Origin of the sequence: Sphingomonas canadensis (genome assembly GCF_026013525.1) — a bacterium.
Taxonomy (GTDB): Bacteria; Pseudomonadota; Alphaproteobacteria; order Sphingomonadales; family Sphingomonadaceae; genus Sphingomonas; species Sphingomonas canadensis.
In genome coordinates this window covers 112,333-274,332 of sequence record NZ_JAPDRA010000005.1, presented here as the reverse complement: position 1 = coordinate 274,332, position 162,000 = coordinate 112,333, and the positions used below count along the sequence as shown (strand labels likewise).

The following is a 162,000-nucleotide window of genomic DNA, read 5'->3' as shown; positions in this document are numbered from 1 at the left end:
CGACCTCACACATCCCTGGGGTTCATGACACCGACCGAATTTGCTTCATCGGCCGGGGTTAACCCCGGCCGATGAAGCGCCAGATCTCTCCTTCTGGCCGGATACAAATCGGGACCAGGGTCAGAAGCGCCAGATCTCTCCTTCTGGCCGGATACAAATCGGGACCAGGGTCAAGCAGACACCAGCGGATGAGGGAAATTGGGCCGGCCTTCGAAGCCGACTATGCCAGATAGCTGTAACCGAACCATTCGAGATCAGCCTGTTGCTCGCGCAACGTCGCGCTGATGACCGACCGGTCATTCTCGCTCAGTCGAGCGATCTGATCCGCGTTCATGTCCGCGATGGGCCGGCCCTCAATCCCCTTCACCGCGATGCGATCCGGCCACTCGAATCCTTCCAGGGCAGGCACCAATGCCGCGACCCGCGCCGCCGTCCCGCGCGGATCGGCGCACATCTCCTCATAGCTGAGCGCCATACCGATATCGCCATGGTCGAGCAGGTTGTTGCGCTGGCGCGCCAGGCAGACCGCCAGATGCCGAGCGGCAACAATCCTGATGTCCTCCCCCGGCTCAAGCGGCTGCTGATCGGCTCGGCGCATAATTCCCTCGATAGCGGCGTAGGGATTGCGCGTGAGGAACAGGAACCGGGCGTCGGAAAATGCCTGACGAAGCGCCGCCACGTTGAGCAGGAAGGGCGGCGACGAGGTGACGAACACGGATGCCGCAGGATCTTGCGCCGTCGCTTGGGCGTGCCAGGCATCGCGGGTGCGCCGCCAGTCGTGGCCGATCCCGCTGAACAGCGCCACCCATTCCGGGCGCGACGCCCAGATCAACCGCGTGCCGGTTTCGCGCGTGCTGGGACCGACAAAGCCGGGGACGTGCTGCCCCTCGCGAGGCAGGCTCCAGCAATGGCGAGAGGACGCGATCGCGTTCCGGAGCAGCGTCGATCCGCTGTTGTTCGGCGCGATGACGAACAAATGGGTACGGATCGCGCCCGCCGCGCCTGCCATTACGCCGCGACCCATTCGCCCGCGGCAAGGTGCTGAGCGGCCAGCCAGTCGAGATAGCTGGCATGCCATTGCCGGTAGGCCTCGATCAGGACCGGACTGCGCCGCACGGCCTGGGGGTGGTGGTGCCAGGCCCAGGGCTTTGCCGCGCCATTGAAATGAAGCACTCGCGCATCGCGCGCCTCGCCGAAGGAAACGTCGTGCATCAACAACCGGTTATAGTCCGGGCCTGCGATCGATACCTGACCGGCGAAATGGCGATTGAAGACGATCTGATCGGTGTGGGGCGTGACCACCGCACTCCATAAAGAGGGTTCGAGCCCGTCGAGCAAGGCGCCATGGACCTTGCTGCCCGCGAGCGCGCCGTCGATCAGCATCAACCCCGCGTTAAACGACGGCGAGATCGCGCCACTGGCATCGCGCGCGACTTTGTCGAAGCTCGTGCGGTCGCGTCCCAGGCCCTCCTGCCAGGCACTGTCGCCCACCGCGACGAAGGGTTCACGCCGCTCGAACAGATCGCTGACGTCCGCGCGGAACAGCAGATCGCTGTCACAGAACATCACCCGGTCATAGCCGTTAAGCCCAAAGGCCTCGATCGACGCGAAGCGGGCGCACCGGCTTGCCAATTCAGGCCGCGCGGCGATCAGCCCAGCCACCCTATCGTGAAAGGCCGGAGATACCGGCACGAGGCGCAGTCCGTCGATGCGTGAAAGCAGCGCCGCCATCTGCGAGCCGAGCGCGTCGTAAAACGCGATGACATCACCATCGAACCATGGATTGTGACGCCGGAACGAATGGACCATCACGATCGTGCCGATCGCGAACGCATCCGAGGTGACGGTGGCAAGGCAATGGCGCGGCTTCACGCCGGCGATCCTGCATCATAGCCGAATAGTGCGAAATCCTGCGCATAGCGCTCGGTGAGCATCGCCCGCAGCTCGACGTCGAACGCTTGCGTCGGCGCCGTTCGCGTTACGTTGACGCGCTCGAGCGGCGCCTCGGCCAATCCGATCCGCCGGGTGATGACAGTCATATCCTCCGCCAGCCTCTCGTACCGGGCGACGGTGTTGACCGCGATACGGCCATCGTCGCCACACAGGAAATGATGCTGAGGCGCGAAGAGGAAATGATCGCCTTCGCGGTCGAGCAGGCGCTTCATCTCGTCATTGGAATCGCGCGACGCCGCGAACCGCGCCGGATCGTAGAAACCGCATGCGGAGCGGAACCGGGCGAACGGATGCCGCACCACGCCGAAGGTGAAGAACGCCTCCCACATGCCTGGCGGGAGCCAGGGCATGATGTCCCGGCAAGTCAGGTGGCCATGGCCGATCGCGGCGAGCTCCGCGACGGGGAACAGCCGCTGTTCGGTAAGCGTGGCCTGTTCCCAGTCGGTCGCACTCAAACCCGCGCGCAGCCGTTTGCGGAGTGCCTGGCTGCCCGTCTTGGGCACCGCGACGAAGACGAACTTGCGAGAGAAGGAGACGATCATAGCCGCGATCAGAAATCGAGGAACTGCAGCGCGAGGCGGCGATGCTGGAGCCCGCGCATATTTCCCGCGGCGGCGGAATCCAAATCCGCCAGCAGCCGCGGCATGTCCAGCCAAGCCGCGCGAGACGGCGGCACGGCGCGGGCGCGCAATTGCGCTGCGACGCGGCCGAACGCTTCGCCTGTCACCAGATCGACATGTTCGATGCGCTGCACTTCGTTCTTGTTCGTGTTCCAGCAGATTTCTGGCGGGAGGATATCGCGCATCGCGTTGCGAAACGCCCAGCGCCGCCATTCCGGCGTGTGTACCTGCGTCGGCGGCAGCGAATGCGCGAATTCCATCAGGCGCCGGTCGAGCATCGGATAGCGATATTCGATCCCGCGGCGGTGCCCGCTGATCGCCCAGTCTTCGAGGCGCGTCGCCAGATAGCCGGAAAAGAAGGTCTCGAACTGCACCTGGCGGATGCTGCCCGTACGCGGCGGCGGCACAGGGCGCGCCAGAAGGCGGGCGCGGATTTCGGGCGCGACGAAGCTGCGCGCCACCCTCGCCCGGTGACGCGCGCGCTCCTGCCGCGTTCGCGTCGCCCCCAGCACCGGCAAAACCGCCTGCCCTATCACGAAGCGCAGCAGGGAGCAGTTAGCCTTTCTCGCTTCCTCGCGGAGCCGTCCCCAATGCCCGCCGCGCAGCAAGTCGGGGATGTAGCCAGGCCCATTGAACGTCGCCGCTTCGTCGCCGCCCCAGCCTGACAAGATCGCGCGGATGCCGCGCCGCTCCGCTTCGCGCTGCACGGCAGATTCCTGGAGCATGTTGCCCGCGTCCGGGCTCATCGTCCCGTCGGCACGCAGCAGGCTGATGAAATCCTCCGCCGTCGGCACCGGCGCATGGATCTCCAGATCTTCCTGCACGCGCGCCGCGGCGATCCAGCTCGGCTCACTGCCGGGTTCGGGCAGCGACCAGGCGAATCCCATGAAGGGAGGACGGCCCTGCTCACGCAGCAACGCGCTACCGACCGCGACGATGCTCGATGTATCGAGCCCGCCGCTGACGTGCACGCCCAGACCTTCTCCATCGAGCCGGTCGGCAACCGCCTGGCGGTGCAGCGCACGCAGCCGCTGCGCGTACTCTCCGTCATCGGCGAGTTCGAGGCGGTGCAACTGTTCGGGACACCAATAGCGCGAGATCGCTGCGTGCGTGGACGTCACGATCATGCTGTGGCCGGGAGGCAGGCGGCGTACAGCGGCATAGGCGGTGTGGGCCGCCGAGAGCGGGAATCGGGACACCAGTCCGTGCGCCACGGCATCGGCATCGAACGCCCGGTCCACCCCGGGCGCGGCCAGCACGACCTCGATCGCGCTTGCAAAGGCGAGGTGCTGCCCATCCAGCGCATAGTAGAAGGGGCGCGCTCCGACATGATCGCGCGCGCAGAACAATTGCTGCGCCGCAGAGTCCCAGATCACGAAGGCATAATCGCCGATCAGATGTTTCGGGCAATCCGCCCCCCAACGCCGATAGGCAGCCAGGATCAGCGCGGCGCTGTCCATGGCACGCATCTCCGCCGGGCTCAGCCCGAGCGCATCACCCAGCGTGGCGCGATCGTCGATCCGCGCATCGGCCGCGATCAAGAGCGTCGCATCGGCAGCGCGGCTCCGGTCGCCGTCGCTCGCGCCCAGCGCTATGCTTCCATGGCTGTGGAGACTCGCAGGGCCAAGCCCTGCGGCGGAAAACGCGCGCGCCATGGCATCCATGCGCGGCCCTACCGAACCGCCACGCCGATCGAAAATGCCGAAAATGGGCTGCATCAATCGCATTCCGCTCGGGCATGCGCAACGCAGCGCGGCGTCGAGCCCCCGCGCCCTGTAATCCCTCTGCCACGGCAGCGCTGCTTACGCCGCCGTCTAAATATCAGGAGACCCGGTACCTGGCACCGGATTCGCCCCCAACCGCATTAGAGCCCGAGGCGGTCCGCTTGACCGGAACAACCGCGCGCAGGCGAGGCTTGGACCAGGGCAAACGTACCGGCTGTACTGTATTCGACATGCGCGCTTCCCTAGCCATCAAACCTGAGCGACGATCGCTTTTGCCAATTCCGCTCGAAAAGTCAATCAGCGCCCCCCGGGAATCAGCCCTGCCTAAGGACATCCACCGCGATAAGTTCTTTCACGAATTCAGATACATCCGCGTGGCAGGTCTCCGAATCCACCTCGTAGCGCGCGACCAGCGCCGCGCAGAGCTCTGGCAAGGTGGCGGGGGATTCGAGCAGAGCCCAGACCGCCGAGCCGATGGGGTCGAGATCGAAATAGGTGCCGCTCTCGATGTTCATCAGCACCGTCCCCTGTTCGACCTCGCTGAACATCACCGATGGATTTCGCGCGATAGGCATTTGGTCGATCGTCATCACATATTCCTGGTCATGCCGGTGTCGTGCCCTCGTCGAGGAAGGCGAGTACCGCGTCAAGATAGCCAAGGCGCGCCATCATCGCGCGATGCGACGCGACGATCCGCAGGGCCTGGGCACGCAGCAGGCTGTCACGCCACCCGTCCGCGATCCCGCGGCGGAAGAAGGGGGCGCCGGCCAAGGCCTTTTCCGCGAAGCCCGACCTTGCCTCGCGAGCCTGCAGCGCCGAAAACCCGGTGTGGCGGATTGCATGTTCGAGTTGTGCGGCGTCCACCGCGACGCCCGCAAAGCGCAAAATGCGGTCGAACTGCCCGTGCGGATCGGCGATCATGTCCTCATAGCGAACCTGAAGCACCGGCATCTCGGTCTGCGCCCTCCAACTTGCGGCATGCCCGCTCCACGTGTCCAGCCGCTGAGGCAGCATTGCCGTGACGCCGGTTCGCGGACGGTCCATCGCTGCGTGCGGATCGGCCATATGATCGATGATCCGGTCCACCTCCCAGCACTGGTGGTGCGCGAACGAGACCGCGACGTCGAGCGGGTTGCGGACGATATGCACCACGCCGCGGCCCGCTCCGCCGGGGAATATCGGCTGTCCCCGATCATTGATTCCGAAGGCGTTGTGAACCTTGACCCAGCAAGGCGGATCGATTTCCGCGGCCACGCGCAGATGATAGCCCGGACGGGCACGGTCGATCTCTGCCTCGCTCAGATCGGCGGAGTTCAGCCCGGTCACTTCGTCAAACAGGGCGCGGCTGTTCACCAGCTCCCCGCCGATCAGCCGGTCGAGGTCAGGCCCGCTGCCGGGCGGGCCACCGTAGGCGGTGAGAAAGGCGCGAATCCAGGTGCTGCCCGACTTTGGGTAGGACGCGAGCCAGACGATCGAAGTCACGCCGGGCTCGTTTCGCCCGCCGCCGCATCGAAGACCTCGAAGATAAAATGGATGCGGTCGGCATCGCCGTCGTTGCGAACGGCGTGGGGGGCGACGTTGTTGACCTCATAGGCACGCCCGGCCTCAAGATGGAACTCGCGATCGCCGAGCGTCGTCACCACCTTCGGGTTGGTGATCAGCGGCACATGAATCTTGTGGGTTCGCAAGTTCGAGCCCGCGCCGTCGACATGCCGTTCGATCACGCCATGGGCGCGCAGCCGCGCCAGCATTGCCTTGGGGAATTGCGGCCGGCGGAACCGATAGGGCACGATCGCCTGCTCCATCACCGGAAGCAACAGCGATCGCCAGACTGCCCAACTGGGATTGTCATAGAAATTCCGCGGATCGCGATTGGCTTCGATGAAGCGAAAAACGATATGTTGGGTCTCGCGGAAGACCTCGAAATCATTCTCCTTTACGCCGTCCTCCATACCCCAGGTGCGGTCGGAGACTGCGCGGACCCGCTCGAGCAGCGGCGCAATTTCAACCTGGCCAAGGTCGAGCAGGTGTTGCGGCAGGCGGACCAGCGGCGGCTGGAGCGAGGGCGCGCCGGGACTTGCTTCAGGCTGCGGCAGGATCGCTCATCCTTTCGAAATTGATCGACCGGCCGCTCAGGCCCGTGACGTCCCTGATCAATCCGTGCTCGGCCGTGCTGTACAGCCGCATCGCAGCCTTGAGCCGCCCCTCGGTATAGGCCGGCGCACGGAAGGCAGGGCGGCATAGCGCGCGCGACACCGCCATCCGCGTCTGTATCTGCTGCTCGAAGATCGCGCGTGACGATTCGGCGCGCTCGGCGTTGCGCAGGGAGCGGTCGATCGCCCAGGCCGCGGTGAAGGCGCCGTACATCGCCAGCGTCACGCCGATCGAGAAGATCGGATCGATGAATCCCGAGGCGTCGCCGATCATGAAGCAGCCCGGCGCAGTCATCCGGGCCGAGGTGTAGGAATAATTGTTGATGACGTTAAGCGAGCCGGGAATGAACCGCGCGCGCTGAAGCAGGATCGAGAGCTGGGGCAGCTCGGCGCATTGCTGGAGGAAAAAGGCCTCAAGTCCGCCCGGCTGGCTGCGCGCCTGCCGGATCCGCTCGGTCGGGACGATCAGCCCGACGCTCGTACTCTCACGAAGCTGGATGTGCCAGCACCAGCCCGCGCCACTATAGGGCAAGCCCGTTACGAACGTGGTCGGCGCGATCGTGCGGGCATTTTCGGGCGGTTGCATGGTGCCGTCCGCCGCCATGTAGCTCGATCCCTCGAAATAGCCCCAAATTGCGACGAAGCGGAAATCGTCGTCGGCCTGGCGCACGTCGAGATGGCGGCCGAGCAGCGCCTGCTGGCCGGTAGCGTCGATCATGAAGCGGCTGGCGATCGTGCCGGCGCCGGCCTCGGCATGGACGTAGCGGGTGACCACCGTTTCGCCGGGTTCGACGTCCTGCACGGTACAGTCCTCGAACGCCTGTGCGCCGTTCCCGACGGCGTGATTGAACAGGATATGGTCAAACACGTCGCGCTCGACATGCAGCGCGGGCCGGGAGAAGCCATAGTTTCTGAATGCCATATGCCTGCGCTCGCCTTCCCAGTCGGCGAACGCGCCGGCCTTGGCGATGAAGCGCTCCGCGACCAGCCGGTCGGTGACGCCTGCCGCATCGGTATAGGTCCAGAAATGCGGGATCAGGCTCTCGCCGACATTGGGGCGCGGATGACGGCGCCGCTCCATCAGCACGACGTCATAGCCCTTTTGGCGAAGGAAGGTCGCCGCCATCGATCCGCCGGGGCCGCTCCCGGCGATCAGCACGTCGCAACGCTTCGGGACCTCACTCATACCTTGCCGCTTCGGTCTTCGATCAGCGCAGTGATCTTTGCGATGCTGCCGAAATTTTCAAAGGTCAGGTCGTCGGGCAGAATCTCCACGCCGAAATGATCCTCGATGAAGTCCGTCATCTGGAGCAGCATCAGCGAATCGACCAGCCCCTCGGCGATCACATCGGTGTCCGGGGTCAATGATGCGCTGTCCAATGCCGCACGGCTGTTGCGAACGATATAGTCGCGGATTGCCTCTTCGATCATTGGCGATCACCGGCCAGCATCGCGCGAACCGCAGCGCGATCGACCTTGCCCGTGGTGGTGAGGGGAAGCGTTCGCATCGCGCGGACCTCTAGCGGAATCATATAGGCTGGCAAGGCCGATCGGCACGCCTTGATCAAGCCCGCGGTGTCGATCCGCGCCAGGTCCGGACCGGTCACCGCGGCGATCAGAACGGCACCTAGCCGGACGTCATCGACAGGGCCGACGATCGCCGCGCTGACGGCCTCGTCGCGCAGCAATACTGCCTCGATTTCCTCAAGCTCGACCCGGTGCCCGCGCAGCTTGATCTGGTTGTCGGCCCGTCCGAGAAAGACGAGCGCGCCCGCTCCATCCATACGAGCATGGTCTCCGGTGCGGTACCAGCGCCCCGTTTCGCCGGGAAGCGTCACCAGCGCCGCAGCGGTCTGTTCGGGGCGATGCCAATATCCGGTCATCAGCGTCGCCCCGCTTACCAGTATCTCGCCCCGCTCGCCCCCGGCCACGGTGCGCATAGCCGGGTCGACGATCCGGATCGCCGCATCGCCGGTCGCCCGGCCGATCGGTATCTCATCGCCCGCAAAGCCCTTCGGCACGCGCCATGCGGTGACCACGTTGGTTTCGGTCGGGCCGTACAGGTTGAACAACGCGGCCTGGGGGACATGCCCGGCAAGCCAGCGCGCGAGTGCCGGAGGAAGCCGCTCACCCGCGAGCAGCACCAGCCGGAGCGCCGGAAACCGCGCCACCTCGCGCAGCGCCGCGAGGGGCATCAGCGCGCCCGGCACCGAATACCAGATCGTCACGCCGCTCGCCGCGATCCATTCGGCCAGCGCGCGCGGAAAAAGCATCGCTGGCGGCGGAACCAGCGCGACGCACGCCCCCGCGGCAACCGCGGCGAAGATATCGATGACCGAGAGATCGAAATGGAGCGGCGCATGGCTCGAAAGGCGATCACCGGGCGAGATAGCGAACGCGCCGGCGGCCCAGCCGATTACGCTCAGCGCCGCGCGATGGCTGATCACCACGCCCTTGGGCTCCCCGGTCGATCCCGAGGTGTACAGAATATAAGCGGCGGTCTCCGGGTCTTCTACAAGGCCGGGCAGTGCATCCGCCGAAAGCGCGGCAAGCATATCCTCGTCGAGAAGCAGGACCGGGATTCCGCCTTCATCGAGCATCGCCGCGTGAGCGGCATCCGCCGCCACCAGCCGCACCTCGCAATCGCCAAGGATGAACAGCGCGCGATCGCGCGGCGCCCGCGGATCGACCGGTACATAGGTCGCACCGCATTTCAGCACGGCGAACAGCGCCACCAGCGCGAGCCAGGACTTGTCGATCCACAACGCCACCCGGTCCCCCGGCGCCACTCCTGTCGCAAACAGCCTGGCACACAGCCGGTCGGACAAGTCGTCGAGCGCGGCATAGCCGATCGTTCGTTCGCCGTCGGCGATCGCGGGCGAGACCGGAAACCGCTCGGCGCTGGCGCGCAACAATCCGTGCAACGTGCGCATCAGCCGAGCATCAGCGTCCGTGCCATCGTCTCGCGCTGAAGCTCGGAGGTGCCCGAGAAGAGCCGGCTGCCGATCGCGTCGCGCAGTTCACGCTCGATCCCGGCCTGCACCGCATAGCCTGCACCGCCATGGATCTGGATCGCGTCCTCGCAGTTGCGCACCCATGCTTCGCTGATCGCATATTTCGCCATCGCCGCCAGCGCCGCGCGCTGGGATCGCCGCCCGCCTGCCTCAGCGGCACGATGGAGAAGGCCGCGCGCCGTCTCAAGCCGAAGCTGCATGTCGACCAGCTTTCCGGAAATCTGCTGGAAATCGCCGATCGCCCGGCCGAACTGCCGCCGTGCCCGCGCGCGGCGCACGCATGCATCGAGCTGGCGCTGCATCGCGCCGACCGCGAACGCCATGATGAAGCGACGCTCCTGCTCCATGGCATGCGCGAAGATTGCAAGCCCCGCACCCTCGGCTCCCAGCAGCGCGCCGGCGGAAACCCGGCAATCGTTGAGGACCACTTCGCCCACACGGGCGGTGCGGAAGCCCATCGTCTCGGTCGCCTCGGGGGTGTCGAGTCCGGGCGTGCCGCGCTCAACCACGAACATCGCAGCGCCAAGCGGTCCACGTTCCGGATCGAGCGCCGCCAGCACGATCACCACGTCGGCGAGAGGCGCATTGGTGACGTAAAGCTTGCGGCCGTTGAGCACATAGCCGTCGTCCCGCCGCTCGGCCCGAGTGGAGAGCGTGGACAAATCGGATCCGGCATCGGGCTCGGTCGCGGCGAGCGCCCCGATTGCGCTGCCACCGCACAGACGCGCGCCATACATGGCCTTCTGACGCTCGGTGCCGAACCGCATCAACGGGCCGACGCAACCCCACAGATGCGCGTTCAACGCGAGCGAAAGGCCGTTGTCATGGCATTCCTCGCCGAACGCTGCGAGCAGCCGCGCGATCGTCGGCGGATCGGCGGCAAGGCCGTACTCGGTGCCCAGTCCGGTTAGCCCCGCCTCCGCCACCGCGATCCAGCCGCTGCGATCAAAGGTGCCGGCGCGGTCACGGTCGATCAGACTGCCGCGGTCCAGCCCCGCGGCGGCGGCACGCGCGGTGGCGATCGGATCCTTCATGCCGCCGCCTCGACACGCGGCAGCGCAAGAAAACGCCGCATATGCCCCCATTTCACCGCCTCGGGCCGGGTCTGCCAACCATAAGCGACAAAGTTCGCCGCCTGCCCGACGATCGCCGCGATCCATTCGGCCGAGGTGCCCCCTTGGGGGTCGCGCATCGCAATCGGGCTGGCGAGCTCGGGCAGGAGCGATATCCGTACCTCGCCTTCTGGGGTCACGCCGGACACCACGGGGATGATCAACGCCCCGGTTCGCGCCGCGAGTTCGGCGAATGTCGGCTGAAACGCGCGAAGGCGGCCCAGGAAATCGACGCCTATCCCGCGCGCGCCGTGATAGCCATCGACCATCATGTGAACATGCCCGCCATTTCGCAGCATTGCCTGCGCATGCTTCAACTCGCCCGCGAGCGACAAGGGACGCTCGGGCGTGAACCAGCCGCCCGTCTTCCCCGCGTGCAGCCCGACGATCAACTGGCCCGCTCCGCCGTTCAGCGCGAGCCAGCGCGGCAAGGTTTCGGTGAACAGCCCCGCCATGGTGGCGAACACGATGCCCCTTCCCTCTGCGCGCGCGCGATCGAGTCGACCTGTATCCTTGACCGAAACCACCGCGCTGAACGAGGCATCGTCGAGGGCCTCCAGCGCGTGCCCCCAGTCGAACGAGAGCCGTGCGCGAAACAAGCTTGCAGGGGCGAAGGAATCGCCGCCGGGAAGACCGATCTCGCCGGCCCAGCGCGCGATCAATTCACGCTCCTCCCGCAGGTCGTCCCAGGCATCCGGCGCGCGGCATGAGGAAGCGAGCACCTCGCAGGCCCGGCGGAAGTCGCCCGCGCCGCCACGCCGTTCCGGCGCAGCGTGGTTATGGGCTCCGACCCGCTTCATGCAGCCCCGGCGGATTGCAGCGTGTTCAGATCGGCAATCACCCGCGCCGCGAGCGCATCGACCCCGAACCCCGTGTCGGGCCGCCACAGCCGCAGCACGGGCACGTCGCGCACCAATGTGGTCAATATCTCGAAATGCGCCGCGCGCATGCCGTTGGCAGCGTAGAAATGCTTCCGGTGCGTCAGGCGATTCAGCCAGTAGAGCGCGTCGGAAGAGGTCATCGGCTCTAGAACGATATCCTCGCGATTGTGCGGAGCCAGGATCAGAATCGTTCGGATCGGCTGGCGCGTGCCGCGAAACGACTTCACCGGCATTCTGAACTTGTTCAGATCGGGCCGCACCCGCTGTTGGCCGCTGGCGTCCAGCCCGAAGCCGTCGATCGTCTCCTGCCACATGCGCACCACGGGAAAGCCCGGTACGGCGACGGGAACCCCGGCGTCGAGCACGATCCCGGTGATATCGTCCGCCAGCACGGGCAACCCGTGCCGCGCAAGCCCGGTCTGCAGTGTGGATTTGCCTGCGCCCGAGCTCCCGGCCACCAGGATCGCGCCGTCCGGCGACGCGAGCGCGCTGGCGTGCAGCGGCAGAACGCCACGTTGTTGCAGCAGCGCCGACAAGGCAGAGCCGAGCAGCAGGCTGTTCGCGATGTCCGGCTCGGCTCCCGGCGCCAGCTCGACGCGGACCGAGCCGCCCTCCCGCACCTCGATCCGGACCTCGTCACGGACCTCGATCAGCCAGTGGCCCGGCGAAGCGATCCAATGGCTGAAATCGGTGTCGCACAGGATCGGCGCGTGATCGATCGCGCCCAGCGTGATGGTGACGTCAGCAGCTCCGGCTGAGGCCGGCAATAGATCCGGAATCGCGAAATCGCTCGCGATCAGAAGCTCGTAGGCGCGATAGAAAAACGGCATCGACCCCTCGGTTTGAGCACCTATGCCGGGCCGGCCGCACGCAGTCCATGCCGCAATCCGCGCGCCCGGACCCATTCGTACAGCGATGCGTCGGCCGGGCAATCGGCATGGATGCGCGCACGCAATGCATCGTCGAGGACGATGTGCCGCCGGATCGCATCGGCATCCGGCGCGCCGTCCGGCTTGTCTTGGGTTACGTTGTAATCGCGCCAGTCGGCGGGGATGCCCATTTCTTCGGAGAGGATCGCCATGCCGTTTGCTAGCTCGTCCGTCGTGCCCGAAAGCCAGCACCCCTCGATCAGTTCGGTTGCCATGGCGAGCAGCCGCTCGGGCGCTTCATGCACCGGCCGATTGACCAGGCTCTCGGCGTAGAAGCCCACCACCAGGTGGCGGTGGCGCGGCAGATAATGGTCTGCGTACCATCGTTCGAAATCTGCGTCCGCCTGTCCGCGGCTGCGCCGGAAATTGTAGAGCGACACGCAAAGTTCGGCCGGCTCACGGACGAAGGTGAGATAGCGCGCCTCGCGGCCGGGAACGAGCCGGTCGATACCGCGGAAGACATTGTGTCCGACCAGGGCCCGAGCCAGTTGACGCTGCTCGAGCGGGCGGGCGGCGAAGGGGATCGCCCCTTGCGCCAACCGCCTCGCACCGCCCTGTGCGGAGAATTCGACGACTTCCTCGTCCGGCGCCAGGTGGTTGGCGAGATGCCGCTTCAGCGTCGTCCCGCCGCTTTTGGGCAAATGGATGAAGATCCACAACGGCTTGGGAGCGGCGCTCATGCTTATCGGCCGATAAGCGTCACATCGGCGCGCTTCAAGTGATCGGCATGCGTCGCGATCATCCCGTATCAGCAGCCCGATTTTGAGAGGATTGAGGTCTCCACCCATATCCCTTCGGCAGGCACGGCCCCGAAGTGGGCACAGGAGCGGTGCAACCGCGCTCGGCGCGCAACGACGCCCCGAACCGTGAAACCTTGGAGATTCCGCGGGTCCAGCGCGAGGCCCGGTCGGACTTGTTTCCGCTCCAGGCTTAGGTGTTTAGTCCCAGCGTGTGATGGTTGGGTTGGACGAAAAAGACGTCAGGCGTCACGCCCGCACTCCCCAGCGCGGTCTCGTACAGATGCCCCAGCGGATCATAGTCCAGCGACGCCCCCTGCGCCCCCGAAATGTGCGATATTATCGCGCGCGAATTTCACTGATGGTCTGTCCCGTCCACCGCTTGATCGCGCGGCGAAGGTTGGCGCTGCCGCTGAAGCCGACCTTCCACGCCACGTCATCGACGCTCATGCGCGCGCTGATCGCGAAGGCATCGGCGAACTCTGCGCGCGCCGCCACGATGTTCTCGCACGCGATCAGATACTGGCCGATCGAAGTCAGGCTATGCGGATCGCGCACTTCGGCCAGCGTAAGCCCGGTTCGATCCAGCGCGGTGCCGGGCGATATTCCGCCGCAGCCGCCATCCTATGACACGAAGCACGATCTCTTCTCCGCGCTGATCGCCTGGTCCGAAAAGGGCTAGGCGCCGGATCGCATCATCGCGACCAGGTTCGCCAGCGATGCGCCGGGCAAGATCGAGATGCAGCGGCCGCTGTACCCCTATCCCATGAAGGCGATGTATCGCGGCACGTGATCGCAATCTCATGGAATTCGGGGAAAGCCCCGCTCAGCCGGTGCCGGGCCTTGAACGCAGCTTCCTTGGCACTGAAGACGAGCCGGTCGAACCAGGCGGGGTGGTTCCGTATCGCGGCGCGTTCCGACGGTCGCAGCACATGCTCCGCGACGCCGACGGGCACGCGCGCGCCGCGTGATATCTCGCCGCAGCGATGCTTCCAGCCCGGGGCGGCCGAGCAGCCGGAGGAGGCGCAGCACGTGGCGGGCGGTGCGGCGCGACCAAGCACATCCCCATCATAGGGATATTGCGCAGCACCCCCTCGGCTCATCGCACGCCTGATTCCTGTTGTCGCAAGATCGGACGCCCCGGGCAAAAGCGTCATGGCATGTTCACAAAGCTGTGGATAACCTATGCCCATGACCCACCGGCTCGATCAGGCACGCGAGTTGGAGAGCCGCGCGAACGCGGCCGCTTCGCTCGCCGAGGCTCAGGCGCTGAAGGCGCAGGCGGACCGGCTGCGCGGCGCACGCGGCGGAACGGGCACCGGCTGGCCGCTGATCCCCTATTTCCGTAACTGAGCCCTTTCGCGGCCCGCCCTACCCCGCCCCGGCCATTGCTGACCGGCGTCATCCATCCCCGGCAAGGCCGATCCGGCCCGGCGCAAGGCAATGTCCGCGCCGGCTTTTTTCGTTCCCGCCCATGACAAGCGCGCGCCGAACCGCTTTAATGCGCGCATGCTAGCATTGGAGAACACCGGATTCAGCGACACGCTGGTGATCCTCGGCGCGGCGGGGCTGGTGATCCCGGCGTTCGCGCGCTTCCGCATCAGCCCGGTGATCGGTTTCATCCTGGTGGGCCTTCTGGCCGGGCCGGCGGCGTTGGGCGCGCTGGTGCCGCAATATCCCTGGCTCTATTATTTCACGATCTCCGACCCGCATTCGATCGAGCCGTTCGCCGAGTTCGGCATCATCCTGTTGCTGTTCTCGATCGGGCTGGAGCTTTCGTTCAAGCGATTATGGGCGATGCGCGCGCTGGTGTTCGGCGTGGGCGCGGCGGAGCTGTTCGGCGCGGGGCTGATCCTTGCGCTTGTGCTCTATGTCACGGGGCTGAGCGCCACCGGGTCGATCGGGCTGGGGCTGGCGCTGGCGCTGTCCTCCACCGCGATCGTGCTGCCGATCGCCGGGACGACCAGCCCGGTCGGCCGCGCCGCCTTTGCAATGCTGCTGTTCGAGGATCTGGCGCTGGTGCCCATCATCTTCCTGCTGGGCGCGATGGCGCCGGCAGGCGCGGGCGATGCCGGCATCTGGGGCCTGGCGATGGTGGTGGGCAAGGGACTGGTGACGATCACCGTGCTGTTCCTGGGCGGCAGGCTGCTGCTGCCGCGCATGTTCGGCCAGGCGGCGCGAACCAAGAGCCCGGAGCTGTTCCTGGCCGCCAGCCTGCTGGTGGTGATCACCGCCAGCCTGGCGACCACGGCGGCGGGCCTCTCGCCCATCGTCGGCGCGCTGATCGCGGGGCTGCTGATCGCCGAGACCGAATATCATAGCGAGGTCGACGCGATCACCGCGCCCTTCAAGGGGCTGGCGCTGGGCGTTTTCCTGATCACCGTGGGCATGCAGCTCGACATCCGCATGCTGATCGAGCGTTGGCCGGAGCTGCTGGGCGCCAGCCTGGTGGTGATGGTGGTGAAGGTGGCGGTGACGATGGGGCTGCTGCGGCTTTCGGGGGCGCGCGCGGGCACGGCCGCGGAAACCGGCGTGCTGATGGCCAGCCCGTCGGAAACGACGCTGATCGTGCTGGGCGTGGCGGGCACCGCGGGGCTGATCACCCCGGCGACCGCGGGCTTCTGGACCACCGTTACCGCGATCGGGCTCACCGCCACGCCGCTGCTCGCCAAGGCGGGCCAGTTGCTCTCCCGCCAGATCGAGCGCAGGGGCGCCGAGATGGAGGAGGACCTGATGCCGCATGACATCGGCACGGTGGTGATCGGCTTTGGCCGCGTCGGCCGCACGGTGGCGGACATGCTGAAGCGCCACGGCCTGCCCTATCTGGGCGTGGATGCCGATATCGACAACGTCAACGCCGCGCGCCGCGACGGATATCACGTGCTGTTCGGCGATGTGACGCGCGCCGAACTGGTAGACCGGCTGCGGCTGGGGCACGCCAAGGCGCTGATCCTGACGATGGACGATCCCGTGCTGACGGTTCACCTTACGCGGCGCGTGCGTTCCTGGGTGCCCAACCTGCCGATCATCGCCCGCGCGCGCGACGCGGACCATGCCGCCGAACTCTACAAGGCCGGCGCGACCGATGCGGTGCCGGAAACGCTGGAAAGCTCGCTCCAGCTCTCCGAAGCGCTGCTTGTCGATCTGGGCGTAGCGGTGGGGCCGGTGATCGCATCGGTCCACGAAGAGCGCGACAAGATGCGCAAGGCCATCAAGGAAGCCGCCGGCCTTGAACGCGAACCGCGGCTGCGGCGGGTGCGCCGCGAAGAAGCTGAGGCCTGAAGGAGTATCCGATGTTGCTGACCGCACTGGCGCTGTTCGCGCTTTCCCCCGCCCCGGCGCCGCAGGAGGCCGATCCGCTGGCGCCCGCGCGCGAGGGCAAGCTGCGCTGCGCCGATCCCGATCCCGCGCGCAAGACCTGCGCCACGATCACCCGCTTCCGCATGCGCGACGACGGATCGTTCGACGCGACCATCTCCGGCATCGCCGATCCGGGGACGACGACGGTGATCGTCTATGACACCTGGGGGCGTGTGGAAGGCAGCGCGGTGTGCATCACGGTGCGGCCGGCGGACATTTCCGGCGGGCGCTTCTTCGTGGACGGCAAGCCCGCCACCTCCAGCCAGTCGAGCGAGCTGGGCGAGCGGCTGGCCAACCTGATCGCGCCGCTGGCGGGCAAGAAGCGCTGCTTCATCGATCAGGAGGACGACGGGGCGATCATTTCCAACGTCACGCTGGACGGGGTGGTGCAGATCGAGCAGCGCCGCCGCGTCGCCTGGATCAACGCGGCGGACGGATATGCGCTGGCGGGGGGCTGAGGGACTGTCGCGCGCCCGCTACTCTAGAGATCGAAGATAGGCGATCACCGCCCTGCGATCTCCGGGATCGGCAAGACCCCGCATCGGCATCCTGCTGCCAGGGACGAATTGGATCGGCCCGCGCAGCCAGCGATCAAGCGTCGCCCTATCCCATGTGAGACCGCTGGACGCAAGCGCGTCTGAAGAACGATAGCCGGGCCGCGCGCCCGCCCGAGCCCCGAACACGCCCCACAGATTGGGTCCTATACCATTGGGCGCGTCCTTGCCCGAGGTGTGACAGGCCATGCACTTGTGGAACGCTTCGGGCATATCGCCGGCATAAAGGGGGTCTGAGGCTTGGCGCTGGATGAAAGGCGGAGCCGGAACCATCGGCCCGGCGAACGGCGCAGGTGGCGCCTGCCGGGCGCATCCGGCCAGGACTGCGACGATCAACAGGCAGGCCGGCCGGCGTTTCACGCCGCCGCCGTTGCCCCTGCAAGCGCTCCCTTCACCGCGTCGATCGCCTCCGCGCCCTTGCCGCCCTCCGGCCCGCCGCCCTGGGCCATGTCCGGGCGGCCGCCGCCGCCCTGCCCGCCCAGCGCAGCCACGGCGCGCTTGACCAGCTCGACCGCGCTGTGGGTGCTGGTCAGATCGTCGGTGACGCCGACCGCGACAGAGGCGCGGCCGTCGTTGACCGCGACCAGCGCGACCACGCCCGATCCGATCCGCGCCTTGGCATCGTCCACCGCGCCGCGCAGCGCCTTGGCCTCCAGCCCGTCGAGCACCTGGCCGATGAAGTTCACGCCCGCCACCTGTTCCGGCCCCGCCGGCGCGGCACCGCCGCCACCGCCCAGCGCCAGCGCCTTCTTGGCATCGGCCAGCTCGCGCTCCAGCCGGCGGCGCTCCTCGACCAGCGCGGCGACGCGCGCGGGCACCTCGTCCGGCGCCGCCTTCAGCGCGGCGGCCGCCTCGCGCAGCTTCTCGTCGCGGGCCTGGAGCCAGAGGCGCGCGGCCTCCCCGGTCAGCGCCTCGATACGGCGCACGCCCGAGGATACGGCGCTCTCCGACACGATCTTGAACAGCGCGATATCACCCAGCGCATGCACATGGGTGCCGCCGCACAGCTCGACCGAATAGTTCGCCGCGCCCGAATGGCCCATCGAGAGCACGCGCACCTCGTCGCCATATTTCTCGCCGAACAGCGCCATCGCGCCCGCCGCGATGGCATCGTCGGGCGTCATCAGCCGCGTGGTGACATCGTCGTTGCCGCGGATCTGGGCGTTCACGTCTGCCTCGATCTGGGCGATTTCCGCCGCGCCCAGCGCCGAAGGATGCGAGAAATCGAAGCGCAGCCGATCGGGCGCCACCAGGCTGCCCTTCTGCGTCACATGTGCGCCCAGCCGGTTGCGCAGCGCCGCGTGGAGCAGGTGGGTCGCGCTGTGGTTGGCGCGGATCTGGTCGCGGCGCGCGGCATCGACGGTAAGATGGATGCTGTCCCCAACCGCGATCTCGCCGCCGGTGATCTGCGCATGATGCGCGTGCAGGCGGCCCAGCGGCTTGGACGTATCCGCAACAACGGCGCGCAGGCCCTTGTCGTTGCTCAGCGTTCCCGCGTCACCCATCTGGCCGCCGCTCTCGCCATAGAAGGGCGTCTGGTTGGTGAGGACGATCACCTCCTCGCCGGGGCCGGCGCGGTCCACACGGGCGCCGTCCTTCACCAGCGCGACCACCTGGCCCTCGCCCTCGATGCCGGTGTAGCCGATGAACTCGGTGCCGCCGAACTCCTCGGCGATGTCGAACCAGATCTCTTCGGACGCCTTGGCGCCAGAGCCCTTCCAGGCGGCGCGGGCGTTGGCCTTCTGCTCGGCCATCGCCGCGTCGAAGCCGGCACGGTCCACCGCCAGCCCCTGGGCGCGCAGCGCATCCTCGGTCAGGTCATAGGGGAAGCCGAAGGTGTCGTAGAGCTTGAACGCGGTGGCGCCGGGCAGCGTATCGCCCTGCGCCATGCCCGCGGTCGCCTCGTCCAGCAGCTTCAGGCCGTTGGCCAGCGTCTGGCGGAAGCGCGTCTCCTCCTGCAGCAGCGTGGCCTCGATCAGCGGCTGGGCGGCGCGCAGTTCGCGATAGGCGTCGCCCATCTCGCTCACCAGCGAACCGACGAGCCGGTGCATCAACGGCTCCTTCGCGCCGATCAGGTGCGCGTGGCGCATCGCCCGGCGCATGATGCGGCGGAGCACATAGCCGCGCCCCTCGTTCGCGGGCAGCACGCCATCGGCGATCAGGAAGCCCGACGAACGCAGGTGATCGGCGATCACGCGGTGGCTGGCCTTGAAATCGCCGTCCGGCGCTGTGCCGGTGAGCGCGGAGGATTGCGCGATCAGCGCCTTGAACGTGTCCGTATCATAATTGTCGTGGACGCCCTGGAGCACAGCCGCCACGCGCTCGATGCCCATGCCGGTGTCGATGCTGGGCCGGGGCAGCTCGCCCACGATCTCATCGTTCGCCTGGACGAACTGCATGAAGACGAGGTTCCAGATCTCGACGAAGCGGTCGCCATCCTCCTCGGGCGATCCCGGCGGGCCGCCATAGATATGGTCGCCGTGATCGTAGAAGATCTCCGAACACGGCCCGCACGGCCCGTCCGCGCCCATCGCCCAGAAATTGTCCTTGGTGGGGATGCGGATGATCTTGTGATCGGGCAGGCCGGCTATCTTCTTCCACAGATCGAACGCCTGATCGTCGGTGTGATAGACGGTGGCGGTCAGCCGTTCGGCCGGGATGCCCCATTCCCTGGTCAGCAGCGTCCAGGCATGGGTGATCGCCTGTTCCTTGAAATAGTCGCCGAAGGAGAAATTCCCCAGCATTTCAAAGAAGGTATGGTGGCGCGCGGTATAGCCGACATTGTCCAGATCGTTGTGCTTGCCGCCCGCGCGGACGCACTTCTGCGCGCTCGCCGCGGTGGAATAGGGCCGTGTCTCCAGCCCGGTGAACACATTCTTGAACGGCACCATGCCGGCGTTGACGAACATCAGCGTCGGATCGCCATGCGGGATCAGCGGCGCGGAGGGGACGCGGGCGTGGCCCTGACCCTCGAAATAGTCGAGGAAGGAGCGGCGGATATCGTTGGTGGAAACCATAGCGCCCGGACTTAGGAGGCACGCGCCCGACACTCAAGCGAAACACATCGATGAATGTGATCGCGATCGTGCGGGTGCGGGGCGGCCGCCGCTCAGTCGCGGCAGAGGCGCTCCATCTCGCCATCGGCGAAGCCGCCGCGTGCCCTCTCCTGAGCATGGGTCACCACATAGAATCGCTGCTGGGTGAGCAGGAACTTGTCCGGTGCCGCGCGATAGACGACCACCCAGCCGCACATCACCGCCACCTTGCTGTAATCGCCGCGGAAATGGACCAGCGCGAAGGCGCCCGGATGCGGCATGCCATCCGGATTGGCGGCCCAGCCGATGTCATAGATGCCGAAGCTGCCCGTGCCGATGCCGTTGAGCATCTGGCGGCCGGTGTCCCAGGTGTCGGTGTCCAGCTCCATCCCGGGCTCGGCCATCGCCAGGCCCGTGGCGAAATCATCGGCCAGCACCGCCTCGATATAGGATTGGGCGAACGTGATCGCGCCGTCCTCTTCCTCCGCGGTCGGCTGCCAGTCGGCCGGAACCGGCTGATAGGGATCGGTCGCCGGATCGTAGCATTTGGCCTTCTGCACATAATCGGCGACGATCTGCTTGCCGCCCACCAGTTCGTTCTTGGCATAGCTGAACTTGCCCCAGCGCACGCTCAGCGCGCCGCAGCGCCTTTCGGCCAGCACCTTCAACTGGTCCTGTATCTCGTCAATGCGCTGGGCATCGAAATCGCCCACCGTGAAGGTGAAGCTGCCATCCGCAGCGCCCTGGGTGGTGATCTTCGGGTCCTGCGCGGGAGCGGCGGCCAGCGATGCCGCGAGTAGCGAAAGCAGCATTTCCGTTTCCCCTGCGGTTCAGTTCAATCGCCGCCCGTGGCGGTGTCCGCCGGCTCGCGCTCCCCGGCCGAAACGACCGTGGCGAGCACGAGATCGCCGATAACATTCAGCACGGTGCGGCACATGTCGAGGAAGCGATCGACACCAAGGATCAGCCCGATCCCCTCCACCGGCACGCCGACCATGCCCAGGATCAGCGCCACCACCGGCAGCGATCCCGCCGGAACCCCGGCCGTGCCGATGCCGCCCAGGATGCACACCGCCATCACCGTGAGCTGCTGGACGAAGCTGAGCTCCACGCTGAAGAACTGGGCGAGGAAGAGCACGGTCACGCCCTCGAACATCGCCGTGCCGTTCTGGTTGGCGGTCGCGCCGATGGTGAGGACGAAGCGGGAGACGCGCGGATGCAGCTTCAGCCGCGATTCGGCGACGCGCAGCGCGGTGGGCAGCGTGGCGTTCGATGAGGCGGTGGAGAAGGCCATCACGCTTGCCGGCGCGGTTTCGCGGAAGAAGGTGACCGGATTGCGGCGCGCGAACAGGATCAGCAGCAGCGGGAAGACGAGGAACATCTGCGCGCCCAGTGCCAGCAGCACGACGCCGACATAGCGCGACAGCGAGATCAGCAGTTCCCAGCCGAACAGCGCCGCCAGGTTGAACATGAAGCAGAACACCGCGATCGGGGCCAGGCGGATGACCAGGCCGATCAGTTTCATCGAAACCTCGAACACGCCCTCGATCGCCGATTTCAGCGTCTCGACATGGCGGTTCCCGGCGGTGAGCATGATGCCGATGCCGAAGAACAGCGCGAAGAACATCACCGCCAGGATATCGTTGGCGGACATCGCGCTGATCACGTTCGACGGCACGATCGCCAGCAGGGCCTCCACCCCCGAAGGCGTCTTGGCGCTGCGCTCCAGGATCGCGCTGGCGCCGCTGCCGGCATCGGCCACCATCGCATCCGCCGCGGCGCGCGAAACGCCGGCGCCCGGCTGGAGCAGGTTGACCACGCCGATGCTGATCAGCACCGCGATCGACGAGACCACGATCGTGAGCAGCAGCGTGCGCAGGCCGACGCGGCGGAGCGAGCGGATCTCGCCCATCTCCGCGATGCCCACCACCAACGCGGAGAAGAGCAGCGGGATCACCAGCATGAACAACAGGCGCAGGAACAACTGGCCGAGCGGGCCGGTGACATAGGTGGTCACCGTCTTCACCCAATCGGCGCCGCCGGCCTGGAAATGCACGACGAGGCCCAGCGCCAGGCCTAACGCGAAGCCCGCCAGCATCTGCCATTGCAGCTTCGATTCGTGCCGTTCGCCCGCCTGCGCTTCCGCCATCATGTCCCCCTGTTGGTCCGGTCGCGGTCACGCATAGGCATAAGCGCCGCCCTTGGCGAGAGCCGCCTGCCACGCCGGGCGCGCATGGATCGTCTTCAGCCAGGCGGCGATGTGCGGGCGGCCGCGCGCGGCATCGGCGCGGACCACGGCGGCCTCCAACGGGAAGCTCATCATCACGTCGGCGGCGGTGAACGCATCGCCCGCGAACCACGGGCGCGCGGCCAGCTCCGCCTCGGCGAAATCGAGATGGACGTCGATCATCGGCTGGATCCGCTTCTGCGCGGACTTGCCGAACAGCGGCACGCGCGAGAGCACCAGCTTGAGCAGCAGCGGAGGCATCATCGAGCCCTCGGCATAATGGAGGAAATGGCGGTAGCGCAGCCGGTCCTCCCGGTTGAGCGGCGCGCCCAGGCGGCCATCGGCCTTGTCGACCAGATATTCGATGATCGCGCCGGTCTCCGCGATGGTCTCCGCCCCGTCGGTGATCACGGGAGACTTGCCCAGCGGATGCACCCGGCGCAGCTCCGACGGCGCCAGCATCGTCTTGCGGTTCCGCTTGTAGTGGACGACCTCATAGGGAAGGCCGAGTTCCTCTAGCAGCCACAGCACGCGCTGCGAGCGCGAATTCTCGAGATGGTGGACGGTGATCATGCGGGCTCTCCTCCCGGCGGAGGCCCCTGCCCCCTCTCCTGCGCGCGATCCTCTCCCGCTGCGCCCCGGCCCGCAAGCCCTATCGCTAGCCCGGCCGCGCGCCGGCGGCAGGGTGGCCGCCGTGGCGCGCCCGCCCTGCCCCGCCCCCGTATGGCCGCCCCGCGGATCGCGGGCAGGTGAAAGGCCCGGCGCGCCGCATGGCACACCGGGCCTTCCCGATGGGAGCCGTGTCCCGTGACCGCGCCGCCCCGATCCGGGCCGCGGCCGAAAATTCAGAAAATGCGCCTCAGCCGGTCCGGGCGATCAGAGATCGTCGCCGTCCGCGGCATCGGGACCGACCATCATCTCTTCCGCCACCTGCGCGGTGCGGCCGCGGATCGCAGCCTCCAGCCGTTCGCAGAGTTCCGGATTCTCCTTGAGGAAGGTCTTGGCGTTTTCGCGCCCCTGGCCGATGCGGACGCTGTCGTAGCTGAACCACGCGCCCGATTTCTCGACCAGCCCGGCCTTGACGCCCAGATCGAGGATCTCGCCGATCTTGGAGATGCCCTCGCCGTACATGATGTCGAACTCGACCTGCTTGAACGGCGGCGCCACCTTGTTCTTCACCACCTTCACGCGCGTGGTGTTGCCGACGATGTCGTCGCGATCCTTGATCTGGCCGGTGCGGCGGATGTCGAGGCGGACCGAGGCGTAGAACTTCAGCGCGTTGCCGCCGGTCGTCGTCTCCGGATTGCCGTACATCACGCCGATCTTCATGCGGAGCTGGTTGATGAAGATCACCATGCAGCGCGAGCGGCTGATCGATCCGGTCAGCTTGCGCAGCGATTGCGACATCAGCCGCGCCTGGAGGCCGACATGGCTGTCGCCCATCTCGCCCTCGATCTCGGCGCGGGGGACCAGCGCGGCGACCGAATCGACCACCAGCACGTCGATCGCGTTCGAACGCACCAGCGTATCGGTGATCTCCAGCGCCTGCTCGCCCGTATCGGGCTGCGACACGATCAGCTCGTCGATGTTGACGCCCAGCTTGCGGGCATAGACCGGATCGAGCGCATGTTCCGCGTCGACAAAGGCCGCGGTGCCGCCGTTCTTCTGCGCCTCGGCGATGACATGGAGCGCGAGCGTGGTCTTGCCCGAGCTTTCCGGCCCATAGACCTCGATCACGCGGCCGCGCGGCAGCCCGCCGACGCCGAGCGCGATGTCGAGCCCCAGCGAGCCCGTGGAGATCGCCTCCACCTGCATCGCCTCCTTCGAGCCGAGGCGCATCGCGCTGCCCTTGCCGAAAGCGCGGTCGATCTGCGCGAGGGCTGCGTCGAGCGCCTTTTGCCGGTCGTTGGAGGGAGCTGCCATCTTGTTGTCGATCACCTTGAGAGAAGCCGCCATGCCGATGCCCTCGCCGCTTGCGGATGTCCATACACCCGTTCCGTTCGAAGGCTGTGTATCTCATTTGTTCCCGAAGAACAAGAGGCGAACCAACACATGCGGAACACGCCCGATGCGTTGCCGGATCGTTACCGGAACAATCCGTAATCGAACGAAATTTCTCAAGCCCGCGCGATCGGGCATGGCGATCGTCAACCTGGGGCGGGGAAGCTCATGTACGATTTTCGTTTCCACATCACCGAGGGTATCCTGGAAGTCCGCGCGGCCGGGCTTTGGACCACCGAGACGGTGACGCGCTATCGCGAGGACCTGGCGCGTGAGGCGGCGCGTGCCCGCGTGCAGGCGGGGCGGCTCAAGCTGCTGTTCAACGCCACCCAGGCATCGGTGCAGCCGCAGGCGACCGCGGACAGCCTGCAGCGCCTCGATCGCGTGGCCACCGGCGCGAACGATCGCGTCGCCGTGGTGGTGGGCGCCAGCCTGCCGCTGCTCCAGGCCCGCCGGCTGCTGGCGGGCTGGGAACGCACCGAGCTGTTCAATTCGATGGACGCCGCGCGCGCCTGGCTGAACGCCCTGCCCGCCGCCTGAGCGCTGCCGCCGGGGGAATGGTCAGGCCAGCGCGTCGAGCCGGCTGCGGACGCCGTCTACCGTGAACGGCTTGGCGAGCACCGGCCTGGCGCCATGGGGATCGGGGACCCGTTCTCCCCCGCCGCTCGCGATCACGAAGGGGATGCCCCGTTCCGCCAGCGCATCGGCGACGGGCCAGCAGGTATGGCCGCGCAGATGGACGTCCAGGATCGCGGCGTCGATCCCGCCCTCGGCAATACGCGCCAGCGCCGCGGGAACCGAATCCAGCACGCCCGCCACCTCACGATCCAGCGTCGCGAGGATGTCTTCCAGCATCATCGCGATCAACGGCTCGTCTTCGACGATCAAAATGCGCCTTGGCCCGCTCACGCACCCGATCTTGCAGACAAGTTGCTGTACGACAAGCTTTATTCGGCGTTAAGCACGTCGCGGACCGCTTCGGCGAGCTGCTGCACCGAAAAGGGCTTGGGCAGGAAGGAGACATTCTCCAGGTCGATCGACTTGCGGAGCTGTTCCTCGGCATAGCCCGACATGAACAGGATCGGCAGATCGGGATAGCGCGCCCGCACCTTGCGCGCCATGCTGGGGCCGTCCATCACCGGCATCACCACGTCCGAGACCAGCAGGTCCGGGCGCTCCGCCGCCTCCAGCAGCTCCAGCGCCGCCTCGCCATTCTCGGCGGTGAGCACGGTATAGCCCTGGCGGCTGAGCGCCCGCTCGGCGATCGCGCGCACCATGTCCTCGTCCTCGACGATCAGCACGGTGCCGGTGCCCCACAGGTCGGCCGGCTTTTCCTTGACGGGCAACGGGCCCTTGGCCGCGGTGGTCTCCTCGGCCGCGGCGTGGACGGGGAGATAGATGGTAAAGGCCGCCCCCTTCCCCGGCTCGCTCTCCGCGAAGATGAACCCGCCCGATTGCTTGATGATGCCATAGACGGTGGAAAGGCCCAGCCCCGTGCCCTTGCCCACCTCCTTGGTGGTGAAGAAGGGCTCGAAGATCTTGGGCAGCACCTCGGGCGGGATGCCGGTGCCGGTGTCGGAGATGCGCAGCGCCGTATAGTCGCCCACGGGGAGCACGTCCTCGTCCATCGCGCGCACCTCGCTGGCGGGGACGGACATGGTCTCGATGGTCAGCACGCCGCCGCCGCTGGGGTTGGCCGCCAGCATCGCATCGCGCGCGTTGACCGCCAGGTTGACCACCACCTGCTCGAGCTGGCCAGGATCGGCGCGCACCGGCCCCAGGTTGCGGCCGTGATGCACCTCCAGCGTAACCGTCTCGCCCAGCAGGCGGCGGAGCAGGTTCGACACCTCCGAGATCACGTCCGGAAGCTGGAGCACCTGCGGCCGAAGCGTCTGCTGGCGCGAGAAGGCGAGGAGCTGGCGCGTCAGGCTGGCCGCGCGATTGGAATTGGCGCGGATCTGCTGGATGTCGTCATAATCGCTGTCGCCGGGCGAATGGCGCATCAGCATCAGATCGCAATGGCCGATGATCGCGGTCAGGATGTTGTTGAAATCATGCGCCACGCCGCCCGCGAGCTGGCCCACAGCCTGCATCTTGGTCGCCTGGGCCACCTGGCGCTTCAGCTTCGATTCCTCGCCCGAATCCTTCAGGCTGATCAGCACCGCCGCCTCGCCCAGCCCGCGCGCGCCGGCGATGGTGATCGCCACCGGCTCCTCGGGCGCGTCGACGAAGCGCACCGTCATCTCCGCCGATTGCGGGCTGCCGGTGGCGAAGCGGCGCACGGCATCGGCCAGAGCGCCCTTGTCCTCGCGCACCACCAGGTCGATCGGATAGAGCGGCGGCGCGGCGGCGTTGATCCGCGCACCGCGCACGAAGGCGTCGTTCATATGGACGAAGCGCCCGTCGCGATCGACCAGCGCCATGCCCGCCGGCAGCAGCGATATCAGCGAGCGGACATGCGCCGTCGCGCTCGCGCCGATCGCGGGCGTGGGAACGGTGTCCGCCTCCTCGTCGAGCAGCGCGACCAGCATCGGCGCGTCTTCACCGTCGAGGAACGGGATCTGCAGCACCCGCAGCGGCGTCCCCTCGATCCCCTCGCGCTCGAAATGGACGAGGCCCAGCGAATCGGTGACCAGGAACCGCGCGAAATCGCGGCCCTCGATCAGCGATTCGGCATTGCCCATCGCGCGCAGCCGGAACACGCGGTTGGCCGATCGGATGCGCCCCTCCGGCGACACCAGTACGGTCATGATGCCCGCCGCGCCCATGCGATCACCGGTATGCCCGGCGATCAGCGCCTGCACCTGTGCCGCCAGATCCAGCGCCTGCACGCCGATGAAGCGCCACACCAGCGTATCCTCGCCCACCCGGCGCACGCGCGCGGAAACCGACGCGCCGAACACCTGGACGCCGTCGCACCGCCCCTCGCCGTCGCGCCAGGCGGCGCGGCCGGCATCGCCCAGCGCCGCCACCGCCGATTCGCTCACAGGCAGGCCCGGCGGCGTCGGGAAGCCGGCGAACAGCGCCTCATAGCGGTTGTTGGCGCAGATCAGCCGCCCGGCGCGATCGGTTACCGCCAGCGCGTCGTCGCTGGCCTGGGCGAGCGCATGGGCAACGGCCCAGTCAGTCGCGGGCGCATCCTGTGCCACGGCGGCGGACCTGCGCCGCAGCGCAAAGGCCGCGCCGGCGGCGACCAGCCCCATCGAAACGAAGCCGACCGCGATCGCGCGCTCGCCCAGCGTGACGAGGATCAGCGCGCCCGCGGCGAACCCAGCCAGCACCGCGGCGAAGAGCGGCAGCATGCTGGCGTTTTGCCGTGCGGGGATCGTGGCCATGCGTTCCTGTGCGGCGGGGCGCGGGAGGGGTCAAGCATTCGCGTGGGATAATCCGACCGGCCGCGCCGGCTCGTTCCGGAAAGCAAGAGGGGCACGCCCGGCCGGACGCGCCCCTCCCGATTGCTTACCGCGAACGGAAGCCGTTCAGATCACCAGATGCGGACGCGCTGCGCCGGTGCCAGGAACATCGCCTGGCCCGGCTCGGGCGCGAAGGCGTCGTACCAGGCGTCCAGGTTGCGCACGACCCAGGCGCGATACTGCGACGGGCTGTGCGGATCGGTCAGCAGCCGTCCGCTCAGGTTCGCGTCGCGATAGTTGCGGCGCCACACCTGCGCCCAGCCCAGGAAGAAGCGCTGGTCGCCCGAATAGCCGTCGATCACCGGCGCCGTCTGGCCGCCCAACGAATGCTTGTAGGCGTCATAGGCGATGGTCAGGCCGGCCAGGTCGCCGATGTTCTCGCCCAGCGTGAACTCGCCCTTCACATGCTCGCCCGGCAGCGGCTCATAGGCGTCATACTGCGCGACCAGCGCCTTGGTGGCCTCGCCGAACGCCTTGACGTCCTCGGGCGTCCACCAGTCGGAAAGCTCGCCCTTCTCGTTGTACTTGGCGCCTTGGTCGTCGAAATGGTGGCTGATCTCGTGCCCGATCACCGCGCCGATGCCGCCATAGTTCACCGCCGGATCGGCGTTGGGATCGAAGAACGGCGGCTGCAGGATCGCGGCCGGGAACACCACCTCCATCATGCCGAAATTGGCATAGGCGTTCACGGTCTGGGGCAGCATGCCCCATTCCCAGCGGCGCACCGGCCCGCCCAGCTTGCCCAGCTCATATTCGTAATCGAACTGGTTGGAACGGATCGCGTTGCCGAACAGGTCGTCGGCCTTGATCTCAAGCCCCGAATAGTCACGCCAGCGGTCCGGATAGCCGACCTTGACGGTGAAGTTCTTGAGCTTCGCCTTCGCCCGTTCCTTGGTCTGCGGCTGCATCCAGGAGAGCCCGTCGATGCGGCGGCCCATCGCGTCGAGCACGTTCTTCACGAGCTCGTTCATCTTCTCCTTATACTCGGGCGGGAAATAGCGGGCGGCATATTCCTTGCCGACCTCTTCGCCCAGCGTTCCCTCGACGAAGCCCACGCCGCGCTTCCAGCGCTCCTCGCGCTGCGGCGTACCCTGGAGCATGGTGCCGAAGAAGGCGAAGGTCTCGTTCGCCACCGCATCGGGCAGGAAGTTCGACAGGCCGTCCAGGCTGCGGACCAGCATCTGGTCCTTCAGCACCGCCATCGGCGTCTTGTCGAGAATGCCCGCGATGCCCTTGAACGCGGTCGGCTGGTTGATCAGCACCTCGGTGATCTTCGGGCTGGTCGCCTTCAGCATCGCCGGCAGGTCGAGCGTGGCGCTCGACAGCTTGGCGGTCTGGGCCACGGTGAACTTGTTGTAGGTCTTGGCGGCGTCGGACGAATCCTCGCGGGTCCACTGCACCTTGGCGATCTTGGTCTCCAGCGCCATGATCGCTGCGGCGCGCTTGTCCGCGTCCTTTTCGCCCGCCAGCTTCAGCAGGTTGGCGAGATGCGCGACATAGGCCGCACGCACCTTCTTCATCTTGTCGTTGTCGACCAGGTACATGTCGCGGTCCGGCATGCCGGTGCCGCCCTGGCCCATCGTGAGGATATAGTTTTCGGGGATCTTGTCGTCCTGGCCGACATAGCCGCCCACGGGGCCGCGGACGCCGATCTTGCCGCCCTCGACGACCATCGCGAGATAGTCCTTCTTGGTCTTGATCGCGCGCACCTTGTCCAGCCAGGGCTGGATCGGCGCCAGGCCCTTGGCCTCCACCGTCGCGGTATCGAGATAGCTGGCATAGGCCATGCCGATCTTGTTGCTCGGATCGCCCTTCAGGCCCTCGATGATGCCGCGCACGCGATCCTTCGACAGATCGTCGAGCGCGGTGAACATGCCGTAGTTCGACTTGTCCGCGGGGATCGGCGTGTTCTTCAGCCAGGTGCCGTTGGCGAAACCGTAGAAGTCGTTGCCGGGCGCGATGCTGGCGTCCATGCCGGCGGCGTCGAAGCCGAAGCTGCCGAGTTGGGGGCGCGGCTTCGGCGGCGCGGGCGGCGCGACGGGCGCGGGCGGTGGAGCTTCGGCAACCGTGGCCGGGGCGGCGGTGTCCTTGGAGGCGCAGGACGCGAGGAAGGCGGGAGCGGCGAGAGCCGTAGTGGCGATAAGCACGATGCGACGCATTGAGGTGTCCCCTAAGCGTTAGGATGGCGCCGTATTATCGGGCCAAGACGCCTAGTCAATCATGCCGCCATGGCGAGCCGGATTTTGCCGTAAATGGCCGGTCAGACGCAATAATCTGGCAAATATGGTGACCAATTCGCAGTTTTCGGGATGTGCCCTTCCGCACCCCCCGGCCGGGGACGCGCCGGCGGCCTCAGCCGTGCTGGCGCAGGATGCGCTGCTGGTCGCGCTTCCAGTCGCGTTCCTTGATCGTGTCGCGCTTGTCGTGGGCCTTCTTGCCCTTGGCCAGCGCCAGTTCCACCTTCGCCCGGCCGCGGCTGTTGAAATAGATGCTGAGCGGCACCAGCGTCATCCCCTCGCGCGCGACCGCGCCGTGGAGCTTGTTGATCTCGCGCTCGTGCAGCAACAGCTTGCGCTGGCGCTTGGGATCGTGGTTGTGGCGATTGCCATGGCTGAACTCGGGGATGTTGGCGTTGATCAGCCACACCTCCTCGCCCGTGACATCGGCATAGGCCTCCGCGATCGATCCCTCGCCGAAGCGCAGCGACTTCACCTCGGTCCCGGTCAGCGCGATGCCGGCCTCATAGGTATCCTCGATGAAATAGTCGAAGCGCGCGCGCCGGTTCTCGGCGACAGTCTTCTTCTTGTCGAAGGTGGCGGGACGCGGGCGGGCCATAAGGGTGGCGCATGTAGGACGTGACGGGCGCGAGGGGAAGCCCAGCGCACCCACGTCGCACCGGCCTAACTCAGATTCCCGCGTGCGCCATAGCCGCGTCCACGGCGGCGCGGCTCGCCTCGCTTGCGGGAGTCATTGGCAAGCGCAGTTCGCCGGGGAAGCCGGGACGCAGCTTCGCCACCGCATATTTCACCGGCCCCGGCGAGGCATCGGTGAACATCGCGATGTGCAGCGGATAGAGCCGGTCGTGCAGTTCCAGCGCCTTGGCGGTGTCGCCCGCGGCCCAGGCGGCCTGGAAATCGGCGCACAGCCGCGGCGCGACATTGGCGGAGACCGAGATGCACCCCACCCCGCCCATCGCGTTGAACGCCAGCGCCGTCTCGTCATTGCCCGAAAGCTGGGCGAAGTCCGCGCCGCATCCGCTGCGCTGTTCGGTCACGCGGCCCAGGCTGCCGGTGGCGTCCTTCACGCCCGCGAACTTGCCCGGAAAGGCCTTCACGATCCGCGCCATGGTGGCCGGCTGGATGTCCGTCACGGTGCGGCCGGGCACGTTGTAGAGTATGATCGGCAGCTCGCATTCGGCCTGAACCGCCTCGAAATGGCGAAAGATGCCCTCCTGGCTGGGGCGGTTGTAATAGGGCGGGACCATCAGCACCGCATCGGCGCCCGCGGCCTTCGCCGCCTTGACGTTGCCGATCGCGACGCGCGTGTCGTTCGAACCCGCGCCCGCGATCACGGGCACGCGGCCGCGCGCCTGATCGGCGCACACGCGCACCACCTCGAAATGTTCGGCGAAGGTCATCGTCGCCGCCTCTCCGGTGGTGCCGCAGGGGACGAGCGCTGCCGATCCCTCCGCGATCTGCCATTCCACGAAATCGCGGAAATCGGCCTCGGCGAAATCGCCGTTGCGGAAGGGCGTGACGAGCGCGGGAATCGAGCCGGAGAACATAAGTCCCGAAATTATCCTTAATTTTGTACAGGGGCGTGAATTCGGGCTGGCAGATACGGCGGGATTCCCTATCATGTCCAGCATGCTTGCTCCTGTGATCAAGAGCGCGCTGCTGGCCCTGGGCGTGACCGCAGTCGCCGCGTCCTCGCAGATGACGCAATCGCAGCTCGAATGGTACAAGGCGGCCATCGAGAGCGGCGTCCCGCGCGAGGCTCCCGCCTATATCCAGTCGGACCAGATCGCGGGCGCGCTCGCCGAATGGCGCCGGCTCCAGCAGTCGGACGGGTTTCCCTTCGCCGACTATGCGAACTTTCTTCTCGCCCACCCCGGCTGGCCGGGCGAGACGAGCCGCCGTGCGGTGGCGGAGACCGCCCAGGGCGGCGGGGCCGAGACGCCACGGCTTGCGGTACGATTCTTCGAACGCTTTCCGCCGCTGACTGCCGCGGGGAACCTGCGCTTCGCCGAGGCGCTGGCTGCTTCGGGCCGCAAGGCGGAGGCGGACGACCAGGCCCGCCGCGCATGGCGTTCGGGCGTGCTGCGCGGCGACGACGAGAACCGGCTGCTCGGCGCCTTCGCGGGCGCGCTGCGTCCCGAGGACCATGACGCGCGCATGGACATGCTGCTGTGGCAGGGCGCCACCACCGCCGCCGGGCGGATGCTGGGGATGGTATCCCCCGCCCGCCGCCAGGTGTTCGATGCGCGGCTCGCCTATCGCACCGGCGCCGCCGACGCGCACGACCGGGGCAACGCTGCTGCCGAAGCAGGCTATGGCGATGCAGGCTATATCGCCGATCGTGCCACATGGCTGCGCAACAGCGGACAGAGCGTGGCGATGCGCGCCTATCTCGCCCAGCCGCGCAGGCTGGTAAGCCGCCCCGGCAATGTCGAGAAATGGTATGAGCTGCTGCTCGCCGCCGCCCGGGGCGCCGCCGCCGACGGCCAGCATTTCCAGGCCTATCTGATCGCCAGCAAGGTCGACGACGCCTACGCCCCCGATGTGGTGATCAGCGACCGGCCCTATGGCGAGCGCGACGATTACACCAGCCTGGTCTGGCTGGCGGGCACCACCGCGATGCAGAAGCTCGGCCGCCCGGCCGAAGCGGTGGGCATGTTCGAACGCTATTCGCGCGGATCGAAGACGCCGCAGACGCAATCGAAGGGTCTCTATTGGGCCGCCCGCGCGGCGGTGGCCGCCGGCGACACCGGCACCGCAACCGGCTTCTTCGAACGCGCGGCAGGCTTCCCAGACCTCTATTACGGCCAGCTCGCGATCGAGCGGCTGGGCCGCCCGCTGAAGGCGCCGGCCGATTTCTCGGCACGGGCGGTGGACCCGGCCGCGCGCGACGCCTTCTACCGGCGCGAGGTGGTGCGCGCCGCGCAGCAGCTCGGCACGATGGGCGAGTATCGCGACCAAAGCCTGTTCGTCCGCCAGATCGCCAACGATGCGTCGAGCGACAGCGATCACGTGCTCGCCGCGGAACTGAGCCGCGCGATCGGCCGCCCCGATCTGGGCGTGATGGTGGGGCGCAGCGCGCTGCAGAACGGCCTGTCGGACTATACCGCCACCGGATACCCCTCCGTCCGCGTGCCCGAGGCGCAGCAGGATTACTGGACGATCATCCACGCCATCGCGCGGCAGGAAAGCCAGTTCGATCGCGCCGCCATCAGCCACGCGGGCGCGCGCGGGCTGATGCAGCTCATGCCCGGCACCGCCGCCGAAATGGCCAGATCGCTGGGCATGGCATACAATCGCGACGCGCTGACGGTGGACACGGATTACAACATCCACCTGGGCACCAGCTATTTCAAGCGGGTGTTCGGCATCTATGGCAGCTATCCGCTGGCGGTGGCCGCGTACAACGCCGGGCCGGGCAATGTGAACAAGTGGATCCGCGCCAACGGCGATCCGCGCACCCCCGGCGTCGACATCGTCGAATGGGTGGAGAAGATCCCGATCTTCGAAACGAAGAACTATGTCCAGCGCGTGCTGGAGAACGCCGTGGTCTATGACCTGATGAACCCCCAGCGCGCGCGCAGCCGCGGGCCGGCGAACCTGAGCTGGTATCTGGGCAAGTCGCCGCCGGGTTGAGCTTCCCAGGGCTGGCCCGGCGGGGCTAGGTAGCGCGATGGATCGCCCCAACTATATCACCCCCGCCGGCTATGCCGCGCTGAAGTCCGAATATGACGCGCTGTTCGGCACCGAGCGGCCGCAACTGGTGGAAACCATCTCCTGGGCCGCGGGCAACGGCGACCGTTCGGAAAACGGCGACTATATCTATGGCCGCAAGCGGCTGCGCGAGCTCGACCGGCGGCTCGGCTGGCTCTCGAAGCGGATGAAGGCCGCCAAGGTGATCGATCCCGCGCGGCAGGAGGACAAGGGCCGCGTCTGGTTCGGCGCCACCGTCACCATCGCGGACGAGGACGACAATCATCGCACGCTGACTCTTGTGGGCGATGACGAGGCCGACGCCGGCAAGGGGCTGGTCGGCTGGAACGCTCCCCTGGCCCGGGCGCTGCGCGGCGCCGCGATCGGCGACCTGCGGCGCGTGGCGCTGCCCGCCGGCGAGCGCGAATATGAGGTGATGGCGATCGCCTATCCCTGAGCGCAGAGCCGGAACGGGTTCAGCGAAGCCGAGAACAGCCCCGCCGGATCGCGCGCCCGCCGGAAACCATGCGTTTCCCGCACGGCCATTGTTCGTGCCGCCAGCGCAACCATCTTCCGTCGCACCACAACGGGAGAATCCCAATGCCCATTCCTGCAAGCTGGAGCGGCCCGCTCCTTTCCATCCTCCGTATCGCCGCCGCGCTGGCGTTCATCCAGCATGGCTCGTCCAAGCTGTTCGGCTTTCCCGAATTTCCGATGCCCGGGCCGCTGCCCGCGATGCTGATCGCCGCCGCGGTGATCGAGCTGGTCGGCGGCACGCTGATCCTGCTCGGCCTGTTCACCCGCCCGGTGGCCTTCCTGGCTTCGGGCATGTCGGCCGCCGCCTATTTCATCGCGCATGCGCCGCAGGGCTTCTTCCCCGCCAACAACGGCGGCGAGCCGGCGATGCTGTTCGCCTTCATCTTCCTCTATCTCGCCGCGGCTGGCGCGGGCTCGTGGAGCCTCGACGCGCTGCGCGGCAAGCCGCAGGGCTGAACCGGTAACGAACCCCAAAGCCGCCATGCCTCCCCCCGCATGTCCGCGAGGGGAGGCTTTTGCGCGCCGGGGCGATCACCCCCCGGGCTCCCCTGCTTGCCTACGGCTTGCTAGGATGCGCGCGGCCGGGGCGTATTCCGGCCCGGTGAGGATCGGAATGACGACACAGCGTATCTACGTGTCGGGGCGGGTGCATCAGGTCGGCTATCGCGACTGGACGGTGCGCACCGCACGCGGGCTGGGGCTGACGGGCTGGGTGCGCAACCTGCGCGACGGCCGAGTAGAGATGCTGGCCAGCGGCGAGGAAGGCGCGATCGGCGCGCTGGTCGCCGCATGCCGCGAAGGGCCGCCGCTGGCGCAGGTCACCGATGTGGAGGCCTTTCCCGACACCGGCGATCCCGGCCGCGGCTTCACCAAGCGCTTCACGGCCTGACGGCGCGGGGCCGCTCTCCCTCCAGGGCGATTCCCGCCTGAGGCCAGCGCTGTCCGGGCGGGTGCCGTTCCTCCGGCTTGACCGGGAAACGGACCGGTTCAATCCGCGCGCATCTCGCACTACACTGGCGCGGCCGTACGCGCGGCGCCGGTTGCACTATTGGGAGGAACGGCGATGGCCGGTGGCGTATTTCTGCTTGCGATGCTGGCCGGCGCCGCGCCCGCGCAGGGCGGCGACTGGCCGGTCTATGCCAACGCACGCTTCGAATATGGCATCTGCTATCCGGCCGATCTGCTGATCCCTCAGGGCGAGGCCCCCAACGGCGACGGCCAGCGCTTCCTCGCTGCCGACGGTGCCGAACTGGCGGTCTATGGCCGCTACAATGCGCTCGACACCTCGCTGAAGGGCGAGATCGAGCGGCAGGGCATGCGCCTGAAGGGGCCGGGCGGCCGCGTCACCTATCGCGCGCGCAAGGGCGAATCGGCCACCATCTCCGGCCTGGCGGGGAACCGCGTCTTCTATGCACGCACCTTCCTGCACGACGGCAAGCTGCTGTCGTTCGAGCTGACCTATCCCCAGTCCGCGCAGAAACGCTACGGCCCGGTGCTCACGCGCCTCGCGCGCTGCTTCGGCCCGATGTGAGCGGCGCGATGGAACGCTTCTTCTTCTACGGCCTGCTGCGGCGCGGCCAGCGCGGACACGCCCAGTTCCGCCTGGGCGAGCGGATGCGCTTCGTGGGCGACGACGCGGTGAACGGCACGGTGCGCGATCTGGGCCTCTACCCCGGCCTGACGCTGGGCGGCGAAGGCCAGGTAGCAGGCGAGGTGCATGAGACCGCCGATCCCAAGGTGATCGCCGATCTGGACGCCTATGAAGGCTATGATCCCGCCAAGCCGTTGGAATCCGAATATATCCGGAAAAAGGTGACCACGGTCATCGGCGATTCCGTCTGGATCTACGAGCATAACGCCGCCGCGAACGCCGGGCGGGAGCGCTGAGCCGGGGCTATTCCTCGGCGATATCCTCGTTCCACAGCTCGGGCCGTTCGGCGATGAAGCGCCGCATCAGCGCGATGCAGCGTGCGTCGTTCACCACCGTCACCTCGACACCGTGGGCGCGCAGGAAATCCTCGTTGCCGCCGAAGGTCGTGTTCTCCGCAATCACGACGCGGGGGATCTTGAGCTGCACGATCGTGCCCGCGCACATCATGCACGGGCTGAGCGAGGTGTAGAGCGTGGTGTCGCGATAGCTTTTCTGCCGTCCGGCGTTGCGGATCGCATCCATCTCGCCATGCGCGATCGGATCGCCCTTCTGCACACGCTGGTTGTGCCCCTCCCCCAATATCTCCGGTCCGCGCACCAGCACCGATCCGATTGGACAGCCGCCCTCCTCGAAGGATTTTAACGCCAGCGCATATGCACGTGTGACGAGCGTGGGATCCCATTGCGTCATACGGTCAGTTCCTTGCGCTGGATCACCTTCAGGAATCCGCGCGGGTCGATCTCCGCACCCACGATATGGAAGCCGTGGCGCAGGTTGAGGATCAGCATCGCATTGTTGGGCGCACGGGTGCGCGTCTCGACAAAGCGGTATCCCGCCTCGCGGGCCGACTGGTGCTGCCGCACCATCAGCGCCGAGGCCACGCCCATCCGCCGCGCCTCCGGCGCGACCCCGCCGAGCCAGGAAAGCAGCAGCTTCGGCCCGCGGCGATATCCCAGCTTGAACCCCAGCGCGTTCCCGTCACGCTCGGCCAGCCAGAGCAGCGGATCGGCGGCAGCGCCGATCCGATCTGGAAGATAGGCGGGCGAATATTCCTCGAACACCCGCGCCGAGAGCGCCTGAAGCAACGGCACCGCACCCGCAATCGGGCCGGACCAGCGGCGATAGGTGATGGGTGGGGCGGGAGGCATCGGGCGGACATTCAAGCCACGCCAAACATAAATATTCAATCGTCTCAAAGCACGTGGAATCGATAATCCTACGAAAAAAGCCAGAAACAACATATGATGAATGCGAGTCCGGTATCAACGTTGGAGCTCAAATGGCAGGCCAACGCTCACATTCATTTAAGCCATTGATAAACAAAAATATCTATCAGAAATTCAGCGCCCATAAGGCAATATTATGAAAGCCTGAAGAGCTAAAAACCCCGTCCCAATATCCACATATTTTGGAAATATCGACAGTTATGATCGCTATTGCGACAGATGGACAGGGTGCTATTCTAATCTGCTAGCTTTCCAATATTGGGGAGAGGGGGAGCATGGGCAGCAACGACACAACAGGCGAGACCGAATCGTCACTGGTTAGCAAAATTTGGCAAATCCAAGAGAGAATGAGAATTACATCATCATGTCGATTTAGCGCTTCAAAGCGAATTCGATTTGATTGGAATTTAGCTCAGCTAACCGTGGTCGTACTATCCCTATGGTCCATAGCTATATCATACCTTCTATTACCAGGATCGCTAGATATTTCAGGAGACATTAGGATAAAATTCCAATCTATTGGAATACTTCTGCCGGTATTTATTGTTGCATTTAGCCTCATTGAACGCGGAGAGAATTATGTCAGATCGTATCAGCTAGATAACAGCGCCAGACAACTTCGCGAGATTGGTGACGATCTAACTGCGGCTGTTATTGAAGCTAATAGCAGAGAAGATCATTTACTAGATGCCCTAAAAACCTACAGTTCACGCTATAATCATAGCTTGGAACGCTGCCCAGTAAGTCATGACGACATAGATTATTGGCTGGTATTATTCACTGATATCGTATCCGGACATAGATACGCCAAATGGTATCGCGCATACGCCTTGGTTGCGGTATTGATTCTAATAACGCGCAAGCAGATGAAGCGAACATTCTACATATCTCTTTGGCTTGCGCCGGCGCTTTATATCACACTGATTCCTGCCCCTTCACCGACTAGAGCATTCCCTCAGACTTCACCGGCGCAGCGCGCGTCGCCATGCAACCTCACCGAGTCAGCTTCTTGTACGCCAGCCGGGTAGGACGGTCCGCCGCGTCGCCCAGGCGGCGGCGCTTGTCTTCTTCATAAGCCTCGAAGTTGCCTTCGAACCATTCGACATGGCTGTCGCCCTCGAACGCCAGGATGTGGGTGGCGAGGCGATCGAGGAAGAAGCGATCGTGGCTGATCACCACGGCGCAGCCCGCGAAATTCTCGATCGCCTCCTCCAGCGCGCCCAGCGTCTCGACGTCCAGGTCGTTGGTCGGCTCGTCGAGCAGCAGCACGTTGCCGCCGCGCTTCAGCATCTTGGCGATGTGGACGCGATTGCGCTCGCCGCCGGAAAGCTTGCCGACGTTCTTCTGCTGGTCCTGCCCCTTGAAGTTGAACGCGCCGACATAGGCGCGCGTGCTCATGTCGTGGCCGTTGACCTTTACGTAATCGAGACCGTCCGAAATCTCCTCCCAGACGTTCTTCGATGCGTCGAGATGGTCACGGCTCTGGTCGACATAGCCCAGCCGCACCGTGGAGCCGACGTCGATCGTGCCGCTGTCGGGCTGTTCCTGGCCGGTGATGATCTTGAACAGCGTGGACTTGCCCGCGCCGTTCGGCCCGATCACGCCCACGATGCCGCCCGGCGGCAGCGTGAAGCTCAGGTCCTCGAACAGCAGCTTGTCGCCATAGCTTTTCGAGATGCCGTTCACCTCGATCACCTTGCCGCCCAGCCGCTCGGGCACCTGGATGACGATCTGGGCCTTGCCCGGCGTGCGGTTTTCCTGGGCGGTGACCAGGTCCTCGAACCGCTTGATGCGCGCCTTGGACTTGGTCTGGCGGCCCTTCACGCCGGCGCGGATCCACTCCAGCTCGTCGTTGATCGCCTTCTGGCGGCCGGTGGCCTCGCGGTCCTCCTGCTCCAGGCGCTTGGCCTTCTTTTCCAGATAGGTGGAGTAATTGCCCTCGTAGGGGAAATATTTGCCGCGATCGAGTTCCAGGATCCAGTCGACCACATTGTCCAGGAAATAGCGGTCGTGGGTGATCATCAGCACCGCGCCCGGATATTCCTTGAGGTGGCTTTCCAGCCACTGCACGCTCTCCGCGTCCAGGTGGTTGGTCGGCTCGTCGAGCAGCAGGATCGAGGGCTTCTGGATCAGCAGCCGGGTGAGCGCGATGCGGCGCTTCTCGCCGCCCGACAGATTCTCAACGCTCCAGTCGGACGGCGGGCAGCGCAGCGCCTCCATCGCGACCTCGAGCTGGTTGTCGAGCGTCCAGCCGTCGACCGCGTCGATCTTGGCCTGGAGCTCGCCCATCTCCTCCATCAGCGCGTCGAAATCGGTGTCGTCCTTGGGATCGCCCATCTCGGCCGAGATCGCGTTGAAGCGATCGAGCATGTCGGCGGTCTCGCGCGCGCCGTCCTTGACGTTCTCGAGCACGGTCTTGGCCGGATCGAGTTGCGGCTCCTGCGGCAGATAGCCGACGGTGATGTTCTCGCCAGGCCACGCCTCGCCGGAGAACTCCTTGTCGATACCGGCCATGATCTTCATCAGCGTCGACTTGCCGGCGCCGTTGGGGCCGACGATGCCAATCTTCGCCCCCTGATAGAATTGCAGGTTGATGTTCGACAGCACCGGCTTTTGCGCGCCGGGGAAGGTCTTGGTCATGTCCTTCATCACGAAGGCGTATTGGGCGGCCACGGTGCGGGTCTCCGTCGGGTAGCTGGGATGCGGGATTTTCGGCTGCGCATGTAGCGATGGCCCGGCCGGTTGGCAAACGCCCGCACGCCGATTAGCAGGCGGATATGCACAAGCCCCAGTATCGCGTCGCCGCCGCGCTTGCCGCGCTGCTCCTGCCCCTCCCCGCCCTGGCCCAGCCGCTCGATCCCGCCGCGCTGCGCGATGCCGCGCTCCAGGACACGCTTGCCTGGGATTTCATCGAAGGCATCACGACCGAGGTTGGCCCCCGCCCCGCCGGCACCCCGGCCGAGGCGCGCGGCCGCGCCTGGGCGGAGGCGTGGCTGAAGGCCCAGGGCTTCGCCAACGTCCGCATCGAGCCCTATATGATGCCGGTATGGCTGCGCGGCGACGAGCGCGCCGAGGTGACCGGCCCCTTCCCCCAGAAGCTGACCGTCACCGCGCTGGGCAATTCCGGTGCCACCGGGCCGAAGGGCGTTGAGGCGGAGGTGGTGATGTTCGCCTCGCTCGATGCGCTGAAGGCCGCGCCGGATGCCGCGGTGAAGGGCAAGATCGTTTTCATCACTCACCGGATGACCGCCACCCAGGACGGATCGAGCTATGGCGCGTTCGGCCCGGTGCGCACCCAGGGGCCGAACGTCGCGGCGAAGAAGGGCGCGGCGGCGATCGTGATCCGATCGATCGGCACCGATTATCACCGCACGCCCCACACCGGGAACACCCGCTTCGAAGAGGGCGTGGCGCCGATCCCCGCCGGCGCGCTCTCCGTGCCTGATGCCGAGCAGCTTGAGCGCATCGTGGCGCGCGGCAAGCCGGTGACGCTTAGGCTGACGCTCACGCCCTCCACCGTGAAGCAGGCCGAATCGGGCAACGTCATCGCCGAGGTGCCGGGCAGCGATCCGGCCGCGGGAATCGTCGTGGTCGCCTGCCACCTCGATAGCTGGGACCTGGGCACCGGCGCGATCGACGATGCCGCGGGCTGCGGGATCGTGGCCGCCGCCGCCCGGCGAATCCAGCAGGCGGGCACGCCCCGGCGCACGATCCGTATCCTCTTCGCCGGATCGGAAGAGGTCGGCGCGTTCGGCGCCAAGGCCTATTTCGAGGCGCACAAGAGCGAGCGCCACGCCACCGCGAGCGAAAGCGATTTCGGCGCGGACCGCATCTGGAAGGTGGAGTTCAACCTGCCCGAAAACGCAAGGGCCGTGGGGGATCGGGTGGCCGCCGCGCTGCTTCCGCTCGGCATCGCGCGCGGCCCGGCGATCGGCGGCGACGGCACCGACATCGCGCCGCTCCACCGCGCTGGCGTGGCGGCGATCGACCTGGCCCAGTCGGGCAGCCGCTACTTCGATCTGCACCACACGGCGGACGACACGCTCGACAAGATCGACCCCGCCCAACTGCGGCAGAATGTGGCGGCTTGGACAGCAATGCTGGCCGTTGTTGCGGATGCACACGAGGATATCGGTCCGGTGACTCCGCGTCCGTGACCGGACACACAAAAAAGCTCGCCCGGTACGCCGCTTCGTGATAATTGCGGCGTTGCAACGAAGGCTTCCGGGAGGGGGGTTCTGCGGTGCGTGTATATGGCCGTCCGATGGCGTAAAACGGGCGGAAATTTGTCCAACAGCGGGAACGGCGACCGAAATTGCGATTGACGCAAACGTAACTACCGCTATGTGGACAGCTTCGCGACGGCAATCGGGCCGGCCGCGAATGATTGCTTATCATTGGGAGCAACCGAGATGAAGAAGGTCCTCACTGTTGCTGCTGCCGCCGGCCTGATGACGCTTGCGGCCTGCACGCCTGCGGCCACCAACAACACCACCGAAGCCAACACCGTCGAAGCCAATGTCAGCGATTATGACAACGGCGCGGACGTGATGGCCGAGAACGTCGGCGCCCCGGTCGAGAACGTGACCGGCAACGCGATGTAATTCGCGTCCAGGCCGCCTGGCGGCCTGGGTCGAGATCAAGGGGGCGTCCCGCAAGGGGCGCCCTTTTTGATTCGGGCGGAGCTCCAGTCCGCGCGGGGGCGCCACGCCGGTCCGCAGCCTTCCTCCCGAAGGCGGACAGCCCGGTTGCAGGATGCCAGGTTCGCGCCGATATTCCGTCACGCGCCGGCGCGGAGCGGCCCTGCCCTCCCCGCCACGGCCCCGCCCGGGAGGACATCATGGCTTCACCGATTCGCATCCTGCTGCAGACCACGATCCCGCCGATCGCCGACGATTGGCACATCGGGCGATTCTCGCTGCTGCGCGATCACGTGGCGGGGCTGACCGGCCCCGACGGCGCGCCGCTCTGCCACGTCACCGCGCGCGACCGTACCGGGCCCGGCAGTCCGGACCCGGTGCTCTCGACGATCGACGCTTCGGATTACGACGCGCTCTGGCTGTTCGCAGTGGATACCGGCGACGGGCTGGATCCCGCCGATTGCGCGGCGATCGACCGGTTCTGGCGCCGGGGCGGCGGGCTGATGGTCACGCGCGATCATATGGATTTGGGCTGCTCCGTCTGCACGCTGGGCGGCGTCGGCAGCGCGCATTTCTTCCACAGCCACAATCCCGATCCGGACGGCACGCGCCACGTGCCCGACGATCGCGAGACCGGCTATATCCTGTGGCCCAACTATCATTCGGGCGCGAACGGCGATTTCCAGGAGATCGCGCCGCTGGGAGAGCCCCATGCCCTGCTCCGCGATCCTGATGCGCCCGGCGGCCTGATCCGGTATCTGCCCGCGCACCCGCATGAGGGCGCGGTGGGCGCCCCGCCGGGCGACCCCACGGCCCGCGTGATCACCACCGGCACCAGCCGGACGACCGGGCGGACCTTCAACATCGCCGTCGCGTTCGAGCGCTCCGCAGGACACGGCCCGGCGCTGGCGCAATCCACCTTCCATCATTTCGCCGATTACAACTGGGACCCCGCGACGGGCTGTCCCAGCTTCGTCAGCGAAGCCCCCGGCGACGGCCTGCGCCACGCCCCGGAGGCCCAGCGCGCCATCCGCCGCTACGCGGCCAACCTAGCCCTATGGCTGGGAGGCCGCCCGGCCTGAACCGCCCGGGCGTTCATGCGATTGCGTCTTCGGAATGGTAATGGTCGGGGAGACAGGATTCGAACCTGCGACCCTCTGCTCCCAAAGCAGATGCGCTACCAGGCTGCGCTACTCCCCGACACGGAAGCGTCGCGATCCCCTAGCCGCAGCGGGCGGCCGCGTGAAGGGGGTGCGGGAACACCGCGATCAGGGCTGGGCGCGCGCCGCGCGGGAACTGCGCCACCACACGTCGGCAGCCCATCCCGCCACCAGCAGCAACTGAAGCCAGGCGATCGCGGTAAGCCAGCTATAATAGGGCCAGGCCGCCGCCTGACCGCGCGTGATCGTCAACGCATAGAACAGGTGTCCGCATAGCTGGATGCAATAGGTAAGCCCCAGCCCGACCTGCCACCGTCCCCGCCCCAGCCGCAGCAGCGCCACAGCCGACGCCAGATCGATCAGGATGTTGAACCACCAGCCATCGGTGATGTTGGTGGACAGTGCGAATACCGTTCCCAGCACCCAATTGACGAACACCACCAGCGCCCCGCGTGCCAGCGGCACATCGGGATAGGCGATGACCGTCAGGCTGGCGGCGGTCATCACCGCCGCCATCCCGAAACAGAATGCCAGGAACGGCAGATCCATCAGCAGTCGATACCCGGCTTGGTGGGCCTCGGCGTAGGCGTGGGCGTGGGCTGCGGCGAGGGCGTGCCGCCGCTGCCGTCGCCCGCGGCACCGCCATCGTTCTGACCGCCACCATACATCATAAAATCCTCCATCCGCTGGGGTTCGTGCAAGCACGGCAAGACGCCACATGCCGCCCTTGCCCGCCTGCACGGGCCAGCCTGAGCGCAATTTATGAGCGTAACGTTATCGCCGGGCCGCGCAAGCGAGGAGCTTGCCCTTTGACGGCGGGCCAGGGGGCACTGGTAGGCCCGGAGGGACTCGAACCCCCAACCTAGCCGTTATGAGCGGCCAGCTCTAACCATTGAGCTACAGGCCCCCAGCACCCGGGGCGTTAGCGGAAGCAGCGCCCTTCCCGCAAGCCGCCGCGATCAGATCGGCCTGGGATGCGGGCCGGAATCCCAGCCGGTCGAGCAGGTCGAGCGCCGAATCCCACCAGCGATCGAACGCGGCGAGATCGGCCGCGTCGCGCACATAGGGCGTGTGCCCGGGTTCCGCCGAGGGCGAATGATAGCTGAAGTTGAGCAGCCGCTCGCCCTCCCCCGCCGCGATGCGGATCGCCTCCAGCGCGTCGGCGATCGGCATGTCTTCCGGCGTCAGCGCAACGCGCGAGAGCAGGCCGAGCCGCGCCGCCACCCCGCGCGCATGCGGCACGCGGCCGAGCGCATGGAACAGCCCGGCTCCCGCCTTGCGCAGCCGCCCGGTGAATATCGTGGTGAGCGGCAGCTCCACCAGCGCATCGCCGGGGCCGAAGCGGAACGCTGCGTTGCGAATCGCGGTGAAATCCGGCCCGCCCTCCGCCGAATAATCATAGGCCGATCGCATCGAGCTATCGATCCGGTAGCCCAGTTCCGCCAGCAGCCCCGCCGTGCGCGGGCCGATGCCATAACGGCCGGCACGATAGATCAGCGGCGGCGCCCCGAACGCTTTCGCGATCGTCTCCGTCAGCAGCGTCAACTTGGCCCGTTCCAGCGCTTCGGGCAGATTGCCGGCGAAGCTGTTGAAACCGTTCACCTCTTCCTCGAACGGCGGCATCACCCAGGGATGAAGCTGGGTGCCCACCGTCGAGCGGCCGTCCTCCGCGATCAGCGCGGCGATCGTCTCCACCGCGGCGGGATCGGCCGCCACCGGATAATCGACCAGATAGACGCTCGGCACGCCGCGTTCGGCGAATCGGCGATGCAGCCGCGGCAACGCCGCGATGGCGCGCGTTTCCGATGATTCGCGCTGCAGCGGGCGGCCCCAGTCGAACTCCTCTTCGGTATCGACGAAGATAGAGAAGCGGTTACCGAAGCTCTCAGGCCAATCCACCAGCGCCTGGGCCGAGGGCGCAGGGGCACGATAAGCCCCGCGGCGCTGGTCGCGCGCTGGGCTGCCCTCTCCCATCGATCAGCTTAGATGTGCCTGACCCACCGGCTTATTTTCGAAGGCAGGGAGGCGAAGAGTCAAGCTTTCCGGCCCGATCACCAGCCCGCCGCCCAGCTCGCGCGCCAGATTCCGCGCCAGCCGCAGGGCGAATCCGGCGCCCAGCAGCGATGTGTCGCCATCCTCGTCGTCGATGCCCAGCACCTTGTCGCCCGGATAGTCGGAGAGCGCCTGGGGGCGATCGATCGTGATCAGCACAGCCTCACCCTCGGTCGCGGTGCGAACGCCGATCCGCTCGCCCATGGTGCTCGCGGAAACCAGCGTGGCCATCAGCCGCGACAACAGGCGCTCCACGGCGCGGCGATCGCCGTTCACCGCCAGATCGTCCACCGGCAGCGCGATGCACGATCCGCGCAACGCGGCGAGCTGCGCCAGATCGTCGGCAATGCCCGCGAGCAGCGGCCGCAGCGCGACGCGGCCGGGCACGAGCGACAGCGCGGAACTGTCCAGCCGCGCCGCCAGGTCGAGATCGTCGATCGCGCCCAGCAGCTCCTTGGCCTGCGAGCGAATGACGGTCGCGCGGTCGCGATAGGGATCGGCGACCGGGCCGAGCATCTGCGTCTCGATCATCTCGGCGAAGCCGGCGATGGCGTTGGTAGGGGTGCGCAGCTCATGGACGAGCTGGCGGAGCGAGTCGGCCGGCGTTGCGCGGGCGGCGGCGGCCCGAACCGGCTCGGCGCGCTCGTCCGCGCGCGGTCGCCGGGCGGTGCCGCGATAGCCGGTGAAGCGGCCGTTGGCGGGATCGAACACCGGGATCGCCGACATCAGCCAGGCGCCGGAGGCATCCGATTCGCCATCGATCAGCAACCGGGCGTTGGAGAAGCCCGCGCGGCGGCGGAAAGCGCCCGACGCGACACCATCAACCTGCGAGCCCGCGCCCCCCGGCACGCCCTCCAGCGAAAGTCCCACGAGCGGCGCGCGCGAAACGCCCTCCACCCAGCGGATCACGCCCTTGGCATCGGTCTCGAACCGGAAGCTGTCCGCAACCGGCACGGCGCGAACCCCGCCATCGCCGCGGATCTGGGCCGCCTCGCGATCGCGCCAGAACGCATCGATTCGCGCGACAACCTCGGCAATCTGGAAGGGTCCTTCCTGCGCCTCGTCGCCCGGTGCGGCAGAGGCATGCGTGTCGGCATGCGGCGCTGCGGCGGCTTCGGGCGCGTCGGCGAAGATCGTGTCGATCGTGGCCATGGGCGCTTCCTGAGCCGCTTCGGCGGGCTGCGCAATCGGCTCCGACCGGCTCGTTGCCCCGGTTGTCCCGGATTGGACCGGCATGGGTTCCGGAGCCGCTACAATCGCCGAAATGGGTATCGCCGCGGCGACTCGCGCCAGCGAAACGAACGAGAAATCTTCTTCCTCGACAACGGCTTCCACCAAAACGGAGCTTTCGCCACCCGCCGGAACGGCGGGCGCGGCGGCCTCCTGGGGGTGAAGCGGTTCGGGGGGCATCGATGCGGCCTCGGGCTGTGGTGCCGGCATCGCGGCATGCTCGGGCGCCGGTACCGGCGCTGCCGCGGCCGTAGGCGTGGCGAGCACCTGCGTCCAGTCGACCATCTGCTCGGGCGGCCCCTTGGGCGCCTCCACTACGGGCGCGGGTGCGGGCGCGGTGAAGATCGGCGCGACGGGCACCGGCGGCGGCGTGACGGTGACGGGAGCGGCAGGCACCTCCGCAACCGGCGCGACCTCCTCGACGGCGGCATCCACCGGGGCGAGCCAGGCAGCCCCGGCGAACACGCCCGCCCCGGCCAGATTCGCACGCGCCAGATCAGCCTCGGCCGGCGGCGGAGGAGGAGCTGGATCGGCGGCCGGCGCGGCAACCTCGGCGGCCGGGTGCCGCGCTTCTTCGGACGCGACCGTCCCGGCGGGCGATTCGGCAGGAACCGCGACCACGGCGTCCGTCGCCGCGATCGGGGGCTCCACTTCAAGCGGGGCAGCCTCGGCCTCGATTGCTGCGGGCGGGACAAGCGCTTCCGGAACGGGCGCGGCCTCGGCGATTTCAGGCTCCGCTTCGGATACAACGACAGGCTCCGGCGCCGAATCGGGCGTGACCGCCGCTTCTGTCCAGCCCTCTCCACCCTGCTCCGGCGCCACCGCAGCGGCGATTTCGGGCTCGACGGGAACTTCCGGCACGTCAGGCACGGATTCGTCGGGCAGGATGAAGTCGATCGGTCCGAAGCTCTCCAGCGCGCGGCGGACCACCGGGCTCAGGTCGCGGCGATTGCGCAGTACGGCGCGGCCTGCGGGCGAAAGCTCGGGCAGGAGCTGCACCCAGTCCGCGGTGCTCAGGCGGGCGCTGCGCAGTACCGGCACGGCCACCTTGACCTCATCGACCGCGAGCAGCCGGACCAGCGCGGGAGGCGGGTTCGCGAATTCCAGCCCCCGGGCGCTGGCCGCGCGCACCGCGAGCGGTACCTTCTCGCGAATCCCGCGCAGGATGTTGAGAGCGCGCGGATCAGGAAGCGCCCTGCCGCGGCCGATCAGGTCGACGAGCTGGCGCCATGCGGATTGCATGCCATAGGGAGTGCCGAGATCGCCGGCGAGAACCGTCTCAAGCGTATCGTCGAAGCGCACCTGAACCCTGTTCCCTGGGCGCTGCCGGAACGCGCGCCGTAAGGATTCCTTAACCCCGGAAGCCCAGCCGCCCAAGTCACCAATTCGGCACGTCGCAATGTGGGACAAATGTGTTGCGGCGTAATAATCTTATGCTTACCGGTTGCGTGGCGCAGCAATGATGCAGGAGGACGGATGCCGATGCGGTTCGACGATATCGACATGCGGATACTGGACCTGCTGCAGGAAAATGGCCGCATGACCAACGTCGAACTGGCCGAGCGCGTGGGGTTGACCGCCCCGCCTTGCCTGCGCCGCGTGCGCGCGCTGGAGGACCAGGGGGCGATCCGCGGATATCATGCCGCGCTGGACGCCGAAGCGCTGGGTTACGGCCTGACCGTATTCGCGATGGTGAGCCTGCGCAGCCAGGCGGAGGCCGATCTGCGGGCGTTCGAGGCGCATGTCGCGGACATTCCCGAGGTCCGCGAATGCCATATGCTCAACGGCGAGATCGACTTCATCCTGAAGATCGTCGCCACCGACCTGCAGAGCTTTCAGAAGCTGCTGACCACCCAGCTAACCCCGGCGCCCAACGTCGAGCATGTGAAGACGTCGCTCACGATCCGCACCGCCAAGCAGATCCCCGGGGTTCCCGTCCGCCTGAAATGAAAATCCGGCTGAAATGAAAAGGGGCGGCACCGGGCCGCCCCTTTCCCTATCCGCGCCGTGGCGCCGCGCTCACTGGGCGAGCGCGGCGGGCAGATCGATATAGGTCAGCCAATAGCGCGCGACATCGGCCAGCGGCTTGGTGGAAACCGCGGCGAAGCCCGGGCGGGCATCGGCCTTGCGGCCCGCCAGCATCAGCGCGACGGCGCGGTTGAAGGTCACCGTCTCCGTCGCCACGCCGCCCTTCGACAGCGCGAGATCGTACAGCTCGACCGCACGGGCATAGTTGCCCAGGCCGATCAGCACGTCGCCGGCCGACGCGGCTTCCTTACCGTTCTTCGCCGCCTGCGCACCCTTCACCAGCTCCTCGATCGGCGATTCGGCGCGCACGCCGGACGCCGCGGTCGCCTTGAGCTGGACGAAGGCCGACGCATCGCTCGGGATCTTGCCGCTGGTCTCGCCTTCCTTGATCACCGCCTGCGCTTCGAACGGCAGGCCGAGTTCCAGCGCGGCTTTCACATAGTCGAAATAATCCTGCTGATCGGCCAGCGCGCCGGTGGTGCGCATCAGGCGGAACAGGCCCAGCCGCGACAGATTGTCGAACGATCCGTTGCGCTTCACCGCGTCGCGATAGACCACGGTGCCCCAGCGCCAGTTGGCGACTGTGGGATAGTCCGTCAGGTAGCGCAGCAGCCAGCCGGCGGTGGCCGAGGGATCGCCAGCGGCGTTCACGCGGGTGATCGCGAACTTGTACCAGCTCTCCGGAGCCTTCTGGCCGGCGGCCTTGCTGTCTGCGATCGCCTTTTCCAGCTCCACCACAGCTTCGGAATTCTTGCCGGTGTTCGAATAGGAGTTCGCCAGCATCACCGAAATGTCGATATCGGTACGGCCCAGCTCGCGCGCCTTCAGCAGCAGCGGGATCGCCTCAGCGTATTTCTTGGCGTTATAGGCGTCGTTCGCCGCGCCCATCGCACGGTGCGCGCTGAGCACGCGCGCGCGCTCCGGCGGGGTGCGCGGGCTCGCCACCAGCACGTCGATCGCGCGCATCTGGGCCACGTTGTCGTTGTTGCCGAGCGACAGGCGGAGAAGCATGTCGGCCCAATAGTATTTCTCGTCGTCGTTCTTGATCAGCGCCTCGGCCTCGCCGATCTTGGCGGCGGCGACGTCGTACTTCTTGTCGGTGATCGCCTTGTCGGCATCACCGGCCACCTTGCGGAACTTGTCGCCTACCTGGAGCGGCGTTTCCTTCGGCGCCTTTTCCTTGGCCTTCTTATCCTCCTTCTGCGCCGAGGCGGGCATGACGACGCCGATCGAAATGGCGGAAGCCAAAGCGACCATCATGAGTTTCTTCATAACCTGGAACACTCCTCGTGCCGGCCAGCGGCGGTTCTTGGGGACGCGCCCGCTAGTAATTGCCACGCACGCGCCGTTCAAGCGCGCGCATGTGTCTCATCGCGATGCGTTGTGCACAGTGAACGGCGATTGAATATCGGCACGGGCCGCGCCCGCCCGTTCGCGAAAAGCTGTTTCCCGGCGCGGCGCGCTTGCATAGGATGCCGCGCAGCGATGCGATACGCCCTGCCCCTCCTGGCGCTTGCCGCCCAGACCCCATTCGCCGCCGCGGCGCAGACGGTCGGCGAGCCCGAATCCCATGCCCCGCGCGAGCCGGTCGCGAAAGAGGCGCGGGCTCCGAAGAAGGGGCGCAAGCCACCGCCGCTGGTCGCTCCTCCGCCCATCCCGATGCCGCCCACGCCGGCACCCGCGCCGCCATCCGTCGTCTCCAGCCCCGTGCCGGCGCCTCCGTCTGTGATCGTGCCCCGGCCCGCGCCCCTCCCGCCCTCCGCGCCGCGCCCGAGCGGGCCGCCGGTCATGGTGCAGGTACCGCTGCCGCCTTCCGCGCCCGCCAGCGCGGACGATCCCGATCCGGCGCGCGCGGCGCTCGCCTGCGGCCCCGCCGTGTTCGCGACGGAGTCCAAGAAGGAGGGATCGGTCGAGACGCGGCTGGAGGCGGAGGCAGTGCGCTTCTTCTACGCGATCACGGCGACACGGATCGATCCTTCCAGCGCCGCCTTCAACTCGCGCCTGTTCGGCACGCTCGGCAGGATGGAGCGCCCGCCGCTCGCATCGGCGAAGACGGCGGAGATCGCAGCGGCCTGTGACCGGCGCTTCCCCGTCGCGCGGCGCACCACGCCCGCCGTGCTGCCCGTCGACCCGCGTGAGCGGAACATGACCTGCAGCAGCGCGCTGGTCTTCATCGACGGCGCGCTGGAGCGGATCGCGGCGAAGAACATCCCCGAATCGCTCGAATGGGTCAGCCGCGAGCGGACACGCTTTGCCGCGCGCATCTTCTACGAACGCTCGACCAACGCGGCGCTGGAAGGCGACGGCTATGACAAGGCGGTAAACCGCCGCATCCAGGCATCGCAGAATATCGCCAACTATTACCGCATCGCGATCGCCTGCCGCACCGCCGCCTGAGGCGCCCGTTTCCCCGCCCGCCCCTTTCCGCGCAGGCCATCGCGGCGTCCCCGCGTGCGCGCACGTACGCATGCACGCACGCACGCGCGCGAGGCTTGGCAGGCCGCCCGCCACCCGCTAGGGCGGTCATCGACTTGAAACATCTTACCGGAAACCAGCACCCTTGACCGACGAGACCGTCCTCGCGGACCCCTCCGACATTTCGCCCGTCTCAATCGTAGACGAGATGAAGACCTCGTACCTCGATTACGCGATGAGCGTGATCGTGGCGCGCGCGCTGCCCGACGTTCGCGACGGCCTGAAGCCCGTCCACCGCCGCATCCTCTTCGCCGCGCAAGAGGGCGGCTATGTCGCCGGGCGGCCGTTCCGCAAATCGGCGAACATCGTCGGCGACGTGATGGGTAAATACCATCCGCATGGCGACAGCGCGATCTACGACGCGCTTGCGCGGATGGTTCAGCCCTGGTCGATGCGGCTGCCGCTGATCGACGGCCAGGGCAATTTCGGATCGATGGACCCCGATCCGCCCGCCGCGATGCGCTACACCGAGTCGCGCCTGGCCCGATCGGCGAATTTCCTGCTGGAGGATCTCGACAAGGACACGGTCGATTTCCAGCCGAACTACGACGCCTCGCGCCAGGAGCCGTCGGTCCTGCCCGCGCGCTTCCCGAACCTGCTGGTCAACGGCACGGGCGGCATCGCCGTCGGCATGGCGACCAACATCCCGCCGCACAACCTGGGCGAGGTGATCGATGCCTGCCTGGCCTGGATCACGAACCCGCTGATCTCCACCGAGGAGTTGATGGAGATCGTGCCGGGGCCGGATTTCCCCACCGGCGCGCTGATCCTGGGCCGTTCCGGCTGCCGCAAGGCCTATGAGGAGGGCCGCGGATCGATCATCGTGCGCAGCCGCCACATGTTCGAGCAGCGCGGCGAGCGGCGTTCGATCGTACTCACCGAAATCCCCTACCAGCAGGGCAAGAACGCGCTGGTGGAGAAGATCGCCGAGGCCGCGAAAGACAAGCGCGTCGAGGGCGTGAGCGACATCCGCGACGAATCGAACCGCGAAGGCGTCCGCATCGTCATCGACCTGAAGCGCGACGCGACCCCCGAAGTCGTGCTCAACCAGCTTTGGCGGCACACGCCCGCGCAGGGCAGCTTCCCCGCCAACATGCTCGCGATCCGCGGCGGGCGCCCCGAGCAGTTGCGCCTGCGCGACATCATCGAGGCGTTCGTCAAGTTCCGCGAGGACGTGATCACGCGGCGCACCAAGTTCGAGCTGGCCAAGGCGCGCGAGCGGGCGCACCTGTTGCTGGGCCTGGTCATCGCGGTCACCAATCTGGACGAGGTGGTGCGGATCATCCGCGGATCGCCCAATCCGGGCGCGGCGCGCGATGCGCTGCTGGCGCGCGAATGGCCCGTGGCGGAGATCGCACCCTATATCCGCCTGGTCGAGGCTGTTGAGACCGAAATCGAGGGCGACAGCTATCGCCTGTCCGAAGCCCAGGTGAAGGCGATCCTGGACCTGCGGCTCCACCGCCTGACCGCGCTGGGCCGCGACGAGATCGGCGACGAACTGGCCAAACTGGCCGAATCGATCACCGAGCTGCTGGAAATCCTCGCCGATCGCGTGCGCCTGTACGAAGTGCTCACCGGCGAGCTGAAGGCCGTGCGCGAGCAGTTCGCCACCCCGCGCCGCACCGAGATTGCCGCCGCCGCCGACGGTATCGAGGACGAGGACCTGATCGAGCGCGAGGAGATGGTCGTCACCGTGACGATGGAGGGGTACATCAAGCGCACCCCGCTCGACACCTTCCGCGCCCAGCGCCGCGGCGGCAAGGGCCGCGCCGGCATGGCGACGAAGGACGAGGACGTCATCACCAACCTGTTCGTCACCTCCACGCACACGCCGGTGCTGTTCTTCTCCAACGCCGGCAAGGTCTATCGCATGAAGGTGTGGCGCCTGCCCGAAGGCGGGCCGGCCACGCGCGGGCGGCCGATGATCAACCTGCTGCCGCTGGCTGCGGGCGAGACGATCTCCACCGTGCTGCCGCTGCCGGAGAATGAGGACGATTGGGGCGCGCTCCACGTCATGTTCGCCACCGCCAAGGGATCGGTGCGCCGCAACTCGATGGATGCGTTCACCAACGTGCCCAGCAACGGCAAGATCGCGATGAAGTTCGAGGGCGAGGATGCCGACGACCGGCTGATCGGCGTCGCGCTGCTGAACGAGGAGGACGATGTCCTGCTCGCCACACGCCAGGGCAAGGCGATCCGATTCGCCTCCACCGATGTGCGCGAGTTCCAGAGCCGCGCCTCCACGGGCGTGCGCGGCATCTCGCTCGGCCAGGGCGACGAGGTGATCTCGCTCTCGGTCCTGCGCGGGTTCGACGCGAGCACTGAGGAACGCGACGCCTATCTGAAGGCCGCCCCCTGGAAGGAGGGCGAGCGCGAGGTGACGCTGGACGCGGAGCGGATGCAGCAGTTCGTGGCGGCGGAGGAATTCGTCCTCACCGTCTGCGCGAACGGCTATGGCAAGCGATCGTCGGCGTTCGAATACCGCCGCACCGGGCGCGGCGGACAGGGCATCACCAACATCGACAACCTGAAGCGAAACGGCCCCGTGGTCGCCAGTTTCCCCGCGCATGACGGCGAACAGCTCATGCTGGTCACCGATCAGGCCAAGCTGATCCGGATGAACGTGAGCGATACGCGCGTGATCGGCCGCGGATCGGCGGGCGTGCGCCTGTTCGACGTGGCCGACAACGAACATGTCGTCTCCGCCGCGCTCATCGCCGAGAACGAGGACGAGGAATCCGGGGAAGGCGAAGCTTCGGGCGCGGAGAACGCGGAGGGCTGAGATTTTCTCACGCACCTTCGCGTGAAACCAAATTCAACCAGGAACCCCCGATGCCCGATCCCATCGCCTATAAGGTGCTGACCGCCGATCAGATGGCCTCGCTGGAGCAGGATGCGTTCACGGGCGCCCCGGTGGATATCGCCGACGGTTACATCCACCTCTCCACCGCCGCGCAGCTCACCGGGACGGTGGACCGCTATTTCGCCGGACAGGAGGGCGTGTGGGTGGCCGCCGTAGACCTGGCCGCGCTGGGGGATACGGTGGTGTGGGAGCCCTCGCGCGGCGGGGCGCTGTTCCCGCACATCTATGGCCGCCTGCCGCTGTCCGCGGTGATCGCCCGCGCCCCGCTCACGCGCGAGACGGACGGCAGCGTGACGCTGCCGAGCCCCTGATCCGGGGCGGGATATCTATCGCCCGCGAAGGGGCTCTGTAGCAGCGGCAGGCCTCTATCCGGCGCTCAAGCTTGCTTGGCGGCCGATGCCGATACGGGCGTTTCGCGCAAGTCCAGCCACCATCGCGCCTTCGCGTGAAAACAAGACCCGCTCAGCCCTCGCGCTCGCGGACCAGCGTGGTGACCACGCCCCAGGCGATCAGCGCCTGGCCCCCGGCATAGGTCGGCCAGATCAGCATCCCCGGCACCGGCGACTTCATCAACCAACCCATCCGCCAGAAGATCAGCAGGTCCGAAAGCACGAACAGCAACGCGCCCAGCCCCACCAGCATGCGCGGGAAGCGGCTGATCAGCGCCGTTCCCGCCATCGCGCCCAGCCCGGCGGCATAGAGCGCGATCCCCGGCGCGGCGCTGCGGTCATAGGGCGCCAGCCAGGCGACCACCGCCACGCCCAGCGCCACCAGGCCCGCCACGATCAGCTCGCCGCCGCCCCGGTTGCGCAGATAAAGCACCACCGCCGCGATATGCCCGCCCAGGAACGCCAGCGCGCCCGTGGTCAGCCCGTGCGTCTCCAGCAGGATGTCCCCCGCCGCGCCCAGCGCCAGCACCAGCACGATCAGTCGCCCGCTCAGCGTTCGCGGCGCCCTGAGCAACGCCCATATGGCGAGCAGGCCGACGCAGGCACCCTTCTGCGTCACCAGCATCGCGTCGTGCGGCGCGCCGCTCCGCGCGGAGATGAAGAACACCACCGCCATCGCGATGGCGGCAAGGAAGATCAGATCGATGGGCTTTGTTCGCATCGTCTGCCCATAGCCGCACGCGGCGCGCTGCGCTATCGCCCGCGGCGTGACCCATGACATTCATATCATCGGCGGCGGCCTGGCCGGATCGGAGGCCGCGTGGCAGCTCGCCCAGGCGGGCTGGAAGGTTCGGATTTCGGAGATGCGCGGCAGCGGCGCGATGACGCCCGCGCACCAGAGCGACCGGCTGGCCGAGCTGGTCTGTTCCAACAGCTTCCGTTCGGACGATGCCGATCGCAATGCGGTGGGCCTGCTCCATCGCGAGATGCGCGACCTCGGCTCGTTGATCATGGCGCAGGGCGACGCGCACAAGGTGCCCGCCGGCTCCGCGCTGGCAGTGGACCGCGATGGCTTCGCCGACGGCGTAACCGCCGCGCTGACGCAGCATCCCAACATCACCATCATCCGCGAGCGGATCGACCGGCTGCCCGATACGGGCATGACCATCGTCGCCACCGGCCCGCTGACCGCCGAGGCGCTGGCCGGGAGCATCGGCGCCGCCACGGGCAAGGACCAGCTCGCCTTTTTCGACGCGATCGCCCCGATCGTCCATTTCGACACGATCGGCATGGATACCGCATGGTTCCAGTCGCGCTGGAACAAGGGCAGCGGCAAGGATTACATCAACTGCCCGATGAGCAAGGACCAGTATCTGGCCTTTCACCAGGCGCTGCTCGACGGCGAGAAGAGCGCCTTTCGCGAATGGGAGAATGTGCCCTATTTCGAAGGCTGCATGCCCATCGAGGTGATGGCGGAGCGCGGGGTGGACACGCTGCGCTACGGCCCGATGAAGGGCGTCGGCCTCGATGATCCGCGCACCGGGCGCTGGCCCTATGCGGTGGTCCAGCTCCGCCAGGACAATGCCTCGGGCACGCTGTGGAACATGGTCGGCTTCCAGACCAAGCTGAAGCATGCCGAGCAGGTCCGCATCTTCCGCACCATCCCGGGGCTGGAGAATGCCGAGTTCGCCCGGCTGGGCGGGCTGCATCGCAACACCTTCATCAAGTCGCCCGAACTGCTCGACCCGACACTGCGGCTGCGCAGCGCCCCGCACATCCGCTTCGCAGGGCAGATCACGGGGTGCGAGGGCTATGTGGAGAGCGCGGCCATCGGCCTGCTTGCCGGGCGATTCGCCGCCGCGGAGCTTGCGGGAACCGCGATGGCCGCACCGCCGGTGGAAACCGCGCTGGGCGCGCTGCTGACGCACATCACCGGCGCGGCGGAGGCCGAGACCTATCAGCCGATGAACGTCAACTTCGGCCTGTTCCCCCCGATCACCGGCCGGACGAAGAAGGCCGATCGCAAGCTCCTCTACACCTCCCGCGCCCGCGAAGCCTTCGGGGCGTGGCAGGCGGGCTGAGCGCGGCTTACTCTTCCCCCTCGCCCTCCTCCTCGGCAGCGGCAGCGGGCGGTGGCGCCTTGGCGGCGGGACCTGCCTTGGCCGGGGCGCAGGCGCATTTGGGCGCGGCGGGCTTGCGGCGTACCGCGGTGGTCGCGAACTCGGCGCGGGTCAGCGTGCTCGAACGGTCCTTGTCGGCCCCGGCAAAGCGCTTGGTGGTCCGAATGGCCCATTCGTCGAAGCTCAGCTTGCCGTCGCCGTTGGTGTCCAGCTTCGCATAGGCCCTGCGCCGCAGCGCCAGAAATTCCTCGCGGGTGATGGTGCCGTCCTTGTCGCGGTCCACGCGATCGAAGCGCTTCTGCTCGCGGCTCCGCTCGGGGGCGCTGGGCGCCTCCTCGGGCAGCGGTTCCTGAACGGCCGCCAGCGGCTGCGGCGGGGCCTTGGCCTCGGGCGCCGCCGTTCCGCGGAACAGGAAAACGCCGGCCCCGGCGAGCAGCAATGCCCCAACCGCCCCCGCCAGATAGCGCCACATCGCCTGAGTCTCCCCTTCGCGTCAGCCCAGGCGGTCCTACCGCAGAGACCGGCTAGCGGCCAGTGAGACGATGCCGCAGCATCCGCCACACGCGCCGCGGGGCGCCGTGCGGGATCGCCTCGGCGGCGGGCACGTCCAGATCCATCCGCGCGGCGATCGCCATCGCGCCCAGCGCCCGGTGTGCGCGCGCCCAGCGCGGCCCCTGCCCCAGCGCCCGGCCCAGCCGTTCCGCCGCTATCTCCCGCGCCCGGCTGGCGGCGTTCAGATCGCTCAGGTTGCGGGCAAGATCGGACAGCGCCCATCCTTCGCCCGCCGCCGCGACCTGCCCAGGCGCATCGGCCCCGGTCAGCGCGGCCGCCGCGGTGAACAGCGCCCCGCCGCGCCCGCGCGCATAGTTGCCCAGCGCGGCCTCATCGAGGGTCTCGGTGGCGATCAGCACCTCCCAGCCATCGACGATCCGCCCCAGCGCGGCACCAGTCACGCCGCGGGGAAGCGCCGCGCCCGCGAGCGCCTGCAGCACCGGCTCGGCGGGTGCAGTCCCCGCATCGAGCCGGGCGAGCGAGTCGCGCCACCACGCCAGCCGTATCTGCCCCAGCGCCGGTTCGCTGGTGGTGCGCACCAGCCGGGCCAGCGCGTCGTCCAGCGCCAGCAGCGCGGCAAATCCCGCGCGCGCCGCCGCCGGAGCATAGACCAGCGCCAGCGCCCGCTCCGGATTCTCCTGTTCCGGCGATGCCGCCCCGGCGCCGCTCATCGCCCGCCCCGAAAGCATAAGCGGTCCGTTAACCGGGGGCCTTTAGGTGGGGTTAGCGCAACTTGCAGCATTGTCTGCCTTGATAGGGGTGGTGGGATTACAAGCATGTCCACGGAGGGCCAGGGCTGGAGGAGCACGCGCGCCTTTCTAAGCAGGCTTGCGCGCGATACGCGCGGCAACACCATTACGATCATGGCAGCCGCCCTCGTCCCGCTTGCCGGCATGGTCGGCGGCGGCGTCGACCTCAGCCGCATGTACATCGTCAAGACGCGGCTGCAACATGCTTGCGACGCCGGCGCGCTCGCGGGGCGCAAGGCGATGGGCGGCGGCGTCTGGAGCCAGAGCAGCTATGCGCCGCGCACCCAGGCCGAACGCTTCTTCGACGCGAATATCCAGGCATCGCCCTATGGCGCGACATCGCTGACCAAATCCTATTCGGAAAGCGGCGGCAAGGTTACCGGAACGGCATCGGCCGTGGTGCCGATGACGCTGATGCGCATCTTCGGCCGCACCACAGAGACGCTGAGCGTGACCTGCGATGCCGAAATGCGGCTGCCGAACACCGACGTGATGTTCGTGCTCGACGTCACCGGATCGATGGACGACAAGGCCGTTTCCAGCGATACCGACGACAAGATCACCAGCCTGAAGAAATCGGTGAAGTGCTTCTTCGAGGTTGTGGCCAACCTCGACACCACGGCGTCCTGCTCGACCACGCCGAGCGGAACGGGCGTTTCCAGTTCGGTCCAGATCCGCTTCGGCTTCATGCCCTATTCGACCAACGTCAACGTGGGCAAGCTGCTGCCGACCAGCTATTTCGCGAACACTTGGACCTATCAGTCGCGCGAGCCGCGCTACCGCACGGTCACCACCACCACCTGGGCCGATGGCGACGTCACCCAGACCAGCGATAGCTGGAGCCGCAGCAATTCGGGAAGCTGGCAGAACGCATCGAACAACACGACCGCGACCAGCCAGTCCGACTGCCAGTCGAAGGTTCCGGGCAACGAGCTGCGCTATTACTCCGGCAACGAATCCGGCCGCCGCGACGAGACGACCACCGGGACCAATCCCAGGACGACGACCTGGAACACGCGCCAATATGCCTATTGGTACGAATATTCGTTCCGCGACTATCGCTCCAGCGACGGGCGCTGCCGATTCTATTACCGAACGGCGGACGGATATTATTACCGCTATTACAGCCAGACCTCGACCGGCACCGACACGACGAGCCAGGTGTTCGACGGCTACCGCTACTACCGGCTGGCGAAGGATATCAGCGGCCTGAAAAACGGCACCGCCTGGAACAGCTCGTTCCAGTCCAACGTGGGCACCAACGGCGCGAACAAGACGATCTCCTGGGACGGCTGCATCGAGGAGCGCACCACCGTGCGGGCCACCAGCTACGACCCGATCCCGTCCGGCGCGCACGACCTGAACATTGACGAGATTCCGAACCAGAGCTCTCCCGACACGCTGTGGGGGCCTGCCCTGCCCGGCATCATCTACACGCCGCGGCTCACGTCCAGCTATTGGGGCTACAGCGGCACCAACGACCGCAGCGACATGAACACGACCGACGAATATGCCAATGCGTCGTCCTATTACTGCCCCCGCGAGGCGCGCAAGCTGCAGAGCTGGAGCGGCGCCAGCAGCTTCGAATCCTATGTCGACAGCCTGAGCCCGACCGGCAACACTTATCACGACATCGGCCTGATCTGGGGCGCGCGCTTCATGTCGCCGGACGGCATCTTCGCGTCGGAGAACGCGACCACGCCCACCGGCGGCGACATCGCGCGGCACATGATCTTCATGACCGATGGTGAAGCCTGCACGGGCGTACTCAACTATACCGCCTATGGCATCCCCTGGTTCGACCGGCGCCAGACGGCCGAAAACACGGCGCCCACCGACGGATGCCTTACCACGGGCACACTGACCCAGCAGGTCAACCTGCGTACCCAGGCGATCTGCTCCGCGGTGAAGAACAAGAACATCACGCTGTGGGTGATCTGGTTCGGCGCCTCCAACACGACGATCGAGGACATGCTGCGGACCTGCGCCAGCGACGGCCGCTATTTCGCCGCGCGCAACTCGGCGCAGCTCCAGCAGACCTTCAGCTCGATCGCATCGCAGATATCGCAGCTAAGGCTCACGCGATGATCCGGCCTGTCTCCCATCGGCGCAGGCCGCCGCCTCTGCGGAGTACGGCGGCGACGCTTCGCCGGATCGCACGCGAGCAGCGTGGCGCCACGATCGTGGAATTCGCGATCGTGGCGCCCGTGATGAGTTTCCTGCTGGTCGCCGCGTTCGACGTGGCGCACACGCTGTACATGCGATCGGTGCTGCAGGGCATCGTCCAGAAGACCGCGCGCGACGCGACTCTGGAGAGCGGGCTGGAATCGGACACCCAGACCACGCTGGACAACCGCGTGCGCGACCAGGTTTCGGCCATCGCCAACAACGCCACCACCACGATCAGCCGCAAATACTACCGCAACTATGCCGCCGCCGCCGTCCAGCAATATGAGCCGTTCACCGACACCGATCGCAACGGGCGCTGCAACAACGGCGAGCCTTATGAGGACACCAACAACAACAGCCGGTGGGACAACAGCGGCAACACCGGCCAGGGCAACGCGCGCGATGCGGTGCTCTACACGGTTTCGGTAAGCTATCCGCGCTTCTTCCCGGTCTATGGCTTCCTGGGCGGATCGAACAGCACCACGGTCACCGCGACCACGGTGCTGCGCAACCAGCCCTATGGCGATCAGGCGACCCCGGCGGTGAGGAACTGCCAGTGAAGCGGATCGCCCTCCTCCTGCGCGGCACCGGACGGCTGGGGCGCGATACCCGCGGCGCGGCGCTGCTGGAATTCGCGCTCTCGCTGCCGATCCTGCTGGTGATGAGCCTGACCGGCGCGGAGCTGACGAACTATATCACCACGCGGATGCGGATCAGCCAGCTCGCGCTGCACCTGGCCGACAACGCCGCGCGGATGGGATCGGGCGGCCAGCTCATGGCCAAGACGATCAGCGAGGCCGACATCAACGACTTGCTGACCGGTGCCGGATTGCAGGCGGGCGAGTTGGAGCTCTACGCCAACGGGCGGGTGATCCTGTCGAGCCTGGAGCCGACGGCAAATCCGAACACCAACAGCACTTACAAGATCACGTGGCAGCGTTGCCGCGGCAGCAAGACCACGCACGGCTCCACCTATGGCACCGTCGGGCAATCGAGCGGGACGAACATGACCGGCATGGGGCCCAGCGGGCGCCAGGCTGTGGCGCCGGACAATGGCGCGACGATGTTCGTCGAGGTGTATTACGAATATCAGCCGCTGGTGAAGACCTCGCTCGCGCCCACCACCGAGATCGTCGAGGTCGCGTCGATGATGGTGCGCGACGCGCGCGACCTGACCCAGATCTACAACGCCGAGAACGCGACCCGGGCGACCTGCTGAGGCCGCCCGGCGCATTCCGGCGCGGGATCAGACCCGGTAGGTGACCTTCTTCACCGCCTCGATCACGCGCGCGGCGTTGACCAGCGCGAGCTTCTCCAGATTGGCGGCGTAGGGCAGCGGCACATCCTCGTTGGTGACGCGCAGGACGGGCGCGTCGAGATCGTCGAAGCCCTCTTCCATCACGATCGCCGCGATCTCCGACGCGATCGAGCAGACCGGGAAGCCTTCCTCCACCACCACGATGCGGTTGGTCTTCTTCAGGCTTTCCAGCACCGCCGCCTTGTCGAGCGGGCGCAGCGTGCGCAGGTCGATCACCTCGGCGTCGATGCCCTCGCCCGCCAGCGCCTCGGCCGCTTCCAGCGCGATGCCGACGCCTATCGAATAGCTGACCAGCGTCACGTCCTTGCCCGGGCGCATCACGCGGGCCTTCCCGATCGGCAGCACCCAATCGTCGGCCGCCGGCACATCGAAGCTGCGGCCGTAGACCAGCTCGTTTTCCAGAAAGACCACCGGATCCTCGCTGCGGATCGCCGCCTTCAGCAGCCCCTTGGCGTCGGCCGAATCATAGGGCGCGATCACGATCAGGCCGGGGATCGCGGCATACCAGGGCGCATAATTCTGGCTGTGCTGCGCGCCGACGCGGCTGGCCGCGCCATTGGGGCCGCGGAACACGATCGGGCAGCGCATCTGGCCGCCGGACATATAGTTGGTCTTCGCGGCCGAATTGATGATGTGATCGATCGCCTGCATCGCGAAGTTGAAGGTCATGAACTCGATGATGGGTTTCAGCCCGCCCATCGCCGCGCCCGTGCCCACGCCCGCGAAGCCATATTCGGTGATCGGGGTGTCGATCACCCGCTTGGCGCCGAACTCCTCCAGCAGCCCCTGGGTGACCTTGTAGGCGCCCTGATATTCGGCGACTTCCTCGCCCATCACGAACACGCGCGGATCGGCGCGCATTTCCTCCGCCATCGCGTCGCGCAGCGCCTCGCGGACGGTGAGCTTCACCATCGCGGTGCCGGCCGGGACCTCGGATTCGGGCGCGGCGGCGGGGGCCGGCGCCGGCTTCGCTGGAGCCGCAACCGGCGCGGGAGCCGGCGCGGCTTCGGCGCGCGCCGCCACCTCGGGCTCATGCCGGGGCGCGGCCACCGCATCGGCGCTCTCGCCCTCGCCCGCGATCATCGCGATCACGGTGCCAACCTTCACATTGTCGGTGCCCTCGGGGATCAGGATCGAGGCGATCGTGCCTTCGTCCACCGCCTCGAACTCCATCGTCGCCTTGTCGGTCTCGATCTCGGCCAGGATGTCGCCGGACTTCACCGTGTCGCCTTCCTTGACGAGCCACTTGGCCAGCGTGCCCTCTTCCATGGTGGGCGACAGCGCCGGCATCTTCAGTTCGATCGCCATCTCAATACGCCTCCACCAGCACGTCGGTATACAGCTCGGCAGGATCGGGCTCGGGCGCGGTCTCGGCGAAGTCGGCGGCCTCGCTCACGATCTTGCGGATCTCCGCCTCGATCGCCTTCAGCTCCTCTTCCTTCACGTTGAGCGCGTCCAGGTCCCGCTTCGCATGCTCGATCGGATCGGATTTCTCGCGGACCGACTGGACCTCCTCACGGCTGCGATACTTGGCGGGATCGGACATCGAATGGCCGCGGTAGCGATAGGTCTTCATCTCCAGGATGATCGGCCCCTTGCCCGCGCGGACCCAGGCGAGCGCTTCCTCGGCCGCGCCGCGGCAGGCCAGCACGTCCATGCCGTCCACCTGGATGCCGGGGATGCGGAAGCTCTCACCGCGGCGGTAAAGCTGGTCCTCTGCCGATGCGCGATGGATCGAGGTGCCCATGGCGTACTGGTTGTTCTCGATCACATAGACGATCGGCAGCTTCCACAGCTCTGCCATGTTGAAGCTTTCGTACACCTGGCCCTGGTTCGCGGCGCCGTCGCCGAAATAGGCCATGCAGACGCCGCCGTCCTCGTTGTACTTGTGCGCGAAGGCCAGGCCCGTGCCCAGGCTCACCTGGGCGCCGACGATGCCGTGGCCGCCGTAGAACTTACGCTCGGTCGAGAACATGTGCATCGACCCGCCCTTGCCGCGCGAGATGCCCGCGGCGCGGCCGGTCAGCTCCGCCATGATCACCTTGGGATCGATGCCATAGGCAAGCATGTGGCCATGATCGCGATAGCCGGTGATGACGCTGTCCTTCTCGCCATCCAGCGCGGACTGCAGGCCGACCGCGACCGCCTCCTGCCCGATGTAGAGGTGGCAGAAGCCGCCGATGAAGCCGAGGCCATAGAGCTGGCCCGCCTTCTCCTCGAAACGGCGGATCAGCAGCATCTGGCGATAGAGCTCGATCAGCTCTTCCTTCGATGCATTGTACCTATTTGGTTCGTCCGGCCGTTCGCGATTGGGTACGGCGGGAACGGCGGGGGTTTTCTTGGCGGGCGTTTTGGCCACGTGCGACAGTCCTCCCGGGGAGAGCAGGAAGCTGGCCTATAAGCGGCTTCGCGGCCCCGACGCAACGTCAACCCGGCCAAAAACGCCGTGGCACAGGCATCCTATCGCGGAAAATCGCGCGCTTTGGGCGCGAACGGGTGCGGTTACTTCGCCTCGTCGAGGACGATCAGGTCTTCCGGATGCGCGACGTTCAGCCGCTTGCGCGCCAGTTCCTCGACCAGATCGGGATCGGCGCCGCGCTTCTGATCAAGCAGATCGACGCGGTTGCGGATCTCCGCCCGGCGCTTGTCGAGGTCGTTGAACCTCGCCGATTTCTCGGCCACCTGCTGACGGACGTCCTGATAGGCGAGCACGCCGTTGGGACCCAGCACCGCGATATAGCCGAAGAAGCCGATCACGGTGACGGCCAGCGCGGGGATGCCCGCGCTGCTGAAGATCGTCCGAACGGTTGAACTACGCGCCATGGAAGCGATTCTTGCTTAATTGTGCTGGTTAATCAAGCCGTAGTGTTACTGAACTCGTAGTTAACGCCGCGCACGGCCCGCCGCATCCCGCCGCCGCCCCGGCGCGTTCCGGGCGGCGGCGGGACGGTGGCGAACGGTCAGCCGCGCAGGATCGAACGGCCCGCGTAGACCGCGGTATCGCCCAGTTCTTCCTCGATGCGGATAAGCTGGTTGTACTTGGCGAGCCGGTCCGACCGCGCGAGGCTGCCGGTCTTGATCTGGCCGCAGTTGGTGGCGACCGCCAGGTCGGCGATGGTCGCGTCCTCGGTCTCGCCCGAACGATGGCTCATCACCGCCGTATAGGCCGAACGATGCGCCAGGTTCACCGCCGCCAGCGTCTCGCTCAGCGTGCCGATCTGATTGACCTTCACCAGCAGCGAATTGGCCAGGCCCTTCTCGATGCCCATCGCCAGGCGCTTCGGATTGGTGACGAACAGGTCGTCGCCGACAAGCTGGACCTTGCCGCCCACCTTGTCGGTCAGCGCCTTCCAGCCCTCGAAATCGTCCTCGCTCATGCCGTCCTCGATCGAAAGGATCGGATAGGCGCCGCACAGATCGGCCAGATAATCCGCCATCTGGACCGGCGAGAGCGACAGCCCCTCGCCCGAAATCTCGTACTTGCCGTCCTTGAAGAACTCGGTGGCGGCACAATCGAGCGCCAGCATCACGTCGTCACCCGGCTTGTAGCCCGCCTTCTCGATGCTGGTCATGATGAAGTCGAGCGCCTCGCGCGTGGAGGCGATGTTGGGGGCGAATCCGCCCTCGTCGCCCACCGCGGTGGCCAGGCCCTTGTCGTGCAGGCCCTTCTTCAGCGTGTGGAAGATCTCGGCGCCGCAGCGCACCGCCTCGGCCAGGCTGTCGGCGCCGACCGGCATGATCATGAATTCCTGGAAGTCGATCGGGTTGTCGGCATGCTCGCCGCCGTTGATGATGTTCATCATCGGCACCGGCAGCACATGCGCCGCGACACCGCCGACATAGCGGTAGAGCGGCAGCCCGCGCGCGTCGGCCGCGGCCTTGGCGGCAGCCAGGCTGACGCCCAGGATCGCGTTGGCGCCCAGACGGCCCTTGTTCGGGGTGCCGTCCAGATCGATCATCATCCGGTCCAGGTCCTCCTGGTCCTCGGCGTCGAGGCCCAGCAGCGCCTCGGCGATCTCGCCGTTCACGGCGTCCACCGCTTCGAGCACGCCCTTGCCCAGATAGCGCGACTTGTCGCCGTCGCGCTTCTCGACGGCTTCATGCGCGCCGGTCGAGGCGCCGGAGGGCACCGCGGCGCGGCCGAAGCTGCCGTCTTCCAGCAATATGTCGACCTCCACCGTGGGATTGCCGCGGCTGTCGAGAATCTGGCGTGCGTGGAGGTCGATGATTGCGGTCACGAATGGGTCTCCCTACGTAGGAAGGCGAATTGCCTGGGACGCGGGCGAGCCTCTAACCGCTCAAACGCGGCCCGGCAACGCGGTGCGAAGGGAACTTGCGGCACCGCAGCGTGGTTGAACGTGCGTAACACCGGAAGGGACTAGCCATGGCTCGAAGGAAATCGCCCGAAACGGAAGGCGGCGCGCCGGTAATCGACGCGCCCGCGGAAGAGGCCGGCACGACCGGCGGCGCCAAGCGATCGGCCGCCGACACCATCCGTGACGAGGCAGGCAAGCTGGGCTCCCAGGCGAAGGAAAAGGCCCGCGCCTATGCCGAGGACGGCATGGGCAAGGCCTCCAGCGCGCTCGACGAGGTCGCCAAGCTGATGAAGGGCGCCGCCGACGACGTCGACGACCGGATCGGCCCGGAATATGGCAAATACGCCCGCTCCGCCGCCCAGGGCATCTCCGGCTTTGCCGACACGCTGCGCGGCAAGCCGGTGGAGGAGCTGATCGACGATGTGTCGGACTTCGTGAAGAAGAGCCCGGTGATCGCGATCGGCACGGCGGCTGCGGTCGGCTTCGTCCTCGCCCGGCTGATCAAGTCGGGAATCGACGCCGCAGCCGATCTGGGCGACCCCGACGAACCCGCCAACGGCTGACGGGAACGGCACGGGGGGATGGCGGAAGGCGAGCCCGGACAGGAAAGCATGGGCGAGCTGCTCGGGCGGCTCGTGGAAGACGCGCGCGGCGCGGGCGAGGCGGAGCTGGAATATCTCCGCCTGCTCGCTGCGGAGAAGATCGAAGAGGCTCGCACCAGCCTGTGGCTGGGCGCCGCCGCTACCGGGCTGATGATCGGCGCATCGGTGGCGCTGGTGATGGGGCTGGTGCTCACGCTGGCGCCGCTGGTCGGGCCGGGCTTCGCGACGCTGATCGTGGTCGGCGTGTCCGGCGGCGTAGCCTGGGTGCTGGGCGCGATCGCCTGGCGGCACATCAAGCGGCTGCTGGGGCTGACCAGATGACCAACCCGGCAGAGGCCCGCGCGCAGGCGCGGGAACGCAGCGAGGCCGCCCGGACCCGGCTGATGGCGACGCTGGGCGAGGTGCAGGAACGCTTCCGCCCCGCCAATCTGGCGCAGGATGCGGTGGAGGGCGCGGCGCAGGGCTTCGCCTCGGCAGCCAGGCGAGGCGCCAGCGCGGTGCGCGCCCGCCCGTGGTGGATCGCCGCCTTCTCCGGCGCGATCGGGCTGGCGATGGCGCGCGGCTGGATCGCCGATATCGTGCGCGGCAAGGGCGATGGCGATGCAACCCCCGCCCCCGCCGATGGTTTGGATTCGAAGACGAAGCGCGCCCCCCGCGCGCGGAAAGGACGGAGCAGATGAGCAACGCGAACGAAAGCCGCCGGTCGACGGCAGAGGCCCTGGGCGAGAATCCGCTGGCGCTGGTCGCGGGCGGCGTGGCGCTGGGCGTCCTGATCGGCGTGCTACTGCCCCGCGCGCGCAAGGAGCGCGAGGTGCTGAAGCCCGTGGGCAAGAAGATCGCCGGCACCGCGACCGCGGCCGCCAAGCGCGCCAAGGAGGTCGGCAAGGCCGAGGTCGAAGCGCTGCTGCCCGATCGCGACGCCACGCGCGACCGCGTGACCAAACTGATCGACAGCGTGCTCGAAGCCGCGAAGGGCGCCTCGGCCAAGGCCGACTGAGCGGCCCCGCAGGCCCCCTCACGCGATACCGGCCGGCGCCGCCTTCGTCGAAGGCGGACAGCCCAAAGGCCCGCGGGATGCCGCGCCGCGTGCGGATTATCCCGCCATTCGCCCTGCGCGCCCCTTGAGAAGCGCAGGGCATCCGCTATGTCTCATCGCATGAGCAAGCTGCATCTCGTTTTCGGCGGACGTGTAAAGGATCCGCAGGGCCTGGATTTTGTGGACCCCTCGAAGCTCGACGTCGTCGGCATCTTCCCGGACTATGCCGCGGCCGAGAAGGCCTGGCGCGCCGCCGCCCAGCGGACCGTGGACGATGCCGAGATGCGCTATGTGGTGGTCCACCTCCACCGCCTGCTCCAGCCGGACGCGCCCGAGGCCTGAACCCCCGGCGCCCGCGCCGGCGTTCCTGAAGACCGGCTTCTATTTCCGGCGATAGTGCCAGAGCAGCAGCGGGCGGGCGAGCGCGACGCCCAGCACGAAGCTGCCGATCCCGGCGCTCCAGCCGGGCATCAGCCCCTGCCCCGCCGGCAGCACCGACAGGCCGACGCAGATCACCGCCCAGACGACGGTGAGCCACAGCCCGTGGACGATCAGCGATCCCGGGCGGTTCGATCCCGACGCGCGGCGGTACAGCATCGCGGCGGCGCCGAGCAGCGATCCGGTGGTCGCGAAGCTGCCCGCCATCGGCATCGGCGACATCGGCGCTTCGATCCAATAGGCGCCCGCCGCGGCATAGGTGCCCAGCGCGTACAGCAGCAGCATCGCCGGCCCGCCGATCACCTCCTCCACCTTCTTGCCGATGAAGAACAGCACGACGCAGGTGAAGATCAGGTCGAGCACGCCGAAATAGCCGAGCGTGGAACCCGGGGGCGTGAGCCACACGGGCAGCGAGGCGATCTCCGGCGGCAGTTCCGCACCCATCGCCCGCGCAGGAATGAAGGACAGTCCGAACAGCGCCTCGCGCTGATAGCCGGTCACGATCAGCGCCAGCCCCGCCGCGCCGACCATCGCCGCCAGTATCTCGGCGGCGGTGAAGCGGCGCCGGCCGCTCCCGCGCTGCCGCGGGTCGCGCCAGCGCAAGACGTTTCCGTTGTCCATGGCTTGCTATGCCGTCAGATGAACTCGATGCCCGACACGAGATAATAGCGGTCGCCCGCGGGCACGCTGACCTCGATCTCGTCATCGACCTTGCGGCCGATCAGCGCGCGGCCCAGCGGCGAATTATAGCTGATCCGCCCGGTCTTGGCGTCCGCCTCGGCCTGGCCGACGATCTGGTAGCGGACCGGCTTGTCGTCCTCGTCGAGCAGCGTCACCGTGGCGCCGAACACGATCTTGTCGCCCGAAAGCTCGGTCGGATCGATGATCTGGGCGCGGCTCAGCTTGTCCTCGATGTCGGCGATGCTCGCCTCGATCTGGCCCTGGCGCTCCTTGGCCGCATGATATTCGGCGTTTTCCGAAAGGTCGCCATGCGCGCGCGCCTCCTCGATCGCATCCACGATCTGCGGGCGCTCAGCTTTCAGGCGCTTCAGCTCGGCGTTGAGCTTCGCATAGCCTTCCGCCAGCATCGGCAGCTTTTCGACCGTCGCCATACCACAGGGTCCTTCGTCAACGCCCCGTTCCCAAGCGGCCCTTTGGACGGGCCGCCCGCACATCAACCGGGATTGGGGGGATCAATTGTGCGAATGCGAATAGTAAGGCCGGAACCGCCAAGTTTCAAGCATCGCGGGCACGGCCCCGCCGCTGCTCCCGATCGGCCTGCCCGGCCCCGGCGCTTGCCGGAGCGGGAATCCCGGAACCGTCCGCCTATCCGCGCGTCGCGTAATAGTCCTGCAGCGGACGTACCGACAGGCTCTGCCCGGCAAGCGCCACGATCGCCTGCGCCGCCGCCACGCTGGCCGGAGCGGTTGTGAAATACGGGATTTTCTGGGCAAGCGCGCAGCGGCGGATGTCCGCGGAATCCTTCAACGACTGCCAGCCCTCGGTGGTGTTGAAGATCAGCTCGATCCCGCCGTCGCGGATGCGGTCCACGATGTGGGGGCGGCCCTGAGCCACCTTGTTGATCCGCTCTACCGCGATGCCCGCGGCCTCCAGGAAATCGGCCGTCCCGCCGGTGGCGACGATCGCAAAGCCCTGTTCGGCCAGCATCGCCACCGCGGGCAGTATCTGCGCCTTGTCCCCGTCCTTCACGCTGACAAACAGCGATCCGGCCGAGGGCAGCACCGATCCCGCGCCAAGCTGAGCCTTGGCGAAGGCGGTCGCGAAATCGCGATCGATGCCCATCACCTCGCCGGTCGATTTCATCTCCGGCGAAAGCACCGGATCGACGCCCGGGAAGCGATTGAAGGGGAACACCGCCTCCTTCACCGCGATATAATCGATGTCGCGATCGATCGCCGGCAGGTCCTTCAGCTTCTCCCCCGCCATCACGCGGCTGGCGATCTTGGCGATGGGGACGCCGATCGCCTTGGCGACGAAGGGCACGGTGCGGCTGGCGCGCGGATTGACCTCGATCAGATAGACCTGGCCGTCCTTCACCGCGAACTGGATGTTCATCAGCCCCTTGACGCTCAGCGCGCGGGCCAGCGCCTTCGCCTGGCGCTCGATCTCCCACACGATCTCGTCGGGCAGGCTGTAGGGGGGGATCGAGCAGGCACTGTCGCCCGAATGGACGCCCGCCTCCTCGATATGCTGAAGCACGCCGGCCACCACCACATCGTCGCCATCGGCGATGGCGTCCACGTCCACCTCGATCGCGTCGCGCAGATACTGGTCGATCAGCACCGGGCTGTCGCCCGACACCTGAACCGCCGTCTGGATATAGTCGTCGAGCTGCGCGGGGGTATCGACGATCTCCATCGCGCGGCCGCCAAGCACGTAGCTCGGCCGCATCAGCACCGGATAGCCGATGCGTTCGGCCACCGCGATCGCCTCGTCGCGGCTGCGCGCGATGCCGTTGGCGGGCTGGTGCAGCCCCAGCTTCGCCACCAGCGCGGCGAAACGCTCGCGGTCTTCGGCCAGGTCGATCGCGTCGGGGCTGGTTCCCAGGATCGGGATGCCCGCATCCTCCAGCGCCTTCGCCAGGTTGAGTGGGGTCTGCCCGCCGAACTGGACGATCACGCCGACCAGCTCGCCCTTCGACTTCTCGACCTCCAGGATCTCCAGCACGTCCTCGGCGGTCAGCGGCTCGAAATAGAGGCGGTCGGACGTGTCGTAATCGGTGCTCACCGTTTCCGGATTGCAGTTGACCATGATCGTCTCATAGCCCGCGTCCGCCAGCGCGAAGCAGGCGTGGCAGCAGCAATAGTCGAACTCGATCCCCTGCCCGATCCGGTTCGGGCCGCCGCCCAGGATCACGATCTTGCGCCGGTCGCTCGGCTGCGCCTCATTCTCGGGCTCGCCGAAGCTGGGCGCCTCATAGGTCGAGTACATATAGGGCGTAATCGCCTCGAACTCGGCGGCGCAGGTATCGATCCGCTTGAACACCGGGCGCACGCCCAGCCGGTGGCGGTGCGCGCGCACCTCCTGCTCGGTGACGCCGCCGGTCATCGCCTGGACGACCTCATGGATCAGGCCCGATCCGCGGGCGATGCCGCGCTCGGTGCCCGCGGGCAGGTTCGCCGACTTGAGCGCCAGCCACGCCAGCCGCTTGTCGCTGAAGCCCATCGCCTTCAGCCGGCGCATGCCCGCCGCGTCCTGCGGCAGCCCGCCCGCGATCACCTCATTCTCCGCCGCGACGATCTCCGCGATGCGATTGAGGAACCAGGGATCGAACTTCGTCAGCGCATGGACCTCGTCCACGGTGAAACCCTCGCGCAGCGCCTGGGCGGCGGCGAGCAGCCGGTCCGGCGACTGGACCGCCAGCGCCGCCTCGATCTCGTCACGCGATGCGCCTTCCAGGCGATCGACGTTGTTGAAGCCCGACAAGCCGGTCTCCAGCCCGCGCAGCGCCTTTTGCAGGCTCTCATGGATCGAACGGCCGATCGCCATCACCTCGCCCACCGATTTCATCGCGGTGGAAAGCACCGGCTCGGCGCCCTTGAACTTCTCGAACGCGAACCGCGGAATCTTGGTGACGACATAGTCGATCGTCGGCTCGAAGCTGGCCGGCGTCGCCTTGGTGATGTCGTTCTCGATCTCGTCGAGCGTATAGCCCACGGCCAGCTTGGCCGCGACCTTGGCGATCGGGAAGCCGGTGGCCTTCGAAGCCAGCGCCGAGGAACGGCTGACGCGCGGGTTCATCTCGATCACGACCAGCCGGCCGTCCTTCGGATTCACCGCGAACTGGACGTTCGATCCGCCGGTTTCCACGCCGATCTCGCGCAGCACAGCGATGCTGGCGTTGCGCATGATCTGATATTCCTTGTCGGTCAGCGTCAGCGCGGGCGCGACCGTGATGGAATCGCCCGTGTGGACACCCATCGGATCGATGTTCTCGATCGAGCAGACGATGATGGCGTTGTCGTTCCGGTCCCGGACGACCTCCATCTCATATTCCTTCCAGCCGAGCAGCGATTCCTCGATCAGCACCTCGGTGGTCGGCGATGCGTCCAGGCCCTTGCGGACGATCTCGACGAACTCTTCCTTGTTGTAGGCGACGCCGCCGCCGGTGCCGCCCAGCGTGAAGCTGGGGCGGATGATCGCGGGCAGGCCGGTGCGCTTCAGCCCCTCCAGCGCCTCCTCGACGCTGTGGGCGATGGCGGAGCGGGCGGATTCCAGCCCGATCTTGTCCATCGCCGCCTTGAACTTCTGGCGGTCCTCGGCCTTGTCGATCGCCTCCGCGTCGGCGCCGATCATGATGCAGCCGAACTTGTCCAGCGTGCCGTCCTGCGCCAGCGCGAGCGCGGTGTTGAGCGCGGTCTGGCCGCCCATCGTGGGCAGCACCGCATCGGGCCGCTCCTTCTCGATGATCTTGGCCACCACCGCGGGCGTGATCGGCTCGACATAGGTCGCGTCGGCCAGATCGGGATCGGTCATGATCGTCGCCGGGTTCGAATTGACCAGGACGATGCGATAGCCCTCTTCCTTCAGCGCCTTGATGGCCTGCGTGCCCGAATAGTCGAACTCGCACGCCTGGCCGATGACGATCGGGCCTGCGCCGATGACGAGGATGGAGGAGATGTCAGTGCGTTTGGGCATTTGCTAGACCATGATGCCCCTCGCCCCCTTCAGGGGGAGAGGGGTTGGGGAGAGGGGGGCCACAGAGTGGCGAAGCGGAACGCTCAAGCGAGGGCGCGGGCCAGGGAACTGCGCGGCGGGATGAGCGAACCCGAGCGCGCGCTGTGGGAAATCCTGCGCGCCGGCAGATTGCAGGGCATCAAGTTCGTCCGGCAATTGCCGGTAGGGCCGTACATCGCCGACTTCGCCGCCCGCTCCGAACGTCTGATCGTAGTGCTGGACGGAGAGACCCACGCGCTGCCGGGCGCGGCGGAGCATGACGCGACCCGAACCGCCGCGCTTGAAGCGGAAGGCTGGCGCGTCATCCGCTTCGGCAACAACGAGGTAATGACCAATCCGGAAGGCCTGGCGCGTGCGATCCTGATGGCGTTGGGGCGCGATCTCTGACGTCCGCGCATACTTCGGATCCAGGGGATTGGATGCGCGGGACGCACGATTGGCTTGCGAGGGAATACACTGTCCCCCCTCTCCCTTCGCCGCTGCACGGCTCTTCCCTCTCCCCCTGAAGGGGGCGAGGGAGAGAGGTGCCATGGCAACCTCAGAGGAGATATCGAGACGCTCAGACATCACATATTCGCTGCCGTAAGGATGATTCCGACGATGGCGAGCACAAGTGATGCAACGCCATTCAAATTCGCAAGCACAGGAGATCTCAAGAGCCTCATGATTTCAGGCCACAAAGGGTCAGGTGTCTCAACAAGAATATCTGCTGCCTCGATCACAGCGAGCGCGTTCGCACGTTGAGAGTTTGAAAGCCTCGATTGCTCAATAATTCTACGAATTTCGGAGAGCTTATGTCTGATCTCTGCCTTCCGTGCCTCAGAGATATCAAGCCTTCCGGTCCAAACCGCGCTCTGTACGCCGACGATCCGGTTGCCAGATTCGATAAAATCGATCCCTGCCGCAGTTATTTGAAAGAGCCTTCCACCCGACATCTGATAGGCTTGGCGCGTGGTGATATACCCACCGATTTCAAGGTCATCGGTTAGAGTAAGGACGTATTGATTCGATCCTCCAACATCCGTGTTCTTTCGAATCGTCGGTATAGTGCAATAGCGAGAGTCTCCACTCGCCAACCGGTCGTATAAGTACTGCAATATCTTTTGTTGATCAGCTTCCGCCTGCATACTCACGCCATCATCCCCACGAACCGCTCGAACAGATAGAAGCTGTCCTGCGGCCCCGGGCTCGCCTCGGGGTGGTACTGCACCGAAAACGCCGGGCGATCCGTCAGCTCGAAGCCACAGTTGCTGCCGTCGAACAGCGACACATGCGTCTCGCGCGCGTTCGCGGGCAGTGTCGCGCTTTCCACCGCGAAGCCGTGGTTCATGCTGGTGATCTCGACCAGCCCGTCCGACAGGCGCTTGACCGGGTGGTTCGCGCCGCGGTGGCCCTGGTGCATCTTGCTGGTGCTGGCACCCACCGCGATGCCGAGGAGCTGGTGGCCCAGGCAGATGCCGAACAGCGGCTTGCCCGTATCCAGCAGCCGCCGGATCACCGGCACGGCATATTCGCCGGTCGCCGCCGGATCGCCGGGGCCGTTCGAAAGGAAGATGCCGTCCGGATTGAACGACATCACCTGCTCATAGGTGGCGGTGGCCGGCAGCACCGTCACCTTCGCGCCGGCCTTCACCAGATTGCGGAAGATGTTGCGCTTGGCGCCGTAATCGATCGCCACGACATGCGGGCGGCCGTCCTCCGCGCCCTCCGGCCCATAGCCGAAGCCCAGGCGCCACACGCCGCCTTCCCAGCCGTAATGCGTCTCGACGCTGACCGTAATCGCCAGGTCCATCCCCTCCAGCCCCGGCCATTTGCGGGCCATGTCGAGCAGCAACGGGATATCGAACCTGCCGTCCGCGTGATGCGCGATCACGCCGTTGGGGGCGCCCTCCAGCCGGATCTTGCGGGTCAGCGCGCGCGTGTCGATGCCCGACAGGCCGACCCGATCATGCTTGCGCATCCAGGCGTCGAGCCGCTCGACCGAGCGGAAGTTGCTGGGCTCCGTCACGTCCTGGCGCACGATCATGCCCAGCGCGTGCGGGTCCTCCGCTTCCAGGTCCTCGGGATTGGCGCCGACGTTGCCGATATGGGGGAAGGTGAAGTTGATGATCTGCCCGGCGAAGCTGGGATCGGTCATGATCTCCTGGTAGCCGGTCATCGCGGTGTGGAAGCACACCTCGCCCACCGCCTCGCCCTCGGCGCCGAAGCCGCGGCCCCACAACACGTCCCCGCTGGCCAGCACCAAAACGCCCGTCGCTCCTTCAGGCACAGTCACGGGCTTGGCGTCGGCCATGGTACGGGGGCGCTCCTACTTGGGTTCCGGCGATGTCGCTAAGGCTCGCCCGCTAGACCCCTGCCCCCCTCGCGTCAACCGCTTCTCGCCGCTATCAACAGGCTTTCCGATTCAACGAGAGCAACATGATACGCGACGACATCAAGGCTGCGCTGGTGACCTCCATGAAGGCAGGCGACAAGGCGGGCACCGCGGCGATCCGGCTGATCCAGGCCGCTATCAAGAACCGCGACATCGAGGCCCGTACCGGCAAGGCGCCCGACAGCGACGACGCGCTGGTGGTGGAGGTGCTGCAGAAAATGGTGAAGCAGCGCCGCGAATCGATCGAGCTGTATCGCAAGGGCAACCGCGAGGAGCTGGCCGCCGCGGAAGAGGCCGAGGTGGCGGTGATCGAACGCTTCCTGCCGCAACAGCTCAGCGACGCCGAGACCGCCGCCGCGATCGACGCGATCAAGGCGGAACTGAGCGCGACCGGCCTGAAGGACATGGGCCGCGTGATGGCCGAGCTGAAGGCCCGCCACGGCAGCGTGATCGACATGGGCAAGGCGAGCGCGGCGGTGAAGGCGGCGCTGTCGTAACGCGCCCTAGCTCCTCCCGATTACAGGACGGCGCCCAAATGACTCCCCTCCCGCTACGGGAGGGCGCCTAAATGACTCCCCTCCCGCTTGCGGGAGGGGTTGGGGGAGGGAATGATTGCGCGATGGAACCGCGGAGTCGTGCCCGGCAAGTCAGAAGCAACCCGACCGACGCCGAAGTCGCCCTTTGGCGAGCGCTGAGCGCCCGGAAGGTCGCGGATGCGCGGTTCAACCGGCAGGTGGTCGTCGGGCCGTTCATCTGCGATTTCGTGGCGCGCTCGCGTAAATTGATCGTAGAGGTCGACGGCGGACAGCACGGCATCGCGGCAGACGCCGGTCGCACGCGATATCTGGAGGATAATGGCTTTCGCGTGATTCGCTTCTGGAACCATGAGGTGCTGGCCAATCTGGAGGGTGTAGTGGCCGAAAGCCAGCGCGTGCTCGCTGAACACCCCTCCCCCAACCCCTCCCGCAAGCGGGAGGGGAGCGCAGAGTTGCGCGCCGGGCAATGACGCTCACCCCCGCCTTCCTCGACGAGCTGCGCGCGCGGACGCATCTGTCCGGCTTGATCGGCAAATCGGTGAAGCTCCAGCGCGCGGGGCGGGAGTGGCGCGCGTGCTGCCCCTTCCATAACGAGAAGAGCCCCAGCTTCTACGTCAACGACGACAAGGGCTTCTATCATTGCCTTGCATCCGAGACGGTGGTTCTCACACGGAAAGGGCGCGCACAAATCGGCGACTTGTCCGGCTCCACCGCGGAAATACTCGGTCCCAGCGGCCGGTGGATCGCGGCCCCCTTCTCCGCCTATGGAACGCAGCGGCTATGGGCGATCGAACTCAGCCGGAACGGGGTCCGGAAATCGATTCTCGCCACATCGCGGCATCGATGGTTCACCCGGGGGCGCAGGACGGAAGTACTCACGTCGGACCTCAGGCCCGGCGCCAGGCTGGAAGCCGTAACGCCGGATCGGCGCAGCGCTTGGGAAATCGATCCCGATGGCGTCCGCCATGGCCTGGTCTTCGGCGACGGCACCATGTACCATGGCAAGTACGGGACCATTAATCTTCATGGACCCGCCAACATGGCGCTCGCGAGCTGGTTCCCGGATCAGCGCCATGCGCTCAAGGAACGCGCTCCGGGCAAGCCATATCTGCAAATCTATGGCGGGCGGGCGTTCGATGGCATGAAGCGCTTGCCCGATCCCCGATCGAGCGAGGCCTATCTCCTCGGCTTCCTGGCCGGATATCTCGCAGCCGACGGTCATGTTGCAAAGGACGGCACTGTGATGCTTCACAGCGCGAATCCGGCGCATCTTCAAGCCGTTCGGGACATTTCGAGCACGCTCGGCATCGTTACCTATGGCCGAACGACTCAATCGCGCCGCGGAATCGACGACGCCATTTCCGAGATTTACCGGATCCACTTCGCGGCATCCAGCCTCGTGCCCGAGATGTTTCTGATGACGGTCGCACGCGAGCGTTTCGAGTCCCATTCAAAGGCTTTCGATCGGCTGCGCTGGACCGTTCGCGGAGTCACGCCCACCGATCGGATCGAGCAAGTCTATTGCGCGCAAGTGCCGGAGGACCACGCCTTCGCGCTTGATGACGATATCCTGACCGGAAATTGCTTCGGCTGCGGGGCGCATGGCGATGCGATCCGGTGGATGACGGAGCAGCGCGGGCTGCCGTTCATCGATGCGGTGAAGGAGCTGGCGCAGGCGGCCGGGCTCGACATGCCCGAGCAGGACCGCCACGCCGCCGAACGCGCCGAGCGGGCCAAGGGGCTGCACGAGGCGATGGCCGACGCCGCCCAGTGGTTCACCGAGCGGCTCTACGGCATCGAGGGCGGCGAAGCGCGGGCGCTGCTCCATCGGCGCGGCATCCGGGAGGAGACGGCACGCACCTTCGGCATGGGCTTCGCGCCCGATTCGCGCGGTAAGCTGAAGGACGCGCTCAAGACCTATGGCGATGCCATGCTGGTCGAGGCCGGGCTGCTGATCAGCGTCGAGGGCAAGGAGCCCTATGACCGGTTTCGCGGGCGGCTGATGATCCCGATCCGCGATCAGCGCGGGCGGGTGATCGCGTTCGGCGGGCGCGTGATCGGAGACGGCGAGCCCAAATATCTGAACTCGCCGGACACCCCGCTCTTCGATAAGGGGCGCACGCTCTACAACCTCGATCGTGCGCAGGCGGCGGCGCGCAAGAGCGGGCGGGTGATCGCGGTCGAAGGCTATATGGACGTGATCGCGCTGGCCCAGGCGGGGTTCGGCGAGGCGGTGGCGCCGCTGGGCACCGCGCTGACCGAGCATCAGCTCGCGCGGCTGTGGCGCATGGCGGAGGTGCCGCTGCTGTGCTTCGATGGCGACGCCGCGGGGCAGAAGGCCGCGATCCGCGCCGCCCATCGCGCGCTGCCGCTGCTGGAGCCTGGCCGCAGCCTGGCGTTCGTCACCATCCCCGACGGCATGGACCCCGACGACCTGATCCGCGCGAAGGGCGCAGGGGCGTTCGAAGCGCTGCTGGCGAAGCCGGAACCGCTGGTCAACCGCATCTGGTCGCACGAGCTGGCCGCCGAGCCGCTGGAAACGCCGGAGGCGCGAGCAGGGCTGCGCAAGCGGCTGTCGGCGCTGGCGCAGACGATCGCGGATCCATCCGTGCGGCAGGAATATCTCGCCGAGTTCCGCCGCCGCTTCGACGATCATTTCGCGCCGGCCCCGCGCGAATTCCGCCCGCGCGAACGCGGCCGACCCGGCGGAGGGCCGCGCGGCGGCTGGCGCGAGCCCCCCCGCCCCGTGGGCGCGGTGGCCAGGGGCGTGGGCACCGCAGGGATCGATCCCGTGCTGGCCAAGGCGGTGCTGGCCGGGCTGATCCGCCATCCGGCCGAGATCGCACGGCACATGGAGGTGCTGGGCAGCCTACGCTCGGTCTCCGGCGCGCTGGGCAGGCTGTTCGACGCGGTGATCGACGTGGCGGTGGAACAGCGCCAGCTTGATAGCGCGGACATCCTCACCATATTGGGCAGGTCCGGCTTCGGCGGGATCGCGGACGAGCTGTTGCGGGCCGATGGGCTCAACTATTCGTTCAACCGGGCCGAACCGGCCGACGCGGATCGCGCGCGCGAGGATTTGAACGAAGCGATCACGGTGATGGTCGAAAGACCGGCCGTGGATGCGGCGCTGGCGGAGGCAACCGCAAGCGTTGCCGAGCATTTCACCGACGAGGCTTTTGCCCGTCAGGTGGCGTTGCTGCAGAGGCGTCAGGAGCTGGAAGTCCGGCTTGCGAATCTGACGCTTGCAGAAGAAGAGAATTTTGACGAATAGGGGCGGTGTAAAATAGCCGCCATCCTGTGTTTCGAGGGCAATAGATGGCGAAGACCAACGGCGGCGCTGGTGGCGACGATACGATCGAGGCGGGCGATGCCCCGCTGATCGATCTCAACGAAGGTTCGATCAAGAAGCTGATCGCCCGCGCGAAGAAGCGCGGATACATCACCGTGGATCAGCTCAACGAGATGCTGCCCCAGGACCAGTTCACGTCCGAGCAGATCGAGGACGTGATGTCCGCGCTCAGCGACATGGGCGTCAACGTCGTCGAGAACGAGGATGCCGGCGAGGACGGCGAGGCCGAGGAAGACCCGGTCGACGAGGTCGATTCCGGCGACGGCGGCGACGATTCCTCCCCCGCCTTCGAGATCAAGAAGAAGGAAACGGTCGACCGCACCGACGATCCGGTGCGCATGTACCTGCGCGAGATGGGCGCGGTTGAGCTGCTCAGCCGCGAGGGCGAGATCGCCATCGCCAAGCGCATCGAAGCCGGCCGCGACACGATGATCCTGGGCCTGTGCGAAAGCCCGATCACCTTCAACGCCATCATCGGCTGGTCGAACGCGCTCAACGAGGGCACGATGCAGCTTCGCGAGATCCTGGATCTCGACGCGATGCTCTCCAAGGACCCCGCGCCCGAAAGCCTGACCGACGAGGAAGGCGAAGGCGACGGCGAGATCAGCGAGAAGACCGCCGGCCCCTCCTACAAGGAGGAAGAGGACATCGAGGAGGAATCGTCCGAGGACGAGGACGAGGAATCGATGACCGAACGCCGCGCCCGCCGCCCGGTGGAAGAGGACGACGAAGACAATACGCTGAGCCTCGCCCAGATGGAGGAGCAGCTCAAGCCGCAGAGCCTGGAGAAGTTCGCCAACATCACCGCGATCTACAAGAAGTTCGCGAAGGTGCAGCAGCAGCGGCTGGACGCGATGGCGGCCGGCGGCGAGCTGCCCGGTGCCGACGAGCGCAAATACCAGAAGCTGCGCGAGGAGCTGACCGCCGAGGTGGAATCGGTGCAGTTCCACCAGGCGAAGATCGAATATCTGGTCGACCAGCTCTACAGCTATAACCGGCGCCTGACCGCGCTGGGCGGCCAGATGCTGCGCCTTGCCGAGCGCCACAAGGTCAGCCGCAAGGACTTCCTCGACCGCTATGTCGACCATGAGCTGGACGAGAACTGGCTGGTTACCGTCGAGAAGCTGGACCGCAAATGGGCCGCCTTCGCCACCACCGAGGCGCCGGCGGTGGACCGCATCCGCACCGAGATCGCCGAGATCGCCCAGCAGACCGGCATGAGCCTCAACGAGTTCCGCCGCATCGTGAACATGGTGCAGAAGGGCGAGCGCGAGGCCCGCATCGCCAAGAAGGAAATGGTGGAGGCCAACCTGCGCCTCGTGATTTCCATCGCCAAGAAGTACACGAACCGCGGCCTGCAGTTCCTGGACCTGATCCAGGAGGGCAACATCGGCCTGATGAAGGCGGTGGACAAGTTCGAGTATCGCCGCGGCTACAAGTTCAGCACCTATGCCACCTGGTGGATCCGCCAGGCGATCACGCGATCCATCGCGGACCAGGCGCGCACGATCCGCATCCCGGTCCACATGATCGAGACGATCAACAAGCTGGTGCGCACCAGCCGCCAGTTCCTGCACGAGCAGGGCCGCGAGCCCACGCCCGAGGAAATGGCCGAGCGCCTCTCCATGCCGCTGGAGAAGGTGCGCAAGGTGATGAAGATCGCCAAGGAGCCGATCTCCCTCGAAACGCCGATCGGCGACGAGGAGGATTCGCACCTGGGCGATTTCATCGAGGACAAGAACGCCGTCATCCCGGTGGACGCCGCGATCCAGGCGAACCTGAAGGAAACGGTCACCCGCGTCCTGGCCAGCCTCACCCCGCGCGAGGAGCGCGTGCTGCGCATGCGCTTCGGCATCGGCATGAACACCGATCACACGCTGGAAGAGGTCGGCCAGCAGTTCAGCGTGACGCGCGAGCGCATCCGCCAGATCGAGGCGAAGGCGCTGCGCAAGCTCAAGCACCCCTCGCGTTCGCGCAAGATGCGGAGCTTCCTCGATCAATAGGCTGGCGATCCGCGCGGCGATGGCGGCGGGGCTGGTCTGCGCCGCCCTGCCCGCCGCCGCGCAATCGCGCGAACCCACGCCGGAGAAGGTGGAGGGGCTGACCTATCTGGCGCGGATCAACATCGCCGAAGCGGTGCTGGACGACGGGACCAAGGTGCCGCCAGAGACGCCCGAGGAATTCGCCCGCCCCCTGATGCCGCGCGCGCTGGAGGTGAAGATCATCCGCCGCGGCGATCTTTCGGCGCAGATGGAGGCATGCCAGCTCGATTGGCGCGAGGGATCGTTCCTGCCCTTCATGCGCGCGCTGCGGGCCAACGGCTATGCGGGCAAGGCGATGGCCTATGCCGGCATCCTGCACGGGATGAGCCAGGGCGTCGCCGCGCTCAGCCTGGGCGAGCCCGGCCCCTGCCCCGCGGAAAAGGCCGCGGCGCTGAAGGCCGAGGCGGGCCAGCTTCCCGCCGACCGGCCGGAGCCCGGCCCGGCCACGGCGCGGGCGGGGTCCTGATCCCCGCCCCGGCGACGGGCACGCCCGCGATGGGCCTGGCCGCGCCGGGCAGATGGCGAACACCCGGCGCCGGCCGGGAAATCCCAGGCCGGTACAGCGGTTTCGTGCTGGTAAACCCCAAATAAACCACGTCTTTACGCGCTTCGGTATATCCCGTGATGGCATTGATCGCTGACCGCTTCCGGGCGGGTGGGCAGTCAGCTTTTTCCAGGGGACTTATGCCGTTCGACTCCATTCAGATCGCGCGATTGAGCGGTGCCTGGGGAGCGATGGGCGCGCTGGCCGCGTCCGACGGCGTCGCCGCGCATCCGCACCTTCTCCGCCTGACCGGCCCCGGCGCGCCGGCGCGCGACCTGGCCGATGCCGCCCATTATTTGTGCCTGCTGCATGCACGGCATCCCGGCGTGATCGATCACGCGCTGGAACATGCCCGCCAGCCCGCCGAGCGCGAGTGGCTGGAGGCAGCGGCCGAAGCCTTCGCCGAGGAGCGCGCCCTTCTGGTGCGGATCGTGGCCGCGGCCGGCCCGCTGCCCAGCACGCCCGGCCAGGCCGAATCGGAAGCCGCCGCCGCCGCCCAGCGCCACGCGCTGGACATGCTGGCGCAATCGGATCGCACCGGCACCCCGTCGGGCGCCGCGCTGGCGCTGGCGGTCGACTGGGCCGCGGTGCGCACCGTGCTGGACAGCGCGGCCGCGCGGCTGGGCATCGATGCGCCGCCGCTGGCGCTGCCGCTGGCGGAAGAGACGATGACCATCGTCGATACGCTGGTCCGCGAGGCGGCGGTGGAACGCGCGCTGCTGTTCGGCGCGCAGCAGATGTTCGCCCAGCACCGCGCGCTGTTCGACCTGCTGGAGGCCCGCGCCGGAGCCCGCGAGCGCCACTGAACGCCGCCCGAAAGGCCAGCCATCGGGCCGCCTGCCCAGCGAAAGGGTTGCAAGCGGCCACGGGTTCTCTATCCCGTTGGCCATGCGTTTCGAAGGCACCCAAAGCTATGTCGCGACCGATGACCTGAAGGTCGCGGTCAATGCCGCCGTCACCCTGCGGCGCCCCCTGCTCGTCAAGGGCGAGCCCGGCACGGGAAAGACCGTGCTGGCCTATGAGATCGCCAAGGCGGTGGGCGCCCCGCTGATCGAATGGAACATCAAATCCACCACCAAGGCGCACCAGGGCCTGTACGAATATGACGCGGTGGCGCGGCTGCGCGACGGCCAGCTCGGCGATCCGCGCGTGCATGAGATCGGCAACTACATCAAGCGCGGCAAGCTGTGGGACGCCTTCACCAGCCCGCAGCTCCCCGTGCTGCTGATCGACGAGATCGACAAGGCCGACATCGAGTTTCCCAACGACCTTCTCCACGAACTCGATCGCATGGAATTCCATGTGTACGAGACCGGCGAGACGGTTCGCGCCGCCGAGCGCCCGATCGTCGTCATCACCAGCAACAACGAGAAGGAGCTGCCCGACGCCTTCCTGCGCCGCTGCTTCTTCCACTATATCAAGTTCCCGGACCGCGAGACGATGCAGGCGATCGTCGACGTCCATTTCCCCGGCATCCAGAAGATCCTGGTGGGTAAGGCGATGGATATCTTCTATTCGGTGCGCGAGGTGCCGGGGCTGAAGAAGAAGCCGTCCACCAGCGAGCTGCTCGACTGGCTGAAACTGCTGCTGCACGAGGATATGCCGCTGGACGTGCTCCAGGCCAAGGACCCCACAAAGGCGATCCCCCCGCTGCACGGCGCGCTGCTGAAGAACGAGCAGGACATCATGCTGTTCGAACGCCTCGCCTTCATGGCGCGGCGCAACGGCTGAGGCGGGCGTGGGAGCGCCCTATTCCGGCCGCTGCGCCTGTGGTGCCGTGACCGCCGAGATCCGCGGCGAACCGGCGGCGGTGCGCCAATGCTGGTGCGCGCAATGCCGCAAGATCGCGGCAGGATCGCCCACCACCAACGCGATGTTCGCGACCGCCGATGTGATCATTTCGGGCGAGCTGGCCGACACAGCCTATGTGGCGGCGAGCGGCAACACGCTGACACAGAGCTTCTGCCCGCGCTGCGGTACGCCGGTGATGGGCCGTTCCTCGGCCCGGCCGCAGTTCCGCACGCTGCGCCTCGGCTTCCTGGACGAGCCGCACGGGCTGGCCCCGCGCATGGCGATCTGGACCGCCGAGGCGCCGGACTGGGCGGTGATCGATCCGGCGCTGGAACAGCATCCGGGCCAGCCCCCCGCCCCGCCGCCCGCGAGCTGAGCGCCCGATGGCGGGCGGCCGCAAGCCCTGGCTGATCGCCGTCGCCGCCACAGGAGCGCTGGCGATCTGTGCGGGCGCGGCGGCCATGCCCGGCAGCTTCGACGAGCGGATCGCGGCGGCCACGCGGCTCACCGCGCGCTGGTCCGTCCTGTGGTTCCTCGCCGCCTTTGCCGCACGGCCGCTGCACCAGATGTACGGCGGGGTCTTCACCGCGCTGTTGCGTCAGCGGCGTTATGCCGGGCTGGGCTTTGCCGCAGCCCACACAATCCATGGCGCCTGCTTCACCTGGCAGTTGCTGGCGACCGACACCACCCGGCCGCTGATCACCTTCATCGTAGGCGGGGCGGGATATGCGGCGATGTTCGCAATGGCCGTCACCTCCAGCGACGCGGCAATGCGGGCGCTAGGCCGAAACTGGAAACGGCTCCACACCACGGGCATATGGCTGATCTGGTTCATCTTCGCCTACAGCTACTCGGGCCGCATCGGCCGGGCCGACAGCATGGCGCTGGGCGTGACGATGACCGTGCTGTTGGTTGCCGCCGCGCTGATCCGGATGCCCCCGGTTCGCCGCCTGCTGAGCCCCCGGGGGGCGGGCATTTGAGCCCGCGCGCGCGCCTGTGGGGCGCGATCGGGGGGCTGGCGCTGCTGGGCCTGGCGCTGCGGCTGGCGGCGGCGCAGGGCGCGCTGTGGCTGGACGAGGCGTGGTCGGCGGCGATGGCGATCGACGCGGGGACGCCGATGGGCGTGCTGCTGGGCATCAATCACGACAACAACCACCATCTGAACAGCCTGTGGCTCCAGATCGCCGGGCCGGGGGCCAGCCCGATGCTCCAGCGCGCGCTTTCGATCGCGTGCGGCACGGCGGCGATCCCGCTGGCCGCGGTGATCGCGCTGCGGCACAGCCGGGCGGCGGCGGTGCTGGCGGCGCTGCTGTTCGCCATATCGCCGCTGCTGGTGACCTATGGCGCGGAGGCGCGGGGCTATGCGCCGATGCTGCTCGCGCTGCTGGCGGCGGTGCTGATCGTGGCGCGATGGCTGGACGATAGCGCGAGGCCGGTGCCGTGGATCGCGCTGGGGCTGATCGTGCTGCTGGGCATGCTGGCGCAGCTCACCATGGTGTTCGGCCTGGCGGCGATGGCGATGTGGGTGCTGTGGTGCCTGTGCCGCGACGGCGTGAACGCCGCCGCGCTGAAGACCGCCGCACGGGTGCTGGTGCCGCTGGCGCTGCCCGCCGTGGCGGTGGTGGCGATGGTGTTCGGCGCGGCGCATGCGCGGGGCGGCGGATTGCAGATGGGCAATCTTGAGCCCTTTTCCTTCGGAAGCTGGTTCGATGGCGTGGGGGCGATGCTGCTCGCGGCGCTGGGCGGTCCGCTGGCGCTGATCGCCGGGCTGCTTCTGCTCGCGCCCGCCGACACGCCGGAGGCGCGGCCGGGGCCGCGGCGCGACCTGCGCTTCCTGTTGCTGGCGCTGGCGATCCCGCTGGGCGTGGCGGCGATCCGGGCGGCGAACAGCGGCGCCCCGCGCTATCATCTGATCGCGGGCGCCGCCGCGTTGATGCTGATCGCGATCCGCACCGGGCCGCGGCTGATGCCCGGCCACCCCTTTCGCTGGCCGGCGCGGGTGCTGATGCTGCTGGTGACCGTTGCCTCGCTGATCACCGACCTGCGCATGGTGCGCAACCTGCGCGCCGATCCGGGCAAGGCGCTGGAGGCGATCGCCGCGGCCGCCTCCGGGGGTGCGCAGGCGGCGGTGGAGCATCCGCGATCGGCCCCGGTGCTGCGCATGGCGGCGGCGGCGCGGCGCTATCCGCTGGAGCTGGTGGAGGCCCCCTGCCCGCCCGCCCGCTTCCTGTTCCTGGATCGCGACGGCGATCAGCCCTTCCCGGACAGCCCGGCACGCTGCGGCGCGCGCTATCATGTGGTGGCAGAGGGGCACCCCACCGGCCTTTCCGGCACGCACTGGAAGCTGTACGAGCGGGACGCCGCTGGAGCACGATAGGCCATGTTCTTTTCCTTCATCGACGAGCTGCGCGCCGCCGGCATCCAGGCGAGCATGAAGGAGCATCTGGTGCTGCTGGAGGCGCTGGACCGCGACGTGATCGCGCGCACGCCCGAGGCCTTCTACTATCTCGCCCGCGCCACCTTCGTGAAGGACGAGGGGCTGCTGGACCGGTTCGACCAGGTGTTCGCCAAGGTCTTTCGCGGCATCTCCTCCAGCTATGGCGTGGCGCCCGCCGAAGTGCCCGAGGACTGGCTGAAGGCGATCGCGGAGAAGTTCCTGACGCCCGAGGAGATGGAGAAGATCCAGTCGCTCGGATCGTGGGACGAGATCATGGAGACGCTGAAGCAGCGGCTGGAGGAACAGCAGGGCCGCCACCAGGGCGGCAGCAAGTGGATCGGCACCGGCGGCACCAGCCCCTTCGGCAATTCCGGATATAATCCCGAGGGCGTGCGCATCGGCGGCGAGAGCAAGCACAAGCGCGCGATCAAGGTGTGGGAAGGCCGCGAATACCGCAACCTGGATTCCACCAAGGAGCTGGGGACGCGCAACATCAAGGTCGCGCTGCGCCGCCTGCGCCGCTTCGCCCGCGAAGGTGCCGCCGAGGAGCTGGACCTGGACGCGACGATCGAGGGCACCGCGCGCCAGGGCTGGCTGGACATCCACATGCGGCCCGAACGGCACAATGCGGTAAAGCTGCTGCTGTTCCTGGACGTCGGCGGATCGATGGACCCGCACATCAAGCTGTGCGAGGAGCTGTTCTCCGCGGCGACCAGCGAGTTCAAGAACCTGGAGTTCTTCTATTTCCACAACTGCCTGTACGAAGGCGTGTGGAAGGACAACCGCCGCCGCTTTACCGAGCGCACGCCCACCTGGGACGTGCTCCACAAATACGGCCATGATTACAAGGTGATCTTCGTCGGCGACGCGGCGATGAGCGCCTATGAGATCAGCCACCCCGGCGGATCGGTGGAGCATTTCAACGAAGAGCCGGGCGCGGTGTGGATGCAGCGCGTGACCAACACCTATCCCGCCGCGGTGTGGCTGAACCCGGTGGCCGAGGCGCATTGGGGCTATTCGCAATCCACCCGCCTGATCCGCGAGCTGATGCAGGACCGCATGTACCCGCTGTCGCTGCAAGGCCTGGACGACGCGATGCGCGAGCTGAGCCGCAAGCGATAGCGGCGGGGCCGCCCGCGCTGGAGCCGCCGGTTACAGCCGGTCGATCGCCCGGTGGAGGCGGCGCAGCACGGCGGCGTCATGGGCCTGGCCGGTGGCGGCCTCGTTGGCCAACGCCATCAGGCGCACCGCGCCGAAACTGGCGGCAAGCCCCTTCAGGCGCAGCGCGGCGCTGGTCCAGGCATCGGGCGTCCCGGCAGACTTCATATTCTCCAGACCGCGCTTAACGCCGTCGAGGAACGCCTCGCGAAGCTCCGCGATCAGCGCGGGCTCGTCGCCCACCGCCGCCGCCAACGTCGCATCGATTGCACCCGGATCATACGCCATGTGCCGCAGCCTAGCGGAGAAGCACTTAATCTTTCGTTTCTTACGGAGTTGGTCCGCAGCCGAAATATGATAAACGGGTTCCATGACCGCGAGAACGAAGAAGGAATCCGTGCTCGCCACGCCGATCGAGGACGGCGAGGAGCTGGTGCTGACCGAGGCGGAGGCCGCGGAGCCGGAACCCGCGCCCGCCGCGGCCGCCCCCTTCGTTCCGGAACCCGTTCCAGCGCCCGTCCCCGTATTGCACGACGGGGCGGAGGATCTTCCCGCCCGTCCCCGCTTCGGCTGGGTGGCGCCGCTGGTCGCATCGCTGCTGGTGATCGCCTGGGGCGGCGTGGTCGGATATTTCCTGCCATCGGTGCAGCGCGAGGGGCTGAGCCCGCTGGGGCTGATCGAGTTCGTCGCCGCGGTTTGCGTGCCGCCCGCGCTGATCGGCATCCTCTATCTGATGATGCTGCGTACCAGCTCGGCCGAGGCGCGGCGCTTCGGCGCCACCGCGCGGGCGATGCGTGCCGAGGCCGCCAGCCTGGAGGCGACCGTCGGAGCGCTGGCCGCGCGGATCGAGGAGAACCGCCGCCTGCTCGCCGAACAGGCGGGCGCGCTTGCCTCCATGGGCGAAAGCGCGAGCGAGCGGATGAACACGCTGGCGCAGGCGATGAGCCATCAGGTGCGATCGGTTGACGCCAGCACCCAGGCGCTGCGCGAGGCGGTGATCGACGCCGAGCGGAGGGTGGAGGTGGTGCTTACCTCGCTGCCCCGCGCGGGCGAGGAGCTGCACCAGATCGCCGCGCGCGCCGACGAGGCGGGGCTGGCCGCGGGCCAGCGCGCCGCCGCGCTCGACGTCCAGCTCACCGCGCTGGCCGAACGCGGGCGCGAAGCGGACGCCGTCGCGGGCGGCGCGGCCGAACGACTGGCCGCCCATATCGCCCGGATGGAGGCGACGAGCGAGACCGCCAGCGCCCGGCTGGAAAAGGTCACCGCAGAGATGTCCACGGCGGTGGACGAGGTGCTGGATCGCGCCGCCGCCGGGGTGGACGAGGCGCGCAAAGGCATCGCCGCCCAGGGCGAGGCGATGCTGGCGATGCTCAACGCCAACCAGGCCGCGCTCGATCGCACCGGCAAGGATCATATCGAGGCGCTGGGCACCAGCATCGGCGCGATCGAGGAAGCGGTGACGCGCGTGTCCGGCCAGCTCGGCGAGCAGAAGGACCGTAGCGAGGCGCTGTTCCAGTCGATCACCGATGCGCTGAAGACCGCCGATCGCGAGTTCGCGGTGATGCACGCCGCCGGGATGGACCGCGCGCAGGGCCTCGCCGCCTCGATCAGCGCGCTGACCGAGAGCTTCGACGCGATGGGCGCTTCGATGCGCGCGGGCGAGGAAACCGCGCGCGGCGTGATCGGCACCTCCGACAGCCTGTTGACCGCGCTGGACGCCGTTGCCCGCGAAATGGACGAGAGCATGCCCGAGGCGCTCGACCGGCTCGACGCGCGCATCGCCGCCAGCCGCAAGGTGGTGGCGGATTCCAAGCCCGAGCTGCTCGCACTCGTCACCGCGGCGGAGAGCACGCACGACGCGATCGAGGCGATCGCCGACGTGGTCCGCCAGCAGCGCGATACGCTGGCCAAGACGCAGCAGTCGCTGCTCGACACGCTGGCCGACGGCCGCGAGAAGGCCGACGCGCTGGAGACGATCGTGGACGACGCGATCTCCACCACGCGCCGCTTTGCCGAGGAGGCTGCGCCGCAGCTCGTCGATGCGCTGCTGCGCGTGCGCGAGACCTCCGCCCAGGCCGCGGCGCATGCGCGCGAGACGCTCGCCTCCATCGTGCCCCAGGCCGCCGCCGCGCTGGAGGATGCGGGCCATGACGCGCTGAGCCGGGCCGTTGACGCCACGGTGCGCCGCCAGCTCGCCGAGCTGGCCGAGACGACCGAGGCTGCGGTGACCGCCGCCACGCGCGCGTCCGAGCGGCTGACGCAACAGATGCTCGCGCTGGCCGAGACCACGGCCGCGGTGGACCGTCAGATCGACACCGCACGCGCCGAGCATGAGAAGAACGACAGCGACAATTTCGCCCGCCGCGTCTCGCTGTTGATCGAAGCGCTCAATTCGGCCTCGATCGACATCACCAAGGTGTTCTCGGCCGAGGTGACCGACAGCGCATGGTCGGCCTATCTGAAGGGCGATCGGGGGGTCTTCACCCGCCGCGCCGTGCGGCTGCTCGACGCCGGAGAGGCGCGCGATATCCACCGGCTGTACGGCGAGGACGAGGGCTTCCGCGACAACGTCAACCGCTACATCCACGATTTCGAGGCGATGCTGCGCCAGATCCTGGCGTTGCGCGACGGATCGCCGCTGGGCGTGACGCTGCTCTCGTCGGACATGGGCAAGCTCTATGTCGCGCTGGCGCAGGGGATCGAACGGCTGCGGGCTTAGCCCCGCGGCCGCGCTCCCCCGCCCCGGCTCAGCAGCAGACGCGCTCGGCGTAGAAGGCCGCCTGGACGATGCCGCGTCCCTCACCGCCCATGTTCAGCGCGATATCGACAGGCACGGGCGGATAGATCCGCTCCATGCAGCAATCGAGCGTGATCGACCCCATCGCCTCGCCGAACTCGCCCTTGCCCTGGACGGATTCCGCGCCCTCATCGGCCTCATAGGCCTGGCACATGATCGTCTTGGTCACCACCGATCCGCGCGGGATGCACACGCGCTGGATCACGCGATCCAGCACCACCCACGGCCCCGGCCCGCCCGGTATCCCGTCGGCGCGCAGATCGATCGTCGAACCCAGCCCGGGGATCAGCACGCCGATATTATCGACCGTGAAATACATCTGCATCTCGAGCGCGTTCACCAGCAGCGGGATATCGCCGATATCGCCGGGCTCGGTGACCATCTGGGGCTTGAGCGCGCGCACCTGCCAGACCTTGATGTCGAAGCAGCAGCAATCGCTGGACACGCACCCGCATGAGCCGCAGCCCTTGCCCGGCGCGGCGGGCGTGCCGGGGGCCGTGCGCGGCTCCGCAGCGGTCACCGGCGCCGGAGTCATCAGCATGGCGTGCGAAGCGGCGCGCACGTCCGCCCGGACATCCTCGATCGCGCCGCGCACCAGTTCGTTCCGGGCCGCCTGCGCGCGCATGTCCTGAACCGCGGCCATCAGCGTGCGCGCAAGTTCGCGAACCTCCGCCAGCTCACCCCGAAGTGATTCCGCGCCGCTTCCTGTCGAAACCGCTTCGGACTCGCCAACTCCTGACGTGGCCGCATTCTCAACAATCTTGGGCTCTTTTGCCATGATCACGCTCCTTCATCCGTTGCGCGACCATGAATATTTTCAACTATACTGCCTAAATTGTTCCGCAATTGCAACGATTGCTGGCACAAGATGATCTGGGATCGCCTCAGTTCACCCAATCGAGCATGTCGGTCGTCACCCAGCCGTAGATATAGTTGAGGATGAAGATGGCGAAGGCGATCGTCGCGACGATCGTCGTCCGCCGCGCCATGCGCCAGAAGTCGAACTCGGCGGGCGCGCTTTCGGCCTGGCCGGGGACGAGTTCCTTCCCCGCCTCGCGCGCGGTGCGGACGCCGAAGGGCAGCACGAAAAAGACCGAGAAGACCCAGAACAGGATGTAGATCGCCAGGGCGGATTGCCAGCGCATGGGTTTCAGGCCTCCACGATGAGTACGTCGACGATGGGCTTCTTGCCCGTCCAGCGCGTGGCGGTGCGGCGCACGGCCAGGCGCACGGCCTCGCGCAGCGCATCGCCGCCGCGATCGTCCGCCGCCACCGCGGCCGCGGCGGCATCGCATGCTTCGTCCAGGAAGGGCTCGCGATCCTCCTCCACCGGCACGCCCTGGGTGCGGATCTGCGGCGATCCGATCATCCGCCCGGCGCCGTCCACGGCAACCGCGACCGAGATCTGGCCGTAGAGCGACAGCCGCCGCCGCTCGGAGATCGTCGCGCCGTCCGCCGGCAGGATCACGTCACCGTCCAGCACCAGCCGCCCGGCATGGGCATGGCCGATCGTCTCCGGCTTGCCGGGGGCGAGGCGGACGATATCGCCGTTCACCTGGTTCACGGCCATCGGGATGCCGCTGGCAAGGCCCAGCCGCGCCTGTTCGTGAATGTGGCGCACCTCGCCATGCACGGGGAGCAGGATGCGCGGGCGGATCCAGCCATACATCTCCACCAGCTCGGGCCGCCCCGGATGGCCGGAGACATGGACGAAGGCCTGGCGATCGGTGACGATCGTGCAGTCCATCGTCGCCAGCGCATTCATGATCCGGCCGATCGCCACCTCGTTCCCCGGAATCTGGCGCGAAGAGAAGACGACGAGATCGCCCGCACCGAGCTTTATCGGGTGGTTGCCCTCCGCGATGCGCGAAAGCGCGGCGCGGGGCTCGCCCTGCCCGCCGGTGGCGACGATCAGCACCTGTGACGGCGGCAGGCGCATCGCGGTCTCGAAGTCGATCGTCTCCGGAAAGTCGCGCAGATAGCCGCTCGCCTTGGCCACGCGGGTGATCCGTTCCAGGCTGCGTCCGGCCAGGCACAGGCGGCGTCCGGTGTCCTCCGCAACCTCGCCCAGCGTCTGCAGCCGCGCGGCGTTGGACGCGAAGGTGGTGACCAGCACCCGGCCCTTCGCCTCGCCGATCACCTTGTCGAGCCCGTCGCGCACCGCGCCTTCCGATCCCGACGCCTCGGGGTTGAAGGCGTTGGTGGAATCGCAGACCAGCGCCAGCACGCCGCCGTCGCCGATCGCGGTCAGTTCCTCGGACGTGGAGGGGCTGCCCAGCCCCGGCTCCTCGTCGATCTTCCAGTCGCCGGTGTGGAAGATGTTGCCGTGCGGCGTTTCGATCAGCAGCGCATTGCCCTCCGGAATCGAATGGGCGAGCGGGACGTAGCGGATCGTGAAATCGCCGATCGCGAACGGCTCCTCGTCGCGAACGACGTGGAGCTTCACCTTGTCGGCGATGCCCTCCTCTTCCAGCTTCTCGTGGATCAGCCCGGCGGTGAAGGGCGTGGCATAGAGCGGCACGCCCAGATCGGCGGCGAAATAGGGCAGCGCGCCGATATGATCCTCATGCCCGTGCGTCAGCACGATGCCGAGAAGATCGTCCAGCCGCTCCTCGATGAACTGCAGGTCGGGCAGGATAATGTCGACGCCGGGATATTCGGCCCCGCCGAAGGTGACGCCGCAATCGACCATCAGCCATTTGCCGCGGCAGCCATAGAGATTGACGTTCATGCCGATCTCGCCCGATCCGCCGAGCGCGAGGAAGAGCAGTTCGTTGCCGGGGGTCACTGAATCCTGTCCATTATATCCTCTTTCCCACGCGCGGCGATCAGACCGCCTGCGCCTGCTCCCACAGCATCGCCAGGCCCTGGATGGTCAGGTCCGGCTCGATCGCGTCGAACGCCATGGTCTGCTTCTCGAACAACACCGCCAGCCCGCCGGTGGCGATCACCTTCACCGGGCGGCCGACCTGCGCCTTCAGCCGCGCGGTCAGCCCCTCGATCATCGCCACATAGCCCCAGTAGATGCCGATATGCATCTGATCCACGGTATTGCGGCCGATCACGTTCATGTCGGCCGGCGCCTCGATCGCGATGCGCGGCAGCTTGGCGGCGGCGGTCACGAGCGCGTCGAGCGACAGGTTGATGCCCGGGGCGATGATTCCGCCCTTATAGGCGCCGTTGAAATCCACCACGTCGAAGGTGGTGGCCGTGCCGAAATCGATGATCAGCAGGTCGCCCGGATGGCGCGCGTGGCCGGCGATGCAATTGAGCGCGCGATCGGCGCCGAGATTGTCCGGCTCCTCCACGTCGAGCTGGAAGCCCCACGCAGCCTTGCCGCGGCCCGCGACCAGCGCCTGGGTGCCGAAATATTTGCTGCTCAGCACCTCCAGATTGTGGAGCGCGCGCGGCACGACGGTGCCGATGATCACGGCGCTGACCGCCGACCGGTCGAGCCCCTCCAGGTTCAGGAGCTGGCTGAGCCACACCGCATATTCGTCGGCGGTGCGGCGCGGATCGGTGGCGATGCGCCAGCGCGCGCGGACCTCCCCGCCTTCCAGCAGCGCAAAGACGACATTGGTGTTGCCGGCATCGATCGCGAGCAGCATCGGATTGTCCTTCAGAGCAGGAACACGTCGGCCGCGTGAATGACACGGCTGGTGCCGTCGGCCAAGCGCAGGATCAGCGCACCATCGCGATCGAGGCCCGCGAACAGCCCGTCGAGCACGGTTCCGTCGGCTTGCCGCGCGGTGAGCGCGGTGCCGGGCGGGTGCGCGCGGGCCAGCCAGCGCTCGCGCACCGGCCCCAGCCCCTCGCCCCGCCAGCGCGCGATCCAGCGAGCCATGGCATCCGCCAGCGTCTCGGCAAAGGCCTGGGGATCGGGTGCGGCGCCGTGTGCGGCCAGGCTGGTGGCGGTGCGGTCCAGATCCTCCGGATGATGCGCCAGGTTAACGCCGAAACCGATCACCACCGCGTCACCCGCGCGTTCGAGCAGGATGCCGGAGAGCTTGGCGCCGCCGATCAGCAGGTCATTGGGCCATTTGAGCTGCACCAGCCCCGGCAGGAAGGCCGCAACCGCCTCCTCCAGCGCCACCGCGGCGGCCAGCGCCAGCGTGGCCGCGGGCGGATCGGCGGGGCGCAGGCGGACGATCGTGCTGGCGTAGAGGTTGCCGGGCGGCGATTGCCACGCCCTGCCCTGCCGCCCCTTGCCCGCCGTCTGGCGATCGGCGCGCAGCCACAGCCCCTCTTCCGCGCCCGATGCGGCGAGCGCGATCAGATCGGCGTTGGTCGAGCCGGTTTCGGGAAGCGTGCGGATCAGCGCGGTCAGAACAGCGAATGCGCCGCGGCCGTGGTCCAGCCCGACAGCCACGGAAGCAGCAGCATGCCGAACGAGATCACCACCGCGCTCGCGAAGATCAGCGAGCCCTCGACCAGCCCGGCCCTGCCCTCGAACGCCGGCGCAGGCTCATCGAAGTACATCGTCTTCACGACGCGCAGATAATAATAGGCACCGATCACCGATGCCGCGATGCCCACCGCCGCCAGCAGGTACAGCTTGGCCCCGACGGCCGCGTCGAACACCGCGAACTTGGCGAAGAAGCCCAGGAACGGCGGAACCCCGGCCAGGCTGAACATGAACACCGCCAGCGCCAGCGCCAGGCCGGGCCGCGTGCGCGACATGCCCGCCAGGCTGTCGATCGTCTCCACCTGCTGCCCGTCCGCGCCGCGCATCTGGAGCACGATCAGGAAGCTGCCCAGCGTCATGACGATATAGACCGCCATGTAGAACAGCACCGATGCCACGCCCGCCTCGCTGCCCGCCACCAGGCCGATCAGCGCGAAGCCGACGTTGGCGATCGAGGAATAGGCGAGCAGCCGCTTGATATTGCTCTGGCCGATCGCGGCGACCGAACCGAGGATGATCGAAGCGAGCGCCGCGAACACCACGATCTGGCGCCACTGCTCCACCGCCGGGCCCATCGCCTCCATCGCCACGCGCACCGCCATCGCCATCGCCGCCACCTTGGGGGCGCTGGCGAAAAAGGCGGTCACCGGGGTCGGCGCGCCCTCGTAGACGTCGGGCGTCCACATATGGAAGGGAACCGCGCTGATCTTGAAGGCCAGGCCCGCGAAGACGAAGACCAGGCCGAACAGCAGGCCGGTCGAGCTTCCCTGCGCATAGGCATCGGCGATGCCCGCGTAGAGCGTCGTGCCGCTGAAGCCATAGACCAGCGAGATGCCGTAGAGCAGGATGCCGCTCGCCAGCGCGCCGAGCACGAAATACTTAAGGCCCGCCTCGGCCGAACGCGCGTCGCGGCGCATGAAGCTGGCCAGCACATAGGCGGCCAAACTCTGCAGCTCCAGGCCGACATAGAGTGTGATCAGGTCGCCCGCGGAGACCATCAGGCCCATGCCGGCGGCGGAGAAGAGGATCAGCACCGGATATTCCGGCCGCAGATCGTCGCCCGAGGTGCGCTGGAAGAATCCCGGCGCGATCAGGATCGAAACGCCTGCCGCCACATAGACCAGCGCCTTGGCGAAGGCCGCGAACATATCCGCGCGATACAGGCCGTCGAACGCCTCGCCGCCCGAAGAGGCCGGGCCGCCCAGCGCGATGCCCGCGCCGATCAGCACCGCCACCGCGGCAAGGCTCACCGCCCGCGTCGATGCCTGGCCGCCCCAGGCGGCGACCAGCATGAGCAGGATGCCGCCCGCGCCGAGTACCAGCTCGGGAAGCGACATCAGGAGCTGCGCATTATAGTCCATCAGTGCGCCTCCCCATGGCTTTCGGCAGGCGCGGCATGGCCGCTGCCATGCTCCTCACCGCCATGCGCGGCCTTGGCCGCTTCCGGATTGCCCGGCGTCGGCTGCGAATCGCCGGCCGGCTTGGCACGCTCGATCCGCTCGATCAGGCGGGTGACGTCGGGCCGCATCGGCTTCAGGAAGCTCTCGGGATAGACGCCCATCCACAGCACCACCGCGGCGATGGCGCCGAGCGAGACCAGCTCGCGCCCATCCAGGTCGGGCATCGCCTTCACGTCTTCCTTGGTCAGATCGCCGAACACGACGCGGCGATAGAGATAGAGCATATAGGCCGCGCCCAGGATGATGCCGGTCGTCGCGATCAGCGCGAACCAGGTCGAGACCTGATAGATGCCGGCCAGCGCCAGGAATTCGCCGATGAAGTTGCTGGTGCCCGGCAGGCCGACCGAGGCCATGGTGAACAGCATGAACAGCACGGCATATTTCGGCATGTTGATCGCCAGTCCGCCGTACCGATCGATCTCGCGCGTGTGCAGGCGATCGTAGATCACGCCGACGCACAGGAACAGCGCGCCCGATACCAGGCCATGGCCCAGCATCACCATCATCGCGCCCTCGATGCCCTGCGCGTTGAACGCGAACAGGCCGAAGGTGACGATCGCCATGTGCGCGACCGAGGAATAGGCGATCAGCTTCTTCATGTCGCTCTGCACCAGCGCGACGAGGCTGGTGTAGACCACCGCCACGGCGGAGAGCGCGAAGACCAGCCACATCCACTCGGCCGAAGCTTCCGGGAACATCGGCAGCGAGAAGCGCAGGAAGCCGTATCCGCCCAGCTTCAGCAGCACGCCCGCCAGGATCACCGAACCCGCGGTCGGCGCCTGCACGTGCGCGTCGGGAAGCCAGGTGTGGACCGGCCACATCGGCATCTTCACCGCGAAGCTAGCGAAGAACGCCAGCCACAGCCACGTCTGAACCCCGGCCGGGAAGTCATAAGCCATCAGCGTGGGGATGTCGGTCGTGCCCGCGGTCGCGCTCATATAGAGCATCGCGATCAGCATCAGCACCGATCCGAGCAGCGTGTAGAGGAAGAATTTGTAGCTGGCGTAGATCCGGTTCACCCCGCCCCAGATGCCGATGATCAGGTACATCGGGATCAGGCCGGCTTCGAAGAAGATGTAGAACAGGAACAGGTCCTGCGCGGCGAAGGTGCCGATCATCAGGATCTCGGTGACCAGGAACGCGGCCATATATTCCGGCACGCGCTTCTCAATCGCCTTCCAGCTCGCCAGGATGCAGATCGGCATCAGGAACACGCTGAGCAGGATCAGCATCAGCGCGAAGCCGTCGATCCCCATCGCCCAGGCGAAGCGGCCGAACAGCGGCTGATATTCCACGAACTGCCACTGCGCCGCATGCGGCCCCATGTCGAAGCTGGCCCAGAGCATGCCGCCCAGCACCAGATCGACCAGCGTCGCGAGCAGCGCGATCCATCGCGCGCCCGCTGCCCCGGCGAAGATGCACGCGACCGCCGCGGCGGCCGGCACCGCGAGCATGATCGAAAGGATCGGGAGACCGTCGATCATAGCAGGATCGCCCAGGTAAGCGCTGCGGTGAGGCCGATCAGCATGATGAATGCATAGACGTAGACATATCCGGACTGGAGGCGGACCGCGAGCGCGCTGCCGAACTTGACCGCCGCCGCCGAGCCGTTCGGCCCGAAGCGGTCGATCGTGCCCTCGTCACCGCCCTTCCACAGCAGCCTTCCGATCCAGAAGGCCGGGCGGACGAACAGCACGTTGTACAGCTCGTCGAAGTACCATTTGTTGAGCAGGAACCGGTAGAGCACCGAGAAGCTGCTCGCGAAGGCCGCCGGGAACGCGGGGTAGCGGATGTAGGCGAGCCAGGCGATCGCCAGGCCGCTGACCATCGCCGCGCTGGCCGAAAGCTTCACCCAGGTCGGCACCTCATGCATCGCGTGCATCAGGTGCGCGTCGAACGCGATGATGCCCTGCCAGAAATGCGCGCCTTCCTCGGCCTCGATGAAATAGCCGTGGAAGAGATAGCCGGCCGCGATCGCGCCGATGGTCAGCAGCAGCAGCGGCACCAGCATCGGCCAGGGGCTCTCGTGCGGATGATATCCGCCGGTGCCGTCGGCCTCCTCGCCATGATGGGCGTCATGGCCGTGCGCGCCGTGGCCGTCATGCGCATGATCGTCATGCCCGTGCGCATCATGGCCGTGCGCGTCGTGGATGGCGTGCTGGATATGCTCGGACTGGGTCCAGCGCGGCTTGCCGTAGAAGGTCAGGAACACCAGCCGCCACGAATAGAAGCTGGTGAGCAGCGCCACGCCCACGCCGACCCAGAAGGCGCTGGGATAGCCCGCAGCCCAGGCGGCCTCGATGATCGCGTCCTTCGAATGGAAGCCCGCGAAGCCGATCGCCGGGATGCCGTGGATCAGCCCCGGGATGCCTACCCCGGTGATCGCCAGCGTGCCCGCGAACATGGTCCAGAAGGTGACCGGGATGTGCTTACGCAGGCCGCCGTAATAGCGCATGTCCTGCTCATGGTGCATCGCGTGGATCACGCTGCCCGCGCCCAGGAACAGCAGCGCCTTGAAGAAGGCGTGCGTGAACAGGTGGAACATCGCCGCGCCATAGGCGCCGACGCCCGCCGCGAAGAACATGTAGCCGAGCTGCGAGCAGGTCGAATAGGCGATCACGCGCTTGATGTCGGTCTGGGTCGTGCCCACCGTCGCGGCGAACAGGCAGGTCGCGGCGCCGACGAAGGTGATCACGTTCATCGCCACCTGGCTCGTCTCGAACATCGGCGACAGGCGGCAGACCATGAAGACGCCCGCGGTCACCATCGTCGCGGCGTGGATCAGCGCGGAAACCGGCGTCGGGCCTTCCATCGCGTCCGGCAGCCAGGTGTGCAGGCCGAGCTGCGCGGACTTGCCCATCGCGCCGACGAACAGCAGCAGGCACAGCACCGTCATCGTATCCAGGCGCATGCCCAGGAAGCCGATCGTGCTGCCCGCCATGCCCGGCGCGGCATCCAGGATCGCGGGGATCGAGACCGTGCCGAACACCAGGAACGTGCCGAAGATGCCCAGCATGAAGCCCAGATCGCCGACGCGGTTGACCACGAACGCCTTGATCGCGGCGGCATTGGCGCTTGGCTTGCGGAACCAGAAGCCGATCAGCAGGTACGATGCCAGGCCCACGCCTTCCCAGCCGAAGAACATCTGGACCAGGTTGTCCGCCGTCACCAGCATCAGCATCGCGAAGGTGAACAGCGAGAGATAGGCGAAGAAGCGCGGCTGATCCGGGTCCTCGCTCATATAGCTCCAGCTATAGAGGTGGACGAGCGCCGAGACGCTGGTGACCACCACCAGCATCACCGCGGTCAGGCTGTCGACCCTGAGCGCCCATTCGACGTGCATGTCGCCGCTGGTGATCCAGGTGAACACAGGCACCACCTGCTCGTGCGCAGCGCCGCTGAGATAGGCGATGAAGATCGGCCAGCTCAGCCCGCAGGCGACGAACAGCGCGCCCGTGGTGACGAGCTTGGGGAGCGTGCTGCCGAACATCTTGTTCGAAAGCCCGGCGATCGCTGCCGCGGCGAGCGGCAGGAATACGATGAAATGAAGCGCGCTCATCCCTTCATCCGATTGACGTCGTCGACCGCGATGGTGCCGCGGCCGCGGAAATAGATGACCAGGATGGCGAGCCCGATCGCGGCCTCGCCGGCGGCGACCGTCAGCACGAACATCGCGAACACCTGGCCCACTAGGTCACCCAGCGCCTGGGAAAAGGCGACGAGGTTGAGGTTCACGGAGAGCAGGATCAGCTCGATCGCCATCAGGATGACGATCAGGTTCTTCCGGTTCATGAAGATGCCCAGCACCCCCAGCGTGAACAGGATCGCCGAAACGACCAGATAATGGGTGATCCCGATCACAGCTCCACCCCCTGCCCAACGGTTGGATTGGTCTTGCGCACGGCGTCCTTCGCGCGGCGGCGGACCTGGCGGCCGACCTTCTGGCGATGCACGTCGCCGCGCTGGCGGTGCGTCAGCACGATCGCGCCGATCATCGCGACCAGCAGCACCAGCCCCGCCGCCTCGAACGCCAGCAGGTAGCGCGAGTAGAGCAGCTTGCCGATCGCCTCGATATTCGGCGTCTCCGCGTCGACCGGGGCCAGGCGGCGGCCGAGCGAAAGGCCGCCCGCCTGCCACGCGCCCACCGCGATCACGATCTCCGCCGCCAGCGCGACCGCCAGCGCCGCGCCGACCGCGGCATAGCGCACCACGCCCGCGCGTAGCTCCGCGAAGTCGATGTCGAGCATCATCACGACGAACAGGAACAGCACCGCGACCGCGCCGACATAGACGATCACCAGCAGCATCGCGATGAACTCCGCGCCCGCCAGCAGCATCAGGCCGGCGGCGTTGAAGAACGCCATGATCAGCCACAGCACGGCATGCACCGGATTGCGCGACAGGATGGTGAGCGCCGCGCTGGCGATCACCACGGCCGCGAAGAGATAGAAGGCGAGAACCTGGATCACTGGACGGACATTCCAGATTTTCCGTTCGCCCCGAGCTTGTCGAAGGGCCGTCCAGCGGCGGATCGCCGGCAGGACGGACGGGCTTCGACAGGCTCAGCCCGAACGGCGGTTGGGGTGAGTTGGCGGCGCATTAACGGTACGGCGCATCGGCGGCAAGGTTCGCCGCGATGGCGCGTTCCCACCGGTCGCCGTTCTCGAGCAGCTTGGCCTTGTGATAGATCAGCTCCTCGCGGGTTTCGGTGGCGAATTCGAAGTTCGGACCCTCCACGATCGCATCCACCGGGCACGCCTCCTGGCACAGGCCGCAATAGATGCACTTGGTCATATCGATGTCGTATCGCGTGGTGCGGCGGCTGCCGTCCTCGCGCGGCTCGGCCTCGATCGTGATCGCCAACGCGGGGCAGATCGCCTCGCACAGCTTGCACGCGATGCAGCGCTCCTCGCCGTTGGGATAACGGCGCAGCGCATGCTCGCCGCGGAAGCGGGGCGAGATGGGGTTCTTCTCGAACGGATAGTTGATCGTCGCCTTGGGCTTGAAGAAATACTTCAAGGTCAGCGCATGCGCCTTGACGAACTCCCAGAGAGTCCAGGTGCGAAGGGTGTGGGCTAGGCTCATTTAGCAGCTTCCCGATAGGGTGGTGCCAGCACGCAAGGAAGATCGATTGTGCCGTCCTTCATCTTCAATCGTCCGGTAGAACCACCTGTCGCGTCGATGTCGACTCTCATCTCCGCATCCCTCCCCTTGGGCCGTAGGATGAAGGTCAACCCAACATCTCGCGACAGGCTACCGAGCAATTCTATCGGAGCGGAAAATGCATCGGCGTCTTCGGTGGGTTCTGTGCCGGGGGCATAGGAAAGACGAACTCTGAAGTAGTTCTCGTTGTCGCGATACTTGAACTGAACCACATAGAACCGCTTTCGCTCTGGGGCACCCAAACCGCAGAAGTAGGTACGAAACGGAATCGAGGTATGCGTTCCCTCGATCGGAAGCATCGCAACCTGTGCCGCCGAATTTATCGCGAGGCCGAGCAAAAACATCACGCCGGCAGCCCCACGCGCTGCCACATCAGGAAGCCGCTCACCAGGAACACGAAGAACAGCGACAGCGGCAGGAATATCTTCCACCCCAGCCGCATGAGCTGATCGTAGCGATAGCGCGGGACGGTGGCCTTCACCCAACTGAAGCAGAAGAAGAAGAACAGGATCTTCGCGAACAGCCACAGGATACCCGGCACATAATAGAGCGGCGCCCAATCGATCGGCGGCAGATAGCCGCCCCAGAACAGCGTCGCGTTCAGCGTACACATCAGGATTACGTTGGCGTACTCGCCCAGCCAGTAGAGCGCGAAGCTCATCGACGAATATTCGGTCTGGTATCCGGCGACCAGCTCGCTCTCCGCCTCGGTCAGGTCGAACGGCGCGCGCTGCGTCTCGGCCAGCGAGGAGATGAAGAACACGATCGCCATCGGGAACAGCAGCGGATTGATGAAATTGCCGTTGATCCCCACGCCCAGGAACTCGGCGTAATAGCCGCGCTGCGCCTCGACGATCGCCGACAGGTTGAAGCTGCCCGCCCACAGCACCACCGCGATCAGCACGAAGCCGATCGACACCTCATAGCTCACCATCTGCGCCGCGGCGCGGATCGCCGAGTAGAAGGGGTATTTGGAGTTGGAGGCCCAGCCCGCCAGGATGATGCCATAGACGCCCAGCGACGAGGCCGCGAGGACATAGAGCAGCCCGACGTTGATGTCCGAAAGCACCACGCCCGCATCGAACGGCACCACCGCCCACACGATCAGCGCCACCGTGAAGGTGATGATCGGCGCCAGCAGGAACAATATCTTGTTCGCCGCCGACGGGATGATGGTTTCCTGAAGGAAGACCTTCAGCCCGTCCGCGAAGCTCTGCAGCAGGCCCCAGGGGCCGACCACGTTGGGGCCGCGGCGCAGCGCCATGGCCGCCCAGATCTTGCGGTCGACATAGATGATCATCGCCACCGCCAGCATCAGCGGCAGCGCGATCAGCAGGATGCCGATGATCGTCGCCAGGAACCACGCCCAGCCATAGGGCAGGCCGAACCATTCGAACGCATCGGTCATGGGCAGATAGGCGCTCATTCCGCGGCCTCCGCGTAGCTTTCGCCATGCACAAGCTCGGCCGAGCAGCGCTGCATCGTCGGCGACGCGCGGCAGATGGCGTTGGTGAGATAGAAGTCCTTGACCGGATAGCTCATCGGCCCGCTCGCCTTGGCGGAGAGCTTGGGCGGCGCCCAGTCAAAGCGGACCAGCCCTTCCTGGCCCAGCGCCGGCACCTCGGCCGCCATCGCGGCGCGGAGCTGGTCATGGGTGTCGAACTGCAGCTTGTGGCCCAGCACCTCCGAAAGCGCGCGCAGGATCGTCCAGTCCTCGCGCGCGTCGCCGGGCGGGAACACGGCGCGGTCACCGCGCTGCACCCGGCCCTCGATATTCACCCAGGTGCCCGGCTTTTCGGAATAGGCCGCAGCCGGCAGGATCACGTCCGCCGCATGCGCGCCCGCATCGCCATGATGGCCGACATAGACCTTGAAGCTGTCGGTGAAGGCGGTGAAATCCACCTCGTCCGCGCCCAGGAAGAAGGCCAGCTTCGGCTTGGCGGCGGCGATATCGGCGATGCCGCCCTTCTGCGCGAAGCCCAGCATCAGCGCGCCCATGCGGGCCGCGGCGATGTGCAGCACGTTGAAGCCATTCCAGGCCGCGTCGCTCTCGGTCGCCGGACGCTGGAAGCCCTTGGCGAGCGCCAGCGCCGCGCCATGGCCGCCCTTCAGCGCGCCGGGGCCGAGGATCAGCAGCGGCTTCTTCGCCGCGTCGATCGCCTCGGCCGCCTGCGCGGGCAGCTTGCCCAGCAGCGCCAGATCGTTGCCCAGCCATTCGACCTTGTAGGTCAGGTCCGTCTCCGGCCCGATCGCGAACACCCGGGCGCCGCGCTTGATCGCCTTGCGCACGCGGGTGTTCACCAGCGGCGCCTCCCAGCGCAGGTTGGTGCCCACCAGCAGGATCGCATCGGCTTCCTCGACGCCGGCGATGGTCGAGTTGAACGCCACCGACGCCAGGTTGGTGACGTCATAGTCCATGCCCGTCTGGCGGCTCTCGATCAGCGACGATCCCATCGCGGCGAGCAGCGCCTTGGCGGCGTACATCGTCTCGCAATCGAGCAGGTCGCCCGCGATCGCGGCGACGGACGCGCCCGCGTCCACCTTGCGGATCGCGGCGAAGGCCGCTTCCCAGGTCGCTTCCTCAAGCTTGCCGCGCTTGTTGCGCACGAACGGGCGATCGAGGCGGCGGCGGACCAGGCCGTCGACATGGTGGCGCGTCTTGTCGTGCGCCCATTCCTCGTTGACGTCCTCGTTGATGCGCGGAAGCACGCGCAGCACCTGGCGGCCCCGGCTGTCGATGCGGATGTTGGTGCCCACGCCGTCGGTCACGTCGATCGCCAGCGTCTTCTTCAGCTCCCACGGCCGCGCCTCGAAGGCATAGGGCTTGGCGGTGAGCGCGCCGACCGGGCACAGGTCCACGACATTGCCCGAAAGCTCGCTCGTCACCGCCTTCTCAAGGTAGCTGGTGATCTGCATGTTCTCGCCGCGATAGATCGCGCCGATCTCCTCCACGCCGGCCACTTCCTCGGCGAAGCGGACGCAGCGGGTGCAGTGGATGCAGCGGGTCATCACCGTCTTGACGATGGGGCCCATGTATTTCTCGGTCACCGCGCGCTTGTTCTCGGAATAGCGCGAATGGCCCTTGCCATAGGCCAGCGTCTCGTCCTGCAGGTCGCATTCGCCGCCCTGATCGCAGATCGGGCAATCGAGCGGGTGGTTGATCAGCAGGAATTCCAGCACGCCCTCGCGCGCGGACTTCACCATCGGGGTGCTGGTGAACACCTCCTGATTGTCCGCGGCAGGCAGCGCGCAGCTCGCCTGCGGCTTGGGCGGCCCGGGCTTCACCTCGACCAGGCACATGCGGCAATTGCCCGCAATCGACAGGCGCTCGTGATAACAGAAGCGCGGGATTTCCTTCCCCGCCGCCTCGCACGCCTGGAGCACGGTGGCGCCCGCGGGCACCTCCACTTCGATTCCGTCTACCTTCAGCTTAGGCATCAGTTTTCCGCCCTGGAATTGACGCTGCGGAACGCGGCAGTCGCCAGCATCGCGCGCAGCGCCGAAGGGGTTGCTTCCACCGGGCGCCCGCCCATGCAACGCGAGAACAGCCCCTCGAGGAAGACAGAGGCCGCCACCTCCTCCGCGCTGCCGATCTCCGTGGCGAAGAGCTTGCCGACCTCGTCGGGCGCCGAACGCACCACGCACATCGCCCCGCCGTCCGTCGGCGAATAGGTGGCCGCCGCGGGCAGCGCCGCCGCGCGGGCGAGCCGCACGTTCACCGGCGCGGGATCCCGCTCGATCAGCCGTTCGGCGATCGCGCCCGCCAGCAGCAAGCGGCTGGAGCGCATCTTCGCCCAGCCCCGCCCCTTCGCGCAGCCGCGATTGGCATCGATGAGCTGGTCCATCGATCGGCGATAGGCGGCGGTGCTGAAATCCGAAGCCAGGGTGCGGCTGGCCCTTTCGGTGCTGACGTCCGCCACACAGGCGCCGAAACGCTGCATCTCCGCGCGCGCGACCGGAGGCTTCTCCTGGCCCAGCCCATAATCCGCGAACCGCTGGTCATCGGACCATATCGGGGGCTTGCCGGCGTCCTTCAGCGGCTCGCCCGCGTCCTGCGCGGCCGCAAGGAGGAGGATCGACGCGAGGATCACTCGGCCGCCTCCTGCATGCCCTCGCCCGCCTGGCGCTCGGCGATGCGACGCTCCAGCTCGGGGCGGAAATGGCGGATCAGGCCCTGGATCGGCCAGGCGGCCGCATCGCCCAGCGCGCAGATGGTGTGGCCTTCGACCTGCTTGGTCACCTGGAACAGCGTGTCGATCTCGCTCACGTCCGCGTCGCCGGTGCGCAGCCGCTCCATCACGCGCCACATCCAGCCGGTGCCCTCGCGGCACGGGGTACACTGGCCGCAACTCTCATGCTTGTAGAAATAGCTGATGCGGGCGATCGCCTGGACGATGTCGGTGGACTTGTCCATCACGATCACCGCCGCGGTGCCCAGGCCCGATCCCACCGCGCGCAGCCCGTCGAAATCCATCGGCGCGTCCCAGATCTGGTCCGCGGGAACCAGCGGCACGGAAGAGCCGCCGGGGATCACCGCGAGCAGATTGTCCCTGCCCCCGCGGATGCCGCCGCAATGCTTCTCGATCAGCTCGCTGAACGGGATCGACATCTCCTCCTCGACCACGCACGGCTTGTTCACATGGCCGCTGATCTGGAAGAGCTTGGTGCCCTTGTTGTTCTCGCGGCCGAAGCTGGCGAACCACTCCGGGCTGCGGCGCAGGATCGTCGGCACCACCGCGATCGATTCGACGTTGTTCACCGTCGTCGGGCAGCCATAGAGGCCCGCGCCCGCCGGGAACGGCGGCTTCAGCCGCGGCTGGCCCTTCTTGCCCTCCAGGCTTTCCAGCATCGCGGTCTCTTCGCCGCAGATATAGGCGCCGGCGCCACGATGGACGAACACGTCGAAGTCATAGCCGGACTTGCAGGCGTTCTTGCCGATCAGCCCGGCGGCATAGGCCTCCGCCACCGCGGCGAACAGCGTCTCGGCCTCGCGGATATATTCGCCGCGGATGTAGATATAGGCCGCCCGCGCGCGCATCGCGAAGCCCGCGATCAGCGCGCCCTCGATCAGCTTGTGCGGATCGTGGCGGATGATCTCGCGGTCCTTGCACGAACCGGGCTCGGATTCGTCGGCGTTGATGACGAGGAAGTTGGGCCGGTCCGCGCGCGGCTCCTTGGGCATGAAGCTCCACTTCATGCCGGTGGGGAAGCCCGCTCCGCCGCGGCCGCGCAGTCCGGATGCCTTCACCTTGTCGATGATGGCGTCCTGGCCGATCTGCATCAGCTTCTTCGTGCCGTCCCAATCGCCACGGCCCATCGCGGCCTTCAGCCCCCAGGGCTGGAAACCGTAGACGTTGGTGAAGATCCGATCCTTGTCGGCGAGGCTCACGCCCGATCCCCTTTCGACCGATTCATAGTGAAGATGCCGAAGCCGCCGAACAGGAAGCCCAGGATGGCCCACACCACCCAGCCATCCCCCTGGAAGAACTTCAGCAGCGCCAGCGCGAGGAAGATCACGCCGATCACCGGCACGCCGGCCTTGACGGACGCGGGCATCACTCGCCTCCCCCGGATTTCTTCTTCCGCATCGCCGCGCCGAGCGCGATGAACATCGTCATCACGCCCATCGCGGCCGCGCCCAGCGCGATCCAGACGGCCGAATTCATCGCCCGCCCTTCTTGAAGAACAGCAGATAGACCGCCACGCCGATCGCGATCAGCAGCAGCGGACCCATCAGGTGCAGCGTCAGCTTCAGCACCCAGCCGAGCACCACCAGGCCACCGATGATGGCCAGGATGGTGATGATCGTCGCCTGCGTATCGCGGTTCATGCCCATTCTCCCCGGTAATCGTGGTTCTCGGAGACCATGGCGGTCAGCGTGGTGGGGCCGCCCGAAGGCTCTACGGTGTGGCGGCCGGGCTCCTGGGTGCCGGCCTTGGGGCTCTCGCCCTTCGCCAGCGCGTCGAGGATGGCGGCGGTGCGATCGAAATCCAGATCCTCGAAATTATCGTCGTTGATCTGCACCATCGGGGCGCTGGCGCAATTGCCCATGCACTCCACCTCGGTGAGCGTGAACAGCCCGTCTTCGGTGGTGTGGCCCTTCTTCATCCCGCGTGCCTTGCAGGCGCGGAACACCTCGTCGCTGCCGCGCAGCCAGCACGGCGTCGTGCCGCAGACCTGGACGTGATACTTCCCCACCGGATTCATGTTGAACATGGTGTAGAAGGTCGCGACCTCCAGCACGCGGATCACCGCCAGCCCCAGCTCGCGCGCCACGAACTCGATCACCGGGATGGGCAGCCAGCCCTGGGTGTTCGTCATCGCGCCCACCTGGCGCTGGGCCAGATCGAGGAAGGGGATGGTGCAGCTCTGCTGCCGGCCCGCCGGATAGCGGCCCATGATCTCCTGCGCCTTGGCCGCATTCTCGGGCGTCCAGGCAAACCCGCCCCATTCGGCGCGGAGCTCGGGAGTGTCGGGGATAGTCTTTGCGTCAGCCATCAGCGAATGAACTCCACGCGATCGACCTTGCCGTCGTCATCGAAGGAATAGATCGACATCACCTCGAACGGCTCGGCCTCGGGCGATCGCGCAACCTTTTCGTGCAGCACCACGGTATCGCCCAGCAGATAGGACGACAGGATGTCGGCGCGGTTCTGCGGGAATTCGGCGAACATCGCCTTCAGCCCGGCGCGCACGCCCTCCCTGCCCTCGCGCAGCACGGCGCCGCGATAGCCGGCCTCGCACGCGCCTTCGGTCATCAGCGCGACATAGGCGTCCGCGTCCTGCGCGTTGTAGCGCGCGATCATCTCGTGCGCGGTCGCGACGCGATCGGCACCGGGGATGGGATGTGCGTCAGCCATTGGTAGTAACAACCTCTTTGCCGCTGCTCGGCGATTGCGGCTTTGCGCACTGGCCCGCAAGCATCAGCAAGGAGACGACGAAGCCCACAGCGATCGGCCATCTTACCGGATCATAGCCTTCGCGCCTGGCGGTAAGGCGCCGGGACCACCAATAGCCGATTGCGATCGGCGCAATGAGCACAACAGCAACGCCGATAACGCTGCCCATGCCGGTTGCCGCCTCGCGCCCGCTCACCGGTCGCACTCCCCGAACACGATATCGAGCGCGCCCAGGATGGCGGTGGTGTCCGCCAGCATGTGGCCGCGCGACATGAAGTCCATCGCCTGGAGGTGGCTGAACGCGGTCGGGCGGATCTTGCAGCGGTACGGCTTGTTGGTGCCGTCGCTCACCAGATAGACGCCGAACTCGCCCTTCGGGCTCTCGGTCGCGACATACACCTCGCCCGCGGGGACGTGATAGCCCTCCGTATAGAGCTTGAAGTGGTGGATCAGCGCTTCCATCGATTGCTTCATCTCGGCGCGCTTGGGCGGAACGACCTTGCGGTCGCTGGAAGCGATCGGCCCCTCGGGCATCTGCGCCAGGCACTGCTTCATGATCCGCGCGGACTGGCGGACCTCCTCCACGCGCACCATGAACCGGTCGTAGCAATCGCCGCGCGTGCCCACCGGCACGTCGAACTCCATGCGGTCATAGACCTCATAGGGCTGCGACTTGCGCAGGTCCCACGGGATGCCGGCGCCGCGGATCATCGGGCCGGAAAAGCCCCATTTGATCGCGTCCTCGCGGCTGACGATGGCGATATCGACGTTGCGCTGCTTGAATATGCGGTTCTCCGCCACCAGGCTGATCGCATCCTCGAACAGCCGCGGCAGGCGCGTGTCGAGCCATTCGGCGAGATCGGCCAGCAGGCTGAGCGGCGCATCCTGGTGGACGCCGCCGGGCCGCAGATAATTGTGGTGCATGCGCGCGCCGCACACGCGCTCGAAGAAGTTGAGGCAATCCTCGCGGATCTCGAACAGCCACAGGTTGGGCGTCATCGCGCCCACGTCCATCACATGGCTGCCCAGGTTCAGCATGTGGTTGGAGATGCGCGTCAGCTCCGCGAACAGCACGCGCAGATACTGGGCGCGGATCGGCACCTCGATATCGAGCAGCTTCTCCACCGCGAGCACATAGCTGTGCTCCATGCACATCGGCGAGCAGTAATCGAGCCGGTCGAAATAGGGCAGCGCCTGGGCGTAGGTCTTGTACTCGATCAGCTTCTCGGTGCCGCGGTGGAGCAGGCCCACGTGCGGATCGAGCCGTTCGATGATCTCGCCATCCAGCTCCATCACCAGGCGCAGCACGCCGTGCGCGGCCGGATGCTGGGGGCCGAAGTTGATCGTGTAGTTGCCGATCTCCACGTCGCCCTTCTCGGGCTTCGCGACACCGGCGATCTCGTCGAGATACTCAGCCATGACGATACACTCCGTTCGGGCTGAGCCTGTCGAAGCCCAGGGCCGTCGGGGCGCGCACGCCCTGCGACACGCCCAGGGCGAACGGGTTGGAGGATGCGGACATCGCGATCATTTCTTTGCACGCCCCTTCTTGGGCTCCGGCCCGGCATCCGGGCCGGGCTTGCCGGCGCCGGTATCGGCGGTGCTGTCGCTCGTCTTGGGCGTCGTGGCGGCAGGCGGCGGGCTGGTTTCCTTCTTGTCGCCGGGCGGGGGCGCGGGCGGATCGCCGGCCTTCTCGTCGCCGGGAAGGATATATTGCGCGCCTTCCCACGGGCTCATGAAGTCGAAGTTGCGGAAATCCTGCGCCAGCTCGACGGGCGAATAGACGACGCGCTTCTCCTCCTCGGAATAGCGCAGCTCGACATAGCCGGTCAGCGGGAAATCCTTGCGCTGCGGATGGCCGGTGAAGCCATAGTCGGTCAGAATGCGGCGCAGGTCGGCGTTGCCTTCGAACAGCACGCCGTACATGTCGTACACCTCGCGCTCCAGCCAGCCCGCGACGGGCCAGATGCCGGTGACGGAGGGAACGGGCTTCACCTCGTCGGTCAGCACCTTCACCTTGATGCGGTGGTTCCGCGTCAGGCTGAGCAGGCAGTATACGACCTCGAAACGCTCCTCGCGCTCCGGATAGTCGACGCCCGCGATCTCCATGAGCTGCTGATATTCCAGCCCCTTGGTATCGCGCAGCGCGATCATCGCCTCGACCAGCCGCTCGCGGTCGAGCGTGACGGTGACCTCGAACGCGCCCTCATAGGCATGGACGACCATATCGCCCAGCGCGGCGCCGATCGCGTCGATCATGCCTTCGTTCGAGGCGAATTTGGGTGCGGGAGACTTCATGCGCAAATCTCCGTTCGCTCCGGGCCAATCGAAGCGCCGCTGCGGCCCCCGCCCTCATGCAGGCTCAGGGCGAACGGGGAGGAAGGGATGCAGCCGATCACCGCTCGATCGTCCCCGAACGGCGGATCTTCCGCTGAAGCTGCATGATGCCATACAGCAACGCCTCGGCGGTCGGCGGGCAGCCGGGGACATAGATGTCCACGGGCACGATCCGGTCGCATCCGCGCACCACGCTGTAGCTGTAGTGGTAATAGCCGCCACCGTTGGCGCACGATCCCATCGAGATGACGTACTTCGGCTCCGACATCTGGTCGTAGACCTTGCGCAGCGCAGGCGCCATCTTGTTGCACAGCGTGCCGGCGACGATCATCACGTCGCTCTGGCGCGGCGATGCGCGCGGGGCGGCGCCGAAACGCTCCATGTCATAGCGCGGCATGTTCACATGGATCATCTCGACCGCGCAGCACGCGAGGCCGAAGGTCATCCACCACAGCGAACCCGTGCGCGCCCACTGGAACAGATCCTCGGTCGATGTGACCAGGAAGCCCTTGTCGCCCAGCTCGGCGTTCAGGTCGTCGAAGAATGCGCGGTCGGGCAAGGTGCCCGGCGGCGGCGGGCTAAGCTCTACTCCCAATCCAGCGCTCCCACTTTCCAGGCGTAGACGAGGCCGAGCGCCAGCTCGGCGATGAAGATCATCATCGAGGTCCAGGCCACCCAGCCCAGCTCGAACACCGAAACCGCCCAGGGATAGAGGAAGGCGGCTTCGAGATCGAAGACGATGAAGAGGATCGCGACCAGATAGAAGCGCACGTCGAACTGGCTGCGCGAATCCTCGAACGCGGGAAAGCCGCACTCATATTCGGTCAGCTTCTCCGGATAGGGCTTGTGCGCCCCGGTGAGCCGCCCGACCGCCATCGGCAGGAACACGAAGGCGCTCGAAAGCACCAGCGCGACGCCGAGGAACAGCAGGATCGGCAGATATTGCGACAGATCGAGCAAGGTGCCTTCTCGCGGTTGCGGAATCTGACGCGGCTTCTAGGCCGATGCCCTGAGTGCGGCAAGACTTCGGACGCCTTGCGAATCACTCTCAATAAGGGCGGATACGGGTGGCTGGACTACCCGTTTTGCCCGGACCGGGGCCGGCCCGGCCGGTTCAACCGCGCACCCGCCGATTCCGCAGCCGCTACGGCCGCTTCGCCAGCGGCAGGACGAGCAGCGGCGTGGCGCGCGGGGCGGTGCCGTCCGTGATCGTGCCGCCGGGGCCATAGCGTTCCCACTGGCTGTCACCGACGAACCACAGCGCGCCGTCGCGGACCAGCCCCAGCGTGGGCTCGCCCGCGCCGGGCAGCGGGATGTGGAGCGGCTCCAGCGCCTCCACCGCCTGCCCGGCACCGTCCAGCACGATGCGCAGGATGCGGCGCGGGCGCGTGCCGTTCTGGATCGCGATCAGCGCCCGGCCGCCCGGAACGGCGACCAGGCCGTCGATCCCCTCCAGCATCATGTCGCGCGGCAGGCGCAGCGGCGTGGCAGTGCGCGCGGCCGGATCGATCGCGTGGAGGCCGGTGGAATAGTCGGCGACGATAAGCTGCGCCCCACCCTGGCGCACCACGATCCCCTGCGGGCTCTTGAAGCTGCCCGCGGGGAGCAGTTCCTCCATCGCAGCGCAACCGGGCACGCAGCGGTGGATCGCGCCCGCCACCATGTCGCTGGCATAGACGGTGCCGTCGGGCGCCACCGCCAGATCGCCCGCCGCACCCTTCGCGCCCGGCGGCAGCGGCACGCGGCGCACCACCTCCAGCCGGTCCAGGTCCAGCGCGATCAGCCCGGCCATGCGTTCGCCCGCGACGCCCGTCTGCTCCACCACGCCGGTGGCGATCCACAACAGGCGGCGCGGCGCGTCGATCGCCATGCCGAACAGGCTGCCGCGCGGATTGCCCAGCGCCAGCTCGCGCCATTGGCCGCCCTCCAGCAACGCCACCCGCCCCTCCGCCACCGTCGCGGCGAACAGGCGCTGCTTCGCCGGGTCCCAGGCGATGCCTTCGACCAGCCGGTATCCGGCGGGCACCTCCGCCGCCGTGGCAACGGGCGCGGCGCCGGGAAGCGCAGCGTTGGCGCGAAACCAGCCACGCAGCCCCTCGATCCGCGCGGCGGGCTCCTGCGATGCCAGCCGCGGCTCGACGGCCAGGCCCGCAGGATCGAGCATCGGCGCCACGCCGTCGAACCCCGCGTCGGAGAGTGTCGCGCCCATGCGCGCCAGCCGCAGCATGTCGGCGGTAACCCGCGACTTGTCCTGCCTTGCGATCGCGTCCGCCAGCCCGCGCCGCAGCGCCGCGGAGGAGGATGCCGGAGCCGCTTCCTGCGCCGCCGCGCCACCCGCCAGCATCAGCGCGGCAGGGAGCGCCGCCACCAGAATCGTCCGTGCCAGTCCGCGCATCGCCCGTTCCCTTCGCGCCGGTCTTTCCCCGGCCCGTGCGGTAAATCCACGATTTTCTAAATCCATGGTGCTAGGACCCGCGCGATGCATCCGCGTATTGCCCTTCCCCTGCCCATCGCCTCGGCAATTCTCTTCGGCTTCCTCGCGCTCGCCCTGTGCTGGGCGACGGGCGGGCTGAGCCCCAGCCTGATCCACCCAGACGAAGGCGCGCATTACGTCAACGCGCTGTTCGTGGGTGACTGGATCCGCGCCGGATTCCCGAACCCGCTCGCCTTCGCACAGGAATATTACGCCCACTTCCCGCGTCTTTCGATCGGCCACTGGCCGCCGGGCTGGTATCTGGCGGAAGCGCCGCTGTTCGCGCTGTTCCGCCCCTCGCCCGCGGGCGCGCTGGCAATCTCGGCCTTCGCGGCGGGGCTGCCGGCGTTCGTGATCGTCTGGGCGCTGGCACGGATCGGCCACCCGATGATGGGGCTCGCGCTCGGCGGTCTCTATCTGCTGCTGCCGCTGTCGATGGAAAACGCCCGCTACCTGCTGCTCGATCAGCCGGTGGCGCTGGCCGTGGCGCTGGCGGCGATCGCGTGGATGCGGGTGATGGAGTCGCCCACGATAACGCGGATGCTGGTGTTCGCGCTGTTCGCCGCGGCGGCGCCGCTGGTGAAGGGCAACGGCGCGCTGGTGGCGCTGATCCCGGCGATCGACATCGCGCTCAACCAGCGCTGGCCGCTGCTGAAACGGCGCGCCCTGTGGGTGGCGGCGGCGGTTGCGATCCTGCTGGTCGCGCCCTGGTATTGGATATCGATGAAGGTGTCGGCGGGCGGCTTCGTCTATCAGCCGGGGCTTGGCTATGCCTGGATGGCGCTATGGGCGAATCTGCGCGCGCTGTGGGACAATCTGGGCATGGCGCTGGTGCTGGCGGCGGTGGGCGCCGCCCCGGCGTTCCGCGAGCATGCCGGCGCGGCCGAACAGCGGATCGCCCGGCTGGCGCTGTCGGTGATCGGCGCGACGCTGCTGTTCCAGTCGGCGGTGCCGGCGGCGGTGGAACCGCGCTATATCGCGCCGATGCTGCCCTGGGCGGTGATACTGGCGGGAATGGGCCTCTCCGCCCTGTGGCGGATGGGCACGGGCGCGACGGTTACCGCCGGGCTGCTGTGCGTGCTGGGCGTGCTGCCGACCGTCGCCGGGCTCACCCGGCTGGACGCCAAGACCGATATCGGGGCGCCCGCGATCGCAGGCGCGATGGTGCGCACCGGCGGACTGTGGATGGTGGACGGCCGCGCCGGGGGCGAAGGCGCGCTGATCGCCGCGGCCGCGCATGCCGACGGCGGGGCACGCAAGCTGTGGGTGGTCCGCGCATCGCAATGGCTGTCGGCCAGCGACTTCCTGGGCCGCGACTACCGGCTCACCGCCGCCACGCCCATGGAGGCGCGTACCGTGCTCGACCGGATCGGAGCCGCGGGCGTCGCATCGGTCTATGAGCGCGACCAATATGCCTATCCGCACAGCCGCGTGCTGCGCGGGGCGGCCGGCCCCGGCTTCGCCCGCGCCCAGCCCCGCTTCGCACGCGGCAGCGGCAGCGTGCTGGTTGCCGCGCGCACGGCGCCGGTGGTGCCGAACCTGCCGCTGATCGAACAGAATATGGGTTCGGCCAACGCCGCGAAGATGCGCGAGGCGCTGGGGCGTTAACGCCGTTGTCCGGCTTCGCGGGAGCGGTGCCAGCCCGCTCCCTCATCCCGCTACCCGGCGGCAGCGTGATGCCGCAAGCCGGGAATCAGGCGTTACGCAGCGCCCCGGCCACGATCTTGTGCAGCTTCGAATGCAGCGCATCGTTGGCGGCAAGGAACTCGCTGCGCTCCATCGCCCGGTCGGCGCCGCGGAAATCGCTGACGAAGCCGCCCGCCTCGCGCACCAGCAGCATGCCGGCCGCGACGTCCCACGGCTTCAGATGCGATTCCCAATAGCCGTCGTAGCGGCCCGCCGCCACCCAGGCGAGGTCGAGCGCGGCCGAACCCAGCCGGCGGATGCCCGCCACCTCCGGCGCCACCGCGCCGAAGATACGGGTCCATTGCGCGAAATCGCCATGACCCAGGAACGGGATGCCGGTGGCGATCAGCGCCTCGTCCAGATGCCGCCGCGCCGATACGCGCAGCCGCTGGTCCTGCAACCAGGCGCCCCGGCCCTTCTCGGCCCAGAAGCTCTCGTCGGTGAGCGGCTGATAGACCAGGCCGTGCGTCACCTCCGGCTTGCCCTGCGCGCCGCGGGGGTCCTCCACCGCGATGGAAATGGCGAAATGGGGGATGCCGTGCAGGAAGTTGCTGGTGCCGTCGAGCGGATCGATGATCCAGCGGGGCTTGTCGGGGTCGCCCTCGATCACGCCCGCTTCCTCGACCAGAAAGCCCCAGTCGGGCCGCGCCTTGCGCAGTTCCTCGATCAGCGTCTCTTCGGCGCGCTGATCGGCCTGGCTGACGAAATCCGCCGGCCCCTTGCGGCTGACCTGAAGGTGCTGGACCTCGTTGAAGTCACGCCGCAGCCGCGGCGCGGCCTTGCGCGCCGCGCGGTCCATGACGGTGATAAGGCCTGAGTGCGCAACCATATTCTATTCCAGAAGAGTAAGTGCCTGCGCGACATCGCGTCCCGCTTGCAGAATGGAAAACTCGGCATCGCCGAGGGCATTGAGAAGCCGCGGCAGCACTGCGGGATCGGATGCGGCCGCGGCAGCATCGAGCGCGTCGGCCGCCGCGTCGCCCTTGGCCGCCACGGTGCCGAACGCCTTGTCGATCGCAGCGATGAACCGCTGAAGCTTCGGGTCGCCGGTCCGCCGCGCCGACGCACGAAGCGAAACGCTTTCGAGCTTCCAGGCGGCACGCAAACGGGCGGCGGCCGCCCGCGCGTCCCTCGACTGCTTCGCGAGTTCGGCCGGTAGTGCGGGCGAAGGCGCTTGCGGATCGTCGGTCATCGCCGCGAGCATTCCGCGCGCGATGACCAGCCGGATGTCGAGCATCGCCAGGTTGCTCTCCTGCGGCTTCGACTGCCGGAACAGTTCGAGCAACAGTATCTGGCCGTCGAGGATGCTCCCGGCTGCCTGACGGGCCTCCCGCATGCGCGCCTGCGCCAGGGCATCATCACCGGCCAGGCCCGCCTCGAGCGCGTCTTCCACCTTCTGCAGATAGCCGACGGCGCCATCCACCGACGCGACCGAACGATCGATCAGCTCGCGCGAATCAAGGTTCAGCGCATCCTCGAACGCGCCGGGCATGTCCGGAAGGCTCGCGATCGCCCTGCGCGCCTGCGCCGCCGCGGCCTTCATCCGCGACAGGCACTCCTGCATGCCCACGATCAGGCGCGGCGATACGGGATCGCCTTCCTCGCGATCCTGCATCAACCGGGTGACCTCGCCGAGCATGGGCGAGCATTGCTGGTGGCTGTCCAGAACCGGCTGCTGCGCCGCGCTGAGCTGCTGAGCCCATGCGACGAATTCCTGCACCGCCGCCTGAGATTGCGCCGCGGCGGTGCCCGGGAACAGGGCCAGAATCAGGGCGAGCAGCAGCGCGCGCACGGCTCAGTCCGCGCGCTTGACGTAGGTCTGCTCGTAGACGTCCACCACGATGCGCGTGCCGGCGGTGATGTGCGGGGGCACCATCACGCGGACGCCGTTGTCGAGCAGCGCGGGCTTATACGACGAAGAGGCGGTCTGCCCCTTCACCACCGCGTCGGCCTCGACGATCGTCGCCTCGATCTGGTTGGGGAGCTGAACGTTGATCGGCTCCTCCTCATACAGCTCCATCACCACGTCCATCCCGTCCTGCAGGAAAGCCGCGGCATCGCCGAGCAGATCGCGCGGAAGGCTGATCTGGTCGTAGGTTTCCTTGTCCATGAAGGTGAGCTGGTCGCCGTCCGCGAACAGGAACTGGAAATCCTTGGTGTCCAGCCGCACGCGCTCCACCGTCTCGGCCGAGCGGAAGCGGACGTTGTTCTTGCGCCCGTCGCGCAGGTTCTTCAGCTCCACCTGCATATAGGCGCCGCCCTTGCCGGGCTGGGTGTGCTGGATTTTCACGGCACGCCAGATGCCGCCTTCATATTCGATGATGTTGCCGGGACGGATGTCCACGCCGCTGATCTTCATGGGATCGACCTGTAAGCTGAGAAAGAGCGAGCGGGCCTTTAGCCGCCGCCGCCCGTCCCCGCAAGCAGCGGATAGGCGTTCACCGCCTCGCCCTGCCACCAGCCCTCGCCCGGCGCCATGCGCGACAGGCCGAAATGCAGGTGGAAACTGCCCTTCGCCGCATTGCCGGTATCGCCGACGAAGGCGATCACCTGCCCTGCCTTCACCTGCACGCCCTCCGCGATGCCGGGGGCATAGCCCTTGAGGTGCGCGTAATAATAGCTCCAGCGCCGGTCGGGTGAGCGGACGTAGAGCGTGATCCCGCCGCCGCCGTTGGAGAAGAACAGCTTTTCCACCGTCCCCGCCGCCGCGGCCAGCACCGCCGTTCCTTCCGGCGCCATGATGTCGGTGCCCTGGTGGCGCCGCAGCCCGCCGTGGCGCGAAGCGCCCCAGCTATCGACCAGCGCGCCGCGGCCGACGCCCGCGACCGGGATCAGCAGCGGCGGATGATCGGCCGCCTCCCCGCCCGGCGCGGCCGCGCCATGCGGCTGCGTCATCGCATGCGGGCCGCCCGCGCCGTGCGGCGCCGTCAGGTGCGCCATGGCCGCGAAGAAGGCGAGCATCGAGAACATGGCCCCGCCTATCACGAACCGGATCGCCACGTCGCGCCTAGCCGCCACGGCCCGGCGACGCCCGGAACCGGCCCGGCGCATCGGCGCGCCCGCGCCATCGCATGGGATCGCCCCCGCGCATCCCCTTCCCCCTTCGCTTCCCGTAACGATTGTACGCGGTGCGCAGCTTTTTCCAACCATCGCGGCGCTTCCGCCGCTGGACACTGCCCCGCGAAGGCCGCAAACCGATGGCGATGCGATCGATCATTCGCGATGCGGAGAGCGTGCTCGGCTCCCCGCTGCGCAACCTTACCTGGATCCTGGGCTTCGTGGCCGCGGTGGCCTCGGCAAGCACCATCGCCTATGTCGCCGCCGGCTGGAGCCTGATCGACGCCAGCTACATGGTCGTCCTTACCGTCTTCTCGGTCGGCTATGGCGAGGTGCGGCCGATCGACACCCCCTATCTCCATGCCGTCACGATGCTCACCATGGTGTTGGGCTGCACGGGGATGATCCTCTTCACCGGCGCGCTCGTGCAATATTTCACCGAGCTGCAGATTCGCCAGATCTTCGGAGCCAATCGCATGGAGAACGAGATCCAGAAGCTCTCCGGCCATGTCGTCATCTGCGGCTATGGCCGGATCGGGATGATGCTGGCGAAGGACCTGAAGGCCGCCGGCATGCCGCTGGTGGTGATCGAGCGCGGCGGCGCACGCCACAGCGAGGCGCAGGAAGCCGGATATATGTGTATCACCGGCGACGCGACCGAGGAGGACGTGCTGATCCATGCCGGCGTGGAGCGTGCCCGCGCGCTGGCGACGGTGCTGCCGGACGACGCGGCGAACGTGTTCATCTCGCTCTCCGCGCGGGCGCTGAACCCGGAAATCGAGATCATCGCCCGCGGCGAGGCGCCCACCACCGAGCGCAAGCTGCGCAACGCCGGGGCCGATCACGTGATCTTCCCCACCCATATCGGCGCCGAGCGGATCGCGCGGATGATCCTGTTCCCCGCCAGCGAGGGGCTGGACACCGACGAGCGGCTGGGCAGCGCACGGCGCGAGGTCGGCGCGCTGGGGCTCGACCTTGAGCGCGTGGTGGTGTCGCCCGATTCGGCGATGAGCGGGCTGACGGTCGAGGCCGCGGAGCGCATCGCCAACGGCGCGCTGTTCGTCGTCGAGATCGAGCGCGCGGGCGGCCGCCGCATCGCCCGCCCGGCGAGGGACGAGACGATCGAGGGCGGCGACACGGTGACCGTGCTGCTGCGCGACACGGCGCGGGCGGCGCGCACGCTGTTCACCGCCCGGCGCGAGATGCGCGCGGGGCGCATCCGGTTCTAGGGTGGATTTCGGTTAGATGGAACGCGCCCCGGCGAAGGCCGCCGAGGCGCAAGGGAACGTCCTCGCCCGGCTATTTCGCGCCGAGCACCTCGCCGAAACGCCGCACCGCCTCTGCCTCGTCCCCGTTCCACACCGCGCCGGAGACCGCCAGGAAATCGGCCCCCGCCTTCACCAGCGGCGCCGCATTCTCCGGCGTGATCCCGCCGATCGCGACACAGGGCAGCTCGAACAGGGTGCTCCACCACGACAGGATCGAGGGATCGGGCCGGTGCCGGGTCTCTTTCGTGGCGGTGGGATAGAAGGCGCCGAACGCGACATAATCGGCCCCGGCGTCGCCCGCCTCCATCGCCAGGTGACGGCTGTCGTGGCAGGTGACGCCGATCTGCGCGCCCGGCCCCAGGATGCTGCGCGCCTCCCGGGCGTCGCCGTCCTGCTGGCCCAGATGGACGCCATCCGCGCCCAGCCGCTTGGCCAGGCTGACGCTGTCGTTGACGATGAACGCCACCTCATGCGCGGCGCAGATCCGCTGCAGCGGCTCCGCCAGCCGTGCCGCCTCATGCTGGTCCAGCCCCTTCACGCGGAACTGGAAGGCCGCCACCGGCCCTGCGGCAAGCGCACGTTCCAGCCGCGCCGGAAAGTCGCCGCCCACATCGGGCGGGGAGATCAGGTAGAGCTGGCACGGCGGCCGCCTGTCGTCGCGTTCGAACTGCGCCGCGAAACCGGGATCGAGCGGGCCGAGGATATCGTCATCGTCTTCCATCCGCGCGGGACTAGCCCGATGGCGCGCGATGCGGAAGCCGGATCAGTTCACCACCCCGAGCAGGAACCCGTCCCACTCCTTGCAGCCCACGGTCTGGATCGCGGTGGCGCTGATGCGCGGCTCGGCCGCCAGCGCCGCGAACAGCGCGCGCGTGCCCTGGACCCTGGGGTCCGCGCTGTCCGCCTCCAGCACCCGGCCCTCGCGCACCACATTGTCGAACACCAGCACCGTGCCCGGCCGCGAAAGCGCCAGCGCGGCGTGCAGATAGGGGACGTTGCTGGGCTTGTCCGCATCGACGAAGACGAGATCGAAGGGCGCCTCCCCCGCCGCGATCATCGCCGTGAGCGTTTCCATGGCGGGGCCGGTGCGGACATCGCAGCGCTCCACCACGCCCGCAGCCGCAAGATTGGCCTGCGCCACCGCGGCATAGCCCGGGTCCAGCTCCAGCGTCACCAGCCGCCCGCCCTCGGGCAGCGCGCGCGCGAGCCAGATGGTGGAATATCCGCCCAGCGTGCCGATCTCCAGGATGCGCCGCGCACCCGCCATCCGGGCGAACAGGTGGATCATCTTCCCCTGGGCGGGCGACACGTCCATCGGCGGCAGCCCGGCCGCCGCATTGGCCGCCAGCGCGGCGGCAAGGCCATCGTCCTGCACAACGAGATGCTGCTCGATAAAGGCGTCGACGGCCGCAGGGGCCGGATCGCTCACCGGCCGGGTATTCCCGCCACCGGCCGCATCTCCGCGTTCAGATCGAAGCTGGCGATCAGCCGCCGCCCCACGGAAATCGCCGCCTGCACCGCGGGCAGGCTCAACGAGGCATGGTGCGCCTCGCGGCTCGCCCAGACCTCGGTCACCCAGATGATGTCCGGATCGGCGGCATCCTCGCCCAGAATATAGGCCAGGCAGCCCGGAATATCCTGCGAACTGCCGCCCAGCACCGTCAGCAGCGCGTCGCGCTGGCCGGGATGCGCGCGGATCTTGCCGATCAGGCCGAAGAGGACGTCCTCTTCCTCCATCCCCGCCTCCGCGCGCGCCAGTGCGGGGGCGCCCGCCACCGCCAGCGCCAGGCCGGCGAGCAGCGGGCGCCGCCCGATCACCTTATTCCTCGCCCTTGTAGATGCGGACGAGCTTGTCGAGCATCGCCATCGCCTCGCCGCGCTCGCGCTGGAAGGTGTTGCGGCCGATGATCGATCCGTTGCCGCCGCCGTCGCGGATGTCGATCGCGTCCTGATAGACCGCGTCGGCGCCCTTGGCCGCGCCGCCCGAGAAGACGACGATGCGGCGGCCGTTGAAGCAGGACTTCACGACATGCGCGACGCGATCCGACTGTTTCGACCAGTCGGTGCCCTCATAGGCCTTCTGCGCGTCCTTTTGCTCGATATGGTTCGACGGCAGCTTCACCTTGATGATGTGCGCGCCCAGCAGCGCCGCCATGTGCGCGGCATAGGCGCCGACATCGAGCGCCAGCTCGCCCGACTTGGGCAGCGCGCCGCCGCGCGGATAGGACCAGAGCACGGTGGCGATGCCTACCGACTTCGCCTCGGCGGAGAGCTCCTTGATCTCCTCCATCATGTCGAAACAGTCGTCGCTGCCCGGATAGATGGTGAAGCCGATCGCCGAGCAGCCCAGGCGCAGCGCATCGTCCACCCCGCCGGTCAGCGCCTGGTTCGCGCCGGTCGCCCAGCTATTGGAGCTGTTGCACTTCAGGATCGTCGGGATCTGGCCGGCGAAGGTGTCGGCCCCCGCCTCCAGCATGCCCAGCGGCGCGGCATAGGCCGACAGGCCGGCATCGATGGCGAGCTGGTAATGATAGTGCGGGTCATAGGCCGCGGGGTTCACCGCAAAGCTGCGCGCCGGGCCATGCTCGAAGCCCTGGTCCACCGGCAGGATGATCAGCTTGCCCGTGCCGCCCAGGCGGCCCTGCATAAGGATGCGGGCCAGGTTCGCCTTAACGCCCGGATTGTCGGACTCATAGTTCGCGAGGATGGCTTTGACGGCGGGCGTGATGCTCATGGGGTTCCCCTGATTCGACCGGAATTGCGGGCTCCGTATCGCAGTGCAGCGCAGCGCTCAAACATCTAATGTTCTGACAGCGTTGACCCATTTTTCGCCCTCCCCAAACGGCGGCGGTTGACGGCCGCCGTCAAACGCGGGAGCCTGAGCGGCGACAGGGGCAAGTTGCGATGACAAGACTGTTTTCCTCGCTGTTCGCCGCGGCGGCGCTGGTGCTGTGCACATCGGCGCTCCCGGCGCCCGAGCCGGTGGTCGGCCAGCCCGCGCCGGATTTCACGCTGACGCTGATCGGGGGCGGCAAGGTGAAGCTGTCGGAGATGCGCGGCAAGGTCGTGATCCTGAACTTCTGGGCCACCTGGTGCGGCCCCTGCAAGCGCGAGATCCCGCTGCTCGACGCCTATTACCGCAAGCGCCAGGATCGCGGGCTGATCGTCTATGCCGTGGCGACGGAGGACTCGCTGCCGCCGTTTCAGCTCCGCAAGCTGTTCGCGCAGATCGCCTATCCGCAGGCGCGCAGCATTCGCGGGCCGTATCGGACGCTGAACGGCGTGCCGACCAACTATGTGATCGGGCGTGATGGCAGGCTGCGCTACGCCGATGCCGGCGCCTTCACGCTGGAACAGATGAACCAGTTGCTCGTCCCCCTGCTCAACGAGCCGGTGCCGGCGGATGTCGCGGCGCGCTAACGCGCTTTCGCTACGGGTGGAATTGCCCCGCCGGCCTGAAATTGCCCCAAGGCTTGGGCCCGGGCTTCCGGCGGCCGAGCACCCTTTCCGAAGCGGCCTCCAGATGCTTGATAGATGCCTAATCTCCAAGCAATCGGTTACAGCGCAGGGTCACAGGACGCGCAACACCCGGAACCACGATCGGTGCAAGCCTTGCCATGCCGCAAGGCTAGCAGGGCGCTTCGGCACCAGAAATTAGTTATAATTCCCCCGAATTTTACGACTTTCACATGTAATCCTCGCCCGGCGGCTTCTCCTCCCCGAATAATCGCGTTACCTTATCCGCGCGCAGTTTTGGTAGGGAGGGGGCAATATCATGCGCGTTTCTGCATTTGCGATCGTCGTCGGGACCTTGTGGTCAAGCGCAGCGTCCGCTCAATGCGCCTCATACGTCGGGCAAACCGTCGCCCCTGTGCTCTTCGAGCAAGTCATTGCTTCATTCGGCAACATCGCGCCCAAGGGCGAGTTTGAGACGACAGCAGCCTATCAGGCGCGTGTCGCGGCGGCTGGCGGGGGCGGGCCACTGATCATCAGCAAGAAGCCCGAAGACCCCAAGTATTTCGCCTATGACGCGGACAACCAAGTTCTGCGTGTCCAGAGCTACGCATTCCACAACACCAACATCGGGTGGTGGGAGGCGTTCTACGAAGCGAAGCCCGCTGGCATCACCGCGAGCACGATGAGCAACATCGCAATCGTCATATCGCAAACGGAGAAAGCGAACGGCACCTACCGGGCGCAGAATAGCTACGGCGCGAGCACGGACGTAGTGAAAATCGATCGCACGACCTACTCGATCTTCGAGCGCGAAGCGCCTCCCGGGCAGTACAACGTCTTTGATGCCGAGAAGGACGGCAATCTAGGCTCGATCCCAATGGACATTGCGACAGCCCAACGAACGAAGCCGACACTCCGGATCGCGTTCGTCGTTGTGCCGAAAGCCCCTTACTTGGTTGAAGGAACCCATTCGGTCGGTCGAGTTACCGTCAGCAATCCGCGCGACGTGACGGAGCATTTCAAGATCATGATCGCCGACTTGCAGTGCGGCCTGCTCATGGACAGCGTGAACAAGGTGCTCGCCGCCTATCCTACGCGGTAGCGGGGAATTCCGGGGACACGCACTATAATCGCCCAACCCGCGGAGTTGCTCGGCAGAGCAAGGGCGCAAGCCGCCATATCCTCCGATATGCCCCACCGTTCCTCCAGCGGAGACCATAAGCCGGCCGGTGCAGCCGCGCATGAAGTGGGTGAAGCAACGGGCGCGCCAAGGCCCACCCCCTCGCCCCACTTGATTTCCGCACCGCCACGGTCAACGGCATGGCGATGCGAAGCGACGCCAACGGTTCCGCGCTCACCCCGGCGCTCCTGCTGCTGATGGCGCTGGCCTGCGGATCGATGTCCGCGAACCTCTATTATGCACAGACGCTGATCGACCAGATCGGGCCGGAGATCGGCCTGTCCCACCAGATGGCGGGCACCATCACCACGCTGACCCAGCTCGGCTACGGCGCCGGGCTAGCGCTGCTGGTGCCATTGTCGGATCTGGTGGAGAACAAGCGGCTGGTGCTGATCGCCACGGGTGGGGCGATCCTGGGCTGCCTGGGCATCGCGCTTTCGGGCGGGGCGGCAGACTTCCTGGCCTTTTCGCTGCTCACGGGGCTGTGCTGCTGCGGCGCGCAGGTGCTGGTGCCGCTGGCGGCGCATCTGAGCGCGCCCGAACGGCAGGGCCAGTCGGTGGGGCTGGTGATGAGCGGGCTGCTGACGGGCGTGATGCTCGCGCGGCCCGCGGCCAGCTTCATCGCCAGCCTGGCGGGGTGGCGCTGGGTGTTCTTCGGGTCCGCCGGACTGCTCGCGGTGGTGGCGCTGTCGCTCGCGCTGATGCTGCCCGGCCGCCGGCCGCCGCGCGGGCCATCCTATGGCGCGATCCTGGCATCGGTCGTCGCGCTGGCCGCGCGGCACCGCCAGCTCAGGCTGCGCGCGATCTATCAGGCGCTGATGTTCGGCGCGTTCAACCTGTTCTGGACCGCCGCGCCGCTGACGCTGCTCAACGACATGGGGCTGAGCCAGCGCGCCGTGGCCGCGTTCGCGCTGGCGGGCGCAGGCGGCGTGCTGGTGGCGCCGCTGGCGGGCTGGTTGTCCGATCGCGGGCTGATGCGCGGGACGACGCTGGCGGGGTTCGCGATCCTCGCCCTCTCCTTCCTGGCCGCCGACGCCGCCGTCGCGGCGGGCAGCGTGCTGGTGTTCGCGGTTACCGCGATCCTGGTCGATGGCGCGGTGCAGATGAGCCAGGTGACCGGCCAGCGTATCATCTTCGCGATCGATCCGGCCGCGCGCGGGCGGATCAACGCGGTGTACATGACCGTGATGTTCGGCTTCGGCGGGCTGGGATCGCTGATCGGCACCGCCACCTATGCGGCGGGCGGGTGGCACCTCTCCGCGCTGGCGGGCGCGGCGATGGGCGGGGTAGCGCTGGCGCTGATGCTGGCGATCGATCGCCCCGCGAAGGACGGCACGGCGGATTGTGGCGGTTGAGCGCTTCCGATAGGCTGTCCGCAAAAGAGGGCGCATGACGATCAGCCATCCGGTTTCCCACCATCGCCGGACGTTCGAGCTTGCCGCGTCGGGGCTGGCGCGCGTCGGCCGCGATGGGACGCTGATCGACGTCAACCAGAGCTTCGCAGATATGATGGGCTATCCGCGCGACGCGCTGATCGGCACCAACTTCCGCGACATCACCCATCCGGAGGACCTGCAGGGCAACGAGGACCTGCTGGGCGATGCGCTGGCCGGCCGGATAAACGGCTATCGCATGCAGAAACGCTATCTGCGCGGCAACGGCGAGACGCTGTGGGCGGACCTGAACGTCTCGGTGGAGCGCGACGAGCGGGGCGTGCCGGTCAGCATGATCTCGATCGTCACCGACATCAGCGCCCAGAAGCGCGCCGAGGAACGGACGAGCTTCCTGATGGGCGAGCTCTCGCACCGTTCGAAGAATCTCTACGCGATCGTCCTCAACATCCTGCAGCAGACCGACGCGGAGAGCGTGGAGGCGTATCGCGAGGCGATATCCGGCCGGATCATGGGCCTTTCCGCCTCGCAGGATCTGATGCTGGCGGAGGGCACCCATACGACGCTGGGCGAGCTGGTCCGCCGCCAGCTCGGCGCGTTCGTGGCGCCGGGGGACCCGCGCCTGGCGCTTGCGGGCGAGGACCCGCCGCTGGCCAGCCACGCGGTGCGCGTGCTGGGCATGGCGCTGCATGAACTGGCGACCAATTCCTGCAAATATGGCGCGCTCTCCACGCGCACGGGAACGGTGACCGTCACCTGCGACGAGGATCCCGCCGATGCCGCATGGATCGTGCTGCGCTGGATCGAGTCCGGGGGACCCGCGGTGGTGCCGCCGGAGACATCGGGCTTCGGCCGCCAGGTGATCGAGCGGATGGTGTCGCGCGCGCTGGGGGCGGACGCCGCGATCCGCTTCGATCCGGCGGGACTGGCCTGGCACTGCCGCGTGCGCCGCACGGTGCTGGCGCAGGAGTGACCGCGGCTCAGCCGCGATGGCGCGGATCGGGGCCGGTCAGCCGCCAGTCCCCGCCCTGCCCCCCGCCAACGCGCGCGAAGCCGATCACCTGCTCGTCGTTGACCGATTCCTGCCGGTAGCAGAAGCGCGCCCGCTCCCCCTCGACCAGCACCAGCCACAGCAGCGCATCGTCGCCATAGGGCCAGCCTGGCTGCGCGCGCAGCCAGGCCCGTGCCTCGCCGTCGAGCGCGTCGAGGCCGCCGAGCAGCGACCGCGCCGCATCGACAGCATCGGGCAGCGGCGCATCGTCCGCCACCGGCAGCGAGAGCGTAAGCACGCCCTCCGCCCGCTCGATATCGAACTCCGCCTCGCCGGGGTAGAAGCGCGGCGAGGCGGCGTCGAACTGCGCGGGATAGGAAAGCGCCGCGCCGGTCACACGGGCATCAGCGCGCCAGCGCGGCGACGCCGGGCAGCTCCTTGCCCTCCATCCACTCCAGGAAGGCGCCGCCGGCGGTGGAGACGAAGGTGAAATCATCCGCCACGCCCGCCACGTTCAGCGCCGCAACCGTATCGCCGCCGCCCGCGACCGAGACGAGCTGCCCTTCGCGGGTCAGCGCCGCCGCGGTCTTGGCCAGCGCCACGGTCGCCTCGTCGAACGGCTGGGTCTCGAACGCGCCCAGCGGGCCGTTCCACACCAGCGTGCGGCACGTCTTGAGCACGTCGGCCAGCGCCTCCACGGCGGCGGGGCCGACGTCCAGGATCATCTCGTCCGCCGCCACCTCATGCACGTTGCACACGCGCAGGCTGGGCGGGTTGGCGGCGAACTCCTTCGCCACCACCACGTCATAGGGCAGGTGGACGGTGCAGCCGGCCTGGTCGGCCGCCTCCAGGATCGCGTCGGCGGTGCCGGTCAGATCGTGCTCGCACAGGCTCTTGCCCACGTCCACGCCGCGCGCCGCCAGGAAGGTGTTGGCCATGCCGCCGCCGATGATCAGGTGATCCACCTTGGCCACCAGATGCTTGAGCACGTCGAGCTTGGTCGAGACCTTGGCCCCGCCGACCACCGCCGCCACCGGATGCTCCGGGCTGCCCAGCGCCTTGTCCAGCGCGTCCAGCTCCGCCTCCATCTGGCGCCCGGCAAAGGCGGGCAGCCGATGCGCCAGCCCCTCGGTGGAGGCGTGCGCGCGGTGCGCGGCGGAGAAGGCGTCATTGACATAGAGATCGCCCAGCGCGGCAAGCCGCTCGATCGCCTCGGGCGTGTTCTTCTCCTCGCCCGCGTCGAAGCGGGTGTTCTCCAGCAGGCCGATCTCGCCATCCGCCATCGACGCGATCGTCGCGGCGGCATCCTGATCGTCGACGAAGCGGACCGGCCGGCCGAGCACCTGGGCAAAGGGCTGGGTGACCAGCGCCAGGCTCATCTCGGGCACGCGCTGGCCCTTGGGGCGGCCGAAATGGGCGAGGACGATCACCTTGGCGCCCTTGTCCGCCAGCTCGGCGACGGTGGAGACGGCCGCGCGCAGCCGGGTGTCGTCGGTCACCTGCCCGTCCGCCATCGGCACGTTCAGGTCCTCGCGCACCAGCACGCGCTTGCCCGCGATGGCGCCCATATCGTCGAGAGTCTTGAAAGCCCGCGTCATTGCTCGATCCTTATCGCGTCGCCCACGGCGATCTCGCCGCCGGCGATCACCTTGCCCCCTGCCCCGCCGCGCCAATCGGGCTCCAGCGCCACGCGCAGGCCCGGCGCCAGCGCGTCCATGCGCGCGCAGGGATCGATCTCGGTACGAAGCTCGATCACCACGTCCGCGCCGATGCGCACGCGCACGCCGCCGCCATGGGGCAGGTCGAAATCCTCGACCAGCAGGTTGGCGCGGCGCTGCCACCAGGGCAGGTCCGCGCCAGCCTCGGCCGTGGCGGCGGCCCAGTCGCCGGCCTCGATCAGCGAGACCTGGCGCTTGTTCTTGCCGCCGTTGCGATCGCCCTCCACGCCGCCTTCGGGAGTCACGCGGACGCGATCGAGCAGCTCGATCGGCCCGCGCGATTCCGCGTGGCGCGCGATTCCGGCGATCCTGCCGGTCACCCCAGCTTCGCCATCGCCGAAGCGGTGTCGACCATGCGGTTCGAGAAGCCCCATTCGTTGTCGTACCAGCTCACGACGCGGACCAGCTTGCCGTCGATCACCGCGGTCTCAAGGCTGTCGACGGTCGAGCTGGCGGGGGTGTGGACGATGTCGATCGAAACCAGCGGCTCGTCCGAATAATAGAGCACGCCCTTCAGCGGTCCGCTCTCCGAAGCCGCCTTCAGCAGCGCGTTGACCTCTTCCTTGGTCGTGTCGCGCTTCGGCGTGAACGTCAGGTCGACCAGCGATCCGTCCGGCACGGGAACGCGGATGGCGGAGCCGTCCAGCTTGCCCTTCAGCTCCGGCAGCACCTCGCCCACCGCACGGGCGGCGCCGGTGGTGGTCGGGATCATGCTCATCGCCGCGGCGCGGGCGCGGCGCAGGTCGTCGTGGATCTGGTCCAGGATCTTCTGGTCGTTGGTATAGGCGTGGACCGTGGTCATCAGGCCGCGCTCGATGCCGATCGCGTCGTTCAGCACCTTGGCCACCGGCGCCAGGCAGTTGGTGGTACAGCTCGCGTTGGAAACGATCGTGTGGCCCGCCTCCAGCTTGTCGTGGTTCACGCCATAGACGACCGTCAGGTCCACGTTCTTGCCCGGGGCGGAGATCAGCACCTTCTTGGCGCCGGCGGCGATATGCTTCTCGCAGCTCGCGCGATCGGTGAAGAAGCCGGTGCATTCCAGCACCAGATCGACGCCGTTGGCGGCATGCGGCAGGTTGGCCGGATCGCGCTCCTTGGTCACCTTGATGCGCTTGCCGTCGATGATGATGTCGTCGCCATCGGCGGAAACGGTGCCCGGATATTTGCCGTGGACGCTGTCGCGGCTGAACAGCCAGGCGTTGGACTTGGCATCGGCCAGGTCGTTGATCGTCACCAGCTCAAGCCCGCTTTCCGGACGCTCCAGGATGGCGCGCGCCACCAGGCGCCCGATACGTCCGAACCCGTTGATCGCAACCTTGGTCATGCCCTGCTTACTCCGTGCTTATAGTTTCGCGATGATCTGCGGCGTGATCGCCCCGGCGGTCAGGCCGAAATATTCGTACAGCGCGTCGCCCGGGCCGGATGCGCCGAACCGGTCGATGCCGAAGTTCAGCCCATCGAGCCCGGTATAGCGTTCCCAGCCCAGCGTCGTGCCGGCCTCGATCGAGACCTTGAGCGCGTCCGCCGGTAGCAGATCGGAACGATAAGCCGCAGGCTGCGCGTCGAACAGCGACCAGCAGGGCATCGACACCACGTCCGCGCCCACGCCCTGCGCCGCCAGCGCATCGGCCACGGCAACGGCGATGGCCACTTCCGATCCGGTCGCGATCAGCACCACCTTGCGATCGCCCTGCGCGGCGCGCAGGCGATAGGCGCCCTTCGCGCTGCGATTGGAGGAGGCGGACCAGTTCTCGTCGCCCGCACCGCGAAGCTGCGGCAGGTTCTGGCGCGAAAGCGCGAGTACCGAGGGCGCATCGGTCGATTCGAGCGCCAGCGCCCAGCATTCCGCGGTCTCGATCGTGTCGGCGGGGCGGAACACATGCAGGTTGGGTATCAGGCGCAGGCTGGTGAGATGCTCCACCGGCTGGTGCGTCGGCCCGTCCTCGCCCAGCCCGATCGAATCGTGGGTGAAGACATAGACCACGCCCACCCGCTGCAGCGCCGAGAGGCGGACGGCGTTGCGGCAATAGTCGCTGAACACCAGGAAGGTGCCGCCATAGGGCACCACGCCGCCATGCAGCGCCATGCCGTTCATCGCGGCGGCCATGCCGAATTCGCGGATGCCGTAATAGAGGTAGCGGCCGCCGTAATTCTCGGCGGTCAGCGGGCCGGTCGCCTTGGTCTTGGTGTTGTTCGATCCGGTCAGGTCGGCCGATCCGCCGATCAGGTGCGGGATCGCCGCGGTCAGCGGCTCGAGCGCCATTTCGGAGGCCTTGCGCGTCGCGACCTTCTGCGGCTCGGCGGCGAGCTTCGCGATGAAGCCCTCCAGCGCGGGCGCGGCCAGGCTGGCGACGGTCATCGTCCGCTCCAGGAACTCGTGGCGGCGCGGGTCCGCGGCGAGGCGCGCTTCCCATTCGCCATGCAGCCCGGCGCCGCGGCGGCCCGCCTCCAGCCAGGCGGCGCGGATATCCGCGGGCACCTCGAACGGCGGCCAGTTCCAGCCCAGCGTCTCCCGCGCGGCCGCGACTTCGGCGGCACCGAGCGGCGAACCATGCGTCTTCGACGTGCCCTGGACGTTGGGCGCGCCCTTGCCGATGATCGTCTTGCAGCGGACCAGCGAGGGCCGCTCGTCGGCGATGGCCGCGTCGATGGCGGCGGCGATGCTGGCCGGATCATGGCCATCGCATTCCACCACATGCCATCCGGTCGCCCGGTAGCGCGCCGGCACGTCCTCGCTCGACGAGAGCGAGACCTTGCCGTCGATGGTGATGTCGTTGTCGTCCCACAGCACGATCAGCCGGCCGAGCTTCAGATGGCCGGCAAGCCCGATCGCCTCATGGTTGATGCCTTCCATCAGGCATCCGTCGCCCGCGATCGCCCAGGTGCGGTGATCGACCAGCGAATCGCCGAACTCGGCGTTCAGGTGGCGCTCGGCGATGGCCATGCCCACCGCCATCGCCAGCCCCTGGCCCAGCGGGCCGGTGGTGCATTCGACGCCGGGAAGCTCGAAATTCTCGGGATGGCCGGCGCAGGGGCTGCCGATCTGGCGGAACGCCTTGATGTCCTCGATCGTCGGCTGCGCATAGCCCGTCAGGTGCAGCAGCGAGTAGATCAGCATCGATCCGTGGCCCGCCGACAGCACGAAACGATCGCGGTCCGCCCATTTGGGATCGGCGGGATCGAACTTCAGATATTGCTGGAACAGCACGGTGGCGACATCGGCCATGCCCATCGGCATGCCCGGATGGCCGGAATTGGCGGCTTCCACCGCATCCATGGCCAGCGCGCGGATGGCGTTGGCGCAATTGGCGAAGCTGGTGGTCACTGTGTCTCCCCGGTCGGTGCGCCGCCGCCTTAGGGACCAGAAACCGCGCGCGTCAACCGGGTCGCCGAAAGCTGTGGGTAAAGGGCTTGCCGCCCGCCCCCGCCATGCTATCGCCGTGGCATGGCGGATACGTCGATCGACCGTATCGAAAAGGCCCTTGCCCGGATCGAGGCCGCTGCCGCCGCGCGGGCATCTTCCGCCGAACGGCTGGCCGCGCGCCACGAGGCGCTTCGTACCAAGGTGGAGGCGGCTGTGGCATCGCTCGACGCGCTGATCGCGCGCGAAGCCGCCGCGCGTGAGGAAGGCTGATGGCACAGGTTACGCTCCGCATCGCCGGGCGCGAGCACAGCATCGCCTGCCGCGATGGCGAGGAGGCGCATCTCCAGCGCCTGGCCGCCATTCTCGATGCGCATGCGGAAACGGCGACGCGCGCGTCGGGCGGACTCAACGGCGAACGGACGATGCTGTTCATCGCGCTGATCCTGGCCGACCAGATCGACGAGATGCGACGCAACCCGGCCCAGGGCCTACCGCCCGAGCTGCTCGATCGCATCGCCGAGCGGCTGGAGGCGGTGGCCGGCGCGCTGGAGGAAGATCACAAAGCGAACTGAGCTTTTGCGCAACCGATCGCGACGGCGCCCCCGCCCCATTGCACACCCCCGTCCCAGCCCCTAGATAGACCAACGGCGGGCACTGCCCGGTACGAGCCTCGGCATTATCCCTGAGGCGATTCATCTTCCATGGGAGCTGTCCCTGTGCAGATCCTGGTCTGTCACACATGGTTCCCACCTGACGTTTACGGCGTCAGAGGATATTCTGGCAAACGGCCATGGCGGTCCCGCCACCGCTACATTCCATGATCCAGCTCCACGACAAAAAGGCCCTGCGCGCCCGGCTGCGCGCCGAACGCGACCTGTTCGCGACCGAGGCGAGCGCCGCGGTGACCCCGCCGGACGCCTTTGTGGAACGGCTGCGGCGCGGCATGGTCGTCACCAGCTATCTGCCGCTGGGCAGCGAGGCCGATCCGGCGATGCTGGCCGCCGCGGCGGCCGAGCACGGCTGCGCGCTGGCGCTGCCGCATGTCGCGGACAAGGCGACGCCGATGCGCTTCCTGGCCTGGCATCCCGGCGATGCGCTCGCGCCCGGGCCGTTCGGCCTGCGCCAGCCGACGGGGGACGAAGAGGTGACGCCCGACGTGATCCTCACCCCGCTGGTCGGCTTCGACGCGCGGCTCAACCGGCTGGGCCAGGGCGCCGCGCATTACGACCGCGTCTTCGCGCGCTATCCGGACGCATGGCGCGTCGGCGTCGCCTGGTCGGTTCAGGAAGTACCCGCCATCCCCACCGAGATGTGGGACGTGCCGCTGCAGGCGGTGATCACCGAGAAAGGCATGTTGTGTCACAAGGAGAGCTAGGCCCGAGCTGGCGCAAGCCCGCGGGCGCGCTGCTGATCGTCGGGATGATCGTGCTGCTGGCCGTGGCGGTGGGCACCTTCGCGACGGAGATCGGGCGGCTGCCGATCCTGGTGCAGCTCCCCGTCTATGTCGTCGCGGGCATCGTGTGGGTGCTGCCGCTGAAGCCGCTGCTGCGCTGGATGGAAACGGGGCGCTGGCGCGACTGAACGCGCCAACGCCCCGGTCAGTACGGCTTGCCGGACCTCAGCGGGTCATTCGGCGGCCTGGACCCATTCGCCCTTTTCGTCCTTCGTCATCAGCGTGAACGATCCGGGATCGATGCTCCAGACGTCGGTGCCCATGTGGAAGAACCAGGAAAAGCCCTGGAACACGCGCCAGAAGGACATGCTGCCCTCCTCCTGAAAGCCATAGGGGCCGCAGTTGTAGCGCGGCTGGTCCTTCGGCAGCTTGGCGGCTTCGGCCGGGGTCAGGTCGACCACCACCGCGTCCTGGGGCATGCCCTCCCGCGTGTCCTTGCGCACCACGCATTTGGCGCGGTCGCCGGCGTTCTCGATCGACATGCGCGTGTTCGCCAGCAGCGCGGAAGTCGGGTCCGCCTTGTCCCCGGCGCTGAACACCTCGACCGCGATCAGCGGCTCCTCGCCCGCCTTGGCAGGGCCATAGGTCAGGTCAGCCTTGCGTGCGCCACCGGCATATTCCAGCGTGGTGTCGCTGCCTTCGCATTTGAGCGCGCGATAGAGCAGCACGTCGGTCGCGAACTGCAGTTCCTTCACATTCCATTCGCAGCCGTCGGGCGCCGCAAGCGGCTCTCCGGCGATATTGAGATAGTTGACCGCGCGGCCCGCGCAGATCTTGGTGATCGGCAGCCGCGGGCCATCGTCCGGGCAGCTCTCGTCCGCCGCCACGGGGGCCGCAGCCGCGACCGTGTTGGCAGCCTCCGCCATATTGGTCTCAGCGGCATTGTTCGCGGGCGCGCCGCCGCTGCACCCGGCCGTCATCACCGCCAGGCACCCGGCCAGAACCGTCATCTTTCGCATCGATTTCCCCCCACCCAAAGCTGATCCATGCGCGGCACCACCCTTCCCCGCGGCACCAGGCGGGCCGGATGCGACGATCGCAGCCGGCCCGCCCTGCATGAATGCCGTGCTATCCGCCCGGCCGGGTCCCGTGTAAAGCGCCCGGCTGAACGGGGGATTTCCCGTAACGGGCCTCAGGCGAGGATTCCGTAATAGCCATAGACGCGCGCGTCATAGTCGCGGTCGTAGCGCGGCTCCTCGCCGGTCTCATAGCTCGGCGCGCCCTCGATCTGCTCCTTCGACACGTTGACGACGTAGCCGCCGCGACCGGTGTCATAGGTCAGCGCCTTCCACGGCAGCGGATAGTGGCGGTTGCCGAAGCCGAACAGGCCGCCGAAGCCGAGCACCGCATATTCGGCCTGGCCCGATGCCTTGTCGACCATGAAGCGCTCCACCGTGCCCAGCCGCTCGCCGGCGGGATCGTAGACGGCGGTGCCCTCCACGCGATCGGAGGCGATCAGGCGATCGGGCACATGGGTTTCGGTATGCATCTGCGTTCTCCTGCTGGAACCCGCGATCGGCGCGGGGATGCGGGAAAAACGCATGGGCGCCATGGGGTTGCGCGCGGATACGGCGATGCGGGGGACTTGCGCGATGGCGCGAGTGACGGGGCTCGAACCCGCGACCTCCGGCGTGACAGGCCGGCGCTCTAACCAACTGAGCTACACCCGCTTGAACCAGCGAGGAGGCGGCCACTAGCCGCGCCCCCAAACCCTGTCAACAGTGGTTTCAACCCGATTGATCGAGCCCGCCCGGCCGCCGCGCCCGCGCGGACGATTGATCGCCCACCAGCGTGCCGTGTTCGAACAGGAAACCGGCGATGTCCGGCTTGCCCGCCGCGCTCATCACCGTCTGGATGATGATCAGCAACGGCACCGCCAGCAGCGCGCCCGTGGTCCCCCACACCCAGCCCCAGAAGCTGAGCGAGATCAGGATCATGATCGGATTGATCGTCAGCCGGTGGCCCACCACCAGCGGGGTGACCAGGTTCGCCTCGATCAGGTGCGCCACCACCATCACCACCGCGGGCATCAGCGCGGCGCCCAGCGTGCCGAAGGTCATCAGCCCGCCCACCGCCAGCAGCAGCGCGGCGATCACCGGCCCGAAATAGGGGATGTAGTTGAGCAGAGCGACGATGCCGCCCCACATCAGCGGCGTGGGCATGTTCAGCGCCGTCAACGCGCCCGCCACGATCAGCCCCAGCGTCAGGTTGATCAGCGTGATCGTGCCCAGATAGGCGGAGGTGTCGTCCACCACGTCCTGGATCACCCGCGCGGTGGCCATCGCCCCGCCGAAGCTGGCGCGGCTGGTGATCGCGCTGCGCCGCAGCCGCGTCCAGCCCGAAAGGAAGAAATAGATCACCAGGATCGCGAAGAACATCTCGATCAGCGCCGACGGCGCCGTGGTGGTGAACAGATCGAGCAGCGAGGTGGGCGGCGCCGCCACCGCCTGCACCGGCTGCTGCACCGGGCCGGAGGCGAAGTTGTGCAGCGTCTCGTTCACCCATTGCTGGATGTTGGCGTAATATTCGATCAGCGGCGCAAGGTTGTGCTGGATCTGGTCGATCCGGCTCGGCAGCTCCTGAAGCCAGCGCCACGCCGGCACGACGATCGACGCCAGCGCCACATTGGCCGCGACCAGGAACAGCAGCACGCAGGTGAACGCCGCGATCGGCGCGGGGACGCGGTGGCGCTCCAGCCATTCCAACAGCGGCACCAGCGCGATCGCGATCACCAGCGCGGCGGTGAGCGGCAGGAAGAACTGCGCGCCCTCCCGCAGCGCGAACGGCAGCGCCAGCACCAGCCCGATTCCCGCGATCAGCGTGAGCGCGGCGACCAGCCGGTCGCGCCGCTGGCCATCGCCCAGATTCTCGGCCGGATCGGCGGCGGGCGGCGGCGGAGGCACGGCGGCATAGGGCGGAATGCCGGTCTCCGCACCCGCCGCCTGGCCCATGCTGTCTGCTGCCTGTTCTTCCACTGCCTTCCCTCGCGTTCCATGGTCTAGCGCGCTTTGGCGGCACAGGGAATCCCGGCGCGGAACATTGCGCGAAAATTCGCGCCACCGATGCATCGCGGGCACAACCGATTCGCCGCCGATCAATCGAATTCGCGCAGCCCCGCCCCGCGCACACCCGATCGCTTGCAAAGCGTCCGCGCTGCTCTAGCCTCCACGCATGCGAGAGACACTGCTCGTCCTCGACGAGGGCACCACATCCACGCGCGCCATGCTGTTCGCGCCCGACGGCACCTGCCTGGGCAGCGAGCAGAAACCGCTGACCCAGCATTATCCCGGCCCCGGGCTGGTCGAGCATGACGCCGCCGAGATCTGGACCAAGACCGCCCAGTGCGCCACCGCGATGGTGAAGGCCGCGGGCGGCCCGGACGCGATCGCCGCCATCGGCATCACCAACCAGCGCGAGACCGTGGTCTTCTGGGACCGCGATACCGGCGAGCCGCTGGCCCCCGCGATCGTGTGGCAGGACCGTCGATCGGCCGTGATCTGCCGCGAGCTGAAGGAGCGCGGCGAGGAGCCCGGCGTCCAGGCGCGCACCGGGCTGCTGCTCGATCCCTATTTCAGCGGCACCAAGATCGGCTGGGCGATGGAGCATTGGCCCCAGCTCCGTGAGGCGGGCAGCCGGCTGGCGATCGGCACCGTCGAAAGCTGGCTGGTGTGGAAGCTTACCGCTGGCGAGCGCGGCGGCGGGCTGCACGTCACCGATGCCACCAACGCATCGCGCACGATGCTGATGGAGCTGGGCAGCGGCGGATGGAGCGACGGGCTGGTCGCGCTGCTCGCCGCCCCGCGTCACGCGCTGCCGGAGATCGTCGATTGCGCGGGCCGGTTCGGCACCACGGGGCTGTTCGGCGGCAGCATCCCGATCTGCGGCATGGCGGGCGACCAGCAGGCCGCGACGATCGGCCAGGCCTGCCTCTCGCCCGGCGAGACCAAGGCGACCTATGGCACCGGCGCCTTCGTGCTCACCAACGCGGGCGCCGTTCCCCCGGCGTCGAAGAACCGGCTGCTCGCCACCGCGCTGTGGCAGATCGGCGGGCGGCGGACCTATGCGTTGGAGGGATCGGTGTTCGTCGCGGGCAGCCTGATCCAGTGGCTGCGCGATTCGCTGAAGCTCATCGGAACCGCGGCCGAGACCGAGGCGATCGCGCGATCGGTGGCGGACAACGGCGGGGTCTATCTGGTCCCCGCGCTCTCCGGCCTGGGCGCGCCATGGTGGCAGCCGGAGGCGCGCGCGGCGATCTCCGGCCTCAGCTTCTCGGCCGGGCGCGCGCATGTGGTCCGCGCCGCGCTGGAGGCGCAGGCCCACCAGAGCCACGACCTGAAGGCCGCCTTCGCCGCCGACGGCGCGGACTGGGCACGGCTGCGCATCGACGGCGGCATGGTCAACAACGACTGGATCGCGCAGGACCTGGCCGACATCCTGAACATCCCCGTAGACCGCCCCGCCTTCGCCGAGACGACCGCGCTGGGCGCGGCGATGCTGGCGGGCATCGGCTGCGGCCTGTTCGCGGACCTGGGCGAGGCGGCGGGCATGCGCGGCAAGGTGGAAACGTTCGAACCCGCGATGGGCGCGGAGGCACGGCGCATCCGCCTGGCCGGATGGCAGGACGCGGTGGCCAATGTGGTGAGGGGTTGAGCCCCCCTACCCCCGCACCACGCAGGTCCAGCCGTCCGCCCCCGCGCGCATCGGCGCATCGGAGAAGAAATAGCGGCGGAATTCGGCCTCGCTGAACGATCCGGGCCACAGGCCGCGCGGATAGGTGAAGCCGCGCCCGCCCGCGTCGCGCAACGCGAAGGCGGCGCCGTCGATCCGGTAGCAAAGGTCGCCGCCCAGCCGCACGCGCTGGCGCTCGATCCCCGCCCAATGCTCGCGCACCCCCGCGGGCGTGCTGTCGATCCAGCGCATCGAGATGCCGGACATCGCCGCGCTGGCGAGGCCGAGCAGCAGCAGCGGCGTCCACAACGGCCGCCCGTCGAACCACAGCAGCAGGATGATCGCCAGCATCGCCAGCCCGATCGTCAGCGGCAGCGGCGAGGCGAGCGCCCCGGCCGGCGCCGCCGCCAGGAAGCTCAGCGATATCGCATGCCACAGCGCGGCCGCCAGTATGGCCAGGCACAGAAGCCACAGCAGCACCCGCACGAACCGGCGCAACGGCCCCGCGCGCTCGGACGGGGCCTCTTCGTCGAGGGCGCCGCCCTCCGGATGCCCCTCGGCCATCATCGCCGCGATTCGCGCCCGCTCGCCGGCCGAAAGCCCGCTCAGCGAATCATCCGCCATCTCCACCCCCGCATGACGCCGCTCAGGCGTCTTCGGCGGCGAACATAGCGCGCAAATCCTTCTTTAGTATTTTCCCGTTGGCGTTGCGGGGCAGCGTTTCCTTCACGAACTTCACCGCCACCGGCACCTTGAACCCGGCCAGCCGCGCGCGGACCCATTCCTGCAGCTCCGCCTCGGTGGCGCTGGTGCCGGGGGCCAGATGGACCACCGCGGCAGGTTCCTCGCCCAAGGTCTTGTGCGGGATTCCGATCAGCGCGCAATCGGTGACGGCCGGGTGCGCGTAGAGCACGTCCTCGACCTCGCTCGAATAGATGTTCTCGCCGCCGCGGATCACGATGTCCTTCGCGCGATCGACGATGAACAGGAATCCTTCCTCGTCCAGCCGCGCCAGATCGCCGGTACGCACCCATCCGTGGACGAAGGTCTCGGCGGTCGCCTCGGGCTTGTTCCAATAGCCCTTCACGATCATCGGCCCGCGCGCCCACAGCTCGCCCACCTCGCCCAGCGGCAGCTCGCGATCGCCTTCCGGCGACATGATCTTCAGGTCTGCGACCGCAACCGGCGGGCCGGCGCTGTTCGGACGGTTCAGATAGTCCTCGCCGAAATGGTTGGTCACCGTGGCGGTCGTCTCGGTCATGCCCCATCCGTTGCCGGGCAGCGCGCCGAACTCCTCATGGATGCGCTTCACCAGCTCGGGCGCGGAGGGGGCGCCGCCATAGGAGATCGTCTCGAGCGACGAGAGATCGTATTTCGCCCGGTCCGGATGCTCCAGCAACTGCCAGGCGATGGTCGGCACGCCGCCTGTGGTCTGCACCTTCTCGCGCTGGATGATCTCCATCGCCTCGATCGCGTCCCATTTGCGCATGAACACCAGCTTCGATCCCGAAGCGATCAGCGTCATCATCGCCGCGCTGCTGGCGGTGACGTGGAACAGCGGGATCACCAGCAGGCACACCTTGGGCTCCGGCATCGCGGGCAGCGCCTCGCCCCGGCGCAGCAGCGTCCGCGCCTGGGCATAGCCGCTCGACAGGATGTTGGTGACGAAGTTGCGGTGCGTGCCCAGCGCGCCCTTGGGGTGGCCGGTGGTCCCGCTGGTGTAGAAGATCGTCGCCTCGTCGTCGGGCGCGATATCCGCCTCGGGAAAGCCGATGTCCTCCAGCGAAGCCCAGTCGTGCGGCGTGCCGATCAGCACCTCCAGCCGGCCTTCGCCCTGGGTCAGCTCGCTCTTGCCGCGGCTCACGATCACGCGCTCGACGCCGCTCAGCGTGGCGTAGCAGCCCTTCAGCCGCTCATGCCGCTCGCCATCGACGATCAGCAGCTTGGCGCCCGAATCGTTGAGCGCATATTCGATCTCGCCGCTGGTCCACCATGCGTTGAGCGGCACGATGATCGCGCCGATGCAGACCGCGGCGAAGAAGATCACCGGCCATTCGGGCAGGTTGCGCATCGCCATGGCGACGCGATCGCCCTTGCCCACCCCCAGCTCGCGCAGCCGCGCCGCCATGTGGCAAACGGCGCGATAGTTCGCCTCATAGGTGACGCGCTCGTCCTGGTAGACGGTGAACTCGCGCGCGCCATAGGCCCGCACGAGCTGCTGCAGCGTGGCGAGCGTGGGCGGTGCGTTTTTCCACACGCGCGTGGGGACGCCGCGGATGTCCGCCATCGCCATTTCGAATCGCGCGCCGGGCGCCGTCAGCACCCGTTCGACCTCGTCGAGCGGCATCTTCGGCCAGTCCGCGGGGATCGGCACGATGGGTTCGGGCGGGACGCTGGTCACCGGGGCATCTCTCCAACTTCCGAAACTCCGGTTTGGCCCGGAGCTGTTGCTTGCTGTTCAACTAGTGTTGATTCAAGACGCGCTCAAGGCAATAGGGGAAAGCCATCCGCTTTGCCGGATTCGAATGCGGGGTATGGAGAGACGATGCGTAGCGTGCAGCCCGGACAACCGCATTTCGACGCCGGCCGGCTGGCGCGAATCGATGCGCTCGTGAAGGAACGTTATCTGGACAGCGGCCTGCTGCCCCATGCCCAGCTCCTGATCGCCCGCGGCGCCGACATCGCCCATTTCTCCAACCAGGGCGCCGCGCGCGAAGGCGGGCCGCCGGTCGACGAATCGTCGCTGTTCCGCATCGCCTCGATGACCAAGCCGGTCACCAGCATCGCCTTCATGATGCTGGTCGAGGAGGGCAAGGTGGCGCTCGACACGCCGGTGCATCATGTGCTGCCGGAATTCGCGAACCTGGGCGTCTATGCCGGCGGCGGCGTGGACGTTCCGTTCCAGACCACCCCGCTCGACCAGCCGATGCGGATGGTGGACCTGCTGCGCCACACCTCCGGCCTTACCTACAGTTTCCAGTATCGCAGCAACGTCGATGCCGCCTATCGCGCGGGCAAGATCGAGCGCTGGCACGGCCACCTGACCAGCGCGGAGTTCGTCGCCGAGCTGGGCAAGCTGCCGCTGGAATTCTCCCCCGGCGCGGAGTGGAACTATTCGGTGTCCACCGACGTACTCGGCTTCGTGGTCGAGCGGCTGTCGGGCATGCCGCTGGACCGGTTCTTCAAGGAACGCATCTTCGATCCGCTGGGGATGCACGATACCTTCTTCCAGGTGCCCGCCGACAAGGTCCACCGGCTCACCGACTGCTGGACGCTCGTGCCCGGCAAGGGCCGCGTGATGTATGACCGCGGCGCCGAGAGCGCATGGTCCAACGCGCCGCGCCAGCTTTCGGGCGGCGGCGGGCTGGTCTCCACCGCGCGCGACTATCACCGGTTCGCGCTGATGTGCCTAGACGGCGGCACGCTCGACGGCGCGCGGATCGTGTCGCGCAAGACGATCGAGCTGATGACGCAGAACCACCTGCCCGGCGGATCCGATCTCGCCACCATGTCCAAATCGATGTTCAGCGAGACCACCAACGCCGGCGTCGGCTTCGGCCTGGGCTTCGCGGTCAACATCGATCCGGCGAAGACGCTGATCCCGGGCAGCAAGGGCGAATATTACTGGGGCGGCATGTTCTCGACCGCCTTCTTCATCGATCCCGTCGAACGGATCATCATGGTCTTCATGACCCAGCTCAGCCCCTCATCGGCCTATCCGATCCGGCGCGAGCTGAAGACGATGATCTATTCGGCGCTGAACTGAGCAGACAGGAGAGTAGAATGTCCGTGATCACCACCGAGCGCCAGGGCGACGTCCTCGTCGTCCTTTCGGACAACCCGCCGGTGAACGCACTGGGCGCCGCCGTGCGCCAGGGCCTAGACGCCGCCGTTGCCGAGGCTGCGGCCGACGATTCGATCAAGGCGGTCGTCATCGCGTGCAAGGGGCAGACCTTCTTCGCGGGCGCCGACATCACCGAATTCGGCAAGCCGATGGCCGATCCGCCGCTGCCGATCCTGGTCGACAAGATCGAGGCACTGGACAAGCCGGTGATCGCCGCGATCCACGGCACCGCGCTGGGCGGCGGGTGCGAGGTGGCGCTGGCGAGCCATTACCGCATCGCCGTGCCCTCGGCGAAGCTGGGCCTGCCGGAGGTCAAGCTGGGCATCCTGCCCGGTGCGGGCGGCACCCAGCGCCTGCCCCGCGTCGCGGGCGTCCCCGTCGCGCTGGAGATGATCGCCAAGGGCGATCCGATCTCCGCCGGACAGGCCAAGGAAGCCGGCCTGGTCGATCGCTTGGCGAACGAGGGCAGCCTGCTGGAGGATGCGATCGCCTTCGCCCGCGAAGTGGCCGGCGCACGCCCGCTCCCCCGCGCGAGCGAGAAGACCGTAGCCGCCACGCCCGAGATGTTCGCCTATTTCCGCAAAGCCAACGCCAAGCGCTTCCGCGGCTTCGAGGCGCCGGCCGCGATCATCGACCTGGTCGAGCGCACCGTCTCCATGCCCTATCAGGACGGCGTGGTGCTAGAGCGCCAGGGCTTCATGAAGCTGATCATGGGCGTCCAGTCGGCGGCGCAGCGCCACATCTTCTTCGCCGAACGCAAGGCGAGCAAGATCGACGGCATCGCGGACGACATCGCCAAGCGCCCCATCGCCCGCGTGGGCGTGATCGGCGCCGGCACGATGGGTGGCGGCATCAGCATGAACTTCCTGTCGGCCGGCGTGCCCGTGACCATCGTCGAGATGGCGCAGGACGCGCTCGACCGCGGTACCGGCATCATCCGCAAGAATTATGAGGCCACCGCCGCCAAGGGCCGCATGACCGCGGAGCAGGTGGAAAAGGCGATGGGCCTGCTCACCCCGACGCTGAACTTCGACGATCTCGCCGCCTGCGACCTGATCATCGAGGCTGTGTACGAGAGCATGGACGTGAAGAAGGAGGTGTTCGGCAAGCTCGACAAGATCGCCAAGCCGGGCGCGATCCTCGCCTCCAACACCAGCTATCTCAACATCGACGAGATCGCAGCCAGCACCAGCCGCCCCCAGGACGTGCTGGGCATGCACTTCTTCTCGCCGGCCAATGTGATGAAGCTGCTGGAGGTCGTGCGCGGCGCCAAGACGGCGGACGATGTGCTGGCCACCGTCATGGCGCTCAGCAAGAAGATCAAGAAGGTCGCCGTGGTGGCGGGCGTCTGTTACGGCTTCATCGGCAACCGCATGCTGATGCCGCGCCAGGTGGAAGCGAACAAGCTGCTGCTGGAAGGCGCCACCCCCGAACAGATCGATCGGGTGCATGTCGAATTCGGCATGCCGATGGGGCCGTTCCAGATGGCCGACCTGGCCGGCGTGGACATCGGCTGGCATCGCGATCCCACGCGGATCGAGAATGTCCGCGACGCGCTCGCCGCCGAGGGCCGCTGGGGCCAGAAGAAGGGCGCGGGCTATTATGACTATGACGAGAAGCGGAACCCCACCCCCTCGCCCCGCGTCGCCGAGATCATCGGCGAATGGCGCGCAAAGACCGGCACCCCGCAGCATGAGGTGACCGCCGAGGAGATCATCGCGCGCACGCTCTACACGATGGTCAACGAAGGCGCGCTGATCCTTCAGGAAGGCATGGCCCAGCGCGCTTCGGACATCGATGTGGTGTGGATCTATGGCTATGGCTGGCCGGTTTATCGCGGCGGCCCGATGTTCTGGGCCGATACCGAAGGGCTGAAGAAGATCGTCGCCGGGCTGGAGCGCCACGGCTTCGAGGTCGCCCCGCTGCTGCGCGAAAAGGCCGAGAAGGGCGAACGCTTCACCAGTTGAGCGGCGGAAAACGGGGCGCGAACCGGCCAATCCGGCGGCGCCCCGCAACCTGCCCAGAACTGTCCCCTCACCCGTGCCGCTCCCCCTGCGGGAACGGCCGAAGGGAAAGGAACGAGAGAGGATGACCGAGGATCTTGATGCCTTCCGCGCCGAGACGCGCGCCTGGCTGGAGGAAAACTGCCCGGCGGCGATGCGTGAGCCGGTCCGCAGCGACAAGGACGCATGCTGGGGCGGCCGGAACTATGTGCCGTCGTGCCCCGAGCAGAAGCAGTGGCTCGACCGGATGGGCGCGCGCGGCTGGACAGTGCCGGATTGGCCGAAGGCATATGGCGGCGGCGGGCTGACCGCGGCTGAGACGAAGGTGCTGCGCGAGGAGATGAAGCGCATCAACGCGCGCAATCCGCTCAACAGCTTCGGGATTTCGATGCTCGGCCCGGCGCTGCTGAAATATGGCAGCGAGGCGCAGAAGCTGGAGCATCTGCCCAGGATCGCGCGCGGCGAGATCCGCTGGTGCCAGGGCTATTCGGAGCCCAACGCGGGATCGGACCTGGCGGGCCTGGCGACCAGCGCGGAGGATATGGGCGACCATTTCCTCGTCAACGGGCAAAAGGTGTGGACCAGCTATGCCGATGAGGCGGACTGGATCTTCTGCCTGGTGCGCACCGACAAGTCGGTGAAGCAGGCGGGGATCAGCTTCCTGCTGTTCGACATGGCGTCCGAAGGCGTCAGCACCAAGCCGATCCTGCTGATCAGCGGCTATTCGCCCTTCTGCGAGACCTTCTTCGACAATGTGAAGGTGCCCAAGGCGAACCTGGTCCACGAGCTGAACAAGGGCTGGGACGTCGCGAAATATCTGCTGGGGCATGAGCGCGAGATGATCTCGGGCTTTGGCCTCGCGGCGGGCGAGGACCCGCTGGTGACGGCGGCGCGCAAGGGGATCGATCCCCTGTTGCGCGCGCAGGTGGCGCTGTTCGAGGTGCGGGCGCGGGCCTTCTCGGCGATGTCGGAGAAGTTCCTCGACGAGCTGAAGGCGGGCAAGGCGCACCCGGCGCAGCCTTCGATGATGAAATATTATGGGACCGAGCTGAACAAGACGCGCCACGAACTGCTGATGGCGGCGGGCGGATCGGACACGCTCGAATGGGAAAGCGCGGCGAGCAACCATGGCGCGGCGCCCCGCGCCTGGCTGCGCACCAAGGCCAACTCGATCGAGGGCGGGACGAGCGAGATCCAGCTCAACATCATCGCCAAGCGGATCCTGGACCTGCCGTCCTGATCCCGTCCCGCCGGCGGGGACGCGCGTTCCCCGCCGGGCCACCTACCCTCACCACCCACTCCCCGCGGGCGGGAGGGGGAGAAGGAACCGAACATGCCGCTATACCTTAACGACGAACAGGCGATGCTGGCCGATACCGCGAAGGACTTCGTCGCCGCGAACGCGCCGGTCGGCCACATGCGCGCGCTGCGCGATTCGGATGATCCCACCGGCTTCTCGCGTGCGCTGTGGAAGCAGTTCGCCGAGATGGGGTTCACCGGCGTTCTGGTGCCGGAGGCCGATGGCGGGCTTGGCCTGGGCCATGTCGAGGCGGGCGTGGTGCTGGAGGAGATCGGGCGCAACCTCTCCCCCTCCCCCTTCCTGACGACCGCTGTGGCCGCGGTGGCCGCGCTCGATGGCACGGCGCAGCGCGAGCGCTGGTTCCCCGGCATCCTGGCGGGCGACACGGTGGCGGCGCTGGCGATCGACGAGGGCCGCAAGCACGACGGGCGCATCGCGATGGCGGCGGAGCGTTCGGGCAACGGGTTCCGGTTGCGCGGGGCCAAGCGCTTCGTGACGCACGGCCATGTCGCGGACCTGCTGCTGGTCGCGGCGCGCACCGCGGGATCGGCGGAGGATGCGGACGGGATCACGCTGTTCGCGGTGCCGCGCGACGCGCCGGGGCTGACGGTCACCGCCGAACGGCTGGCCGACGCCAGCATCGCCGCGGGCATCGCGTTCGACGGCGTGGCGCTGGACGCCGACGCGGTGGTGGGCGAGGTGGATCAGGGCAGCGCGGTGCTGGCCCGTCTGCTCGTCGCGGGCCGCGCCGGCGCATCGGCCGAGATGCTGGGCGTGGGCGGCGGCGCGATGGACATGACGGTCGGCTATCTGAAGGAGCGCAAGCAGTTCGGGGTGCCGATCGGCGGGTTCCAGGCGCTGCAGCACCGCGCCGCGCATCTCTACAGCGAGATGGAGGTCGCGCGCGCGGCCGTTCTCAAGGCCCAGCAGCTCCTCGACGCGGGTGATCCCGGCGCGGCCGCGGCCGTATCGGTCGCCAAGGCGATGACCGGGCTCGCCGCCACGCTTGCGGTGCAGGAGGGCGTCCAGATGCACGGCGGCATCGGCATGACCGACGAATATGATATCGGCTTCTACATGAAGCGCGCCCGCGTCCTTGCCGAAATGTTCGGCGACACCAATTTCCACGCCAACGCGCTCGCGCAATCCGCGGGATATTGATGGCCGATAGCGATCCCACCGCGCGCGCTTCCGATCCGGAGGGGCTGGTCACCCAGCTCATCGGCCTGCTCGACGTCGAGCAGCTCGATACCGATCTATATCGCGGCGCGCGCCAGCCGGGCGGGGTCGGCCGTGTGTTCGGCGGACAGGTGATCGGCCAGGCGCTGCAGGCGGCGCAGCGATCGGTGGAGGACGGAAAGGCCGCACACTCGCTCCACGCCTATTTCATGCGCCCGGGCGACGAGGCGTTCCCGATCATCTACCGCGTCGTGCGCGATTTCGAGGGGCGCAGCTTCGCCACCCGCCGCGTGATCGCGATGCAGAAGGGCCAGCCGATCCTCAACATGGCGGCCAGCTTTCAGCTTCCAGCGGAGGGCTTTGCGCACCAGGCGGACATGCCGGACGTGCCCGGCCCTGAGGAACTGCGCCCGGAAAGCGAACTGCGCGAGGAGATGCGCGAGCTGATCCCGGAAAAGGCCCGGCGCTTCTTCCTGCGGTCCCGCCCGATCGAGATCCGGCCGGTGATGCCGCTCAACTGGGTGAACCCCACGCCGCGTGAACCCGTTCAGCATAGCTGGTTCCGCGTCGCCGCCCCGTTGCCCGACGATCCGGCGCTGCACCGCGCGATGTTGGCCTATGCCAGCGACATGACGCTGCTGGGCACCTGCATGCTGCCGCATGGCGTGAGCTGGATGAAAGGCAATGTGCAGACGGCCAGCCTGGATCATGCGCTATGGCTGCACGAGCCGTTCCGCTTCGACGAGTGGCTGCTCTATTCCACCGACAGCCCCTGGGCCGGCCACGCCCGCGGCTTCAACCGCGGCCACATCTTCAGCCGCGACGGCCGGCTGGTGGCAAGCGTGACGCAGGAAGGCCTGATCCGGCAGCGGGACGCAAAACCGGCTTGAAAGCCGCCCGCACCTTCCGATCCCTGCCCCGCCCCGTCAATCCTTGCGGATGACGTAGGCCGAGGGGAGGTAGAGGAACACCTCGACCGGCCCGCCGCGCGCCCATTCCACCGGCCGGTCCAGCCCGGTGACGTCCACGCCATAGCCGGGGCCGAACTTGGCCGCCGCCTCCCGGGCGTCGGCGGCGATCAGATCGATGATCTGGCCGCGATACTGATCCGGGTTGACCACCGACAGCGTCGGTTCGCCCCAGGTCATGAACGAGGTGCGGCCCACCTTGCTTACCGATCCGATGAACTTGGCGATCTGGAGCTTCGCGGCCGGGATATCCATGCCGGGCACCAGCTTCACCTTCACCAGGAAGGTCGTCTGCGACGTATCCGGCCGCCCGTCGCCCGCGAAGTTCAGGTTGCGCATGCTGTTCAGCGTCAGCGGTTCCAGCACGTAATCGCCGGTGGCCAGTTCCACCCCGGCCTTCGCCGCCGCGCCGATGGCGTTGCGCAGCGTCGCGTTCAGCTCCTCCATGCGCTTGGCCGCGTCGCGCGTGTCGCCGGTTATGCGCACGGACTGGACGACATAGTCGGCGGTCCGCTTCAGGTTGATGATCGGGCGCGAAGCGGCGACGATGCCGCCGGAATAGCCCCCGTCATAGTTGCCCGCCGGGCGCCGCTGCGCGGTGACGATGATCTCCTGCGCGAACGCGGGCGTGGCGCTCGCGATCAGGGGCAGGGCGATCAGGCTCTTGAACAGGATCCGCATGGCATCACTCCTCCCGATCGCAGGTCAGTCTCGCGGCCGCACGGTGCTGGCAGCCGGCAGGAATAGCTGCACCTCGGTCAAGCTCGCGCGCTTCCATTGCACCGGCCGGTCCAGCCCGGTCACCTCGACGCCATAGCCGGTGCCAAAGCGCGCGCTGGTCTCGCCCGTATCCTTGGCGATCAGATCGATGATCGCGCCGCGATATTGCTCCGGGTTCACCACGCTGAGCGTCAGCTCGCTATAGGCCTTGATCTCGGCGCGGCCGACAGCGGGCACCGCCTTGATGAACTTGTCGATCCGGGCCAGCGCGGTCTTGGCGTCGATGCCGGGCGCCAACGGCACCTTGACCAGGAACTTCACGGCCTGGCCGTTCTCCTCATCGTCCTCGCCGATCGCCAGTTCCTTGTAGTTGGCGGCGGTCAGCGGCTCGACGACGATCTCGCCGGTCGCGAGCTGGACGCCCGCGCCGGCGGCGAGCTCGATCGCCTTGCGGGTCATCGCATAGACCTCCGCATTGGCGTCGTCCTCGTCGATCGTGTCGCTGACCACGATCACCTGCTGAACCGCGAAATCGGCGGTACGGCGGAGCATCTGGACCGCGGCGGGCAGCGGCACCACCTTCTCGCGCGCGCTATCGTCATCGTCGTCGGGGTTGAGGCGCCGCATGCCGGTGACGACGATCTCCTCGCTACCGTCCTGCGCGAAAGCGGGCGCGGCACCGGCGAGGATGCCAAGCGCGGCCAGGCCGGTGAGAAAGCTCCGCATCTCGATCCCCTCCTGCGTTTCGGCGCAGCGTGCGGGGGATCGCGTCGGCTGTCAAACGGCGGTCTTGCCGAACTCCTGCCGCGTCACCGGATGGCTGGTGGAAAGCCCGCCATCGACCACCCAGGCCTGGCCGTTGACATAGCTCGCCTCGGACGAAGCCAGGAAGGCGACGACGCGCGCAATCTCATCGGGTACGCCGGCCCTGCGCAGCGGGTTAAGGCGGCCGATCTTGTCCTCCACCCCCTTCTCGCGCGCATAATCGAACGCGCGCTGGGTCATCCCCGTCTCGATCAGTCCGGGACAGACGGCGTTGACGCGAACGTTCGATCCCGAAAGCTGTTGGGCTGCGGTCTGCACCAGGTTGATGACCCCCGCCTTGGACGCCGAATAAGCCGCCCCGCCCGCGCCGGAGCGCAGCCCGGCCACGCTGGCGGTGCAGACGATGGCGCCGCCGCCGCGTTCGACGATCCTCGGCGCAGCATGCTTGATCGCCAGGAAGGGGCCGATCAGGTTGACGCGCAACACCTCGGCCCACAGCTCGGCAGTCTGATCGAAGATGCTGTCGATCCCGCCCGCGATGCCCGCGTTGGCGAAGAAGACGTCGAGCCCGCCGAAGCGATCGCAAGCCAACGCCACGACCCGCTCGACATCGGCTTCGGAACCCGCGTCCATCTGAACGGCGATCGCGCCGCCGCCCGCCAGCGCGGCGGTTTCATGCACCGCCTCGCTCTTGTCCGCGGCGATCACCTGCCCGCCCTCGGCCGCGAAGGCGAGGGCAGTCGCGCGGCCGATCCCCGAGCCCGCACCGGTGACGATGATCGACTTGCCGTGGAAGCGCATGGCTTTCTCCTGTCTATTTCATGCGAAGGCGCGGTTCTTATTCGCGCGGCGCAAAGTGCGCGCGGAGATGCGCTATCCGCTATCGCCGAAGGCGCCCGATGCCCCACCCCAGCGTGAACGAAAAATCACCCCGCCCCGGCCTTCACCGCAAAGCCCCATGCGGCGGCAACCAGCCCGGGCAGGCGCTCCACCGTATTCGCCGCCTGGGCAGACGATGCGTTGCCGTCCAGCATCCGCTTCTTGATGCCCTGCACGATGCCCACCAGACGGAAGAGATTATAGGCGAAATACCAGTCGAGCTGCGGCACCCCGTCGCGCCCGGTGGCGGCGCAATAGCGCGCCACCATCGCCTCCAGCTCCGGGATGCCGGTCCGTGGCCCGGTCAGCCCCTTCACGCCCGAACGCCCCTCCGGCTCGGTCGCCCAGCTCATCAGGAAATAGGAGAAGTCGGCGAGCGGATCGCCCAGCGTCGAAAGCTCCCAATCGAGCACCGCCAGCACGCGCGGACCATCGGGGGCGAAGATCATGTTGTCGATGCGGTAATCGCCATGGACGATGCTGGTCCGCGTCTGCTCGGGCACCGTGCGCGGCAGCCACGCGATCATCGCGTCGACCTCCGGCAGATCGTCGGTCTGGCTGGCGCGATATTGCCTGGACCAGCGCTCCACCTGACGCGCGAAATAATTGCCGGGCTTGCCGTAATCGCCAAGGCCCACCGCCTGATAATCGATCGAATGCAGCGCCGCGAGCGTATCGACGATCGCGTGATAATGGGCGGTGCGCGCGTCCGGGGCCATGCCCGGCAGCGCGCCGTCCCACAGCGTGCGGCCCTCCACCATCTCCATGACGTAGAAGGGCGATCCCACCACCTCCGCATCCTCGCACAGGCCATAGGGCCGCGCGACCGGGAAGCCGGTGGGGTGCAGCGCCGCGATCAGCCGGTATTCGCGCTCCACGGCATGCGCCGAGGGCAGGATCGGCCCGAACGGCTTCCGGCGCAGCACATAGGAGCCGCTGGCCGCATCGATGCGATAGGTGGGGTTGCTCTGCCCGCCGGGGAATTTCTCGACGCGCGCCAGCCCGTCGAAGCCCGCGACATTCGCCGCAAGCCACGCGCCGAGCCGGGCTTCGTCCAGATCGCTCATGCGAACTCTATGACCGATCGCACGCTGTCGCCCTTGCGGAGCTTTTCCAGCGCGTCGTTCACCTGCCCCAGCACGATCCGCTCGGCCACCATGGTGTCGAGATCGAGCAGCCCGTCGAGATACATGCGCACCAGCCGGGGCATGTCGATCGGGAATCGGGTAGAGCCCAGCAGCGATCCCTGGATCTTCTTGCCCGTCAGGAAGGTCGGCCCGGGCAGCGTCACGCTGTTGCCCGGCGCGATCATGCCCAGGATCGTGGCGGTGCCGCCGCGGCGCAGGATAGTCCAGGCCAGCTCGGCGGTGTTCGGCCGCCCCACCGCCTCGATCGCATAATGGACACCGCCGCCGGTGAGCGTGAGTACCTCCTTGGCGAGCCCGTCCATCGTCGCGTCGATCGCGTGGGTGGCGCCCATCTTCAGCGCGATCTCGCGCTTCTCCGCCACCGGATCGATGGCCAGGATCATGCCCGCGCCCGCGATCTTGGCCGCGTTGATCGCCGACAGGCCGATGCCGCCCGCGCCGATCACCGCCACGCTCTCGCCCGGGCGCACGCGGCTGTCGTTGAACACCGCGCCCGCGCCCGTGATCACCGCGCAGCCGAGCAGCGCCGCGCGATCGAGCGGCATCGCCTTGTCGATCGCGACGCAGGCGTTCTCATGCACCAGCATCATCTCGGAAAAGGCCGACAGGTTCAGGAACTGCGCCAGCGGCGTGCCGTCGGCCAGGCGGATGCGCGGCTCGGCGTCGGCGGGGCGCCGCGTCGAAGGATCGACGCATAGCGATGGGCGCCCGGTGACGCACATCTCACAGCTTCCGCAGAATACGGTGAAGAAGGTGATGACGTGATCGCCCGGCTTCAGATGCGCGACATCGCTGCCCACCGCCTCCACCACGCCGGCCGCCTCATGCCCCGGCACCGTCGGCACCGGATGCGGGAAAGCTCCGTCGATGAAATGCAGGTCCGAACGGCACACGCCGCAAGCCGCGGTGCGGATCAGAACCTCGCGCGGGCCGGGATCGGCCAGGCGAATGTCGGCGATCTCCAGCGGCTTTTCCGCCTCGAACAATATCGCTGCCTTCATGCCCTCGATCCTTACCGGGCCACGCCCAGATCGCCGCTTGACGGGCGATCGGCCTTGAACTCGGAATATTTGCCGAATTCGTTGCGCGCGATCGTGCGGCAATGCACCTCGTCCGGCCCATCGGCGAAGCGCAGCGTGCGGACATTGGCCCAAGCGCTCGCCAGATCGAAATCGTCCGATACGCCGCCGCCGCCATGCGCCTGGATCGCATCGTCCAGGATGGCCAGCGCCATGGCGGGCGCCTGAACCTTGATCATGGAGATTTCCAGGTGCGCGGCCTTGTTGCCGGCCTTGTCCATCATGTCGGCGGCCTTCAGGCACAGCAGGCGCGTCATCTCGATATCGATGCGCGCGCGGGCGATCCGTTGTTCCCAGATCGAATGATCGGCGATCCGCTTGCCAAAGGCGACGCGGCTCAGCAGCCGCTTGGCCATCGCCGCGATCGCCTCCTCCGCCACGCCGATCGTGCGCATGCAATGGTGGATGCGGCCCGGCCCCAGCCGGCCCTGCGCGATCTCGAAGCCGCGCCCCTCGCCCAGCAGGATATTGTCCGCAGGAACGCGCACGTCGGTGAGCGAAATCTCGCCATGGCCATGGGGCGCGTGATCATACCCGAAAACCGAGAGCATGCGTTCGATCTTCACGCCGGGCGCGTCGAGCGGCACCAGGATCATGCTCTGCTGGGCATGGCGCGACGCATCGGGATTGGTCTTGCCCATCACGATCGCGATCTTGCAGCGCGGATCGCCCGTGCCCGAGCTCCACCATTTCCGGCCGTTGATCACATAGTGATCGCCGTCGCGGACCATGGATGTCTGGACGTTGGTGGCGTCCGATGATGCGACCGCCGGCTCGGTCATCAGGAAGGCGGAACGGATCTCGCCGTTCATCAGCGGACGGAGCCACTGCTCCTTCTGCTCGCGCGTGCCATAGCGGTGGAACACCTCCATGTTCCCGGTATCGGGCGCGGAGCAGTTGAACACCTCGGAAGCCCAGGAAATCCGCCCCATCTCCTCGGCGCAGAGCGCATATTCGAGGTTGGTGAGCTGCTCGCCCTCGAACACGAAGCTCTCGTCGACATGGGCCTGGCCCGAATGCGGCGGCATGAAGAAATTCCACAGCCCCTCGGCCCGCGCCTCTGCCTTCACGGCCTCCAGCACCGGGTTCACGCCCCAGCGGTCGCCGCTCTCGTGCGCGGCGCGATATTCGGCGTCGCGCGGGCGGATCCGGGTGTCGATGAAGTGCTTCACCCGGTCGCGGAAATGGGTCTCGCGCGCGTTCAGGGTGAAATCCATCGCAACCTCTCCGTTCCTTTTCGAAACCGGCTTAGACCGTACCCGATATTCGGTAAAGGGGAACAAGGCGGATTCTTCCGCCATACGCGCGGTTCAAAAAACCCCTTTGGCCCACGGCCTTTTGCGCTAAGCTGGGCGGATGAGCGCGCGCCCGAACAGCGATACCGCAACCGGCACCAAACGGTTCCAGGCCAAGCGCGAGGCGATCCTGGCGGCCGCCGCCGACGCGATCAACGAACAGAGCGCGAAGGGCATGACCTTCGCCGATGTCGCGGCGCGCGTGGGGCTGAACACCACCAGCGTCACCTATTATTTCAAGCGCAAGGAAGACCTGGCCGCCGCCTGTTTCGAACAGACGCTGGAACGGCTCGAGGCGATGCTGGAAGAGGCCGCGGGCGAGGATGGCGCGGAGGCGCGGGTGCGGCGCTTCCTGGCCGCCAACATGGACCGGCTGGCGCGCATCCGCCGCGGCGAGGAACGCGACTTCGCCGTCCTGTCCGATCTGCGCGCGATGGAGGGGCCGCTGCGCCAGCGGCTGCTGGACGGGTGGCGCGGCATCTTCCGCAAGACGCGCGCGCTATGGGGCGCGGAGGGCAGCCGCGAGGAGATCGACCTGCGCGGCGCGCGTGCCCATGTGCTGCTCGAAAACATCTTCTGGCTCCCCGCCTGGCTCACCCGCTACGAGCTGGACGAATATCCACGGGTCGAGGCGCGGCTGATGGACGTGTTTCGCGCCGGCATCCTTGGCCCGCGCGAGCGCTGGGCGCCGGTGCTGCTGGATCTGGAGCATGACGAGCCCGAGCCGGGGCGCGAAGCGTTCCTGCTCGCCGCCACTCGCCTGATCAACGAACTGGGATATCGCGGCGCATCGGTGCAGCGCATCGCCAGCGAGCTGAACGTCACCAAGGGCAGCTTCTACCACCATCTCGACGCCAAGGACGAGCTGGTGATCGCCTGTTACAAGCGCAGTTTCGACATCATCGCCGATACCCAGCGGCTGGCAGAGGAGCATGGCGGCACGCATTGGCAGCGGCTGGAAAACAGCATCGCGACCCTGCTCGACGTGCAATTCTCCGAACGCGGGCCGCTATTGCGTACCACCGCGCTTTCGGGCCTGCCGCCGCGCGTGCGATCGACGATGATCGATCGTTCGAACCGCATCGCCCGCCGCTTCGCCGGCATGCTTTCGGATGGCATCGCCGAGGGCACGATCCGCGCGATCGATCCGCTGGTGGCCAGCCAGGCGCTGATGGCGCTGCAGAATGCGGCGTTCGACATGCGCAAATGGGCCGGCACGATGCCGCGCGACCGGGCCGTGGCCTTTTATGCCTCCACCCTGGTGTTCGGGCTGTTCGACGATCGGGTGATGCAGGGCTGAGCGGCGCTCCGCCGCCAGCGAGGCGGCCCGCGCTCTGGCACCGGCGCTACAGCAGGGTGCGTTGGATCTGACCCGTTCGTCCCGGGTTTGCCGAAGGGCGAACCGCCGAAGAACGCGATTCGGATCGAAGGCGCGATGCGCAGGGGGTTTCCGCGCCCGCATGCCCCCCCTGAAACGGGAACGGGCCCCGCGGTTCTGATGCCGCGAGGCCCGCCCCTCTCCTCTGACGTCGCGGTCAGAACTTGATACGGCCGGTCACGCCCCAGGTACGCGGCTCGGCCAGATAGGCCGAGAACAACTGGCGTCCGCCCGGATACTGCGGGTCGGTGAAAGGTGCTCCAACCGATCCTTCCTGGAAAGGCGAGTTGAATGCAACCTGCGTGTACTTGGTGTTGAAAAGATTCTGCGCCCAGAGTTCGATCGCCCAATGCTCCTCCGGCCCGCGGATGCCGATGCGGCCGTTCACGATCGCATAGGAATCCTGCTCCTTCTGCGGGAACAGGTCGGAACCGGTGTTATAGTCGCCGGTCATGCGCGTATCGACGTAGAACAGGCCGCTGAGGCCCGAGCCGCCCAGATCGGGGGTCCAGGCCAGCGAGGCCGTGGTCACAATCTTCGGCGCGTTCGACAGATTGTCGCCCGGCAGCTTGCGCAGCGCCTGGTCCAGCGGCGCGCCCGTGCGGTTGCCGACCAGATTCTCGTTATATTTGGTGTCGGCATAGGTGAGACCCAGCCCAACGCGGAGGTTGCGGGTGGGCATCAGCGATGCTTCCACCTCAACGCCCCGCGAGCGCACGCCCCAGGTCACGTCGTCCGCGGCGCAGGCGCCGGTGGTCGCCGCCGAGGCATTGTAGTTCGACGCGGTCGAGAACTTGCTCTGGTCGCGATCGCCGCCGTTCAGGCTGGCGGAGCAGCCGTTCACCGTCTGCACCAGGAAGACGGTCCCGTTGAAGGTGTTGAGCTGGAAGTTCTTGAAATCCTGCTGGAATGCCGCGACGTTCAGGCTGAACGGCCCCGACGAATATTTCGCGCCGATCTCGAACGAATTCACGATTTCGGGATCGAACTGCAGGTTGCCCGCCAGCGCCTGGGCGCCGCCCATCGAGGCGAAGGTCAGGATCGGCACCTTCAGCGCCGAACGATCGAGGTTGAAGCCGCCCGCCTTGTAGCCGCGCGAATAGCTGCCGTAGAGCATCAGATCGTCGGTCGGCTTCCACGAGAGCACCGCGGTGCCGGTGAACTCGCTCTCGCTGCGGCGGCTGTTGATGCTGACGCCGTTCAGCTCGGCGGTGGAGTTGCCCTGGCACGACAGGCCCAGGATCGCGTCCACCACCGCGGTGAGCGCCGCGTTGCTGCGCAGCGGCAGCAGCGAGGCCTGGTTGGCGGTGCAGGCGGTGTTGTCGTTGCCGAACGTCGCCGCGAACTTCTTGCGCTCGCTGGTGTAGCGCACGCCGAAGGTGAAATCGACGCTGTCGGTCACATGCACGATGTTGTGCGTGAACAGCGCCCAGTTGCGGCTGTTCTGCGAATAGACGTCGCGCGTGCTGCCCTTGTTGTTGACCGCGTCGAGCTGGTCGAACGCGGCATAGATCAGCGGCGATGCCGCGCCGAACGCCGCCGGACGCGCCGCAAGGCATCCCGCCGACCCGGGCGAATAGAGCCCGGCCAGCGCGCTGCCGCTGACGATACGGCAGGTGGCGAAGCGGCCATACTGATTGCCGAAGCGCAGGTTATCGACGACGGTCAGGTCCTCATCGGCGAAATAGCCGCCGATCAGCCAGTCCAGCTTGCCGTTGAACGCCTCGCCCTGCAGCCGCAGTTCCTGGCTCCAGGTCTTGAAGCCGCGCGCCGCGTTGCCGTCGGCCGCACGATACAGGATGTCGATGAAGCCGTAATCGGTATCCGATCCCTGATCGCTCCAATAGTCGCGATAGGCGGTGATGGAGGTGAGCTTGGCCCCGCCCAGATCCCAATCGACCTGGAGCGACACGCCCCAATCCTCGGTCGTGCCGGCATAGCTGCGGCCCGGCGTCACATAGATGTTGCGGCTGTAGGGGTCGCTGAACGCCGCCATCGGCTGGCCCAGGTCGCGCAGCACGCGAACGATGCTGTTCGCGGCGGGATCATTCAGATCGCCGATATATTCGTTCGAGGCGCGATCGAGATAGACCGCGGCGCAGCAGTTCTCGGTCCGCTTGGTATAGTCGCCGATCAGCCGGACGGTGAGCGCGCTGCTCGGCTCATACTGGAGCTGGCCGCGGACGAAGAAGCGGTCGCGGTCGTTCACCGTGCCGCCGTTGGTCACGTCCTTGTAGAAGCCGTCGCGCTTGACATAGACCGCGTCGACGCGGCCGGCCAGCGTCTCGCCCAGCGGCGCGTTGAGATAGCCCGACAGGCGGACCATGTCATAGCTGCCATAGGTCGCCTCGGCCCCTGCCTCGAAATTCACCGAGGGCGCCTTGCTGACGATGTTGATCAGGCCCGCCGAAGCGTTGCGGCCGAACAGCGTGCCCTGCGGCCCGCGCAGCACCTCGATCCGCTCGATATCGCCAAGCTCGCTCAGGCCGATGCCCGAACGCGAGCGGTACACGCCGTCGATGAACACCGCGACCGAGCTTTCCAGGCCGGGGTTGTCGCCCACCGTGCCGATGCCGCGGATACGGGCCGATCCGTTCGCCTCCGAGCCGGTCGACGAAACCAGCAGCGAGGGAGCCACCTGGTTGAGCTGGCGGATATCGGTGGCGCCGGTGAGCGCCAGCGTCTCGGAACTTACCGCCGATACGGCCAGCGGCACATCGGCCAGCACCTGGGCGCGGCCCTGGGCGGTGACGACGATCTCGGGGTTTTCATAGCCATCGTCCTGCGCCTCGGTGCCTGTGGAATCATCCTGGGCATGGGCGGGAATGGCGAGCGCAAGTGCAATCGTAGGTGCCGCAACGGCGGCCAGCAGGCGAAACCGCTTCATCTTCTTCCTCTCCCACTTGGCTGGAGCGCTTATCCGGCTCCATACCCAATCCTCGAAATAAACGCGCGTTACAGACCCCCGTCAAGCTTGCGAATGGGGCATGAATCGTCTTGCAACCGGGGTGTTGCGCAAATGTCATATGTGCAGGCGCAGCATGGCCGGCCGCCGTACCGACATTCGAAAGCATCCCGATCAGGGTACGCACAGGCCGCAAACTGGTTCCGGAACGGCCCGGAAACGCGGCGACGGCCCGCCCCGCCGCGCACCGCGGCAGGGACAGGCTCGCTGGTTCAATAGCCCGACAGGCGGGCGAAACGCTCGCGATGCCAGGCGGCGTTGCCCCACATCGTCTCCAGCACGCGCGCGCGCTTCAGATAGAAGCCTGCGTCATGCTCGTCGGTCATGCCGATGCCGCCGTGGAGCTGGACCATCTCGCTCGACACCAGCCGCAGCGTCTCGCCCGCCACCGCCTTGGCGAGGCTGACCGACTGGCTGACGTCCGGACGGTTCGCGTCGATCGCCTCCAGCGCGCCTTCCACCACCGATCGCATCAGCTCCAGCTCGGTGAACATCTTGGCCATGCGATGCTGCAGCGCCTGAAAGCTGCTGAGCGGCTGGCCGAACTGGACGCGCGTCTTCAGATAGTCGTTGGTCTGCGCAAAGGCGCTTTCGGCCATGCCCAGCATCTCCGCACAAACGATCGCGGTCGCGCGATCGGCGGCACGGGTCACCAGATCGGCGGGGCCGTCCAGCTTCTGCGCGACGGCGTTTTCGAACCGCACCTCCGCATGGCTGCGCGCGTCGGCCAGGTGGCGGGGCGCCACGGTGACGCCCTCGCCCTTCTCCACCAGATACAGCCCGTCGGTGGCGGCGACCACGAACAGCCCAGCGCCGTCCCCCTCCGCCACAAAGGCCTTGGTCCCGGTCAGCCTGCCGCCGTTCACGGCCGCGCCGATCCGGTCGGGCGCGAAGCGCGGCCCTTCGTCCACCGCCAGCGTGGCCACCAGATCGCCCGCGGCGATGCGCGGAAGCCATTCTGCCTGCTGCGCCGCGCTGCCGCCGATCAGGATCGCGCCGGCCGCCGCCGCGGTGGCCGCCAGCGGGGTCGCGGCCAGGTTGCGCCCGAGCTGCTCCATCACCAGCCCCAGCGACAGATAGCCCATGCCCGCGCCGCCATGTTCCTCGGGCACCAGGATGCCGGCCCAGCCCATCTCCGCCTGCGCCTGCCATGCCTGTGCGTCGAACATCGCGGCCGGCGCCGTATCGCGCACCCGGCGGAAGGCGGTGACGGGCGATTCATTGTCCGCCCATTCGCGCGCCATGTCGCGGATCATCGTCTGTTCTTCGGTCAGTACCGCCATCTCTCGTCCTCTCTCCCCACTCCCGCGAACGGGAAAGGGCGCCGCCTATTGGTGATCGAGCATCCCCAGGATGCGCTTGGCGATCACATTGTTCTGGATCTCGGTCGATCCGCCGTAGATCGACACCGCCTTGCCGAAGAGCCAGGTGCGGACATCCTTCAGCTCCTCCTCGCCGAAGCCCTCGCCTTCCCAGCCGAGCCCGGCGAGCCCGCGAATCTCGATCAGCAGCTCGGAGCGCTCCTGCATGATCCGCGCGCCGACATTCTTCATGATCGACGAGGTAGCCGACGGCCCCTGGTTCGATTTCGCCTCAAGCTGCGCGCGGCGCAGCGTGAGCAGGAAGGCGCGCAGGTCCATCTCATGCCGCACGATGCGCGTGCGCAGGTCCAGGTCGGCGATACGCCCCTGGTCGTCGGTGCCCAGCCAGCGCTTGGCGATCGAGGAGATCGGCTCGCCCAGGAACATCCGGCCCGCGGTGGAGCCCCCGCCCGAAAGGCTGGAGCGTTCGTGCTGGAGCAGCCGCTTGCCGATCGTCCAGCCCTCGCCCACGCGGCCGACCAGATTGGCCTTGGGCACCTTCACATCGGTGAAGAAGGTCTCGCAGAAGGGCGAGCTGCCGGATATCAGCCGGATCGGCCGCACCTCCACGCCCGGCGTGTCCATGTCGATCAGCAGGAAGCTGATGCCCTCGTGCTTCTTGCTCTTGTCGGTGCGCACCAGCGCGAAGCATTTGTCCGCCCATTGGCCGCCGCTGGTCCAGGTCTTCTGGCCGTTGACGACATAATGGTCGCCCCTGTCCTCGGCGAAGGTCTGGAGGTTGGCGAGGTCCGATCCCGCGTTCGGCTCCGAATAGCCCTGGCACCAGCGGATCTCGCCGCGGACGATGGGCGGGATATGCTCGCGCTTCTGCGCCTCGCTGCCATATTCCAGCAGCGTCGGGCCGAACATCATCACGCCCATGCCGCCGATCGGGTTCCAGGCGCCGATGCGGCCCATCTCCTCCGCCAGCACGCGCGCCTCGGCGCGGTCCAGCCCCCCGCCGCCATATTCGGCCGGCCAGGTGGGCACGCCCCACCCCTTTTCGCCCATCGCCTGTTTCCAGGCGGCCTCGTCCGCGTTCAGCTCGGTGGGGCCTTCCACGGCGGACATGCTGTTGTCCTTGCCCTTCAGCGCGGGCGGGAAGTTCTCCGCCAGCCATGCGCGGGCTTGGGCGCGGAACGCCTCCAGCGGATCGGCGGGCGCCTCTACTTCGGGTGCGGTGGCCATATTCTCTCTCCCGGCGGCCATTTTCTGTTGTTTCGAAACTGCGGTATGGAATCGGCGGCGTCAAGCGCCTGTCCGGCGCCGATATCGAATCCCGGGCGCCGGGACGGAACGATTTCCTTTCTTTTGCACATGCCCCCGCGCGCGCGTGGTTTCCGGATGCGCCGCCCCCCGCGCTGTGCCATGCGGCGGCCCGGCACGGACGAAAGCGGGAATGCGGCACCATCTGTCGTGACGCCCGCGCACCAGGGGACCCGTCCGGCCGAAGGGAGAAGGGCATGACATTCCATCACCGCGCGGTACCGATCGTGCTGACCGCGGTGCTGATCGATTCGATCGGCTTCGGCATCGTCCTGCCCGTGCTGCCGCGGCTGATCGTGGAGCTGGGCCATGTGACGATGGCCGATGCCGCGCGCATCGGCGGCTATATGCTGGCCGCCTATTCGGTGATGCAGCTCATCGCCGCGCCGATCCTGGGAAATCTCGGCGATGCGCTGGGGCGGCGGCCGGTGCTGCTGTTCTCGATGATCGCCTTTTCGGCCGACTATGCGCTCCAGGCGGCGGCGCCCAGCATCGCCTGGCTGTTCCTGGGGCGGATGATCGCGGGGATCGCGGGGGCCAGCTTCGGCCCGGCGAACGCCGTGCTGGCCGACGTCACCCCGCCCGATCGGCGTGCGGCCACCTTCGGGATGATGGGGGCGGCGTTCGGCATCGGCTTTATCCTCGGCCCGGCGCTGGGCGGTGCGCTGTCGCTGCTCGGGCCGCGCGCGCCGTTCGTCGCCGCGGCGGCGGCGGCGCTGCTCAACGCGCTGTGGATCTATTTCTTCCTGCCCGAGACGCTCGCGCCGGAACGGCGGCGGCGCTTCGATTGGCGCAAGGCGCACATCATCGGATCGTTCGAGCCGCTGCGCCATGCGGGCCGGGCCAAGTGGCTGATCGCGGTCGCCTTTCTCTGGTATTGCGGTCATATGGTCTATCCCGCGACCTGGGCCTTCTGGGGCGAGCTGGCGGCGGGCTGGGACGAGCGGATGATCGGGCTGTCGCTCGCCGCGTCGGGCCTGTCGATGGCGCTGGTCCAGACCTTCGTCACCAGCCGCGCGATCCGGCGCTTCGGCGAGGAGCGCACGGTGGTGCTGGGGCTGGTCGCGGGCGGCCTTGCGTTCGTCGCCTATGTCTTCGTGCGCCAGACCTGGATCATCTACCTGATCCTGGCGTTCAGCGCGTTCCAGGCGCTGGTATCGCCGTCGGTAAACGCGCTGCTATCACGCTACACCTCCGCATCGCACCAGGGCTCGCTGATGGGCGGGCTGGCCGCGCTCAACAGCGTCGCCGCCGCCCTCTCCCCCTTTGCGCTCAGCCAGGCGCTGGCGTTCGGGGCGGAGCGCGGCTTTACAGGGGGCAACTTCGTGGTGGCCGCCGCACTCACCGCGATGGCGCTTGCGATCGTGCTGCTGCGCGTGCTGCCCGGCGCGCGTCGCGAACCGGGCGAGACCGCCGGCGACCAGCCGTCCTGACGCTTTTTCGAATCCGGCGTATGGCAATCGCCGCCGCGCTCGCCTAGCCACGGGACGATGACGGGGAGGAATCGGCGATGAATGCGGGGGAGATGCTGACGGGCCCCTTCAGCACCTTGGCGGACCTGATCCGGGCGCATGCACGCGAACGCGGCGACCGCCTGGCACTGGTCTGCGGCGGCGAGACGCTGGATTACGCGGGCCTCGATCGCGCGATGGACCGGGTCGCGGCCGCGCTCCAGCGCGACGGGATCGCGCCGGGCACGGCGGTGGCGATCCTGGCGGTTCCGTCGATCGCCTATATGCTCGCCTTCCTGGGGGCGCTGCGGGCGGGATGCGTCCCCGCCCCGCTCTCGCCCTCCGCCACGCCCGCCCAGCTCGGCGCGATGATCGCCGATTGCGGGGCGCCGATCCTGTTCCATGACGACGCCAATGCCGCAATCGATACCGCCGCGCGCCGCATCGCGTTGGACGGGCCGGCGTTCGGCGCCTGGCTGGCGCCGGGGGGCACCGTGCCCGCCCCGGTCGCGGCGGGGCCGGACGATCCGTTCAACATCATCTATTCCTCCGGCACCACGGGCACGCCCAAGGGCATCGTCCAGTCGCACGGCATGCGATGGCAGCACATCATGCGCGCGGGCGCCGGCGCGGGCTTCACCGATGCCGTGGCGATGATTGCGACCCCGCTCTATTCGAACACCACGCTTGTGCTGCTGCTGCCCGTGCTCGGCTGGGGCGGAACCGCGGTGCTGATGCGCAAGTTCGAAGCCGGCGAGTATCTGCGGCTGGCGGAGGCGCATCGCGCCACCCATACGATGCTGGTGCCCGTGCAATATGAGCGCGTGCTGGCGCACCCCGGATTCGACGCGGCGGACCTCTCGTCGTTCCGCCTGAAATTCTGCACCAGCGCGCCCTTCTCGGCGGAGATGAAGGCCGATGCGCTGCGCCGCTGGCCGGGCGCGCTCGTCGAATATTACGGCATGACCGAGGGCGGCGGCACGACGATCCTGGTCGCGCACCTGAACCCAGACAAGCTGCACACCGTCGGCAAGCCCGTGGAGGGCCACGACATCCGCCTGATCGACGAACAGGGGCGCGAGGTCCCCCAGGGCGAGGTGGGCGAGGTGGTCGGCCGATCGCCCGCGATGATGACCGGCTATCACGGCCGCGAATCCGCCACGCGCGAGGCCGAATGGTTCGATGCGGAGGGGCGCCGCTTCATCCGCCACGGTGATCTCGGCCGGTTCGATGCCGAGGGTTTCCTGACGCTGGTCGGGCGCAAGAAGGACGTGATCATCTCCGGCGGCTTCAACGTCTATCCCGCGGACCTGGAAGCCGTGCTGGCCGGGCACCCCGATGTCGCGGACTGCACGGTGGTCGGCGTCCCCTCGCCGCAATGGGGCGAGACCCCCGTCGGCTTCTACGTCCCGCGCGACGGGGCGGCCGCCGATCCGGCAACGATCCTGGAGTGGACCAACGACCGGCTTGGCCGCACCCAGCGGCTGTCGGCGCTGGCCCCCGTCGATGCGCTGCCCCGCAGCAGCATCGGCAAGGTGCTGAAGCGCGAGCTGCGCGACCGCTGGGAGCAGGCGCAATGACCGCGCTCGCCGATATCCTGGCCGCCGCCGATCCGCTGGAGGGCGGGTTCCGCGCCGAGGTCCCGGAAGGGTGGCGGCAGGGCCGCACCACCTATGGCGGCCTGTCCTCCGCGCTGGCGCTCCACGCCGCGCTCGCCGCCGAACCCGATCTGCCGCCGCTGAGATCGGCACAGGTCGCCTTCATCGGCCCGCTCTCGGGCGCGGTGACGGTCACCGCCACGCGGCTGCGGCGCGGGCGCAACGCCGCCTTCATCCAGGCGGACGTGGCGTCGGAGGCCGGACTGGGCCTGCGCGCCGCCTTCGTGTTCATGGCGCCGATGGCCTCGGCGATCACGCACGATACCGCGCCCCGCCTCGATCACCGCCCGCCGGGCGAGGGCGCGAAGATCCACAGCGGCCCGGCGGATTTCTTCACCGGCAACTTCGACCTGTTCAACCCGGCGGCCGAGACCCAACCCGCCGAATGGCTGCGCTGGGTGCGGCTGCGCGAGCGCGATGGCCTTCATCCGATGGTGGAGCTGATGGCGATCGGCGACGCGCTGCCCCCCGCCGCCTACAAGCTGATCGCGGGGCAGAAGGCGCCGCTCAGTTCGCTCAACTGGATGATCAACCTGGTCGCGGCGGAGCCGGCGACGCGCGACGGCTGGTGGCTGCTCGGCGCGGGGGCGGAAATGGCGCGCGACGGCTTCTCCAGCCAGCGCATGGCGATCTGGAACGCCGACGGTGAGCCGGTGGCGGAGGCGATGCAGGGGGTGGCGATCTTCGGCTGAAACCCGTGCGGCGTGCGACAATTTGCGACACTTTCCTGAACCGCTGACAAACACCTGCGACAGCCGTTCGTCAGAAACGGCATCAGCGGACGAAACAGCCCGCCCCGCCAAGGAGTTGCCCATGTACAAGCTCATTGCCGCCGCCGCGCTCGGCACG

At 67.6% G+C, this 162,000-nt stretch carries 162 protein-coding genes, 3 tRNA genes and 1 other RNA gene (1 of these 166 only partly in view); 62 read left to right on the top strand and 104 right to left on the bottom strand.

The window, feature by feature from the left end; all coding sequences use genetic code 11:
- Positions 1 to 220: 220 nt before the first annotated feature.
- The 16 genes from OM513_RS12765 to OM513_RS20835 all read right to left on the bottom strand — a co-directional run bounded on the left by OM513_RS12765 (position 221) and on the right by OM513_RS20835 (position 14,226).
- The gene (locus OM513_RS12765) at positions 221 to 1,024 is read right to left on the bottom strand and encodes a sulfotransferase family protein (protein WP_264944752.1); all 804 of its coding nucleotides are present in this window, start codon (positions 1,022 to 1,024) and stop codon (positions 221 to 223) included.
- Positions 1,009 to 1,872 (bottom strand): glycosyltransferase, encoded by an 864-nt coding sequence (locus tag OM513_RS12760; protein ID WP_264944751.1) that lies wholly within the window; start codon positions 1,870 to 1,872, stop codon positions 1,009 to 1,011. The genes OM513_RS12765 and OM513_RS12760 overlap by 16 nt, the downstream gene beginning before the upstream one ends.
- Positions 1,869 to 2,495, bottom strand: a complete 627-nt coding sequence (locus OM513_RS12755; RefSeq protein WP_264944750.1) for a sulfotransferase family protein — start codon at positions 2,493 to 2,495, stop codon at positions 1,869 to 1,871. The genes OM513_RS12760 and OM513_RS12755 overlap by 4 nt, the downstream gene beginning before the upstream one ends.
- Before the next feature lie 8 nt (positions 2,496 to 2,503).
- On the bottom strand, positions 2,504 to 4,291 hold the full coding sequence (locus tag OM513_RS12750) for an asparagine synthase-related protein (RefSeq protein ID WP_264944749.1): 1,788 nt from the start codon (positions 4,289 to 4,291) through the stop codon (positions 2,504 to 2,506).
- A gap of 320 nt (positions 4,292 to 4,611) precedes the next feature.
- Positions 4,612 to 4,887, bottom strand: coding sequence for a PqqD family protein (locus tag OM513_RS12745; protein WP_264944748.1), 276 nt, complete (start codon positions 4,885 to 4,887; stop codon positions 4,612 to 4,614).
- Between the two features lie 13 nt (positions 4,888 to 4,900).
- A complete protein-coding gene (locus tag OM513_RS12740; protein WP_264944746.1) occupies positions 4,901 to 5,779 on the bottom strand; it encodes a sulfotransferase domain-containing protein in 879 nt (292 codons plus the stop codon).
- The gene (locus OM513_RS12735) at positions 5,776 to 6,102 is read right to left on the bottom strand and encodes an aspartyl/asparaginyl beta-hydroxylase domain-containing protein (protein WP_264944744.1); all 327 of its coding nucleotides are present in this window, start codon (positions 6,100 to 6,102) and stop codon (positions 5,776 to 5,778) included. Before OM513_RS12735 ends, OM513_RS12740 begins: the two co-directional genes overlap by 4 nt.
- Positions 6,103 to 6,379: 277 nt before the next feature.
- Positions 6,380 to 7,636, bottom strand: a complete 1,257-nt coding sequence (locus OM513_RS12730) for an NAD(P)/FAD-dependent oxidoreductase (protein WP_264944743.1) — start codon at positions 7,634 to 7,636, stop codon at positions 6,380 to 6,382.
- Entirely contained in the window at positions 7,633 to 7,881 is a 249-nt protein-coding gene (locus OM513_RS12725) for an acyl carrier protein (protein WP_264944741.1), read from the bottom strand. The genes OM513_RS12730 and OM513_RS12725 overlap by 4 nt, the downstream gene beginning before the upstream one ends.
- On the bottom strand, positions 7,878 to 9,383 hold the full coding sequence (locus OM513_RS12720; protein WP_264944739.1) for an amino acid adenylation domain-containing protein: 1,506 nt from the start codon (positions 9,381 to 9,383) through the stop codon (positions 7,878 to 7,880). Before OM513_RS12720 ends, OM513_RS12725 begins: the two co-directional genes overlap by 4 nt.
- On the bottom strand, positions 9,383 to 10,498 hold the full coding sequence (locus tag OM513_RS12715) for an acyl-CoA dehydrogenase family protein (RefSeq protein ID WP_264944738.1): 1,116 nt from the start codon (positions 10,496 to 10,498) through the stop codon (positions 9,383 to 9,385). The genes OM513_RS12720 and OM513_RS12715 overlap by 1 nt, the downstream gene beginning before the upstream one ends.
- Complete coding sequence (locus OM513_RS12710; RefSeq protein WP_264944737.1) at positions 10,495 to 11,376, bottom strand: LpxL/LpxP family acyltransferase; 882 nt, start codon at positions 11,374 to 11,376, stop codon at positions 10,495 to 10,497. Before OM513_RS12710 ends, OM513_RS12715 begins: the two co-directional genes overlap by 4 nt.
- Entirely contained in the window at positions 11,373 to 12,287 is a 915-nt protein-coding gene (locus OM513_RS12705) for a hypothetical protein (protein ID WP_264944736.1), read from the bottom strand. The genes OM513_RS12710 and OM513_RS12705 overlap by 4 nt, the downstream gene beginning before the upstream one ends.
- A gap of 20 nt (positions 12,288 to 12,307) precedes the next feature.
- Positions 12,308 to 13,066 (bottom strand): hypothetical protein, encoded by a 759-nt coding sequence (locus OM513_RS12700; RefSeq protein WP_264944735.1) that lies wholly within the window; start codon positions 13,064 to 13,066, stop codon positions 12,308 to 12,310.
- A 396-nt stretch (positions 13,067 to 13,462) separates the two neighbouring features.
- Positions 13,463 to 13,681, bottom strand: coding sequence for a helix-turn-helix domain-containing protein (locus tag OM513_RS12695; RefSeq protein ID WP_264944734.1), 219 nt, complete (start codon positions 13,679 to 13,681; stop codon positions 13,463 to 13,465).
- A gap of 137 nt (positions 13,682 to 13,818) precedes the next feature.
- On the bottom strand, positions 13,819 to 14,226 hold the full coding sequence (locus OM513_RS20835; RefSeq protein WP_406701373.1) for a 4'-phosphopantetheinyl transferase superfamily protein: 408 nt from the start codon (positions 14,224 to 14,226) through the stop codon (positions 13,819 to 13,821).
- 82 nt (positions 14,227 to 14,308) lie between these two features.
- Between OM513_RS20835 and OM513_RS12690 the strand changes: the two genes are divergently transcribed.
- The 3 genes from OM513_RS12690 (at position 14,309) to OM513_RS12680 (ending at position 16,941) form a co-directional block, all read left to right on the top strand.
- Complete coding sequence (locus OM513_RS12690) at positions 14,309 to 14,476, top strand: hypothetical protein (RefSeq protein WP_264944732.1); 168 nt, start codon at positions 14,309 to 14,311, stop codon at positions 14,474 to 14,476.
- 156 nt (positions 14,477 to 14,632) lie between these two features.
- Complete coding sequence (locus OM513_RS12685) at positions 14,633 to 16,405, top strand: cation:proton antiporter domain-containing protein (protein WP_264944731.1); 1,773 nt, start codon at positions 14,633 to 14,635, stop codon at positions 16,403 to 16,405.
- An 11-nt stretch (positions 16,406 to 16,416) separates the two neighbouring features.
- Positions 16,417 to 16,941: a hypothetical protein gene (locus OM513_RS12680; RefSeq protein ID WP_264944729.1), complete on the top strand. Its 525-nt coding sequence runs from the start codon at positions 16,417 to 16,419 to the stop codon at positions 16,939 to 16,941.
- A gap of 18 nt (positions 16,942 to 16,959) precedes the next feature.
- Here OM513_RS12680 and OM513_RS20830 read toward each other — a convergent pair whose 3' ends face one another.
- From OM513_RS20830 to recA, 6 genes are all read right to left on the bottom strand, one after another.
- Positions 16,960 to 17,226, bottom strand: a complete 267-nt coding sequence (locus OM513_RS20830; RefSeq protein WP_406701372.1) for a c-type cytochrome — start codon at positions 17,224 to 17,226, stop codon at positions 16,960 to 16,962.
- A 167-nt stretch (positions 17,227 to 17,393) separates the two neighbouring features.
- Complete coding sequence (gene alaS / locus OM513_RS12675; protein WP_264944727.1) at positions 17,394 to 20,054, bottom strand: alanine--tRNA ligase; 2,661 nt, start codon at positions 20,052 to 20,054, stop codon at positions 17,394 to 17,396.
- Between the two features lie 92 nt (positions 20,055 to 20,146).
- Entirely contained in the window at positions 20,147 to 20,884 is a 738-nt protein-coding gene (locus OM513_RS12670) for a hypothetical protein (RefSeq protein ID WP_264944726.1), read from the bottom strand.
- A 23-nt stretch (positions 20,885 to 20,907) separates the two neighbouring features.
- Positions 20,908 to 22,224 carry a dicarboxylate/amino acid:cation symporter gene (locus tag OM513_RS12665; RefSeq protein WP_264944725.1) on the bottom strand — a complete coding sequence of 439 codons (1,317 nt, stop codon included), beginning with the start codon at positions 22,222 to 22,224 and terminating at the stop codon, positions 20,908 to 20,910.
- Positions 22,225 to 22,248: 24 nt separating this feature from the next.
- Positions 22,249 to 22,872, bottom strand: coding sequence for a glutathione S-transferase family protein (locus OM513_RS12660; protein WP_264944723.1), 624 nt, complete (start codon positions 22,870 to 22,872; stop codon positions 22,249 to 22,251).
- A gap of 303 nt (positions 22,873 to 23,175) precedes the next feature.
- Complete coding sequence (gene recA, locus OM513_RS12655) at positions 23,176 to 24,255, bottom strand: recombinase RecA (protein WP_319951614.1); 1,080 nt, start codon at positions 24,253 to 24,255, stop codon at positions 23,176 to 23,178.
- Between the two features lie 213 nt (positions 24,256 to 24,468).
- Here recA and OM513_RS12650 point away from each other — a divergent pair, with 213 nt between their 5' ends.
- Positions 24,469 to 24,840 (top strand): hypothetical protein, encoded by a 372-nt coding sequence (locus OM513_RS12650; RefSeq protein WP_264944722.1) that lies wholly within the window; start codon positions 24,469 to 24,471, stop codon positions 24,838 to 24,840.
- Positions 24,841 to 24,861: 21 nt separating this feature from the next.
- Here OM513_RS12650 and OM513_RS12645 read toward each other — a convergent pair whose 3' ends face one another.
- The 5 genes from OM513_RS12645 to dapA all read right to left on the bottom strand — a co-directional run bounded on the left by OM513_RS12645 (position 24,862) and on the right by dapA (position 31,497).
- A complete protein-coding gene (locus OM513_RS12645; protein ID WP_264944720.1) occupies positions 24,862 to 25,209 on the bottom strand; it encodes a response regulator in 348 nt (115 codons plus the stop codon).
- A 38-nt stretch (positions 25,210 to 25,247) separates the two neighbouring features.
- Complete coding sequence (locus OM513_RS12640; RefSeq protein WP_264944719.1) at positions 25,248 to 27,635, bottom strand: hybrid sensor histidine kinase/response regulator; 2,388 nt, start codon at positions 27,633 to 27,635, stop codon at positions 25,248 to 25,250.
- Positions 27,636 to 27,784: 149 nt separating this feature from the next.
- Complete coding sequence (locus tag OM513_RS12635) at positions 27,785 to 29,872, bottom strand: M13 family metallopeptidase (protein WP_264944718.1); 2,088 nt, start codon at positions 29,870 to 29,872, stop codon at positions 27,785 to 27,787.
- Between the two features lie 193 nt (positions 29,873 to 30,065).
- Positions 30,066 to 30,548 carry an SsrA-binding protein SmpB gene (smpB, locus tag OM513_RS12630; protein ID WP_264944717.1) on the bottom strand — a complete coding sequence of 161 codons (483 nt, stop codon included), beginning with the start codon at positions 30,546 to 30,548 and terminating at the stop codon, positions 30,066 to 30,068.
- A gap of 70 nt (positions 30,549 to 30,618) precedes the next feature.
- Entirely contained in the window at positions 30,619 to 31,497 is an 879-nt protein-coding gene (gene dapA / locus OM513_RS12625) for a 4-hydroxy-tetrahydrodipicolinate synthase (protein ID WP_264944715.1), read from the bottom strand.
- Between the two features lie 73 nt (positions 31,498 to 31,570).
- Here dapA and OM513_RS12620 point away from each other — a divergent pair, with 73 nt between their 5' ends.
- From OM513_RS12620 to OM513_RS12595, 6 genes are all read left to right on the top strand, one after another.
- The gene (locus OM513_RS12620; RefSeq protein ID WP_380916320.1) at positions 31,571 to 33,586 is read left to right on the top strand and encodes a transglycosylase SLT domain-containing protein; all 2,016 of its coding nucleotides are present in this window, start codon (positions 31,571 to 31,573) and stop codon (positions 33,584 to 33,586) included.
- A 37-nt stretch (positions 33,587 to 33,623) separates the two neighbouring features.
- Entirely contained in the window at positions 33,624 to 34,100 is a 477-nt protein-coding gene (gene greB / locus OM513_RS12615) for a transcription elongation factor GreB (RefSeq protein ID WP_264944714.1), read from the top strand.
- A 143-nt stretch (positions 34,101 to 34,243) separates the two neighbouring features.
- Entirely contained in the window at positions 34,244 to 34,636 is a 393-nt protein-coding gene (locus OM513_RS12610) for a DoxX family protein (protein WP_264944713.1), read from the top strand.
- Between the two features lie 157 nt (positions 34,637 to 34,793).
- On the top strand, positions 34,794 to 35,069 hold the full coding sequence (locus OM513_RS12605; protein ID WP_264944711.1) for an acylphosphatase: 276 nt from the start codon (positions 34,794 to 34,796) through the stop codon (positions 35,067 to 35,069).
- Between the two features lie 174 nt (positions 35,070 to 35,243).
- Positions 35,244 to 35,711: a hypothetical protein gene (locus OM513_RS12600; protein WP_264944710.1), complete on the top strand. Its 468-nt coding sequence runs from the start codon at positions 35,244 to 35,246 to the stop codon at positions 35,709 to 35,711.
- An 8-nt stretch (positions 35,712 to 35,719) separates the two neighbouring features.
- On the top strand, positions 35,720 to 36,067 hold the full coding sequence (locus OM513_RS12595) for a gamma-glutamylcyclotransferase family protein (RefSeq protein ID WP_264944708.1): 348 nt from the start codon (positions 35,720 to 35,722) through the stop codon (positions 36,065 to 36,067).
- Between the two features lie 7 nt (positions 36,068 to 36,074).
- Here the strand turns inward: OM513_RS12595 and OM513_RS12590 are convergent, their stop codons facing one another.
- Together OM513_RS12590 and OM513_RS12585 are read right to left on the bottom strand one after the other, a co-directional pair.
- Entirely contained in the window at positions 36,075 to 36,521 is a 447-nt protein-coding gene (locus tag OM513_RS12590) for a nucleoside deaminase (protein WP_264944707.1), read from the bottom strand.
- Positions 36,518 to 36,979 (bottom strand): GNAT family N-acetyltransferase, encoded by a 462-nt coding sequence (locus OM513_RS12585; protein WP_264944705.1) that lies wholly within the window; start codon positions 36,977 to 36,979, stop codon positions 36,518 to 36,520. The genes OM513_RS12590 and OM513_RS12585 overlap by 4 nt, the downstream gene beginning before the upstream one ends.
- A gap of 353 nt (positions 36,980 to 37,332) precedes the next feature.
- Between OM513_RS12585 and OM513_RS12580 the strand changes: the two genes are divergently transcribed.
- Complete coding sequence (locus OM513_RS12580; RefSeq protein WP_264944703.1) at positions 37,333 to 38,085, top strand: SLATT domain-containing protein; 753 nt, start codon at positions 37,333 to 37,335, stop codon at positions 38,083 to 38,085.
- On the opposite strand, the gene ettA is transcribed toward OM513_RS12580, so the two are convergent.
- Complete coding sequence (gene ettA, locus OM513_RS12575; protein WP_264944702.1) at positions 38,051 to 39,730, bottom strand: energy-dependent translational throttle protein EttA; 1,680 nt, start codon at positions 39,728 to 39,730, stop codon at positions 38,051 to 38,053. The two genes, OM513_RS12580 and ettA, sit on opposite strands and share 35 nt — an antisense overlap.
- Positions 39,731 to 39,834: 104 nt before the next feature.
- Between ettA and OM513_RS12570 the strand changes: the two genes are divergently transcribed.
- The 3 genes from OM513_RS12570 (at position 39,835) to OM513_RS12560 (ending at position 42,779) form a co-directional block, all read left to right on the top strand.
- Positions 39,835 to 41,214: a M20/M25/M40 family metallo-hydrolase gene (locus tag OM513_RS12570; RefSeq protein WP_264944701.1), complete on the top strand. Its 1,380-nt coding sequence runs from the start codon at positions 39,835 to 39,837 to the stop codon at positions 41,212 to 41,214.
- 255 nt (positions 41,215 to 41,469) lie between these two features.
- Complete coding sequence (locus OM513_RS12565; protein ID WP_264944700.1) at positions 41,470 to 41,661, top strand: hypothetical protein; 192 nt, start codon at positions 41,470 to 41,472, stop codon at positions 41,659 to 41,661.
- A gap of 236 nt (positions 41,662 to 41,897) precedes the next feature.
- Positions 41,898 to 42,779 carry a hypothetical protein gene (locus tag OM513_RS12560; RefSeq protein ID WP_264944699.1) on the top strand — a complete coding sequence of 294 codons (882 nt, stop codon included), beginning with the start codon at positions 41,898 to 41,900 and terminating at the stop codon, positions 42,777 to 42,779.
- A 41-nt stretch (positions 42,780 to 42,820) separates the two neighbouring features.
- On the opposite strand, the gene OM513_RS12555 is transcribed toward OM513_RS12560, so the two are convergent.
- The 5 genes from OM513_RS12555 to OM513_RS12535 all read right to left on the bottom strand — a co-directional run bounded on the left by OM513_RS12555 (position 42,821) and on the right by OM513_RS12535 (position 47,441).
- Positions 42,821 to 42,897, bottom strand: a tRNA-Pro gene (locus OM513_RS12555).
- 68 nt (positions 42,898 to 42,965) lie between these two features.
- The gene (locus OM513_RS12550) at positions 42,966 to 43,406 is read right to left on the bottom strand and encodes a hypothetical protein (RefSeq protein WP_264944697.1); all 441 of its coding nucleotides are present in this window, start codon (positions 43,404 to 43,406) and stop codon (positions 42,966 to 42,968) included.
- 282 nt (positions 43,407 to 43,688) lie between these two features.
- Positions 43,689 to 43,764 (bottom strand) — tRNA-Ile (locus tag OM513_RS12545).
- Complete coding sequence (locus tag OM513_RS12540) at positions 43,755 to 44,831, bottom strand: polysaccharide deacetylase family protein (protein WP_264944695.1); 1,077 nt, start codon at positions 44,829 to 44,831, stop codon at positions 43,755 to 43,757. Before OM513_RS12540 ends, OM513_RS12545 begins: the two co-directional genes overlap by 10 nt.
- Before the next feature lie 3 nt (positions 44,832 to 44,834).
- Entirely contained in the window at positions 44,835 to 47,441 is a 2,607-nt protein-coding gene (locus tag OM513_RS12535) for a sensor histidine kinase (RefSeq protein WP_264944693.1), read from the bottom strand.
- 180 nt (positions 47,442 to 47,621) lie between these two features.
- On the opposite strand from OM513_RS12535, the gene OM513_RS12530 reads away from it, so the two are divergent.
- Positions 47,622 to 48,089 (top strand): Lrp/AsnC family transcriptional regulator, encoded by a 468-nt coding sequence (locus OM513_RS12530; protein ID WP_264944769.1) that lies wholly within the window; start codon positions 47,622 to 47,624, stop codon positions 48,087 to 48,089.
- A gap of 69 nt (positions 48,090 to 48,158) precedes the next feature.
- Here the strand turns inward: OM513_RS12530 and OM513_RS12525 are convergent, their stop codons facing one another.
- Together OM513_RS12525 and OM513_RS12520 are read right to left on the bottom strand one after the other, a co-directional pair.
- Positions 48,159 to 49,439 carry a hypothetical protein gene (locus OM513_RS12525; protein WP_264944692.1) on the bottom strand — a complete coding sequence of 427 codons (1,281 nt, stop codon included), beginning with the start codon at positions 49,437 to 49,439 and terminating at the stop codon, positions 48,159 to 48,161.
- 96 nt (positions 49,440 to 49,535) lie between these two features.
- Complete coding sequence (locus OM513_RS12520) at positions 49,536 to 49,739, bottom strand: hypothetical protein (RefSeq protein WP_264944691.1); 204 nt, start codon at positions 49,737 to 49,739, stop codon at positions 49,536 to 49,538.
- A gap of 216 nt (positions 49,740 to 49,955) precedes the next feature.
- Between OM513_RS12520 and OM513_RS12515 the strand changes: the two genes are divergently transcribed.
- The 3 genes from OM513_RS12515 to OM513_RS12505 all read left to right on the top strand — a co-directional run bounded on the left by OM513_RS12515 (position 49,956) and on the right by OM513_RS12505 (position 53,816).
- Positions 49,956 to 50,564: a hypothetical protein gene (locus OM513_RS12515; protein ID WP_264944689.1), complete on the top strand. Its 609-nt coding sequence runs from the start codon at positions 49,956 to 49,958 to the stop codon at positions 50,562 to 50,564.
- Between the two features lie 163 nt (positions 50,565 to 50,727).
- On the top strand, positions 50,728 to 53,424 hold the full coding sequence (gene gyrA / locus OM513_RS12510; RefSeq protein ID WP_264944688.1) for a DNA gyrase subunit A: 2,697 nt from the start codon (positions 50,728 to 50,730) through the stop codon (positions 53,422 to 53,424).
- 50 nt (positions 53,425 to 53,474) lie between these two features.
- Positions 53,475 to 53,816, top strand: coding sequence for a DUF952 domain-containing protein (locus tag OM513_RS12505; protein WP_264944686.1), 342 nt, complete (start codon positions 53,475 to 53,477; stop codon positions 53,814 to 53,816).
- 151 nt (positions 53,817 to 53,967) lie between these two features.
- Here the strand turns inward: OM513_RS12505 and OM513_RS12500 are convergent, their stop codons facing one another.
- On the bottom strand, positions 53,968 to 54,615 hold the full coding sequence (locus OM513_RS12500) for a lysoplasmalogenase (protein WP_264944685.1): 648 nt from the start codon (positions 54,613 to 54,615) through the stop codon (positions 53,968 to 53,970).
- A gap of 46 nt (positions 54,616 to 54,661) precedes the next feature.
- Here OM513_RS12500 and trmFO point away from each other — a divergent pair, with 46 nt between their 5' ends.
- Positions 54,662 to 55,975 (top strand): methylenetetrahydrofolate--tRNA-(uracil(54)-C(5))-methyltransferase (FADH(2)-oxidizing) TrmFO, encoded by a 1,314-nt coding sequence (trmFO, locus tag OM513_RS12495; RefSeq protein WP_264944683.1) that lies wholly within the window; start codon positions 54,662 to 54,664, stop codon positions 55,973 to 55,975.
- A 7-nt stretch (positions 55,976 to 55,982) separates the two neighbouring features.
- Here the strand turns inward: trmFO and OM513_RS12490 are convergent, their stop codons facing one another.
- Positions 55,983 to 56,486 carry an EF-hand domain-containing protein gene (locus OM513_RS12490; protein ID WP_264944682.1) on the bottom strand — a complete coding sequence of 168 codons (504 nt, stop codon included), beginning with the start codon at positions 56,484 to 56,486 and terminating at the stop codon, positions 55,983 to 55,985.
- Between the two features lie 52 nt (positions 56,487 to 56,538).
- Complete coding sequence (locus OM513_RS12485; protein ID WP_264944680.1) at positions 56,539 to 57,237, bottom strand: squalene/phytoene synthase family protein; 699 nt, start codon at positions 57,235 to 57,237, stop codon at positions 56,539 to 56,541.
- Between the two features lie 192 nt (positions 57,238 to 57,429).
- Here OM513_RS12485 and OM513_RS12480 point away from each other — a divergent pair, with 192 nt between their 5' ends.
- The 3 genes from OM513_RS12480 (at position 57,430) to OM513_RS12470 (ending at position 60,703) form a co-directional block, all read left to right on the top strand.
- Positions 57,430 to 59,403 carry a pilus assembly protein TadG-related protein gene (locus OM513_RS12480; RefSeq protein ID WP_380916321.1) on the top strand — a complete coding sequence of 658 codons (1,974 nt, stop codon included), beginning with the start codon at positions 57,430 to 57,432 and terminating at the stop codon, positions 59,401 to 59,403.
- 95 nt (positions 59,404 to 59,498) lie between these two features.
- Entirely contained in the window at positions 59,499 to 60,044 is a 546-nt protein-coding gene (locus OM513_RS12475) for a TadE/TadG family type IV pilus assembly protein (protein WP_264944677.1), read from the top strand.
- A complete protein-coding gene (locus tag OM513_RS12470) occupies positions 60,041 to 60,703 on the top strand; it encodes a TadE/TadG family type IV pilus assembly protein (protein ID WP_264944676.1) in 663 nt (220 codons plus the stop codon). Before OM513_RS12475 ends, OM513_RS12470 begins: the two co-directional genes overlap by 4 nt.
- 27 nt (positions 60,704 to 60,730) lie before the next feature.
- On the opposite strand, the gene OM513_RS12465 is transcribed toward OM513_RS12470, so the two are convergent.
- The 4 genes from OM513_RS12465 to eno all read right to left on the bottom strand — a co-directional run bounded on the left by OM513_RS12465 (position 60,731) and on the right by eno (position 65,040).
- Positions 60,731 to 62,110, bottom strand: a complete 1,380-nt coding sequence (locus OM513_RS12465; protein WP_264944675.1) for a pyruvate dehydrogenase complex E1 component subunit beta — start codon at positions 62,108 to 62,110, stop codon at positions 60,731 to 60,733.
- 1 nt (position 62,111) lies between these two features.
- The gene (pdhA, locus tag OM513_RS12460; RefSeq protein WP_264944674.1) at positions 62,112 to 63,161 is read right to left on the bottom strand and encodes a pyruvate dehydrogenase (acetyl-transferring) E1 component subunit alpha; all 1,050 of its coding nucleotides are present in this window, start codon (positions 63,159 to 63,161) and stop codon (positions 62,112 to 62,114) included.
- A gap of 143 nt (positions 63,162 to 63,304) precedes the next feature.
- Complete coding sequence (locus tag OM513_RS12455) at positions 63,305 to 63,625, bottom strand: FtsB family cell division protein (protein ID WP_264944673.1); 321 nt, start codon at positions 63,623 to 63,625, stop codon at positions 63,305 to 63,307.
- A 137-nt stretch (positions 63,626 to 63,762) separates the two neighbouring features.
- Positions 63,763 to 65,040, bottom strand: a complete 1,278-nt coding sequence (gene eno, locus OM513_RS12450; RefSeq protein WP_264944672.1) for a phosphopyruvate hydratase — start codon at positions 65,038 to 65,040, stop codon at positions 63,763 to 63,765.
- Positions 65,041 to 65,186: 146 nt separating this feature from the next.
- Here eno and OM513_RS12445 point away from each other — a divergent pair, with 146 nt between their 5' ends.
- The 5 genes from OM513_RS12445 (at position 65,187) to OM513_RS12425 (ending at position 67,098) form a co-directional block, all read left to right on the top strand.
- Positions 65,187 to 65,681 carry a hypothetical protein gene (locus OM513_RS12445; protein WP_264944671.1) on the top strand — a complete coding sequence of 165 codons (495 nt, stop codon included), beginning with the start codon at positions 65,187 to 65,189 and terminating at the stop codon, positions 65,679 to 65,681.
- 18 nt (positions 65,682 to 65,699) lie between these two features.
- Positions 65,700 to 66,041 carry a phage holin family protein gene (locus tag OM513_RS12440; protein ID WP_264944669.1) on the top strand — a complete coding sequence of 114 codons (342 nt, stop codon included), beginning with the start codon at positions 65,700 to 65,702 and terminating at the stop codon, positions 66,039 to 66,041.
- Positions 66,038 to 66,400 (top strand): hypothetical protein, encoded by a 363-nt coding sequence (locus OM513_RS12435; protein ID WP_264944668.1) that lies wholly within the window; start codon positions 66,038 to 66,040, stop codon positions 66,398 to 66,400. Before OM513_RS12440 ends, OM513_RS12435 begins: the two co-directional genes overlap by 4 nt.
- Positions 66,397 to 66,717 carry a hypothetical protein gene (locus OM513_RS12430; RefSeq protein ID WP_264944667.1) on the top strand — a complete coding sequence of 107 codons (321 nt, stop codon included), beginning with the start codon at positions 66,397 to 66,399 and terminating at the stop codon, positions 66,715 to 66,717. Before OM513_RS12435 ends, OM513_RS12430 begins: the two co-directional genes overlap by 4 nt.
- Before the next feature lie 159 nt (positions 66,718 to 66,876).
- The gene (locus tag OM513_RS12425; RefSeq protein ID WP_264944666.1) at positions 66,877 to 67,098 is read left to right on the top strand and encodes a DUF4170 domain-containing protein; all 222 of its coding nucleotides are present in this window, start codon (positions 66,877 to 66,879) and stop codon (positions 67,096 to 67,098) included.
- A gap of 39 nt (positions 67,099 to 67,137) precedes the next feature.
- On the opposite strand, the gene OM513_RS12420 is transcribed toward OM513_RS12425, so the two are convergent.
- The 3 genes from OM513_RS12420 to carB form a co-directional block, all read right to left on the bottom strand.
- A complete protein-coding gene (locus OM513_RS12420; protein WP_264944665.1) occupies positions 67,138 to 67,797 on the bottom strand; it encodes a rhomboid family intramembrane serine protease in 660 nt (219 codons plus the stop codon).
- Positions 67,798 to 67,829: 32 nt separating this feature from the next.
- Positions 67,830 to 68,306, bottom strand: coding sequence for a transcription elongation factor GreA (gene greA, locus OM513_RS12415; protein WP_264944664.1), 477 nt, complete (start codon positions 68,304 to 68,306; stop codon positions 67,830 to 67,832).
- A gap of 214 nt (positions 68,307 to 68,520) precedes the next feature.
- On the bottom strand, positions 68,521 to 71,853 hold the full coding sequence (gene carB, locus OM513_RS12410; RefSeq protein WP_264944663.1) for a carbamoyl-phosphate synthase large subunit: 3,333 nt from the start codon (positions 71,851 to 71,853) through the stop codon (positions 68,521 to 68,523).
- Positions 71,854 to 71,919: 66 nt separating this feature from the next.
- Here carB and OM513_RS12405 point away from each other — a divergent pair, with 66 nt between their 5' ends.
- Complete coding sequence (locus OM513_RS12405; protein WP_264944661.1) at positions 71,920 to 72,279, top strand: endonuclease domain-containing protein; 360 nt, start codon at positions 71,920 to 71,922, stop codon at positions 72,277 to 72,279.
- Between the two features lie 179 nt (positions 72,280 to 72,458).
- Here OM513_RS12405 and OM513_RS12400 read toward each other — a convergent pair whose 3' ends face one another.
- Positions 72,459 to 73,025 (bottom strand): hypothetical protein, encoded by a 567-nt coding sequence (locus OM513_RS12400; protein ID WP_264944660.1) that lies wholly within the window; start codon positions 73,023 to 73,025, stop codon positions 72,459 to 72,461.
- Positions 73,022 to 74,185 (bottom strand): glutamine-hydrolyzing carbamoyl-phosphate synthase small subunit, encoded by a 1,164-nt coding sequence (gene carA, locus OM513_RS12395; RefSeq protein ID WP_264944658.1) that lies wholly within the window; start codon positions 74,183 to 74,185, stop codon positions 73,022 to 73,024. The genes OM513_RS12400 and carA overlap by 4 nt, the downstream gene beginning before the upstream one ends.
- A gap of 125 nt (positions 74,186 to 74,310) precedes the next feature.
- Here carA and OM513_RS12390 point away from each other — a divergent pair, with 125 nt between their 5' ends.
- The 11 genes from OM513_RS12390 to OM513_RS12335 all read left to right on the top strand — a co-directional run bounded on the left by OM513_RS12390 (position 74,311) and on the right by OM513_RS12335 (position 86,090).
- Positions 74,311 to 74,763, top strand: a complete 453-nt coding sequence (locus tag OM513_RS12390; RefSeq protein WP_264944657.1) for a GatB/YqeY domain-containing protein — start codon at positions 74,311 to 74,313, stop codon at positions 74,761 to 74,763.
- A 122-nt stretch (positions 74,764 to 74,885) separates the two neighbouring features.
- Complete coding sequence (locus OM513_RS12385; RefSeq protein WP_264944656.1) at positions 74,886 to 75,272, top strand: endonuclease domain-containing protein; 387 nt, start codon at positions 74,886 to 74,888, stop codon at positions 75,270 to 75,272.
- Positions 75,269 to 78,076 carry a DNA primase gene (gene dnaG / locus OM513_RS20825; protein WP_380916322.1) on the top strand — a complete coding sequence of 936 codons (2,808 nt, stop codon included), beginning with the start codon at positions 75,269 to 75,271 and terminating at the stop codon, positions 78,074 to 78,076. The genes OM513_RS12385 and dnaG overlap by 4 nt, the downstream gene beginning before the upstream one ends.
- 44 nt (positions 78,077 to 78,120) lie before the next feature.
- Positions 78,121 to 80,157 carry an RNA polymerase sigma factor RpoD gene (rpoD, locus tag OM513_RS12370; protein ID WP_264944654.1) on the top strand — a complete coding sequence of 679 codons (2,037 nt, stop codon included), beginning with the start codon at positions 78,121 to 78,123 and terminating at the stop codon, positions 80,155 to 80,157.
- Positions 80,158 to 80,176: 19 nt separating this feature from the next.
- Positions 80,177 to 80,662, top strand: coding sequence for a hypothetical protein (locus OM513_RS12365; RefSeq protein ID WP_264944653.1), 486 nt, complete (start codon positions 80,177 to 80,179; stop codon positions 80,660 to 80,662).
- A 269-nt stretch (positions 80,663 to 80,931) separates the two neighbouring features.
- On the top strand, positions 80,932 to 81,546 hold the full coding sequence (locus OM513_RS12360) for a DUF6975 family protein (protein WP_264944652.1): 615 nt from the start codon (positions 80,932 to 80,934) through the stop codon (positions 81,544 to 81,546).
- 82 nt (positions 81,547 to 81,628) lie between these two features.
- The gene (locus OM513_RS12355) at positions 81,629 to 82,471 is read left to right on the top strand and encodes an AAA family ATPase (RefSeq protein ID WP_264944650.1); all 843 of its coding nucleotides are present in this window, start codon (positions 81,629 to 81,631) and stop codon (positions 82,469 to 82,471) included.
- A gap of 7 nt (positions 82,472 to 82,478) precedes the next feature.
- On the top strand, positions 82,479 to 82,907 hold the full coding sequence (locus tag OM513_RS12350) for a GFA family protein (protein WP_452653520.1): 429 nt from the start codon (positions 82,479 to 82,481) through the stop codon (positions 82,905 to 82,907).
- Between the two features lie 7 nt (positions 82,908 to 82,914).
- The gene (locus OM513_RS12345; protein ID WP_264944648.1) at positions 82,915 to 83,511 is read left to right on the top strand and encodes a cytochrome b family protein; all 597 of its coding nucleotides are present in this window, start codon (positions 82,915 to 82,917) and stop codon (positions 83,509 to 83,511) included.
- Complete coding sequence (locus tag OM513_RS12340; protein ID WP_264944647.1) at positions 83,508 to 84,908, top strand: glycosyltransferase family 39 protein; 1,401 nt, start codon at positions 83,508 to 83,510, stop codon at positions 84,906 to 84,908. The genes OM513_RS12345 and OM513_RS12340 overlap by 4 nt, the downstream gene beginning before the upstream one ends.
- Positions 84,909 to 84,911: 3 nt before the next feature.
- Positions 84,912 to 86,090, top strand: coding sequence for a vWA domain-containing protein (locus OM513_RS12335; RefSeq protein WP_264944645.1), 1,179 nt, complete (start codon positions 84,912 to 84,914; stop codon positions 86,088 to 86,090).
- A 30-nt stretch (positions 86,091 to 86,120) separates the two neighbouring features.
- Here the strand turns inward: OM513_RS12335 and OM513_RS12330 are convergent, their stop codons facing one another.
- Positions 86,121 to 86,414, bottom strand: coding sequence for an Hpt domain-containing protein (locus OM513_RS12330; protein ID WP_264944643.1), 294 nt, complete (start codon positions 86,412 to 86,414; stop codon positions 86,121 to 86,123).
- 82 nt (positions 86,415 to 86,496) lie between these two features.
- Here OM513_RS12330 and OM513_RS12325 point away from each other — a divergent pair, with 82 nt between their 5' ends.
- Positions 86,497 to 88,845, top strand: a complete 2,349-nt coding sequence (locus OM513_RS12325) for a coiled-coil domain-containing protein (protein ID WP_264944642.1) — start codon at positions 86,497 to 86,499, stop codon at positions 88,843 to 88,845.
- 28 nt (positions 88,846 to 88,873) lie between these two features.
- On the opposite strand, the gene OM513_RS12320 is transcribed toward OM513_RS12325, so the two are convergent.
- The 26 genes from OM513_RS12320 to OM513_RS12195 form a co-directional block, all read right to left on the bottom strand.
- Complete coding sequence (locus OM513_RS12320; RefSeq protein WP_264944641.1) at positions 88,874 to 89,701, bottom strand: hypothetical protein; 828 nt, start codon at positions 89,699 to 89,701, stop codon at positions 88,874 to 88,876.
- Between the two features lie 106 nt (positions 89,702 to 89,807).
- Positions 89,808 to 90,068 (bottom strand): DUF1467 family protein, encoded by a 261-nt coding sequence (locus OM513_RS12315; RefSeq protein WP_264944639.1) that lies wholly within the window; start codon positions 90,066 to 90,068, stop codon positions 89,808 to 89,810.
- A gap of 5 nt (positions 90,069 to 90,073) precedes the next feature.
- Positions 90,074 to 91,711 (bottom strand): ribonuclease J, encoded by a 1,638-nt coding sequence (locus OM513_RS12310; protein WP_264944638.1) that lies wholly within the window; start codon positions 91,709 to 91,711, stop codon positions 90,074 to 90,076.
- A 40-nt stretch (positions 91,712 to 91,751) separates the two neighbouring features.
- The gene (locus OM513_RS12305; RefSeq protein WP_264944637.1) at positions 91,752 to 92,531 is read right to left on the bottom strand and encodes a type III pantothenate kinase; all 780 of its coding nucleotides are present in this window, start codon (positions 92,529 to 92,531) and stop codon (positions 91,752 to 91,754) included.
- A gap of 11 nt (positions 92,532 to 92,542) precedes the next feature.
- The gene (locus OM513_RS12300; protein ID WP_264944768.1) at positions 92,543 to 93,241 is read right to left on the bottom strand and encodes a biotin--[acetyl-CoA-carboxylase] ligase; all 699 of its coding nucleotides are present in this window, start codon (positions 93,239 to 93,241) and stop codon (positions 92,543 to 92,545) included.
- Positions 93,242 to 93,246: 5 nt separating this feature from the next.
- Positions 93,247 to 94,689 carry an NADH-quinone oxidoreductase subunit NuoN gene (gene nuoN, locus OM513_RS12295; RefSeq protein ID WP_264944635.1) on the bottom strand — a complete coding sequence of 481 codons (1,443 nt, stop codon included), beginning with the start codon at positions 94,687 to 94,689 and terminating at the stop codon, positions 93,247 to 93,249.
- Positions 94,689 to 96,269, bottom strand: coding sequence for an NADH-quinone oxidoreductase subunit M (locus OM513_RS12290; protein ID WP_264944767.1), 1,581 nt, complete (start codon positions 96,267 to 96,269; stop codon positions 94,689 to 94,691). Before OM513_RS12290 ends, nuoN begins: the two co-directional genes overlap by 1 nt.
- The gene (nuoL, locus tag OM513_RS12285) at positions 96,269 to 98,347 is read right to left on the bottom strand and encodes an NADH-quinone oxidoreductase subunit L (protein WP_264944634.1); all 2,079 of its coding nucleotides are present in this window, start codon (positions 98,345 to 98,347) and stop codon (positions 96,269 to 96,271) included. The genes OM513_RS12290 and nuoL overlap by 1 nt, the downstream gene beginning before the upstream one ends.
- A complete protein-coding gene (gene nuoK / locus OM513_RS12280; protein WP_264944632.1) occupies positions 98,344 to 98,649 on the bottom strand; it encodes an NADH-quinone oxidoreductase subunit NuoK in 306 nt (101 codons plus the stop codon). The genes nuoL and nuoK overlap by 4 nt, the downstream gene beginning before the upstream one ends.
- The gene (locus OM513_RS12275) at positions 98,646 to 99,257 is read right to left on the bottom strand and encodes an NADH-quinone oxidoreductase subunit J (protein WP_264944630.1); all 612 of its coding nucleotides are present in this window, start codon (positions 99,255 to 99,257) and stop codon (positions 98,646 to 98,648) included. Before OM513_RS12275 ends, nuoK begins: the two co-directional genes overlap by 4 nt.
- 130 nt (positions 99,258 to 99,387) lie before the next feature.
- Positions 99,388 to 99,873: an NADH-quinone oxidoreductase subunit NuoI gene (nuoI, locus tag OM513_RS12270; RefSeq protein ID WP_264944628.1), complete on the bottom strand. Its 486-nt coding sequence runs from the start codon at positions 99,871 to 99,873 to the stop codon at positions 99,388 to 99,390.
- Entirely contained in the window at positions 99,870 to 100,250 is a 381-nt protein-coding gene (locus OM513_RS12265) for a hypothetical protein (RefSeq protein WP_264944627.1), read from the bottom strand. Before OM513_RS12265 ends, nuoI begins: the two co-directional genes overlap by 4 nt.
- Before the next feature lie 44 nt (positions 100,251 to 100,294).
- Entirely contained in the window at positions 100,295 to 101,359 is a 1,065-nt protein-coding gene (nuoH, locus tag OM513_RS12260) for an NADH-quinone oxidoreductase subunit NuoH (RefSeq protein WP_264944765.1), read from the bottom strand.
- Positions 101,360 to 101,373: 14 nt separating this feature from the next.
- Positions 101,374 to 103,389 (bottom strand): NADH-quinone oxidoreductase subunit NuoG, encoded by a 2,016-nt coding sequence (gene nuoG, locus OM513_RS12255; protein WP_264944626.1) that lies wholly within the window; start codon positions 103,387 to 103,389, stop codon positions 101,374 to 101,376.
- Positions 103,389 to 104,042: a hypothetical protein gene (locus tag OM513_RS12250; RefSeq protein ID WP_264944624.1), complete on the bottom strand. Its 654-nt coding sequence runs from the start codon at positions 104,040 to 104,042 to the stop codon at positions 103,389 to 103,391. Before OM513_RS12250 ends, nuoG begins: the two co-directional genes overlap by 1 nt.
- Positions 104,039 to 105,340: an NADH-quinone oxidoreductase subunit NuoF gene (gene nuoF, locus OM513_RS12245; RefSeq protein ID WP_264944623.1), complete on the bottom strand. Its 1,302-nt coding sequence runs from the start codon at positions 105,338 to 105,340 to the stop codon at positions 104,039 to 104,041. The genes OM513_RS12250 and nuoF overlap by 4 nt, the downstream gene beginning before the upstream one ends.
- Entirely contained in the window at positions 105,337 to 105,507 is a 171-nt protein-coding gene (locus OM513_RS12240) for a hypothetical protein (RefSeq protein ID WP_264944622.1), read from the bottom strand. The genes nuoF and OM513_RS12240 overlap by 4 nt, the downstream gene beginning before the upstream one ends.
- 106 nt (positions 105,508 to 105,613) lie before the next feature.
- Positions 105,614 to 105,781, bottom strand: a complete 168-nt coding sequence (locus OM513_RS12235; RefSeq protein ID WP_264944620.1) for a hypothetical protein — start codon at positions 105,779 to 105,781, stop codon at positions 105,614 to 105,616.
- Positions 105,778 to 106,449: a complex I 24 kDa subunit family protein gene (locus OM513_RS12230; protein WP_264944619.1), complete on the bottom strand. Its 672-nt coding sequence runs from the start codon at positions 106,447 to 106,449 to the stop codon at positions 105,778 to 105,780. Before OM513_RS12230 ends, OM513_RS12235 begins: the two co-directional genes overlap by 4 nt.
- Complete coding sequence (locus OM513_RS12225) at positions 106,449 to 106,811, bottom strand: nuclear transport factor 2 family protein (protein WP_264944617.1); 363 nt, start codon at positions 106,809 to 106,811, stop codon at positions 106,449 to 106,451. Before OM513_RS12225 ends, OM513_RS12230 begins: the two co-directional genes overlap by 1 nt.
- Entirely contained in the window at positions 106,804 to 107,046 is a 243-nt protein-coding gene (locus OM513_RS12220) for a hypothetical protein (RefSeq protein WP_264944616.1), read from the bottom strand. The genes OM513_RS12225 and OM513_RS12220 overlap by 8 nt, the downstream gene beginning before the upstream one ends.
- Entirely contained in the window at positions 107,043 to 108,269 is a 1,227-nt protein-coding gene (locus OM513_RS12215) for an NADH-quinone oxidoreductase subunit D (protein ID WP_264944615.1), read from the bottom strand. The genes OM513_RS12220 and OM513_RS12215 overlap by 4 nt, the downstream gene beginning before the upstream one ends.
- A gap of 108 nt (positions 108,270 to 108,377) precedes the next feature.
- A complete protein-coding gene (locus OM513_RS12210; protein WP_264944614.1) occupies positions 108,378 to 109,148 on the bottom strand; it encodes an NADH-quinone oxidoreductase subunit C in 771 nt (256 codons plus the stop codon).
- Between the two features lie 97 nt (positions 109,149 to 109,245).
- Positions 109,246 to 109,782: a NuoB/complex I 20 kDa subunit family protein gene (locus OM513_RS12205; RefSeq protein WP_264944613.1), complete on the bottom strand. Its 537-nt coding sequence runs from the start codon at positions 109,780 to 109,782 to the stop codon at positions 109,246 to 109,248.
- A complete protein-coding gene (ndhC, locus tag OM513_RS12200; protein WP_264944612.1) occupies positions 109,773 to 110,147 on the bottom strand; it encodes an NADH-quinone oxidoreductase subunit A in 375 nt (124 codons plus the stop codon). The genes OM513_RS12205 and ndhC overlap by 10 nt, the downstream gene beginning before the upstream one ends.
- 184 nt (positions 110,148 to 110,331) lie before the next feature.
- Positions 110,332 to 111,582: an SMP-30/gluconolactonase/LRE family protein gene (locus OM513_RS12195; RefSeq protein ID WP_264944611.1), complete on the bottom strand. Its 1,251-nt coding sequence runs from the start codon at positions 111,580 to 111,582 to the stop codon at positions 110,332 to 110,334.
- 84 nt (positions 111,583 to 111,666) lie between these two features.
- Here OM513_RS12195 and OM513_RS12190 point away from each other — a divergent pair, with 84 nt between their 5' ends.
- Positions 111,667 to 113,268: a glycosyltransferase family 39 protein gene (locus OM513_RS12190; protein WP_264944609.1), complete on the top strand. Its 1,602-nt coding sequence runs from the start codon at positions 111,667 to 111,669 to the stop codon at positions 113,266 to 113,268.
- Between the two features lie 85 nt (positions 113,269 to 113,353).
- On the opposite strand, the gene OM513_RS12185 is transcribed toward OM513_RS12190, so the two are convergent.
- Genes OM513_RS12185 through OM513_RS12170 form a run of 4 tightly spaced genes read right to left on the bottom strand, consistent with a single transcriptional unit; the run spans position 113,354 to position 116,364 of the window.
- On the bottom strand, positions 113,354 to 114,175 hold the full coding sequence (locus OM513_RS12185) for an inositol monophosphatase family protein (protein ID WP_264944608.1): 822 nt from the start codon (positions 114,173 to 114,175) through the stop codon (positions 113,354 to 113,356).
- A gap of 3 nt (positions 114,176 to 114,178) precedes the next feature.
- A complete protein-coding gene (locus OM513_RS12180) occupies positions 114,179 to 115,138 on the bottom strand; it encodes a hypothetical protein (RefSeq protein ID WP_264944607.1) in 960 nt (319 codons plus the stop codon).
- A gap of 3 nt (positions 115,139 to 115,141) precedes the next feature.
- Positions 115,142 to 115,705 (bottom strand): elongation factor P, encoded by a 564-nt coding sequence (gene efp / locus OM513_RS12175; RefSeq protein ID WP_264944606.1) that lies wholly within the window; start codon positions 115,703 to 115,705, stop codon positions 115,142 to 115,144.
- A gap of 38 nt (positions 115,706 to 115,743) precedes the next feature.
- Positions 115,744 to 116,364: a M23 family metallopeptidase gene (locus OM513_RS12170; RefSeq protein WP_264944605.1), complete on the bottom strand. Its 621-nt coding sequence runs from the start codon at positions 116,362 to 116,364 to the stop codon at positions 115,744 to 115,746.
- 185 nt (positions 116,365 to 116,549) lie between these two features.
- Between OM513_RS12170 and OM513_RS12165 the strand changes: the two genes are divergently transcribed.
- Positions 116,550 to 117,632, top strand: a complete 1,083-nt coding sequence (locus OM513_RS12165; protein ID WP_264944604.1) for a potassium channel family protein — start codon at positions 116,550 to 116,552, stop codon at positions 117,630 to 117,632.
- Between the two features lie 70 nt (positions 117,633 to 117,702).
- Here OM513_RS12165 and thiE read toward each other — a convergent pair whose 3' ends face one another.
- The 4 genes from thiE to OM513_RS12145 are packed head-to-tail and all read right to left on the bottom strand — an operon-like array spanning position 117,703 to position 120,405.
- Positions 117,703 to 118,392, bottom strand: a complete 690-nt coding sequence (gene thiE / locus OM513_RS12160) for a thiamine phosphate synthase (RefSeq protein ID WP_264944602.1) — start codon at positions 118,390 to 118,392, stop codon at positions 117,703 to 117,705.
- A gap of 42 nt (positions 118,393 to 118,434) precedes the next feature.
- On the bottom strand, positions 118,435 to 119,100 hold the full coding sequence (locus OM513_RS12155; protein ID WP_264944600.1) for an O-methyltransferase: 666 nt from the start codon (positions 119,098 to 119,100) through the stop codon (positions 118,435 to 118,437).
- A complete protein-coding gene (locus OM513_RS12150; RefSeq protein WP_264944598.1) occupies positions 119,097 to 119,489 on the bottom strand; it encodes a putative quinol monooxygenase in 393 nt (130 codons plus the stop codon). Before OM513_RS12150 ends, OM513_RS12155 begins: the two co-directional genes overlap by 4 nt.
- Before the next feature lies 1 nt (position 119,490).
- Positions 119,491 to 120,405 carry a class I fructose-bisphosphate aldolase gene (locus OM513_RS12145; RefSeq protein ID WP_264944597.1) on the bottom strand — a complete coding sequence of 305 codons (915 nt, stop codon included), beginning with the start codon at positions 120,403 to 120,405 and terminating at the stop codon, positions 119,491 to 119,493.
- Between the two features lie 170 nt (positions 120,406 to 120,575).
- Here OM513_RS12145 and OM513_RS12140 point away from each other — a divergent pair, with 170 nt between their 5' ends.
- From OM513_RS12140 to OM513_RS12125, 4 genes are all read left to right on the top strand, one after another.
- Entirely contained in the window at positions 120,576 to 121,091 is a 516-nt protein-coding gene (locus OM513_RS12140) for a TlpA family protein disulfide reductase (protein WP_264944596.1), read from the top strand.
- A 355-nt stretch (positions 121,092 to 121,446) separates the two neighbouring features.
- Positions 121,447 to 122,229: a hypothetical protein gene (locus tag OM513_RS12135; protein WP_264944595.1), complete on the top strand. Its 783-nt coding sequence runs from the start codon at positions 121,447 to 121,449 to the stop codon at positions 122,227 to 122,229.
- A gap of 218 nt (positions 122,230 to 122,447) precedes the next feature.
- Positions 122,448 to 123,662, top strand: a complete 1,215-nt coding sequence (locus tag OM513_RS12130) for an MFS transporter (RefSeq protein WP_264944594.1) — start codon at positions 122,448 to 122,450, stop codon at positions 123,660 to 123,662.
- Positions 123,663 to 123,696: 34 nt separating this feature from the next.
- The gene (locus tag OM513_RS12125; protein ID WP_264944592.1) at positions 123,697 to 124,671 is read left to right on the top strand and encodes a PAS domain S-box protein; all 975 of its coding nucleotides are present in this window, start codon (positions 123,697 to 123,699) and stop codon (positions 124,669 to 124,671) included.
- Between the two features lie 7 nt (positions 124,672 to 124,678).
- On the opposite strand, the gene OM513_RS12120 is transcribed toward OM513_RS12125, so the two are convergent.
- Genes OM513_RS12120 through tkt form a run of 5 tightly spaced genes read right to left on the bottom strand, consistent with a single transcriptional unit; the run spans position 124,679 to position 129,684 of the window.
- A complete protein-coding gene (locus OM513_RS12120) occupies positions 124,679 to 125,086 on the bottom strand; it encodes a hypothetical protein (protein ID WP_264944591.1) in 408 nt (135 codons plus the stop codon).
- A gap of 7 nt (positions 125,087 to 125,093) precedes the next feature.
- Complete coding sequence (locus OM513_RS12115) at positions 125,094 to 126,287, bottom strand: phosphoglycerate kinase (RefSeq protein ID WP_264944590.1); 1,194 nt, start codon at positions 126,285 to 126,287, stop codon at positions 125,094 to 125,096.
- Positions 126,284 to 126,727 (bottom strand): MOSC domain-containing protein, encoded by a 444-nt coding sequence (locus OM513_RS12110; protein WP_264944589.1) that lies wholly within the window; start codon positions 126,725 to 126,727, stop codon positions 126,284 to 126,286. The genes OM513_RS12115 and OM513_RS12110 overlap by 4 nt, the downstream gene beginning before the upstream one ends.
- Positions 126,724 to 127,731 (bottom strand): type I glyceraldehyde-3-phosphate dehydrogenase, encoded by a 1,008-nt coding sequence (gene gap / locus OM513_RS12105; RefSeq protein WP_264944588.1) that lies wholly within the window; start codon positions 127,729 to 127,731, stop codon positions 126,724 to 126,726. The genes OM513_RS12110 and gap overlap by 4 nt, the downstream gene beginning before the upstream one ends.
- An 18-nt stretch (positions 127,732 to 127,749) precedes the next feature.
- The gene (gene tkt, locus OM513_RS12100) at positions 127,750 to 129,684 is read right to left on the bottom strand and encodes a transketolase (protein ID WP_380916331.1); all 1,935 of its coding nucleotides are present in this window, start codon (positions 129,682 to 129,684) and stop codon (positions 127,750 to 127,752) included.
- 168 nt (positions 129,685 to 129,852) lie between these two features.
- Here tkt and OM513_RS12095 point away from each other — a divergent pair, with 168 nt between their 5' ends.
- From OM513_RS12095 to OM513_RS12080, 5 genes are all read left to right on the top strand, one after another.
- Entirely contained in the window at positions 129,853 to 130,041 is a 189-nt protein-coding gene (locus OM513_RS12095; RefSeq protein WP_264944584.1) for a hypothetical protein, read from the top strand.
- Positions 130,041 to 130,343: a cell division protein ZapA gene (locus tag OM513_RS12090; RefSeq protein ID WP_264944582.1), complete on the top strand. Its 303-nt coding sequence runs from the start codon at positions 130,041 to 130,043 to the stop codon at positions 130,341 to 130,343. Before OM513_RS12095 ends, OM513_RS12090 begins: the two co-directional genes overlap by 1 nt.
- A gap of 76 nt (positions 130,344 to 130,419) precedes the next feature.
- A non-coding RNA gene (gene ssrS, locus OM513_RS20875) (6S RNA) lies at positions 130,420 to 130,575 on the top strand.
- 13 nt (positions 130,576 to 130,588) lie between these two features.
- Entirely contained in the window at positions 130,589 to 131,146 is a 558-nt protein-coding gene (locus OM513_RS12085; RefSeq protein ID WP_264944581.1) for a 5-formyltetrahydrofolate cyclo-ligase, read from the top strand.
- Complete coding sequence (locus OM513_RS12080; RefSeq protein ID WP_264944579.1) at positions 131,128 to 131,352, top strand: DUF2842 domain-containing protein; 225 nt, start codon at positions 131,128 to 131,130, stop codon at positions 131,350 to 131,352. The genes OM513_RS12085 and OM513_RS12080 overlap by 19 nt, the downstream gene beginning before the upstream one ends.
- Positions 131,353 to 131,397: 45 nt before the next feature.
- Here OM513_RS12080 and OM513_RS12075 read toward each other — a convergent pair whose 3' ends face one another.
- The 4 genes from OM513_RS12075 to OM513_RS12060 all read right to left on the bottom strand — a co-directional run bounded on the left by OM513_RS12075 (position 131,398) and on the right by OM513_RS12060 (position 134,175).
- Complete coding sequence (locus OM513_RS12075; protein ID WP_264944577.1) at positions 131,398 to 132,183, bottom strand: hypothetical protein; 786 nt, start codon at positions 132,181 to 132,183, stop codon at positions 131,398 to 131,400.
- A 173-nt stretch (positions 132,184 to 132,356) separates the two neighbouring features.
- On the bottom strand, positions 132,357 to 132,713 hold the full coding sequence (locus OM513_RS12070) for a PRC-barrel domain-containing protein (RefSeq protein WP_264944576.1): 357 nt from the start codon (positions 132,711 to 132,713) through the stop codon (positions 132,357 to 132,359).
- Positions 132,714 to 132,817: 104 nt separating this feature from the next.
- Positions 132,818 to 132,894: transfer RNA gene (locus OM513_RS12065), tRNA-Asp, on the bottom strand.
- Positions 132,895 to 132,951: 57 nt separating this feature from the next.
- Entirely contained in the window at positions 132,952 to 134,175 is a 1,224-nt protein-coding gene (locus tag OM513_RS12060; RefSeq protein WP_380916332.1) for an AI-2E family transporter, read from the bottom strand.
- A gap of 220 nt (positions 134,176 to 134,395) precedes the next feature.
- Between OM513_RS12060 and OM513_RS12055 the strand changes: the two genes are divergently transcribed.
- Positions 134,396 to 135,874 (top strand): glycerol kinase, encoded by a 1,479-nt coding sequence (locus OM513_RS12055; RefSeq protein ID WP_264944573.1) that lies wholly within the window; start codon positions 134,396 to 134,398, stop codon positions 135,872 to 135,874.
- 6 nt (positions 135,875 to 135,880) lie between these two features.
- Here the strand turns inward: OM513_RS12055 and OM513_RS12050 are convergent, their stop codons facing one another.
- Together OM513_RS12050 and OM513_RS12045 are read right to left on the bottom strand one after the other, a co-directional pair.
- Positions 135,881 to 136,516 (bottom strand): hypothetical protein, encoded by a 636-nt coding sequence (locus tag OM513_RS12050; RefSeq protein ID WP_264944571.1) that lies wholly within the window; start codon positions 136,514 to 136,516, stop codon positions 135,881 to 135,883.
- 22 nt (positions 136,517 to 136,538) lie between these two features.
- Positions 136,539 to 138,239: a class I adenylate-forming enzyme family protein gene (locus OM513_RS12045; RefSeq protein WP_264944764.1), complete on the bottom strand. Its 1,701-nt coding sequence runs from the start codon at positions 138,237 to 138,239 to the stop codon at positions 136,539 to 136,541.
- A gap of 198 nt (positions 138,240 to 138,437) precedes the next feature.
- Between OM513_RS12045 and OM513_RS12040 the strand changes: the two genes are divergently transcribed.
- From OM513_RS12040 to OM513_RS12020, 5 genes are all read left to right on the top strand, one after another.
- The gene (locus OM513_RS12040) at positions 138,438 to 139,658 is read left to right on the top strand and encodes a serine hydrolase domain-containing protein (protein WP_264944570.1); all 1,221 of its coding nucleotides are present in this window, start codon (positions 138,438 to 138,440) and stop codon (positions 139,656 to 139,658) included.
- A gap of 17 nt (positions 139,659 to 139,675) precedes the next feature.
- Positions 139,676 to 141,703 carry a 3-hydroxyacyl-CoA dehydrogenase NAD-binding domain-containing protein gene (locus tag OM513_RS12035; protein ID WP_264944568.1) on the top strand — a complete coding sequence of 676 codons (2,028 nt, stop codon included), beginning with the start codon at positions 139,676 to 139,678 and terminating at the stop codon, positions 141,701 to 141,703.
- Between the two features lie 121 nt (positions 141,704 to 141,824).
- Positions 141,825 to 142,979 (top strand): acyl-CoA dehydrogenase family protein, encoded by a 1,155-nt coding sequence (locus OM513_RS12030; RefSeq protein ID WP_264944567.1) that lies wholly within the window; start codon positions 141,825 to 141,827, stop codon positions 142,977 to 142,979.
- Between the two features lie 93 nt (positions 142,980 to 143,072).
- Entirely contained in the window at positions 143,073 to 144,200 is a 1,128-nt protein-coding gene (locus tag OM513_RS12025; RefSeq protein ID WP_264944565.1) for an acyl-CoA dehydrogenase family protein, read from the top strand.
- Complete coding sequence (locus OM513_RS12020) at positions 144,200 to 145,108, top strand: acyl-CoA thioesterase (protein ID WP_264944564.1); 909 nt, start codon at positions 144,200 to 144,202, stop codon at positions 145,106 to 145,108. The genes OM513_RS12025 and OM513_RS12020 overlap by 1 nt, the downstream gene beginning before the upstream one ends.
- A gap of 36 nt (positions 145,109 to 145,144) precedes the next feature.
- Here the strand turns inward: OM513_RS12020 and OM513_RS12015 are convergent, their stop codons facing one another.
- From OM513_RS12015 to OM513_RS11990, 6 genes are all read right to left on the bottom strand, one after another.
- Positions 145,145 to 145,867 (bottom strand): TonB-dependent receptor, encoded by a 723-nt coding sequence (locus OM513_RS12015; protein ID WP_264944563.1) that lies wholly within the window; start codon positions 145,865 to 145,867, stop codon positions 145,145 to 145,147.
- 24 nt (positions 145,868 to 145,891) lie between these two features.
- On the bottom strand, positions 145,892 to 146,632 hold the full coding sequence (locus OM513_RS12010; protein WP_264944561.1) for a TonB-dependent receptor: 741 nt from the start codon (positions 146,630 to 146,632) through the stop codon (positions 145,892 to 145,894).
- Between the two features lie 51 nt (positions 146,633 to 146,683).
- Positions 146,684 to 147,472 carry an SDR family NAD(P)-dependent oxidoreductase gene (locus tag OM513_RS12005; protein WP_264944559.1) on the bottom strand — a complete coding sequence of 263 codons (789 nt, stop codon included), beginning with the start codon at positions 147,470 to 147,472 and terminating at the stop codon, positions 146,684 to 146,686.
- A gap of 125 nt (positions 147,473 to 147,597) precedes the next feature.
- Positions 147,598 to 148,617 carry a phosphotransferase family protein gene (locus OM513_RS12000; RefSeq protein WP_264944557.1) on the bottom strand — a complete coding sequence of 340 codons (1,020 nt, stop codon included), beginning with the start codon at positions 148,615 to 148,617 and terminating at the stop codon, positions 147,598 to 147,600.
- Positions 148,614 to 149,699 (bottom strand): Zn-dependent alcohol dehydrogenase, encoded by a 1,086-nt coding sequence (locus tag OM513_RS11995; protein WP_264944555.1) that lies wholly within the window; start codon positions 149,697 to 149,699, stop codon positions 148,614 to 148,616. Before OM513_RS11995 ends, OM513_RS12000 begins: the two co-directional genes overlap by 4 nt.
- Positions 149,700 to 149,710: 11 nt before the next feature.
- Positions 149,711 to 150,994, bottom strand: coding sequence for an acyl-CoA dehydrogenase family protein (locus OM513_RS11990; RefSeq protein ID WP_264944553.1), 1,284 nt, complete (start codon positions 150,992 to 150,994; stop codon positions 149,711 to 149,713).
- A 139-nt stretch (positions 150,995 to 151,133) separates the two neighbouring features.
- Between OM513_RS11990 and OM513_RS11985 the strand changes: the two genes are divergently transcribed.
- Positions 151,134 to 152,372, top strand: coding sequence for a TetR/AcrR family transcriptional regulator (locus OM513_RS11985; RefSeq protein ID WP_264944552.1), 1,239 nt, complete (start codon positions 151,134 to 151,136; stop codon positions 152,370 to 152,372).
- Between the two features lie 235 nt (positions 152,373 to 152,607).
- Here the strand turns inward: OM513_RS11985 and OM513_RS11980 are convergent, their stop codons facing one another.
- From OM513_RS11980 to OM513_RS11970, 3 genes are all read right to left on the bottom strand, one after another.
- Positions 152,608 to 155,337 carry a TonB-dependent receptor gene (locus tag OM513_RS11980; RefSeq protein WP_264944551.1) on the bottom strand — a complete coding sequence of 910 codons (2,730 nt, stop codon included), beginning with the start codon at positions 155,335 to 155,337 and terminating at the stop codon, positions 152,608 to 152,610.
- Between the two features lie 290 nt (positions 155,338 to 155,627).
- Positions 155,628 to 156,698, bottom strand: a complete 1,071-nt coding sequence (locus tag OM513_RS11975; RefSeq protein WP_264944549.1) for an acyl-CoA dehydrogenase family protein — start codon at positions 156,696 to 156,698, stop codon at positions 155,628 to 155,630.
- A 45-nt stretch (positions 156,699 to 156,743) separates the two neighbouring features.
- The gene (locus tag OM513_RS11970; protein ID WP_264944547.1) at positions 156,744 to 157,964 is read right to left on the bottom strand and encodes an acyl-CoA dehydrogenase family protein; all 1,221 of its coding nucleotides are present in this window, start codon (positions 157,962 to 157,964) and stop codon (positions 156,744 to 156,746) included.
- A 275-nt stretch (positions 157,965 to 158,239) separates the two neighbouring features.
- On the opposite strand from OM513_RS11970, the gene OM513_RS11965 reads away from it, so the two are divergent.
- From OM513_RS11965 to OM513_RS11950, 4 genes are all read left to right on the top strand, one after another.
- Positions 158,240 to 159,475, top strand: coding sequence for an MFS transporter (locus OM513_RS11965; protein ID WP_264944546.1), 1,236 nt, complete (start codon positions 158,240 to 158,242; stop codon positions 159,473 to 159,475).
- A 77-nt stretch (positions 159,476 to 159,552) separates the two neighbouring features.
- Positions 159,553 to 161,073 (top strand): class I adenylate-forming enzyme family protein, encoded by a 1,521-nt coding sequence (locus tag OM513_RS11960; protein ID WP_264944544.1) that lies wholly within the window; start codon positions 159,553 to 159,555, stop codon positions 161,071 to 161,073.
- Positions 161,070 to 161,843: a thioesterase family protein gene (locus OM513_RS11955; RefSeq protein WP_264944543.1), complete on the top strand. Its 774-nt coding sequence runs from the start codon at positions 161,070 to 161,072 to the stop codon at positions 161,841 to 161,843. Before OM513_RS11960 ends, OM513_RS11955 begins: the two co-directional genes overlap by 4 nt.
- Positions 161,844 to 161,964: 121 nt before the next feature.
- A protein-coding gene (locus OM513_RS11950; RefSeq protein WP_264944542.1) for an EF-hand domain-containing protein crosses the window boundary here: on the top strand, positions 161,965 to 162,000 show its beginning. 525 nt of this gene lie beyond the right edge of the window; only the first 36 of its 561 coding nucleotides appear in the window; its start codon is at positions 161,965 to 161,967; the stop codon falls past the right edge of the window.

Bases quoted from the DNA above. Each gene is read 5' to 3' on its own strand.
- dapA (WP_264944715.1), bottom strand. From the start codon at position 31,497: ATGTTCTCCGGCTCGATTCCCGCGCTCGTCACGCCCTTCCGCAACGGC.
- OM513_RS11975 (WP_264944549.1), bottom strand. From the start codon at position 156,698: ATGGCGGTACTGACCGAAGAACAGACGATGATCCGCGACATGGCGCGC.
- smpB (WP_264944717.1), bottom strand. From the start codon at position 30,548: ATGGCCCGCCCGCGTCCCGCCACCTTCGACAAGAAGAAGACTGTCGCC.
- carA (WP_264944658.1), bottom strand. From the start codon at position 74,185: ATGGCCGACGCCAAGCCCGTGACTGTGCCTGAAGGAGCGACGGGCGTT.
- OM513_RS12090 (WP_264944582.1), top strand. From the start codon at position 130,041: ATGGCACAGGTTACGCTCCGCATCGCCGGGCGCGAGCACAGCATCGCC.
- OM513_RS12435 (WP_264944668.1), top strand. From the start codon at position 66,038: ATGACCAACCCGGCAGAGGCCCGCGCGCAGGCGCGGGAACGCAGCGAG.
- OM513_RS11955 (WP_264944543.1), top strand. From the start codon at position 161,070: ATGACCGCGCTCGCCGATATCCTGGCCGCCGCCGATCCGCTGGAGGGC.
- OM513_RS12685 (WP_264944731.1), top strand. From the start codon at position 14,633: ATGCTAGCATTGGAGAACACCGGATTCAGCGACACGCTGGTGATCCTC.
- OM513_RS12680 (WP_264944729.1), top strand. From the start codon at position 16,417: ATGTTGCTGACCGCACTGGCGCTGTTCGCGCTTTCCCCCGCCCCGGCG.
- OM513_RS11985 (WP_264944552.1), top strand. From the start codon at position 151,134: ATGAGCGCGCGCCCGAACAGCGATACCGCAACCGGCACCAAACGGTTC.
- OM513_RS20830 (WP_406701372.1), bottom strand. From the start codon at position 17,226: ATGGCCTGTCACACCTCGGGCAAGGACGCGCCCAATGGTATAGGACCC.
- tkt (WP_380916331.1), bottom strand. From the start codon at position 129,684: ATGGATGCGGTGGAAGCCGCCAATTCCGGCCATCCGGGCATGCCGATG.
- OM513_RS12530 (WP_264944769.1), top strand. From the start codon at position 47,622: ATGCGGTTCGACGATATCGACATGCGGATACTGGACCTGCTGCAGGAA.
- nuoL (WP_264944634.1), bottom strand. From the start codon at position 98,347: ATGAGCGCGCTTCATTTCATCGTATTCCTGCCGCTCGCCGCGGCAGCG.
- alaS (WP_264944727.1), bottom strand. From the start codon at position 20,054: ATGGTTTCCACCAACGATATCCGCCGCTCCTTCCTCGACTATTTCGAG.
- OM513_RS12045 (WP_264944764.1), bottom strand. From the start codon at position 138,239: ATGCCGCTCGACGAGGTCGAACGGGTGCTGACGGCGCCCGGCGCGCGA.
- OM513_RS12735 (WP_264944744.1), bottom strand. From the start codon at position 6,102: ATGGAGCAGGCGATCGTGCCCTATCGGTTCCGCCGGCCGCAATTCCCC.
- OM513_RS12485 (WP_264944680.1), bottom strand. From the start codon at position 57,237: ATGAGCGGCGCCGGGGCGGCATCGCCGGAACAGGAGAATCCGGAGCGG.
- OM513_RS12635 (WP_264944718.1), bottom strand. From the start codon at position 29,872: ATGCGTCGCATCGTGCTTATCGCCACTACGGCTCTCGCCGCTCCCGCC.
- OM513_RS12720 (WP_264944739.1), bottom strand. From the start codon at position 9,383: ATGCGCACGTTGCACGGATTGTTGCGCGCCAGCGCCGAGCGGTTTCCG.
- OM513_RS12020 (WP_264944564.1), top strand. From the start codon at position 144,200: ATGGCCGATAGCGATCCCACCGCGCGCGCTTCCGATCCGGAGGGGCTG.
- thiE (WP_264944602.1), bottom strand. From the start codon at position 118,392: ATGGAAGACGATGACGATATCCTCGGCCCGCTCGATCCCGGTTTCGCG.
- OM513_RS12515 (WP_264944689.1), top strand. From the start codon at position 49,956: ATGGTGCAGGTACCGCTGCCGCCTTCCGCGCCCGCCAGCGCGGACGAT.
- OM513_RS12235 (WP_264944620.1), bottom strand. From the start codon at position 105,781: ATGAACCGCGATACGCAGGCGACGATCATCACCATCCTGGCCATCATC.
- OM513_RS12030 (WP_264944567.1), top strand. From the start codon at position 141,825: ATGACCGAGGATCTTGATGCCTTCCGCGCCGAGACGCGCGCCTGGCTG.
- OM513_RS11980 (WP_264944551.1), bottom strand. From the start codon at position 155,337: ATGAAGCGGTTTCGCCTGCTGGCCGCCGTTGCGGCACCTACGATTGCA.
- OM513_RS12745 (WP_264944748.1), bottom strand. From the start codon at position 4,887: ATGACGATCGACCAAATGCCTATCGCGCGAAATCCATCGGTGATGTTC.
- OM513_RS12715 (WP_264944738.1), bottom strand. From the start codon at position 10,498: ATGAAGGATCCGATCGCCACCGCGCGTGCCGCCGCCGCGGGGCTGGAC.
- OM513_RS12445 (WP_264944671.1), top strand. From the start codon at position 65,187: ATGGCTCGAAGGAAATCGCCCGAAACGGAAGGCGGCGCGCCGGTAATC.
- OM513_RS12040 (WP_264944570.1), top strand. From the start codon at position 138,438: ATGCGTAGCGTGCAGCCCGGACAACCGCATTTCGACGCCGGCCGGCTG.
- OM513_RS12540 (WP_264944695.1), bottom strand. From the start codon at position 44,831: ATGGGAGAGGGCAGCCCAGCGCGCGACCAGCGCCGCGGGGCTTATCGT.
- OM513_RS12765 (WP_264944752.1), bottom strand. From the start codon at position 1,024: ATGGGTCGCGGCGTAATGGCAGGCGCGGCGGGCGCGATCCGTACCCAT.
- OM513_RS12565 (WP_264944700.1), top strand. From the start codon at position 41,470: ATGAAGAAGGTCCTCACTGTTGCTGCTGCCGCCGGCCTGATGACGCTT.
- OM513_RS12195 (WP_264944611.1), bottom strand. From the start codon at position 111,582: ATGCGCGGACTGGCACGGACGATTCTGGTGGCGGCGCTCCCTGCCGCG.
- OM513_RS11995 (WP_264944555.1), bottom strand. From the start codon at position 149,699: ATGAAGGCAGCGATATTGTTCGAGGCGGAAAAGCCGCTGGAGATCGCC.
- OM513_RS12520 (WP_264944691.1), bottom strand. From the start codon at position 49,739: ATGGGATTCGGGCTCGCCGACCGTCTGCGCCGCGGCGGCGAATGGGGT.
- OM513_RS12585 (WP_264944705.1), bottom strand. From the start codon at position 36,979: ATGCCTCCCGCCCCACCCATCACCTATCGCCGCTGGTCCGGCCCGATT.
- OM513_RS12125 (WP_264944592.1), top strand. From the start codon at position 123,697: ATGACGATCAGCCATCCGGTTTCCCACCATCGCCGGACGTTCGAGCTT.
- OM513_RS12345 (WP_264944648.1), top strand. From the start codon at position 82,915: ATGGCGGGCGGCCGCAAGCCCTGGCTGATCGCCGTCGCCGCCACAGGA.
- OM513_RS12600 (WP_264944710.1), top strand. From the start codon at position 35,244: ATGGCCGGTGGCGTATTTCTGCTTGCGATGCTGGCCGGCGCCGCGCCC.
- OM513_RS12055 (WP_264944573.1), top strand. From the start codon at position 134,396: ATGCGAGAGACACTGCTCGTCCTCGACGAGGGCACCACATCCACGCGC.
- OM513_RS12430 (WP_264944667.1), top strand. From the start codon at position 66,397: ATGAGCAACGCGAACGAAAGCCGCCGGTCGACGGCAGAGGCCCTGGGC.
- OM513_RS12750 (WP_264944749.1), bottom strand. From the start codon at position 4,291: ATGCAGCCCATTTTCGGCATTTTCGATCGGCGTGGCGGTTCGGTAGGG.
- OM513_RS12225 (WP_264944617.1), bottom strand. From the start codon at position 106,811: ATGGCTGACGCACATCCCATCCCCGGTGCCGATCGCGTCGCGACCGCG.
- gap (WP_264944588.1), bottom strand. From the start codon at position 127,731: ATGACCAAGGTTGCGATCAACGGGTTCGGACGTATCGGGCGCCTGGTG.
- nuoH (WP_264944765.1), bottom strand. From the start codon at position 101,359: ATGACCGATGCGTTCGAATGGTTCGGCCTGCCCTATGGCTGGGCGTGG.
- OM513_RS12670 (WP_264944726.1), bottom strand. From the start codon at position 20,884: ATGCTGCTTTCGCTACTCGCGGCATCGCTGGCCGCCGCTCCCGCGCAG.
- OM513_RS12025 (WP_264944565.1), top strand. From the start codon at position 143,073: ATGCCGCTATACCTTAACGACGAACAGGCGATGCTGGCCGATACCGCG.
- OM513_RS12355 (WP_264944650.1), top strand. From the start codon at position 81,629: ATGCGTTTCGAAGGCACCCAAAGCTATGTCGCGACCGATGACCTGAAG.
- OM513_RS11990 (WP_264944553.1), bottom strand. From the start codon at position 150,994: ATGGATTTCACCCTGAACGCGCGCGAGACCCATTTCCGCGACCGGGTG.
- OM513_RS12525 (WP_264944692.1), bottom strand. From the start codon at position 49,439: ATGAAGAAACTCATGATGGTCGCTTTGGCTTCCGCCATTTCGATCGGC.
- OM513_RS12610 (WP_264944713.1), top strand. From the start codon at position 34,244: ATGCCCATTCCTGCAAGCTGGAGCGGCCCGCTCCTTTCCATCCTCCGT.
- OM513_RS12505 (WP_264944686.1), top strand. From the start codon at position 53,475: ATGCCCGATCCCATCGCCTATAAGGTGCTGACCGCCGATCAGATGGCC.
- OM513_RS12560 (WP_264944699.1), top strand. From the start codon at position 41,898: ATGGCTTCACCGATTCGCATCCTGCTGCAGACCACGATCCCGCCGATC.
- OM513_RS11970 (WP_264944547.1), bottom strand. From the start codon at position 157,964: ATGGCCACCGCACCCGAAGTAGAGGCGCCCGCCGATCCGCTGGAGGCG.
- OM513_RS12265 (WP_264944627.1), bottom strand. From the start codon at position 100,250: ATGCTTCCGATCGAGGGAACGCATACCTCGATTCCGTTTCGTACCTAC.
- OM513_RS12060 (WP_380916332.1), bottom strand. From the start codon at position 134,175: ATGGGCCAGGCGGCGGGTGCGGAGACCGGCATTCCGCCCTATGCCGCC.
- OM513_RS12640 (WP_264944719.1), bottom strand. From the start codon at position 27,635: ATGGCCACGATCCCCGCACGGCAAAACGCCAGCATGCTGCCGCTCTTC.
- OM513_RS12490 (WP_264944682.1), bottom strand. From the start codon at position 56,486: ATGTGGCGCTATCTGGCGGGGGCGGTTGGGGCATTGCTGCTCGCCGGG.
- OM513_RS12660 (WP_264944723.1), bottom strand. From the start codon at position 22,872: ATGATCACCGTCCACCATCTCGAGAATTCGCGCTCGCAGCGCGTGCTG.
- OM513_RS12390 (WP_264944657.1), top strand. From the start codon at position 74,311: ATGATACGCGACGACATCAAGGCTGCGCTGGTGACCTCCATGAAGGCA.
- OM513_RS12000 (WP_264944557.1), bottom strand. From the start codon at position 148,617: ATGAGCGATCTGGACGAAGCCCGGCTCGGCGCGTGGCTTGCGGCGAAT.
- nuoN (WP_264944635.1), bottom strand. From the start codon at position 94,689: ATGGACTATAATGCGCAGCTCCTGATGTCGCTTCCCGAGCTGGTACTC.
- OM513_RS12085 (WP_264944581.1), top strand. From the start codon at position 130,589: ATGATCCAGCTCCACGACAAAAAGGCCCTGCGCGCCCGGCTGCGCGCC.
- OM513_RS12145 (WP_264944597.1), bottom strand. From the start codon at position 120,405: ATGAGCATCACGCCCGCCGTCAAAGCCATCCTCGCGAACTATGAGTCC.
- OM513_RS12665 (WP_264944725.1), bottom strand. From the start codon at position 22,224: ATGATGGCGGAAGCGCAGGCGGGCGAACGGCACGAATCGAAGCTGCAA.
- efp (WP_264944606.1), bottom strand. From the start codon at position 115,705: ATGAAGATCAGCGGCGTGGACATCCGTCCCGGCAACATCATCGAATAT.
- OM513_RS12650 (WP_264944722.1), top strand. From the start codon at position 24,469: ATGTACGATTTTCGTTTCCACATCACCGAGGGTATCCTGGAAGTCCGC.
- OM513_RS12005 (WP_264944559.1), bottom strand. From the start codon at position 147,472: ATGCGCTTCCACGGCAAGTCGATCATCGTCACCGGTGCGGGCTCGGGG.
- OM513_RS12605 (WP_264944711.1), top strand. From the start codon at position 34,794: ATGACGACACAGCGTATCTACGTGTCGGGGCGGGTGCATCAGGTCGGC.
- OM513_RS12455 (WP_264944673.1), bottom strand. From the start codon at position 63,625: ATGGCGCGTAGTTCAACCGTTCGGACGATCTTCAGCAGCGCGGGCATC.
- nuoI (WP_264944628.1), bottom strand. From the start codon at position 99,873: ATGAGCCTAGCCCACACCCTTCGCACCTGGACTCTCTGGGAGTTCGTC.
- dnaG (WP_380916322.1), top strand. From the start codon at position 75,269: ATGACGCTCACCCCCGCCTTCCTCGACGAGCTGCGCGCGCGGACGCAT.
- OM513_RS12315 (WP_264944639.1), bottom strand. From the start codon at position 90,068: ATGCGCTGGCAATCCGCCCTGGCGATCTACATCCTGTTCTGGGTCTTC.
- carB (WP_264944663.1), bottom strand. From the start codon at position 71,853: ATGCCCAAACGCACTGACATCTCCTCCATCCTCGTCATCGGCGCAGGC.
- OM513_RS12360 (WP_264944652.1), top strand. From the start codon at position 80,932: ATGGGCGCGCTGGCCGCGTCCGACGGCGTCGCCGCGCATCCGCACCTT.
- OM513_RS12075 (WP_264944577.1), bottom strand. From the start codon at position 132,183: ATGCGAAAGATGACGGTTCTGGCCGGGTGCCTGGCGGTGATGACGGCC.
- OM513_RS12010 (WP_264944561.1), bottom strand. From the start codon at position 146,632: ATGCGGAGCTTTCTCACCGGCCTGGCCGCGCTTGGCATCCTCGCCGGT.
- OM513_RS12095 (WP_264944584.1), top strand. From the start codon at position 129,853: ATGGCGGATACGTCGATCGACCGTATCGAAAAGGCCCTTGCCCGGATC.
- recA (WP_319951614.1), bottom strand. From the start codon at position 24,255: ATGGCGGCTTCTCTCAAGGTGATCGACAACAAGATGGCAGCTCCCTCC.
- OM513_RS12595 (WP_264944708.1), top strand. From the start codon at position 35,720: ATGGAACGCTTCTTCTTCTACGGCCTGCTGCGGCGCGGCCAGCGCGGA.
- OM513_RS12240 (WP_264944622.1), bottom strand. From the start codon at position 105,507: ATGCCCGCGTCCGTCAAGGCCGGCGTGCCGGTGATCGGCGTGATCTTC.
- OM513_RS12330 (WP_264944643.1), bottom strand. From the start codon at position 86,414: ATGGCGTATGATCCGGGTGCAATCGATGCGACGTTGGCGGCGGCGGTG.
- greA (WP_264944664.1), bottom strand. From the start codon at position 68,306: ATGGCGACGGTCGAAAAGCTGCCGATGCTGGCGGAAGGCTATGCGAAG.
- OM513_RS12700 (WP_264944735.1), bottom strand. From the start codon at position 13,066: ATGAGCGCCGCTCCCAAGCCGTTGTGGATCTTCATCCATTTGCCCAAA.
- OM513_RS12165 (WP_264944604.1), top strand. From the start codon at position 116,550: ATGCGATCGATCATTCGCGATGCGGAGAGCGTGCTCGGCTCCCCGCTG.
- OM513_RS12135 (WP_264944595.1), top strand. From the start codon at position 121,447: ATGCGCGTTTCTGCATTTGCGATCGTCGTCGGGACCTTGTGGTCAAGC.
- OM513_RS12325 (WP_264944642.1), top strand. From the start codon at position 86,497: ATGACCGCGAGAACGAAGAAGGAATCCGTGCTCGCCACGCCGATCGAG.
- OM513_RS12500 (WP_264944685.1), bottom strand. From the start codon at position 54,615: ATGCGAACAAAGCCCATCGATCTGATCTTCCTTGCCGCCATCGCGATG.
- OM513_RS12230 (WP_264944619.1), bottom strand. From the start codon at position 106,449: ATGGCTGACGCAAAGACTATCCCCGACACTCCCGAGCTCCGCGCCGAA.
- OM513_RS12465 (WP_264944675.1), bottom strand. From the start codon at position 62,110: ATGGCGATCGAACTGAAGATGCCGGCGCTGTCGCCCACCATGGAAGAG.
- OM513_RS12115 (WP_264944590.1), bottom strand. From the start codon at position 126,287: ATGACGCGGGCTTTCAAGACTCTCGACGATATGGGCGCCATCGCGGGC.
- OM513_RS12480 (WP_380916321.1), top strand. From the start codon at position 57,430: ATGGCAGCCGCCCTCGTCCCGCTTGCCGGCATGGTCGGCGGCGGCGTC.
- OM513_RS12440 (WP_264944669.1), top strand. From the start codon at position 65,700: ATGGCGGAAGGCGAGCCCGGACAGGAAAGCATGGGCGAGCTGCTCGGG.
- OM513_RS12305 (WP_264944637.1), bottom strand. From the start codon at position 92,531: ATGCTGCTCGCGATCGATGCCGGCAACACCAATGTCGTCTTTGCGCTG.
- OM513_RS12335 (WP_264944645.1), top strand. From the start codon at position 84,912: ATGTTCTTTTCCTTCATCGACGAGCTGCGCGCCGCCGGCATCCAGGCG.
- OM513_RS12140 (WP_264944596.1), top strand. From the start codon at position 120,576: ATGACAAGACTGTTTTCCTCGCTGTTCGCCGCGGCGGCGCTGGTGCTG.
- OM513_RS11965 (WP_264944546.1), top strand. From the start codon at position 158,240: ATGACATTCCATCACCGCGCGGTACCGATCGTGCTGACCGCGGTGCTG.
- OM513_RS12725 (WP_264944741.1), bottom strand. From the start codon at position 7,881: ATGATCGAAGAGGCAATCCGCGACTATATCGTTCGCAACAGCCGTGCG.
- OM513_RS12385 (WP_264944656.1), top strand. From the start codon at position 74,886: ATGGAACCGCGGAGTCGTGCCCGGCAAGTCAGAAGCAACCCGACCGAC.
- OM513_RS12690 (WP_264944732.1), top strand. From the start codon at position 14,309: ATGCCCATGACCCACCGGCTCGATCAGGCACGCGAGTTGGAGAGCCGC.
- OM513_RS12185 (WP_264944608.1), bottom strand. From the start codon at position 114,175: ATGGTTGCGCACTCAGGCCTTATCACCGTCATGGACCGCGCGGCGCGC.
- rpoD (WP_264944654.1), top strand. From the start codon at position 78,121: ATGGCGAAGACCAACGGCGGCGCTGGTGGCGACGATACGATCGAGGCG.
- OM513_RS12130 (WP_264944594.1), top strand. From the start codon at position 122,448: ATGGCGATGCGAAGCGACGCCAACGGTTCCGCGCTCACCCCGGCGCTC.
- OM513_RS12620 (WP_380916320.1), top strand. From the start codon at position 31,571: ATGTCCAGCATGCTTGCTCCTGTGATCAAGAGCGCGCTGCTGGCCCTG.
- OM513_RS12590 (WP_264944707.1), bottom strand. From the start codon at position 36,521: ATGACGCAATGGGATCCCACGCTCGTCACACGTGCATATGCGCTGGCG.
- OM513_RS11960 (WP_264944544.1), top strand. From the start codon at position 159,553: ATGAATGCGGGGGAGATGCTGACGGGCCCCTTCAGCACCTTGGCGGAC.
- OM513_RS12215 (WP_264944615.1), bottom strand. From the start codon at position 108,269: ATGGCTGAGTATCTCGACGAGATCGCCGGTGTCGCGAAGCCCGAGAAG.
- OM513_RS12050 (WP_264944571.1), bottom strand. From the start codon at position 136,516: ATGGCGGATGATTCGCTGAGCGGGCTTTCGGCCGGCGAGCGGGCGCGA.
- OM513_RS12550 (WP_264944697.1), bottom strand. From the start codon at position 43,406: ATGGATCTGCCGTTCCTGGCATTCTGTTTCGGGATGGCGGCGGTGATG.
- OM513_RS12755 (WP_264944750.1), bottom strand. From the start codon at position 2,495: ATGATCGTCTCCTTCTCTCGCAAGTTCGTCTTCGTCGCGGTGCCCAAG.
- OM513_RS12570 (WP_264944701.1), top strand. From the start codon at position 39,835: ATGCACAAGCCCCAGTATCGCGTCGCCGCCGCGCTTGCCGCGCTGCTC.
- OM513_RS12070 (WP_264944576.1), bottom strand. From the start codon at position 132,713: ATGCATACCGAAACCCATGTGCCCGATCGCCTGATCGCCTCCGATCGC.
- OM513_RS12210 (WP_264944614.1), bottom strand. From the start codon at position 109,148: ATGAAGTCTCCCGCACCCAAATTCGCCTCGAACGAAGGCATGATCGAC.
- OM513_RS12035 (WP_264944568.1), top strand. From the start codon at position 139,676: ATGTCCGTGATCACCACCGAGCGCCAGGGCGACGTCCTCGTCGTCCTT.
- OM513_RS12015 (WP_264944563.1), bottom strand. From the start codon at position 145,867: ATGCGGATCCTGTTCAAGAGCCTGATCGCCCTGCCCCTGATCGCGAGC.
- OM513_RS12705 (WP_264944736.1), bottom strand. From the start codon at position 12,287: ATGCCGTTTTTCTATCGCGCCTACGAGCTTCTGATCGCGAGCGATTTC.
- OM513_RS12580 (WP_264944703.1), top strand. From the start codon at position 37,333: ATGGGCAGCAACGACACAACAGGCGAGACCGAATCGTCACTGGTTAGC.
- OM513_RS12730 (WP_264944743.1), bottom strand. From the start codon at position 7,636: ATGAGTGAGGTCCCGAAGCGTTGCGACGTGCTGATCGCCGGGAGCGGC.
- OM513_RS12710 (WP_264944737.1), bottom strand. From the start codon at position 11,376: ATGAAGCGGGTCGGAGCCCATAACCACGCTGCGCCGGAACGGCGTGGC.
- OM513_RS12425 (WP_264944666.1), top strand. From the start codon at position 66,877: ATGAGCAAGCTGCATCTCGTTTTCGGCGGACGTGTAAAGGATCCGCAG.
- greB (WP_264944714.1), top strand. From the start codon at position 33,624: ATGGATCGCCCCAACTATATCACCCCCGCCGGCTATGCCGCGCTGAAG.
- nuoG (WP_264944626.1), bottom strand. From the start codon at position 103,389: ATGCCTAAGCTGAAGGTAGACGGAATCGAAGTGGAGGTGCCCGCGGGC.
- OM513_RS12190 (WP_264944609.1), top strand. From the start codon at position 111,667: ATGCATCCGCGTATTGCCCTTCCCCTGCCCATCGCCTCGGCAATTCTC.
- OM513_RS20835 (WP_406701373.1), bottom strand. From the start codon at position 14,226: ATGAGCCGAGGGGGTGCTGCGCAATATCCCTATGATGGGGATGTGCTT.
- OM513_RS12320 (WP_264944641.1), bottom strand. From the start codon at position 89,701: ATGGCAAAAGAGCCCAAGATTGTTGAGAATGCGGCCACGTCAGGAGTT.
- OM513_RS12365 (WP_264944653.1), top strand. From the start codon at position 80,177: ATGGCGGCGGGGCTGGTCTGCGCCGCCCTGCCCGCCGCCGCGCAATCG.